We start from the raw sequence: 230,686 nt of genomic DNA, 5'->3' as shown, positions 1-230,686 counted from the left end.
AAAACATAGCTCGCTACGCTTGGCACAGCAATCATCATTTTGCACATATTGAAAACTTGGTAAAGCGCGAAGGGTGGTAACCTAAAGGTTTTTGGTTAAGATCCACATGGCCTTCTCGGTAGGTTTAACACGGGGTAAAAGCACCTCGCTCTCCCGTTTGATGGTAAATCCGTTTTTTTGATAGAAATGAATCGGGTTTCCTTTTTGCATGGCATCTAACCAAACGATTTTCTTGTTCAAGTCTCTCGCCGTATCTTCAATAAATTGAAGCACTTGTTTGCCTATTCCTTTACCGGAGTATTCTTTCAGTAAATAAATTTTCTCAGCTTTAAGCGCATCTGTATCTGCAATTTCATCGATGCCACAATTTTTCACCAATTTAAGGATACCAACGTTTTTATTGTTTTGTTGAATTAGATAGTTGACCGCATTGGGATCCTGAAGTTCGCGCTCAACAACTTCTTTGGTCAGTCCATACGAAATATAGGGGGTTGGATCTTCGTTTTCCCAAAGATGTAGGTAATGTTCGCAGTACGATTTTACGCCAACAGCCAAATATTCATTTAAGTTGTCTTGGATAACGGGTTCCAAGCTTACCCTGTTTTTTTGAACAGTAAGAGTCATTCTTTATTATAGTGCTAGGTGTTGATCCATTTAATATTGCAGCCCAGACTTGGCTTTTGCTCGGAATTTACAGCTTTACCATCCAGGACGGCATCCATTGCATTTTTAAGGTCCGTTCCTGTAAGTGGAATTCCGTTGCCCGGCCTGGAGTCGTCCAATTGGCCACGGTAGACCAAGGACAAATTCGCATCAAAGAGATAGAAATCGGGAGTACAGGCTGCATCGTATGCCTTTGCTGTTTCTTGAGTTTCGTCATATAAATAGGGAAACGTATAGCCTTCCTTTTTGGCTTTCTCGGTCATTAAATGCGGGGCATCTTGTGGATAGTTTTCCACATCGTTGCTGGAAATGGCCACAAAGGCAATTCCTTTTTCCTGATATTCTTTAGCCAACTTTACGATCATCGGGTTTACATGAACCACAAAAGGGCAGTGGTTGCAAATAAACATTACCACGGTCCCTTTTTCTCCTTTCAGCTCGTCCAAAGATCGTTTTTTATCGGAAACGGTGTCCAACAGTTCAAAGTTGGAAGCCTTGGTGCCCAAAGGGAGCATGTTACTGGGAGTCCTAGCCATTGTTCTTAAATTTTAGGATTGTACAATGTCGTATATGGTAAAAATAAAAAAACGACCTGCAAAAAATACAGGTCGTTTAATTTTTTTAAAGGAGATGTTTTTAGATGTCGTCGAAACTTACATCGGTAAAGTTGCCGGATGCAGCCCCGTTTTCACTAAAACTGTTTTCTTCCTTTTTAAAATCTTTTTGATGGCGTTCGGAGATAACCTCGGTACCTTTTTCGTCAATAATGTAGTCCATCATCTCTTCCATAATCTCACGGAAAGCACTAAAATCTTCTTTGTACAGATAAATTTTGTGCTTTTTGTAGTGGAAAGAACCATCATCGTGGGTAAACTTTTTACTTTCGGTGATGGTAAGGTAGTAATCTCCGGCCTTGGTACTTCTTACGTCAAAAAAATAGGTTCTTCTTCCTGCTCTTAAGACTTTCGAATAAATCTCTTCCTGATCCATTGTATCTTTCTGGCCCATATGGTATAGTGTATTTAGTACTATGTTGAATTATGTCATCAAAAATGTAAAAAAAAAGCTAATTCAGCAACTTTTTTATGAATCTTTACCTGAGAGTTGGTTGATGTAGAGGTCTTTGTAATACCCTTCGGTATTGTTCAATTCCTCGTGGGTACCCTCTTGAATGATGCTACCATTGTCCAACACAATGATTTTATCGGCATTCTTGGCAGATGATACTCTGTGACTTACAATAAGTGTGGTTTTACTTTCCGATACTCTTTTTAAATTATTAAGAATCTCTTCCTCGGTCTCAGTGTCCACGGCGGATAGGCAATCATCAAAAAGATAGATTTTAGGATCTTTTAAAAGGGCACGGGCAATGGAAATCCGTTGTTTTTGACCACCGCTCAATGTGATGCCACGTTCTCCCAAAATAGTTTGGTATTTTTTCGCAAATCCTTCAATATTTTTATGCACTACTGCTTTTTTGGCGACTTCCACAATATCGTCGTGCGTAGCATTTTCATTTCCAAAACGAATATTGTTCTCAATGGTATCCGAGAACAAGAAAGCATCTTGCGGTACAGCGCCAATGGAGCTGCGTAGGCTATCGAGGTTTAGTTGTTGAACAGGAATGCCATCAATCAATACTTCTCCAGAAGAAGTGTCGTACAAGCGGGCCACCAAATCCAATATCGTTGATTTCCCTGCACCTGTTTTTCCTAAAATAGCCACCGTTTGACCAGCTTCGACTGTAAATGAAACATCTTTGAGAGCAGTTATGTTGGTGTCTTCGTAAGTAAAGGTTACATTTCTGAACTCAATACCACCTTTGATCGGGGTAGGTGTTTTTACTTGGTTTTTAATGGACGGCTCTTCCTTTAAAAATTCGTTTATTCTTTTTTGCGAAGCCTCAGCCCTTTGTACTATGGATGTAAGCCACCCCACAACGGCAACGGGCCATGTAAGCATATTTACGTAAAGAATAAACTCGGCAATGATCCCAATGGTCTCAATTTCCCCATTTATATATTGCCGTCCACCTATGTAAATCACAAACACATTGCTGATACCTATCAATAAAATCATTAAAGGAAAGAACCAAGCGTTCACTTTGGCCAAGGCCATGCTGGTATCTTTTCCCTCTTGCGCCAATCCGCGAAGCTCCGTATTTATTCGGGGCTCAATGCTGTATGCCTTTATTACTGAAATCCCCGAAAAGGATTCTTGTGTAAAAGTGGACAGTGTGGACAAATATTCTTGGACCTTGGTGCTTCTTTTGTGGATAATTTTACTGATCTGGTAAATCAGAACAGATAAAATAGGTAACGGAAGCAAGGTATAGGCCGCCAGGGTAGGGGCCTTTATAAACATTAGGGGGACCAAGCACACAAAAAGGGTTAAGGTTTGTATACCATACATAATGGCAGGGCCGCCATACATCCGCACTTGGTTGATGTCTTCACTGATTCGGTTCATTAAGTCACCAATCCTGTTTTTTTTGTAAAAATTGAGACTAAGTAACTGATAATGGTCAAAAACCTCGTTTTTCAAATCATACTCAATGTAGCGGGATACATTAATGATCGTTTGGCGCATCAAAAAAGTGAAAAGGCCCGAAAGAATGGCAGCTCCAACAATAATGAGAATGTACTGTAGCAATAATCCCTTGGCATCCGAAAGGCTAATCACATCCGATGCAAAATCTTCGACTGCCTGTATGGATTTGTTCACATAAGAGGGCATTACCAAGGAAAAAACACGGGCAATTATGGTAATGAGAATCCCCAAAAAAAGTTTGAGCCAATATTTTTTAAAATATTTATTTAGGTGTTTCAGTTCCTTCATAAAAAGGTAAAAAAGTGATTTTTAGGGTAAATGTACAGCGACAATCCCGCAAATATATACCATACCAAACAAAGTAAACGTTATAAAACTGATAAGAAAGTAACTTTGGTAGGTAAGATTCAAATATAAGATTACTTTTGCGGAGTGAAAGCCAAACAATGACTTTAAAAGTTCTTTAAACATGCTTACCCGAAGGCACATTAGAGTAAAAGTAATGCAATGCATTTATGCATTGGTGCAATCCAAGGACGATTCCTTGCAAAAACAAGAAAAGTTTTTGAGAGTTAGTATAGAAAACATGTACGTTCTATACCTTTTGATTTTAAGCCTATTGGCCGAACTCCATCGTTTGGCCGAAAAACATACGAGCCATGCTTCCAAAAAATATGTGGCCACCGAAGAAGACAATTACCCCAATCCTGAAAAGTTTGTAAAAAACCGATTGCTTTTACAATTGGTGAACAACGAAGTATTGAAAAACGAGCTATCCAAACGCAAACTGGACAATTGGTACATGAATGATGAGTATGTGAAAATCATTCATAAAGAAATTGTTACCAGTGATATTTATAGGGAGTATATGTCCAATGGCGAAGATAGCTATGCGGACGACCGAAATGTTGTTATTCAACTGTTCAAGGAAATTATAGCGCCCAACGAAAAAATTTACGATTACTTTGAGGATGATAAGTTAACTTGGGTGGATGATTTCCCCATTGTGAACACATTTTTGGTAAAGCGCTTAAAAAAGGCCAAACCGGATTCCGGTGACCGTTTCTTTTTACCAGCTTTACTAAAAGACCAACAGGATATGGATTTTGCCAACGAACTGTTGACCAAGACATTGCTCAACGATGCCAAATGGGAAAAGGAAATCGAAGGTAAGACACCCAATTGGGACAACGACCGTATCGCGGAGATAGATTCCATTATTTTAAAAATGGCCATTTGCGAACTGCTCAACTTCCCTTCCATACCAGAAAAAGTGACCTTGAACGAGTATTTGGAGATTGCCAAAGAATACTCCACACCAAAGAGCAGCATTTTTATTAATGGTGTTTTGGACAAGTTGGTAAAAGAGTATAAACTGGATGGCAGGCTTCAAAAAATAGGTAGAGGCTTGCAATAAACAATTATTCCTTAATTTTGGGAAAACAAATTTTAATCATGAAAAGAATAACAACAATTTTAAGTTTGGTCATGGTAGTCGCCATAATGGGTGTATCATGCAAGGACAAGGCATCAAAAAAAATAGTTGCTGACAACGTTGAGAGTGCTGTGGATAGAGATAAAGCAGCTAAGAATGTTCCCGTAATGACCTTTGAGAAGACTGAACACGATTTCGGTACAATCCAAAGGGGAACTCCGCAGGAAACAACTTTTACATTTACCAATACAGGTAATGCTCCTTTGATCATTACAAATGCTAAAAGTAGCTGTGGTTGTACCGTGCCAAACCCTCCAAAAGACCCTATTGCACCAGGGGAAACAGGAGAGTTGTTGGTTAAGTTCAACGGATCTGGCCAAAATCAGGTCACCAAAACAATTACCGTAAACGCAAATACAGCCAAAGGTTCAGAAATATTGAGAATCAAGGCATTTGTTCAAGCACCAGGAGCTACACCAGCTGGTCCTGTTAAATAATTAAAAGACCTAAATGGAAAATATAGGACAGTTTTTACCGCTGATATTGATTTTTGCCGTGGCGTATTTTTTTATGATTCGCCCGCAGATGAAACGTCAGAAGGATGAGAAAAAATTCGCTTCAGAATTAAAAAAAGGTGATAAAATAATTACCAAAAGTGGGCTGCACGGCAAAATCGTGGAATTGAACGACAAGGATTTTTCCTGTGTCATCGAAACCATGGCAGGCCGTTTAAAGTTCGACCGCTCAGCCATTTCCATGGAAATGAGTAAAAAATTGAACGCTCCCGCCGAAAAGAAGTAAGCGAAAGTATATACATTAAATTCAAAACGTCCCTTGAAGTTTAGTTTTCAAGGGACGTTTTTTTGTATCTTTTTCCAAATTTTTAAAGAATATGGGAACAAGAAGACAATTTGTAAAACGTGGTGGAATGTATGTGGCAGGTTTGGGAGCATCAATGGTATTTCCTACCGAGTTATTGGCATCAATTCGGAAAAACATAAGTCCTAACGATAAAGTACAGGTTGGTCTTATTGGTTGTAAGGGTATGGGCTTTTCCGATTTAAGTTCCATTCTCCAGAACAGCGAAGTGGAAGTTGTTGCTCTCTGTGATGTAGATGAAAATGTTCTTCGTGAAAAAACGGCCGAGCTGGAAAAAGGAGGTATCAAAAAACCCAAATGGTATTCCGATTACCGAAAACTGCTAGAGGACAAAGATATTCACATTGCCATTATCGGAACTCCGGACCATTGGCATTGCCTACAACTTACAGATGCCATTGATGCAGGCAAAGATGTGTATTGCGAGAAGCCCATTGCCAATTCTGTAGCAGAGAGCGATGCCATGCTTGCCAAAGTAAATGCAAGTGATAGAATGGTGCAAATAGGCCAGTGGCAGCGTAGCGAGCCCCATTTTGTAGATGCGATCAATTACGTACATTCCGGTAAATTGGGGCAGATTCGCTTGGTAAAAACTTGGGCCTACCAAGGGTGGATGCAATCCATACCTGTAGTGCCAAATAGTCCCGTACCGGAGGGAGTGGATTACGATATGTGGTTGGGCCCTGCGGAAAAAAGGCCATTCAATAAAAATAGGTTCCATTTTAATTTTAGATGGTTCTGGGACTATGCTGGTGGATTAATGACGGATTGGGGCGTTCACTTGATCGATTATGCGCTTTACGGCATGAAAGCCTCCACACCAAAATCCGTAATGGCGATGGGGGGCAAATTTGCTTATCCCAATGATGCCGCAGAAACACCCGATACCTTGCAGACCGTATACGATTTTGGCGACTTTTCCCTGTTATGGGAACACGCCACTGGTATTGATGGTGGCAATTACGGACGAAACCACGGTATCGCCTTTATTGGCAACAATGGTACCTTGGTGCTGGACCGTGGTGGATGGGAAGTGATCCCAGAGCACGACCGCCCTCATTGGAGCAAAGATTTAGGGCCTAAAATAGAAGCCGTATCGTTACAGCAAGGAGTAGGGGAAGGGTTAGGGCTACACACACAGAATTTTTTGGAAGCCGTAAAAACCCGAGATAAATCAATTTTGAAGGCACCAATAAAAATTGGATACGATGCAGCTGTGGTTAGCCACTTGGGCAATATTGCCTATAAAACAGGAGATCGACTTTTCTGGGATGCTGAAAACGGCAAGTTTAACCACTCGGAAGCTGATGCCATGTTGAAAAATGAATACCATAACGGTTGGGAGTTTCCAAGGACATAACTTCTAGAGAGTATTTGGATTGAAAAAATTCCAAAAGAGGTGCTCAATTTAATCAATAGGTCCAGTAATATCGAAAAGATAAATTTGATTGATCCTTGAAAAATTTTTAAGAGTGCATTTGCCATATTTATGTCTTGGAGACTTTTTCAAAAAACAGCTTCCTAATTGGAAAAGTAAGCAGCTCCTTAACCAAACACCAATTCAGTGAATGTTCAGAAGTTTCTAAAACCGCTCAAAAACACCTAAGCCAAATAGGGCAAAGTCATACTTTACGGGGTCGGTGGCATCCAATTTTCTAAGATTATTGTCGAGCTCCTTTAATGCCTTGGCATCATTTTGTTTGCGTTTGAGCAGTTTTAGTTTCCGGGCCACATTGCCCGAATGTACGTCTAACGGACAGGAGAGCTTGCCGGGGTCGATTTTTTTCCAAAGCCCAAAATCAACTCCCGTGTCATTGTCCCGAACCATCCAACGTAAAAACATATTGATACGTTTGGCAGCGGAACCTTTATTGGGGTCGGAAACATGTTTTTGGGTTCTACTTTGGTGAGGCAACTCAAAAAACACTTCCTTGAACTTGGAAATGGCAGGCTGCATGGAGTCTTTGGTCTGATGTTCTGTAAAAATCGCTTCCAAACCACCGTGGTTCTTATAAATGTGCTTCAAACTGGTTACGAAGTAAACAAGGTCTATCCCATTAAAGGTTCGGTGTACAAAAGACCGTAGTTCTTCAAGATCATCGTCGGTATGGTTTATCACAAAATCATAAGGTGTGTTGCCCATCAACCCCATTAATTTAGAGGCATTGTTGATAATGCTTTTGCGATTGCCCCACGCAATGGTGGCCGTTAAAAACGCACTGATTTCAATATCTTCTTTTCCAGTAAATTGGTGCGGAATCTGTATGGGGTCATCTTCCAAAAACTTGGGGTGGTTATACTCCAACACCTTGGCATCCAAAAATTCTTTGAGCTCTGCTTTGGTCATATCAATCTTTGGAAACGATCAAACCATCGACCATGGTGAGTTTTCGGTCTGCCATGTCGGCCAACTCTAGGTTGTGGGTCACCAATACAAAGGTCTGCCCAAATTCATCACGCAATTGAAAAAAAAGTTGATGTAGATTGTCCGCACTTTCGGAATCTAGGTTTCCGCTGGGTTCATCTGCCAGGACTACAGAGGGATTGTTCATTAACGAACGGGCGACAGCAACACGTTGTTGTTCACCCCCAGAGAGAGCATTGGGTTTGTGGTCGTAACGATCCTGTAATCCTAAAAAGTCCAACAGTTCCTTGGCGCGCTTTTCAGCTTCGGCCCGAGGCGTTTTTTTAATGAAAGCAGGAATGCAAACATTTTCCAAAGCCGTAAACTCGGGCAACAATTGGTGAAATTGAAAAATAAAACCGATATGCTCGTTCCGGAACTGTGCCAAGCTCTTATCGTTAAGTTGGTTTACATCAGTGTCATTGATAAGAAGTGTGCTCTCTCCTTTGTTGGTAGGGGCGTCCAAGGTACCTAAAATTTGTAATAAAGTGGTTTTTCCTGCACCCGAGGCGCCAACAATGGAAACCACTTCACCTTTTTTTATTTCCAAATCGACCCCTTTTAAAACTTTGAGGTCTCCATAACTTTTTTGAATATTAGTGGCCTTTATCATAAGTACAACTTCGTTGGCCGAAGATAATGATTACTGCTGTATCACAAAGAATGTATTTTCTGGATGAACGCCTGCCAAGTTAAGTTTTTTGGTTCCACCCAATAAAATTGTATTGAGATTTGGCATGCTAAGATGTTAGTCCTTGATGTTTTTTTTGGAACAGGTGTTCTAAAATAAATAGCAGTTATTTTTAATACACTTTTAACTGATTTTATGCGCAATACACAAATAATCTAGTAATTTTGTAGGGTACTTTTTTCAAACTTTAAAATCAGAAAATATATGGCAACTTTACGATTGGGAGATACTGCTCCGGATTTTACTGCAGTTACTTCGGAAGGAACACTTAATTTTTATGAATACCTTGGCGATAGTTGGGGGATTCTATTTTCTCACCCTGCTGACTTTACCCCTGTTTGCACCACCGAGCTGGGCACAGCTGCCAAGTTTAAGGATGAATTCGACAAAAGAAACGTAAAGATGATGGCATTGAGTGTTGATGGGGCCGCGTCTCACATGGAATGGATCAAGGACATCAACGAGACCCAAAACACCAAGGTCAACTTCCCCATAGTTGCCGATGTGGAAAGAAAGGTTTCGGATCTGTACGATATGATTCATCCCAATGCAGACGATACACTTACTGTACGATCTGTGTTTATTATAGGGCCCGATAAAAAAATCAAACTTACATTGACATATCCTGCCTCTACCGGGCGTAATTTTTACGAATTGTTGCGTGTTGTGGATTCTTTGCAATTAACGGCCAACCATAAAGTGGCTACTCCCGCCAACTGGAAAAATGGAGAAAAAGTTGTGGTAAGCCCATCTATACCTACCGAAGAGGCCAAAGGAATCTTCACCAAAGGTGTGGAAGAAATCAGGCCATACTTGCGTTTAACCCCTGACCCAACCACATAATTATTTTATTTTTAAGAAAAAAACTGATTCCCAATAAATTAAACGTACCTTTGTTGCTCAATTAATTTTTTTCAATTTATATTATGAGTAAAGGAACAGTAAAATTCTTCAATGATTCTAAAGGTTACGGATTTATCACTGAAGATGGTTCAAACACAGATCACTTCGTACACATTTCAGGTTTAATCGATGAAATTAGAGAAGGTGACGTTGTAGAATTCGAACTACAACAAGGTAAAAAAGGATTAAACGCCGTTAATGTACAAGTTGCGGATTAAGTTATAACATACTTTTTTATAGACGCAAAGCCTGGGCATTGCCCAGGCTTTTTTTTTCATTTTTCTTTAATCTCACGCAACCATTTATTTTTTTACTATCTAAGCTATAAACACACTGTTCCCCATAACCATTAAATCCAATTTAAATGAACACTTTTTTTGGAGTACTCTCGTTCCTTTTGATCGTTAATGCACTGTTGTTGTTGTGGAGTGTAAACGGTTCCAAAAAGTAATTGAAAAAATATTTTAGACAATAGGTAGGGTTTTTTAACGTTGGGATGTTATGTAATAAATACGTTACAACCATGACCATTTTTTTCAGTATTCTAATTACATTACTTGCTCTTAATCTTTGTTTGCTTTTATTAAGTGTAAACAGAGCCAAATAAAAAACTCCCATAAAATGGGAGTTTTTTATAAATTCTCGTGAGTCTGTCTTGTTATTTCATGTTCACCAGTTCCACATCAAAAATAAGTGTTGCGTTCGGGGGAATAACCCCTCCTGCGCCTGTGCTTCCGTAAGCCAAATGAGATGGAATTACAAAACGGGCCTTGTCACCTACCTGCAGTAGGCTAATTCCTTCGTCCCATCCCGGTATTACTTGTCCAATACCCAAAACAAAATCAATGGGTTGGTTTCTTTTATAGGAAGAGTCAAAAATTTGTCCGTTGGTCAATGCACCTTCATAATGAACGGAAACGGTTTTACCTTTTTCAGCTTTGGCACCACTTCCCTTCTGAATCATTTTATAACGCAGCCCGCTATCTGTCTTGTCAAACCCAGCAGCCAATTTTTCCATTTCTGCCTCTGCGGCAGCTTTTTGTTCAGCAATTCGCTTTTCCCTGGCTCCTTCAAAAACCCTAAAGGCTTCTACGGCATTCCAGTTTTTGGCTTCATCTCCAACCCTAATAATTTCCAAGGTTTCAATAGTATCGCCTTGTGCAATGGAATCCACAATATTCTGGCCTTCTTCTACACGACCAAATATAGTATGCTTGTTATCTAACCAAGGAGTAGCTACGTGCGTAATAAAAAACTGGCTTCCATTAGTGCCGGGTCCAGCATTGGCCATGGACAACACTCCGGGGCCATCGTGTACCAAATCAGGGTGGAACTCATCATCAAACTTATAGCCCGGGTCTCCAGTTCCCGTTCCGGCTGGGCATCCGCCTTGGATCATAAAATCCGCGATTACCCTATGAAACTTTAGGCCGTCATAATATGGTTTGCCCTGTGGTTTTACATTGTTTTCCATATTTCCTTCAGCCAGAGCAACAAAGTTGCCAACAGTTCCCGGTGTTTTATCGTGGGTAAGTTTTACCAGTATTTCCCCCTTGGTGGTATTGAATTTTGCGTAGATTCCGTTTTGCATTGTATGTTGATTAATATGTTATTAAAAACTAAATTCTCGGATTTTTCCAAGGATGCAAAGGTAGGGGTTTATGGTTAAAGGCAAAAGCAGGTACTGTGTGTAAAGGGTTTACTTTCTACTATAAATTACCACCTGTCCAATTGCATTGGTAAAACCAGCAATATTGTATCAATATTTTTGTAGAATGATTCGAACATGTATCGCTTTTTCAAGCAATTGGACAGAGAACCACGCCTTAAGATGGAAGACTACATTTTTCATGCCTGATTTCTGCTTGGAATTGGAAACACATACTTTTGTGATAATTTCGACCAAAGATTATATAAATATTTGCTAGAATTCATTTTCTCAATCAAATATTGTTTAACTTTGAACTTAAATATGTGAACAAAAATAATTTAAATTTGGAAACAGCAATATTTGCCGGAGGGTGTTTTTGGTGTACAGAAGCTGTTTTTCAGCGACTTAATGGAGTGGAGGAGGTGGTTTCCGGTTATACAGGTGGAACCATCAAAAATCCAGCATATAGGGAGATTGCTACTGGAAGAACAGGACATGCCGAGGCGGTAAGAATAACATTTAATGCTTCACAAATATCGTATAAAGAGTTATTGGAAATTTTTTTTGCCACACACGACCCCACAACATTGAATCGTCAAGGAAATGATGTGGGCACGCAATATCGCAGCGAAATTTTCTATACCACTCCGGAACAAAAGCAATTGGCGGAGGACTTTATCAAACTTTTGGAAAAAGAAAAAGTGTTCAATTCCCCAATTGTAACAGCAATATCTGCCGAAAAACCCTTTTATTTGGCAGAAGAAGACCATCATAATTATTATAATCAACATAAGCAACAACCGTATTGTCAAATCATAATTGATCCCAAGATCAAAAAACTGAACAACTATTTTTCAAAAAAACTTAAGCATGGCACCGTATAAAAACCTCGAGGAATATAACATTGAAATTACCAATGAGGTAAAAGATCATTTTTCCAAAATTGTGGGAGATATTGGGGAGGATGTAACCCGTGAGGGACTTTTAAAAACTCCTGAACGTGCCGCCAAAGCTATGCTTTTTCTAACACAGGGGTACAAACAGAATGCAGAGGAAATTCTGGAAGGAGCCATGTTTGCTGAGGATTATGACGATATGGTGATTATTAAGGATATTGAACTGTATTCCCTTTGCGAGCACCATATGCTTCCGTTTTTTGGGAAAGCACACGTTGCCTATATTCCCAATGGCCATATTGTGGGTTTGAGCAAAATACCTCGCGTAGTCGATGTGTTTGCCCGCAGGTTGCAGGTGCAGGAACGGTTAACGCACGATATTCTGGAATGCATCAACAAAACATTGAAACCCAAGGGCGTTGCCGTTGTAATAGAAGCTGCCCACATGTGCATGATGATGCGCGGTGTGCAAAAACAAAATTCTGTGACGACTACCTCGGGGTTTAGAGGACAATTTGAAAAAATTGAGACCCGAAACGAGTTTTTAAAGTTGATTAGCTCCGATTTGTCGTAAACTGCTTTTTCAATTAAGCGGGAATCGCTATTTTTCCTTTATGGCAGAAGAAAAAGATAATAAGTATCGTAATCTATTACTGGGATTATTGTTCGATGGCATTGGCATGCTATCCTTTATGATTCCCGGAATAGGCGAGTTTTCCGATGTAATCTGGGCACCCGTTGCGGGATGGCTCATGACCAGACTTTACAAGGGCAGGGTAGGACAGGCAGCAGGTTTGGTGACTTTTGCCGAGGAGCTGGTGCCCGGTATGGACGTAATCCCTACTTTTACCTTGACCTGGATTTATACTTATCTTTTGAGCAAGAAAAAAGGTCAACCTAAAAAAGATTGACCTTGATTTAGAAAGAACTTGTTCTCGATACTATTTTCTTTGCTATACTGGAAAATTACTGGAACTGACGGATTTCAATTTATAATTGGCTGCCGATATTATCATAACGGAATATTCACGTTGAAAGAAATATTTCTTCCAATATTGGCAATACCATCTGCTTTTAATCTGGATAAATGTGAGATGTAGTTCTTATCAAAAAGATTGTTTCCTATGATGGAATATCCCACTTTTTGGTTGAAGATTCGTATATCACCGCCCACACCAACATTAAATAGATTATATCTTGAAGTAGGAGTTTCAAAATCTGCTACTTTATTTTGGTCAAAAAAGGTTTGCAGCGTTACAAATGCATAGTATTTATAATCTTGGTTTTTATTCCATTCCACTCTAAAAGTGTTTGTCCAACGGTTGGCTGGAATCAAGGGGAGGTCGGATTTATCTTCCAATTCACCAAAAACAATATCGTAGCTACTTTCCAAATGTAACCAGTCAATGGGGTGGGGGTGCAGGTGGAATCCGAACTCACCACCATATAAAATCGCATTTTGCTGTTGAAAATCATAAATTGGGTCTAGTTCCCTAAACTCTCCGGTAGGCTCCAGATAAATGTAATCATTTACAATATTATAAAATGAATTAATGTAGGCCTCAAGGTGTTTGTTACCGTACTCCAAGGCCAAATCAATCTGAAAATTTTGCTCACTATCCAAATCTGGGTTACCAATTTCCACGCGGTTGGCCCCACTGTGTAATCCATTTGAAGTCAGCTCCGAAAGATTGGGTGCCCTAAAGCCTGTTGCCAGGTTCAAACGACCCATTACATTTTGGGTCAAGTCCATTCGGTAACCTACAGCAGCGTTGAAACTGTTGAAATCCTTGCTCAAAGCAGGAATGTATTCTTCATCACCTTCAATACCACTTTCTTCACCATTGATAGATCTAAGGTCGTAACGCAATCCAATTTGAAGGTCACTTTTATTAAAATGAATGTGAGAAGTGGCCAAAACTCCAAAATCGTTTGTTGTAGCATTGGGAACCAACACTTCTTCACCAAAGTTTTCATTGGTTTGATGCATTCCCTGAACCCCGAAAATGGTCGTCATTTTACCCCATTGTGGGTTAAATTGAATGTTGTAGTTAAAGGTGCTCAAACGCATGTCCAAAGCGGCTCCTTCTCCTTCTTCATGCTCATCCTCGGCATGCTCTTCGCCTTCGTGTTCCTCACCTTCGTGCTCCTCGTGATGGTGCTCCTCGAACTCTTTTCTATTGTTTACAGTATACCCAAAAGTAGCCTCTAGACTCGATTTTTTAAAGAAAAGGTTGTTTTTAGAACTTATAATATGTGTGGAAAGCTCTTGATAAGGCTCCAACGGATCACGATCGTTGTTCTGAATCCCAATTTCTTCGGGAATACCAAGCTCCGAAGCATTGTAATTATATCGGAGTTCCGTCTTAAATTTAGATGCTTGGTAGGCAAGACCGGTTTTTAAATCCGCCTCGTTAAATCTTGAGTTGGTAACGCTTGTTCCGTCGCCAGTTTCATAATCGGCGTTGGTAGCGTATGCACCACGCACCAAAAATTTAAGCTTTTCCCCTGAAGTTTTAAACCCTGCATTGGCATTGTAGCCCAAGGTGTTGGTAAAATATCTCATATTTACATCGCCGGAAGTTTCTCCTGATGATTCAAATTTTTCTGGATTTAAATAGAGTACACCGCCCAAGGCATCGGAACCATAAAGCAAGGATGCAGGTCCTTTGATTACTTCCACACTGGAAATCCCAGCATCGTTGATACCCAAACCGTGCTCACCACCATATTGCTGGTTTTCCAAACGAACCCCTTGAGTGTAAACTAGGACACGGTTAAAACTCAATCCACGGATGACGGGTTTTCCAATTCCCACACCTGTAGAGACAGAGGAAACCCCTGGGATATTCGTAATTCCTTCAGACAGTGTTATGCCACCTTGTTGTTTCAGTTCTTCCATGGATTTTTGTTCCACCTTCATCACGTTTTCGCGCTGTAATTTATGGAAGGGAGTAGACAGTACCACTTCATCCATTTCTATGGCAGATGGTACCATTTGATAATCAAATTGGTTGTTTCCAGAGTTGATTTCTACAGAAGTTGAATAGGTTTCAAATCCTATGTAAGAGATAACGAGCTTATAGTTTCCTTCTGGAAGGTTTTTAAGGGAATAGTTCCCATTTTGGTCAGTAACCGTTCCGTTTTCCAATTGGGGTATATAAACGGAAACCTGCTCCAAGGGTTCGCCAGTTTCAGCTTCCGAAACGTTTCCCGAAAGTGTATTTTGGGAATAGGTATAAATGGATGTCAATGCCAAAAGCATTGAAATATAAAATTGTTTCATTGTAAAAAGTAAATGTTTTAAAAAACTTAAATCAATCGGTACTTACTATGAAACTGTTGGGGGAGCACGTAAAGCTCGAAAAGAAACTTTTTTGGGCTTGTAAATAAAGTTGTAAATGGAAGTCGTGTACCTTATTTCAGGTATGTTGACCGGAATGTAGGTAAAAGAAAAATTGAAGAGTACTTTATTGACTAGGGTAAAGTCATGAAAATCACAATCCAGATTGACATCGTGAATATGATTGGTGCCATACGCAATACATTGCTCCTCTTGGTTGTGCTCATATAAAGCGTGTCCCAATTTAATAAAGGAGGGAGCTATAATTGCCGCCACCATTACAATGGAAACAAAGATGAGTATACGTTTATGGAGGTTGGTAAACATAACTTCACAAAAGTAACTAAGGCACTTACTCTTTTTATGTTAAAAAAGTTATAAACTATGAAAAGAAAGCACCTAACCCCATGCGCTTAAGCATCTTTTTTTCAAAATCCCAAAAAAATTGATACTGACCGAACAACCAGCCAATAAAAACAAGGAGAATTTGGTAGATGGGAAAAATCAATAGGATCCGGAGTGCCCAATACACTGCAGAATGTACATTTTCACTATCCAATCCGATCCAATGGACCAAGGGACCGGCCAATTTACCGGAAAGACTGCCTGTAATCGCAAAAACAATAAAAATGGCTATCATTTCCCATTTATAGTCCACTTTCCATTTGTTTTCCACTTTTTTAAAGCACCAAATAAAGAATTTTACCAAAAAGTAATACAATATTGGTGTGGCAACAAACAGAACGGGCCACTCGTAGGTATGCCCCTCCAAACCGAATGCATTTACGAATCCCTGAACAATAGCATAGGCGGTAAATAGTGTCAACATTGCACCCAAAATCGGAAATAAAAGTTGCCAATTTCTTTGGATTTCCCAACGTTGTTTTAGTTTCTGCATCGCAAAAATTTAGAACTGCAAAAATAACACATTAAATTCTTGGGAGAAAAGGCCCTAGTCGCTGATTGTATTTTCTTTGAAAATAAATGAAGTAGTTATAGAGTTTATAGTTGACTTCGTAACCATAATCGATACTTGGGTCGTAGTTAATTTGCATTTCGTATAGGTTGGGGTTCCATCTTTGAGGTTGTAGCACTCTTTGGTTCCAAGTAATAACCATGATTGCATTTCTATTCTCCAAAAATGATTGGGAATAGTAGCCCTCTGGTCGAGCAATGGAATTTAACCAAGTGTAAAAACCCGGCTCTATTATGATAATTTCGTACTCGGTTTCATCATCGGCAATCTCTACGGGTTCTTCATCCTCCGAATCAAATAGTGCCTTTTCTTCACTTGAAACATCCAAAGTTGATTTTTGAGAAGTACAGGAAATCAGCCCCAAACAAAAGACCAAACACAACATTACCGAATGTAATAGTTTCTTTTTCATAACCTTAAAATACAAAAAAAGCCACTTGAAAATTCAAATGACTTTGTTAAATATGGTTATGCTATGTTTTTACTTTCCAAAAAGTCCGCCCAGCATTCCACCAATACCGCCCTTTTGTTTACCTCCGCCAAGGGCCAGTCCTGCCAAATCGTCTATAACGCTGCCGTCTCCATCACTGTCCAAAAACGTTTCAACAAGAGATTGTTGTTTGGCCGCTGTCTCTCCACCACCCATCAATCCGCCCAATAGACCGTTAAGGCCTTCAGGGCTGTTCACATTTTGTTGTCTGGTCTGTTTGCCCAAGTAACCCAAAATAATAGGTGCGGCAATCTTCAAAATTTGCGAAATGGAACCTGCATCGATTCCTGATTTACTACTGAGGGCATTTTCAACTTGGGGTTGTTTGGAACCAAGTACGTGACCGAGAATACCAGCACCGTCATTCATCACATTTTGGTCCACACCGCCACCAAAAAGACCACCGAGGTCATCTAAAATTCCACCATCATGCTTGGAGGAAAGGGCATCCATAAGTCCTTGCGCCCCTCCCGGGGTTGATGCATTTTTCTTCATAGCGCCCATTAAAAGAGGCATGGCCATACTCAGAACATCTGCTGTTTTGCTCTCTGGTTGCCCTGTTTGTCCAGCAACACCGCTGACCAATTGTTTGCCCATTGGGCTATTTATCAAATCTAATAATCCTGACATTGTGTTAGTGTTAAAGTTAAAGAGACAATGTACAAAAAAGTAGGGGTTGAAACGGGCTATAAGACCAGAAAACCTACTTCTTTAGCAATTTGATAACCTTTTGTGCCAATTCCACTCCAATACGTTGCTGTGCTTCAATCGTTGTACCGCCAACATGGGGACTGAGTGAAATTTTGGGATTCATCAATATTTTGATTTCTGGATGGGGTTCTGACTCAAACACATCAAGTCCAGCAAAAGCTAGGTGGTCGGAATCCAAAGCCTCAATCAAGGCCACTTCATCCAAAACGCCACCACGAGAGGTGTTTATGATTCCTGAACCTGGCTTCATGAGTCCCAATTCTTTTTTCCCAATCAGGTAATTTTCTTGTGATGGCACATGTAGGCTCACAAAATCAGAATTAGCAAGTACTTCGCTCAGTTCACTGCTTTTCAAGGTAAAGTCAACGGATTGTCCATCAAAAAAGGAAAGGGACAAAGTGGCTTCCTTGGTATGATGGTCTGTAAATAGGACCTCCATGCCCAAAGCAAGCGCCATTTTAGCGGTAGCTTGGCCAATTCTACCAAAACCAACAATACCTAAGGTTTTTCCGCGAAGTTCAACACCTGCTGCGTAACTCTTTTTGAGCTGTTTGAATTGACTGTCTCCTTCCAAAGGCATATTTCTGTTGGAATCGTGCAAAAAGCGGACTCCATTGAGCAAATGAGCAAAGACCAATTCTGCTACGGATTCTGAGGATGCCTCCGGAGTGTTGAAAACCTGAATTCCTTTAGATTTTGCATATTTTACATCAATATTGTCCAAACCAACACCACCACGACCTATTAATTTTAAGCCAGGGCAATCATCAATCAGTTTTTTGTTGACTTTGGTCGCACTGCGGACCAACAAGCCTTCAATTTTGTTTTTGTTGATATAGTTTGCCAATTGTTCTTCGGCAACACGGGTATTTTTAACTTCGAAACCTTTCTTTTCAAGTAAGTCAATGCCTTCTTGAGCAATTCCGTCGTTCGCTAAAATTTTCACCATTAAAACTATCCTTTCTTTTCCAATTCGCTCATTATGTCGACCAATACACCTACACTTTCCACGGGAAGGGCGTTGTACATAGAGGCACGGTAACCCCCTACGGAGCGGTGCCCATTAATGCCACTTATTCCAGCTTCTTTGCACATTTCATCAAAAACATCTTTTAATTCATCATCGGTAATGTTGAAGGTGGCGTTCATGTTGGAACGGTCTTCCTTGGCAGCAATTCCGGAAAAAACAGGGTTAAGTTCAATTTCAGAGTAGATCAAGTTGGCTTTACGCTCGTTGATTTCTTCTATAGCAGCGATACCTCCTAAATCCTTCAGCCATTGCATGGTAAGCATAGATACGTACACGGCAAAAACGGGAGGGGTGTTGAACATGCTGTCTTTGGCCACGTGAACTGAATAATCCATCATGGAAGGAATCTTTCGGGAAACTTTCCCCAGAATATCTTCTTTCACCACCACAAGGGTAGTTCCTGCAGGGCCCATGTTCTTTTGTGCGCCTGCATAGATCAAATCAAATTGGGAGAAATCCAATTGGCGTGAAAAAATATCCGAACTCATATCGCATACCAACGGTACATCGGTTTTTGGGAACTCCTTGAACTGTGTTCCGTAAATGGTATTGTTGGAGGTTAGGTGTAAATAATCCAAATCGGATGGAATATCAAAACCTTTGGGGATGTACTTAAAATTATCTTTTTGTGATGAAGCCACCTCTACAATTTCTCCGAACAAACGCGCCTCTTTAATCGCTTTTTGACTCCAAGTTCCTGTATTTACGTATCCTGCCTTTTTATCCAAAAGATTAAACGCGGTCATCAAAAATTGCATGCTCGCTCCTCCTTGCAAGAAAAGGGCCTGATACCCCTTGCTTTCCAGTCCCAAAAGTTCCAGTGCCAAGGAACGGGCATTTTCCATAATGGCAACGAACTCTTTGCTACGGTGCGATATCTCGATAAGTGAAAGTCCAATGCCGTCCAGTTCCAGTACAGCTTGGGACGCTTTTTGCATAACCTCCGCTGGTAGAATGCAGGGGCCTGCGCTAAAATTGTGCTTTTTCATTGACTAGGTTTAAGGGGTAAAGGTCTTAAAAATTGTTGGATCTTAAAACGTTTCCTGTGGTTAGGATTATATTAAAGTTTTAATAGGAACTCCATGGTGTCAATTCCGTCGGCATAGTCGTTTAAACTCGGTTTTTGGGTGTCCCCAAAATTGACATCGTTTTCCTTTGCATCACTGGAAACCACACATTGTATTTGTTCTTCCATCTCCTGCAATTTCTTTCTTAATATTGACTCATCATCATAATAGGAGTAGAACAAAGCAGAAATAGGGGAGTTGAGGGATTCGTCCTCTTTTAAAATCAAAAATCCGTTATCCAGAATCTTGAACTCGCTCATCAAATAAACGGCCTTGTTATAATCGTAATTATTGGCGTATTTATGTTGGTTGATGATATCCTTATAATGGTAGAGTGCATTGAAGAGGCCATCAAAATCATAATCTTTGGGTACATAGATTTTGGACACATTCCGACACCCCAATCCATAGTACCTAAAAATATCTTCTCCAAGTGCTTTTAGCTCATCTTCGCTCTCGCTCCCAGAAAGCACGGCAACAGAATTCCTGTTTTTTCTGATGATATTCGGCTTTTTACCAAAGTAGTACTCAAAATAGCGACTGGTATTGTTGCTACCTGTGGCGATTACCGCATCAAAGTTTTCCAGTTTCCCGTCCACAAACTCTATTTTATCTGCAAGAGAAGGCTCTTGTTGAATCAAATAAGAGCACAAATTGGGAAGGAGTACTTTATCATTGGATGATAGTTTTACCAAAACCTTGTTTCCGGACAACAATACGCACAGAAAATCGTGAAAGCCCACTAAAGGTATGTTCCCCGCCATGACTATACCTACAGTTTTTGCTTCTCCTTTTTCATGAAAAGTGTAACCAGACAACCAATTGTTCAAGTTTTCTGTAGTGAGCAATTCTCCCCATTGCCTTAAAGAAAACAGAATGTTATCCTCGGTAAACCATCCATTGTGATGACCTGCCCGTGCGACGACTTCCTTCAAATTTTGGTCAACTTCTAGGACGTTGGAATAACATTTATCACAAAAATCCGTTAAGTATTTTCCAAGTTTAACAAAAGCTTCTATGGTATTTCTATCTGGTGCCATTAAATTTGTACACTAAATTACTAGGGTTTATTTTTGTCAAAAGTAAGCATGCTGATAAGAATCAGCCCAAAAGGAAAAGAAAATTATGGCAATTATTATAACAGATGAATGCATAAATTGTGGTGCTTGCGAGCCAGAATGCCCCAACACAGCAATTTATGAAGGTGCAGATGAATGGAGATATAGTGATGGAACTTTGTTGACCGGCGACGTAGTTTTGCCCAACGGCAAAGAGGTTAATGCCGATGAAGTTCAAGAACCTGTTAGCGATGAACTTTATTACATAGTTCCAGATAAGTGTACCGAATGCAAAGGATTTCACGAAGAACCACAATGTGCGGCCGTATGTCCGGTGGATTGTTGTGTTCCCGATGAAGACCACGAAGAAACAGAAGAAGAACTATTGGGCAAGCAAAAGTTTATGCACCCCGATGGTTAAGCAATAAAAAACATTTAATTTAGCCCCGGACGAATGTTCGGGGTTTTTTTTATGCAAAAAGAAGAGAAAGCATACAACGGTATATGGAAGCAAGCAGGATGCATACTGTCCTTAATTGCTATTTTCGGTATCATCGGATTGATGATCATGGGGCTTTATTTGCTCATTCAAGGTTATTGACCTCTAGTACCAAAACTTCAACTTATATTTGCACCCTCAAAACACAAAGTAATTAGATGAAAGCAGGTATTGTAGGATTGCCAAACGTAGGAAAATCAACACTTTTCAACTGTTTGTCCAATGCAAAGGCACAAAGTGCCAACTTCCCTTTTTGTACTATTGAACCCAATATTGGCGTGGTAAACGTGCCCGACCAACGTTTGGAAAAATTGGAAGAATTGGTGAATCCGGAGCGTGTAATCCCTGCCACCGTTGAAATCGTGGACATTGCCGGACTCGTAAAAGGAGCCAGTAAGGGGGAAGGACTGGGAAACCAATTTTTGGGAAATATCCGTGAAACTGATGCCATTCTCCACGTACTTCGTTGTTTTGACAATGATAATGTAGTGCACGTTGATGGTTCTGTAGACCCGATCAGGGACAAGGAAACCATTGATATGGAATTGCAGTTGAAGGATTTGGACAGTGTGGAAAAGAAGCTCGACAAAGTAAAACGTGCCGCCAAAACAGGAAACAAAGAAGCCCAAAAAGAGGAAGCCGTACTTTCCGCGCTGAAAGAAGGATTGGAAGCTGGAAAATCTGTTCGGGCCATACAAATTGGTGAAGATGACCGTGAAGAGTTCGTAAAACCGTTGCAATTGATTACGGACAAACCCGTAATGTATGTTTGCAATGTGGACGAAGGTGCTGCTGTTGACGGAAATGCCTATGTTGAAAAAGTAAAACAGGCCGTTGCCGACGAAAATGCCGAAGTCATCTTTTTGGCCGTTGGAACAGAGGCAGATATCACTGAATTGGAGACTTACGAAGAACGCCAAATGTTCTTGGAGGACCTGGGACTTTCTGAACCAGGGTCCGCAAAATTAATCCGTGGTGCCTATAAACTACTTGATTTGGAAACCTATTTCACCGCAGGCGTAAAAGAAGTCCGCGCTTGGACCATTCCCGTTGGTGCAACCGCACCACAAGCTGCAGGTGTTATCCATACCGATTTTGAAAAAGGCTTTATCCGTGCCGAGGTCATCGCTTATGACGATTACGTAAAATATGGAAGCGAAGCCAAAGTCAAAGAGGCGGGCCGTATGCGCGTGGAAGGCAAGGAATACATTGTTAAAGACGGTGATGTGATGCACTTTAGGTTCAACGTGTAACCGCTGGGCATTGTAATCCATATATTTTATAATTTTCCAATTTCTGGATATAAAATAGCTTTGTTCTATGTCCAGTAAAAGTTTGGGGATTTTATACGGAGTCTTGGGAGTAGTGCTGTTCTCCTCCAAGGCCGTGATGGTCAAATTGGCATACCGCTACGATGTCGACACATTGGATTTGCTATTGTTCCGGATGCTTTTTTCACTCCCTTTCTACATTTTGATATTATTTTTGATTCGAAAAAAATCAGCAAAAGCAACAATCGAGACCAAAGATTTTGCTTGGCTCTTTCTTTTTGGCTTTGTGGGCTATTATTTGGCCAGTTATTTCGATTTTTGGGGCTTGAATTACATCAAAGCAGGCCTGGAACGTATCATTCTTTTTGTGTACCCGACCATTGTGGTATTCTTGAGTTGGTTGATTTTTAGGCAAAAGATAACAAGAGTACAATTTGTCGCCATTCTCATAACATATTTAGGTGTTTTGATTACCTTCTGGGATGAATTGGACGTCTCGGGCAACGAGGTCTTGTTGGGTGGTTTTTTGGTTTTGTTAAGTGCCATTACATATGCATCTTATTTAGTGGGCAGTGGCTGGTTGATTCCCAAGTTTGGCGTGCTTCGATTCACCTGCTATGCCATGATTGTATCCACCATTTGCATAGTGATGCATTATTTGGTATCGGGCGATTGGGGATACATGGACTATCCTTGGCCAGTATATGCCTACGGTTTGGCCATGGCCATTTTTGCAACACTGATCCCATCCTTTTTGGTATCGGCCGCCATCGAACGATTGGGAGCTTCCAACTTTTCGATATTGGGAAGTTTGGGACCTATTTCCACTATTTTGCTCGCCTTTGTGTTTTTGAACGAAAAACTCACATATTGGCAGTTGGTTGGAATGTTGGTTGTTATTTTTGGGGTAACATACCTGTCAATCCAAGGCAAAAAGCGGGCTAAAGGCTGATATATATTAACAGTTATTGTTTTTCATTGTTGATTACTTTCTACCTTACACCCTTTTATTTTTGCTCCTAAATTTTATATTGCAATGATTAATCCTTAACTCATGGCAGATACTCAATATACTGAGGATAACATCCGTTCGCTGGACTGGAAGGAACATATTCGTATGCGTCCGGGGATGTACATCGGAAAATTGGGCGACGGTTCCTCCGCTGATGATGGTATTTACATTCTTTTAAAAGAAGTGCTCGATAACTCCATCGACGAATTTGTGATGGGGTCGGGGAAAACCATCGAAATCAACATCAAAGATAACACGGTACATGTTCGCGATTATGGTCGCGGCATTCCGCTTGGAAAAGTGGTGGACGTGGTTTCCAAAATGAACACAGGTGGTAAATATGACACCCGTGCCTTTAAAAAATCCGTAGGATTGAACGGGGTGGGTACCAAAGCTGTGAACGCGCTTTCCACTTATTTTAGGGTAGAATCCAATCGTGATGGGCAATCCAAATCTGCGGAGTTTGAAACAGGGAATCTGGTAAACGAAGAACTTTTGGAAGAATCTTCCAGAAGAAAAGGGACCAAAGTGAGCTTCACTCCAGATGAATCCATTTTTAAAAAATACAAATACCGAAATGAGTATGTGGAACGCATGCTCAAAAATTATGTCTATCTGAATCCCGGCTTGACGATTGTTTTCAATGGTGAAAAATTCCATTCGGAAAACGGCCTGAAGGATTTATTGGAAGACAATAATAACAACGAGGATTTTCTGTATCCCATCATACATTTGAAGGGTGATGATATAGAGGTCGCCATGACCCACAGCAGAACACAATATAGCGAGGAGTATCATTCCTTTGTGAATGGACAACATACCACTCAAGGGGGAACACATCAATCTGCATTTAGAGAAGCTATCGTAAAAACCGTTCGTGATTTCTACGGAAAAAACTACGACGCTTCGGATATTCGAAAATCCATTATCTCGGCAGTTTCCATTAAAGTGATGGAACCCGTTTTTGAGAGTCAGACCAAGACCAAGCTAGGTTCTACGGATATGGGAGGGGATTTGCCAACGGTGCGTACCTACATCAATGACTTTATCGGCACACAATTGGACAATTACCTGCATAAGAATCAAGCGACTGCTGATGCCCTCCAAAAGAAAATTGTTCAGGCCGAGAAAGAGCGTAAAGAACTTTCCGGTATTCGAAAATTGGCCAGGGACCGCGCCAAAAAAGCGAGTCTTCATAATAAAAAACTACGCGATTGCCGTGTGCATTTGCAGGACATGAAAAAGGACCGTCGATTGGAAACCACGCTCTTCATTACCGAGGGGGATTCCGCATCGGGCTCCATCACAAAATCCAGGGACGTGAATACACAAGCGGTGTTCAGTCTACGGGGAAAACCGTTGAACTCCTACGGCATGTCCAAGAAAATCGTTTACGAGAACGAAGAATTCAACCTGTTGCAAGCCGCACTCAATATTGAGGACTCCATGGAGGACCTTCGCTATAACAATATTGTGATTGCAACGGATGCCGATGTGGATGGAATGCATATTCGTTTATTGCTGATTACTTTCTTTTTGCAATTTTTCCCAGAATTGATCAAGGAGAATCACTTATATATTCTTCAAACCCCATTGTTCCGGGTACGCAATAAAAAAGAGACCATTTATTGCTATAGTGATGAAGAAAGAAAACAAGCTATCGAAAAACTCTCAGGAAAACCAGAAATCACTCGATTTAAGGGATTGGGTGAAATTTCTCCGGATGAATTCAAAAATTTTATCGGTGATGATATCCGTTTGGAACCCGTGATGCTGGACAAAGCCATGAGTATTGACGCCCTTTTGAAGTTCTATATGGGAAAAAACACACCTGACAGACAAGAATTCATCATCAACAACCTTAAAGTGGAACTTGATCTAGTCGAAGAAAACCAACTACAACCCAAATAAATGCCACCTTTCTAAATGGAAGAGAACGAAGAACTGAACGATGAAAGTTTAGAAAACCAAGACGAGTCCCAAGATAGCCTGGTAAAGGTGACCGGGATGTACAAGGATTGGTTTTTGGATTACGCTTCTTATGTAATTTTGGAGCGAGCCGTACCCGCTATCGAGGATGGTTTCAAGCCTGTGCAGCGAAGAATCATGCACTCGCTCAAGGAACTGGACGATGGTCGCTATAACAAAGTAGCGAACGTAGTGGGGCACACCATGCAGTACCACCCCCACGGTGATGCCAGTATTGCCGATGCCATGGTTCAAATCGGTCAAAAGGATTTGCTTATCGATACCCAAGGGAACTGGGGTAACATTTTAACAGGCGACGGAGCAGCGGCACCACGTTATATTGAGGCCAGATTATCTAAATTCGCTTTAGAAGTAATTTACAGTCCAAAAATAACGGAGTGGCAACTTTCCTATGATGGTAGAAAAAAGGAACCTGTTAACTTACCTGTCAAGTTCCCACTTTTACTTGCACAAGGGGCAGAAGGAATCGCGGTTGGACTTTCAACCAAAATATTACCGCACAACTTTAACGAACTCATCGATGCCTCGATAAAACATTTAAAAGGGAAGCGATTTACTTTGGTGCCAGATTTTCCAACGGCCGGTATCATTGATGTGACCAATTATAATGACGGAATGCGTGGCGGTAAGATCAGGGTAAGGGCCAAAATTTCAACTTTGGACAAAAACACCTTGGTCATCAACGAAATACCTTACGGCACCAACACATCCTCTTTAATTGACTCCATCTTAAAGGCTAACGATAAGGGGAAAATCAAAATAAAAAAGATTGAAGATAACACGGCTGCGGAGGTAGAGATTCTGGTGCACCTGCCGAATGGGATTTCTCCGGACAAAACGATTGATGCACTTTACGCTTTCACAGCCTGTGAATCTTCCATTTCTCCATTGGGATGTGTCATTGAGGACAACAAACCATTGTTTATCGGTGTCAAGGAAATGCTGGAAAGATCCACAGACAATACCGTGGAGCTACTTAAAGCAGAACTTCAGATTCAGTTGGATGAACTGGAAGAGCAATGGCACTTTTCTTCCTTGGAACGAATTTTCATTGAAAACCGAATTTACCGCGAAATAGAAGAGGAAGAAACTTGGGAAGGCGTTATCGAAGCTATTGACAAAGGTTTGAAGCCACACATCTCGCACTTAAAAAGGGAAGTGACCAAGGACGACATTGTCCGGCTGACCGAAATCCGAATCAAACGTATTTCAAAGTTTGATTTAGATAAGGCACAACAACTTATTGAAAGTTTGGAAGATAGAATTTCGAAGACCAAGCATCACTTGGAGCATTTGGTCGAATTTGCCATCGACTATTTTAAAGAACTAAAAAAGAAATACGGAGCAGGACGGGAGCGTAAATCCGAAATAAAGATTTTTGATGATATTGAAGCTACCAAGGTAGTTATCAGAAACACCAAGCTCTACGTAAACCGCAAAGAAGGATTCATCGGAACTTCTTTAAAAAGAGATGAATATGTTACGGATTGTAGTGACATCGACGACATCATTGTTTTTACCGAAAAAGGGGAGATGATGGTTACGAAGGTGGACTCCAAAGTATTTATTGGAAAAAACATCATCCACGTAGCTGTATTTAAAAAGAAGGACAAGCGCACCACTTACAATATGATCTACAAGAGTATGAAAGGTGGTCCCAGCTACGTAAAACGTTTCAATGTTACCAGTATGACGCGGGACAAAATTTATGATCTTGCTGGTGACAAAGCATCATCAGAAGTACTGTATTTCTCTGCAAATCCCAATGGCGAAGCAGAAGTGGTCACAGTAATGCTGCGTCAATCAGGAAGCATCAAAAAACTGAAGTGGGACCTTGATTTCTCCGATGTATTAATTAAGGGCCGAAGCTCCAAAGGGAATTTGGTTACCAAATATCCGGTCAAACGCATCGAACTGAAAGAAAAAGGCATGTCCACTTTAAAACCCAGAAAAATTTGGTTTGATGATGTGGTCAATCGGCTGAACGTTGATGGAAGAGGTGAGCTGCTTGGCGAATTCAAAGGTGACGATTTACTTTTGGTCATCGATCAAAAAGGGATTGTAAAAACCATTCCACCCGATTTACTCACCCGCTTTAGCGACGACATGATTGTCCTGGAAAAATGGAATCCGGACAAACCGATTTCAGTAGTACATTATGTGGGAGACAAAGAACGCTTTTACCTCAAAAGGTTTTTAATAGAGAACCCCAACAAGGAAGAAGTGGTTATTGACGAGGATTCCAAATCCTACATGGAATTGGTATCCACGGATTGGAGGCCACGATTGGAAATCGAGTTTGTAAAACCTCGAGGGAAGGACCCCAAACCCAACTTGGAGGTGGATGTTGAGGAATTTATAGCAGTCAAAGGAATCAAGGCTCTTGGAAATCAACTCACTCCCGAAAAGGTGAAAAGTATCAATGTTTTGGATCCACTACCTTATGAAGAGCTCGAAGAACAAGAAGCCGGGGACATTGAAGTTGTTGACGAGGAAGAGATAGACAGTAATGATAATGATATAGGGACAAAGAATGATAGTTCCGATCAAACCTCTTTGTTTTAATGGTTTTTATGTCTAATTTGCCCAATTGAGTTACATACCAAAAAAAAGCAGACCGCTTAACACATCTTTATGGATTTCACAAACCCCCTGGTATATGGCGTGCCAGTTTTTATTGCCTTTATTTTATTGGAATTGACCTATAGTAAAACCCATGATCATGAAAAACATGACCTGTACAATTGGAAGGATTTAGCTGCAAGTGGTTTTATGGGTATAGGATCGGCAATCCTTGGACCTTTGTTCAAAGTGGCTTTTGCAATCCTCCTTTTTGAAGGTACCTATGAACTTTTCAACCCTGTTGTTGATGGAGCAAGAACCAATATTATGGGGTATGCATCCTTTGGATACGCTTGGTATGTTTGGATTTTGTGTCAATTAGCGGATGATTTCACGTATTATTGGTTCCACAGAGCCAACCACGAAGTTCGAATTTTGTGGGCAGCACATATAGTGCATCACTCCTCGGATAATTTCAATTTGGGAACAGCCATCAGGAATGGTTGGTTTACGATTTTATATAAGCCCTTCTTCTATATTTGGATGCCAGCCATTGGGTTCCCCCCAGAAATGGTACTGGTTTGCTTGGGCATAGAAGCTTTATGGCAATTCCAGTTGCACACGGTATATGTGCCAAAACTCGGATTTTTGGAAAAAATATTCAATACGCACACCATGCACCAAGTACACCACGCACAAAATGTAGAGTATTTGGACAAAAACCATGGAGGTTTTTTGAATATTTTTGACAAAATATTCGGAACTTGGAAAGAATTGGATGATGATATTGATGTGAAATATGGAGTGATTCACGCTCCGAATTCCTATAATCCCGTGGTTATACTCACCCATGAGTTCAAGGACATTTGGAACGATGTGAAGAAATCGAAAAAGCTCTCCCATAAATTAATGTACATCTTTGGACCTCCAGGATGGAGCCACGATGGAAGCACTTTGACAGTGAAACAACAACAGCGATTGTTTAAAAAACAAAAGGAAGCTAGCCCGGAACTCGCATATCAAAGACCCAATTAAAGACTATTCAACAAGCTCAGCATACACTTGTTCAACTTCAAGTACTTCAAGTACTGGCTGCCGCCAACTTAGTCTATTTTATGGGCTGTCCCTTTAAACTTGCGATTATCACCAACAACATTGTATTCAAAAGTGTACGAAGATTCAGTAGTGGTCAATATTTTGATATGAATCGGTTTTTCTTCTGCCTTGTTCTTGGGGTTCAGGTTTTTTAGGACATATTCACAATCGTTTATCCAGCGAACCGATGAAGAATCTATTTTCCCTTCAAATTCATCCACTTCCAAATCTGTGGTCCTGTTGAATGTGGTTTTCTTCTCTTCACCGTTTATGGTTGTGGTGAACGAAAATTTACCCGTTTTAAAATCGTTACAATTGCGTTGTGGTGGCTGCCCACAGGCCAAAAACAATAGTATTATTGACCCGGAAAGAAGATGTTTTGTCATACCTGCAAAGTAACGGAAAGTAGTTGAAAGGGTCAATCCTTTTTTGTGTTGTAAACCTCAAAAGTGCCATCGGAATAAAACATAACTATTTTATACGGGTTTTTGGATTGTAGCTCGTGCTTCTTTTCTTTAGAAAAGGGAATGACAAAATCATCTACATACGGTTCTTCTATCTCTTTAGTGATTTTAGAGTCATTTACCTCAGCTTGATTGGTGTTTTCCTTTGGAAAGCGCCCCTCACCCTTTAACAACCAATACAAATCCACTTCGGGGTAGGTGTTGACCAATTTCATCACAAAATCCAAACTAGGTTTATTTCTTCCGTTCAACAAGTGGGAGATGCTCGAACGCTGCACACCAATCTCGTCGGCAAAGGCAGAAACAGATAACTCCAAATGCTCGATAACAGTTTCTATACGGGTTATAATTTCTTTGTTCACAAATGTAAATTATTTAATATCTAAGATAGTACAATTCGAGTTAATAAAGAATATATGTAGCAAAACAAAATCAATAATATAAAATTAATAGTTTAATTAATATTGTATATAGTACTAATATATAATATTTTAAATATTTTTATATACATACCGTTCACATTTATCACAAAAGAGAGGGTTACGTACTGTGATGATTTACAAATGTACCAATAATGCAATAAAGAAGCGGTTACAATTGTAAATAGAAGGTTGGTTACTTTTGTAAACTTTAATTCTGAAACTTCATGCTTGATTATTCACTATATAAGGAGAAATCCATTCAAGGTAGATACATTAACATAGAGTCCATTCAGCCTTGTTTTTCCAAACTATCATCCCCTTTAATTCATATCGGGGATTCCGTCAATGGCATTGGAATAAATGCTTTTAAAATGGGTACAGGGAAAAAGAATGTGCTCATGTGGTCCCAAATGCATGGCAACGAATCAACCACTACCAAGGCGGTATGGGACATGGTCAATTTTTTGCAATCGAAGGAAGCATTGGCCAAAACCATTTTAAAGGAATGTACCTTAATGATTATACCCATGCTAAACCCAGACGGGGCCAATGTGTATACTCGCGAGAATATAAACAAGGTAGATTTAAACCGTGATGCTAAAAATTTGACACAGCCCGAAAGCATAGCATTCCGAAAACTGTTTGAATCGTTTCAGCCGGATTTTTGTTTTAACCTACACGACCAACGCACCCTGTTTAGTGCCGGTAAAACGGACAAACCGGCGACGGTCTCTTTTTTATCTCCGGCAAGCAACCAAGAACGCCACATTACCCCCGCAAGGGAAGTGGCCATGAAATTGATAGTTGGCATGGATTCGATATTGCAAAAACATATTCCAGGGCAGGTGGGTAGATATGATGACGGATTCAACGATAATTGCATAGGAGATACACTGCAAATGTTGGGGGTACCTACTATTTTGTTCGAGTCCGGCCATTATCCCAAAGACTATGAGCGGGAGAAAACCAGAGAGTTAATTTTTCTGTCAATTGTAGAAGCGCTGAAAATTATTGCCTCAGATAAAATTGACGACTATAAAACAGGTGATTATTTTTCAATCCCAGATAACCATAAGTTATTTTTTGATGTACTGGTAAAGAATCCAGAGGTAGCAAACCCTGAATTTGATGCAGGACATTCAGTAGGAATTCGATATAAGGAAGTGTTGGAAAATGGCAAAATCGTTTTTAAGCCCGAAATAGCAGAAATTGGCCCACTTGAAGGTTTTTACGGACATCAGACCATAGAATGTGTTGATACCAAGGATTTTGGATTTGAAGCTTCACAAAACGAGATTCTTGATTTACTCCTGAAAATCAATAAATAAGAATCATTTCTCAAAGGTTCTTGCATATTATTTAAAAAAGAACCATTTTTATTACGTAAATTTCCATTTTTAACTATTTTTGCTGCAAAATTCAATGTAATGACCAAAGTAAAACTTGACGAGATAGATCACCAGATATTGGATATGTTAATCGATAACACTCGTACGCCTTTTACGGACATCGCAAAAAAATTGCTGATTTCCGCAGGTACGGTTCATGTCCGTGTCAAAAAAATGGAGGAATCCGGAATAATTAAAGGTTCTTCCCTTACGCTGGACTATGTCAAATTGGGTTATTCCTTTATCGCCTATGTTGGTATATTTTTGGAAAAAACACACCAGACAAAATTTGTACTGGAAAGGTTAAGCCAAATACCATACGTTACGGTGGCCCACATAACAACAGGAAAATTCAATATTTTCTGTAAAATAAGGGCTAAGGATACTACACACGCAAAGAATATTATTTTTAAGATAGATGATATCGAAGGTATCAGCAGAACAGAGACCATGATTTCTTTGGAAGAAAGCATCAACGATAAAAGACGTTTGATGCATACCATCTTCAACGAGCTGTAATTCCATTATCATATTGTATGATGCTTTCGGAACTGCCCTCTTCGGAATACAATCCATTTTACCAGACCTATATTATGGCGCTGGGGAATGTAGATTTGATGGAGGAACTAAGGAAGGGAAAGGACGACTTCCTGACCCTTTTGCAACAAATCCCAGAAGAAAAACTTTATTATGCGTACGCCGAGGGCAAATGGTCCTTGGCGGAAGTATTAGTGCATATAATAGACACGGAGCGAATATTCCAATATCGTGCACTTTGTATTGCAAGAAACGATAAAACCCCACTACCAGGGTTTGACCAAGACACTTATGTACCGTATTCCAACGCCGATAACAGGTCCAGAAAGATTTTGATGGAGGAATATAAAGCGGTTAGGGATTCCACAATTTTTCTTTTTGATTCCTTTGACGAAGAGACGATCAAAAGGATTGGAGTGGCCAGTGGGTCCAAAATGAGTGTACGGGCACTGGGCTTCATTATAAGTGGACATCAAGCACACCATATTCGGATCATAAAGGAACGCTATTTGGCCTAAATCAATATTGATCTTCGCTTTCCAAATCTTCCGATGTAGGTTCCAAGCCTTCAAACGAGCCATCTTCAAAGTCAGAAGCCACCAATTCTTTGTCGAGTTCCTTTTCAATGGTCTCTTCAAAATTTGAAATGAAGTTGGAAAGACTCTTGCTGATTTTTACCAAGTAGATAGTATCTGCTGTTTTTACTTCCACGGCCTCTATGACCTCCCCATTTGGTTTTTTAATGGTAATAACATCGTCATCGCCATAACCATCAGGATAAGAATCAATTAATATGGCCACTACCTTGTGGTCCAACTTTTTGTAGTCTATCAAAATTCGTTTCATAATGGTTGGTTATTAAATGCATTCCTAAACTAGGAATTTTTGAATGTGATGGACCCAAAGAGTTGTAAACGAAAAAAATAAGTATGCGAAGAGCTTATTCCTTGTAGTAAGCAAAAGCTTTTTGGAACATTTCCTCGGGAACTTTAATATCCGTAACGGCTTTACCAATGGAATGCAGCAATACAAAATTTACGTTCCCGTGAGAATTCTTTTTATCGTATTTAAGTAATTGAAGAATGGCATCAATATCGTTATCCGTAAAGTCCACTTTGTCAAAATGGGTTAAAAATGTTTTTTTGATTTCATCCAACGATAATTTGGAAAGTCCTTGGAGTTCGTGCGACAAATATCCCTCCAAAATCATTCCTGCAGCAATAGCTTCACCGTGCAACAAGGTTTTCTTATCATGATTGTCCAAACAAAACGATTCTATGGCGTGCCCCAAGGTGTGTCCAAAATTTAAGATTTTTCGCAACCCTTTTTCGGTAGGGTCTTGAAGAACAACCTCATTTTTTATGGCAATGGATTTTTGGATGCATGAAGCATCTGTAAAATTGCTTTTTTCAGCTAAACTGCCCCAGTACGCTTTGTCCATTATAAGCCCGTGTTTCAGCATCTCGGCATATCCACTTTTTACCTGGCGTGGGTCTAGGGTCTTTAAAAATTCTGGAAAAATCAGCACCATTTGGGGTTGGTTGATCACACCGATCTGGTTTTTTAACGACCCCAAGTCAACGCCTGTTTTACCGCCGATGGACGCATCTACCATAGAAAGTAGGGTAGTGGGGATGTTGATAAAATCAATTCCTCGTTTAAAAGTAGAGGCCACAAAACCTCCCATATCGGTAAGCACCCCACCACCAAGGTTGATCAGTAGGCTTTTTCGGTCACCATCTAAATTGGATAGGTCCTCCCAAAGTTGCAAGCAAGTATGGATATGTTTGTTTTCTTCCCCTGATCGGATTTCCAAGATAAAATCTACAGGGCCGTCAAACATTTCTTTAAAAAAAGGCAAGCAATGCGCTTTGGTGTTTTCATCCACCAAAACAAATATTTTGGAGTAACTATTTTTAGCAATATGTTGGTTAAGAGCAGCTTCTGCCAATTCGCCAATATGTACCTCGTAAGACTGTGATTTAACCGATTCCATAATTTTAATTTCACTGCTAAATAAAGACTATTTTTATATATATGGTTCTAGTTTGCGTACTTATCTTTGAATCTTTAATGGATATCAAAGAATGCGACCTAATTTTGAGAATACTGCAATAGCTTTTGAGCTTAAATCCGACTCCCAACTGGAGCGAGCCTATTTCCTTTTTAAATTGATTTCCAACGAACCTTTGGTTCGGATTGGAACCGCTGTGACCAATTTTGCCATTAAGGCCCATTTGCCTGTTGAGGGGTTGATCAGGGCTACCGTGTTCGACCATTTTTGTGGCGGGGTGAACGAGGAAGATTGTCTCCCTATTATTGATAATATGTATGGCAATGGGGTTTGTTCTATTTTGGATTATTCAGCTGAGGGCAAAGAGGTGGACAACCAGTTTGATTTTGCCATGGAAAAGACCTTGGACATTCTGGATTTTGTGAAGGAAAAAGACGCGATGCCCTTTGCAGTTTTTAAGCCCACAGGATTTGGCCGCTTTAAATTGTTCGAAAAAATTTCTGCAGGAAGTGAATTGAACGAAAATGAAAAAGCGGAGTGGGGAAGGATAGTAAACCGTTTCGAAAAAGTTTGCCAAAAAGCACACAATTTGGATGTTGCGTTATTGATTGATGCCGAGGAAAGTTGGATGCAAGATGCCGCAGATGATTTGGTGCTGGAAATGATGCGCAAATACAACAAGGAAAAAACAATTGTTTTCAACACCTTTCAAATGTACCGTTGGGACCGAATGGATTACATTAAAAAACTCTATGAAATGGCTTCTGATCAAGGTTTTAAGATTGGCGCCAAAGTGGTACGGGGAGCTTATATGGAGAAAGAGAACGAGCGAGCGAACGACAAGGGCTATGAAAGCCCTATTTGCAAATCTAAGCAAGAAACGGACAAAAACTTTGATGCCGCCATTGCATACATGATGGAACATTTGGACCAATTTACCATCTTCGCGGGCACCCATAACGAGCAAAGTACGCTCAAACTAATTGATTTGATGGAAAAGCAGGGGGTACCTACCAACGACGAACGGATTTGGTTTGGTCAATTGTTCGGTATGAGCGACCATATTACTTACAACTTGGCAGCTAATGGTTATAACTCCGTAAAATATATCCCGTATGGCCCCGTCAAGGATGTAATGCCCTACTTGATCAGAAGGGCAGAAGAGAACACTTCGGTCGCTGGGCAAACCTCAAGGGAACTGGCTTTGATCACCAAGGAGCGGAAGCGTAGGAAGTTGGAGGATTAGACATAACACATCTTTTAATATAAATTGTATTCTAATTTATAAATCAAACGATATATCTTTTTGATTAAAGCTTGTCTGAAAAACCTCTTTCTTAGTATTTTGCTATACTTTAAATAAGTAAAATGGCTGTGAAAGAAAATCAAAAAATTATCCATCATGAGTTTGAAGATTACATTCTCTCAGAACATTATCTTAAAAATTACAAGGCCATACGTGATAAAGCCGATAGAATCTATCATAAAAAAGTAAACGCCCAAGACAAATACCAAAAGAGGAAGATTGTTCTCTTTCAAAAATGGATGTTCATATCTAACAAAAGGAGGAGACTACTGCTAAAGCGATATTCCAATTTGTTTTAATTTATATTTCAAAATGCGTTCTTCGATATTTTCCATAAATTTCTGCTCTGCTATAATGTTGGGTGTATTCTACTTCTCAACCTTCCATATAAGTTTTGCACAAAACACTCAAGCATACGACAGCATTTACCCATCACACCTCTACGACTTTTCTATTATAAATGGACAAAACCTGTTCACCATGCGCCAGACAAACACAAACTATGTGTCGGCAAATAGGATTTTGGCCAGATTAATCAATAAAAAACCTTCTAAGGTTGACAGGTTCTTACAATTCGGGGTTTCATTTCTAGGAACGGTTGTCACCCACGAAGAAGGGCACAGGTCAATTTTGACAGATTTGGAAATAGGATCGGTAAGCCAGCCCTTTTCAATATTCAACGGAGCAGCTTATGTTAAAGGAGTGACAGATCAAACATTGATTGATTTAAGGGATAATAACCTAGATGATTATATCAGGCTACACACGGCCGGATTGGAATCCGATTATGCTATCCTTACCAGAACAGAAACACTGTTGGCTTTTGAAGGGGACAATTTTGAAAATCTTGGTATAGATTATTTGACCAGAAAGGCATCTATGGTCGGTTATTACCTCACAAATTTAATCCCTGGGTTGTTTTCAGATATTGAAGAAGAAGACAATGAGTTAGAACGGGATATTGTGGGTCATGACTTATATGGGGCAATAAAAAATCTTTACCGTCCCGATGAAGAATTTTACAGATACACCAATTTTGATGATTTGGTAAGTGAAGAAAAGAAATTTGCAAAAAAAGTTGGCTGGTTGTCCTTGCTAAATTTAGTTAACCCGATGATGTTGGGAAAGAACAACTTCAAGTTTAACCAGAATTTAAAGGCAAATGCTGGTCTGGGATACACAATGGCTCCTTTCGGTGGTTACTTGGATGAGAATTTTTGGTTCAACTATAAAAACCGATACAAAATCCACTTTTATTTAAGACAGTTCCATAATAAAGACAATCTATTTTGGGGTACGGGCATCAAACTTTTTAATTATTCGCTATTTGTCGATAAGATTATTTTAAACTCAGAACTCCATTATTGGAACCAACCTGAGAACTTGGATTTCTTTACATCCAATTCCACATCAGGGGTAGGAGGAGCATTTGATCTAGGGTATAAAATTTTAAATGAAACTGAAAATGAGTCAAAGCTATATTTAAATCTTGGTCTCAGTCACAAAACTCAAGGGTTTTTACCTGAATACTCAAGTTTGGACAAACGAACAATGTTCAATCTAGGGTTTTCTTTAGCGTGGTAAATTTTTCCACTCACCCTACAAAATCCTCTTAAAGAATACCCCTGGCGTTACCCCGGTTTTGTTTTTAAAAGACTTTGTGAAAACGCTTAAGGAGTTAAACCCGTACATTTCGGCTATCTGGATCATGGATTTGGTTTTCACAATCTTTGGGTTTTCCTTTAAATGATTTATCGCATAAGTAATCCGAACATCTTTTAGGTAGCTTGCAAAATTTTTATTCTTGTGAGCGTTGATTACCTTGGATAGGTAGGAACTGTTGGTGTTTAACTCTTTTGCAAGCGTTTGTTGTGTCAGCGAATTATCTAAAAAGCCTTTCTTCTTTTCCCAATCATCAAGACTTTGCAAAACTTTGGTGGCGGTCTCCTCATCCAATTGATCCTTGTCCTCTTTTAAGGAACTATGATCTTCAAGAACTATGTTGTGGTCCATTAAATTGGTAAGCCTATTTTTTGTCCTCCTATATTTGATGTAGTACCCCATGAATCCAACGAGCATAACTCCACTAATGACATAGAACCACATTAACCACTTGGATTTGGAAGAAATGATGTTTCCCAAAATTTGTTTTTCCTCTTCTTGCATAGGAAGGTCAAATTTTTTAAGTGTAATTTCACGTAGATTTTTTTGGGTAGTCAATAATAGACTATCGTAATAAACGACCTTGTTTAAATAGTCATCTGCTAAAGTGGTGTTGCCGTCTTTAACGGCCTGCTTTAAAAGGAATTGGTAAACTTCATTAAAATTGTCTCGTAGAGGATAACCGTTTGCCTTGATAACACTATCTATAGTTAAAAAATATTTCTGTTTTATTTGAAAATTGCCCAGCTCACCCTCTATCATTCCTAAATAGAATAAATCATCTGCAAACCATAGCCCATCATTTTCATTGAGATACTTTGTTAAAGTGTCAGAGGACTCTTTATATTTCTCCAAGTAAAAATTCAATTTTGCTTGCTGTATTCTAAAGTCACGTAATTGGGGCTTAAGATTTTCGCTATTGGCCATTGAAATCCCAATGTCAACGTACTTTGCTGCCGAATCCAGTTTCTTAGCAAACAGAAAGGTTCTCACCATTTGCTCAGTCCACAACAAATATTGAGATTCATAATCATCAATTCTCGATTTATTTTTTTTCAAATAACTCAAAGTTCTCCTTTGTAGTACAATAGCTTCGTCTTCTTCACCATAAACAGCTTTTATATCAGCTATTAACAATAAATCAATTATTAATAATCTTTTATTGTCTGAATTCTTGATCAACTCATAACTCTTTATGAACTGCTCAATAGCCTTATAATTTAAATCTTTTTCATAGTACAGAGCTCCTTTGGTATAATATGCAAACGCCATGAATTCATCTAGTTCTTTAATGTCGGGGCTTTCAATACTTTTTGCAATTGAGATGGAAGAATCGACACTTTTTATTGACTCTGGAAAATTCAAATTATAAGCTTTCAAACGAAAAGCTTGCGCCAACTCCAAAGTATCTCGGTTATTTTTAGCTTTTTTCACATAAGCAGAAAAGGCATTTTCCAGATAAAGAGAATCTGCATCGGACACCATAATTTCGTATAGCTCATCATAAGAGAGGCCCGATAAATTTTCTGAATAACTAACACTATTTTGAGCACAGCAGGGGGTAGCACAACTTAAAAAAAGACAGATAGCTATTTTATATTCTTTGGCCAAAACAAATTTCATGTCAAACTCTTGATCTCAAAAAAGCAAGAAATATACGACACATTAAATAGAAATCCATCTACAAGTTGATATATGGGTCACATAAATTGACGAATGCACAATAAAATAACAAATTAGTCAATCAAAACATTTTCAACCTGTATACGATCAGAGCAGTTTTTAATTTTAACATAGACAGCTTCTTTTTTAACAAAATACGTCTTGCACGGTTCGGATTTGGTATCACTTTTACCAAAATCCACGTCTCCATCCTCTAAAAAGGACTGGATCAGCAAAGTGTCTCGATATTGCTCGGGTAGGGATTCGGAGAATGTCAACGGTTTGGAACGCATATCCTTGAGTACCCTACAATTAGGGAAGTAGCAGAAATCCAACCCCTCTTCACCCGATTTTTTCTTCAAAATAAAAACCAAAAAAATCAATCCTATGGACAGTCCTACTAGGTACCATCCCAATCGTTTCAAAAATGCCATCTACATTAAAAAATAAGAAAATTAATATCGTTATAGCTCAAGCCGAACCAATCGCCCACAGATTTGTTGGTCAATATACCGTGGTACATATAAAGTCCGTTGCGCAAGCCTTTATCAAACCGAAGTGAATGCTCCAGACCGCCCTCTTCGCCAATTTTCAATAAATAGGGCGTAAAAATATTACTTATGGAAATAGACGATGTTCTTGGATACCTCGATGGAATATTGGGAACACCATAATGGACCACCCCATATTTCTCAAAAGTGGGTTTTCTGTGTGTGGTCACCTCGGAGGTTTCAAAACAACCGCCCATGTCTATGCTCACATCAATGATCACCGCCCCTTTTTTCATGTTTTCTACCATCGAACTGGAAACAACCACGGGTGAACGGTCCTTTCCACGGGTGGCGCCAATGGCAACATCGCAACGTTGCAAGGATTTGATCAAATTTTTGGGTTGCACAGTGGAGGTGTACAAAGTTTGGTTAAGGTTGGTTTGCAAATTTCTGAGTTTACTGATGGAATTGTCAAAGACCTTTACATTGGCTCCAAGCCCTAAGGCAGACCTGGCTGCAAACTCACCTACGGTTCCGGCTCCAATAATGACCACTTCAACAGGAGGTACCCCGCTAATATTTCCAAACATTAATCCGTTGCCCGTACTGGGGTTTGCCATCAATTCCGAGGCAATTAAAATGGAGGAAATTCCTGCAATTTCGCTCAACGACCGAACAGCTGGGTAGTTTCCATCATCATCCCGAATGTATTCGAAAGCGATGGCCGTGAGACGCTTTTTGGCCATAATCTCAAAATACTCCTTGTTCTGGGTCTTAATCTGCAAAGCAGAAATAACGATGGTCTGTGGATTTAATATATCTATTTCCGAAAGGGTAGGGGGCTCCACTTTTAAAATTAAGGGGCAGGAGAATACTTTTTTGGTATCCCTTGTAATCTCCGCCCCTGCATTCGTATAGTCCAGATCCGAAAAATTGGCACCCTCTCCGGCTCCGGATTCCACCAATACCCGATGTCCGTGTGCTGTAATGGCGTTAACTGCGTCCGGGGTAAGGCATACCCGCTTTTCTTGATACTGGTTTTCTTTTGGAATGCCTATAAAAAGTTCTCCCTTTTGTTTTACAACCTCTAGGGTTTCTTCTTGGGGGAGCAATTGTTGTTTGCTAAATGGGGATGAAGCTTGGCTCATAAACGGTAAATCTATTCATAATACCGCCAGGTATTAAAACAAATTTACATTTTTTTTGAAGCAGTCTTTTGACGTTGTTCCAGTTTCTCGCGTTCTTTGCGCAATTCTTCTTTTTCCTTGAGTATTTGAAGTTCGGTATCCATGGCCTCCAAGTCGATACCGTGTACATGTTTATCAACTAATTTGACCCTTATAAAGTAGACAATTGGTACTACTACCATGGTAACAGCAATAACATACAAAATCTCATTTTCATCCAACTTACTGTTTTCATAATTCAACACATTGAAGAATTGAAAGCTGTACATGGCTATGGGTATAAGAATTGCATGATACCACCAGTTCCTTGAAGTTATATACCAAATGACAAGTAACAGCAGAGGAACAATTTTATTGAAGTAATAATAAAAAGCATCACTTACATCGTTGAATCCATTGGCAGTAAATTCTATACCCAAAAAACGCCATGTTTCTTCAAGTGGCATGTACTTGTAGAAATAAAACATCAACGGGGTAATTGCTATCAATAGTGACAGAAACCCTTCAATAATAAACTTCTTCTTAACCGTAAATTTATCCTTCATTATTCTAAATAACTATAAAAATGAAAGATTATTGTAAAAAAAATAATCCCTTCTAAAAAAAGGGATTATTCTCTGGTTGCGATAAAAAGAGTTCTACAATTTCTTGATGTCTTTTCTATCGATGCTTACTGTTTGGTCTTTGTCAATTTTAACAACGCTTGTCGAAACAGCGGTCATTGCCAAAAATGCAACAGCTAGCAATCCAAAAAAAACTTTTTTAGTGTTCATCGTAAAAGAGTTTTTGGTTAATAAATGAATTCATTTCAGAACAAATGTAGGAAAATATTTCAACCTACCGTGCTTTTTGTCGATAAAATTGGTTTTTAAACGAAAAAAATAAACACTTTATCGAAATAAGCTTGCTCTGAACAATAATTGCGATGAAGATACCGGGATGATCCCTTAAGAAATATTTAACTCGATTGAACGTGTGCTTTCCTCGACAAAGTGCAAGAATACACCCACAGCATCCTCTGGAAGTAAGGATGGGATTTTATCGGGCCACTCAATAAACAACCAAGCGTCGGAACTCAAATAATCCTCCAAGCCCATGTCCAAGGCTTCCATTTCATCATTTAATCTATAAAAATCAAAATGGTATGCTATTGGGTTATCCTCATCATCATGGTACTCGTTTACCAAACCAAAAGTGGGGCTGCTGGCCACATCCACCGCTCCAAGTTCTTTTACCAAGGCTTTTACCAAAGTAGTCTTGCCAACTCCCATATCACCATACAAACAAAGCACCTTGTTCGGTGCTTTTTCCAGTAGTTCTTTGGCAACCTCATGGATTTCATTCAATTCAAAGTTTCTTTTCAAAATAGATTTATTTAGGATCCAAAACTACAAAAGGAACTATCATTTCTTCCAACGAAACACCACCATGTTGATAGGTGTTTCTGTAATAGCTTACATAATGATTGTAATTGTTCGGATAAGCAAAAAAGAGGTCGTTCTTGGCAAAAATGTAACTACTGCTCAAATTAATGTTGGGCAAGTGAATCTCCTGGGGATTCTTTGTAGCCAACACATCTTTGTCCTGATAGGTAAGGCTTCTCCCTGTTTTATAGCGAAGGTTCAAGCTGGTTTCCCTGTCACCAATTACCTTGGACGGCTGTTTTACATTGATGGTGCCGTGGTCCGTTGTCAAGATCAACTTCATTCCCAAATCCTGTGCCTGCTGGATAATTTCCAACAAGGGCGAATTTTTAAACCAGCTCAAGGTTAGGGAACGATAGGCTTTATCGTTGGCAGCCAGTTCCTTAACCACCTCCATTTCTGTTTTGGAGTGGGAGAGCATATCCACAAAGTTGTAGACAACAACAGTTAGATCATTATCTTTTTGGGATTTAAAGTTTTGAGCCAGTTGCTTACCTTGTTTAAGGTTGCTTATTTTATGGTATTCCCAGTTTAAGTTAAGCCCAAGCCTTTTTAATTGTTCTCCAAGAAATTCTGATTCGTGGAGGTTTTTTCCGCCTTCGTCGGTGTCATTTTTCCACCAATCAGGATACCTTTTCTCCATTTCGGAGGGCATTAGGCCAGAAAAGAGGGCGTTACGGGCATATTGTGTTGCCGTTGGGAGAATGCTGAAATACGCGCACTCTTGCTTCTTTTTATAATGTGCCGATAATGTTTTCTCAAATGCCAACCATTGATCGTACCGTAAATTATCGATCACGACCAAAAGCGTTTTGCTCTCTTCCAATTCGGGCTGAATCTTATTTTTGAATAAAGTGTGGGACATTATGGGGGCATCACCATCTCTAAACCAACCTTTATAGTTCTTGTCCACAAACTTCCCAAACTGCGAATTGGCCTCAGTTTTCTGGGATTCCAATATCTCGAACATACCGGAGTCTTCGATTTGCTCAAGTTCCAGCTCCCAATAGATCAATTTTTTATAGAGTTCCACCCATTCTTCCTGCGTATTGATCATGGAAAGATCCATGGCAATCTTCCGAAACTCCTGCTGATAATTGGCAGTGGTCTTTTCTGATACCAATCGGGAATTGTCCAAACTCTTTTTTAAGGAGAGTAAAATTTGATTGGGGTTGACGGGTTTTATCAAGTAATCGGCAATTTTGGAACCAATGGCCTCGTCCATAATATACTCCTCTTCGCTTTTGGTAATCATTACAACGGGAATGGAACCATCGTATTTTTTTATTTCCGTCAAGGTTTCCAAACCGGAAAGCCCTGGCATATTTTCATCGAGGAAAACAATATCAAAAAAAGTTTCCTTGATCTCTTCAATGGCATCTTGGCCACTTTGGCTGGTAACCACTTTGTAGCCCTTGCTTTCCAGAAATAATATGTGAGGTTTTAATAGGTCTATTTCATCATCGACCCAAAGAATTGTTATCTTGTTCATATAGTAGTTATCTTTGTGGGAATTAAAACAAAAAACTTTGGTAAAAACCAATAAGCTTAATGTTTTCAACGATCCAATTTACGGTTTTATTGGAACTCCCAACGAACTAATTTTTAGTCTGATCTCGCACCCTTACTTTCAAAGATTGAGGCGAATATCCCAAATGGGACTCTCTTATTTGGTATATCCCGGAGCCCACCATACCCGGTTCCACCATGCGCTGGGCAGCATGCATTTAATGACCAAGGCCATTCAGGCTTTAAAATTAAAAAATGTAGAAATAACTGATGAAGAAGAGAAAGGATTATTGTGTGCCATTTTGTTACACGATATTGGACACGGTCCTTTTTCCCACGCATTGGAAGGATTTGTTGCCAAAGAAATAAGTCACGAACAGATTTCCCTAAAATTCATGTTGGAACTGAACAAGGAATTTGAAGGGCAACTCGATATCGCCATTTCCATATTCAAGGGAGATTACCCCAAGCCGTTCTTAAATCAACTCGTATCAAGTCAATTGGATATGGACCGGTTAGATTACCTGAAACGGGATAGTTTTTATTCAGGGGTTACCGAGGGGAACATAAATTCGGAACGGCTCATTTCCATGTTAAACGTAGTCAACGGCAATTTGGTGGTAGAGGAGAAGGCCATTTATGCCGTGGAAAAGTTTTTGATGGCCCGTAGGTTTATGTATTGGCAAGTTTACTTGCACAAAACAGGATTGGTGGCCGAGCAATTGTTGATTCGAATCATGCAACGGGCAAGACTGTTGTTGAGTAGAGGGGAAGATTTAATGGGAAGTCGACCATTATTGTTTTTTCTGAAGAACAATAGGGCACAGGCATTTAACAAAGAGGTTCTGGAGACTTTTGCCGAACTGGACGATATTGATGTTCTGAGTGCTTTGAAAAATTGGCAATTCCATGAAGATTTTGTGCTTTCCAAACTGTGCATGATGATTTTGGACAGAAGACTTTTGCACGTTAAAATAAAAAAGAGACCCATGACTCCTGAAAAAATGAACGAAAAGTTGGATTGGATCATAGAAAAGCATGATCTTTCCGTTGAAGAAGCTTCCAATTTTGTGTTTCAAGGAGAAATATCCAATAAAGCCTATATTAAGGATGAGGCTATTCAAATTTTAAAAAAGAACGGAAAAATTTCGGATGTTTTAAAGGAGTCGGACCAGCTTAGCCTAAAAGCACTGGCCAAAACCGTCACCAAATATTACAGCTGTTACCCAAAGAAAGCCGTTTAACAAATTTTGTTACTTTTGCACCAATGAAATTTACAGCTACCCAAATTGCCGGAATCTTAGAAGGGGAAGTTGAGGGAAATCCTCAAATCGCTGTCCATAAATTGTCCAAGATAGAAGACGGTGAAAAAGGGTCTTTGACCTTTTTGGCCAACCCAAAATATACATCGTACATTTATTCCACCAAGGCATCAATAACTATTGTAAACAAGGATTTTATTCCAGAGCAGGAGATTTCTACCACACTCATTAAGGTAGATGATGCCTATAAATCCTTCTCCAAATTATTGGAGTACTACAATCAAGTTAAAAACAACAAGATAGGGGTCGAAAACCCTTGTTACATTTCCGAAAGCGCAAACTACGGCGAAGGTTTTTACTTAGGTGCTTTTGCCTATTTGGGAGATAATGTTAAAATCGGGGATAACGTTAAAATATATCCCAATGCTTATGTGGGCGACAATGTAGTTATTGGCAATAATGTTATCGTTTTTGCCGGGGCCAAGATTTATTCAGAAACCATTATAGGCAACAATTGTGTAATCCATGGTGGTGCGATCATTGGGGCAGATGGGTTTGGTTTTACACCAAATTCAAATGGAGAATACAGCAAAGTACCGCAGACAGGCAACGTAATAATAGAAGATAATGTGGATGTAGGCGCGGGAACCACCATAGACCGCGCTACTTTAGGTTCCACTATTTTGAGAAAAGGTGTGAAACTGGATAATCAAATCCAAATAGCACATAATGTAGAAATTGGTGAAAATACCGCCATTGCGGCTCAAACCGGGGTCGCAGGTTCCACCAAAATAGGAAAAAACTGCTTGATAGGCGGTCAAGTGGGCATTGTGGGCCACATTATCATAGGTGATAGGGTACGCATTCAGGCCCAATCCGGAATCGGAAGAAACGTAAAAGATGATGAAGTCCTCCAAGGGTCACCAGCATTGAACTATGGAGACTTCAACAAATCATATGTACACTTTAAGAATTTGCCGAAATTGGCAAATCAAATCTCCAACATAGAAAAAAGAGTTGAAGGTGAGCAAACCAAGTAACAAACAACGCACCATAGCTAAAAAAGTAACGCTACAAGGTGTAGGACTACATACAGGCGAAAATGTAACCATGAGTTTTCTTCCTGCCGATGAGAACCATGGCTATGCGTTCAAAAGAATAGATTTGGAAGGGGAACCCATAATTGAAGCCGATGCGAATTATGTGGTAAATACCCAACGTGGCACCAATCTGGAAAAGAATGGCGTCAAAATCCACACCTCGGAGCATGTACTTGCAGCTCTGGTCGGTTTGGATATCGACAACGTCTTAATTGAATTGGATGCCCCAGAGCCCCCTATCATGGACGGTTCCTCCAAATTTTTTGTTGAGGCGCTGGAAGAAGCAGGCATAGTGGAGCAAGAGGAGGAGCGTGAAGAATTTGTGGTGAAAGATGTTATTTCCTATAGAGATGAAGCCACAGGAAGCGAAATCACCGTAATTCCTGCGAACGAATACCAAGTAACTACAATGGTGGATTTTGGCACCAAGGTTTTGGGCACTCAGAATGCCACTTTGGAAAAAATGTCCGACTTTAAAGAGCAAATAGCGGACTCACGTACCTTTAGTTTTCTTCATGAACTGGAAATGTTATTGGAAAATGGCCTGATCAAGGGAGGTGACCTGAATAATGCCATTGTTTATGTGGATAAAGAGATATCGGAATCCACAATGAAGAAATTGGAGAAGGCCTTTAACAAAGAAAAACTATCCGTAAAGCCCAATGGTATTTTAGATAACCTTACTCTGCACCACCCAAATGAAGCAGCACGGCACAAGCTGTTGGACGTAATCGGGGATTTAGCGTTGACAGGCACCCGGATTAGGGGCAAAGTAATCGCAAACAAACCTGGCCATTTTGTGAACACACAGTTCGCGAAAAAATTGTCCAAAATCATTAAAATAGAAAAAAGGAACAAAGTTCCCAGCTATGATTTGAATCAAGAGCCTTTGCTTAACGTGAATCAAATTATGGAAAGATTGCCTCACCGACCACCATTTTTGTTGGTCGATAAGATTTTGGAGTTGTCCGACACCCATGTGGTCGGAGTTAAAAACGTGACGATGAACGAACCGTTTTTCGTGGGCCACTTTCCCGGAGCTCCAGTAATGCCAGGGGTTTTACAAGTAGAGGCGATGGCTCAAACCGGTGGAATACTTGTTTTGAGCACCGTTCCAGACCCAGAGAACTACCTAACTTTCTTCATGAAAATTGATAAGGTAAAGTTCAAGCAACAAGTGGTACCGGGCGACACTTTAATATTTAAATGCGATTTGATCTCTCCTATTCGCAGAGGTATTTGTCACATGCAAGCCTATGCTTATGCCAATGGCAAATTGGTATCCGAGGCGGAGTTAATGGCACAAATCGTAAAAACAAAAAATACAGATTCGTAGATGAACCAACCATTAGCATATGTACACCCCGGGGCCAAAATTGCCAAAAATGTGGTAATTGAACCCTTTACCACCATACATAATAATGTAACCATTGGGGAGGGAACGTGGATTGGTTCCAACGTAACCATAATGGAAGGTGCCAGGATTGGAAAAAATTGCAGTATTTTTCCAGGTGCCGTTATCTCCGCAATGCCCCAAGATTTAAAATACCAGGGAGAGGATACCACAGTCGTAATTGGGGATAATACCACAATTAGGGAATGTGCCACCATAAACAAAGGGACTTCCGACCGTATGAAAACGGTTATCGGAAATAATTGTTTGATTATGGCCTATTGCCACGTAGCACACGATTGTTTTGTGGGCGACGGATGTATCTTCAGCAATAATTCAACTTTGGCAGGACATGTAACCATTGGCCAGAATGTAGTGTTGGCGGGAATGGTAGCCGTGCATCAGTTTGTCTCTATTGGAAATCATGCTTTTGTAACCGGTGGTTCTTTGGTTCGAAAAGATGTACCTCCTTATGTGAAGGCTGCAAGAGAGCCCCTTTCCTATGTGGGTATCAATTCCATTGGATTGCGAAGAAGAGGTTTCGAATCCGATAAGATTCGAGAGATTCAAAATATTTACAGACTACTATATCAACAAAATTATAACAATTCCCAAGCTGCATCCATTATTGAAGCTGAAATGGAGGCAACTCCAGAGCGAGATGAGATACTTCAATTTATAAGAGATTCGCAACGTGGAATTATGAAAGGTTATTTCAGTTCAAATTAAATTTATGGCAAGTACTTCTGATATAAGAAAAGGGTTGTGCATCAAGTACAACAACGATATCTACAAGATTGTAGAGTTTCTTCATGTAAAACCAGGTAAAGGACCCGCTTTTGTCCGTACCAAATTAAAAAGTGTGACTACTGGTAAAGTAGTCGACAATACATTTTCAGCAGGTCACAAGATTGAAGATGTTCGTGTGGAGACACGTTCATACCAGTTTTTGTACAATGATGGCGAAACCTACCACTTTATGAACACGGATGATTACACCCAAATCGCATTGCAAAAAGATGCTTTGGATGCTTCCGATTTGCTAAAAGAAAGTGAAGTGGTGACCATTATATTCAACGCAGAGGACAATATGCCGCTTTCCGTTGAAATGCCAGCAAGTGTTGTATTGGAGGTAACCCATACCGAACCAGGTGTAAAAGGAAATACCGCTACAAATGCCACCAAACCGGCTACTGTGGAGACGGGTGCAACGGTCAATGTGCCGCTTTTTATCAACGAAGGCGACAAAATTAAAATTGATACGGAGAAAGCAGCCTATTTGGAACGCGCCAAAGAGTAGCCTTACATGAAATTCCCTAAAACCTATACCTTAAAGGAAATATCGAAAATTATTGATGCCAATTTCGTGGGGGATGATGATTTCCCGGTCTTGGGCATGAATGAAATCCACGTGGTGGAAGAAGGCGATATTGTATTTGTGGACCATCCCAAATATTATGACAAAGCGTTGCAATCCAAAGCTACTGTGGTCCTCATCAACAAGGAGGTAGAATGCCCGGAAGGTAAGGCTTTACTTGTATCAGATGACCCATTTAGGGATTTCAACAAGTTGACCCGTCATTTCAAACCTTTTGAAACAGCAGCAGCATCCATTGCTGATTCAGCCGAGATAGGGGAAGGAACCATTGTTCAGCCCAACGTATTTATCGGTAACCATGTGAAAATAGGTGAAAACTGTGTGATTCATCCGAACGTAACCATTTATGACGGATGTATCCTTGGCGACAACGTAACCATTCATGCAGGTACCGTGTTGGGAGCCGATGCGTTCTACTACAAAAACAGGCCCGAAAGTTTTGATAAATTGCTTTCAGGCGGAAATGTAGTAATCGAGGACAATGTAGATATCGGAGCTGGGTGTACCATTGACCGTGGGGTAACAGGTTCTACTACAATTAAAGAAGGCTCCAAATTGGACAACCAGATTCAAGTAGGGCACGATACTGTTATCGGTAAAAAATGTTTGATTGCATCCCACGTAGGCATTGCGGGCTGTTGTATAATTGAAGACGAAGTGACACTTTGGGGACAAGTAGGTATCACAAGTGGTGCCACCATCGGTAAAAAAGCGGTTATCTTGGCGCAATCGGGTATTTCCAAATCACTGGAAGGTGGTAAAACCTACTTTGGTTACCCAGCTGAGGAAGCACGCGAAAAACTCAAACAAATCGCATACATCAAAAAGATTCCAGAAATCTTGAAAAAACTGAAAAAGATTTAAGAAATCAATAGATAAAAACTTTAGTAAACCATATTTTTGTATCTCTACATTAAGTTAAATATATGAGCGTCTTAGTAAACAAGGATTCAAACATAATTGTACAAGGATTTACAGGTAGTGAAGGAACATTTCATGCCGAACAAATGATTGAATATGGAACCAACGTGGTTGGTGGTGTGACCCCGGGAAAAGGAGGTCAAGAACATTTGGGAAAACCAGTTTTCAACACAGTGGAAGATGCTGTTAAGGAAGTTGGTGCCGACACCACAATTATTTTTGTTCCGCCTGCATTTGCTGCGGATGCCATTATGGAAGCTGCCGATGCAGGAATCAAAGTGATCATTACCATTACCGAAGGTATTCCTGTTGCTGACATGGTAAAAGCCAACGATTATATCAAGGATATGGATTGTACATTGATCGGTCCAAACTGCCCAGGTGTAATTACTCCAGGTGAAGCCAAGGTTGGTATTATGCCAGGATTTGTCTTCAAAAAAGGAAAAGTTGGAATCGTTTCAAAATCTGGAACATTGACTTACGAAGCCGCCGACCAAGTAGTTCGTCAAGGATTGGGAATCACAACAGCCATTGGAATTGGTGGTGACCCCATAATCGGAACCACGACAAAACAAGCTGTTGAGCTACTGATCAACGACCCAGAAACCGAATGTGTTGTGATGATTGGTGAAATCGGGGGTCAATTGGAGGCTGAAGCCGCTAGATGGTACAAAGAAAGCGGAAGTAAAAAACCAGTTGTAGGTTTTATTGCTGGCGAAACTGCTCCTGCAGGACGTACTATGGGGCACGCTGGTGCCATTGTAGGTGGTAGCGATGATACGGCGCAAGCCAAGAAAAAAATAATGCGCGATTGCGGTATCCACGTAGTGGATTCTCCTGCAGAAATCGGCGTGAAAGTGAAAGAAGTGGTCGGGTAACCAATCATTAAAATCATACTAAATCCCGTTTATGCGGGATTTTTTTTCGTCTAAACATAAAACAACAACTATATTTGGTTAATAACCATTCAAACACAATCATTGTATGCAACTTTTGGAAGGGAAAAACGTAATTATAACAGGAGCCAGTAGGGGAATTGGTAAAGGAATTGCCCAAGTATTTGCAAAACACGGTGCCAATGTGGCATTCACTTACAGTTCCAGTGAAGCTCCAGCCTTGGAATTGGAAAAGGAATTGACCGAAATGGGCGTAAAGGCCAAGGCCTATAAAAGCAATGCCGCCAGTTTTGAAGAATCCGAAGCCCTTGTGGCAAAGGTGTTGGAAGATTTTGACGGAAGAATCGACGTGCTTATCAATAATGCAGGTATAACCAAGGACAACCTGTTGATGCGAATGGGTGAAGATGATTTTGATAAAGTAATTGAAATCAACCTGAAGTCCGTTTTTAATATGACCAAAGCCGTACAACGAACCATGTTGAAGCAGCGTAAAGGTTCCATCATTAATATGAGTAGCGTGGTGGGCGTGAAAGGTAATGCCGGACAGACGAACTACGCAGCCTCCAAAGCCGGGATGATTGGTTTTACCAAGTCCGTGGCCTTGGAATTGGGATCTAGGAACATCCGTTGCAACGCCATTGCCCCAGGTTTCATCGAAACCGAAATGACCGAGAAATTGGACGAAAAAGTAGTTCAAGGCTGGAGAGAAGGCATTCCGTTAAAACGTGGTGGAAGTCCTGAAGATGTTGCCAATGCCTGTGTTTTCTTGGCATCCGACCTATCCGACTACGTAACAGGACAGGTGTTGAATGTTGATGGTGGAATGTTAACCTAAATGAATGGAGTTGAGCACGGTACTTCTTATTTTGTTAGCTGTTGCTGCCGCGCTTACCCTTGTCTATTTCCAATACTTCTATAAAAACCCAAGAAAGGGTTCACTTAAGATTATATTGGCCGCATTGAGGTTTGTCACCTTGTTTTGCGGCCTTTTACTTTTGATAAACCCAAAATTTGTCAGCAAGGATTATTTTGTTGAAAAAGCCAATTTGATTTTGCTGGTGGATAATTCCACTTCTATGGAAGGTGCTTCGTCCGAGGAAGAGATTTCCCAAGCCATCAATCAAATTAAAGAAGATGACGCGATAAATGAGCGGTTTACCATTCATCAATATGGATTTGGTAATACCGTTTCTGCTACCGATTCTATGCGATTTAATCAGGGAAATACCGATATTTCCAATGCACTTGCTACTCTGAACGATGTTTTCGTGAATGGAAACAATGCCATCGTGCTGTTTTCTGATGGAAATCAAACCCTGGGCAGGGACTATGAATACATTAGCCTGAATGAAAATACTACGGTAAACCCTGTTGTGGTTGGCGATACCACGCAATATGAAGATGTTTCCATTGGACTCATCAACGTCAACAAATTTGCTTTTTTACGGAACAGTTTTCCTATCGAAACCTCCATTCGGTATCAAGGTTCTAGGCCTATCTCAAGCACGGTTACTATTTCCATCAACGGTGGTAGGGTACATCAAGAAAAGGTAAATCTAGATGGCACAAAGAACAGTCAAACCCTAAATACGTTGATCGAGGCGCAGAGCGTTGGCATCAAAACCATCAAAATTGAAGTAGAGGCATTGGAGAATGAGCGTAATACAGCCAATAATTCCAAGGAAACCGCCATCGAAGTAATTGATGAAAAAACCAATGTCGCCATTGTCTCCGATATGCTTCACCCTGATATTGGTGCGCTTAAAAAATCCATTGAATCCAATGAACAGCGCTCCGTAACCCTTTTAAAACCTAATGCAAGTCAATCTGAATTGGAAGATATGGGTTTGCTGATTCTGTATCAACCCAACCGAAATTTTAGAAGTGTTTACGAGTTTTTGAAGAATTCTGGAACCAATTATTTTACCATTACAGGTAGCAAAACGGATTGGAACTTTTTAAATAGGGTACAAAACAGCTATACGATTTCGGGTAGCAGACAGGCAGAGGATATTTTGCCTGTTTTAAACAACGCCTTCGGGCTATTCGGGCTTGGCAATTTTGTTGTGGATGGCTTCCCGCCTGTAAAAGGGACTCTTGCAGATATTCAACTGAACAAGGATAGTGAAATATTGATGTTCCAGCAATTGCAGGGCATTAACTTGGAAAAACCTTTGGTTGCCATTTTGACCGAATCCAGCACAAAGGAAGCTGTACTTTTCGGAGAGGATATTTGGCGATGGCGTGCACAAGTGTACCGAAATGAGCAGAGTTTTGACACCTTTGATGAATTTATCGGGAATTTGATGGTATATCTTGGCTCCAACAAGCAAAGAAACCGTTTGGAACTGGATTACGAATTGGTCTTTGACAATGCAAGCATGGCCAAAATAAGGGCTTCCTATTTTGATGAAAGCTATCAGTTCGATACCAATGCAAACATTTCAATCAGTATAAAAGGAAAGGAAAACGATTTCTCAAGAGAAGCTCCCATGCTATTGCAAGGTGCTTTTTATGAAGTGGACCTAAGCGACCTGGAGGCAGGAGCGTATGAATTTACCGTTACCGTTCTGGATGAAAATTTGAGCCGCTCGGGAACTTTCAGGATTTTGGATTTTAATCCAGAAAAGCAACTCATTTCTGCGAACTATAAAAAAATGGAACGCTTAGCTTCAAAAAATAGGGGGCAAGTATATTATTTGAACAAGCTGGAAGAATTACAGGACAGTTTGGTTACATCGCAACGGTTTTTACCTGTTCAAAAAAGCAGGGATAATGTTGTATCTTTAATAGATTTCCGTATTTTACTCGGACTCATCATTCTTTCGCTTGCTGCGGAATGGTTCATTAGAAAATATAACGGATTAATATAAATCAAAGTTAACATGGATAAATTACCAAAGATTGCGTTGCCAGCATTGGCAGCGATTATTTTTCTCATCATTTTTGCCTCAAGGTCAACAGTGACAATTGGATCGGGTGAAGCTGGCGTATTGTATAAATACTTCGGTGGCGGTGTAGTAACGGACGAACCGCCATTGGGAGAAGGTTTTCATTTGGTGGCGCCCTGGAACAAGGTATACATTTACGAAGTACGCCAACAAGAACGATTGGAAAAAATGAATGTGCTCTCATCAAACGGGTTGGACATTAAATTGGAGGCCTCCGTATGGTTTCAGCCCAAATACAATGACCTTGGCAAACTTCATCAGGAAAAAAGTGAACAATATATAGAGCGTGTTCTACTTCCTGCAATTAGGTCTGCAGCACGTAGCGTTGTTGGGCGTTATACCCCCGAACAGTTATACTCCAGCAAACGTGATGCAATTCAACAAGAGATTTTTGAGGAGACACAAATCATTGTGGACGACCAATATATTCAGCTGAACGAAGTATTGGTAAGAGATGTGACTTTACCTCCGACCATTAAAGATGCGATTGAACGTAAACTTCGACAGGAGCAGGAATCTTTAGAATATGAATTTAGATTGGTAACTGCTGAGAAAGAGGCGGAAAAAGTTAGAATAGAAGCACAGGGCAAGGCCGATGCCAACCGCATTTTGAGTGCTTCTTTAACAGATAAGATATTGCAAGACAAAGGTATAGATGCAACATTGAAACTTGCAGAATCACCAAATGCTAAAGTAGTGGTGGTAGGTTCCGGTGATGATGGATTGCCATTAATTTTGGGAAATAACTAAATTCCCCTTTTTTGATATAAAAATATATCCTACTTTTGGAGCATCATGAGAAACAAAAACACACATCATCATTTTTATACTTGCCCTCAAGCGAGATAGAAATGTATTGTTGTTTTTAAAATATATTCTAACCCGTTTGAGAAATCAAACGGGTTTGTTTTTTGTACCCATTTGGTTTTTCAGACAAAAAGATTGAAAAATGACAAAAATTAGAATTGCTGTTCAAAAAAGTGGACGATTAAACGAGGATTCACTTGGAATTTTAAAGGATTGTGGTATTTCCATTGATAATGGGAAGGACCAATTAAAAGCAACTTCCCGTAATTTTCCTTTGGAAGTATTTTATCTACGTAACGGAGACATTCCACAGTATTTGCGGGATGGGGTAGTGGACATAGCCATTATCGGAGAAAACGTTTTGATAGAAAAGGGCAAAGATATTTCCATTGCAGAACGTTTAAATTTTTCCAAATGCCGTGTTTCCCTTGCTGTACCCAAAAATGTAAACTATAACTCCATAAAGGATTTTGAAGGGCAAAAAATAGCCACTTCCTACCCAAATACAGTCAAGGATTATTTAGCTTCCAAAGGTGTGACCGCCGATTTACATATCATCAACGGTTCAGTGGAAATCGCTCCGAATATTGGATTGGCTTATGGGATTTGTGATATTGTCTCTAGTGGCAGTACGCTCTTCAAAAACAATTTGAAAGAAGTGGAAGTGATGCTCAAAAGTGAGGCCGTATTGGCTGTATCGCCCACTATTTCTGAAGAGCGCAAGGAATTATTGAAGAAAATCCAGTTCAGGATCAAGTCTGTGTTGCAGGCTCGCCAGAACAAATATGTTTTGATGAACGCTCCAAACGATAAATTGGATAAGATTATCTCTATACTTCCGGGAATGCGAAGCCCTACTGTTTTGCCATTGGCCGAAGAGGGGTGGAGCTCGGTGCACACCGTAATCAACCGTGAGACCTTTTGGGAAGTTATCGATGAGCTGAAAGCAGCCGGGGCAGAGGGAATTTTGGTGTGTCCAATCGAAAAAATGGTATTGTAGACAATAACAGATACGTTTTTAATGAATAATTGTCCCCTTGAGGGGACCTTAGGGGTGTAAAATGAAGAAAATAGTAAAACCAAATAAAAGTGATTGGAACGAAATTTTAAAGCGTCCCACCCAGAGCGTTTCAGATATTGAGGAGATTGTCAACAGTATCTTTAAAGAGGTACAGGCTGATGGTGATACGGTTATCAAAAAATACACGGCCCAATTTGATAAAGTCACTTTGGATTCTATTTTGGTCACAGAAGCCGAAATTGAAAACGCAAGTAATTCCGTTTCCGATGCATTGAAGCAGGCCATCAATCTTGCCAAATCGAATATTGAAAAATTCCATGCTGCACAAAAAACCTCAAAAGTTGAAGTGGAAACCATGCCCGGGGTGGCGTGTTGGCAAGAAAAACGTCCTATTCAAAAAGTGGGATTGTACATTCCAGGTGGAACAGCTCCTTTGTTCTCAACCATTTTGATGTTGGCCATTCCTGCAAAATTGGCTGGGTGTAAAGAAATTGTACTTTGCAGTCCTCCTGACAAAAATGGCGATATCAATCCAGCAATTTTATATGCCGCGCAATTGTGTGGTGTAACGCAAGTCTTTAAAGTTGGAGGCATTCAAGCCATTGCCGGGATGACATTTGGTACGGAAAGTATTCCAAAAGTGTACAAAATATTTGGCCCTGGGAACCAATATGTGACCGTGGCAAAGCAATTGGCCACAAAATATGGCGTGGCCATCGATATGCCCGCTGGTCCAAGTGAATTGTTAGTAGTTGCAGATGATTCGGCCAATGCCGCCTTTGTAGCTTCGGATTTGTTGAGTCAAGCCGAGCACGGGGTGGACAGTCAAGTGATTTTGGTATCTACATCAGAAAAAGTGATTGATGCCGTGGAAAGGGAAATTGAAAGCCAGATACAGCAATTGCCACGGAAAGAGATTGCAAGGAAAGCCATTGGGAATAGCAGACTGATTTTGGTCAAAAATGACCAAGAAGCGTTGGAACTCATCAACGAATATGGTCCGGAACACTTTATTGTTTGTGTGGAGAACGAGGAATACTATCTCGAGAATATTCAAAATGCCGGCTCGGTTTTTATTGGAAACTATACGCCAGAAAGTGCAGGCGACTATGCTTCGGGGACCAATCACACCCTGCCTACCAATGGTTACGCCAAGCAATATAGCGGTGTAAATCTGAATAGTTTTATGAAGAGCATGACTTTTCAAAAAATATCGGAAAAGGGAATTCAAGGCATCGGAACTGCTATTGAGTTGATGGCGGAAGCGGAAGGTTTGCAGGCGCATAAAAACGCAGTGACCCTTAGATTAAAAAGTTTGAAATAATGGAGGGGTTTGATTTAAATAAATTGGTCAGGGAATCGGTTCGTAAGCTACAACCGTATTCATCGGCACGAGACGAATATGTTTCCGATGGCTCCGAAATGATATTTTTAGATGCCAACGAAAACCCTTTTGACAATGGAGTAAACCGCTATCCGGACCCTTATCAACGAAGCTTAAAATCATTGTTGGCAGAGCAAAAAGGAGTATTGGAAAGCCAAATTTTACTTGGAAACGGAAGTGACGAGGTCTTGGATTTGATTTACAGGGCATTTTGCGAACCCAATCAAGATAACATCATCAGTCTGCCCCCCACTTACGGAATGTACAAGGTGCTTGCTGGAATAAATGCGGTAGAAAACAAAGAAGTATTGCTGACTACAGATTTTGAACCCAATGTGGATGAAATTTTAAAAGTTGTAGATGCTAATTCCAAGTTACTGTTTATTTGTTCGCCCAATAATCCAACAGGAAACGCTTTTAATAAAGAAGGAGTTCAAAAATTATTGGAATCCTTCAGTGGATTAGTGGTGGTTGACGAAGCCTATATTGACTTTTCAAAAGAAGAAAGTTGGGTATCAGCGCTTAAAACATATCCTAATTTGATTGTGACCCAAACCTTGTCAAAAGCCTATGGGCTGGCAGGTATCCGATTGGGGATATGCTATGCATCGGAAGAAATTATTGGTGTGTTGAACAAAATAAAACCACCATATAATGTCAATCAGTTAACACAGCAACGAGCATTACAACGTGTTTTAAACCAAGATTTGGTCAAGCAAGAGGTTCAGCAGATACTGGATGAAAGAGAAGAATTGATTAAAGCGTTGAACGGTTTGGAATTTGTAAAGGAATTATATCCAACCGATGCCAATTTTGTATTGGCCAAAGTTGATGATGCCAACAAACGTTACCAACAATTGCTTGAAAAACAGGTTGTGGTACGAAACCGAAGTACGCAGCCGCTTTGCGAGAATACGTTGCGCTTTACCGTGGGTACGCCGAACGAAAACAAAAAATTGATAGCCATTTTAAAAGAATTATAATAATGGGCAAAAAAGTACTATTCATTGATCGTGATGGAACCATCATCAAAGAAACTGCAGATGAGCAGATTGATGCCTTTGAGAAGTTGGTTTTTTACCCCAAGGCATTTACTTATTTGGGAAAGATTGCCAAAGAACTGAACTACGAACTGGTAATGATTACCAACCAAGATGGGTTGGGAACGGATATTTTTCCAGAAGACACCTTTTGGCCCGTACAAAATTTTATTTTAAAAACCTTTGAAAATGAAGGAGTGGTTTTTAATGCAATCCATATCGACCGAACCTTTGCAAAGGACAATGCCCCTACGCGTAAACCGGGCACGGGAATGTTGACTTCCTATTTTTCTGATGAATATGATCTCGAGAATTCGTTCGTGATAGGTGACCGTTTAACCGATGTGGAGTTGGCGAAAAACCTTGGTGCCAAAGGAATTTTTATCAATGATGAAACCCATTTGGGTACTGGAGAAATCACGGTAAAGCGTGAAGAATTGGATGATATTATTGCTCTAGAAAGCAACGATTGGGAGAAAATCTATGAGTTTTTAAAATTGGAAAACAGGATTGCGGAAATATCCCGAAAAACCAATGAAACCGACATTAAAATCAAGATAAACCTTGATGGAACCGGAAAGAGTGACATCAACACAGGTTTGGCCTTTTTTGACCATATGTTGGACCAACTGGCACGGCATGGCCAAATGGATTTAAACATTAAGGTGGATGGGGACTTGGAGGTAGATGAGCACCACACCATCGAGGATACTGCTATTGCTTTGGGTGAATTGTTTTCCAAAGCACTGGGCGACAAACTGGGCATAGAACGCTACGGTTTTGCCCTGCCAATGGACGACTGCCTTGCCCAAGTAGCCATTGATTTTGGAGGACGGAATTGGTTGGTTTGGGACACCGAATTCAAGCGTGAAAAAGTGGGGGATATGCCTACGGAAATGTTCATGCACTTTTTTAAATCGTTTACCGATGGTGCCAAAGCCAATTTAAACATTAAAGCCGAAGGAACCAACGAGCACCATAAAATCGAAGCGATTTTCAAAGCATTTGCCAAGTCAATAAAAATGGCGGTGAAGCGTGATGCGGAAAAAATGGTGTTGCCTTCTACGAAGGGAATGTTGTAAAAAGTGTCATTTCGAAGGAGCTTGCGACTGAGAAATCTAGATTTCTCGCTATGCTCGAAATGACAAAAAGACAAGAAATAAATGAATATAGTCATAATCGATTACGGAGCAGGGAACATCCAAAGCATCATGTTTGCCATAAAGCGCCTAGGTTACGAAGCTGTTTTAAGCCATGATGCTGAAGAAATTCGAAATGCCGATAAAGTCATTTTTCCTGGAGTAGGAGAGGCCAGTTCCGCTATGGCCAAGTTAAAAGCCACGGGCTTGGACAAGGTGGTTCCAACATTGAAACAGCCCGTTTTGGGCATCTGTTTGGGTATGCAGCTCATGTGCCATTCATCCGAAGAAGGTCATACCAAAGGTTTGGGCATTTTTGATTTGGATGTAGTGAAATTTTCCAACAAGGTGAAAGTACCTCAAATTGGATGGAACCAGATTTCGGATTTAAAAAGTGAGCTGTTCAAAAATATTCCTGAGAAATCATACATTTATTTGGTCCACAGCTTTTATGCACCTATTGGAAAAGAAACCATTGCAACTTCCGAGTATGATGTGGAATATAGTGCTGCTTTGCAGAAAGCTAATTTTTATGGCGTACAATTCCACCCCGAAAAAAGCAGTGATGTGGGGAGTGAAATATTGAAGAACTTTTTAACCCTAATCTAAAATGGATTTCTATATATCAACGGACAAAGACCAACTGAATAAACAAAAGATTCATGAAGAGGTTTCTTCAACTTATTGGGGAAAGGGGAGAACTTGGGAAGAAACATTGATGACCATTGAGAAAAGCATCTGTTTTGGCATGTTCGATAAGAACGGTGAGCAGATTGCCTATACCAGAATAATGACCGACGGTTTAGTTTTTGCTTACATCATGGATGTGGTCGTATTCGACCCAAATATAAGGAAAAGGGCTTGGAAAAAAGTTGATTCAACATATTTTGGACCGGCCAGAAGTAAAAAAGGTCAACACCGTAGCGCTTAAAACATTGGATGCCCATAGTTTTTATGAAAGTTTAGGCTTTAAAAGAATAGGGGATTCGGAAATGTGGATGTCCATAGACAGAGTAAAATACGATTAAAGAATGAGATTGATCCCAGCAATAGACATCATCGAGGGGAAATGTGTGCGACTTTCCAAAGGAGATTACAACACCAAAAAAGTATACAACGAAAATCCGTTGGAAGTGGCCAAGGAATTTGAAGCACACGGTATTCGACACTTACATTTGGTAGATTTGGACGGTGCAAAATCCAAGCATATTGTCAACCATAAAGTTTTGGAGACGATTGCAACCAAAACCAGTTTACAGATTGATTTTGGAGGAGGATTGAAATCCGATGAAGATTTGCACATCGCTTTTGAAAGTGGAGCACACCAAATTACAGGAGGAAGCATTGCCGTAAAAGACCGAGAAACCTTTTTGGGCTGGTTGTCGACCTATGGTGCTGATAAAATCATTCTTGGGGCTGATGCCAACAATGAGAAAGTAGCTGTTTCGGGCTGGCAGGAAGAATCTGATTTGGAATTGATTCCTTTTGTTCAGCAGTACCAATCGGAAGGAATTGAATATGTAATCTGTACGGATATAAGCAAGGATGGGATGTTGCAGGGTCCAGCGTTTGACTTGTATCAAAAAATGCTGGCACAAACCAAAAAAGGCTTACATTTAATTGCCAGTGGAGGTATCTCCACCTTTGATGAACTCCCCAAACTAGCCGAAATTGGTTGCGAAGGTACAATCATTGGAAAAGCCATTTATGAAGGCAAGATCAGTTTAAAGCAATTGGAACATTATATTCTTGAAAATGGATAAAGAAAGAGAACTCCAAGAAGAATTGGTATGGAACGCAGGGTATCGAATGAACGAAAGCCTGCGGATGATCAAAATCTGCTTAGAGCAATTGTCGGAAGATGAAATCTGGCAAAAACCCAACGAGTCTAGCAATAGTATTGGGAACCTCATACTTCATCTCTGCGGAAACATTACGCAATACGGAATTGCATCTATTCAAAATTTGGAAGACGAGCGCAAACGGGATGAGGAATTTTCAACTGAATCTGGCTATACCAAAGAAGAGCTCATTAAAAAATTGGAAGACACCATATCCGATGCCAAAAGGGCGTTCTATGATGCTCCGCTCAACGAACTTTTACGTAAAAGAAACGTACAGGGCTTTAATTTTTCTGGTGTGGGCAACATTATTCATGTAACGGAGCATTTATCTTATCACACAGGTCAAATAGCACTTTGGACCAAAATTTTACAGAACCGGGATTTGGGCTTTTATGGAGGTGTCAACCTGAATGCCAAGAACGAAAGCTAGCGTTGTAAATACAGCCTATGAACTGGATATTATTAATAATTGCAGGCTTTTTTGAAGTTGCCTTTGCAGCATGTTTAGGAAAGGTGAAAGAAACAACGGGCACGGAAATGATGTATTGGTATATAGGGTTTGTGGTCTGCCTAGCGATCAGTATGATTTTGCTGGTAAAATCCACACAGGAATTGCCAATAGGTACCGCATATGCTGTATGGACCGGAATCGGTGCCGTGGGGACCGTACTGTTTGGTATCTTTGTTTTTAAAGAGCCCGCAACATTTTGGAGACTATTTTTTATTACCACATTAATTGCTTCAATTGTTGGTTTGAAAGTAGTCTCACATTAGTGCAATCAAAGAAAAATAAATGCTAACAAAAAGAATAATTCCTTGTCTCGATATTAAAAACGGACGCACCGTAAAAGGAATCAACTTTGTGGACCTGCGTGATGCAGGGGACCCTGTGGAATTGGCCTCCATTTATGCCAAAGAAGGTGCCGATGAATTGGTTTTCTTGGACATCTCGGCTACGGAGGAAAAACGGAAGACCTTGGCGGAATTGGTATATCACGTGGCGGAGACCATCAACATACCTTTTACCGTTGGCGGAGGAATTTCTTCCGTGGAAGATGTGGATATTCTCCTCAAAAACGGGGCCGATAAGGTTTCCATTAACTCATCAGCGGTGAAAAGACCTGAATTGATCAATGAATTGGTGGCCAAATTCGGTTCGCAATGTATTGTGGTTGCCATTGATGCCAAACAGATTGATGGAAAATGGAAAGTCCATTTGGTAGGAGGAAAAGTTCCTACGGAACTGGACCTTTTTAATTGGGCAAAAGAAGTGGAAGAACGAGGTGCCGGAGAAATTTTGTTTACTTCCATGGACCATGATGGCACCAAAAATGGCTTTGCCAATGCAGCTTTGGCTGAATTGTCAGACTTGGTGAATATCCCTGTGATTGCATCAGGTGGTGCGGGTACCATTTCACACTTTACCGATACATTTAAGGATGGAAAAGCAGATGCCGCTTTGGCTGCCAGTGTTTTTCATTTTAAGGAAATTGAAATAAACACACTTAAACAAGAATTAAAGGAAGAAGGAATTCCTGTAAGAATATAACAATGCAAATAGACTTCAATAAAAATCCGGACGGACTTGTACCGGCCATTGTTCAAGATGCAACCACCAAAAACGTGTTGATGCTGGGCTATATGAACCAAGAAGCGTTTGAAAAAACCCAAGAAACCCAAAAAGTCACTTTTTTTAGCCGCTCCAAACAACGGTTATGGACCAAAGGCGAGGAAAGCGGCAACTTTTTGAACCTTGTGGATATGCAAGTGGATTGTGACAACGACACCCTTTTGGTTAAAGTGAACCCCGTTGGCCCTACCTGTCATAAGGGAACCGACACCTGCTGGGCCGAGGAAAATGTTCAAGATTATGGCTTTTTGTCAACCTTGGAAGGAGTCATCGAGTCCAGAAAAAACGACCAAGAAAATCCAGATAGTTATGTAGCTTCCTTATTCCGAAAAGGCATCAATAAAATAGCACAAAAAGTAGGGGAAGAGGCTGTGGAAACCGTGATAGAGGCCAAAGACGACAACGAGGAACTTTTCTTGAACGAGAGTGCTGACTTATTGTTTCACTACTTGATTTTACTTCAAGCCAAAGGCTATGCCTTGGACGATATTGCCCAAGTGCTCGAAAAGCGTCATTAAACAAATCCGTTAAGTTTTTTCTAAACGTTTAGCCTTTACAGCGAAATACCGTAAATTTATGTAATGGCTATGAACACAAGAAAAGGGTTTCGTTTTACCAATTACGAGGCACCAGACCAAACTCCGTTCGAAAAACTCTTTGAGATTTTTCAGGAGCTTGTTACCCATACTTCGGGTGACGTGGAGGAAGCGCTGGATTGGCTCCGGGAATTGGACAAAGAATACGAGCTTACCGACGACGATTACACTATTGATGATTTTATAGAAGACCTCAAGGCCAAAGGATATATCCGTGAGGAATTTGACATGGATGGTCCACAAGGGGGCGAAGGTGAAGAGGGTGATGAGACCGGCGGAGGTGGAAACCTGTTCGTTACTGCCAAGTTGGAACGCATGCTGCGTCAACGAGCCTTGGACCAAATATTCGGAAAGATCAAGCGAAGTGGTTCTGGCAATCATAAAACAGGGAAATCCGGTAAAGGTGATGAGCATACAGGTGAGTTCCGTGAATACCGTTTTGGGGATTCGTTGGAGCATATCAGTATGACGGAAAGCCTCAAAAATGCCCAGGTAAACCACGGTTTGGACAATTTTTCACTTAGCGAAGAGGATTTGGTGGTGGAAGATACCATGCACAAAGCCCAGATGAGCACGGTGTTGATGATCGACATCAGCCATAGTATGATTTTGTACGGTGAGGACAGAATCACACCCGCCAAAAAAGTGGCAATGGCCCTTGCTGAACTCATTACGACCCGTTATCCAAAGGATACCTTGGACATTTTGGTGTTCGGAAACGATGCCTGGCCTATTCCGATTAAGGATTTACCTTATCTACGTGTGGGGCCTTATCACACCAATACCGTTGCGGGATTGCAACTCGCCATGGACATGCTCCGCAGAAAACGGAATACCAACAAGCAAATTTTTATGATCACCGACGGAAAACCTTCATGTTTACGGCTTCCGAATGGTGATTATTACAAAAATAGCGTAGGACTGGACGAGTATATTGTTGAAAAATGCTACGCGATGGCCCAGCAAGCGAGAAAACTTCATATTCCCATAACCACTTTTATGATTGCAGAAGACCCTTATTTGATGCAGTTTGTGCGTGAATTTACCAAAGCGAACAAGGGAAAAGCCTTCTATACAGGACTGAAAGGTTTGGGCGAAATGATTTTTGAAGATTACGAACAAAATAGAAAAAGAAGAATAAAAGGATAACACAACAAATGAAATTGGACCATACCAGAATCAAAACGCTAGGTGAATTAAAGTTAGCGGGATATACGAGCAGAAGCATTAAGGACGAACTTCGGGAAAACCTTTTGGAGAAAATATCCAAAGGAGAACAAGTGTTCGAAGGAGTTTGGGGTTATGAAAATTCCGTGATTCCAGAATTGGAAAGAGCTATTCTTTCCCGTCACAATATTAACTTATTGGGTTTACGAGGACAAGCAAAAACACGCTTGGCCCGTTTAATGGTGCAACTGCTCGATGAATGGATGCCCATTGTAGAGGGGTCTGAAATACATGATGACCCATTGGACCCGATATCTCGATATGCGACGGAGCTCATTAAAGAAAAAGGAGATGACACTCCAATTACTTGGGTGCACAGAAGCGAGCGTTTCTATGAAAAATTGGCCACACCCGATGTTACCGTAGCGGATTTGATTGGGGATGTAGACCCGATAAAAGCGGCCAACCTCAAATTGTCCTACGCCGATGACCGTGTGATCCATTTTGGAATGATACCAAGGGCCAACCGCTGTATTTTTGTAATCAATGAGCTTCCAGACCTTCAAGCAAGAATTCAAGTGGCGTTGTTTAACATACTACAAGAAGGCGATATACAAATCCGAGGATTTAAACTTCGATTGCACCTGGATATTCAATTTGTGTTTACCGCCAACCCTGAAGACTACACCAATAGAGGAAGCATTGTAACACCATTAAAGGATAGAATCGGCTCACAAATTTTGACCCATTATCCTGAAAATATTGAGATTGCAAAGAAAATCACCAAACAAGAAGCGAAACTCGATAAACGGCAATCAGATTTTGTATATGTGCCCGAAATCGCAATGGATTTATTGGAGCAAATCAGTTTTGAGGCTAGAAACAGTGAATATGTAGATGCTAAAAGTGGCGTGAGCGCCCGTATGAGCATCACAGCTTTTGAGAATCTATTGAGTACCGCTGAACGTAGGGCCATTGTTGCGGGTGACAAGAAGACATCTGTTCGCTTGAGTGATTTTATGGGTGTAGTGCCTTCCATCACAGGGAAAATTGAGTTGGTATATGAAGGAGAGCAGGAGGGAGCAGGCTCCGTAGCAGAGAATTTGATAGAAGATGCCGCCAAATCATTATTTCCGAGTTATTTCCCGAAAATTGATAAGCTTCAGCGAAAAGAGGAGGAAAACGAGTACGATGAACTGGTCAGTTGGTTTTTTGATGGAGAAGGTTTTGACCTTTTGGATGATGAAAAAGAGGAGGAGTACAAATCCAAGTTGGACTCCATCGGCCCCTTGAACAATCTTTTAAAGGAATATCAACCCGATGCACCCAAAGAAGATTCTTATTTTTTGAAAGAACTGCTGCTCTGGGGATTGGTTGCCCATAAAAAATTGAGCAAGCATCGTTTTCAGCAAGGGTATCAGTTTAAAGATTTGTATGGAAGTTACATTCGAGGACTGTAACTATTGCCAAATATTTAGGTTGTCGTTATAATTTTCAAAATTGTAAACTCCCACATAGTGCTTTCTCAACCAAAATGAGTAAAGCGTTAAAATCGGCAGAATACTATAAAGCAATACAGAAAGAGTTGCCATGGGTTTAAATGTGGTGGGTATTACATGTTCACCATACGTTTTGATGGAATTCAGAACCGTAATACTGTCATAAATTTTGAAGACATACACAATCATGATGGCATAGAGCACATACTCTATATTTCGCATTTTCGGGTCTGGCAGCTCATCCTCGGTAATTTTAAACCAAATAACGTACAGGTAAAGAAAATGTACAGACGTGAGTATGGGAAAAATATAGTTGTCTGCTTTTAAAAAGTAGAATTGATTGGTATAAACACCATAAAAGCTCAATACAATCAAGGTGAACAGCACAACCGCACTAGCCAGTATATTTCTTTTCCAGGTAATGATTTTTGACAGGGTATTCATATCAATCACAAGATTTTGGGACTTTATCTAACATAAAGAACAGGCTTTTTGGGATATTATTTTAAAGAAATCGACAACCCGTAAATAATGTTGGATAATGCGAAAAATCCGACATAAAAGCCATAAAAACCTATATAAATACCCTTACCTAATCAAATAAATCAGAGGACAAATAACGATCGCCACGATCGCATACAATGGATACAATGGTGCCGCGCTCCAAAGTTTCGGCCAGACGCAGCGCAACGGTAGCAGCTCCACCACTACTCATTCCTGCAAAAATGCCTTCTTCTTTAGCCAACTTTTTGGCCATTTCGGTGGCATCCTGTTCGCTGACTTCCATCACGCTATCCACTTTATCTGGATTAAAAATCTTGGGCAGATATTCCTGAGGCCATTTACGAATACCTGGGATTTTAGAATCATCCGTTGGCTGAACCCCCACAATCTGTACGTTTGGGTTCTGCTCCTTTAAATAAGTGGAGGTTCCCATAATGGTTCCGGTAGTTCCCATGCTGGACACAAAATGGGTGATTTCTCCATCGGTATCCCTCCAAATCTCAGGTCCAGTGGTTTTATAATGAGCCTTCCAGTTGTCATCATTGGAAAATTGGTTCAACATCTTAAAACCTTCTTCCTCAACTTTGGCTTCAGCATAATCACGAGCTCCTTCAATGCCTACATCGGCAGGGGTCAGCGTCACTTTTGCACCGTAGGCTCGCATAGTTTGCACTCGTTCCTTGGTAGAGTTTTCGGGCATCACCAATTCAATATCAAGCCCAAAAAGACCAGCAATCATGGCCAATCCAATACCTGTATTTCCACTTGTGGCCTCGATTAATCTGGTTTCCTTGGTAAAATCGCCACGTTCAAGCCCACTTTTTATCATGTTGTAAGCTGGACGGTCTTTAACGCTTCCGCCAGGATTGTTTCCTTCGAGCTTAAACAGGACTTTTACATTTGGATTGGTGTTCAATACTTTGGACTCCACCATGGGGGTGTTTCCGATAAGGTCTAGTATGCTGTTAGACATTTGGGGTTGTCTTTATTTTGATTTCTGGTTTGTGATAAACGGTCGAGTTGGGCGGAACGGACGAGGTAATCCAAGCATTACCACCAATGACAGAGTTGGCGCCAACAACGGTTTCTCCGCCTAAAATAGTAGCATTGGCATAAATGGTCACGTTATTTTCTATGGTTGGATGACGCTTGGTTTTTTCCAGATTTTTGGCAACGTACAATGCTCCCAAAGTAACTCCTTGGTAAATCTTTACATTATCACGAATAATGGCTGTTTCCCCGATTACAACTCCTGTTGCGTGGTCAATAAAAAACGATTTCCCGATTTTAGCTCCGGGATTGATATCCACACCAGTTTGCCTGTGCGCATATTCGGTCATCATTCTGGGGATTAATGGCACTCCTTCTTCATAAAGCTCGTGAGCCAAACGGTAGATGGCAATGGCATAAAACCCTGGGTAGGCCATATATATTTCCTGGAGGGAAAGAGAGGCAGGGTCACAATTCAAAATGGCCTCTGCATCCAAATTCAAGTTTTCCAAAATCTGAGGTAGGTGGGATATATAATTGCTCCACAATTCTTCGCTGGGTTTTTCCAAATCCCAACACGCCATATCCATGAGCTTGTTAAACTTGTTTTCCAACAACTCTAAATTAACGGCAACAGGAGTGTTGGCATCAAATAGGGTATAAAAAAGCGTGTCGGTGAAATCCTCTGTTTCCTGCTTTAATCTGTAATCCAGATAAGGCAGTTTTTTGTGCCTATTGAGTTCGGCGATGATTTTATCCTTGTCCATACTGCTCTGTATTGTCTTAAAATTAGACAAATCCTTACGCTACGAAGGTATAAAAGGCTAACTTTAGTTTAAAAATAACATATTATCGATATATGACGTCCAATATTACAATTTCCCAAAGTGTTTTTGATTTTTTGAAGGAGTTGAAAAGCAATAACAATCGGGATTGGTTTGAAGCACATAAACCTGAATTTAAAAAACATCAATCCGATGTAAAGGCATTTCTTGAAGCGGTAAAACTCAACTTGAATCATCATGATGAGATTGAGAAAATGAAATTGTTCCGTATTTACCGTGATGTTCGTTTTTCCAAGGACAAAACACCTTACAAAGCCCATTTTGCTGGATTTTTTTCCAGACTAGGCGCACACTTGAGAGGTGGTTACTACATTCATATCAAACCAGGAGAATCATTTTTAGGCGCAGGATTCTTTGCTCCGAACAAAGAAGATCTCTTCCGAATCAGAAAAGAACTGGAGATGGATACTGATGAATTTCGCGAAGTCATCAATCAAAAAGAGCTGAAATCCGTTTGGGGAGAACTTCAAGGTGATGGGGTGAAAACAGCCCCAAAGGGTTTTGATAAAGAACACCCAGATATTGACTTAATCAGAAAGAAGCAGTTTATATTTATTAGAAAGTTCAACGACAAAGAAGTCCTTTCTTCATCATTTATAGATGAAGTGGATAAATCCTATAAAGCAATCCGCCCTTATTTTGACTTGATGAGCGATATTCTCACTACCAACTTGAACGGCGAATCAATTTTGGAATAAGGCTTCCTCTTCCAAAAGTTGAACTTGGTCCTTAAGGCGTTCCACCACCATATTCATCATTCTTTTGTTCAGAGCAGAGGAATTGGTAATGTAATCGCGGTATTCTTCCACGGTAAATTGGCCAATGATCATTCCCTTAAGGGAATTCCTGAATTTGATGTCCTTTTGGATAGCCCGTTCAATGTAGTGGAACTTTTTTTCCAACGAAAGCTCGTAGAAAACTCCCTTATGCTTGTTCGCATAGTTCTTGAAGGCCTCTACCAACAAATAGTTTTGAAGTTTGATCACGGGTCTCAGGGTCTTGTTCTGAAAATGTTCATCGAAACCCATTTGGCTGTTAAAATGTGACTCTGGAATGGCTGGACGAATGTCCAATCGACGGTCGGATTGTGAATCCATGGCTGTGATTTTTACTAAAATTACAGAATGATCAACCGCACACTTTTAAATATGGCAATAGTTGTCAACGATGTTATGAACAACTACGCGAGAAGCTACAGGAAATTTTAGAGCAATTTAGAAACCCAATAAACCAAGAGACACATGACACAGATTAAAAATTCAAGCAGAACCCAGTACCTGAATAACTTGGGGAATTTAAAAGATGTATTGAAGAATGACATGTTTAAATATAGTGAAAGATGATGTAAATCCACATTTATTTGTCCAACAAGCCAAAATTCTTATTTTTTTAACTTGGAACTAAATTAAGTTACCCATGAAATTCGGAAAAGTAGACCATCCCGAACTTATAGATTTTACCATCCCACCAGACCACCCCGATACTCCTGTGGTGTTATCCAAAACCAAAACAGGCGCAAAGACCAAGATTCATGTGGGCTGTGCTAAATGGAACCGTCAAGATCTTAAGAATTTTTACCCTCGAGGTACAAAAGATGAATTGGAATACTATTCCTCACAATTCAACAGTATTGAGCTGAATGCCACGTTCTACCGTATTTTTCCTGCAGAACAATATGAAAAATGGCGGAACAAAACCCCTGAAGGCTTTAAGTTTTTTCCAAAAATGACCAACGAGGTCAGCCATTTAAGACGTATGAACGACAAAGCCCTGGAAGCTGCGGACCATTATTTGGAAGTAACCCCACTGCTTGGGGATAAACTGGGCACCATCTTTTTACAAATGCACAACAATTTTGGACCTAAAAATTGGGATAGGGTAGTGCGCTTTGTGGAATATTGGCCCAAAGAGTTTCCATTGGCCATGGAGTTTCGTCACACCGACTGGTTCAACGATAAAAAAGTAGCGCAGGAATTGTATCACTTGCTTGAAGAAAACAACATTGCCAATATTTTGGTGGATACAGCAGGTAGGCGAGATCTAATGCACATGCGCCTGACCAATAACGAAGCTTTTGTTCGCTATGTGGGAGCCAATCACAAATCGGATTACTCTCGTTTGGATGATTGGGTTGAACGCCTGTCTTCTTGGATGTCCATGGGATTGGAAAACATCCATTTCTTTGTACATCAGAACCTTGAGTTGGAGTCACCTTTGTTATCTGCATACTTTATAAAACAGTTAAACGACAAAATGGGCTTCAATTTGCACATTCCCAAGACCACTTTGCCCCCACAAAAGGATTTGTTCAGTTAAAACACTTCAAATTGATCAAGTTTAAAATCTTGGGCATTTAAAATTATTCACTTAGTATTTGGTCTGTAGTAAATATTTTAAATTCATAATTCGCATCAATTAAAGGGATTAACAGGAAAAACCTTCAAAGGATTCCGCTAACTTTGCACTTGAATTCTAAAAGTTTCAATTATGCGATTTCATACAAGAAAATGGGTGAAGCCAGAGGATTTGAACGCCAATGGAACGCTGTTTGGAGGTAAGGTCCTTGCTTGGATAGATGAAGAAGCTGTATTGTACAGCATCATTCAGCTCGAGAACAAAAAAATTGTAACCAAATACATGTCCGAAATCAATTTTATGAGTACTGCCAAAGAAGGCGATATCATAGAAATTGGTATTGAGGTCATAAAATTTGGGACTACCTCAATTTCCTTAAACTGCGAAGTTAGAAATAAGATGACCCACGAGAGCATTGTTACGGTGGACAATATTATAATGGTTAACCTAGACGAGAACGGTAACCCCAAGGCCCATGGAAAAACGAAAATAGAATACGTTAAAGACCGTTTGGCCAAAAAGGAAAAAGAAGAGGAAAAGTCCGCTTCTTAGTTCAAAGTTTTGGCCACGGCCTGAACCTCGTCCAACACTCTTAACAGGTTGCCGCCCCACAATTTGGCTATTTCTTCTTCGGTATAGCCTCGTTTCACCAGTTCCAAGGTTACGTTGAAGGTTTCAGAAGCATCTGACCAGCCTTCGATGCCACCACCTCCATCAAAATCGGAGCTGATGCCCACGTGGTCAATTCCGATTAAATCCACCATATAGTCTATGTGGTCCACAAAGTCGGATACATTTACCGCTGGTGGTACATTGGGGTCCGTTTCGGCCAATTCTTCACCAATGTTTCGGATTTTACCGTAGTTAGTAAAAAATTCCTCACGCTGCTCATCGGTCAAAGAAGAGAACTGGGAACGCTCATACCAAGCCACATCCAATGAATCGGCTACTTTTTTATATACTTCGGTCATATAGGCAGAACGGGCTTCGTGCTTTTCGGTGTTCAAATAAGAGCTAAAGGCAACGGTTTGCACCACGCCTCCATTTTCTTTCATCAACATCAATTGTTCATCATCCAAATTACGGCTGTGGTCGCAAAGAGCCCTGGCCGAAGAGTGCGAAGCAATAATGGGTGCTTTGGTCAACTCGATCATTTGTTTCATGGCTTCTTTGGATGGGTGCGAAACATCTATCATCATCCCAACACGGTTCATTTCGGCAACAGCTTCTTTACCCAGGTCACTTAAACCGTTATGCAGCCAAACACTGTCTTTTTCTCCTGTATTGGAATCACTAAATTGGCTATGGCCATTGTGCGATAGGGACATATAGCGGGCACCCCGTTTTTGGTACTCCTCAATATTGGAAAGGTCTTCACCGATTGGATACGCATTTTCCACACCGATCATGGCCACTTTTTTGCCTGACGCCACAATTCTTCTTACGTCATCGGAGGTCAATGCCAATTCAATCTCGTCTGGTGCAATGTCTTCGCACAACCGGTGAATGGCCTCAAATTTTGAAATGGCATTTTTGGAAGCCTTGGCATAACCTTCGGTGGTTAATGTGTCCTGACCTGTATACACAATCAGCCAAGCTACATCCAATCCGCCTTCCTCCATTTTTGGAATATTGATTTGAGTTTCCAATCGTTGGGTGTAATTGATACTATCCGTAAAATTCTGCACGTTAATGTCGTCATGAGTATCAATCGTAATCACGGAATCGTGGATTCTTTGGGCTTTTTCTTCCAGGGTTTCTATTTTTTCAGGTTTTTTTTCTCCACAAGAGATCAATAGGGTAAGGCTAAAGAATAGATAATAATATTTCATGGTTGGTTTTTTTACACATACAAATAACGCAATTTGACAACAAAATCCGAATGCTACGGAACAATAAATTGTAATCCCTCAGTATAATCAACATTTTTAGTTAATGATAATTGATTAAAGCAAAGAATTGGGAACACGTGAATTGTTGACATATCTAGAAAAACTGGAAATAGGATTAAGCTCATTTTCTTATGAGGAATTGGGCGTTGTGGAAGCAGGAGAGCTTAAAAAATCCTTTGAAGTTTTTAAGATGGGATTGGAGAACAAGGTTTTTGGCGTCTCAGAAATGAGACAACTTGAAAGTATCTACCAAAAAATAGGCATACAAAGCTTGGACAACAAACAATTCACCGAATCCGATAACACCAAGTTTTTAGCTCTGATCAAAGCAATGGAAGATACCCCACTATCCGATGAGCAAAGTGCCATTGTGAGAGAACTAAAAAAACTGGTGCAAAATCCGCAGGGTGATAGTGCTCAACATTCTGATAAAAATACCGACAGCATGTCTACCGATTTTAAATTTATAGAAAAAAGCTTGCAAGCTGGGTTTGTTGGCCAAGACATTGATCTTAAACCTGTTTTGGAAGATTGTATGGGGCAGATGAATCTATTGGAAGAATTGGTCCGTATGTTCAAACAGAACGTTTGGGAATTTATTGGCAGCGCCAAGGTTAATCTAATGAGTGAAAACTTCGCTGAACTGGAGCTTGCGTGCCAAAAAATAATGCCATCGTTGCGCATGATGAAAACCTTCGGCCTTTTGGAAGTGACCCAGCAAGTTTCCAGACTCTGTAAAACCGACAAGGATGTAAAACACCTTACTTTTTTATATGACCAATTTCTTCAGGAATATCCGCGAGTGCAAGAGCTGATAGATTTTGAAATGGAAATGTTCCGAACAATGTAAATACCTACACCATGGCAAACAACCAACTCCCCGAGTACCTTCAAAGCATCTTTTATCCTTTGTTCCAATATACAAAGGACCTTGAGACCCAATTAATGTTGTTGGATGAAATGTTAGAAGTAGGGGACAGAAAAGAAATTCCTTTTCTTTCTGAGTTGGAATCCCATGAAAACCCAAAAATCAGCAATAAAGCATTTCAAATCAAAAATGAATTACAATCCAAATTGGGTGTAATGTCCGATACCGAACGACGAAGGTTGCCGATGAATTTGTGTTTTATTTATGATGAATTCAACATAAGGCCAAGCAAAGTGGACAAAGACCTTGATTTTGAAGTAGAACTGGATATTTTAAACACAAAGTAGGGGTTTTACCGCATTTTATAAGAACAATATAATCTTTAAAATAAAATTACGTTATACCTAAAACCCCGAACAAAAACCGAAGATTACCATGTTATACGATACCTACGGCGAAGAATACTTGGCATTTTTACAAGAACTGAACGAAATTTTGGCAGTAAACGAACTTGCCGAACTTGATTACCTATAGTTGACAAACAACCCAAAATTTGTTACCATGAAAAACCATAACAAAGAAAACACGGCCTACTTGAATTTTATTCAAGATTTGAAAGACATGCTCACCGACTTTGATATTAGTCTTTTGAGCAAATCGTGATGTTTTTTAAGTGAATATCATGGAAAAGGGGATGTTGAATTGATAACAACATCCCCTTTTTTATTGAACTCATAACCATTTGGCATTTTATCCCAAATAAGACTTTAATATCTTACTTTTTGAGGTATGTCTTAATTTTCTGATTGCTTTTTCACGGATTTGACGCACTCTCTCCCTGGTCAGATCAAAGGTGCTGCCAATTTCCTCTAAGGTCATAGAGGGTTGGTCGCCAATTCCATAATACAGTCTTACCACATCGGCTTCTCGTGGGGATAGTGTATCCAACGCCCTGTTTATTTCGGTGTTCAAAGACTGGTGCATCAAACCTTTGTCCGGTTTTGGGGAATCTCCGGCGTTTAGTACATCATACAAGTTGGACGTTTCTCCCTCTTTTAAAGGAGCATCCATGGATACGTGTCTGCCAGTATTCTTCAAAGATTGTTTTACTTCGGAGACCGTCATATCCAATTCCTTGGCAATTTCTTCGGGGGATGGTGGACGCTCGTGCGCTTGTTCCAAGTAAGAGAATGTCTTTTTTATCTTGTTTATGGACCCGATTTTGTTCAAAGGCAATCGAACCACACGGGATTGTTCTGCCAAGGCTTGCAGAATGGATTGGCGAATCCACCAAACCGCGTAGGAAATAAATTTAAATCCTCGGGTTTCATCAAATCGTTTGGCAGCTTTTACCAAGCCAACATTCCCCTCGTTGATCAAATCGGGCAATTTTAAGCCCTGATTTTGATATTGTTTTGCCACGGAGACCACAAACCTTAGGTTTGCGTTCGTCAGTTTTTCCAAGGCAGCTTGGTCTCCGGCCCTAATCTTCTGTGCTAGCTCAACTTCTTCCTGCGCGGTGATCAGATCAATTTTACTAATGTCCTGCAAGTATTTGTCAAGTGATTTGGATTCCCGGTTCGTGACCTGTTTAATGATTTTTAGCTGCCTCATTCTTATATCTGGTTTAACAAGTATTATAAGCTATCATTATACATTATAATCTTCATTTTTCCAAGTCCAAAATGTTATTGTTATCAAAATGTTATAAGCAAATACATCAATCACGAAAAAAAAGGATTCAACAAGGATTGTTGATACTATTTTAATATAAAAGCCTCCGAGTATTGGTCTCAAGCGCAAAAAACCTCTAATTTTGTAGGGTTTTTTATTTAAGAACCCTTAACGCAATTTCCCTTTGGAGGTAAACAAAGAAATCAAGAAGAAAACATTATACGATTATCAGGAAGAAGACCTGAACAAAATCTTCAAGCACTTGGAAAAACTTCCTAAGGGTACCAATATTTTGTACCAATTGCCCACAGGAGGTGGTAAAACCGTGGTTTTTTCCGAAATAACCCGAAGATTTATTGAGCAGACCGGTAAAAAGGTGATGGTGCTTACCCACCGTATTGAGCTCAGTAAACAAACCTCCAAAATGCTCCATGGGTTCGGTGTGGCCAATAAGGTAATTAACAGCGAGGTCAAGGAACTTTACGACCAGGACAACTATATGTGCTTTGTGGCCATGGTGGAAACACTGAACAATAGGTTACAGGAAGAAAAAGTAAAAATCAACAATATTGGGCTGGTCATTATAGATGAGGCCCATTACAATTCCTTTAGGAAACTTTTTAAATATTTTGAGGATTCCACGATTTTGGGCGTAACGGCAACACCGTTGAGTTCCAACATTAAACTTCCCATGAAGGACAATTATAAGCATTTGATCATTGGGGAATCCATAAAATCGTTGATAGACAAACAGTTCTTGGCCAAGGCCAATCTTTATAATTACGATGTTAGTTTACGGACCTTGAAACTTGGCATTAATGGAGACTATACCGTAAAGTCTTCCGATGAGTTTTACAGTGCTCACAGTATGTTGGGCAAATTGCTCACCGCTTACGAAGAGATTGCCAAGGGTACCAAAACACTGATCTTCAATAACGGTATCAACACCTCCTTGTATGTGTACGAGACCTTTAAAAAGGCCGGCTACAACGTTAGGCACTTGGACAACAAGAATACAGCTACCGAACGAAAAGAAATTCTGGATTGGTTTGCCAAAACACCAGACGCTATTTTAACCTCGGTAAGTATCTTAACCACAGGTTTTGATGAGCCCACCGTGGAGAGTATTATCCTGAATAGGGCTACACGTTCGCTTACTTTATATTTTCAAATGATAGGACGGGGCTCCAGGGTGTTGCCTAACAAAGATGAGTTCAACGTTATTGATATGGGTAACAACATTGCCCGTTTTGGTCCTTGGGATGCACCGGTGGATTGGCAGGAAATATTCCACTTTCCAGACTTTTATCTGGAAAACATTAAAAATGATGAGGAAATCGAGCGTGATTTTGTGTACGAGATGCCCGATGAGCTCCGTGCCAAATTTAGTAAGTCCGACAACATTACGTTTGATGTAAAAGCAGAGTACAAAAAAATATTCGCGCAAGGTAAAAAATCCAAGGTTGTACTGGAAAAAAGCATAGAACAACACGCCCAAATATGTGTGGAAAATAGCGAAGATGTATTCGATGCCCGTATTTTGGCCAAGGAACTCAAAGATGAGATTTCCTATCGTGTAAAGCAGTATTCGTATTGCATTATGAACAACACTAAAAACTACAAGGAGTGGTTGGAAGAAGATTATGAACGAAAACTCCGTTCCAGTATTTCCAAAATGTTTGCGGCGCGGATGTAGTTGGTTATTGAGTTTGGAGTTTGATGCTCGGTGCTCGATGTCAGGTGTTCTGTTATTTGGTTATTGAGGTTTCGGTTTTCTGTTCCCTGACTCTTGTCTATTTTCTGTGGTCTGGTTTCAGGTTTAATTATTTGGAACTTGTCTGCCAGAAAGAAGAGCGTCCTGTATCCTGGTTCTTAAATCCTTATTATTGTACTTGACACTTGTTGACTGCCAATTGCCCACTGCTTACTGCGTTCTTGAACTTGTACTTGATACTTGAACTTGAATTTCACTCCTATATTTCCTACTTGTCACATCGAGCGCAGTCGAGATGTCTTTTGATTATTGTATGTACACTTACTACTTTTACCTATAATCCATAATCTTTTACCCAACTATCCTTAACCCAACATGCAAAAAAAACTCCTCGTAATCGGTTATGTATGGCCCGAGCCCAACACCACGGCTGCCGGCAGCCGAATGCAACAATTGCTGGAAACCTTTATAAACTTTGGTTGCGACATTACGTTTGCCAGTACCGCCAGTAAAACCGAGTATAGTTTAGACTTGCAACAAATGGGGATTCGGGAGGTTCCCATACAGCTTAACCATTCCAGTTTTGATGAATTTGTAAAAAAATTATCTCCCAATATGGTGTTGTTCGATCGTTTTATGATGGAAGAACAATTTGGATGGCGCGTTGCAGAATTTGCCCCGAATGCCATCCGTATATTGAATACCGAAGATTTACACTCACTGCGAAAGGCTAGGGAAGAGGTCCATAAAAAGAAGGAATCCTTTACGTTACAACATTGGAAAAATCACCCGATGACTTTACGAGAGGTCGCTAGTATTTACCGTTGTGACCTAAGTTTGATGATTTCCACCTACGAAACGGAAATTCTACAAAAGGAACTTAAGATTCCTGCTGAATTGTTGTTCTACTTACCATTTATGGTTGATATTTCCAGTAAGTCCACGAAGAATTTGGTTCCTTTTGATGCTCGAAGAGGTTTTGTAAGCATTGGCAACGGAAAACATGCACCCAATGTGGATGCCGTTCACATCTTGAAGCAAGAGATTTGGCCCAGAATACGCAAACAGCTACCGGAAGCCGAAATGCATATTTACGGAGCGTACCTACCCCAAAAATTGAATGAAATGCACAGCCCCAAAACCCGTTTTTATGTACACGGATGGGCAGAAGACGTAGATGTAGTGCTTAAAAAAGCCAAAGTATTGCTTGCCCCCATACAATTTGGTGCGGGGATTAAAGGAAAATTATTGGATGCGATGAAAACAGGTACCCCAAGCATAACCACATCCATTGGAGCGGAGGGCATGCATGGCGACTTGCCTTGGAACGGTACAATTACTAATGATTGGGACAGGTTTGCACAAGCCGCAGTGGATTTGCACCAAAACCCGACCGCTTGGGAAAATGCCCAACGGCGAGGAAGTGAATTGCTTCAAACTTTTTATGATAAAGAAAGTTTGCAAACTCGATTAAAAGATCGGTTACAACAACTAAGCAAAGCTTTGCAAACCCATCGTGCGCAAAATTTTATAGGGAAACTACTGCAGCACCAAACCATGGCCAGTACCAAGTATATGGCCAAATGGATTGAAGCAAAGCAGAAGGAGTAGTTCGGTATGGCTTTAAAAAGCTGTATGGGCATGCCAGTAACCTATCAACCAGGGAGCAGGTACAACAAACAACTAATGATTGTAGTAGGTTTTCAGAAGTAGGGCTACCAAGTTTTCGACAATGGCTCGTTATAAAAGTTCCCTGCAAGAATTTAAGAATTAGCTCTTGAGGGTTGTTTTTTATGATTGTCCAAGTCCAAAGTTTCCAAATCTTGAAAGGTTCCGCAAGAAATCTGCCTCTTAATGAGTGATCGTGACTTTTTTCGTTTGGTACGCGATTCTATTTCCTTATTTAAAAAATTCACGGGAAAATATTTTATCCAAAAACGTGTTCAGAGCTGTTTTATTATTTAATACACAATTAAATTACTGAAATTCAGTATAATTAATCCAATTTATTTAAAAAAATATATTGGTTAATTTAAGTTCTGCTTGTTTATCCTGATAAAGAACGCAACGTAGGAATAAATCTATTACTTCTTCGCCTCTACCAATTCCAATTGGTCCACGCTTACGTTGGTGGTAAACATACCATAATTCACCACGGCCTTGCCTTTTTCTAAAGTGTCAATGCTACCCACGGCCTTGCCGTCCATTAAACGGACACGGTCACCAACCTTAAAAACAGGTCGCGGTTTGTTCTTTTCGGCCTGAATTTCTTTTTTCTTTTTAATTTTCTTCTCTACCCGTACTTTTTTGATTTTTTGCTCCAATTCTTGGGCCACTTGTTTTTTCTCTTGTTGCTTGGCCTTGGCTTTTTTTGCTGTGGTTTTTTTGCGTTTACTGTTTTCTGTTTCCACAATGCGGAGCATCTCGGAAATTAACGGTCTTTTTTTCTTGTCGATAAAGTATTTCTCCGCAGCGGTGTTCACCTTGTTGCCTAATTGAATCATACGCTGGTTATGGTCGTACATCTCTTGGTAACTCTCCAACTTGGATTTGATCTTGGAATTGAGCTTCTCCAATCGTTCTGATTCTTCACGGGCCTTGGCTTCCTCATCTTTGAGCTTGGAGCCCGTCTCCACCATTTTACTGCGCTCTTTTTGCAGTTTGGCAATCGTTGCATCAAAGCGGACCTTTCCGCGTTCAATTTTCTTCTTTGCCTTATTGATCAAGGAGTAGGGGATACCGTTCTTTTGTGCCACCTCAAACGTAAAGGAGCTTCCCGCTTCGCCCAAAACCAACTGAAAGGTAGGCTCCAAGGTTTTGGAGTTGAACAGCATATTGGCGTTGGTAGCATGTGGCAATTCGTTGGCCAAAGCCTTTAAATTGGCATAGTGTGTTGTGATAACCCCATAAGCTTCGCGCTCGTAGAACACTTCCAAAAAAGCTTCGGCAAGGGCACCGCCCAATTCGGGATCACTACCGGTACCAAATTCATCGATCAAGAACAAGGTTTTGTTGTTGCACTTTCTTAGAAAGTGGTTCATGTTTTTAAGTCGATAACTGTATGTGCTCAAATGATTTTCAATGGATTGATTATCTCCGATATCCGTCAAAATCTTATCAAAAAAGCAAACGGAACTGCGCTCGTGCACTGGAATCAACATACCACTTTGAAGCATTACTTGAAGCAGTCCAATGGTTTTTAATGTGATACTTTTTCCACCTGCATTGGGCCCAGAAATCACAATGATTCGGTTTTCCTGATGCAGTTTTATGGTCTGTGGCCAGGTCTTCTCGTTTTTTCTTTTGTTCGATAAATAGAGTAGAGGGTGGTACGCATCACGTAGAAACAATTCCCGCTCCTCATTAATTTCAGGCAATAAACCATCCATTTCGCTTGCATACCTTGCTTTGGCTGCGGTAATATCTGTATCGGAAAGATGTTTTTGGTATTCCTGAAGCAATTCCAAATAAGGTCGAATCTCGTCGGTGAGCTTGTTCAGGATGCGCTGGATTTCTTCTTTCTCCTCAAACTCAAGATTGTTGAGCTCTCTGGTGTAGGACAAGGTGGTCTCTGGCACAATGTACACAATACTTCCTGTTTTGGATGTGCCCATTACCGTGCCTTTCACCTTTTTGCGGTGCATGGCCTTTACGGCCAAAACGCGACGGTTTTCCACCACGGATTCACGGATTTCATCTAAAAAATCCGAGGATTGATAACGCCCTAGTGCAACACTAAAACTTTGGTTGATTTTACTGCGCACTTCATTGATTTTGCTTCGAATGTAGCGTAACTCGTCAGAGGCGGAATCTTTGATTTCCCCAAACTTGTCGATAACATCATCAATTGCATCCGGAATTTCAGGATGCAACTCCAGGGCATTCACTTTATCAAAAAGCAACGGATAGTATTCCTTGAACTTTTTAAAGAATTTTTGATGGATAGCGACGGTCTTGCAGATGCCACCAATCTTTCGAAAACCAGAAATCTCTAAAGTGCTGTTGTCAATCTTGAGCAGCCCCAATTCGCTGTTGATATGGTCGAAACCATGATTGGGAATGCGGTTGTCGTTGGAAAAAGACGCCAAGTACTCCGAAGTCTGCCCCAATACATCCATTAATTCGGCTTTGTGGCGGAATGGTTGTAGGGTAAGCGCATCTTCTTTCCCCAATTCTGTATTGCATCGCGCGGCGATTTGTGTCAATACCGTTGGGAACTCTAGATCTTGAAGTGTTTTGGGGTGAATGTTTCGCATCTTTTTCTACTAGCAGCGCAAAGATAGGATTTTGATGTGTTTTTGAGGCCTGCCCTTTTAGCAAAAACAATTCGCTTTACGTACTTTTGATTCATACCTGAATTCTTCACTAAAATCCAATTCAAATGAGGAGCGACAATACCGTCATTTTTATCATTGCAGGCGTGATACTCTTGCATTTTGTTGTGGGCATTGGGTATTTGATCTATAAACTGACCAAAAAGAAGTAAAGTCATCATATGGACGTAAACATTGAGCCAAGTTGGAAAACACAATTGAGCAACGAGTTTGAACAACCTTACTTTCAGCAATTGGCTGCTTTTGTGAAGCAGGAATACCAGAAGAATACTTGTTACCCAAAGGGTAATGACATTTTTTCTGCCTTTGATCATTGTCCGTTTCAAGAAACCAAAGTGGTCATCATTGGTCAAGACCCCTACCATGGGCCGAACCAAGCGAATGGGTTGTGCTTTTCCGTAAAAGATGGTATTCCGCATCCGCCATCCTTGGTCAATATTTTCAAGGAAATCAAAACCGATGTTGAAAAGCCATACCCCAAAAGCGGTAACTTGGAACGTTGGGCGGACCAGGGGGTTCTTTTGTTGAATGCCACGCTGACAGTTCGTGCACATCAGGCAGGGAGCCATCAGAAAAAAGGGTGGGAGCAATTTACCGATGCGGTAATCAAAACGGTTTCCAGTGAACTGGAAGGTGTTGTTTTTCTGCTTTGGGGAGGATTCGCCAAGAAAAAATCATCCTTGATCGATAAAAGCAAACATCATATTTTAACATCGGGACATCCTTCGCCTTTGAGCGCCAATCGAGGATTGTGGTTTGGCAATCAACATTTTAGTAAAACCAATGGTTTGCTCGCCCAAATGGGTAAAGAACCGATTGATTGGTAAATTCTGTCACCTCGAGTCTTTCGACTGCGCTCAAGATGAACCTAAGTCAAGAATTAAATTGAACCGCTTTTGGTTTATGTGGTCTCGATTGCGCTCGACCTGACATCCGTCTATTTCCAAAGAAATGCTGAAGCATCCTTGACTTCCTCGATTAAATTAAGGTCGTGTAATCTGGACTGAATCTCGTTTACCATTGTTTCGGAGAGTTGTTCCTGTCCCCAGTTGGTTTTGGACAACCATTCCTGAATGTCTTCCAGTTTTTGTTCGTATCGGTTGGACAGGGTCCTGTCAATACTGGGAATTTGTTTGAATTCAGCGGTATACGTGTTGATAACCTCCAAAACATGCTTGAGCAAGCCTTCACTTTCTTTGATGAAACTGTTCGAAGCAGCTATTACAAAACAGGGCCATGGAGTGGGGCAGTCACCCACACGTTTGAATGTGCCATTGTCCACAAGGGGTTTTGTAGTAAAATGTTCCCACATAAAATAGGCTCCTGAACCATTGGTCAGATTTTCCACTGCGCCATCAAGGTTGTTTACAATTTCAAATTCGAGGTTTTCGGTGTTCCATCTCTGGTTTTGTGCGTTGATGTAGGCCATTAAATGACTTCCGCTCCCCATTCGACTAATGGCGACCTTGTCATTTTTTAATGATGCTATCGTTTCTCTATCACTAGCAGCGTCAACATGGATGCCCCAAAGTAGGGGGGAAGAAATATATTCTTGAACAATCTTACTGGAGTTACCCTGCGATATGCTTTTTATGATACCCTCCGTGAGAATGACACCCATGTCCGCTTCACCATTTTGAAGCATTTGGGTCATTTTCCCCGTTCCTTCAGGAATGTCGGTCCATTCCAATTGAATGCCGCGGTCTTCAAAAGCATTGTCCTCCATCGCCAGATGCCAAGGAAGATTAAAATGTTCGGGAACACCTATTATTTTTATGGTTTTCATCTGTTTGGATTCTTGATTGGGGTTAAAATTATACCAGTTGACTTTCAGCAATGCATTTTAGGGTGTATTGAATCAGCTCGTCAACAGTTTTATGCCCTTGTTTGGAGAACTCGCCAGTGGCCCTATTGGCCAATATAGCATTAAGGGAAACAGCTCGGTGTCCATGTAGTTTTGCAATACCGTAAATGGCTGCTGTTTCCATTTCTAGGTTGGTTATTCTCAAATCTCCAAATGAAAAACCCGCTAGCTTTTCATTGAAGTCGACGATGGTTGGGTTTAAGCGTAACACCCTTCCTTGCGGCCCATAAAACCCTGAATTTGTAGAAGTTAATCCTAATCGTATACGATTTGAAATGAAAATATCCGCTAAATCCTTATCAAAATCAACCACATAGGGGTGGATATTGTACTTACTCCAATTTAAGTAGACTGTAAGTGCTTGTTCCATCTCTTTGTTTTTGATGTGCCCGCAATCATAGAAATGCAAAAGATTGTCAAGGCCAATACCAGTGGCACTCATCAAAAAGGAATCAACAGGGATATCTGGTTGCAAAGAGCCAGATGTACCGACCCGTATAAAACTGAGCTGTATTTTTTGTGACTTTATTTGACGAGATTGAAAATCTATGTTCGCCAAGGCATCCAATTCATTAAAAACAATGTCAATATTGTCCGTTCCGATACCTGTGGAGATTACAGTTATGCGCTTACCGGAATAATGGCCGGTATGGGTCACAAATTCTCGCTTTCCTTTTTTTACTTCGATAGAATCAAAGTATTTGGAAACTTCATGGACCCGATCAGGGTCACCAACAGTAATAATGGTGGTAGCAATGTCCTCAGGAAGAAGATTGAGATGGTAAATGCTCCCATCAGGGTTCAGAATGAGCTCTGAGTCACCTAAGGAGGCCATCTGCTTAGAGTTTTAAAATTCGGTCGGTATCAGAATTATATAGGAAGTTATACTTTAAAGAGCCTCCTAAATACATTTGATTATCACGAAGTTCCGAATAGTAATTTGCTTCTTGCTTTAATACCTGCAATCCTTTTTTGGTCAATTTTACAGGGTCAAAAGAACTGAACAGAGGTTTTAAGGAAGAAATCATACGCTCGTACTGTGTATCCCCAAAACCGTAAAAACCTTGATCGGTCAACAAGTTGTCCATCAATTCATTTTTGGACTTTGGTTTATGCTTCTTGGCCACTTCCAAAATGTGATTTTCCAAATCATTAAGTCCATTTTTAATGGTAGGAAATCGCTTTAGGTGGGTTTTCAGTGCATCCGATAGGTATTCAAATTGAAAGTCGTTGTTGGCGATTTGGTTTTCCAAACGAATAGGGTTGTCGCTACAGTACAATTGCCAAATATAGTCAGCATACTCTATATCGTCCTGTGAGAGAATTTTTCTATTGTCATAAAGCGCAATCAGCTTTTCGTCGCTTAACTCATTAAGGCCATAAAGCTTTTTGGAGCCTTCGACCTTGCCGCTACAAACCAAAGATATTTCGGCATGCCTTCTGTGCTGTTTTAGCCAGCTAAGAACGGCCAACATGTTTATTTGGCAAAAAAGGTCGTACTCAAACCATAGAACAATTTGGTCCTGTTGTTTGTGGTTGCAAAGGGACCTGTATTCTTTCAGGGTTTTTTCAATAAACCAAGATTTGGAGACTTTGTAATTTTTGTTCAAGAATTCGAACCTTGTTTTCCAAAAAGATTCGCTTCCTACAGAGGAAAGGGTTTTGCCTTCGCAAAGCATTTCTCTCCAGGTTATTACATCTCCTTTTAATTGCAAAGATTGTAATCTAGACGTGAAACTGTCCCCGTTGGTTATGTGCAACAGTGATTTCATTTTCAGCTCAGTTTTCGTTGGTTAGGAAGAATAAAAGTAATGTTTAAAGCAAGAACACAAAAATTTTTTCACAAAACATTGGTATTTGCGGCTGCTTTTTAACATGTACGAAAAACCAATTCTGATTTTTTGAAGAATTAGCAGTTATCCGCCCACACGCTTCACCGAAAAGCCATTTTCCTTTAGGAAGTCCATAATTTTATCCCGGTAATCGCCTTGTATAATAATGGCTTCGTTTTTAAAACTACCGCCCACGCCCAGAAGGGTTTTCAGGTCTTTTGTCAATTTTTTGAAGTCACTGTCCGCACCGTTGTAGCCTTCCAGAATGGTCACGGGCTTGCCTTTGCGCTTTTCGTATTTACAGATAATGGGATTGTCTTGCAACCAATATGGGGATTTCTCCTTTTCCTTGTCGGGTTCCTCTTCTGGAACGTGGTCGGGGAATAAATTTTTGAGTTGGTCTCCTAAATCCATAATTACTTTTTGATCAGTCCTAGTTCTATCAATCTTTCGTGTAAATACTCTCCTGCGGTAATATCCTCAAAAGCCTTGGGATGCTCATCATCAATACAATTTTCCAAGCAGTCAAGAGGCATGTCGCTAACAGGGTGCATAAAAAACGGAATGGAATACCTCGATGTGCCCCAAAGCTCCTTCGGAGGATTTACAACTTGGTGGATGGTGGATTTTAGTTTGTTATTGGAAAGTCTAGACAACATATCCCCAACATTGATCATCAATTGGTTGGGTTGGGCAATGGCATCTACCCAGTTTCCTTCATGATCTTTAACTTGAAGACCTTTTCCGTGGGCGCCCATCAATAAGGTGATCAAGTTGATATCGCCATGTGCGGCAGCCCTGACGGCGTTCTTAGGTTCTTCGGTAATTGGCGGATAGTGAATGGGCCTTAAAATGGAGTTTCCATTTTTTATGTAATCATCAAAATAGGTTTCTTCCAAATCCAAATGTAAAGCCAATGCTCGCAACACATATTTTGCGGTTTTTTCCAGCATTTTATAGGTTTCCTTTCCAACTCGATTAAAATCTGGAAGTTCTTCAACCATAACATTATCTGGGTATTCAGCTTCCAGTTCCGGATTGTCTTCCACATATTGACCGAAATGCCAAAATTCTTTCAAATCACCTTCTTTTTTGCCTTTCGCATGCTCTTTTCCAAAGGAAGTGTATCCTCTTTGTCCTCCAATACCTTCAATTTCGTATTTGTCCTTCGTCTCTTGCGGTAGGTTGAAGAACTTTTTTATTTCTGAATATAGGTCTTCGACCAATTCATCGGACAAAAAATGTCCGCTCAGGGCCACGAAACCAATATCCTCGAACGCAGCGCCTATTTCTTTGACAAACTTTTCTTTTCTTTTTGGGTCGCCCGAAACAAAGTCTTTCAGGTCTACACTTGGAATAGCACTCATATTGTCATCTTTGATGTTAGACCAAAAATAGGGAATAATGCCGAAGGTTTTTAAAATTTAAGGTGTTTTGAAGGGCTTTTTACTACTTTTAACCGACAGAATTTTATTGTATGAGATATCATGTTGGCAGCTTGGAACACGAAAAGTTGCTGGATTTGTACAAAGGTATGCTGAAGCCGAGAATGATAGAGGAGAAGATGCTGATTCTTCTGCGGCAAGGCAAGATTTCCAAATGGTTTAGTGGGATAGGGCAGGAGGCTATTTCCGTAGGTGTTGCAAAGGCACTTAAGGAAAGTGAGTATATTCTGCCCATGCATCGAAATCTTGGGGTGTTTACCTCAAGAAACATTCCTTTGAACCGACTTTTTGCGCAATGGCAAGGAAAACAAAACGGTTTTACCCAAGGTAGGGACCGAAGTTTTCATTTTGGCACCCAAGAATATAAAATTGTTGGCATGATTTCGCATCTGGGGCCTCAACTCGGAGTGGCCGATGGAATTGCTTTGGCCGATATGTTACGGAGAAAGAAGCGGGTAACTGCCGTTTTTACGGGAGAGGGCGCCACCAGTGAAGGGGATTTTCACGAAGCCTTGAATGTGGCCTCTGTTTGGAACTTGCCCGTATTGTTCTGTATTGAGAACAATGGTTATGGGCTTTCCACGCCGACCAACGAGCAATACAATTGCGAACATTTGGCGGATAGGGCCAAGGGGTATGGCATTGAGTCCAGAATTATTGATGGCAACAATATCTTGGAAGTGTACGCAAAAGTAGATGAATTGTGCAAAGCCATTCGGAGGAGGCCGCGACCAGTGCTTTTGGAATTCAAAACGTTTCGGATGCGTGGGCACGAAGAAGCAAGCGGAACCAAATATGTCCCAGATAAGTTGATGAAGGAATGGGAAAAGAAAGACCCTATTTCCAATTATGAAAGTTTTCTATTGGAAGAAGGGGTGCTTACAGAGGAAAATATTGAGGCAATCAAGCAAGACATTTCTGAGGAAATCAATACCAATTTGAAGCTTGCTTTTGATGAACCTGAAGTTTCCCTAAATGAAACTAAAGAATTAAATGAGGTTTACCAAGAATTTAACTATCAGAATATTGAACCTGAATCAAATGAATCTGAAAACATTCGATTTGTTGATGCCATTTCCCAAGGATTGGAGCAATCCATGTACCGCCACAACGAACTCATTATTATGGGGCAAGATGTTGCGGATTACGGGGGTGTTTTTAAAATTACCGAAGGTTTTGTGCCCAAATTTGGAAAAAGTCGGGTACGGAATACACCCATTTGTGAGTCTGCAATCGTTTCCGCAGCCATGGGTTTGTCCATTAACGGAATGAAGGCTGTTGTAGAGATGCAGTTTGCCGATTTTGTGAGTTCTGGGTTCAACCCTATTGTCAACTATTTGGCAAAAGTGCATTATCGTTGGAACGAAAAAGCCGATGTAGTCATTCGAATGCCCTGCGGCGGCGGTGTAGGGGCGGGGCCATTCCATTCCCAGACGAATGAAGCTTGGTTCACCAAAACCCCCGGACTCAAAGTGGTATACCCCGCATTTCCTTATGATGCCAAAGGATTGTTGGCCACAGCGGTTAACGACCCCAATCCAGTGCTGTTTTTTGAGCACAAAGGGTTGTATCGAAGTGTTAAAGGCGATGTTCCTAAAGATTACTACACCTTGCCGTTTGGCAAGGCCAAACTTTTAAGGAAAGGGAACTCCATAACTGTGGTCACCTATGGTGCAGGCGTGCATTGGGCTTTGGAGATTCTCGAAAAACACCCTGAAATTGATACAGATTTGATTGATTTGCGAACGCTTCAACCATTGGACACCGAAACTATTTTCAATTCGGTAAAAAAGACCGGGAAATTGATCCTACTTCAAGAAGACACCTTATTTGGAGGCATTGCCAGCGATATATCGGCCTTGGTCATGGAAAACTGTTTTGAGTTTCTGGACGCTCCCGTAAAAAGAGTTGGCAGTTTAGAAACTCCAGTACCCTTTGCAAAACCACTTGAAGCCAATTATTTACCAAAAAACCGATTTGAAACCGAATTAATTGAATTGTATCAGTATTAATATCAGTCGTTTAACATTTTTTTGATAATTTAACAACCATAAACACGTCCCCAAACGTATATTTTTAGAACATTAACTTAATACTTATGATGAAACGATCACTCTTATTGATTACAGCGATGGGACTTCTATTCTCATCGTGTTCCATTTCCAAAAGTGCCAGAACACAGCGAAACTTGTTCAGTGGAACTTGGAACTTGGACAATGTTTATTACGAAAACAACACTGGAAACTTTAAATCCGTTATTTTCAACGATGCAGAGGATATCTGCTTTGAGGATAGCGAATGGTTTTTCCGCGACAATAACAGTACAGGGCGCTATACTATTGCCCAAAGTTCACTTTGTCAAGGTGGCGACCGTTTTTTTAGATGGTCCGTGGTGGAGCCACAACAAAACTATCAGAGCCAACTTCAATTTAAGTTTATTGATGATAAGCGAAAGGATATTTCCGGAGGGTATGGATACCGCTTGAACATTGTTAGCCTATCCGAACAATCCATGACGCTTAAGTCCAATGTATCAGTTGACGGACAGCCCGTTACTGTTGTTTACGAATTCTCAAAAAAATAATTTCATGAAAAATATAGTGTTAAAAGGGGCAACTGCTTTTTTGGCGTTGACCATTATTATTAGTTGTGATGCCATCAAAAATGCGAACAATACCCAAAAGGGTGCCGCAATTGGTGCCGGTGGCGGCGCCGTTATCGGTGGTGTTATCGGTAACAATGTAGGAAAAGGAAATACTGCCCTTGGCGCCATTATAGGAGCTGTTGTTGGCGGTGCTGCCGGTGGTTACATTGGTAATCGCATGGACAGGCAAGCCGAAAGAATTGAACAGGAAATCCCAGGCGCAGAAGTGCAAAGGGTAGGCGAGGGCATCAACGTTACCTTTAGTGGTGAGAACGGTGTTTATTTTGACACCAACAAGTCAGACATTAAAGGAGCTTCTGCCACCACATTGGACAAATTGGCCGGAATTTTTATGGAATATCCAAAAACCAATATTTTGGTGGAAGGGCATACTGATAGTGACGGCGCAGCCGAATACAACATGGGGCTTTCCCAACGTAGGGCACAAGCCGTAACCGGGTATTTGGTGGCCAAAGGCATTTCCAGTGGACGTTTTACCACCAAATGGTATGGCGAAGAACAACCTGTGGAAAGCAACGACACCGCTTCGGGTAAAGCAGCCAACAGACGAGTGGAATTGGCCATTATTGCCTCTGACGAATTGAAAGAAGAGGCTTACGAGCAGACCGAAAATTAATTTTTTCAATATTCAAATTAGCAAAGGCCCGGTTTTTCCGGGCTTTTTTTATGGATCTTAAATAAATCATTAAAAGATGGTTAACCGTACCAAAGTTTATAAGAATTTTAGTAACTTAAAGGATGTCAATCCGTTAATGTTAAAAACCCTTGCGAGCCTATGGAACATATCACCCAAAATAGTATTAAACAACAACAAGAATTACTGGTGCGGGTGGAAAGAAACAACAGAATGGTGCAGCGCCTATCAGAAAAGCTAAGTTCGTACACTTATGAACCTAAATGCCCCCAACGGTTCGAAAAATTTTACGAACTGAACAAAAGCATCCAGAGTTATAGAACTCACGAAAAGCAGCTCATGTTCAAAATTAAACAGCGAAAGATAGATTTTAACGCAAAAAACAAAGAAATTGAGGAACATTTAAATCGCTTCAAAAAATTGGAAAGCGACTTTGCATCCTACATATTCGATTTAAAAAAACCGCTATAATACGGTTCAAACGGGAAAATCAACCAAAATTTAGCTTCATAATTACATACTTCAGTAAACATACGTAATATTGCAGGGCGGTTAAACTGTCCTTAAAAATGGCAAAATCCTCCAACTCTGCTCTCGTCATTCTGGCTTTTTTTGCCATTTATGTGATTTGGGGCTCCACCTATTTGTTGAACAAGATAGCTGTATTGGAACTGGAACCCTTTATGCTGGCCAGTTTCAGGTTCACCTTGGCAGGTCTCTGTATTTTTCTGCTGGCCAAAATCATGGGCACATCCCTTCGAATCACAAAAAAACAACTTTTGAATACCCTAATTGCCGGAGTACTTTTCTTGAGCATTGGCAATGGTTTGGTAGTTTGGGCCCTGCGTTATGTGGATACTGGTTTCGCAGCTTTGGAAATTTCTTCCCAGCCACTTATCATACTTTTGTTGATGCGCGTACTGCAAGGCAAAAAAATTCAGCCCATGTCAGTTGTTGGTGTTGTTTTAGGGATAATTGGAATCTATTTATTGGTAAGTCAAAAACAGATTATTGCCCAAGAAGAGTCCATTGTAGGTATGATCATGATTTTTTTCTGCATGTTCTGCTGGGCCTACGCCAGTCTTTTTGTGGCAAAGGCAGACCTGCCAACCAATTATTTTGTGAACACAGGCTACCAAATGTTCTTTGCAGGTCTTGTTTTAAGTTTGATGAGCCTTGGTTTCGGGGAAGAATGGACTTCACCACTAGCTTGGGAGGGTAAGGTGCAGTTGGCCATGGTATTGCTTATATTTTTGGGAAGTATAGTAGCCTTTACCTCGTTCAACTATCTGCTTAAGGCCGTTTCTCCGGAAAAAGTGGCAACCTCTACCTATGTAAATCCAATTGTAGCGCTGTTGTTGGGATGGTATTTTCTCGATGAGAAGATTACCCTGCAATCCATCATAGCCGCTGCGATTCTTTTAACAGGAGTGTATTTTATCAACACTAAAAAAACGTTGGCCATTTTTGAACGCTTTAAACGTTAAGACACCGTTATTTGTCTCGGAATTGGTTTGGTTATTTTGTAATTTGTAAGATGTTAATAGTCAAACCAATGAAGTTTATTGTAAAAATTGGAGCTTATATAGTGTTATTGGTGTCCATTGCTTGTGCATCGAGTAAAAACCAAGCAACACCCGAGGAGATTGCTGCTTTGGACAGGATGATTTCCGACCAACAGTTCAAAATTGAAGCCAATTGGGCACAACCCATGGCCAGTCAAGGATTAAATAGCATTGCCAATGCTGGACTGTTACCTTTCGGGAGCACGGCCAGCCGAATAGATATTTCGGGTACGGGCGGATATTTACGCATGGTGGGCGATAGCGTTAAAGCAGACCTTCCTTTTTTTGGGGAACGCCAAATGGGAGGGTATTACCATCCAGATAAAGCGGGAATCAAATTTGAGGGAATTCCAAAGGATCTCTCTTTCTCTTCCAACAAAAAGGATACTGGAAAAACCATGCGGTTTACAATTAGCCAAGAATCCGAGAATTTTCAGGTAATTGCACAGCTCTATCCGAGTGGACAGGCTAGACTTGCCGTTTCCAGTTCCCACCGAACCAATATTTGGTATCAAGGCCATCTTTCGGAATATAAAAAGGATGAAGAGTAATTTTTTATTGAAAATAGCTTTAAATCAAAAAGAGCCCTGTCACTTGGGTCAAGACTCTTTTACGAGAACACTATATGAAAATGAAAAAATTACTTTCAGAATTAATTACAGGTAAATGTACATTGGTAGCACTGCCATGAAGAAATAATTGTTGTGAAGGAACATTTAATTGTTGTCCTCTACGTATTTATTGTCACCTACAATAATCACAGTTTCCGATGGAATATTATAAATCTCCAAAACACCTTTAGGTTTCCGCGATTTTATCATAGCTTTATTGAATCAGAAACAAAATACCTAAAAAACAAGATGAAAATATATACTTTGACCTTAAGGTCAATATTAATGCTGATGCTTTCGGTAACATTTTTGGCATGTAACGGAAAAAAGGATGACAAAGATGAAGAAACTACCGAAGAAACAACAACGGAAGAAACACCGGAATATACAGGTGATTTACCATTAGATCGTCTCAACCTCCCCGATGGATTCAGCATAGATGTGTATGCGGAAAATATTGAAGGCGCACGTTCCATGGCCATGGGAGCAAACGGAACCCTGTTTGTAGGTACCCGAAACGAAGGAAAGGTGTATGCTTTAAAAGATGTGGATGGCGATTATAAAGTGGACGAAACCTATACCATTGCTTCAGATTTGGAACAGCCCAATGGCGTTGCTTTTAAAGATGGTGCTTTGTATGTGGCCGCAGTAAGCCGAATGTTCAAGTACAACAATATTGAATCGCAGTTGGAAAGTCCCCAAGACCCCGAATTGATCTATGACGATTACCCAACCGAATTTCACCATGGTTGGAAGTATATCGCCTTCGGTCCGGATAGTAAATTATACGTTCCCGTAGGAGCTCCATGCAATATTTGTGATAGTGCTACGGTAGATAAACGCTATGCGTCCATCACTCGAATGGATCCCGATGGCAGCAATAGGGAAATTGTGGCACATGGAGTGAGAAACACTGTGGGTTTCACGTGGCATCCAGAAACCGATGAGTTGTGGTTTACCGACAATGGCAGGGACATGATGGGAGACGATGTGCCTCCAGGGGAATTGAACAAGTTGACCGATGTAGGACAGCATTTTGGTTACCCATTTTGCCATGGCGGAACCGTTAAGGACCCTGAATATGGTGACCAACGCCCCTGTTCCGATTTTGTACCACCAGTACAGCCATTACAGGCCCACGTAGCGGCTTTGGGCGTAAAGTTTGGTAAAGGCCCTATGTTTCCCGAAGCATACACGGGGCATGCGTTTTTGGCGGAACATGGCTCTTGGAACCGTTCTTCCAAGGTAGGCTACAGGGTAACCTTGGTGAAGCTTGAAAATGGAGAAGCCGTAAGTTACGAACCCTTTATAGATGGCTGGTTGGACGAAGAGTCGCAAGAAGCTTTTGGTAGGCCTGTAGATTTGCTTTTCTTGGAAGATGGTTCTTTATTGATTTCCGATGATGAAGGGGACGCTATTTATAGGGTCACCTACAAGGGATAACTTCGTATCAAGTCGCTTGGGAATTGTTATTTACCCTATTTGCGTGATGGAGCAAAAAATAAATAGCAGCAAAGAAGTGAAAGACCAAGAAAATATGGATTTACAACAATACATTACCCGAGTTTATGGCAGTTTGACCAGCTTTAATGTGCTGTTCAAGACCAAAGGCAACCATTTTGTGGGGGAGAGGAATAGAGGATAATCAAACCGCCTCTCTCTTCTCACTCAAATACTTCCAATTTCGTTTCGGCATATGCTGCGTGTGTAATTTTGGATTGATGCACGATGCAACGTTGGTACTTTTAAAATAGTCGTTCCAAAGGGTTTGGTCGGGAGCAATTACTGTTTTATTGTGGTGAATATCTTTTAAATTGAGAGATACCATCTCCACATGGTCCAAATTGTAAAAGATGCCATACTTGCGTTTTACATCATAGATCAACCATTTTTGGTCTGCGTAGCGATAACGAAAATGCTTGGACATTAACGGTAGCACATCAAAATCGGGCTCAATGTTGGCAAAGAGGATTTCGTCCTTGGTCAACTGGAACTGTACAAAAGCTTCCATGCGGTGTTTTTCACGCCCCACTTTTTTGGCTAATTGACCAATGTACACGACGGTACTATCCGAATAATCCAAATACTTACCGTTTTTGGTGTGCATCAATTTTTGGATGTAGGTGTAGAGCATCATTTCAACACCTTCGGTTTCACTTAAAAAAGCAAAATATACATTGGATATGGCGTTGTGGCTCTTATTACGGATACCATTCCAAACGCGTTTGGCCTTTTCTACATTGGTGAAAACGGTTTCGGTGTCAGAAAACAAGCCGTTTTGGGATTGATTGTTTTTTTGAATATCGGCCACATTGATTTTCTCATCAAAAGCTATGAAGATTGCGGTCAGAAATCCGTTAAAACTACCGTCATAAATCAGAGTTTTTGTAGGTTTCATAATGGTATCCTTTTAAATGAAACATTTGTACATTGGAAATAATCCAATCAAATATATGGATATAATCCAAATAATGGAAATATTCCATGATAATTTTTGGATATTTTCCAAAAAATGTATATTTGAACATGGATTGTCATGGTGAGTGCAATCAAGAGATTTGTTTGTCAAACAAATAATAATACGTCTCGACTATGCCAACCATGATATTATTGACTTGATGATGGAAAATGAAATAACCCTAAAACGATTTACCGATATCCGCAGGGAACTCGGCTATACACAAACCGAATTTGCCAAATTGTTGGGCGTAAGGAACACCACGGCCGATATAGAGCGGGGGAGAACCAAATTATCCGGAAAGGTTGTAACGGAGCTTCTGCGCCAATTCAAAATAAATCCGCTTTGGTTGTTTGGAGAGAGTGAACAAAAACATTTGGATACTTCCAGAACCAGTGTTATTCCCAAAGTGGTCACCGTGGACAATTCCGATAATGATAACATGGTGATGGTAAATGCCAAGGCAGCTGCAGGATATCCGCAAAACATATCGGATACAAGTTGGTATAGGCAATTGCCTGCTTTTGATATGCCCATTCCCGAGTTCCGTAATGCCACCTATCGAGGTTTTCAGGTCGAGGGAGATAGTATGTTGCCCAATTTAAGGCCCAATGATTGGGTTTTGGCCAAGTCCATTGAGCATATCGACCATGTGAGCCCAAACAAGATGTACGTAGTAGTACTTCAGGATTCAGTTATGGTAAAGAAAATTGAGCGTAAACCAAATTCCAATAACATTACTTTGGTTTCTTTAAATGAAACTTATCCACCATACGAAATCAAACCGTTTCAAATCCAAGAAATTTGGGAGGTGAGCAGCAAACTTACCTTTAATGTGGATGCCACTACCGAAACAGGCTTGCTCAAACAGCTTCAAGAATCCATGGAGGAGTTGAAAAAACAGATAGCCAAGTAAACATTTAGAAACCAGCCCCCTTGGTTTTGGTCTGAATTCGCATTAAATAGTTGTGCGCTGTCATGTAGAGGACAGTACCATCATCACCCCAAGCGCAATTTGCTGTACGTTGTCCCGTTTCTATGCGTCCTAAAAGCTTACCCTTAGGAGTGATTACCAATATACCACTAGGTCCTGTAGAGAAAATAGTTCCGTCTAGGGCCACTTTTAAACCATCCAAAGAACCCACAAATCCAGACTCAATCAACGAAGTTGCATCAAAAAAGATACGACCTTCATCCAATGAGCCGTCCTGATGAATATTGTAAGCCATAATGTAAGGGGCATTGGGGTCTGACTGGTTCACATAAAGTATTTTTTCATCTGGAGACAAAGCTACCCCATTGGGACGATTAAGATTGCTCACGACCATATCAACCTTGCCGTTTGCATCTATTTTATACACTCCAAAAGCATCGATTTCCCGTGTTTTTGAATTTTCTTGTTGGGGTAGGCCATAGGGCGGGTCTGTAAAATAATAGGTGTCGTTGGAGGCTTGTACAATATCATTCGGACTATTGAATCGTTTGCCTTGCCAAGTGTCTGCCACTGTCACTTTTCCTCCATTTGACAGGGGCATTTTGGATATTCTTCGGTCTCCGTGTTCACAGGCTACCAATTCGCCATCATTATTGATAATCAATCCATTGCTGCCAGGCTCACGACCATAAGGCAAAATGCCTGTGTAGCCCGATGGTTTTAAAAATGAGGAAATACCTTCGTCTTCCTTCCATTTAAAAATGGTGTTCTGTGGTGCATCGGAAAAGAGAAGAAATTCACCATCCTTTACCCATACCGGACCTTCGGACCAAATAAATCCTTCGGCAAGTACTTCTATTTTTGCATTTTTATCCAAGTAGTCATAAAAAGCATCATCCAAGGCAACTAAGTTTCCTGTGGTTTTTTGTTGGGCGAAACATGCTAAGGAAATACTTAGCAGGAGAAAGGGTAAGGTTTTCATTTTTAAATATTTATATAAATATAAAAAGATAGATAGATTAAAGTTGATATTAATTGAGCATGAGAGTCCCCTTGATAACTTTTGCCAGAATCTCTGCTGCTTCTCGGTGTAGCCGAAACCAGAGTTCGGGTTCAAAAATTTCCAGTTCGGCCAAGGCCCAATTTCCATTGTTATCTTTAAAAATATCTACACGAGCATAAACGGGTAGTTCTGGTGCGGCATTTACAACCCTTTTGGCAAAGGCAACTTGTTCGGCATTAGGAGAATAATCATGAACGGTGCCCCCAAAATCATCTTGAACCCTAAAATCCCCAGGTTTGGCAATTTTAAGCACTGCATGTGTAAAAACTCCATTAAAGACCATCATAGATATTTCGCCCTCCGAAACCACGTTATGCTGAAATTCTTGAAGCATCATGGCTTCAATCCCCACCAATTCTTGGAAAATGGCTTCATAATTTTCAATTTCACCTTCTTGGACTTTGTATGTGTGCCGTGCCGCGCCCGAAACACAAGGTTTTAAAATATAGGTATTCGCTGTAAAGCCATGTTCTGATTTTGCGCTTGCAATAGAATCGGCAAGGGTAATTTTTGTGCCTTTTTCCACAAAAACCGTTTTGGGAATGGCAACTCCAGCGTTTGATAGATCTTGCAAATAATGCTTGTCAATGTTCCAATAAATAAGGTTTTTGGAGTTGATGAACTGGGTCTGTTCCGAAGCTTTTTCCAACCATTTGGAAAACTCTTCAAATCGGTCAAAATAGTCCCAAGTAGTTCTAAACAAGGCATATTTGGTGGTCGACCAATCAAAATAGGGGTCGTCCCAAGCTTTTCTGGTTACCTTTAAACCTTTATTCTTCAATGCATCTACAACCAATTGGTCTTCCAAAAGTACATTTTCAATATAAGTGCTACTTTTTTTGGGGGACACATATCGATGGTCCGTCAAAACAACAACATCATATTTCATTCAAATGAAATTAATATCCAACTGCCGTATCATCGCCACGTTTGTCGGCTCCTCCTTCAAGTTTACCATTGGGCAGTACACGAATAGCATCTACTTTTCCGATGATGGGCGTACGTTCTTTATTGATAATGTATCCTTTGGATTTTAGCTCGTTGATGAGTTCCTCAGAAAAACCTTCTGGTTCAAAAATTATCATATCGGGCAACCATTGGTGGTGGAACCTTGGTGCGCCTACCGCATCTTGCATACTCAAATTGAACTCGTACACATTTAAAATGGTCTGTGCAACGGCTGTGATTATAGTTGAACCCCCAGGTGTGCCTACGACCATATATAATTCCCCGTCTTTTTCTACAATTGTGGGGGTCATACTGCTCAGCATACGTTTTTCAGGAGCAATACTGTTGGCTTCTGCACCTATTAGCCCAAACATGTTGGGTACGCCGGGTTTGGCACTGAAATCGTCCATTTCATTGTTCAGAAAGATGCCCAACTCCTCGCAGAATAATTTTGATCCGTATCCGCCATTTAAAGTTGATGTGACCGAAACGGCATTACCCTCGCTATCCACAATAGAAAAATGTGTGGTTTGATCACTTTCAACGATTTCCACTTCCCCGTGGCTCACTTCTGATGACAATGTGGCCTTGTCAAAAGAGAAATTGGACATTCGATCTTGGAGATAATCATCACTTAACAAGATATCGTATGGTATGTCCACAAAATCGGGGTCTCCCAAAAAGAAATTTCTATCGGCATACGCTCTTCGCGAAGCCTCGGTAAACAACTGGATGGTTTTTGCTGAATTGTGTCCGAATTTTGACACATCATAAGGCTCCATCATTTTAAATATTTGGTTGATGGTCACCCCTCCGCTACTGGGTGGGCTCATGGATATAATTTTTACATCCTTGTAGTCAAAAACAATGGGGTCTCTCCAAACCGGTTCGTACTTTTCCAAATCTTCCTCTGTGATCAAACCGCCGTTTTCCTGAACAAAAGCAGCCAATTTTTGCGCCACTTCGCCTTTGTAAAAGCCATCACGCCCTTCTTCCATGATTTTCTGTAGTGTTTTGGCGTAGGCTGGGTGCTTTATGGTGTCTCCAGCGACAAAAGGACCTGCAAATTTGGTGCTATCGCCATTGGCCTCAATGAATCTTTCCCTATATCCTTTCAATCGGTTGGCTTGCTTTTCAGTGACCACCAGACCTTTGTTGGCGAGTTCGATAATAGGTTGTATGATTTCCTTCAAAGGAAGTTTCCCGAATTTCTTGTGCACTTCGAGCACACCCGCCACGGTGCCGGGCACTCCTACTGCAGTTCCTCCAGAAGTGCTCATGCCCGGGATTACATTGCCCAGTGAATCCAAATACATATCCTTATGGGCTGCCAACGGAGCTTTTTCGCGATAATCGATTCCTCCAACTTCGCCATTATTTTTCCGGTAGACCATAAACCCTCCACCGCCAACGCTTCCCGCAAACGGATAAGCGACTACAAGGGTTAGTTCCGTTGCCACCATGGCATCAAAGGCATTTCCGCCTTTTTTCATGATGTCCACAGCCAATTGTGAAGCTTCTTCACGTGCGGATACCACCATGGCTTTTTCAGTGACCAGACCGGTTGGTGTTGCAGGTTGTTGCTTGCAATTGATGAATAAGATCAGGGGCAAAAAGAGTATTAATCTTCGCATAGGGAAATAAATTTTTGGTTGGAAAAGGTAATCAATTCTTTAAAAAATGAAGTGAATTCATTTTCGAAATCACTATAGTGTTCTTCGAGGTCCAAAATGGCAAAATTCATTCGGGACTTGTTCTTGGTTCGGCGGTTCATTCCGTTCAAAACTCGGTCAATTCCAGCTAAATTTGCATAATTCAACAGCCAATTGTCCGTAATCATGTAGGGCATCATCCGTTTGGTGGCCATGGGGAGTATATCATAATTGTCCTCCAATAGATCATAGAAGTTTTCGACATATTCCTCCAAGGGCACATCTGAATAATCACTCCAGTTTTTGGCCAAAAAATGATCGTAATAAATATCTACGATCACTCGGCTGTAGTGACTATAATTTTTGTGCAGGCGTTTACTGCTTTGTCTTACAGTGGGGTGTGCATCGGTAAAGGTGTCGATTTCACGGTGTAGGAGGATGCCTTTCTGGATTTTGTCGGGCAAATGTTTGTATTTGTTACCGCGAATATGGTCGGCAAAGAAATTACCCAAAGTGATTTCCTCATCATCAAAAGAGAGATAGATATGCGCTAAGAAGTTCATCGGGGCAAATTCCTTTTCTGTCGAAATTTACAAATTCAAAACATGTAATCGGGTAAGCCCAACTATATTTGCAAAAACTTTTTTAACAATTATGACACTGATCAAATCCATTTCTGGTATACGAGGCACCATTGGGGGCCAAACAAACGACAACTTAACACCTGTTGATGCGGTTAAATTTGCAGCTGCCTATGGCTCGTGGTTAAAATCGTATGCAGATGAAGATAAATTGAAGGTTGTAATTGGAAGGGATGCCCGTTTGTCGGGCGAGATGATCCAGAACTTAGTGGTTTCCACCTTGGTCGGGTTGGGGATTGATGTAATTGACCTAGGATTGTCCACTACACCGACCGTAGAAATTGCGGTTCCACTGGAAAAAGCGGACGGCGGTATCATTTTAACGGCTAGCCATAACCCCAAGCAATGGAATGCTTTGAAATTATTGAATGAAAAAGGCGAATTTTTGGATGCAGAAGAGGGCGCCAAAATCTTAAAACTGGCCGAAGAAGAGGGTTTTGAATTTGCTGAAGTGGATGATCTGGGCGAAATCATTAAAAATGATTCCTATATCGACATTCATATTGATGAAGTTCTGGAATTATCCTTGGTAGACGCCGAAACCATCAAAAAAGCAGGGTTCAAAGTAGTTGTTGATGGTGTAAACTCCACGGGAGGCATTGCCATTCCCAAATTGCTCGAAGAATTGGGGGTGGAAGTGGTAAAGCTCTATTGTGACCCAACAGGTCGCTTTCCGCACAATCCAGAACCTTTAAAGGAGCACTTGGGTGACATCTGTAAAAAAGTTGTTGAGGAAAAGGCTGATTTTGGTATTGTGGTCGACCCCGATGTGGACCGTTTGGCATTTATCAGCAATGATGGGGAAATGTTCGGAGAGGAATACACCTTGGTGGCCTGTGCCGATTATGTACTGTCCAAAACCAAGGGGAATACGGTTTCTAATCTATCATCTTCAAGAGCATTGCGCGATATTACCGAAAAACATGGCGGTACATACGAAGCTGCTGCTGTGGGCGAGGTTAACGTGGTGACCAAAATGAAAGCCAACAATGCCATTATCGGCGGCGAGGGCAATGGTGGAATCATATACCCAGAAAGCCATTATGGGCGTGATGCCTTGGTTGGGACAGCTTTGTTCTTGATGTTGATGGCGGAGCGAGGCGGAACCGTTGCCGAACTGCGAGCCAGCTATCCGAGTTATTTTATGAGCAAAAAGAAAATCGAACTCACCCCTGATTTGGATGTAGATGCCCTTTTGGAGGCCATGCACAACAAATACAAAGATGAGGAGGTGTCAACCATTGATGGAGTAAAGATTGATTTCCCCGAAAACTGGGTGCACCTTAGAAAATCGAATACGGAGCCAATCATCCGAATTTACACCGAGGCAAAATCACAGGACGAAGCGGATGGCTTGGCCGACCGAATCATTGGTGAAATCAAGGAAGTAGCGGGAATTTAGGCTGTTTTTTTTGGTTCTTTTTGGAACTCTTTCGGTACTTTGTCCTTGTGTTTCCAGCGTTTATGCGTCCAGAAGTAATATTCCGGAGCCTCACGAATGGATTTTTCTGTTTCTCTTAAGAAGGCATCCGTAATTCCGTAATCAGGAACTTCGGTAGGGTTTTCGGTAAGTATTTTAAATGTACCTTCATAATACCCTCTTTTCTTTTTTCGAACTTTCAGGTATACGGGTACAATATTGTTTGCTTTGCAGATTTCTTCGCCTCCTACGTGAGCTGGAACTACAATGCCCATAAAGTCGGTCCAGTACTTGGCTCTGCTCACCATGGGAGATTGGTCGCTGATTATCCCGACCATTAATAATTTCTTACTTTCTTTTGCCTCTTTCAGGATTTTTCTGCATTCTTTGGTTGAAATCAACTCGGTGTTGTATTTGCCTCGGATGTTTCTCACCAATCTATCAAAATATTTGTTTTCTACTTTTTGGTAAATACCATAGCCTTTGGATATGATTTGAAGGTTCAAGGACAATACCCACTCCCAACTGGCATAATGGGGAAGCATAAGCATGGTATTGATGCCTTTTTTTTCCAATCCATTGAGCAGCTCAATATTGGTTACGGTGAACCGCTTTTGAATTTCTTTTTTGCTCATGCCCATGGTCTTCATCATTTCCAAGAAGATGTCGCACATGTGCCTGAAGAATTTTTTTTCGATCATCAATCGTTCTTCATCCGACTTTTCGGGAAAAACTAGGGCCAAGTTGTTACGGACCACTTTTTTACGATACCCGATTACATGGTACAAGAGTAGGTAGACACCATCGGAAATAAAATAAATGACTTTAAAGGGAAGTCTGGAAATCAACCAGAGCAATGGATAAACAAGGATATAAACTACCAGCTGCATAGACTATTCTTGTGTGCAAATATAGCTATATTTGGACCCAAACCTTTATTTACATGCTCAATTTACATATCGCTACTATTGCTATTATGGCTGCTAATGTCTTGGTTTCCCTTCGTGGATTCGGCAACATGGCTTTTTTTGATAGATATAAGTTCAGTATCAATGCCATACAGGCAGGTCAGCGGGAACGTATGGTGACCTCTGGCTTTTTGCACGTGGATATTTCGCATTTGTTCCTGAATATGTTTACCCTTTACTTTTTTGCTCCAGTAGTAATCGGTTGGTTCGGGTCTATAAAATTCTTGATTATTTATTTGGTCAGTTTGATAGCGGGAAGCTTATTGGCGCTTGTTTTTCATAAAGATGAACCTTTTTACAGCGCGGTAGGCGCCAGTGGAGCCGTAATGGGGGTTCTTTATGCTGCCATATTGTTGAACCCCGACATGCAATTGGGCATTATGTTCATCCCTATTCCGTTACCTGCCTATGTACTGGGTATTGCTTATTTATTGTACTCGATTTGGGGCATGAAGAGCCGAATGGGCAATATTGGCCATACCGCTCACTTTGGAGGTGCCATTGGGGGGTATGCAACTACATTGCTGTTTAAACCGGAGCTTTTTGTTACGGACACTTTAATTGTGATATTGCTTGCTATTCCGATTATCATACTATTTGTGTTGGATAAGATGGGGAAGATTTAGGTTTTCAAGTATATAAGCATCAAGTTCAAGTGCAAAGACAAGAGAGCCAAGAACCAAGACTTCTGAAGTTAGGAGTTTAGAGATTGTGTAGTCATTGGGTTACTGCAAACTGATTTCGGACTTCATGCATCAAACTCCAAATTCCAATAACCCTAGCCTATGGTAGACACGAATTGCACAAATGGCCACTAATTATTTCATGTCATTTCGAACCGACCAGCGGGAGTGTCAGAAATCCCGTCACGCTGAACTGGTTTCAGAGTCTCACTCCTATGGGATTCCGAAGCAATCCCGATAGCTATCGGGACGGAATGACACTCGTACCTGTTGCAATTATAAAACAAAAAAAGGCCTTGAAATTATCAAGACCTCCTTTTATCTAAAATATATTTTGTTGCCTAGCTCTTACCTAGAATTTCGGCTACTTTTTCTTCCAATGCAGGACCTCTAAGGTCTCTTGCCACGATAACACCATTTTCGTCCAATAAAAATGCAGCAGGAATCGCATTGATGTTGTACAAACGAGCGATTGGGTCTTGAAAACGCTGTAGATTGGAAATATGGTTCCATTCCAATCCATCGGATTCAATGGCGTTTTTCCAATGCTCTTCTTTGTTGTCCAAAGAAACGCCCAACACATCAAAGCCTTTTTCGTGATATTTTTTGTAAACGGAAACAATGTTCGGGTTTTCTGCACGACATGGTCTGCACCAAGCGGCCCAAAAATCTACTAAAGTAAGTTTGGCATTGCTTGTAACATCGCTGAGTGCAAGTACATCACCGGTTGGGGTAGGGGCTGAAAAGTCCGGTGCTTTGGCACCAATTTCAGTGGATTTCAAGTTTTCCAGTTGCTCTGCTATTTTTTTACCTGGTTCGGTTGCTTTCATTTCAGGTGAAAGACTTTCAAAAATTGCTTTTATTTCATCGACAGGGACTGCTTTGGTGGCCAAAAGATTTCCTATAACGAGTACGGATACGTATGCGTTGGGGTTGTTCTTGGCAAAATCAATGTTGAAGTTTTTGGCATCTTCCTGGAACTCGATAAATTCTTCCCGCAATGCTGTAACTGTGGCGGTATCCTTTTGTTGGGCGGCCACTCGCATATCGTTTTGCATAGATCTTGCACGATCGGACAATTTTCGGGATTCGGACAAAAAGTCCATGAACAGATCATTCTGAACAGTTCCTTTTATTTCAGCATGGGCAATACTGTCCTTTTGGAACTCTACTTCAATAGCTCCATTTTCGACAATCACAGGGACGTTTCCCCGAACTTTATCAACAAAAATATAATGCATTTTGGGTTCTACCTGGTCTCCACTAAAGCTGAACAAACCATTTTGGACCGTTGCGGTATCAACATCCACCAATTGGTTGACGGAATCCGTGGTTTTTAAAAATATTTGGGTGCCATTTTCGGGTTCGCCGGTTATGGTGCCTTTTAAAGTGTATCCTTTGGGATCGGAATTACAAGATGTTAAAAACAGAACTCCCAAAGATATTGCAAATAGTCTTTTCATTTCAAAATGTTTAGATTGCTAAGGTATTCAATACTTATGGCATAAAAAAACCCTTGGCGTTTTGGTAAGGCCAAGGGTTCTTCTTAAATGTATATGCAATTAGAATTGGTATCGGATACCCAGAGCTATATCAAAATCAAAATCGTTGTCAAAACCGTCGTAACCTACCAAACCTATTTCAGGTCTAAAGTCCAAGGAGAGTAGCAAAGGAATGTCAAAATCATATTCTATCCCGATATCCCCGGCGGCAAACACAAAAAGTCCATCGTAATCATCGTCAAAATCAGGGTCTGGATGATCAAAATCCACGCTTCCCAATCCGCCGCCAACGCCATAGTACCAGTTAAAGTTGCCGTCCAATTGGTGTACCCATTGATACACTCCTGTCAATTTAAACGCGTCAAAATGTCTGCTGTCCCTCCAACCGAGGTCAAATTCGGCACGGTTATTTTGCCCAATGGATTTTTGGTAGGAAATTTCGGCACCAAAGCCGTCGCTGTCACCCAATCGTAGCCCAAGGGCATGTTCGGATATACTTTGTGCACTTAAGCTGGCTGTTGCAAATAACATAAGTGCTGCAAATAATGTGGTAATCTTCATGTGTTTCTCTTTTAAGTTAAAAATTAGAGATAGTTTTGTGTTAGATTTACGTTTGAAAAACCGTTTTAGTTCCCATAAAGTATTCCAAATTGGATAAAAAAATGTTAAAAGACCTTTCTGAAGCAATGAAAGGCGAGTTGTTGTTCGATGAATTGAGCAAGGCCATTTATGCAACGGATGCCTCTGTATATAGGAAGTTGCCTACTGCGGTAGCTTACCCTAAAAATACCGAGGATCTAAAAACCTTGCTTGTATTTGCCAATAAAAACAAGGTTGGGCTCATTCCTCGGACTGCGGGTACTTCTTTGGCCGGTCAGTGTGTAGGAGAAGGTATAGTGGTGGATGTGAGCCGGTATTTCACCAAAATTGTTCGTCTGGATAAGGATAAAAAGCAAGTTACCGTACAGCCTGGTGTAGTTCGGGATGAGCTTAATCAATATTTAAAACCATTTGGTCTTTTCTTTGGGCCAAATACCTCTACCTCCAACCGATGTATGATCGGTGGAATGGTCGGGAACAATTCCTCGGGCACCACTTCCATACAATATGGGGTTACCCGAGATAAGGTAATTGCTATGCAGTGTGTATTATCTGATGGAAGTGATGCATTCTTTTCGGAAATATCAAAAAAGGAATTTGAAGAAAGGAAAAAGGGCGATTCGTTGGAAGCCAAGATCTACGATAAATTGTACGAAGAACTTTCCAATCCAGAAATACAAAACAATATAAAAGCGGAGTTCCCTAAACCCAGTATTCACAGAAGAAATACTGGATATGCGGTTGATGAACTGCTCAAGAACAATATTTTTGGAGAAGAAGATGTCAATTTCAATTTGTGCAGACTGCTATCAGGGAGTGAAGGCACCCTTGCCTTTACCACCGAAGTTACGCTTCAGTTGGATGATTTGCCACCACCATATGCGGCGATGGTGGCCACGCATTACAAAACTTTGGAGGATTGTTTGAGCGATGTGGCACCTGTGATGCAGCATAGTCTGCATTTATGCGAGATGATGGACAAAGTGATTCTTGACTGTACAAAAAACAATAGGGCGCAATTGGCCAACCGTTTTTTTGTGGAAGGGGATCCCGCTGGGATTTTGATGTTGGAGGTAAAGGCCGATTCCAAGGAAGAATTGGACCAACAGCTAGATGAGTTGCTAAAAACCATTGAAAAATCAGGTTTGAGCTATGCCAACCCCATTTTGTACGGTGACGACATCAATAAAGCCATTGAGCTGCGAAAGGCAGGGCTAGGCCTATTGGGCAATATGGTGGGGGACAGAAAAGCGGTAGCCTGTATTGAAGATACGGCCGTGGCTTTGGAGGATTTAAAAGATTTCATCGGGGAGTTTTCCCAAATCATGAAAGGGTACAATCAAGATGCGGTGTACTATGCCCATGCCGGTGCTGGCGAATTGCATTTGAGACCCATTCTCAATCTAAAAAAGTCCGAGGATGTAGTTTTGTTCCGGAGCATCACTACCGATGTGGCCAAACTCACCAAAAAGTATCAAGGAAGTTTTAGTGGAGAGCATGGCGATGGTATTGTTCGTGCCGAGTTTATCCCGCTGATGATAGGCGAAACCAATTATGAACTTTTAAAAAGAGTAAAAGCACTTTTCGACCCAAATTTGGTGCTCAACCCTGGTAAAATTGTGGATGCCTACCCTATGGATGAATCCCTTCGATACGAAGTTGACCGTAATGAACCAGATGTTGAAACCTTGATGGACTTTTCGGATAGCGAAGGTATTTTAAAGGCAGCAGAAAAATGCAACGGTAGTGGCGACTGTAGAAAAAGTCATCACATGAACGGGGGCATGTGTCCCAGTTACCAAGCCACTAAAGATGAAAAGGATACAACACGCGCTAGGGCCAATGCATTGCGGGAGTTTTTGACCAATTCAGAAAAAAGCAATCGGTTCGATCACGAAGAACTTAAAACGGCTTTTGACCTTTGCTTGAGCTGCAAGGCCTGCGCCAGTGAATGTCCCAGCAATGTGGATGTTGCCGCCCTTAAAGCGGAATTCTTGTACAATTATCAAGAAGCTAACGGGTATTCGTTGCGAAGCAAATTATTTGCCTACAATACGCAATTAAATGCCATAGGCAGCAAAGTTGCCGGTATTACCAATTGGATGTACGAGTCCAAATCCATCGGGGGAATGCTTAAAAAAGCAGTGGGGGTTGCGCCAGAGCGTCATTTGCCCAAAGTAGGCCGATTTGATTTTAAAAATCATTTAAAAAAGTATCGGGTAAAGCGAACTGACATTTCCAAAAAGCAAATTGTCCTTTATATTGATGAGTTTGTGAAGTATTTGGATATTCAGGTCGGCAAGGATGCCATTGAGCTATTGTGCAGATTGGGTTATGATGTGGAATTGTTTTATGGTGAAAGCGGCAGAACTTATCTGTCCAAAGGGTTTTTGAAGCAAGCCAAAAAATTGGTGGCCCAGAATATGGAGAACCTCAAAGATGTTTTAAACCAAGGAACTCCAATTGTGGGGCTGGAACCTTCTGCAATTTTATCGTTCAGGGATGAGTACCAACGATTGCATGAGGATAAGGAGCAATTAAGCAAGTTGGCATCCAATTCATTTTTGATCGAAGAGTTTTTGGCTGCCGAAATTGCAGCGGGGCATATTTCTTCGGACAGTTTTACCGATGAGGAGAAGACCATCAAAATTCACGGGCATTGCCATCAAAAGGCATTGAGCAACCAAAAGGTGACCTTTGATGTGTTGAATCTGCCCAAAAACTACAAAGTGACCATCATACCATCAGGTTGTTGCGGTATGGCGGGTTCTTTTGGTTACGAAAAAGAGCATTACGAAGTAAGTATGCAGGTAGGTGGACTAAAGTTGTTCCCAGCCGTGGAGAAAAGCCCTGTAGAAACTTTGATTGCGGCCAATGGAACAAGTTGTAGGCATCAAATTAAGGATGGGACGAAAAGGGAGGCGCAGCATCCGGTTTCAATCTTGAGACAGGCCCTTGTCATCTAAGAAGTCCTGATCAACGTTTTCTTCTTCAATTTCGCTGAGGTGTTCTTCCGTGACATCTTCAATGCGGACTTCTTTGTCGGTAATGGAGGCGATAAGGTCGTTCATGTCCATTTCCTTTAAATCCTCGTCAACAAAGAACGGGGATAGTCTATCGTGATTGTAGTGATAGATTCTCCAACGCTTGAAAGAATATTCCAAAGCGGTCAGGTTTTCCACCCAATCCCCTGAATTTAAATAGGTGCAACTACCGTGTTTGTTTTCGTATATCTCCTTTTTGGGTTGATGGATGTGTCCACAAACCACATAATCATATTCGTTTTCTATGGCAAGCTCTGCCGCGGTCTTTTCAAAATTATTGATGTACTTGACGGCACCCTTTACGCTATTTTTTATTTTTTTGGACAAGGAGTATTTTTCACGTCCCATTTTTGCCAAACACCAATTGAGGAAGCTATTGATCAAAATAAGCAGGTCGTAGCCGTAACCCCCCAACTTTGCCAACCATTTGGCGTTCTGAATGGAGACATCGAATACATCACCATGAAAAATCCAAGCTTTTTTGCCATCCAGGTTCAGCACCAATTTGTTCATGATTTTAAAATTCCCCATTGAAGTGTCACTGAACTTACGAAGCATTTCATCATGATTTCCAGTGATATAGAAAACTTCGGTTCCTTTTGAGGCCATTCCGATGATCTTCCTCAACACTTTAAGATGGGAAGGCGGGAAATAACGCTTGCTAAACTGCCAAATATCAATAATATCTCCGTTCAAAATCAGCTTTTTAGGCTGTATACTGTTTAGATACGTGATGAGTTCATCTGCATGGCAGCCATAGGTTCCCAGATGCACATCCGAGATAACCGCCAGTTCTATCTTCCTTTTTTTCAATGGTATAGGGTTTAATACAAATTAAAAAGATTGGAATAAAATAGAAATCAAATTCAAATCATTAATTCATGAGCATATTGTTAAAAAAATATCACGTTAAGATGAATTATGTTACAATAACATTAAGCTAAAATTGAATATCCGTAATGGGTCATAATATTATCAACGTCACCCTGAACTTGATTCAGGGTCACATAAAGATGCTCATCTTTAACAGGATGAGATGTTGAAACAAGTTCAACATGACACCAAAAACACTACTATGAAGTATTTAAGGACAATTAGAAAGCCAAAACCTTGTTTTTGAATTAGATTTGTAACATCTACCTTTGAAAGCAAAATAATTTTTATACCGAATGGCAGGAAATTCGTTTGGACAACTTTTTAGACTCACCACCTTTGGTGAATCTCACGGAAAAGCATTGGGGGGCATCATTGATGGTTGTCCTGCAGGGATAACATTGGACTTGGAAAAGGTCCAGGAGGAGTTGAACAGAAGAAAGCCCGGGCAATCCGCTATTGTAACCCAGCGAAAGGAACCTGATACAGTCGAGATTTACTCGGGAGTGTTCGAAGGGAAAACTACGGGTACGCCGATTGGCTTTGCCATTCATAACACCAATCAAAAGTCGAAAGATTATTCACATATCAAAGATTCGTACCGACCATCGCATGCGGATTACGTGTATGATAAAAAATATGGTTTCCGTGATTACCGGGGTGGTGGAAGAAGCTCCGCTCGTGAAACGGCCAGTAGGGTAGTGGCAGGCGCCATTGCAAAGCAATTTTTAAGTGATATTAAAATAAACGCCTTTGTCTCCCAAGTTGGGGAGATGAAATTGGACAAGCCTTATCAAGAATTGGATTTTTCAAATATCGAGTCGAATGCCGTTCGTTGTCCCGACACCGAAACCGCCCAGAAGATGGAGGACTACATCAAATCCATCAAAAAAGAGGGCGATACCATTGGTGGCGTAATTACCTGTGTCATACAAAATGTACCTATTGGTTTAGGCGAACCTGTTTTTGATAAACTTCATGCCCGCTTGGGAGAGGCCATGTTGTCCATCAATGCCGTAAAAGGTTTTGAGTACGGAAGTGGTTTTGCTGGAGTTGCCATGAAAGGAAGCGAACATAACGATGCTTTCAATACGGATGGCACTACAAAAACCAATCGCAGTGGTGGGGTTCAAGGTGGAATCAGTAATGGAATGGATATTTATTTCAGTGTGGCTTTTAAACCTGTGGCCACGGTACTACAATCCTACGAGACCATCAATAAGGAAGGCGAAAAAGTGACCACGCAGGGTAAGGGAAGGCACGATCCATGTGTTGTTCCAAGGGCAGTTCCCATTGTAGAAGCTATGGCAGCATTGGTTTTGGCAGACTACTCACTTTTGGCCCGAACCAACAAAATTTAGCCCGCGTTAGGACGTTTCCATTCAAAAAAGTATCTTTCCGTCGCTAACTTAACTTTTTATGAAGAAACTGGAATTGCACTGGCAAATCCTAATCGGGATGCTACTTGGTATTCTTTTTGGATTTGCGATGACACAAATTAGCTGGGGCAAGGAATTTGTAAATGATTGGATTCAGCCTTTAGGTACCATTTTTGTAAAACTTCTCAAGTTAATTGCCATACCGCTTATTTTGGCATCTTTGGTCAAAGGGATTTCCGATCTTAAAGACATTTCAAAATTCAGAAATATAGGCCTCCGGACCATTGGAACTTACATCGTCACAACGGTGGTGGCAATCACCATCGGACTTTTGTTGGTAAATGTATTGAATCCAGGTAGTGGAATTTCGGAAGAAACGGTAACCAAACTTACCGACACCTACGCCGGAGATGCGGGTGTTACCTCCAAACTGGAAGAGGCTTCCAGACAAAAGGACAGCGGACCCTTACAATTTTTGGAAGATATGGTACCGGACAATGCTTTGGCGGCAATGACTGACAATGCGTTGATGCTTCAGGTTATCTTCTTCACCATTTTTCTTGGTATTTCCATGTTATTGATCGGGGAGAAAAAGGCAAAGCCCTTAAAAGATTTTTTCGATTCCCTCAACTATGTCGTCCTAAAAATGGTGGATTTGATCATGTTGACGGCCCCTTACGCTGTATTTGCCTTATTGGCGGGCGTAGTGGTATCATCAAGTGATCCAGACTTGTTATTGGCCCTGTTGAAATATGCTGGTGTGGTAGTATTGGGGCTTGCCTTAATGATTGTATTCTATGCGACTATTGTAGGGCTAGTTACCAAGAAAAATCCATTTTGGTTTTTAAAAGAGATAAGTCCTGCACAATTATTGGCTTTCTCGACCAGTTCCAGTGCAGCCACTTTGCCTGTGACCATGGAAAGGGTAGAGGAACACATTGGTGTGGACAAAGAAGTATCCAGTTTTGTGTTGCCCGTTGGCGCTACCATTAATATGGACGGCACAAGCCTGTACCAAGGTGTGGCCGCAGTATTTATTTCGCAAGCCCTTGGGTTTGACCTAACCTTTGGTAACCAGTTGACCATCGTTTTGACGGCCTTATTGGCGTCGATTGGTTCAGCAGCAGTTCCAGGTGCAGGAATGGTAATGTTGGTCATCGTATTGGAGTCCATTGGATTCCCGGCCGATAAATTGGCCATTGGTTTGGCCTTGATTTTCGCCGTTGATAGACCGTTGGATATGTGTAGAACTGTTGTAAATGTTACCGGTGATGCTACCGTTTCCATGTTGGTTGCCAAATCTGTTGATAAACTTGGGGACCCGCATGTAGAGGAATGGGATGATCATTTGGATGAAGTAAAAGGAAAGGATAGTTAATCCAAAAACTTGGCCTTTAACTCAGGTGTGGGAATCATACAAGATTCTTGCTTGCCAAACCATTTATAACGGTTTTGGGCAATAAAATCATAGATTCCGTTTCGAACAGAAGTGGGAATCCATGTAAAAACAGCGGTCAATTTCCATAATCCACCAAGGTCTTGGGCAATTTCCAAAGCTGCGTCGGATTTTGTGTAGTAGGCCACTCCGGGTTCGATAAGGATAATGGAGTCCACCTTACTGGTATCAATATTGCGTTGCTTTACCAATTCTTGTCCAGCCTCACTTTGCAAGGCCGCATAGCGGAATACATCTTTTTTGTCCCGTTTGATTACAAATTGGACAGAACCATTGCACAAATTGCAGACCCCATCGAACAGAATTATTTTTTTACCGTTTTCCAACTTGTTCATAACACTTGACTAAAACCTGACATCTGCAATGCTACTGTTTTTATCAAATTCTGCTTTTGCAAATGGACAGAGCGGTAAAATTTTCACGCCTTTTTCTCTAGCAAATTCTACGGCTTTCATCACCAACATTTTTCCATATCCTTTTCCTCCGAACGCTTCTTCAATTCCGGTATGGTCTATAATAAATTTGGTTGTTCCGGCCCAAGTATAAGTCATTTCGCCAGCAAATTTGCCCTCATCGTAGATTGCAAACCTACCTTTTCTTTGATTTTCTTCTCTCTCTATTTTAACCAAAACACCTTACTTTTTTATACTCAATGCGCCCGAAGGACATTTAGATACTTGATTTATCAACTCCTGACTAGTGGCATTTTCGGGTTTGACCCAAGGCTTTTCTTTAGGGTTGTAAACTTTGGGCAATGTTTTGACGCATATTCCAGAATGAATGCATTTTTCGGGCTGCCATAATATGGTGACCTCTCCGTTGGTGTACTCTTTCGTTGTCATAATTGTACCAGTTTATATTTTGTTGTCACCAATATTTTGGTCAAAAATTGATGCAACTAAGAATGCTGATTCAGCTTAAGTAAAGATACTATAGTTTGTTCAATTTTATTTCTGAACCGATATCCCTTTTGGTATGCCCTTTTCTTCTTCCAGAATATTTGCCCAATAAATTTTATCAATATTTTCCACATAGTAGTCGTGGACCCGCTTGCCCTGTTGAAGATATTCTTTGGCTGTTTTTAAATTAATTAGATAATTTTCTTGATCAAGGACATTCTTATAGGCAATGGCAATGTAAAATCTATTTTCGGCCAAATCGTTAATGGCTTCCTGTTTTTTGAACTGTTCTATCGCCTCAATGTATTCTTCTTGTTCCAAATACATGCAGCCCAAATGTAAATGATCAAACAATCCGGAAGAGTAGGAAGGGGTGGCCATTCTGGATGTCATTATTTCGATGGCTTTTTCTGTTTCTCCCAAAGATCTATAGCACAGGGCTAAAAAAGTATCTACGTGGGTATCATCATGAATCAATAATTCTTTGACCTTATTTTGGTTGTAAATTACCTGTTTAAGCATCTTAAAATCTGCTATGGCCCCTTTATAATCCCTAAAAAAATTAAACCTACACCGCCCCCGATAATATAAATTGGCCAAGGTGTCGTACGCAACAGCTTTGTCTATCAATTTTTTCCATGTAATAAAATCGCCACTCTTTAAATAGGCCGTGGATTTTGCCCTATATGGGTAATCCCATGTGGGGTCTATGGTAATGGCGCTGTCGAGGATGGATTGAAATTCTCTGGTGAACTGATAATGTTCGGAAATTTTTTCGGCTGCCAAACACGCCTTGTAGCGTTCCATTTGCCCAGTATATTTAAAATAATTGCAATTTGGTTGGGCATGTAATAGATTGATTGGAAGGAAAATAAAAAATAGCAGTTTTTTCATGGCATTACTTTTTCAATTTCACCATTATTGATTTTGAATATTAAATACTGATAATAATCTACAGGCTCCTCGTCTTTGGTTTGGATTTCCCATCCTTTCAACTTTTTTGATAATTGTAATAATTGATGTGATATTTTTTTGTCAAATGGTCTTTCCTGGTAGTTTTCGTCGGACTCTAATATTCTGAACCTTCCCGTTTCCCCTATACAGTTGACTATAAAGCGTACCCTTATCCAACCTGATTGATTGGTTTTTACTGGTTGATAGTTTTTTAAGAAGTAACGCTCTATTGCTATTTTTTCTCCTTCAAACTGCAAACCTCGCTGCATATTGAAGTATTGATAAATTTGGTCATCTCCATGGCATGGTTGAAAATGTTCCCCGTCTATTTGTGGGTCGTGTGCAATATCTCCAACCCAACGGGAATAAGTCGGTGAATTCTTGTCAGTGGAATTACATGACACCAATATGGAAGATAGCACAATAAGTGAATGCTTAAAATTCATCTTTTAGTAAATTTAGTAGGCCAATTTCCTGAACAGGACTTTACAAAGCAAGATCTAACCTTAATGGTGCACGATGCTAATTTCGCTGATTTTTCGTTAAAAACAACATCAAGAATAAAAACAACTAATATCACTCAAAACAGTATCAAAATGCAATACGGGTCAAACTAAGTGGCGAAAGTATTTGGGAATGGGTATTTGCTCCATTTTCCATGTACTCTTTTTATGATACTCATCGGTGACCTCGATAAAAAAGTAATTTGTCCCTCCCTTCACTTTTGAAGCAATGTGTTCTACGGTAAAAACCCGTTCTTCAAATAAAAAAACATATTCCGTGTTTTCTCCGTTCGGGGCCTGCTTCATTTTTCCGTTCCGAAGGATCAAGTTGGGTTCGGCCAAAATACTATTGCTCTTGTGCCAACACAAATAGCGTATTTCCCCGGTGCGTAGCATGTCGATCTTAATGGTGTATCGCCCATCGCCGAAATAGGCCAAAATACGCTCAATATTGGGGTGTCTCCAAAAAATGGCTAAGTAGGTTTAAGTTGGTTTGGAATGGATTCAACGCCAATATATACCTGGCTATTGTATTAAACCTTGTTTCTTTTGCCCCAATGGGCACCATGGAGCCATCCGGCTATGTAAATAATAAACCCCAATGCTACCAAGCAGAATATCTGTAAGGCGTTTATAGTTTCTAATGTAGTCATACTCTTATTTTGAGGGCGAAACTACACTTTATGCAAATATTTTACGCATGCAATTGACGAATGGCTCATTTGGATTGACGAATGGTGTTTTTGAAGCAACAAAATTTTATACCGAGTAAAACCAAGGGGAAAACTGTCCATTGAGTGGCGAAGTTTGTCCATTTTTTCGCCCATGGCATTGCCGCAACTTTGTTCCATCAAAATTTAAGTTTAATCAGTTAAAAAAGAATACCATGAAAAATTTGATGCGAACATTAACACTGTTCTTGATTACCGTAACGGGCGTGTATGCCCAATTGCCAGAACCCGGTTTTGCCATTGACGGAACCACCGCCATTGTCATTACCGACCCACAAAACGATTTCCTAAGTCCCGATGGAGTGGCTTGGGGTGCCGTGGGACAGAGCGTTCAGGAAAACAACACCATTGAGAACCTGGAGACCATTTTTAAATTGGGCGAAGAGTACAACATTCCCGTATTTGTTTCTCCACACTATTACTACGAGCATGATCACGTGTGGAAGTTCGAGGGAACCCTTGAAAAATTGATGCACAACATCAACATGTTCGACCGTGGAGACCAATTGAACGTTAAAGGATTTGAAGGTTCGGGAGCCGATTGGTTGCCCCGTTACAAAAAGTACATCAACAAGGATAGGGTAGTGGTGACCAGTCCACATAAAGTATTCGGTTCCGAATCCAACGATTTGGCCCTTCAGTTGCGCAAACAAGGAGTGGACAAAGTGATCTTGGCAGGTATGTCAGGTAACCTTTGTGCCGAATCGCACATGAGGGAACTGGTGGAGAACGGCTTTGAAGTTGCTGTTGTGGGCGACGCCACCGCTTCTGCCAAACTGCCTGGATTGGACGGCGACCAAGCTGCCCAGACCAACTACAAAATGATTTCCAGTAAAGTATTTACCACAGATGAATTGGTGAAGGAATTGAAAATGCATCCAATCAAATAAACATCAGTGAGCGTGATGTTACAGTGGAGTGAAGAAGGGTCGAACCATAGGTTCGGCCCTTCTTTTTTGTTGAGAGTCATCTGGCTAAGATGTAGTTTTCGTCAACCTGAACTTGTTTCAGGTTCTCATCATGATTGGGTCATCACTCGGTGAGATTCTGAAATAAATTCAGAATGACGCATAGCAATTCTTTTTAGTTGCTATTCATCAGTTTGAGTACCCAAAGGGAAAATTGTCCATGCAGTTGCGACATCTGTCCATTTTATCTGAACACACATCGCCGCACCTTTGTAATGTCAATAATGACAAACCATTTATTCATTAAAAAAACAGAAAGTTATGACACGTTTACAAGCATTAGATCCAAAGGAAGCAACCGGAAGATCAAAAGAATTATTTGAAGGCATCCAAGGCAAATTGGGCATGGTGCCCAACATGATGAAAACCATGGGTAACTCCCCAGCCGTATTGGAAGGCTATTTGAACTTGAGCGATGCCTTGGGCAAAGGGTCCTTGGGCGGAAAATTGGGCGAATTGTTGGCCTTGACCGTTGCCGAATCCAACGTCTGTAACTACTGCCTTTCCGCACACTCCTTTATCGGCGAAAAATTGGTAGGCATCGACACCACTACGCTTCAATCCGCTAGGGATGGCATCAACTCCGACCCCAAAGTGGCCGCGGCACTTCAGTTTGCAAAAACCTTGATTTCCAAAAACGGACGCGTTTCCGCCGAAGATGTAGAAACCGTAAAAGCTGCCGGTTTTTCCGATGGTGCCGTGGGCGAGATCGTGGCGCACGTAGCCTTGAACATTTTGACCAATTATTTCAACAATACGGCCAATACCGATATCGACTTTCCCGTAGTGGAAGCCGCAACGGTATAGTCAATAACCTTTAAAATCAGAAAAGATGAAAACGATTAAAAATCTAGTGCTTCTGGGTTTTGTGTTCTTCGCTGCCGTCAGCATGCAGGCACAAACCCCTCCGGTAGACGATACTGGTCTTGCCATTGGCGGGTACGATGTAGTCTCCTATTTTTCTGGAGAGGCTCAAAAAGGGAGCAAAAGCTATGCGGTAAATAATCATGGTGCTACGTATTACTTTTCGAGCAAGGCAAATCAGAATGCCTTTAAAAAGTCTCCCAACAATTATTTACCTCAGTTCGATGGGTATTGTGCCTGGGGCGTGGGGGCCAAAGAGGCCAAATTTCCCATCAACCCGGAAACCTATACGGTAATCGACGGCAAATTGTACCTTTTCTTTAACGGTCCGTTCAACGGGGAACCGTTCAACACCTACGAAGATTGGGGGCAACGTACCACGGAGCTCAAAAAGGCAGCACATGCCAATTGGCCCAAAGTGCAACACAGCAAGTAGTTTTAATTAGCTGATAGGGTAGGGCCCCGCCATAGGTCCTGCCCTTTCTCAATTTTATAAAAGCACAACCATGGAAATAGAAAAAAAATACCCATTGCCACCCTTTACGGAGGCGACTGCCAAGGAAAAAGTACAACTGGCCGAAGATGCCTGGAACAGCCAAGACCCCGAAAAAGTAAGTAAAGCGTACACTGTGGACACCGAATGGCGCAACCGTTCGCAGTTTATAACCGGGCGAGAGGAAGTAGTTGCCTTTTTGACGGAAAAGTGGCAAAAAGAAAAAAATTACAAATTAAGAAAGGAACTATGGGCCTTTACCGACAATAAGATTGCAGTTCGTTTTGAATACGAATACCAAAATGCCGAAGGAGCGTGGATTCGCGCCTATGGAAACGAGAATTGGGAATTCAACGAGCACGGCCTAATGCAGAAACGTTATGCCAGTATCAACGACCTGCCGATAGATGAATCGGAGAGAAGACTTTAGTCAATTTTGAAGATATGTCACTTCGAGCTGTCATCCTGAGCGTAGTCGAAGGAGCAGTCGAGAAGTTATCAAATTCAATGGCTCATTGTGCGGTCTCGATTTGAGTTTATCTTGAGCGAAGTCGAAAGACTCGACCTGACAAGGTTTTGGCATGCAAGAAGGATTTCTATACAATTTTTGGACCCCGGTCCAAAAACCACTCGAAATGACGCCTTGGTTGATCTAGAGCCCAGTCGAAAAACTCGACCTGAAAACTGATTACTGAAAACTGATAACTGCTAACTGCCTACTGACAACTGCTAACTGAACATACATGGACATCTACAACACCAACACGCTCATCGACGAACAAACGGGGAATTTGGCCTTTAAACTCTCCGAGTTTGAGGATAGCTGCCAGTTTTGCGACACGCACCGTTTAAATTACTATTCCTTGATCTGGATAAAAAAGGGGAGGGGTACCGCCCAAGTGGACTTTTCGGAGTACGCGTTTACGTCAAACACCCTAATTGCCGTAACGCCCTATCAACCTTTTACCCTAACCGAGGAAGAACCCATTGAGGGCGTGGTGTTGAATTTCCATCCCGATTTTTTCTGCATTCACAAGCACCACGAACAGGTTGCCTGCAATGGGGTGCTCTTCAACAATATTTACAGTCCGCCCATGCTCTGCGTTACCGATGAGATGTGCCAAAGTTTTGAACTGGTACTGGAGCAGATGTACACCGAGGTACAGAAATCGGAACTGGCACAGTACGAGCTGTTGGTCTCTTACCTTAAAATATTTTTGATCACGGCCTCCCGTGCCAAGGCCAAGCAACAGCCCGAAGCCTTGGAGGGCACCCCGGACGAGAAGGAGCCATTTATCCTGCAAAAGCTGAAAAACCTGATAGAGACCCATTACAAGACCAAACATTCTGCCAGGGAATATGCCGATTTATTGAACATTAGCCCCAAGGCCCTCGCCAAGATGACCAAAAACCATTTTAAGAAGACTATGACCAATCTGATTAGTGAACGGATCATTATTGAGGCCAAGCGCGAGCTGTACCTCACCAACAAAACGGTAAAAGAGATTGCCTACGACCTTGGCTATGACGATGAGCACTACTTTAGCCGATTTTTTAAGAACAATGCGGACATTTCGCCCAAAACCTATCGCGAAACGGTGGGCTTTGCCCGTGCCGCCATGGCGTAACCCAACCCTATGAAAACACATGTAATACACCAAACCCTGCCTATGCCCTTTGGGCAGGTTTACGTCGCCTTGAAAAAACGCATTGTGGAGCACGGCTTTTTGCTCCTGCACGAGATTGACACCCAAGCCATTGTGGCGAAGCATGGCGTAAGCATACCGCCCTTGCGGCAATTGCTCTTTTTCCACCCGAAATATATTGCGGAGATCATGACGAACGATCCTTTGGCCATAAACGATATTCCCCTAAAACTGGTATTGCACCAACTGGATGAGACCACCGCCCAACTGAGTTTTAAAAATCCGGTGGGCAGCTTACAGGGTTATGGGTTGGACGCTGCAATGGTGGAAGAGTTGTTGGAGCGGGTGCAGGGGATACTTTCTTTTTAAGGAGGGTTGGATTTTTGGATTTTTTTGAATGTTTGAGAAAGATTGATAGCGTTATACAGAGTGCTATTTGGTGACCTTGATAAATTAATGGTTTATTAATCAACATTTTACTGTTGATAAGTGTAAATTCTTTCCTGTTAATTCTGAAATAAAAGCATTTAACTTTGAAAATATTTTCAAAAGTCTATGCTTGAACCTATTAGTGTAATAAATGCAATATCTGTTGATAGGGAAATCTACACCGATGGTCACAGTCCTCTTCTAACTATAGGTGAAGATTATGAAAAATATGTTGTTAAAAACTCTAAAGGAAGAATACCTGCATTTGACCTTGTTAATGAATTTCTAGCAAATGGGCTCCTTCAATGCTGGAAGATACCTACTCCTGGTTGTGCAATCTTAAAGATTGATTCGTCGCTTGTAGTCGGTTATTCAAATAATCATCAAGCCAGGTTTTATAACTATTCTTCTTTTGGATCAAGAGTGCTTCCCAAAAAATTAGATTTAAATGAATTTACAGTTGCCAAAAACAAGTCTGTTTTTAACAAACTTTGCAATCCGATTGATATTTTAAGAATTGGTCTCTTCGATTTATGGGTGTCAAACGATGATAGAAAGCCTACAAATCAAAATTTAATTCTTTCAATTGATGATGGTGGGAAGTATACCATCACTGCAATTGATCACGCATTCATTTTTGAAACTCTTCCTTATCAGGACTTGAATCCAAAACACTTTTCTCCATCAATTAATGACCATATAATACTATCGGATTTAGCCAAAATTGTAAAGCGCTATACGAACATTGATGAATCTTTCGTTAAATCAGAAAGAGAATATTTCTATTTTTGCCTTGAAGAATCACTGAAAAACTTTGAAAAGATCATTAATAATATCCCAATTGATTTGGGTTTGAACAATGACTTGACTAACTTTCTGAGTCAATTTCTATTCAATCAAGAAAGAAACGAAAAAGTGTTTGCCGAACATATATATAGGCTTTCAAACTAATGAAGAAATTTTATAGCATAGTAAAAATAGTGACCGACATGACGGTGAATGACAGTATTTCTACTGGAATCATTGTTAATGATGGCACCAGGCTTTTGTTTAAATTTTCTGATTATAAAAAAAGTATAGCCAAAAGACTTTTTCAGTCTGATTCTGATGATATTGATTTTGCGATAAAGCAACTTGAAAAAAGAATTGAAGAAATTAATAAAAGTATCAATTTAGAGGGGACAATAGGGCTGTTTGATTTAACAGAGTATAATAGTCAATTAAAATCAGATTATTTCACTTACCTTAATGCTTACACCACGGGGTTAATTCAATTCGGTTCTCCGAAACTAATTCTGGATTCTCATTCAATTGACTTGGATAAGCTGTTCAAGCTTTATGTTGACCCTGTTGAACATATAAAAGATAATAAAGGGGAAGAAGATCTTCTAATAATCAAATCTCATGTTCAAAAAAGGTTGATTTCTAAAGTAGAGGAAAGAATTCATACTAATATTAAAATTGACAGTAATTTAATTTCTGATATCATTTTTCCATACGAATTAGACTGTATCGGAATGAATGGATCTTTAGTAGGGGCTAAATCTCTGTCATTTGAACATTCTCATCAAACTGTTGATAAATACGTTTCTCACTATATTACTTTGATAACATCCCTTAGTTATAAGTATAGTAAAAGTCTTAAGGACAATAGATTTTATCTCATTGCAAATGAACCTAAAGATGTAAAGAGTGAAACGTATAAGATTTGGGACAGGGTTTATAACAACAAGCTAATTGATATATTACATCCTGATCAGTCAGATATTGTTGCTGAACGTGTTTTTGAAACCAATGCAACAAAATTTCTTAATTAAGGAAAGACTAATCAAATCCCCCCAATAACCTTCAAACTCAACCCCGTATGCTTTTTAATGTCAGCATCGGACATTCCGCTAGCTTTTAAGGACTTGGCAATACTGATGGCCTTTTCTTTTTCCGCCCGCTTTTTCTCGGTATCAATTTTAAACTGTTCCAGTTCCTGCCTTTCGGGGTCCATAATTTCAAACAGGCCGCTTTTTTGGAGTTTGTCCATCACACCTTGGTCGGCAAAACTGGTATAGTTGGTTTCGGTGATCACCAAATGGTCCAGCACCTCCACTTTTATCAGTTTGCCCGCTTTTAGCATATGGTCGGTAAAGGTAATATCGGCATCGGTAACCTCGTGCGAGCCGCTGGGGTGGTTGTGCACCAAGATCAGCTTGCTGGCCAGTTTGTAGATCGCCATCCTAAACACATCGGGCGGGTCGGCATTTACGCGGTTGCTCGCCCCAAGGCCAATAAGCTCCACAAACAAAATTTTGTTGTTGTGGTTAAGCCCCACCACCCAAAAATGCTCTTGGTTGCGGCGTATCTTGTTCTCGCGCAGCAATACCTGCTGCATGATCGCATATATGTCCGCGGAGTTGAGCACTTTAATCTTTTGTTCTTTGGTAAGCCGTACGTTCATGGTAGGTATGTTATCATTTTTGGGTTTGGGAAAGGTAGTCCATGCCCGTGAAAAAACAAAACCAGATAATTTAATCAACTAATATAATTCCACATGGTTTTGTTGGCCATCATCTTGGAATAGGCAGTTAAAATAGGCGCATTTTCCGCTTTTTCCAGTCTTGGGTCGTGTTTTAGCAATTGGATGGCATGGTAACGGGCCGTTTTCAAGATTTGATTGTCCTTTACAATATCAGCAATTTTAAGGTTGAGCATACCGCTCTGTTGCGTGCCCATTAAATCGCCCGGCCCACGAAGCTTAAGGTCGACCTCGGCAATCTCAAAACCATCGTTGGTGCGTACCATGGTCTGTAATCGGGTTTTGGAATCCTCGGAAAGTTTATGGCCTGTCATTAAAATACAAAAGCTTTGTTCCGCGCCTCGGCCCACACGCCCTCGGAGCTGGTGCAATTGCGATAATCCAAACCGTTCGGCGCTTTCAATGATCATTACGGATGCATTGGGTACATTAACACCCACCTCGATTACCGTAGTGGCTATCATAATCTGTGTTTCCCCCTTTACAAAGCGCTCCATTTCATAATCTTTGTCGGCAGGTTTCATTTTTCCGTGTACAATGGAAATTTGGTATTCGGGCTGTGGAAAATCACGGACAATACTTTCGTAACCATCCATTAAGTCCTTGTAATCTAGCGCTTCAGATTCTTGAATCAACGGATACACGATATAGATTTGTCTCCCTTTTTTGATTTCATCTTTGATGAACCTGAATACTTTTAAACGGTTACTGTCAAAACGATGTACTGTTTTGATTGGTTTTCTGCCAGGAGGGAGTTCATCTATAACGGAGATATCCAAATCCCCGTACAGGCTCATAGCTAAAGTTCTGGGAATGGGGGTCGCTGTCATTACTAAAACATGCGGAGGAGTCTGATTTTTATGCCACAATTTTGATCGCTGAGCCACACCAAATCGGTGCTGTTCGTCCACAATGGCCAAACCAAGGTTTTTGAACTGGACTTTGTCCTCCAAAACCGCATGGGTGCCCACTAAAATGTTCAAATTGCCATTTTCCAGTTGATTGTGCAGCAAAGTACGTTCGGATTTCTTTGTGGAGCCTGTCAACAAGGCAATCTTAACGTCCATGTTTTCCAAAAGCTCTTTGAGGCCGTTGTAATGCTGGGTAGCCAAAATCTCTGTTGGAGCCATTAAACAGGCTTGAAAACCGTTGTCAATGGCCAATAGCATGCACATTAGTGCTACTATGGTCTTTCCTGAACCTACATCGCCCTGTAAAAGTCGATTCATTTGGGCATTGCTCCCCAAATCGTTACGGATTTCCTTGATTACCCTTTTCTGGGCTGTCGTTAGTTCAAAGGGCAGGTGGTTTTCAAAGAATTCGGTAAACTTTTCGCCCACAGCTTCAAAAGGCATTCCTTTTATTTTTTGTTTCCGCTGTAAATTTTGGGATATCAACCGCAATTGCACAAAAAACAACTCTTCAAACTTTAATCGAAATTGTGCCCTTGCCAATAATTCTTGATTCTTCGGAAAATGAATGTTGAAAAGCGCGGAGCTCTTCGAAATCAGTTTTAATTCTTCCAAAATAGCGGGCGACAACGATTCTGAAAACTTGCCTTGGCATTCCAAGAACAATTGTTGGATCATTTTACCAATAACCCGATTGGTGATGCCCTTATTGCTCAATTTTTCAGTGGAAGGGTAGATGGGCTGCATCACCATTTTTAATCCCTGTTGATGCTTTTGCAAAGTCTCCATTTCGGGATGGGGCATCGAGTAGGTACTCCCGTATTTGTTGACCCGCCCAAAAACCACGTAGGGTTCGTTCAACTTTAAATTTTCCTTGATCCATTTGTGTCCCCGAAACCAAACCAGGTCCATTTGTCCCGTTTCATCCACAAAAGTGGCCACCAAGCGCTTTCCCCGTTTTTGTTCCACCGTTTTTATGTGGACAATTTTGCCCACTACCTGTACATCGGCACCGCTAGGTTGCAGTTGATTGATTTTATAATAACTCGTTTTGTCCAAATAACGGTTAGGGAACAGATGCAGCAGGTCCCTAAAGGTCTCAATGCCCAACTCGGCCTTTAAAACATCGGCCCGGTTGGGGCCAACACCTTTTAAATATGCTATGGGAGTTTGCAGAAAATTGGGATTCATCGAACTAAAATATGTAATTTGGAAGGACTTTTGATAAGATGATGGTATGAAGCTGAGCCCCATTCTTGTTTTTTTCTTATTTGTACAGTTGTCGTTCGCACAAATTCAGGGTAAGGTGGACTTTGTCCAGGCCGACGTTTTGATCGAGCCCACACCATCCGAAAACCGCATTAATGGTAGTGTGATCTATCAATTTAATGTGATTGAAGCTGTGGATTCCATTTATCTTGATGCCATAGATCTAGATTTTTCATCTGTTTTTCTAGATGACACAAAAATAAATTATGATTATAATGGGCAGAAAATAACCATCAAAAAAAAGATGGTGAAAGGCGATACCCATAAGCTAAAATTAGATTATGTGGCCAAACCAAAACAAACGGTATATTTTTTAGGGTGGGACGATGCTGTTAGGAACAATGAGCAAGTCTGGACCCAAGGACAGGGAAAATACACCAGCCATTGGTTGCCCAGTTTTGACGATATGAGCGAAAAAGTGGAGTTTGACCTTGATATTCTTCTAAAACGGGATTATACAGTAATCGCTAACGGGAATTTGGTCAAGAAAGACACTTTGCCCGATTTCAAGGGCTATCTGTGGCAGTTTGATATGGAAAAACCAATGAGCAGTTATTTGGTCGGTTTTGCTATTGGAGATTACAATAAAAAAACGGTTGAATCATCCTCAGGAGTCCCGCTTGAACTGTATTACGAACCTACGGATTTCACAAAAGTGGAGCCAACCTACAGATACACAAAGCAAATTTTCGATTTTTTGGAGAACGAAATAGGCGTGGCTTATCCTTGGCAGAATTATAAACAGGTTCCTGTTCAGGATTTTCTTTACGCAGGGATGGAGAACACGACCTGTACTATATTTTCCAATCAATATGTGATAGATTCCACGGCTTTTGTGGATAAAAACTACGTGAATGTGAATGCACACGAGCTGGCGCACCAATGGTTTGGAAATCTGGTAACCGAAACCAGCAGCGAACACCATTGGTTGCACGAAGGTTTTGCCACATTTTACGCCTATCTTGCGGAAAAGGACATTTTTGGGGATGATTATTACTATTGGCATCTGTTGGAAACGGCCAATGCCTTACAACGTTTTTCTGGAGATGATGGGGGCGAGGCGCTTCGCAATCCGAACGCAGGCAGCCTTACTTTTTATGAAAAAGGCGCTTGGGCCTTGGTAATGCTTAGAGATAGAGTAGGAGAGGACGCTTTTAAAAAGGGGGTGCAGAACTATCTCAATACATATGCGTTTAAAAATGTGACCATTCCCAATTTTATCGAGGAAATGGAAATGGTTTCCAATACCGACCTTGAAGATTTTGAGCAATTATGGTTGGAGAATCCTGATTTCCCTTATGAGCATGTGCTTTCGTTCTTGAAAGAAAAGAACTCGTCCATCAAAACATATTTTGAGCTTAAAAATAGGATGGCAGAAAAGCCTGAGAATATTGAAAAGATTTTAAAACGGGCTTGGGCCAAGATAAAATCCGACCAATTAAAGGAAAACTTGGTTTTGGATCATGGGGATAAGCTGTCCGTAGACTTTTTGGGGGAGATCATCAAATCTGAAGGTTTAAAAATAAGGCAGGCCGTTATTTTGTCGCAAAATAAAATTTCGGGGGAACTTCAAACGGATATCGAAGGACTTTTAAAGGACAAAAGCTACACGACCTTAGAGGCTGCTTTGTACCGATTATGGACCGATTTTCCCCAAAACAGAAGCAAATATCTTAATGAAACGGATGGAATCACAGGGTTTCCCAACAAAAACATTCGATTGTTATGGCTAACCCTAGCTTTGGTATCGCCTGAATACAATCCAGGTGCAAAACCATTGTATTTTGATGAATTAAGCGGTTATACGGGTTCTGAACATCATTTTGAGACACGCCTACTTGCATTCCAATACTTGAACAATATAGGTGGGTTTACAGATACTACACTCAAGAACTTGGTGGAGTCCTGCAATCATCATGTGTGGCACTTTAAAAAATCGGCAAGGGAGATACTCAACGACTTTTTGCAATCTGAAGGGAATACAGCTCGCATTAAGAGTCTTTACCCTTTGCTAAGTCAGCAAGAAAAACAATATTTGGAAAAAACTTTAGGGGAATGAGGGCATTGGTCATTTCGGGAGGAGGTAGCAAGGGAGCCTTTGCAGGCGGTGTTGCCCAATTTTTGATTCAAGAAGCCAAACACGATTACGATTTATTTGTCGGGACATCCACAGGGAGCCTATTGATTTCCCATTTGGCCCTGAACAAGTTGGACAAAATCAAGAATATCTATTCAAACGTTAATCAAGACAGTATTTTCAGTAATTGTCCATTCATCATTAAAAAAAAGTATGGGGTCGAGATCATTGCCATAAACCATTGGAATGTGATCAAAAACTTTATCAAAGGAAAAAAAACCTTTGGAGAAAGTGAAAATCTCAGAAAATTGATTCGAAAATCCATTACAGTGGAGGAATTCAACGAATTGAAGCAAAGCAAGATGGATGTGGTCGTAACGGTTTCCAATCTTTCGTTGAACCAAGTAGAGTATAAGTCCATAAACGATTGCACGTATGATGAGTTCTGTGATTGGATATGGATTTCGTCCAACTACACACCATTTATGAGTTTGGTCAAGAAAAATGGTTGTGAGTATGCCGATGGGGGCTTGGGAACTTTAGTTCCCATTGAAGAAGCATTGAACCGTGGAGCGACTGAGGTGGATGTGGTGGTGCTCCATACCGAGGTGAACCATTTAAACCGTATGTCCTCTAAAAACCCGTTTGATTTGATTACCACCATTTTTGGCTTTATGCTGGACCGTATCGAAAACCAAAATATCAGAATTGGCAAATTAGTGGCCAATCGGAAGGGGGCGATCATTAATTTTTACTATACGCCAACGGTCCTTACCACAAACTCATTGATCTTTAATAAGGAGCGAATGACCTTATGGTGGAAACGCGGTTATTTGTATGCGAAGAACAAGAACGAGCAAACGAGCCCAATTGAACCTGAAAAGCAAGAATAGGCTGTTCGAGTACTCTGTAGTAGGGTTATTCTGTTGATGGTTTTTTGGCACACGAGGTTATTTAGCCTGGTTTTTCAAGAAAAAATGGATTTCTGACTAAGTTATTGGGTTACTGCGGACTGTCACTGCAAGTTCAAACTCAAGCGTCAATTTCAAGAACAGAAAATTCGTGATGATTCGTGGAATTGGTGTCAAAAAGGTGAAAGCTGAAGGGTGAATGGATGGAAGATAGAACAAAGAAGCAAGAGGAGAGAACCAAGACCGCTGCGCTGCTGGACACAAGAACCAAGACTTCGTGCTTCGGACATCCGACTTCCGACTCCCAACAATTGTTTCATTGTCATTTCGAACCGACCAGCGGGAAGGTGAGAAATCTGCTCGATGCTACTCTTTCAAAAGAGATTTCTCAATCGATGCGCTGCACCTCATTTCGAAATGACGATTTGGCTTCGCTCAGCATCCGCACGGAATGACAAACTCAAATATCAAGTTCATAGAAGTTATTGGGTTATTGGTTACTGCAGACTGCCTACTGTTTACTGTTTACTGCGAACTGTAAGTTCAAATACCAAGTTCAAGAGCAAAGAAGAGAGAGACAAGACTTCGTACATCGTGCATCCGACTACATTGGATTATTGAGTTACTTCGGACTGCCTACTGTTTACTGCTTACTGCCTACTGCCTACTGCCAACTGCCACTGTACTGTATTACTGAACCGCATTAATCCCAAAGCTCGGTAACTTCTTTTTTTACAAAGGCCAAAGCGGCACTGGACGGAGATTCCTTCTCCATGGTTTGATTAAGAATATCTTCACGTAGCTTGTCCGGTGAATCGGTCTCGCTCATCCCAGCGGAACGAATGATTTGTATGGTAGCATTTTTGGCCGTTTTAATGATGTTCCAGCAAGAATCGGACATATAAATCTGCTGTGATAGATTGTGTTCAAACTCCGTCTCTATCTGTTTGATCAATAGGTTTTCGTAATCGCTTTTGCTTTTTCCGGTAGGTGCAACGCGCACAACCAAGCTGTTCAAAGCAATTCGTTCCAAGAAAAGGGCCATGCGCTCATAAGCTTGCAAACGAACGGGCAAAGTTTCTTTTTGGGAATCTTTGTGCAGCAAAAACCGTCTGCGGCCATCTTCGTTACGGGTATGTAACCTAAAAAAATAAAAAGCAACTGCTCCGGTAACAACCGCGGGTAATAAATAAGCAAATAACTGAAGGATTTGATCTCCACTCATAAGGAAGTTTGATTTTTTATTGGTTTTACACTACCTAGAACGCATCAAAATCCCAAAAAGTATTTTAAGCCAAAAGGTTATTAGTTACCTTTTGTACTTTCTTTGGCCTTTGCATAAAAACCTTTGTAGTCAGGCTGTAGTTTGATGTTAATGCCCTCCTTGAAATTACCATCCTTGGCAGTAACACTGATGCTTTCTGCGGGAACCTCCAAAACAGTTACCAATTCTGAAGCCACAACGGCTACTTGGTTGTAGGTAGGGGCAAACTCCCCAGTAATGTTCAATCCTTCGACCTCTGCTTTAAAATTGGGGTTGGCTTTAATCACGTTGGCAACACCGGCCAACCATGTTTTGCCCTCTTCGGTCAACTCTGCACCAGTATCCGAACCAAAAAGTGAGCTTAGACTGTTGCTGATGGTTACGATGCCTTGTTCCACACCGACTTTGGCATTTTCGCCCATAGTTTTCTTAATATTTGTCAAGGAGACAATGGCAGTGGAATCGTTGGAAGAAATCATATCATTGATGCCACTAAGTTGTTTTTCCTTTCTGGCCAGGGCTTCCATGGCACGATCTACGTTCTCCGAATTTTGTTTTGACAGTTGTGAGAAGTTGCTCATATTGCCCAAAAGTGTTGCATTGGCATCACGAAGGGTTACGTTTTCTGCTTTAAGGGTCTCTGCCTCGGCATTGGCTGATGATATTTCTCGTCTTGCCTTTGCTAATTCCTGCTCCACTTCGGAGATTCTGGTCTTCAATGTGTCTATTTCAGCAAAAAGTTCACTTTTTCGTTGTGAAAAAGCACTTGTAGTTATTGCCAGAAGTAGGATTAGGAGTAAATTTCGTTTCATAAGTAGTACAATTGCTTGTTTATATATTTGGGTCTAAATTAAAATGTTTTTTTAAATGCTGGCTTTCCACCTAAGTGTTCGCAATCAAAAAGCTGCTGCATGGATTCAAATTTCACCTTTTCTTTTTGATATCCATAAACAGATTTTAAATCGCTACTAAGATAATCATCATCCACGTTTACTTGTACATCATCCATATTAAATTGACAAGGATGCTCGTAACCCGCAGCATGGGTGATTTCCAACAACTCTTTTCTGAATGTTTTAAAGTATTGTGCCAGTCTATCGGATTTTAAAGGCACATTCATGCCGCTTTGACGCCACTTACTTTGGGTGGCGACACCAGCAGGACAACGGTTGGTATGGCAAACCTGTGCTTGAATGCACCCAATGCTCATCATGGCTTCCCGGGCTACGTTAATGCAGTCGGCACCCATGGCAAATGCCATTGCGGCTTTTCCAGGGAAACCCAGCTTGCCGCTGCCAATAAATACGACTCTTTCCGTAAGTCCGTGTTCCATGAACAAACTGTATACTTTGGAAAATCCATACGTCCACGGCAAGGATACATGATCGGCAAAACTAGGGGGAGCGGCTCCTGTACCCCCTTCGCCACCATCAATGGTGATAAAATCCGGTCCTTTGCCCGTCTTTTTCATTAAATCGGCCAATTCTTCCCACTGCTCGACTTTTCCAATGGCACCTTTTATGCCGACGGGCAATCCAGTTTCCTCTGCAATGGATTCGATAAACTCCAAAAGTTCTGGGATTGTTGTGAATGCTTTGTGGGTGGGGGGGGAAATAACATCCTTGCCGACTTCAACACCACGTATCTCTGCAAGCTCTGGTGTAATTTTTGAGCCAGGAAGCACACCGCCTTTACCGGGTTTTGCTCCTTGGGATAGTTTTATCTCAATGGCTTTGATGCATGGGTTATCGTCCACTAAAACCTTTAGTTTATCCATGGAAAATCCTCCATCTCGTGACCTCACACCAAAATAGCCTGTACCAAAATGAAAAATAACGTCCCCGCCTTGTTTGTGATAGGGAGAAAGTCCACCTTCGCCTGTGTTATGGTAAGCGCCACATTTTTCGACTCCCTTGTTCAATGATTCAATGGCAGCGGCCGATAACGACCCAAAGCTCATGGCGGAAACATTGATGATGGATGCGGGACGATATGGTTTTCTCCGTTTATTATAGGCACCCATCACCTTGGCGCAGGGTAGAAAATATGGGTGTTCAATATTTGGATGGTTTTCGGGCACTTGAAAACCGATCATGGCATTTTTGATGAAAATATGTTGGTGTTTGTAGATATCCCTATCCGTTCCAAAGCCTTCATAATTGTTCTCTTTTTTTGCAGATGCGTAAATCCAGCTACGTTCTATGCGGTTAAAGGGGAGTTCTTCCCGATTGTTGGCCACAAAATACTGCCGCATTTCCGGGCCAATGCTTTCCAACCAATAGCGCAGATGCCCAACAATAGGGTAGTTGTGGCTAATGGTATGGGCTTTTTGAAGAAAGATATCACGTACGGCAACCAATAATAGAAAAATCAATACCCAAGCCCACCATGGTATATCGGCCAAAAAATCAAGGAATGCTTCCATCTTTTTAATTTGAAGAGTAACTACAAATATCAAGCCCCAATATCCATTTTCCAAATTAGGGAGATATTGGGGCCTTAGTTTGATGTTATTTTAAATAGTGTAAGTTCGGGTTTTTCCTTTGGAAAAGCCTGTTCGCCTTTGGATGGATATCGACACCAAGCTTTTAAAAAATATTTATTTGCTTCTGTCCAAATAATCCAATGCAATTTCGGTCATAGCTTTTACACCTAGTTGTAACCCACTATCATCAATTTTAAAATCGGGAGTGTGGTGCGGAAAATGCTCGTCGGGACCGGCATTGGGGTCTTTACCGCCCAAAATGTAAAAGAAACCTGGGATTTTTTCTTGGTAGAACGAAAAATCCTCTGCTCCCGTAATGGCTTTGATCAAATGTACGTTTTCTTCACCGGCCACCTCTTGAAGACTTGGAAGTGATGCTGCGGTCAGGTCAAGGTCGTTATAGGTGATTGGTACTCCTTTGGCAATTTCCACAGTAGCTTCGGCGCGATATGCCTTGGCAATGGTTTCTGCCATCTCCTTCATTCTATCGTTAACTTGTTTTTGCATGTCGTAATCCAAGGTACGGATAGTTCCGATAAGTTCGGCACTTTCCGGGATGATATTGTTTCGTACACCACCACTTATTTTTCCAACGGTAATTACTGCCGCCTCTTTGGTCAATTCTAATTCACGGCTAATGATGGATTGAAAGCCATCCACAATTTTGGAGGCTACAAAAATAGGGTCGATTCCACCCCAAGGCTGTGAACCGTGAGATTGCTTTCCTTTGATTTTGACGACAAATCGCTGCGCTGCAGCCAAAGCTCCACCTGGTTTATACGCAATGTGTCCCACAGGTAGGTAGGAACCAATATGAAGGCCATAAATGGCATCTACCTTGGGGTTTTCCAGTACGCCTTCTTTCACCATAAGTTCGGCACCGCCTTCCTCTCCTGGAGGAGCTCCTTCTTCGGCAGGCTGGAATATGAATTTTATGGTTCCGTGGATTTTATCCTTGTTTTTGGCCAAAACCTCTGCGGTTCCCATCATAATGGCAATATGGGTATCGTGTCCGCAAGCATGCATCACACCGACTTCTTCGCCTAAATATTCAGATTTGACTTCAGATTTAAATGGAAGGTCGTTTCTTTCGGTAACCGGTAGGGCATCAATATCAGCTCTAAGGGCAACTACTTTTCCGGGATGGTCCCCTTTTAAAAGTCCGACTACACCCGTATGGGCAACCTCTGTTTGTACTTCGATACCCAAAGATCTTAAATGAGTGGCAATTTTTTCAGCCGTTTTAAATTCTCTGTTGCTGAGTTCTGGGTTTTGGTGCATATCGCGGCGCCATTCGATTACTTTAGATTCGACAGCAGCGATGTCCTTTTCGAGCCCATGGTCTTGGGCATACATGGATAAACTTGCGGAAAATAGTGCAAGTGCTAAAATTTTCTTCATAATATAAGTGTTGGTTTATAATTTAATTTGACGGTATCCTTGATTTTGAAGCTGGATATTGGCCGTCATTGCGGAGAGGGCAATTTTAACACCAGGAATCAAATCTTCCTTTGGAAGACCTCTGGTTTTTGAAGATTGTCCGCATATAATGACTTCCACACCAGCTTCCAATAAATCCTCTACAAGTTCTCGGTTTGGGTTGTCTACTTTGTATCTGTTTCGAAAAGCTTCGTCCGTCAGTAAGTTTCTTGCAGCCGTCCCATGCACGATAAGTGCAGCTTTTAATTGCGAAGCAGGGATGCCGCTTTGGGCGTGCATATTTAAAAAACGCGCTACTGTATTCAGGTTTTTATTGATTTCGGTGTCGGATTCTGGTCCATTTTTAACATCAAAAACCACTTTAAACTCTTGTGATTTGTCTGTTTTAAAGTCTGGGTTGTCTATTTCCCAAACGGCACCGTAGTTTTCTACAATGGGACCTGATTTGGTTTCTTGTGAAATTCCAGAAAATGTAACAAAAACTAAAAGGAATAGGGGGAGGCGGTGAAAATTCATCAGCTATTTTGGTTAAGACCTTAAATATATTTAAAATCAGAAGAAAACCGGTTACGGTGTTTATAAAAATTGAAAGGATGATTTTAGCAAGAGCTCAATAATGGCTAATTTCACGCCTACTTTAAAAGTTTCTAGTCCTTGAGCAGTTTTATAGATGAATTGAATGATGCGCAGCGTGCCCCTGTATTGCACAAAGATGGTCCGTTGATGGTAATTGCGGGTGCAGGCTCTGGTAAAACCCGGGTGCTCACTTACAGAATCGCCCACTTGATGGAGCAAGGGGTGGACTCATTTAATATTTTGGCCCTGACCTTTACCAATAAGGCAGCGCGCGAAATGAAGAAACGTATTGCTACCATTGTCGGTAATTCCGAAGCTAAGAATCTTTGGATGGGTACGTTCCACTCCGTATTTGCCAAACTGCTTCGGTACGATGGCGATAAACTGGGCTATCCAAGCAACTTTACCATTTACGATACACAGGATTCCCAACGTTTGATTGCTTCCATCATCAAGGAAATGGGGCTGGACAAGGATATTTACAAATACAAGCAGGTACAAAACCGGATTTCATCTTACAAAAACAGCTTGATTACCGTCAAAGCCTATTTTCAGAACCCTGAATTAATGGAGGCCGATGCCATGGCCAAACGCCCAAGATTAGGGGAGATTTATCAGAATTATGTGGATAGATGCTTCAAGGCGGGTGCGATGGACTTTGATGACCTTTTGTTGCGGACCAATGAGTTGTTGACCCGTTTCCCAGAGGTATTGATGAAGTATCAGGACCGTTTCCGATACATTTTGGTGGATGAGTACCAGGATACCAACCATTCTCAGTACTTGATTGTAAAAGCACTGTCGGACCGATACCAAAACATTTGCGTGGTAGGGGACGATGCCCAGAGTATCTATTCGTTCCGTGGAGCGAACATCAGTAACATCTTAAATTTCCAAAGGGATTATGATAATGTTGCCGTTTATCGTTTGGAACAGAACTATCGTTCCACAAAAAATATTGTAAACGCAGCCAATTCTATCATCGCGAACAATAAAAACCAGTTGGAAAAGAATGTTTGGACCTCCAACGATGATGGCGGACTCATAAAAATACACCGGAGCGTTACCGATGCCGAAGAGGGACGGTATGTGGCAGGTTCCATTTTTGAGAACAAAATGCAGCAACAAATGCAAAACGGTGAGTTTGCTGTTTTGTATCGAACCAATTCACAATCCCGTGCCATTGAAGATGCCCTCCGCAAGCGGGATATTCCCTATCGTATTTATGGCGGATTGTCGTTCTACCAAAGAAAGGAGATTAAGGATGTATTGGCCTATTTGCGACTTATCATCAACCCTAAAGATGAGGAAGCGCTAAAGCGGGTCATCAACTTCCCCACACGTGGGATAGGGCAGACCACTGTGGATAAGCTGGTGGTGGCAGCTAACCATTACGGACGTTCCATTTATGAGGTAATGGAGCATCTGGACAAGCTCAATTTGAACATCAATGCCGGAACCAAGCGTAAGTTGACGGATTTCGTTACCATGATCAAGAGCTTCCAAATCATGAATGAGGGTTCCGATGCATTTACCCTGGCGGAACATGTGGCCAAAAAAACAGGGCTGTTGTTGGAGTTCAAAAAAGATGGTACGCCCGAAGGTATTGCCAAGATGGAGAACATCGAGGAACTATTGAACGGGATCAAAGATTTTGTAGAGGGTCAAAAAGAAATTGCCGATGCCACAGGTAGCTTGACCGAGTTTTTGGAAGATGTTGCCCTGGCCACAGATATGGATAAAGATATCGAGGATGATGATAGGGTAGCTCTAATGACCATCCACTTGGCAAAAGGGTTGGAGTTTCCTTACGTGTACATTGTTGGAATGGAGGAGGATTTGTTTCCATCGGCCATGAGCATGAATACCCGAAGTGAGTTGGAAGAGGAGCGAAGGTTGTTTTACGTAGCGCTAACAAGGGCCGAAAAGCAAGCATTTCTTACCTATACCCAAAACAGATACAGATGGGGCAAACTCATTGATGCCGAACCGAGTCGGTTTTTGGAGGAAATAGAAGAGAAGTATGTGGAGAACCTAACTCCCGTGAACGATGGTTATCGGTATAAATCCACGATCGACAAGAATATTTTTGGAGAGGTGGACAAGAGCAAACTAAGACAGGTGAAACCGAAAAACGGGACGCCACCAAGTGTGCAAAAGCCCAGCGAAAACCAGTTGCGTAAATTAAGGAAGCTCAAACCTGAAATTTCTGCCCCGACCAAACCTATGGATTTAGATCCAGGCCTGGTGACAGGTGCACGAGTGAACCACACCCGATTCGGAAGAGGGAAAATACTAAATATAGAAGGTGTGGGGAATGATAGAAAGGCTGAAATCCATTTTGATCAGGGCGGCATTAAAAAGTTACTGCTCCGTTTTGCCAAACTTGAGGTTTTGGATAATGCCTAAACCTATTTAAGATTCTCCAAATAATTTTTTCGGGGTCTACTAGGGAGGGTAAAAATGCTTAAATTCAGTGCTATTATTTTCAATTAATAGACCAAACCAACCTCTTCTTTATGAAAGACCTCTTTTTTAAACCTGTTTTTTTAGCAATTGCATTTCTTGTTATTACACTTTTCGGAGTGGCAGGCTATCATTATGCCATTGGATACCCTGCATGGGTGACAATGCTGGCAGGAGTTCTAATTGGCTTTGTATTGCTCATCATCTTAAAATTAGTATTGACTTGGATTGCCCCTTTCACCAAAAAAATCCCAATTACTCTGGCGACTACCGCTCTTAGCGGTTTTTTGGCACTTTGTATTATGCGAATGTATGCCTTCAGGTGGCCTTCTATTTTATTTTACGGATTGGCATTGTTTGGCTTTATTTGTTTCATCTTGCTCAATTTTGGAATTTGGCAAATCGTCAAAAAAAAGAATACTAAAAAAGGGACCGTTCTTGTTGTTATAGGTGTTGCCCTAGGAGTTTTAGGCTTTTATGGATTCAATGCTTTGGATGGTGATCCTTACGTGGAAAATTCATCTTCAGAAGAAACTATTGATGTTACCTTTTTGAGTGAAAGAGGTATTGATGACCCTTCCCAAAAAGGAAATTTTGAGGTAGAAGTTTTTACCTACGGAAGCGGAACGGATGAAAAACGACCTGAATATGCAGAAGGTGTTAAGATAAAAACCCCGACGGTTGATGCTTCACTATTGCTTCCTGAGTGGAAAGGGAAAAAGAAGAAATGGCGTGAAAAATATTGGGGCTTTGGTGTGGATAGCTTTCCATTGAATGCACGTGTGTATATGCCCAAAGGAGAAGGACCTTTCCCTATGGTAATGATGGTGCACGGTAACCATAGTATGCTCGATTATTCGGATGGAGGCTATGCCTATCTTGGAGAACTTTTGGCCAGCAGGGGGGTCATAGGTGTTTCAGTTGATGAGAATTTCATCAATGGGCATTGGTCCGGAGATTTTATGGGAAAAGAAATGCCCGCTCGTGGGTGGCTTTTGCTAAAACATCTGGAACAATGGCAAAAATGGAACGATGGAGCCAACCTGGATATCGAGGGTAAAGTGGACATGGACAATATTGTGCTTGTGGGGCATTCCCGAGGAGGCGAAGCGGTATCCATCGCAGCAGCTTTCAATAAATTAGATAGATTTCCCGACAATGGCAACGAGAAGTTCAATTTTAATTTTGGCATACAAGGAATCGTCACAATAGCGCCAACGGATTACCGCTATAATCGTGAAATTAGTCTCGAGGATATCAATTATTTGTCAATTCAAGGGGCATATGACTCGGATGAGACCAGTTTTTGGGGGATGCGGCCTTTTCATCGTTTGCAATTTTCAGAAGGTTTTGATGGTTTTAAAGCAGGTTTATATATGAACCATGCCAATCATGGTCAGTTTAACTCCACATGGGGCAAATCGGATTTTGGCGCGCCCATGAAGTGGTTGCTCAATCTTAAGCCTTTGGTAACTGGCGAAGAACAACGTCAAGTCGCCAAAGTATATGTAAGCGCTTTTGCAGAAGCTGTATTGAAGGGAAACCGAGATTACCTGCCCATGTTCAAAAATGTGGATTTGGTAAGTGATTGGCTGCCCAAAGAAGATTATTTGAGTCAATATAGTGATACCTACAAAAAAATACTCGTGAACTTTGAAAGTGATCTGGATGTAACCAGTGCTTCAGAAGATATAAAATTGCATGCCGAAAATTTTAAGGTATGGCGTGAAACAGAATTGTTGTCCAGAGATGGGGAAAGTCAACAGAACAATGCCTTGGTGTTGGGATGGAACTATGGTGCGAAGGCTGACAAGGACTCCATTCCAATTTACAGTATAGCTCTTCCCGATACTTTAAAGAACTTTGGTTCTGTCGATACTCTGGCCCTTTCCGTGGCTATCGGGGATGTTTCAGAATTAAAAATGGAGGATAAAGAAAAACCTGAAATGCCTGATGTGGGCTTCAATTTTAGCATTATGCTCAAGGATAGTTTGGGCAATTCCGCTTCGGTGGCCTTGGCTGAGGACAACAAATTGCCAAGTACCATCAAAACCAAGTTCACCAAATTCGAGTTTTTGGATAAAGAAATGATTGGTGAAGCTTCCGAAATCCAACTGAAAAGTTGTTACGTGCCAATTTCCTCTTTCTTAAAACAGAACGTCAGTTTGAATCTATCCAACCTGAAAAGCATCAATCTAGTTTTTGACAAGGATACTTTGGGGGTTGTTGTTTTGGATGATATTGGGTTATACAGGAAAAGCAACTAAAAATAAAGTTTGTCAATGGAAAATATTATTGGGTTATTCAGTTATTGGGTTACTGCCACTACAAACTGACTTCCGACAAGTTCAAGTTCAAGTTCAAGTTCAAATGCAGAAAGAAGATAAACAAAAGCAAAGAACCTCCTTGCCTTGAACTCACCTGTCTACCAGCAAAGGAGGTTTCGGGGTCTCCTCTTATGGGATTCCGAAACCAGTTCGGAATGACGATTGGCTAGGTTGATGAATTTTACGGATTTGCACGAACATATTTACACTTTTATGATGATAGGTTCAGGCATCGAGCAACCAGCATCGGGCATCAAACTTAAGTTCAAGCTCAAACACAAAGGCAAGGGTTGCTGTGTACTTCACATTGCCAAATATGAAAGCATGTTATTGTTCAAATTCAGTTGTAGCATATCCTTCGTGGAGTTTTCCCAACAACGGAATTTGCGATTCAGCCAAGCTTCCATTGGTTATAGTATAGGCTTTGGTAGTTGTATTAAAATGCTTTTTTTTCGAAGAAAATCTGCCATTGAGAAGGTATATGGTTTTACCGTTGCCTTGATTCTTAGATATTATCCCATGGTAGATCATGGGTTTTCCATAAAGGGAGGATGCTACAATCCTATTTTTGGATTTATAAAGGGCAATGTTTTTAATGTTGTGCCCCATACAATCCATTTTGGTTTCCCAGGAAAAAACACCGAATTGTTGATTGTCCGAGACCACGAACCCAATCTGGTGCTCAGCTTTATTATATGTGGTTGCCAAACTATCAAATTTTTTGGTGGACCGTATGCTTTCAATTATTCCCCGTATTTTTTCGTTTATGGTCACTATTTCGTCCAAGTTTTGACAATCAACAGTATCTAGCCCATTAAGTTGAATTAATAAATTGTTCAATTGGGCAAGAGTGTTTTTTGCATCAAATTGTTCGTCTTCCTTAGAATTGTAATTGTTGCAGCTTGTGAAAGGTATCAAAAGTCCAAAACTGATGCATGCTATAAATAGTGTTTTCAATTTCATAAGAATGTGATTTTTATCTAAAGGTGGGATATAAATTTCAATGTTAAGGGGCAAAATCAACCAATGGCCTATATGAATTGATGAATGGCCCATTTCCCTTTATAAAGATTCGGGTCTGATGATTGGTTGTGTGTATTATCAAACATTTAACATGTACAGTAGAAGGCTTAGTTTTGAGTGCATAAGTATTATCTTTGTTATAGATTATTTAACAAAATGGCAGAGTTGATAAGACTTTACGAAGAAAACCCCAATCCCAAGCAAGTTGAAAAAATTGTGAACGTGCTTAGGAAAGGAGGGCTTGTGATTTATCCCACGGATACTGTTTACGGTCTTGGTTGCGATATTACCAACTCAAAGGCCCTACAGCGCATAGCAAGGATAAAAGGTGTAAAGTTGGAAAAGGCCAATTGGTCCTTTATTTGTGCGGATTTGAGTAATTTGTCCGATTATGTTCGGCAAATAGATGGTCCAACATTTAAATTATTAAAGCGTACCCTTCCCGGGCCCTATACTTTTATACTTCCGGGGAACAACAATCTTCCAAAAGATTTTAAAAAGAAAAAGACGGTGGGTATCCGTGTGCCCGATAATGCAATTGCCCGGGCCTTGGTGTCCGAATTGGGCCATCCTATTGTTTCTACATCCATCCGGGACGATGATGATATTTTGGAATATACTACAGATCCTGAACTTATTTACGAGAAATGGAAGAACCTTGTGGATATTGTGATTGATGGTGGTTATGGGGATAATGTGGCATCTACAGTAATAGACCTTTCCGGCGATGAACCCGTAGTAATCCGGGAGGGCAAGGGTAGCCTTGAGATATTTTAAGGGCCTGTAAACCCCATTTCAATTGCAATTCCTAATAAGTCCAATAAAAAAAGCGGCCAATTGGCCGCTTTTAATTGTAAGCTAAAGCTTATTTCTTATTTGCCTGTACCGCCTATTGCTGGATCTTTCATTCCTTCTTCGATCATGTTGTAGAACTGATCGATTTTTGGAAGTACGACAATTCTTGTCCTTCTGTTCTTAGCTCTATTGGCAGAAGTATCGTTATCAACAAGTGGCACATAGTAGCTACGTCCTGCAGCTGTCATTCTAGCTGGATCTACACCAAAGTCGTTTTGAAGGATACGAACAACAGAAGTTGCTCTCTTCACACTCAAGTCCCAGTTATCTGCAAGTTCTGAAGTTCTAATCGGCACATTATCGGTGTGTCCTTCTACCATAAATTCAAAATCGGGCTTGTTGTTCACTACTTTGGCTACTTTGCCAAGCACTTCTTTTGCTGCGTTTGTTACGTTGTAGCTTCCGCTTCTAAACAACAATTTATCGGAAATGGATACGAATACAACACCTTTTTCAACACTAATTTCGATGTCTTCGTCATCCAAGTTGCCCAATACGCCTTTTAGGCTCTGTACCAAAGCAAGGTTTACAGAATCCCTACGTGTAACGGCATTTTGCAATTTTCTGATGGTAAGGTCTTTTTCCTGAAGACTTTCAAGGGACTTCTCAAGGTTTTCGGCACCTTTTGTAGTAAGCGTTGTCAAGTTGCCCATGTTGTTGATGAGCTCTTGGTTATTTGCTTTAAGGAATGCGTTTTGGTCTTCAAGTGTTTTCAACCTGGAATCTGCAGTTGCTTTTTCTTCCAAGCAATCGTTCAATTTAACGGTTGCAGAATTCAATAGGTCTTGGGTTTCTTTGTGTTTGGCTTCAAGATCGGCATATTTCTTTTGCGATACGCAAGAAGATAGAAGAACTGTCATCGCCAATGTTCCTAGAAAAATTTTTTTCATAGTTCAGAATATAATTTAAGGATTGTTAGATTTATCAAATGTCGAAAAACAATACCAAAATTAGATAAAAAGCAAGGTATCTATATTTAGGCATCGTTAATCTTTTACTAAAATGTTAAAATTATTTATTTGATGTACGAAATAGGACCATACTATGGATGTCGTAATGTGGTACTTTAATAAAAAATTAGCTTTTTCGCGCTTTCTGTACATTTTTATAAAGTTAACATAAAAACTGAGATGAGCCTTTAAAATGGCAAAACAGTGGTCGAACTTTAATTGAAAAATAAATCGTACTGCAGCAATGCCATCCAGTAGTAAACGGACAAAAATTATGGGAAGTGCTTTTTTTCTTGGAAGGTTTTTTGTGATGGAGTAGAGTGAGTTCCTAAAATTGAGAAAAGTTTTTTTGGGATTCATATTGGACAATGTACTGCCCCCCAAATGATACACATGGCTTTGACCAACGTAATACACTTTGTGCCCGGCATTTTTGGCCCGCCAACACAGGTCAATTTCTTCTTGATGGGCAAAGTAGTCCTCATCGAAGCCACCTAGTTTTCGGAACACATCACTTTTGATAAACATACATGCACCTGTGGCCCAAAAAACTTCTTTTACATCGTCGTACTGACCTTCGTCCTTTTCTATGGTCTGAAAAATTCTTCCCCTGCAAAATGGATAACCGAACATGTCTATAAACCCTCCAGCTGCACCGGCATATTCAAAATGGTCCTTTTGGTTAAGATCCAATATTTTGGGTTGGATTATGGAAGCGTCGGGAAGGTTGTTAAAGGCTTCTTTTATGGGTTTTAGCCAGTTTGGAGTTACCTCAACATCAGAATTCAACAAGCAGAACACATCTGCCTCAATGTTTTTTAACCCATCGTTGTAACCTTTGGCAAAACCTCCGTTCCCAGCATTTTGAACAATCCCAATAGTAGGGTAGTGTTGCTTTAAAAAATCGACAGAACCATCGGTACTCGCATTGTCCACCACATAAATATCGGCCCCTTCGGAATATTCCATGACGGAAGGCAGGAACCTTTCGAGCAAGGCTTCCCCATTCCAATTGAGTATGACGACGGCAATTTTCAAAACGGAGGCAAATTAACGGCTAAAATCAGGAATTTCCTCTAAAAACCTGTATTTTTCATTTCCGTGGTCCATTTCACAATAATAATGTTCCAAACCATTGGTCACCATAAGGTGATCCGCTTTTAGTTGATAGTTGTACCTCGCAATTTGGTCGAAGGTGGATTGGGTTATTTTAATTTCGGGTGCTTTGCACTCCACAAGCAGAAAAATGGAACCATCCGAATTAAAAACAACAATATCGTAGCGTTTCTTGAGTTTGTTGACCGTTAGTTGCTTTTCGGCATTCACCAGGCTTTTAGGGTAGTTTTTCGTATACACCAAAAAATGAAGTACATGCTGTCGTACCCATTCTTCAGGTTGGAGTACCACAAATTTTTTACGTATATCGTCAAAAATGTACTGTCTATTTTGGCTATTTTTGATTCGAAATGAATAAGACGGAAAGTTCAAAGCTTGCATGCTACAAAACTGGTGATATAAATTGAATGGACAAAGTAAAAGAGATTGTATCGGAAATCAATAAGGGAAACCCAAAACCTATTTATTTTTTGATGGGGGAGGAGCCTTACTATATTGACCGTATTTCCCAGTACATAGCCGAAAATGTTCTTACGGAAGATGAAAAGGGGTTTAACCAAATGGTGCTTTATGGCAAAGAGACCTCTGTTGATGAAATAGTAGCCAATGCCAAGCGATTTCCGATGATGGCTCAGCACCAAGTTGTTATAGTTAAAGAGGCACAGCACCTTTCCAGAACCATCGAAAACCTTGTTTCTTACGCCGAGAATCCGCAGCCGACAACGATTTTGGTGCTTTGTTACAAATATAAAAAATTGGATAAGCGTAAAAAGCTCTACAAGACCATAAAAAGGAGTGGGGAACTTTTTGAAAGTAAAAAGCTTTACGATAACCAAGTTGCAGATTGGATAAGGAGAACTTTGGCCAGCAAAAAATATAAGATATCACCAAAATCTTGCGTGATGCTCGTGGAGTTTTTGGGGACGGACTTGAGCAAAATCAGCAACGAGCTCGATAAATTGACCTTGGTGGTGCCCCCAACTACCGAAATCACACCTGATTTGATAGAGGAGCATATTGGCATCAGCAAGGATTTCAACAATTTTGAGCTGAAAAAGGCAATTGGTGAACGCAACGTAAAAAAAGTGTCCCAAATTATGGACTACTTTGCCCAAAATCCAAAGGACAACCCATTTGTGGTAACGGTTACACTGTTGAACACATTTTTTACGCAGTTGTTGCAGTATCATGGGCTTAAAGACCATTCTCCAGGTAATGTGGCCAAAGCCTTGGGAGTAAATCCATACTTTGTGAACGAATACGTAGTGGCCGCAAAAAACTACCCTATGAAAAGGGTGAGCGGTATTATCTCCAGTCTAAGGACATTGGATTTAAAAGGCAAAGGGGTAGGGGCCAGCAACATGACACAAGCTGACTTATTAAAAGAACTCCTTTCCGAAATAATTTAGGATTACCTTTTGTCCACACTATATTTACCGGGACCCAATAGCATGATGACCACAAATATGGTTAGGTAAAGTAAAGCCATCTCCTTTTTTCCGAATGGATCAGCTCCGTGGATCATAAAACCTGCAACAAACATGGTTATTGCGGTAGGTATAGCGGCCCATCTGGTTTTAAAACCTATAATGATCAAAAGTGGACAGATAAATTCACCAACAACGGCCAAAAAAAGAGACGGGGCTTGACCAATGCCAAAAGGATTGGCAAATTCCGTGTTACCGTTGATAAGGTTCATAAGTTTAGGGTAGCCGTGGGTTAGCATAAATGCAGAAGGAACAATTCTTAGCAAAGCAAGCCCTAGGTGTATCAAAGTATTGTTTTTCATTCTTGGGGAAAAATTTTTAATCCACGTGAATGTATAAATTATGTTTTAAAAAACGTAACAATAATTGACGAAAAGTGTTTTTGGATTGATCTGTGCCCAAAACATTACCTAAGCACTGGGTAGGATTTCGGGTCGGATTCGTGCATGATTTGGTAAACTTTCTCAAAAATATCCTCGGCATTGGGTTTGGAAAAGTAATCCCCATCCGATGCGTAAGCTGGACGGTGTGCTTTTGCCGACAATGTTTGCGGAGCACTGTCCAAATAACGGTAGCCTCCTTGTTTTTCAACCACTTCTTGCAATAAATAGGCAGAACATCCACCGGGAACATCTTCATCGATTACCAAGAACCTGTTGGTTTTTTGTAGACTTTTTACCACATCATGTTCCAAATCGAACGGAAGCAATGATTGTGCATCGATCACTTCAGCATCTATACCTACTTCCAAAAGGTCGTTGGCAACTTTTTCCACGATCCTAAGGGTGGAACCGTAGGATAGCAACGTAATGTCCGTTCCTTCTTTTAGGGTTTCTACTTTACCGATTGGTGTGCAAAACTCACCTAAATTAGAAGGTTTCTTTTCTTTTAAACGATACCCGTTCAGGCTTTCGATAATCAAGGCAGGTTCGTCACTTTTCATAAGTGTGTTATAGAAACCTGCGGCCTGTGTCATGTTTCTTGGGACCAAAATGTACATTCCCCGTAACAAATTGATCAATCCGCCCATGGGCGATCCAGAGTGCCATATTCCTTCCAAACGGTGTCCCCTGGTACGTACAATAAGTGGAGCCTTTTGTTTTCCAACAGTTCGGTACATTAGGGTGGCTAAATCGTCGCTCAATGTTTGGATGGCGTAAAGAATATAATCCAAATATTGTATTTCGGCAATGGGGCGCAACCCACGTAGGGCCATTCCAATTCCTTGGCCTATTATGGTAGTTTCTCGTATTCCCGTATCGGCAACCCTTAATTTTCCATATTTCTTTTGAAGCCCTTCAAGCCCTTGGTTTACATCTCCAATATTCCCAGTATCCTCACCAAATACCAAAGCTTCTGGGTACTTCGTGAAAAGGGCATCAAAATTGTCCCTTAAAATGATTCTTCCATCCACCTCGTCCTCATTGGAATAGGAGGGGAGTACCTGTTTCACTTTGGTGGCTTTATTGCCAAGTTCGTTATACAGATGTGAGCTATATTGTGGTTCGTTGGTTGTCAAGAAATCATCCACCCATTGTTGAAGCTGTTTTTTCTCTGGCGTAGATTCCCCCAAAAGGTAACGAAGTGCTTGTCTGGATTTGGAAGCTAAATCCTTTTTCAAGGGTTCCTCGATGGCAATTAAGTCGTTTTTCAACTTGTTTATAAAAGCCCGATTTGGACTCTGGCTCGCTGCCTTGTCAAGTAGGGGCACCAGTTCTTTTTTAGCGGCCAATTGTGGTTTTAAAAACTCGGACCATGCTTCTTTTTTGGCGGCACGTACTTTATGTTTTATTTCACGCTCCACTTTTTTAAGATCCTCTTCGGTACTTATGCCGTTCTCAAGAATCCATTCTCTAAAACGCTTGTTGCAATCATTTTCCCGCTCCCATTCCAAACGCTCGGAGGACTTGTATCTTTCGTGCGAGCCCGAAGTGGAGTGCCCTTGAGGTTGGGTAAGCTCTGTTACGTGGATAAGTACGGGCACATGCCCTTCCCTGGCAATATCCGAGGCATTTTCAAAAGCATGGATCAGGGCGGTGTAATCCCAGCCCTTTACTTTTAATATTTCAAAGCCTTTTTTATCGTCATCACGTTGCAATCCGCTAAGGGCTTCGGAGATGTCACCTTTGGTGGTGTGGTATTCCGATGGCACGGAAATACCGTATTCATCATCCCAAATACAGATAACCATGGGCACTTGCATTACCCCGGCGGCATTCATTGTTTCAAAAAAATGTCCCTCGCTGGTACTGGCGTTACCTATGGTCCCCCAGGCTACTTCATCTCCATTTTTGGAGAAGTTGGTCCGATCAATTCCTTCAATGTTACGATATATTTTAGAGGCTTGGGCCAAACCGAGCAAACGGGGCATTTGGCCTGCTGTACAAGAAATATCTGCGCTGCTGTTTTTTTGTTCTGTTAGGTTCTTCCATGAACCATCTTCATTTAAACTATGGGTCACAAAATGGCCGCCCATTTGCCTTCCGGCACTCATGGGCTCTTTTTCCAAGTCGGTAGTGGCATAAAGTCCATGAAAAAAGGCTTTTGGACTTAAATAACCCAATGCCATCATAAAGGTCTGGTCACGGTAATATCCGCTTCTAAAATCACCATCTTGAAATGCCCTTGCCATGGCCAACTGTGGAAGTTCCTTTCCGTCACCGAAGATTCCGAACTTGGCTTTCCCGGAAAGTACTTCCCGCCTTCCCATTACACTACATTCCCTGCTGGTGACAGCTGTCTCATAATCTTGAAGAATCTGAGATTTGAAATCGTCAAAGGAAATGTCGCTACTTGTACTTGGGTTAGGTTTCATAGATCGTTCATGATTTCTGCGAAATTACTAAAAAACCATCAAAATAGCAATATGTTTTGGGGTTAATAAATTACCGATAATTCAAAATAAACTTTTTAAATTAAAAATTCGTTAATTTAAGCATGCTTTTTGAACTGTAAATTATCAAATCAATAATTAAAACCACTTTCTTGTAAACAACCCAATCAAGGTTCTAGGGCTTATGGTCACAACAAAACGAATACGTTCCTCATAATCGTTTTGAGCAATTTCCCAACCTCTATTTGAATATACGGGAAAATAAAGTTCAAAATAATCGGTAACCAAATTTAGCCGTATTCCAGAATCATAAACAAAGCGGGCATTATCTCCTTTGTTTTTTATAAAACCAAGATCGCCATATGCTTCTATCCATCTCCAAATGTTGGTGCTGGCATTTGTGGTGGCTATCCAGTCGTTGGCAAACGGGTTCTCCAGTTTTGATTTAAACCCGCCTTCGGCAATAATAACTTGTTGGCTGTATAGTCCAGAATCTTCCGATCTTCCCAAATAGGCCAGGTCGTACATATAATCTGTGGGCCTGTCCAGGGCAAAGCTAAAAAAGTTGGACTCTGTTTTGTTGCGTAAAAACTTACCTGCGTAAAACCTTACGTTCAATTGTCTGTTACTTTGAAACAATTTTCGGTATTCCAATTCAAAAGCTAGTTTGGTAAATTCACTGGAATGTTGGGCATCTACCGACCAAGAGGAATAGTTAAGTATATTGTTGTCCACATCGGTATATCTAACGTTCATAACACTGTAATCTGGATCAGTGTCCAATTCGCCCACAAGATTATCGTCTATACTTCTAAAAACACTCCTGTACCTTAATAGCAAATATTGTCTTCTGTTGGAAAGCAAATCCTCGGGTCGCCACCCAAAACTCACGGCAGGCGTCAATGTGGAAAACCTAGAGTTTTCCTGAAAATGCGAAGACGATGCCGAAAACGAATAATTGGTAACGTACAGTCCTGTTTTTTTATGATACTTGCGGTACCTGAAACCAACTTTTCCCACCAGGGTTTTTTCTAAAAAGGAGTATGTGGGCGATATATCGTACTGGAACTGTCTTTCCAAAAAAGTTTTGTTGTAGAGTCTTAGTCCGGGCGTTATACCGTCGTATAGGTTAAAGTTTGCAATGGGAACATAAAAAACCTGATTGTAGTACGGATCTTCGGTATCCTTGAAGAATTGGAACTTTAGCTTTTTGTTGCTGGATAGCCAACCGTTCAGTGTCTTCCAGTTATCACGCTGGTTGAACTCAGGGATTTTTTGATCATAGTTGAGCACCAAACGATCTTCACTCTTTCGAGGAATGGTAAAAGTTTTTGTGGTATCTATATCCGTGAACCAATAATGAGACACTACAGAGTCCTTTTCGAGTCCAAAAACAGAGATGGGTACGTTGGTCCCCCTTTTATTTTTAAGTACAAAGGTGATGGAGTCCTCTGTCTTATCAACATTTTTGATTTTATAATCAATTTTTTTGTCCGTGGACACGTATTCATCAAAAAACCAATCCACTTCCTTGTCCGCATACTTTTCGATGGTTTTTCTAAAATCAGTGGCCGATACAAACTGTTTTTGTTTGTAATTTTTGAAGAAATCCAGCACCGTGCTGTCAATTTTCTTTTCACCCAAATAAGCGGACAGATAGGACATGCCAAGACCAGCTTTGTATCCGTTGGCAATTTTTTGGTTAAACTTGATCAGGGAATCGTTGGAAGTTGTTAGTGCTTGGTCTATGTTTTTACGAGCCGATAGCATACTGAACAGGGAATACTGCTCGTTAAAATCCATTTGTGCCAAATGGAAGTTTTTTAATCCCCAGATTTTGGAAAGTTTGCCTATCAGCTTTTGATCAGGGTAATGCTCTTCCACATATTTGATCATTAAATAGTATCCAATCGCATCGTTCACCCATCGTTCCTTTCGTGGATCTAGGTATAAGGACTCCTTTAAATAATTGCGAATGGCCGTCTTCAAAAACTTCATCTCAAATTGAAACTGTTCTTCGTATGGCCTTATAAAAGATGGTAGCTGACTGATTCCGTATAATGGAGATCTATTATAATCGAATTCACTCACCAGAAGATTATCATGCGGGTATTTCCCTAGGTTTTCATGAAGAAATTGTGCAATTTTTATAATGGATATTCCTTGGGATATTTCCTCGTACTTATTCGATTCAATATCTGTTGTGATGGTGAGGTAATCCGTAACATGTTTGGTGAACCTTTCATCAATGGTGAGAATGATTTCACAGTTTTTTCTTTTGTCGCCAATAAGTTGTACATGTTGTCCTCCCGGAAAACTAGCAATACTGGACATTCGGTAGTTTGATGCCAAAAACAATTGCTCTGGGAAGGTAAAATTGATTCGGGTCTCCGTAATATCCGTATAGAGGTCGTCAAGGTTTATGTTGTTGTACAATTTCCAGTCGCCATCAAAAACTGCTGGGGTCAAGTACCAATTCTGTAAGTTGTAGCCAAGGTTATCGGTGCGTCCGTAACCCGTAAACTTGGCACTGGGCAATTTAATGGTGTAGGTAAAAAACAACTGAATGGATTCACTGGGTTTTAGGACTTCGTTCAGCGTAACGGAAATGATATCCGAATTCCCCTCCCGTTTCCAATCCAAACCAGCGTAGTTGTCATCCACAATAGTTTTAATGGTGGTTTTGCCACGTTCCCTGTCTTTTGCCAAATGAAGGCTTCGGTTGAATTCTTCCGCAAACCGTTTGGCCAGTGCTGTGTTTTTGTTGGAATAGGCATGGTTCCAATCGTTAAAATACAATGTGGACAGTCCCCTTTTCGATTGGTTGACATAGGTGAAATGTTGCCGAATCCGTATTTGGTTGGTGGGTCCATCGAGTGTGGCCACTATTTCATTTTTGTGCTGTCCCCAAAGTTTGGGACACACCATTATAACAAGCAGCGAAATGCTAAGTAATACCCGATGGTTGATCAATACAACAAGATTAAAAATTTGGACTAAGGGTTCTGCCCTTGTAAAAGGCATCAATAATTTCGACAACTTCATCCTCGGTGTCCACTAATTTGATTAAATCCAGGTCTTTTTCGCTAATGTTGCCAGCCTCGACCAGGGTATTCTTGATCCAATCCATAAGTCCTTTCCAGAACTCCGTACCAACAAGTATAATTGGGAATGTATGTATTTTGTGTGTTTGTATAAGGGTAAGTGCCTCAAAAAATTCATCCAAGGTCCCAAACCCGCCCGGCATTACCACAAAGCCTTGGGAATATTTTACAAACATTACTTTTCTAACAAAGAAATAATCAAAATCAAGGCTTTTGTCATCGTCAATGTAAGGATTGTCGTGTTGCTCAAAAGGCAGGTCAATGTTCAATCCAACGGAAGTACCTCCTGCCAAGTTTGCACCTTTGTTGCCCGCTTCCATAATTCCGGGCCCTCCACCAGTAATGACACCATAACCGGCTTCGGCAATCTTTTGGGATATTTTTACCGCCAAATCGTAGTAAGGATGTCCTTCACGTACCCTTGCCGAACCAAAAACGGAGACACAAGGGCCTATAACACTCATTTTTTCAAATCCGTTGACAAACTCGCCCATAATTTTAAAAATGGCCCATGAATCGTTTGTCTTTATCTCATTCCATCCTTTGGAATGTTTTTCTCTTCGCATATGCATTGTTCTTCAGTATTTTTTAAACTGCACGTTTAATTTTTTGCTTTGTATTGTCCAATTCTTTCTTTAAAAACTTAGCTGTATAGCTCTTTTTATCCTTGGCGACTTCTTCAGGGGTACCTGTTGCTACAACCATTCCACCGCCTCTGCCACCTTCGTAACCAATGTCGATAATGTGGTCCATCATTTTGATAACATCCATATTGTGTTCTATCACCAAAATAGTGTTGCCTTTGTCCACCAAGCGATCAAGTACCTCCATTAGCACTCGGATATCTTCAAAATGTAAGCCTGTTGTCGGTTCGTCGAGGATGTAAAATGTGTTTCCAGTATCTCTTTTGGAGAGTTCCGTAGCCAATTTTACGCGTTGGGCCTCTCCACCAGAGAGGGTAGTGGATTGCTGCCCCAATGATATATAACCCAAACCTACATCTTTTATTGTCTTAAGTTTACGATGAATTTTTGGAATATTCTCAAAGAAATCCACTGCTTCGTTGATGGTCATTTCCAAAACATCTGCAATGGACTTCCCCTTGTACCTTATTTCCAAAGTCTCCCGATTGAATCTTTTACCATTACAGGTCTCACATTCTACGTACACATCGGGCAAAAAGTTCATTTCTATGACTTTGAGTCCACCACCTTGACAGGTTTCGCATCTTCCCCCAGCCACATTAAAACTGAAGCGACCAGGTTTATAGCCGCGAATGGTAGCTTCGGTAGTTTTGGCAAAAAGTGAACGTATTTCACTAAAAACGCCTGTGTAGGTGGCTGGATTTGATCGTGGCGTACGTCCAATAGGCGATTGGTTGATGTCGATAACCTTGTCGATATGCTCCAACCCCTTGATTTTTTTATACGGCATCGGTTTTTTAACGCCGTTGAAATAATGAGCGTTCATGATAGGGTAGAGGGTCTCGTTGACCAAGGTGGATTTACCACTGCCCGATACACCTGTGACCCCAATCATTTTTCCCAAAGGGAAATCCACGGTAATATTCTTAAGATTATTGCCCGTACAGCCGGAAAGTGTAATTTTTTTACCTGTTCCTTTGCGTCGTTTTGCTGGAACGGGAATCTCCATTTCCCCGGTAATATATTGTGCCGTTATGGTATGATGATCTATCAATTCCTTGGGACTGCCTTCGGAAATGATTTCCCCACCGTGTTTTCCGGCTTTTGGACCAATATCGATGACGTGGTCCGCACATTCTATCATATCGCGGTCGTGTTCCACCACAATAACCGAGTTGCCGATATCGCGAAGTGCTTCCAGCGAATGAATCAAACGTTCGTTGTCTCGCTGGTGGAGACCAATACTGGGTTCATCCAAAATGTAGAGCACACCTACCAATTGCGAACCTATTTGTGTTGCCAATCGTATACGTTGTGCCTCGCCACCTGACAAGGATTTGGAGCTTCGGTTCAAGGAGAGATAATCAAGCCCCACATCCAACAAAAAACCAACACGGGCTTTGATTTCCTTTATGATTTCCTCCGCAATTTTCTTCTGGTTGCCTTCCAATGTATCTTCCAAATGTTTGAAGAAATTGGCGAGCTCGGCGATGTCCATTTGGGCAAGCTCGGCAATGTTCTTCCCATCTATTTTAAAATAGAGTGACTCTTTACGCAACCGGGAACCTTCACAAGCGGGACATTCCACTTTGTCCATGTAATCCTTGGCCCATCGCTTTATGGATGTTGAATTGGCTTCTTCGTATTGGGTTTTGATGAAGTTGGAAATGCCTTCGTAATCAATTTTGTACTGCCTTTTTACGCCCAGACTTTTGGAATCCACCTCAAAACTCTCTTTGCCACCGTTTAAAATAACATTCATGGCCTCTTGTGGAATCTTTTCAATGGCATCCGTTAGCTCAAAATTGTAGCGTTGTGCAATGGTTTCCAGTTGTTTGAAGGCCCAGGATTTCTTGAATTCTCCCAAAGGGGCAAGTCCACCGGATTTAATGGATACTTTTTTGTTCGGGATGATTTTATTCTCGTTGACCTGAAACACATGGCCCAGTCCGCTACATTCGGGACACATGCCTTTTGGAGAGTTAAAGGAAAACGTGTTGGGTTCGGGAGTGGGGTAGGAGATGCCCGATGACGGACACATTAAATCCCTACTGAAATATCGGGGAGTCGTTTCGCCTTCCTCTAGGACCATGAGCACATTGTCCCCACTGTACATGGCGGTATTAATGGTTTCACTTAGCCGTTTATGGAAATCTTCAGTATCGCCAACCTTCAAGCGGTCGATAACAATTTCAATATCATGGGTTTTGTAGCGATCAACTTTCATACCCTTCGTAATGTCGGTAATCTCACCATCGACCCGCACTTTCACAAAACCTTGCTTTGCAATCTGCTCAAAAAGTTCTCGGTAATGTCCTTTACGTGATTTTATGGCAGGAGCAAGCACATTGATTTTTTTATCGCGGTAGGTTTCAATAATCAAATCCTTGATCTGTTCATCGCTGTAGCTTACCATTTTTTCGCCCGTATTGTAACTGTAGGCGTCACCGGCTCTGGCAAACAACAATCGAAGGAAGTCATAAACCTCGGTGATGGTTCCCACCGTGGAGCGTGGCGATTTTGATGTGGTTTTCTGTTCAATGGCGATTACGGGGGAAAGTCCATCAATTTTATCCACATCGGGACGTTCCAATCCACCCAAAAACTGTCTGGCGTAGGCCGAAAAGGTTTCAATGTACCTACGTTGCCCCTCCGCATAAATGGTATCGAAGGCTAGGGAAGATTTCCCACTGCCCGAAAGCCCTGTGATTACAACAAGCTTTTCTCGCGGAATGGTGACATCTATATTTTTGAGATTATGGACCCTTGCGCCCTTAACCTCAATATGTTCTTCGTAATTGATCATAAATCATAGCAAACCTCAAATGTAGCGATTTGGGATGTAAAAAGGAAGTGGGCCTTTGTTTTCGTTTTTTGTTGGTCGATGGATTATTATTGCGTTTAGAAACAGTCATTTATGTAATAACGATTTGGTTCCCGTCCCTGAGCTACGGTCATTGAACCAAGTTGAAAATAAGTGATGTGACAAACGGCACTGGATTCCATATCAAACACGGAATGACACTTGAGGAATTTCTCGTTGCTTCGCTCGCTCGATATGACGCAATGGAGAAAGGTGCCACCATGTTTGTGATTCTTTCGAGTCAACCTTGTCATTTCGAACCGACCGGCGGGAGAGTAAGAAATCTAATTTGCATGGTGAGATTTCTCAATCGATGCTTTGCATCTTATATCGAAATGACGTAGTAAGCAGGAGGAATCGAACTCTTCAAAAGCAAAAGGCCGCAATACGCGGCCTTAAAACTCTAATTCTCGATTGAATTTACAAATGTGGATAAAAAAAGGGTATCCTTAATTTATTTTTTGATTATCTGATTGTCCGTTTAATGTCATAATGGTGTTTTTGGCGTCATGTTGAACTTGTTTCAACATCTCATCCTGCTGAATATGAGCATTTTTATGTGACCCTGAATCAAGTTCAGGGTGACGTTGGTAATATTATGACACATTGCGGACATTCAAATTTGATTATCACATTTCCCATCCCTCACGGTAGGTGCGGGTAACAAATTGGTTGGCATCATCAAAATTGGTGATGTTCATGTTCTCCCCGTCCCACAATAGTTTTTTACGACCATAGAACTCCATGTTCCCCTCGGAGTTTTCTCTTCGTAACATATAACTGCGGATAGCAAGGTTGCCCATCAACACAGTTTCGGTCATAGGCCCGGCGTAATCAAAAGAAGAGGTAAGGTCCAAGTGTTCCTGACTGCCAAAACCTGCTTTGCAGGCATCCACCCATTTGCGTTGGTGGCCATACTCGGGTTCGGGCATTTCCTCAACCTCGGGGCCAAACTCGGTAACACCATTGTTCATATATAACTTGGGTGTTAAAGGCGAACTATCGTTAATGTTTGTGGAAATAACGCCATGTTCCCCATGGATAAGCACCCCATTTTGACTTCCTGGCCCTCCAATATCACTGTCGGCAGGAATAATCTCTGGATGGGATGGTCTAATTCCTCCATCGCTCCACGTCATGGTCAACGGAGCGGCAGTTTTGTCGGTAGCCTCATAATTTAAGGTGATGAACGAAGAAGGCGGACACCCCTCAGGATGGTAATCCGGATTCCACATTTGAGAGAACACCGTACCCACGCTACATTCTGCAGCGGTAGGGTATCCCAATTTTAGGGTTCTGTAGGGAATGTCGATCAAGTGGCAGCCAACATCGCCCAAGGCTCCAGTACCATAATCCCACCAGCCTCTCCAGTTAAATGGGTGAAGGTTTGGCGTGTATGGTCGCATTGGGGCGGGGCCTAACCATAGATCCCAAAATAGGTCGTCGGGTTTGCCGGAAGGATCGGGTTTGGGCATTTCGTTGCCTTGTGGCCATACGGGGCGGTTGGTCCATATTTCCACTTTGGTGATTCTTCCCAAAGCTCCGGAATCTACCCACTTTTGTACCAAGCCCAATAGCGGGTTGGACCCTCCTTGGTTCCCCATCTGGGTCACCACTTGTTTGTCCCTTGCCATTTGGGTCAGCATTCTTGCTTCGCGTATATTGTGGGTCATGGGTTTTTGCACATAAACGTGCTTGCCCCGTTGCATGGCATAAGCAGCGGCAGGACCGTGCACATGGTCGGGTGTGCTTATGGTGACTGCATCGATATCTTTTACGGTATCGAGCATTTCGCGATAATCGTTGAACAGTTTTGCTTTGGGAAAACGCTCCACCGACCGTTTTGCCGATCCGGAAAAATCGACATCACAGAGGGCCACTACATTTTCGCGACCGTTAACGGATGCATTGGCAATGTCGCTCGCGCCTTTACCGCCAGCGCCTATGGCAGCGATGTTCAAGCGGTCGCTGGGCGCTAAAAAGCCGGGACCGCCCAAAACATGGCGCGGTACAATAAACACGCTGGATGCCAGCGCGGTGTTCTTTACAAACTTTCTTCTACTTTGGGAATTGGATTTTTTTTCCATTTTTTGTTTACGATGTTTTAATTTTTAATTGCTAAACAAGATAGGAAAAAATGAAGGGAACCCTAGGCGGGATTTTGTGATATGTGTAAAATAGGGGAGGTGGGAGCATTATTGGTTTTGTATATGAAACGTTGCGGATTTCTATATACAAACTTTTCAGTTTTCACTGACCCTTTGTTTATATGTTTGTTGTTTCGCTTTAGCACTTCAGCTGCAATGAACTATAGGACACGGTGTTGTATGGCGTTTTTTTCTAATTCGATTCTTTTCTCTTTTAGTTTCTCTACATTTAATTTAATTCTTTCAGTAATTTTATATATGATCTTTGTGGTTAATTCATTCAACTTGATATTTGTTTCAGAAACTTCAACAGAAATTTTATGTAAATTTTCAAAATGAACTTGATCTGTAAAATCTATTAAATCCTTTGCGTTTTTAGATTTATGCGCAGCTGAATTATTTCTTATAAGTCTTAATACCGTATTATTTTCTTTTTTTACTGTTGAGAATGCCTTATTTATTTCATTAAGCTCTTTAATGAATTCAGACATATTATTGGATTTTAGCTCAATTCGTAAGTTTTTTCCAAGTAATCCATTAATGTCATCAAGAAATTCGATAATAGTCATACTTAACAAGCGTCCATATAAATTCTTCTTGGTATTATTATTTGTTAATGAATAATCGTTCCATAAAATCGAAATATCTCGTGTAACAACTGATGAATAAAGACAAACATTATAGAACTCATCATATTTATGAATCTTACTTGTTTGTAAATTATTCCAGGTTTTTAGAGTAGTTTGAATATCAGAATTTCGTATTTCAATTGACTTGTCAACAGTGCTTTTTAGGTCTTGTTTTACTCTTCTATTTTTTGAATTATTCAAAACTCTTTTCCACCACATATTATTTGATTCTGATTCTTCGTTTGAGTTTCTTAAATGAAATACAACGTTAAAGATATGATTCGTTTCTAATGATTTATATCAACCGATACTAAATCAAGCTCAGCACAGCTAACGAAGTTCACTGATTTTCCCTTCAAAATCAATAGGTTAAGCCCAATGTTTCCACGAAGTTATCAACCACTTATGGCCAAATTGCAATGCGTTTCTAGATAAAATGTATATTTGGAGTGCGAAACACATCTTTTTATCCTACCGCCCACCAACCTCAACGTGTCTTAAATAGAAGATAAAGGGTAGGCAAACGGGTGCAAGTCCCGAAGACCAATCAGGGCGTAGCTTTGATGTGTTTCGCGGTGACCTATCCTCTTTGTTTAACTTTTTTAACCACTCCTGTTATGCGAAACACAGAAGGTCAAGGGTATTGTCCCCATTGCAAGAAGGACATTACCGAGGACAAAGCTCAAAGCGCACCCAAAATTTCCCGAATGCTTACCCCAGAACAAGTTGAACTCTTGGAGTTTGCCGATTATTTGGATGGCCCGGATCTGGTAAAATCCCTAAAATTGGTACACGATGTTGTCCTTTACCATTCCCATGAACCTCTGGATGAAGCGGAAAAAGATGCGCTCTTCAATTTAAAAGTCCTTTGGGAGTGTATTGAAGGGATTGTGGAGTAGAAATTGGGGGAACTCAGGTAGTATGCTGTAGCCCAATAACAGTACTTTGTCATTTCGAACCGACCAGCGGGAGCGTGAGAAATCTAACCCTAAAAAGAGATTTCTCGTCGCTTCGCTCGCTCGAAATGACGAAGATTGTCAAAAAAACCGATTGTTTGTCGTTCCTGCGAAAGCAGGAATCCATCCACTGCCGGATTATGGGGAGTTATCAATGTTAAACGAGGAAAAAATGTCATTTCGAACCGACGGGCGGGAGCGTGAGAAATCTAGTCCCAAAAAGAGATTTCTCGTCGCTTCGCTTGCTCGAAATGACGAAGATTGTCAAAAAAACCGATTGTTTGTCGTTCCTGCGAAAGCAGGAATCCATCCACTGCGGGATTATGAGGGAGTTATCAATATTAAACGAGGAAAAAATGTCATTTCGAACCGACCAGCGGGAGCGTGAGAAATCTTGCCCGAAAAGAGATTTCTCGTCGCTTCGCTCGCTCGAAATGACTAAGATTATCAAAAAAACCGATAGTTTGTCGTTCCTGCAAAAGCAGGAATCCATCCACTTGGATTATGGGGAGCTATCAATATTGAACGAAGAAAAAATGTCATTTCGAACCGACCAGCGGGAGCGTGAGAAATCTAAAAGATAAATAACTCCAACAATAAAAAAGTCAACCGTTATTAATGTGGATTTGTCCTCCAATATGTTCCAAAATGGACATCCAATGCATTCGTAAAATCAAGGCGGCCGTAGGAACATTATCTTCTTGGATGGCCTCGACCACGGAGCGGGTTTGCATACTTAGTTTTTTGAAGAACAAAAAGTCTTGGATAAAATCATGCTCATAAAAATGAAGCCTTAGCTTGAGGTCTTTTAAAATTTGCAACAAAATTTTATTGGTACAATGCCGTACCAATTGATTGTGGAAATTGTATCGAATTGCAAGTCCTTCGGCAGTACTCTCGGTATTCTCCATTTTGGTTTGGAGCGTGTTCAAAAGATCCATTTCGTCAAAATTAAACACGGAATTCTCCAATGCCATAACTTCTAGCTGGGCTACGATTTCGATAAGGTTCTTAACTTCGGTTTTGGAAAGTTTTGCCACTACAAAACCGCGATTGGGTCTGGCTTGCAATACCTGAGCCTGCTCTAACTGACTCAAGGCTTCGCGAATAGGGGTAACGCTGACCCCGGTATCTCTGGAAAGGGCCGCCAAGTTAATGGTTTTGCCCACTTTTAACGCTCCATTTTGAATTTGAAGCAACAAATGCTCTTTTATTTTATCCCTCAAAATAGATTGTTTGGCCATAGCTTCAAGTCAAGTATCGGGTCTTTAATTATTCGCGCTGCAATAAAAATCACTACCGTTTTTCATAAACGTAGCTCTCTACTCCCGGTAATTCATTATCTTCATTTTTTATAATTCTATTGCCATCCAATTGTAAGACATCCAAAGTAACGCTGCCTTGAAAAGCTATTTCGTTGCCATCACTGGCCCAGGCCCCGGTTGATGAATTGGTACCAAAACAATCCACATAGTATTGATTATTGGTAATGGCCGTTATGTTAAAGTTGGATTGTTCATATTGGTAGGTGGTGTCGTCTTTAAGAACCAGGGTTCCCGAAATACAAGTTTCCTCATCCAAGAGATTGGAGGAGAGTTGTCCATCACCATCCAAGTCCACAGCAGCACTTAAATTGACTTCTACCAAATCCCAAGTACCTACAAGGGCTGAGCTGGAAAATCCATTATCGCCATTACCATCATCACTGCAAGAAAAGACGGGGAGCAGGGTTAAAAACAATAGCGAAAGTGATTTGATTTTTTTCATAGAACCTTAATTTACGGGATAATCGAGATTTGACCTCCGAGGCTTGCCTAAAGTTTGCTTACTTCGTGTTGAAAATAACATAATTTCAAGAATAATATTTTAATATCCGCTGTATTTCATCGATTTAACGATGCTTTCTACACTAAATGGTAAATGGCAACGTTTTTTTGGTAAATACAGAATCAAATGAAGAAACTTACCCTAAGATTTTTATCGATTGCTTTTGCCAGCTTTGCACTGATCGGTTTTCAATCCTGTAGTGATGATGCCAAGCCTGGCGAGGGAGAAGCACTTACCCAAGCGGAATTAAAGACCATTTTAACCACCGACGATATTGCTGGAGCGGCCGATACTACATTGGCAGGGCTTTTTGCCGGAAATACCGCCAAAACGTCCACAGCAAAGGACGGGGAGTGCTACTCAGCCGAATATACTGAAACTGGATTTGTGGCAACCTTTAACAATTGCGTGCTCAACGGAACGGACAACGTAAACGGAACCGTGACCGTTACTTACGAGGTAGGGGGGGAGACCACCGCCTTCACAGCTACTTATCAGGATTTCTACGTGGGCAACATCAAAATAAACGGTACTAGAACTTTTGAAATATCAGCGAGCAGCGACCAAACTTCAATTACTTTTTCGGTAGTAAGCAACATGTCCGTTGAAATGGAAGATGGTTCTGTAATTTCTGAAAATGGGACAAAAACATTCGGCATCACCTTTGGTGATAGCTTGGAAAGTGCCATTTTTACCCTTTCGGGCAGTTGGACCGTTGAAGCGGATGGAAATACTTATGCCGTGGAAACTTTGGAAGACCTGCAAGGAAATGCTTCTTGTCAGTACATGACCACCGGAACTATGGTTGTTTCCAAAAATGGATTGGCCGTTACCGTGGATTTTGGTAATGGGGAATGTGATAATATGGTCACCATCATCTACCCGAACGGAGCCACAGAAGAGTTGACGCTTTAAACGTCTTTAAAATATATTTTAAAAGCACCGGTCTGTACCGGTGCTTTTTATTTTAATGAAATTCCTAGTTAGATTGTTTATATTTAAGGAAACAATCTATTTATCGTGAAGCATTTGGTAGCGGCCCAGAATGAGTTTTTTGCCACTCAGAAAACAAAGGAAGTCTCATATAGAAAATACCACCTCAAAAAATTACGGCAAGAAATTCTTGATCAAGAAGATGCTATTTGCAATGCACTTTATGCCGATTTTAAAAAACCGAAATTCGAAAGCCTCGCCACCGAAACCCAATTGGTTTTGGCCGAACTCAAGCATGCTATTAAAAATGTACGCTCATGGAGCGAACCCCAAAGCGTAGGGGCTTCATTGTCCAACTTTCCATCAAAGGACTGGATCCAACCCGAACCCTATGGAAAAGTACTTATTATTTCGCCTTGGAACTACCCGTTTATGCTCGCTATTGCACCCTTGGTGGGAGCCTTGGCCGCTGGCAATACCGCCATCTTGAAACCATCGGAATTTAGTCCGCATACTTCCAAGATGATTGCACAAATTATTCAAAAAGTATTTCCTCCGGAATACGTAACTGTTGTGGAAGGTGGAGTAGAGGTATCCACCCAGCTTTTAAAGGAAAAATGGGAGTATATCTTTTTTACGGGAAGCACCCGAGTGGGCAAAATTGTCTACCAAAGTGCTGCGGAACACCTAACACCGGTCACTTTGGAACTGAGCGGCAAAAATCCTTGTATTGTGGACGAAACGGCATCCGTAAAACTGGCCGCAAAACGTATTGCCTGGGGTAAATTTATCAACGCAGGTCAGACCTGTATTGCCCCGGACTATATTTTAGTGCACAAAAGCATTAAGGATTCCTTGGTAGATCATCTTAAACAAAACATTACCCAATTTTATGGGGAAGAAATGGAAACCTCGGGGAATTTTGCCCGGATTGCCACAACCAAGCACTACCAAGAACTTAAAGCTATGCTTGCAAGTCAAAAAATACTTTTTGGAGGGAATTTTATAGATGATGAGCAATACATTTCGCCCACTTTGGTGGACGAGCCCCAACTGGACAGCCCAATTATGAACGGGGAGATATTTGGCCCCATTCTTCCCATAATTTCTTTTGAAGATGAGAATGAATTAAAGGAATATATTTCCAAATACCCGAACCCTTTGGCATTTTATGTATTCTCCAGCAATAAAAAGTTTCAAAAACGCTTGATGGGCCAATATTCCTTTGGTGGAGGTACCATTAACGATGTGGTGGTACACATCAGCAACAAGGATTTACCCTTTGGCGGGGTAGGGCAATCGGGAATAGGGGGGTACCATGGTAAATTTACCTTTGACCTTTTCTCGCACCATAAATCCGTGACAAAAAGAGGTACGTGGTTAGATGTGCCGCTGCGATATGCACCTTACAATATTCCTTTGAAATGGGTAAAAAAAATAAAGCACTTGTTTTGATGGATCAAGGTTTTACCAAATTTTATAAGGTCATTTTAGCAATATCACATTTTTTATCTTAATCTAACGTTAAACCATTGAATATTAAGGGTTTTGGTACTATCTTAGGGTGAATCATCAAAACTACATCTATGGAAGGGAACCAAAAAAAATATCGCATCTCCGTTTTATTGGACATGTCCAAGAATTCTTTGTTTGTATTGAACAGTGCCGTGGAATTGGCCAAAAGGGTAGAGGGCTCCATTGAGGTTTTCCATGTAAAACCTACCACAAACATTATTAAAGGGGATAGCCAACTCTCCGCCATACGAACATTGAACCAGGACGATCGATCTACACGAGCGGAGATCAATGAACTTATTTCCAAGATAAGTGAAAAGGAAAACCTTTCCATTGGCTATAAATTGGAGTATGGCAACGTAAAAAACAGGGTCAGGGATTATTTGGCGCTCCAAAACCCGGATATTTTAGTTTTGGGCAAGCGTAGGCCAAGATTGGGAATATTTTCTGAAAGTATTACGGATTTTGTAATTAACCAGACGAACAACACCAATGTGTTGATTTTGGGCGAGGACGATAAATTCCATTCGTTTGAGGACATTAATTTGGGATTTTTTGGAGCAGAGCTTGCAGAAACCAACCTGGAAGTGATACAAGACTTAAAACGGGACAGTAAAAAACCTGTGCGCCATTTTGATATTTCGACCGAAGAAACATCCCAAAACCATGATTATCCTTGGCACAAAACAGTTTCGTACAAGTTTAGAAAAGGAGCCAATGCCTTGGATGGCCTCGTAAATTATGTGTCACGCACCAATACGCAACTTTTGTGTATTCCCAAAGGCAGCAAAAATTTTATGTTTACACCGAGCCCTATAAAATCTGTAATTAGAAAAGCAAAGGTGCCATTAATGGTTTTGGCGAAATAAAGGACTTAGGGGAGTATTGTTTTGCTTCCTGATATATTCTATTTTACATAATGTAAATTATAGTACAACTGTTGACAATTAGACACTTACAGTTTTTTCGGGATTCTGATAAAATATGTAGGAAAAAGAAACGATTAAAAAAAAGGAAAAAGGGCGAAGATAATTACCAGTTTTCTTGATGCCCTTTCTCCGACCATCGCTTAGCGATGTACAAGGATTGTTAACAAAGAACGCACTAGTAATTGGTGTKACTGCCTTCTAGTGCGTTCAACTTAAATTTCATAGTTATGTGTGACCAATTTACTACAATTGGCGTTAAACGCCAACGCCGTTTAAAGAAAATCGTTAAAAAGCATGAGCGCAAAGAACTCTTAACGTTTAAGACGGCCTATCAAATGAGGGATACATCTCTCGACCTAAACACTTTTCAAAGGAATGCTAGGCGTTATTACGCTACACAGCTACTTGGTACCAGATTGGTACTGTCACATCCATTTACTGACGTTCATGGACGCTATTTGAAATCCGTTGTACTTGACTTTTCATTTTACGAAAAGGACAATTATATCCATGTACAGCCATTTGTACCATCCAAAGAAGCTAATTACGGTACAACTACGGTAAACTATAGCATTTGGTTACACGCTAAATCTCACAGGGATTTGTATTTGAAGCTTTTGAAGCACGATATACTGTAACGACCACAAACATTTATGGAGAATCTTGGAGCAGCATGCAGAAAATGCATGCATGGGCAAACCATGTCCAAAACGAAATGGATTTTTTGTACGTATTGGGTTGAGGTTGAGCATTGTATGCATTCCTGTATTTACTACGAAAATAAAGAGGATTCATTCTTTCAATCCCTTAAGCCCTACGATCAAAACAAGTATTTGAGGATGGTCAATACCAACCTAACGGAAACCCATAAGGAGATTTTTGGGGATTCCGAAATAATCAAGGCTATGGAAAGCCATAACAGGAATTTAGAACGGATTGGAAATGTCTTTTGAATATGAGGATTAAACAGGGAATTGCATTTGTAGCATTTGGCACAAAGGAAACTGGTAGAACTGGCTATGATTGGTTTAGGCTTTCAAGGCGTAAAGTTGATGACTTGGCTCGTTCCCTCTCCCGTCTCCCCAATTTCTACTATGCAAAGATTTACCTGTACAAGAGATTGGGCAAAGGAAAAGGATACCCGATAAAACCTCATGTTGCCTATATCTATTGGGATAAAGACGGCTTTCTGACCACAAAGTATAATTAAAATTTTTTCTACTACTCATCCCCGCGGTTCAATAGCGTAGCGAATCCGCTTTAGCGGTGTGATTGCGTAGCAAACACTAAAACAACTTTCTAATGAGATTACGATTAAGATTCTGGAAAACCAATCCACAAACCAAAAGCGATTTCAAAATCGCTTTCACTTGGTCATTTCTAATGACCGTGTGCATCAGCTCTACATTTTACTTCTTTTTTAACCTTTTAACATACTTCGGAATATGCTAGCACCAGTAAAAACAGGCGTTCACGTCCCCGATAGGTATAACGGGGACTTACTCGACGGGTACGGTCTGAACATGGATTTTTTGATATTGAACCTTGAAGGAAACCCGTTAACGGAAAGTATCGACGGCCTTACCATTGAATTGGCTGAATACGGCACCAAGGTTTACGAACATCGGGCAAACCTTACCTATGATGGCGAAAAATTTGGAACAATCGTGTTCAAACCTCGTTCCTCTGTGGTTCCAAAGAACTTGGTACAAATGCAACTCGAAAACCACCTTTATTATACAACGGATGGCAATGAGTTAAAGGAAATGGTAAAAACCGTAGTTGAAATGCTGGGTTTGACCTATCAGGGCGTGAACCGTATCGATGTGGCTCTCGATTATATGCGGGAACAAGTCGAAATGCAACAACTTTTCCAAGGCATTTTTGAGGGTAAATTCTTGATAAAGGGAAGGCAAAAAGATGTGAACTACTACACCACTACCCAAAAAGGAAAAACCATCCTTAATGGTGTACAGGTTGGAAAACGTGGTACTTCTCGATTTTGCAGGATTTATAACAAGTCCGTTGAAATGCAAAAGGGAGATTTAAAACCATACATAGCGGATTACTGGAAAAACCTCGGTTTAAACGGTACTGTTTGGCGTTTTGAATACCAGTTAAGCAACAAATTCATGCGGGAACTGGAGAATGTTTCCCTAGATACGCTATTCAGTAAAAACTTTCTTTTCAATCTATTTCAAAAGGCTCGTGAAAATCATTTTGAATTGAAGCACAACACAGGAAAATCTGAGGTTAACAAGGAAAAGGATTATAATATTATTGACTTCGCTAAGGTCAAAAAGTTCCTTGGTATGATTGGGGGCGTTATCGGTAAACTCAAACGGACTATCAAGGAAACCTTTATAGGCCAACAACGTATGATTAAGGGACTTTTGCGCTCTTACTTTTCATCGGGTCACGATATTCGTTTCCTCCTCCCCGTCCGTGGTATTCTCGATACGTTTGATTTATGGGAGTGGTACAATATGAAAGTACCGCAATACATACAGGAATTTCGGGAACGGGAAAAAATCAAGATTATAGACTTGAAACAATACGAACAGGATTTTAAATTATATGCCTAATGAAAGTATCTAAGAAAATGTTTGCTAACTATTTGGGAATCCATCCTACCAATATTAAGCCTTATTATGATAGCTATTTACAAGATTTGGGGTTAAAAAGAAATTATTTGATACTATCTGATATTGCTCGTTTGGATGGTGTCACAATTGACTACGTAGCAGAATTGATGGGTATCACGGTAAATGTTAAGTGTGATTTTATCCCTGAAAAAATAAAAATAAATTAATTCAGAAATTAATCGGGGTATATTTTTAAAAATTCCTGATATAATTGTTGACTTACATTTTTTAAGCCCCTTATAACGGTTTTGTCATCGGCAATAATTAATCGCATTGTACCCCCTTCCGCTTTGACTTTTTCAAATACACCTACAGGTAGGAGGATTTGGTTTCGTCTTGCAATTTCAAAAATTTCTGGGGAATTATATATTTCATTTCCTGTATAGGATTTACCATTTACGACTATTTCGAGATGTTTTATTATATCATTGTCCATATTCTGCTACATATAATGAGCGAAATATAGTGATTCTTAGTGATACATAGCGATTCTTAGTGTTATTAAATCCTGTACTCCCCTACTCTATATGTTTGTGTTGTAATTGATTATAAGAATTAAAACAATACAAATATGAAACTACACAGCGTACAAGCTGCTCAAACGTCTACGTTTGAAATCGATACTCCAAGTATGGGGCTTATTTTTGAGGAGATTCCTGCGGGGGCAAAAATCAAGGTTGACTTGGTAACTTCAAATGCCAATGATGTCAACCGTATTCCAGAAATCACGATTGAGGAGTTACTTGACATTTATTGCTATTTGGGTCTTGACCATGTACGCAATTATGATATGGGTAATGATGCATGGACTGAAAACCCTTTGGTTTTATTCTCTGCTGATGGTGTTCTTCCTTTTGATGATGATACCAAGTACAAAGTAACATTGTCAAACTTAGGCGGTGCAAGTTTTGATATTTTCAATTTGGACAGTGCCAAACTTGGCACGCCAATGGTCATCAAAAAAGGAGAGGTGCGAAGTACCGTTTCTGAGCGTACTGAAAATTACCTTAATGTTGACTTCCTATTGTTCTCAGGCGATACAAACCCTGAAAAACTGACCTTCTTGGTCAATGATTTGATTGCCGACGGTTCCACACAGGCAAGAAAAGTTGAGGTTTCATTTGAGCAAATGAGGGCTTATCAAAGAAGTTTTGAAGCAAGTATGTACAATCTTGGAAATCAAACCTATTCCAATGGCGTGTACAACATTGGTTATCCAATTGACCAATTGGATGCCGTCACAATCCACCATGATACAGGTGCAAGCGAGGATTTGAATTACCTAACCGTGGATTATAAAGCTACTCAAACAAGGCTTTTAAAATAAATTTTGGTCGTTTATCGGATTCCCCTGCCATAAGGAGTTTTGTGAGATTTAATCTTATAGCGGGGGTTTTCATTAATCAAAAGAGTGTTTAAATGAATTTAGTATATAATGGTGGTTCAACTATTCAAAGTACTGGTAATAGTGGTGGGAATGTTGCGGGCGGTGGTGTTTCTACTGTCTTTGCGACTGTTTCAAAGCTTTCCAGTATCACATCGGTATTTAGTGGGTTGATTTCTTCCAAGACCATTGCAAAAACCATCGGTCAGGCACTTTCTGACGGTTGGGATTGTTGGGGTTCAACTTGGACTCCTAGCCGTGCTGAAAATGAAATGGGTTATTGGTGTTCTCTGATTGCTCAGGAATTTAAGGAAAGCTTGGACGTTACCCGAAATAATTTAGAGGATTCTCTAAACAATTTCTTTCAAAACTTTTGGGGAGATATTGCAAGTGATTATGATTCCCGTAAAACTTTGGAAAGTTGGATAGGTTGGCGATATGATTCTGCTAAGGATTGTACGCTCAGGGGGCTTGTTGCCCTTGAAAAAGGTGTTGATGATTATATCTCAACAACTATTGTAAACGCAATCAAAGAAGTCTGTAAAGAGATTAATGCGGTTCCTACGATTACTACTAGGGAAATCACTTTGTACCGTACCGAGGACAATAAAAAGCCTTACAAAAAGACTGTTCCCAAAGTCAAGCTTGAATTAAAGGTTGATGTTGTTGAGGATGTGAAGGACTTGGCAGGTAATAAGTCTGTGCAGTTGTTTGGCGGTGTTGCTTTGGTTGTGGCTGCTTTGTTTGCTGCGTTCGCCAAAAATCCCGATGGCAAAAAGCGTAAAAAGGGTAAAAAGCTATTTAGGTAATGGCAAAGGGTAGTGATGCATTAGACGGCATAAATATCATTGGTTGGGTCTTATTGGGCTTCGCTGCTCTCTGTCTGTTCCTAATAATCGAATTGATAATCAAATATTTCAAGAAATAACAATTTAAAACTATGGAAAAAGTAAAGGAATTTTTTATGAAACCTCTGTTTTGGGGTCTTACGGTTGGGCATTTAACCCTAACTGTTCTGGGCGTTCTTGCGTCAATCATCTATGTAAGGAAATTTTCAAAATAGTAGATAATGGCATACAGAAACAACAATTATAACAACGGAAATAACTATAACAATCGAGGTTATAGGAACAACAATTATAATGGTGGTAACAGGGGTTACAATAACCGCAATAACTACCAAAACAATCAGCCCGCACCTAAAAGAAGTGGTGCAAAATACTCCGTTATATCCAAAGGGGATTTTAAGGGTTTCTTGATTGTAAACGCTTGGAACAAATCCCGTTCCAAGGGAATGATTACCGCCAAAGTGGCACCGTACAAGGATTCACAGGAATACACGGCAAAAACATCAGGTAAAACCTATATCACTATGATAGCAGAGGTATTTTATCGTGATACAGGTCAAAAAATGATTGTGCCATGTTCCATGAACAAACAAACAAGGGTTATCGTCCTATCTGATTTGGGTATGGTCATTACTCCTAACGGTTCTGGTCAAACCTCTGGCGGTGTTAAAGTAACTGGTTACTTCGGGAAATTCTCTAGATAATGTTGAAAGGTGTTTTAAAGGTTCTGAGTTATGGAAAGAGTATAGAAAAATATGCTCTTTCTGCTCAGGCCATTGCTAGGGCTTTTAAAAGTCTTGATGCCGATTTGCAGGACATTTGGGGAAATTCAGAAACGGTTAAAACTGAGCCAGTAAAGACGGTCAAAGAGGTTGTAAAAAAGGCACTTAAAAAGGAAAAGGACATAGAAACTACGGAGAATGAAAAAGGATAATTTAGGTTTTTGGGTGTTGATGGGTATTCTCATTATTCCCTTGATGATTGTGTTTATATGGCCAGATATATTGGAAAAAAAGACGGCTTAATAATTGGCTGTCTTGTATTGTCAATTTTGATGTTAAGTAGGTTTATGAGGTTTACATTATTGAATTACAAAAAAGCATTTCGTGGGTGTGATGCTTGGGGCTGTGGCTCCTTTGGTTCTTCCCGTGGTTCTCACTCTCATAGAGGGTTGGATTTTGCCGTTGAACCAAACGAAAATATTTACGCTCCTTTCCCTTGTAAGGTTGTTAGGCATGGTTACCCCTATGCAGGGGATTATGAATACAGGTTAATAGAAATCCAAGGTACTGGTGGGTATTCCGATTACAAAGCAAAGATTATGTATGTAAAGGATTTTCCTGCTGTTGGTTCTGTGTTCAATGAAAAAGAAGTTTTGTGCAAAGCGGATGATATAACCAAAAAGTATAGTTCATCAATGACCAATCATGTTCATTTTGAATTGTATGCAAAGGGTTCACTTATCAATCCCGAAATATTTTTTTAAATGAAAAAGAAAACAAAAAAGGCTAAGCAAATATATATCGCTTTGGGTGTTGCTTCCGTTGTGGCGATCATTTGGCTCCTTTGGAAAAATGGTGCTGGATTTTTAAAGGGCGGTTCGTCAAATAAGGCTGGTACTGGCTCAGAAACTGGAAAGGGTGGTACTGGTGGCGGTTCTACTGATAGTGGCTCTGGCAGTTCGGACAAAGATATTATTGTGGATAACTCGGAGGTTGTGAATTCCTTGGACGCCATTAAAGAAGCACTCGTTTCAAAGGGTACTGAAAATTGTGGTTGCGGATGTTAGAAAAGGCTAAACTAATGTGGAAAACGAATCCCATTTTGATATTGGTGTTTGTGGCCTTTGCCTTGGCTCTTGTGGTTGCCTTGTGGTCAATTCTAAGGAAATCTTTTGCCTACATATCAAATACAGTTAGGGGCTTGGGGTCTTCTTTGACCTCGGATGAGGCCAAAGCGATTGCCTCAAGTATTTATGCAGAGGTTAACGCCATGCAAACGGATGAGGATAAAATAGTTGAATATCTGTTACCGTTGAGCCTACCCGATTACTATAAGGTACAGGCAGCTTTCGGCATTGTTCCGTACAACTCAACATTTGATGAGTTTAGTGAAATTGGTGGGGATGATTCAAATTTAACAGAGGTATTAAATAAAACATTGTATGAAAGTCAAAAAGAAGAAATCAGGGAAAAAAACCCGTTTTTACCTATTCATTAAGTGGGGGCTTTTCGTTCCTACGTTCATCTCCGGTATCATTTACATATTGGCGTTCTTAATTGAATTGCTGACGTTTAAAAAGCTTACTGAGCAACATACTTCCAAGGATGTAAAAAACGCTCGTATGTGGTTTATATATTGCTCTTTGCCATTCTTTAATGAGAATCATCTTTTTGATTTGTGGTACAAGATGGAATATTTGGAAAGTAGGTTAATGGTCCAGATTTATAAGAAAAGGAGTTTTAATAAGACATTAAAAATGTTCGTTCCATTTGCTCGGTCTTATAACGCTTTGGAAGCCTATAATTTAAAAACAGGAAATACTTTAGAGTTTGTTGATGATTAAGTTGTGGGAATGCAATGTTTTTAGCCTTGTAGGTGTTGCAAGCTATTTGGGCAATTTGGAAAGTGGGTTAACCATTCTTCTATTGGTTACCGCTATTGTTTTGAACATTAGAAAATTATTTGATAAAAATGATAAAAGAGATACTTAGCATTTTTGGGGGGCTTGTTGGTAGTTCTGAGTTTCTGAGCCTTTTTAAGGGCAAGGAAAGGAAACTACAGGAATTTCAATTAGCACTTATTAAAGAATTGGAAAAAGCCAATTTCCAACAAATTGAATTGAACAAAGTTGAAGCCAGGCACAAAAGTATTTTTGTTAGTGGTTGGCGTCCTTTCATTGGTTGGGTCTGTGGTTCTGCCCTACTCTACCATTTTATTTTGCGTGATTTGGCGATGTGGTTTTTAACTGTTATTGGTTTGAGTCTTGAACCATTGCCCGCATTGGAACTAGGGCAACTTTTAAGCATCATCTTTGGTATGCTTGGTATGTCGGGATATAGAACCTATGAAAAAGTGAAAAAGATAGTATAATGATTGATTTTAGTTGTTGCGAAGTTGGTAAAGCTGTTAGGGCTTTATATTCAGAGAATGAGGTTTTAAGCATAAACCCGATTATTAAATCAAAGGATGATCCCTTTTATAATGATGGGAAAACGGTTTATTATGGTTCATTCCATAATCCTAGGAATGATATCGGCTTGCAATATCGGGATTTGCCAATTCTTGAAACTGGTGTAGATATTCTATTTGATAATGTTCCTAACCCTATTTATGATACATTTTCGGGCTATGAGATTAGTTTAAAAAATGCTTTGACTTCGTTAGATGATAGAACTTTAAAAATTGTTTTTAACACAGATAATTTGGGCTCTTATTCATTTGATTATATTGACCAAATAAAGTACGGCGATACTAATCAAGCACTTGATGCTGAGCCTTTGACTGATGGTCAAATAGTGGATAAAAAGTTTTTGAGTGAATCACTTTTTGTATTTGCTCCCACGGAAATAAGTTTAATGATTATGGGGGGTAGTCAAACTAGAAATTTAGAGGTTACTCCTGCTGAAATGGCTTTAATCGTTGACAAAACAGGGAAAGAGCATGTATTGACTATTTGGTTATTTGATGGTGTTAGCTAACAATTAAATTTGTTTTTGCCATACATCGAAAAAGTTAAAATAGGCAACATAATTTTTGTTTGGAATACTTATATTAGCATAGTCTTACCTGTCACTCGGTTGTACCCTTTGTAAATTATGATACAAGTCTAATTGCTGTAAATACTCCATTGGTAGGAATCTGACATTTCATTTAATTTAGTTATGCTGCCAGCATCGATATTATCCGTACCTGGGTTTTCCCAATAATATAAAGTACCCTCCGTTAATGAGTACAATACAACATTGTCATACAAGATGGAAATAATTTCATCTAGAATTTCATTATCGAATTGATTGTTTGTGAGCTGCAATGAAGTCAAAAAGTGATTGTTGGATATATCAATGGCTTGAAAGTTGTTATTGCCAATCACTAAAGATTTTAAGGCCTCATTACTTGAAATATTTAACTCGGTGAACAAATTGTCATTTGCATCCAACCTTTCGAGATTTAGATTGTTCGAAATATCCAAGCTGCTTATTTGGTTCTCATTAATTTGCAAGAATTTCAACAATGGATTGTTCGAAACATCAATAGAAGTTACCTGATTAAATCCAACAGACAAGGAAATCAATTCAGCATTATTCGCTGTATCTAAATTTGTCAGTAAGTTATTACCTAAATGTACATGGGTTAGTTTAGTATTATTAGATATATCCAAACTACTTAATTGATTTTTATTGGCAGATATTAGCACCAAATCTTTATTGTTAGCCAAATCCAATGTTGTCAACTGATTTTCTGACACGTAGATTCGTTCTAAATTTGGATTTTGTGTGATATCTAAACTTGTCAAGGAATTTTCAATTATAAATATCTGCTTTAAATTCGGGTTGCCTGATAAATCAATACTGGTCAGGTTATTTCGATACACTATTAAGTTTTCCAACACAGGGTTACCAGAAACATCGATGGTGGATAATCTTCCTTCATTAATCGCCACATACTTCAACAATTTTAATTTAGTTAAGTCAACCGAAACCAAATTATTTTGATATTGATATATCTCATTTGGAATTTCACCTCCCATAAATGTAAAGTATTCGATAACCTCAATGGGACCATTAATAGTTATAGTATAATTTCCAGCGGTCTCATAAATATGAACAAGCTCAATTGGTTCTTCTGTATCGGTTGTGGAGGTAGTATAATCATCGACAACCCCATCTCCCCAATCCACCAAAAAATTCGAACCCGTAAGCGACTTAATAGTCAAAGTCTTGGTTGTTTGTAGTTCGGATTCATCTATATGTAATTCAAAAAAATCGGAAATCTCAGGAAACTCCAAGCTTAAGCCAGTATACCCAAAATCAGTGGATGTAAAACCAGCGGTAAACAGGTTTTCTGTAAGTGTATTATTTACTTCATTTTCTGAAACTTCAAATGCTATGGGCAAAGTATTGGCAACGAACTGTGACATTGCTGAACTTTCATATGGCACCATTGAAAGAACCACATCATTCTCATCGACCACAATAAACTCTGTTAACCTATAATTACCTACTTTCAACGTTATTTCAGAAGTACTGTAACTTCCGTTCACATGGATCAAATTAACCCTTTCCCTTTTGAGAATTGAGCTCCCATTACTACTTTTTATGCTAATCAAGGCAAAAATAGGTTCAAGGTTTTCCGTACCTTTTTGTGATGTACTCTGTGCCTTTAGTTCGGTAAAATCAATTTGAAATGCATGGACACCATCAATTTCTGAGGGTATTAAATCTTCGGATGTAGATTCGGATGAACAAGAAATCAGTACAAATGCTGAAGCCAAAAGGAAAAATATTGTAGTTCTCATTAAGAGATAGTTTGGATAGTTTGTTTGGTTAATTCTTGCCTTAAATTAACACTATTTTTCTTAAATTAGATTTTAATAATCGGTGTTTATCGAAATTTCTAGTTTCAAATGCCTTGGTTTTAATTTGCAAATATTGACGCTGCCAATTTAAGTAGGATTGAACAGGGAAGATATTCAGTAGGTCTCGATATACTTTCACGTATTTCTGAAGTGCTAGGGGTGAAAGTTGATTTGGTATAGTAGTTCTGAGCTTTTTGTCATTCCACACACATTACACTCCCCTCCAACCTCGGGTCGCATAAAAAGTATTCCATTACATTTTTTAATAGGAAGTTTTAGGAAGTAAGCTTTGCTTATACTTAAGCAAAAAAACATAACGCGAGAACATTATGTTCCTTTTTCGGAACATAATCCGACGCAATGTAAAATTGCGGGAAGTTTATCAAGAATTTCAGCGGATACCTAGGTTTCTTGGAGGCTATGTGTATAGTCCATGCGCTGGCTCAGCACTCGCAAAACAAAAATTCCGCTTGTCGTTTGAAAATAAAATATAGTATGCGCTTTATAGGAGAATCTTTTCAAATCTCCTATAAATTCAGAGGCATCACATCCTAAATCTATGTTTTCCGCAAGCACTCCGAATACTTCATGCATACCATTGAAATATCTTTGAGCTTGTAACAATCCAAATTTGTAGATACCAAACTCATACATTTCCGCCAAATCCGTTTCGGCTTTATTGGAAAGTTTATAAACGCCCATCTTCCCGCATACGTGCTTCGACTTCCCGCATGATGTCAGGTAGGGATTTCTCGCTCACTCCGCTTTCCAATCCTTCAACAAGTTTTGTTTTAAGCGAAAGAAGCCTAGCATTATTGGCCTGGTCTAATCGTACCAGATTTCGGAGGTATTCACTATCATTTGTGAAATCTCCAGATTCGATTTGCGCCTTTATCCACTTATCCTGTTGTTCGGTAAACGTTACCGTTTTACGTACAACCGCCATATCTTTTGCGTTTAAATTATCATACTATTGGTGCAATATAATTAATGTTTCTCGATAATTCAACAATATCACGAAAATACCATTCCACACACATTACCCTTCCCTCCTACCTCGGGTCGTATAAAAAGTGTCCATTATATTATTAAAAAGGAAATTTTTAGAAGAAATTTTTCAGAAAGTGCAGTACCAACTTTGCCAACGCACCATCTCGCTCAAAAAAGAAAAGGTCTTCCAGACCTTCCCTTTTTATGCCGTACCAAAGCTCAAGTTACATAACGCGAGAACATTATAGTACAAATGTCTTCATGTTATATTTTATCTGATTCAACCTTCCTTTGAGTACCTAAAATATTTTTAATTGGTTGAAACTTTAGATTTTTGATAGAAGATTTTTCCAACTCGATTAATATGAGATATTAACTCCTGATTTTTGATATTTTCAAAAATTGACAAATCCATTTTATATGGGAGCATTTCTCCATCAAGTTGGCTTTCTATTCTTAATAAATTATCGAAAGTTAAATTTCCTTTTAAGGTAATATCAATGTCCGAGCCCTCTCTATAATTTCCCATTGCCCTGGACCCAAAAATTACTGCTTCATGAATATTTGGGTTGCTCTTAAAAATCTTGGTGATTTTTTGTATTGTATTACTACTTAAACCGTATCTCATTCTTCTTTAAATATTTCATTTTGCTCTCCATCCCTCAATTCTACCATTTGACTATGAAATTCGTTGAATAATGTAGCATAATCATTGATGATATTTTCAGTTATTTCAGAAGCCGTATCCTCATCATAAGTATGACTCGTTTTATTTCGGCTTACAATCATATCCATCCAAACATCGCCATGACTAATTAAATTAAATTTAAAAGCCTCACGTGTAGCATCCCTACTACCTCTTATTTCTGTATTCCCTTGATAATAAAAATAGTCCTTCATTACATTCCATGCTAACTCATGCGTAAATTCAAAGGACTGGATTAAACCCTGTTGCTCAAGATTGGTTAACGCTCTCTGATTAGCTATTTTAACAGCTTCATTAAGCTGTAATAATGCCTTGCTATAATTACTCAATCGCTGATGCCACCTTATATCCTGTGAGTTCGAACTCATCTTTATTCTTTATATATTATAAATAACTTTATTAATTCCCCTATTGAAACAGATAACGCGTTCCAAATTTACACCGTAAATTAGGTAATCTAGATTACATTACTTGTGTTCCTTTCTTTTTTCTTGATACTTTGGTCGTGCTCAGCAGAACTAAAAAAGAAACAAAAAATCAAGAAGAAAATAGGCTTCCACGCGCCCTTTGTGTCTTATAGCTTCGCTATTAGGGCTTTTTGAACGCCCCAACTCAAAGCCCAGGGCAATGGCGCTGACGTGCAAGCCACAAACCTGTCTGCCGACAGGCAGGTTCACCCCAACGCTGGCCCGCATTTTCTTCTGGCCAATTTCAACTTCATTAATACTAACTAAAATGAGGCATTATTGATTCCAAAAGCCAAAACATAGATAAACCTGAAACAGCACCTATTAAAAAATAAATTCCTTTTTACTGGAATACTTTTCCCCAATACCTCATAGAAAATATAAACTTGAATGTAAAGAGAAAATAGTATTAAGCCGATTCCATAGATAACCAAAGCTGAAATCAATTCTTTGTCTAAGGAAATATATCTGAACACTCCCAATATAGCTGCCCATCCAAGGATTTCAAATAACTTTGGCACATATTTCAATATCCGCCTATCAATTTTCCTCAACGAATATTTGCCTTTTTTGACATCTAAGCTGTCTTTGTTAATGTATAACTTTCTAAACTGCCATTTTCTGACCAAAATATTTAAATCAAATTTTTGTCGGCACCAATAGCTCCCGAATATCGACATCAAGGATTTCAGCGATCTTTTTTAAATCTTTTAAATGTGGCTGGGATTTATTATTGCAGATGGCTGTTATTGAAGTTGTGCTTTTTCCAAGTTGCTCCGCAAGCCAAACTTGTGACTTTCCTTGTATTACCAATACTTCTTTTATCCTGTTAATTCTATCTACCATGATATCTTTAAGAAACTACAAGATATAATTCAAACTTGTTAAAATGTAACTTAAACTTTCATTTATATAACAAAACCTTATTTTTTCAAATTTATTTATGTAAGTTTAACTTTGCTTTGTTTAAGTGTAAATTACATATAAATAAGTGTGAGTTACTTCACTCCTTGTTAATAACTTTCTAGTATGAATCCCAAAGAAATTAACCTACTCCCCCTCCTCTCCTACTTCGAGGAATGCCACGAAGGCGACCTGCTGTCCTTTACCCAATGGTTGGACAAGGCCATTTATATGTTCCATTATCTCCCCGCGGATGCCTTTTCAGAACTGGAGCGCCAAAATGTGTGTCATGTGCTTATGGAACTAAAAGAAGCGGTCGTTGCTATCCATTTGGAACAGTAAGCAAAATGTTTACCCATGAGCAGGACGTAAATCCAAAAAAAAGCCCCATCGTATTGACAGGGCACTTTTGTTCTCAATGTAGTTGTTACACTAAAGTATCTCGACCACTTCAAGGTCGAACACCAAATCTTGGCCCGCCAACGGGTGGTTGGCATCTATAATAATATCTTCCTCTTCTACTTTTGCAACACGAAATTGTTGTTCTTGCCCTTGTGCATTGGAACCTACCAATCCCATCCCAACTTCTGGTTTAAGGTCTTCGGGCAATTGTGATTTTGAGATTTTTTGAAAAAGTGCTTCGTTGACCTCTCCATACGCATCTTCCTTATCAATGGTAATGGTTTTCTTTTCATTAACGGCCATATCGATAAGTCCTTTTTCAAATCCCGGTATAAGTTGACCCTGACCCAAGGCTACCTCCATAGGTTCGCGCTCCAACGAACTGTCAAAAACCTGTCCATTGGTCAATTTACCTGTGTAGTGCACCTTTACAGTGTCATTCTCTTTTACTGTACTCATAATTTTTGTTTATAGTTTTAAAATCAAAACGTTGCAAATATACAGGGTATAAAACGGTTAAACGAAGGAGTTGCCCATTGGTTTCACTAAAAACGGGTATTTGTACCGATTCTTTACTCCAAAAGTGCCAATTTGTTGGTTAAGAAGCTCTGTGTGCTGTCGGTCTCAATTTCCAACCATACGGGCAGGTGATCGCTTATCTGGTTCCGTTTCCAATACCTGTTGAAATACGTCCGGAATGCTTCATCGGAAGTCAATGTGGACGGGTCATCTTTATGGCTCAACATCAACTCGTGGTATGTTGAAATTGCGTCCGGGGTGTTTTTGTACACATAATCGAACAATTTAAAGACGCCTCCCCGCTCCTTCCCATCTTCATCCTTGCCAATTTTAAAATATTGGTCAACATGCAAAAAAATGCGGTCATAAATCTGGTTGAGGCTCGTGTTGGTGTATTTGCCCTTGAGGCCATCACTTTCAAAAAAACCTTTGTCGTTCATTAATTGGACAATATCCTCGTCCGCTTCATATAGATTCGTGTCGCCCAACACAATAAGGTTTCGTTCCTCTAAGGAAGAACGGTTCAGTTTCAGCTCCAAAAGCTGCATCAGGAGCCGTACCTCTTCCTTTCGGATTTCTTTGTCCGTAGGTTCTCCCAGGTCGTTGGCACCATCCCCTGGGTGCAAATGCAAACTCACGATGGAGAACTTTTTCCATCCACTTTCAAAACCAGTGAACGTAGGGGTGCGTTTCAGTTGTTTTATAATGGGGTTTGCCGAGATAAACTCATCCGGGATTACCAGTTCGCCGGACAAGCCCGAGTGGGTCACCCGCCGCGAATCGTAAATAAATCCAAAGCGCTCCTCGTTGCCCGCGTCACCTTCGGTCACATCGCTAATGGTATATTTCCAATCGCTTCCCAAGAGTTTCATTACCTTGTCAAAATGGTCTAAGTCACCGTTGATTTCTTGCAGTGCCACAATGTCGAACGCATTGATGATCTCCGCTATGTAAAAAAGTGATTCGGCCGTCCGGTCCTTTAATCTTCCAAAGTTTTTAATGTTCCAAGAGGCCAACAATAGGTTTTTGTCCACTCCCTTCGGCGGAATGTTGTTGATGAGGCCTTCTTTTAGTTTTAGCAATCCTTTTATGGTGCGTTCCTTGCCCTTGTTGTCCAACAACCTGGCGTAGTCGTTGTATTTGTCGAGCATTACCAGAAAGTAGCGGTTGGTACTGAGCTCTTCGTCCGGCCTAAGATCCGTGTACCACATGTTTTTGTTTTAAAGATGTTCTACAATGTATATGGGAAACCTTTTGAACCTAAAATATCGAGGGGGAACGGATACGAAATCAATCACCCGATCAATCTTAAAGATATTGATTTATTGGAAGACGCACTTGGTGAAACACCTTAAAAATTCAATGGTTTTTGTCGTTGTTTTTTAGAGGTTTTCCTCAATTTTTAAGGAGTAAATAAGCTTAATATTAATTCTCCTAAGGTTTACCAGAAAGCTTTTAAATGGTATCCTTTTTTGTATTTGTAACTTCCCTCTCCCCATCCTAAACAAGGGCTGTCAAGTTGACGATTTTTATTAGCTTTTTATCATTTTGTGATAAGGTTTCAATAAAATTTTATTTTCTTTAACAAATCTGAAGTAATAATCTTAACATAAATGACCAACCTCAAACCATTTCTTTGTTTCTGTTTATTTTTTTTTACTGCACTTTCTCATTCTCAATGGACACCTACACCGGGGCCTGAGGGTGGGGCTACTGGTGATATTATCAAAGTGAACAATACGTTACTGGTGATTTCTTCGTATACAATTCATTCTTCTACAAATAATGGGGAATCATGGACCCAAAGTATTTCTGGTCTACCGGAAGATGGCGGGGCAACTAGTTTAACTACTGATGGCAATACTATTTATGTTGCTTTGGTCGGAAACGGTATTTATAAATCAACAGATGAAGGAAATTCTTGGGTTCCCGCAAATAAAGATATTGAGGACCTTACATTTTACAAGGTATTTGCCAATGGTACCACAATTTATGGTGGTACGGATACAGGTGTAATATATCGATCTCTTGATTCAGGAGAAAATTGGACAGTTTGGAGTACTGGAGTTACAGGTTATCAAGTCAGCGATTTTGTAGTATTTAATTCCAAAATATATGTAGGCACACTAGACGGGGTTTTCGAAAATGATGGTAATAGCGCTATCTGGACACAAGTGGACATACCTGGACTTACCCATGGCGCATGGTCTTTAACAACTCAAAACGGAATATTGTATGTTGGAGGTATTGGTGAAGTATATGTTTCTAATGATAATTTGAGTACATGGGTAGCAATGAACACCGGGAACGCAAGTATTTCAGACCTAATTTCCATACAAAATACTGTATATGCTGTTGGTGGGTCACGTTCATATTTTTATTCAAACGATAATGGAGCCACTTGGAGTGAGGTCTCGGTTTTGTCCCCTGACAATTATAGCATTTTGAAGTCTTTACTAATATCAAATGGGAAAATAATAGTCAGCTCTACTTCTGGTAACTATGAATCATTGGATAATGGTATGTCTTGGACATGGAACAATACAGGCATAAGAACACAAAACATTACAACTTTTGCTTCAAATGATTACTACCTTTTTACAGGTACTGGAGGTAATGGGCTGTTCCGTTCTGCTGACAATGGTGTCTCCTGGACCGCTATTAATTCAGGAATCGACAGACCAAACGCTTTCACTATCCATGAAATGATAGAAGTGGACAATAAACTAATTATTGCCACCGGTGGAGGGGTGTTCTTATCCAATGACAATGGTGATACTTGGGAAAAAAAGATAAACCCAAGTGTCAATATCGCTACCTCTGCATTGGATTACAGCAATGGTGTTTTGGTCTCAGGAATGCTGGGCGAAGGCATCTACTTGTCCGAGGATTTAGGAGAAACATGGGATGTTTTTGTACCCGAAGGTTTGGATTCAGGGGAGTCTTATGTGAAAATAGCACTAGAAGGATCTACAATGCTTCTGGATTCGGGAAACGGCGATGTTTACCTATCTACGGATATGGGGCAAAGTTGGAATCTCATCACCACTTTAGAGAATGATTCTATTTTTATTGAAGATATTGACATTATCAATGGTAAACTTTTTGTTTCAGACAGTTATGGCCTTCATAAATCTTCCGATATGGGCCAAACTTGGACCACCTACCAAAATACAGACTATAGCATAGTAGAGAACATTACGGTTGAGGGAGATGTTCTGTATTTGGCGACACGAAAAGGTTTCAAGGCCACAACTATAGATCAAGATGTTTGGTATTCGTTCACCGACGGTATGGGAAACCTTGGCACTACCAGTATTTTCCTTAATAATGGACAATTGTTCGCTGGCACTTATAGATTTAGTGTTTGGTCTAGACCCGTATCCGAAGTAGTGGTTCCTTTTCCTGATGATGACAACGACGGCGTCGCCAATGCGCATGATCTTTGCCCCGATACCTACCCAGGCATAGCTGTTAATGAAGATGGTTGTGATTTTATAGCTCCGGACGCGTTAAGCGTAGTTGGTAAATCACAATCATGCCCTAATGTGGATAATGCCAGAATAGAAGTGGGCACCACCCTATCCGGTTATGCTTTTGATATCAGTTTGGAAGGTGAAGGAATTAGTGAAAGCTTCGAAAATGTAAGTCTGGAAGTCGATTTTATATTGGATAATCTTGCTCCGGGCTCATACGAAGTGATTGTTTCGATACCTGAAATACGTTATGAACAGTTATTTGGCCTTACCATCAATGAAATGAACAACATATCCGGAAAAAGGACCATTGTCGACAAAAGCAATAAGGTTGCAAAGTATCTTGTTTCTGGTAGCAAAGAGTATGTAGTCGATGTTAATGGTGTCCAAAGTCACTATTCTTTTAGTACTGATGATGAAAACGAGATTTTGATACGAAATTTACAAGATTCCAATACGGTTCATATATCAGGCAAGAGTGAATGTCAGGGAACCATAGAAGATAATCTTGTCTTGGAAACCGAAATGCAGGTCTACCCTACCATTACCTCGGGCATGTTGTCCATCTCAGGAGAAACCACAATCAACCAAATAAACGTATACAACTCCATTGGCCAACTTGTATTAAGTAAAAAAATGAATTCCTTGAACAACAAAACCATTCATTTGGAAAACCAGTCTGCTGGATTTTATGTCGTTCACTTGGTTGCTGAAGATAAAATCAAAAGATTTAAAATAATTAAACAATGATAAAGTCCTTAATAAGTCAAACTCTAGCTTTAATCATTTTATTGATGCTGGTAGGCGCATGCTCATCATCTTCATCAACTGAAGAGGTAGAAGTGATGCCCCCAGGTAAACCCAACGGGATTCTTCCAACAAATGGAGAAACTTGTTCTGATTTTATCGAAGTCCCCCAAGATGAAACCAAAGCCATTGTTCTTTTTACATGGGGCAGTGTCTCAAATGCAACCGGTTATGTTTTAGAAGTTTTTGATGGAAACGTTATCCAGAATAGCATTAGTGCTTCCAGAACAGATGTAGAAGTCACTTTGGACAAAGGTAAATCCTATACATGGACCGTGACTGCAGAAAATAGTGCAGGTCAAACAAAAAGCGATACAATGTCCTTTACCACTCCAGGTGAGTCTGTTGCCAATTATGCGCCCTATGCGGCAGAAATAAGTACCGAGTTTAAAAGTGAAACTTCCGAACTAATAGTTTCTTGGTCAGGTAGTGATCAAGATGGTGACGCCCTAACATACAATATACTTGTAAAAGATAGCAAGGGTATAGACGTAGTGAACCAAACTGGTATGGCCGAAACTACCTTGGATCCCATCGTAGTTAATCTAGGAGAAACGTATAGCATTAGTGTTAAAAGTATAGATGGTTTTGGCAATTTTTCAATATCTGTTAGCTCAATCACCATAAAAAACTAACTCCCCTGACTATAAAGTTGGTGTAGTATAATTAATTCAATTACGTACATTTCCTAATTTTGATGTAATTCCAAAAAGTGCATTATTACTTCTCGTTGACCTCTACCAGCTTATCGTCGTTCCACTCGCCACCAGCGACCACATCGCCTTCTGCATCGTAAAACTTACCGGTTCCGCTACGCTTGTCATCCTCCCACTCGCCTGTGTATTTTTCGCCATTGGGCCAATGGTAGCTGCCAAAACCACTGCGTTTATCGTTTTTATAGTTGCCCACGTAATATTCGCCATCGGGCCAATAAAAAGTACCTTCGCCATGTCGCTGATTGTTTTGCCATTCGCCTTCATACCTGCTCCCTGTATCCAACAAAGCAACACCAAAGCCATGGGCCTTACCGTCTTTAACTTGACCTATGTAGTGCATTTGACTTCCCTTTTTGCTCTTAAATGTAAGGTACTCCCCAAACGATTTTTGTTGGAGCTGCTTTTTTAAACGGGCCAATTGCACCTTGGTCTTTTTCAAGGAAAAACTAAGGGAATCATATTTTCTAACGGCCAATTCCTCGTTCCAACCCGAAGCGGGAAGCGTATCTTGCTCGTCTACTGTACTGTTTTGAACAGCATATACACCGGTATTGGTATTTCTCAGCTTTTCTGCCAATGCAATCCGCAACGGAATTACCCTATTGTTTTCCTCTTTGAAATTCATGGCAGCATTATAGGAATCAATGGCCGTGTTATAATCACCTTGAAGCAACAAGGAGTCTATCTCCGTTAATTGTTCATACGCGTTAAGCTTTTCCGAAATGATTTTATTTTCCTCCGCAGCTTGGGCAAATTCTTTTTGCAACTTGATGGATTTGCTTACGAAGAACAGCATTCCCGCCGTAACAAGGGCCAAAAGAACAAAGGGAAGGTATTTCTTTATTTTCATGCGTTAATTGCTTGGTTCACTATTTAATACGATTCAATCGGTCAAATGGATGTCTGGCAACTTATTTTTTACCCTCCTAAAGTCCGGTGAGTAGTACATGTGAAAGCGCAACGTCCACCCTTGTTGATAATATCCGCCATTGTACCGCTCTTGTCCTTGGGAATACAAAACACCCGCTGCAAAGGTTAAACGAGGTGTTACAATGTAGCCCACAGTGGTAGTTAAACGAAGGTCCTCCATGGGACTGGCCACCACTTCCTTGCCACTTTGCATAATTAATTCCGCCTCCGGTGCAACGTAAAAAGTCTTGGGGCTCAGTTTGGTGTTGTTCAATGGGATTTTTGCCCGGAACATATAGCGCCAACGGTTCCTGAATATATAGTCGCTATCCTCTGCAAAGCCCTGGGTCCAACGGTGTTCTATTCGGATGCGGTGATACAGCATGGCCGAATAAAAGGGCATGGCAAATTGGTATTGGTGCCAAATACGCCATTCGGGAACTACATTTCTATCTTCCGATTCTTCATCTGTGTTAAAGTTAATGCGCACTACCCCACCCAATCGAAAATTGGTCTTTTTGTTAAAAATATACCCAATGGCATGTCGGTTATAAATTTGACCTATCTGTCCTATAAAAGGGGTGTTTTTGGTTTCTTGAAACCTAAAATGGGTCTGGGCATCCCAAAAGAACCGTTTTCCTATTCTAATGTTCCCATACGTATTGATCCAAACCTTGGTTTTGGGATCCTTGTACTGCGATGTTTCGGGCAAAACCTCTGGTTCCGACTCTTGTGCGTAAACAGTACCAACAAATCCGAAAATCATCAAAACAACCGCCAAAAAGCTACTTCTGAAACTCACCATGCCTATTGATTTTTAGAAGTTGATTGCTCCTTTAAGAGTTTCAGTACCTCTTTGGGGCGTTTTTCCTTTCGTAGCTTACGTTCCAATTTCCTGGTATCCTTGTCCCGTAAATCCAATATGCTTTGATTGGTATAGATAATTTCATTGTTAAGGTTGTCCGCATTGTCACATTGCAGTTCTTGGGTTATCGTTGTAAGGAAATAAGGAACCAAAATGTTCTCGTATGCATTTACGATTCGCTTTTTTACCTCTTCTTCCATAACATTGGCCATAAAAGGGTTCCAAACGGCATCGGTGTATTTCTTTTGGATTTCTTCGCTACGCTGTGGAAGCTCCTTAATCGTAATGGCGAGTGCGTTGAGTTGCGAAAGACAATTTTTCGCCTCTTTTCCATATTCCAATTTTTTGTTCGGGTTTTTAATGGAGGCATATTCGGTCAACGAACTATCCGCTACATTTTGGAGTTGTTTCACTGCTTTTCGGAAATTTTGCGGAAACTTTTCGGGAAGCGAATCAACTTGTTTTTCCAAGCTGTTGTTTAGTGCTATGAGCTCCTCCTCCAACCCATTTAAAATTTGTAATTGTTCATCATTGGTGAGCCTTGAGGCCAGCGACCCTTTTATGTATTCCAAACTCATTTTGGCATAGGTGGCCATGGCAGCTGCGGACAGTAAATCATCACTTTCATAACCAAATTCCTCAGAACTTGGTAGGCTAAAGGTTCGTTGCCCGCCTTTTTCATCGGCAACAACAATTTCCGTATTTGGTTTTCCTTTGGGCCACAATCCCTGCATCATGCCCGGAATTTTTAGGTGTTGTACAATCTCATGCTCTTTGTACCCTACCAAGGTTCCCAAAGGCACAAGAAAGTCGTTGTATATTTTTTCGGCAACATTGTAATAGAAAAACGCTTCTGAATCGGTACGCTTTACTATGTTCAAGTGACTGTTCCCTAAAATGGCATTGCTCAAATCCGACGCTATTTTGTAATCCGAGGCAATTTGTTCCAACATCTTATTTTGAAGAGAGTCCAACGGGTAGTATGGTACCTTTACCTTCATATTGGTTTCAAAATCCGGTGAACCCAAATGATCTAAGACCTTACTTATTTTTTTATAATAGCCATTGTTCTGTTCCAACAATCGGGATATATGGCTTTTTTCTTTATCGTTGTCCAAAACCGCACCCAACAAAGCAATGTATTGGGCGTTTAGCTGAATGGTTTTATAGTTGGATGCATGGGTATCGAATAATGGAACCGCTTTGGATGTGCCGCCTAAAACCATTTGGATACGGCGGAGCAACCCATCCTCAAAAAACCAATTTTCGGTGTCCTCAACGTTTTCTGTGGCATAGAACGACCATTCGTCGTGGGCCAGACCGTCTCTCAACAGCCTTCCGACCAGCACACTGCTATCGTTTTCTATTTGGAAACTTTGTTGTGGCACTCCTTCATCAAAAGAAATACTGCTCTTAAAAAGTATTTTTTCAATTTCAGAATCCTTGATTTGATTAATGGTGTATGTCCATGTGCCATCCGGTTTGCCCTTAACAAGGCTGCCCTTCCCTATTTCTTGTACACCGCTTACCAAAACCCTGTATTGGTAGCCCACCACTTGGCTTTGGCTATTGGTTTGGTAGGCACCAAATTCAAATTGCCATGGTCCATGGGCGATGGCCTTATCAAAAGCTCCCGAAAAACGAAACGTATTGTCCGTATTTTGCACAAGAGTCTCAAGATTGGATCGCTCTAACTCAAAATCACCATCAAAAATGGTATCAAGGTCGGAAATAGTATATTGGTAAACCGCTTTTCCCGAATAAGGCCCCACTCGAAGAGGTCCTTCGTACGTTTTGAGTTCTTGACCAAATGTGTGGAGCGTTAACGCCAAAAAGAAAAATACCGGGAAAAGCCTTTTTTTAGAGGGCTGCATTATGTAGAAATTACAGGTTAGTTGATAGTCACAATAAGCTACGAAACCAATAAACCTTTTGGATGATAAATGCTTTAGCTTTTTTTGATTTCCCTGATTTTTTATTAAAAAATTGAGTGTTTGATAAATTTTTAAATATTTATGGTCCTTGCTTTTATATCCAATGGTTTCCTACACCTTTTTAATGAGACATGAAATGGTAAAATAATTAGTTATGCATTGCTTTTTTTCATAAGCATAGCTTTTTAGGCCTTGCCTTTATTTATCATGCAGCCCCAGTCCCTTGAAAATTCTTGGGGTATGTTTTTCAATTCTGGCCTCACGGGTCTTGGATTGTTTGGCACTGGAAAAGTATAACAAATACCCTTTCTGTCTTCCATGTGTCAAGGCGTTAAAAGCTGCTTTGAGTTCGGGGTCTCCATCCAAACGCTTTTGAAATTCCTCAGGAACCACATATTCCGATGCTTTTTTAAAATCGACCTTCAGTCCTGCTTTTTCCACCTCAATGGCCTCGAAAATATAGGTTTTTAAAACGGGCTCAAGGGCTGCAATCCGTTCAATATCGGTAAAACGGATTACCCTGCCGGACTGGGTGTTTTCCCCTGGTTTTTCCAGAATCTTATGGTCGTCCTTCAACAGGGCACCTTTAAAAAAACTTAATGTACAATTGTCCTTGAATGCAGCCACCATAAGAATATTGTTACCGTTGTGGGTGTAGCAGGGCACGCTCCATTTTCGCTCTTCGGTAAGCCCACAATCCAGCACTAGCCTTCTCAAGTATTTTAACTCTTTTTGCCAATTGTGCACCTTACATTCTGGGGTACCGCCCAAGGCACAGCGACCACAGCCCTCCTGTAAGTAAGCGTCTATTTCGGGATTCATAAATGTGTCAATAGATTAATAGTGGCACCGTTTGGCTCTTTTACAAAGAACCGTCTCACGCCCCAATTTTCATTTGTTGGCCCATAAACCACTTCGTGTCCCAACTTCTTGGCTCGTTCGTACATTTGGTCCACATTGGATATTTCAATGGACAGAAAGATCGATTCATTATCTACAGGCTCCGGCTTTTTATTTTTAAAGATATTGATTTGTGCCATTGGATTTTCTTTGGAAGCAAACGTTATGATCCACCCTAGGTCCATAACCAACTCCATCTCAAGGAAATCCATATAAAACAATTTGCTCGCTTCCAGATTATCGGAATACATATTGGGAACTATTCTTCGCACTGCTTTTCTTTGATTTTATTTGTACTTACCGCTCGTTATACCCCTTGCCCTCAAAAATTTTGGGAATGGACTTCTCTATCCGCGATACACGGGTCTTGGATTGTTTGGCTTGTGAAATGTAGAGCATGTACCCACGCTGTCGCCCTGGGGTCAACGCTTCAAAAGCGGTTTTGAATGCTGTGTCCTCATCCAGTTTATCCTGAAGCTCTTCGGGCATATCAAATTCAGAAGTTTTCTTCATTTTGACTTCCAATCCCGCTTTTTCCACCTCAATGGCTTCATGGATATAGGCTTTTATCACCTTTTCAAGCTTCCTGACCTCATCCACATGAGTAAATCGAAGCTGCCGTGCCGATTGGACATTCTTCGTCTGCTGTACCAATATACCTTCGGTATCCTTCAACAAAACACCTTTGTGGAACAACAACGCGCAGTAATCCTTAAAACCGTGGATCAAAAAAATATTACTGCCATTATGGGTGTAACAGGGAACACCCCATTTTAATGCTTCGGCAACTCCCGTGTCCAACGCTATTCTTCTTAATTCACGATAGGCCTCCTGCCATTGGGATGGTTTTTCAAAAAAGAAATCGACTTTTGGATTTGTATTCATGACGTTTGAATTTTGGGCACTTTTCGGCTAGCTGGTCTAAAATACCAAGAAATTAGGGTCAATGTCAATAATAACGATGGCCCAAAAAGGTCAATAATTGCATCGCCAAGCGCCAAATGGGACACAATGGCCCCCGACATGGTAAAGACAAAACCAGCATAGGCCCATTCTTTAAGTAGTGGTAATTTGGGTAGTAAAATAGCAATTACACCCAAAATTTTCCATACCCCGATAATCAGAAGAAAATACAACGGATACCCCAAATGTTCCATCATTTGGATCTCTTCTTCCATCCCCATCAATTGAACAATGCCTGTTGAAGTCATGCCCAAGGCCAACCAAACTGTGGCCACCCAATAAATAATCTTATTTCGCTTCGTCATCTTGTTTATTTTAATTGTTCCACTATTTCCTGCAAACGGTTGTGTGCCATATTAATGCCCTGTGCAAAGGGCAACTTGAGCATACGGTCACGATTTTCCACCGATTTAAATACCATGTGTATGGTTAATTTGCTCGTAGTATCCGTCAATGCCTCAAATTCCATAAATTCCAGTTGCACCGGAAACTGGTCTCCTTCCATTTCAAAAGTTCTGGTAATCTTTAAGTTGGGTACAAACTCGTGTATGGTACCATTGAACCGGTGCTTGTTCCCCATCGGGTCTGTAGTTTCGAACTCATAACTACCATGCCTGCGGTTTTCCAGCTTTATTACCTGTGTCCCCATCCATTGTTCCACAATTTTAGGCTCCTCGTATGCTTTGAACAAAGAGGTTACGGGAAGATCAAATTCTCGGGTAATCCATATTTCCTGTTTTCCGTCCTCAGCGTGGATTTTTGTTTTCCGTTCCATTCTTATTTTTTAGGTGGTTGTTTTTTCATGATGGCCTCCAAGGCATTGAACCTATCGTCCCACATATCTCTAAAAGGTTCAATAAAATCTGCTATTTCCTTTAATTTCTGTGGATTAAAATGATAATATATCTCCCTCCCCTGCTGTTGTTTGTCCAATAATTCACATTCGGCAAGGATTCGGATATGTTTGGAAATGGTCTGCCGGGACGAATCGAATTCGGCCGCAATAGCTCCTGGTGTCATGGCATTAAGTGCCACCATGGCAATAATGGCCCTTCGGGTTGGGTCGGCTATCGCCTGAAAAACATCTCTTCGCAATTCCATTTATGCAGTTATTTGACTGCAAATATAAGTGCAACCATTTAACTGCGCAAATTTACCTTAACAATTTTGAGGTCATATTAAGGGTTAAAGACAATTGATCGATTTTTATGAAGGCTTCCCTTCGACTAAGCTCAGGGACCAGCAGGAATGACAAACTCAACTATGAAGCGTCAAGTACAAAGAAAAGAGAATCAAGAATCAAGACCCAAGAGATAAGACTTCGTGCATCGTGCTTCCAACTTCCAACATCGAGCAGCAGGCATCAAACAACCAATAAATCAGCAACTTGAAACCCAAAACCAGAAACGGACTCCCGACTTCCGACTTTGACACGAATTTCTCGAATTATCCTAATTCGGTTCCATGTCATTTCGAACCGAGTGGCGGGAGTGTGAGAAATCTATTCAAGACTATACCTTGATCTTTCAAAAGAGATTTCTCAATGGATGCGCTGCATCTCATTTCGAAATGACGATTTGGCTCCGCTCAGCATCCGCACGGAATGAGAAACTCAAGTATCAAGCGTCAAGCACAAAGAGAAGAAAATCAAGACACAAGACTCCGTGCATCGTGCTTCCAACTTCCAACACCGAGCATCGAACAACCCCACAACTAAAAACAAAAACCACCGAAAAACCCTTAGGCCTTCCGGTGGCAAATAATTGTTACTGTAAAATTTTAAGGAATTATCTTAATTTTATTGACAATTCACACCTTCATAGGTGTAGTTTCCTATAAAATTCCAAGCATGAATGTTACTCAGGGTGTTAGCGGCATCACCTACTTCTTGTCCACAAAAGGTAAGATTGTCCATCCCCAAGATTATACCATCTGGGCCATTATTCTGTTCTACAAAGTTGCTCCACCCTATCAATGTGGCATTAAAGTTTTCCTTGGACATCCCAGAATTGTCTAGCATACCAGTCATGAATTCTACCTTACCAATGTTCCAATTGCCCAGGTCCCTGTCAAAAGAGGCGGCTTCAGAGAACATATAACTCATATCGGTCACATTGCTTACGTCCCAATTGCCGATATCCCCGTTAAAGGAAGAGGCATTCCAGAACATACGTCTCATATTGGTCACATTGCTTACGTCCCAATTACTAAGGTTGCCATTAAAGGAAGTAGCCCCAGAGAACATATAATTCATGTCAGTTACATTGGAAAGGTCGGGGGCGTCCGTGGCGTTATAAACCATGTTTATGCAATTAGCAAAAGCATTATTAAAAGATTTCCATTGTATATTGCCCCATTGCTCCAAACCGATAAGTTTATCCATGTCGTTGGAAACAGACATATCAATTATTGGAAACTCTCCCTGTATGGCCACGGTATAGGTGCCCGCTGTGGCATAAACATGGGATGGGTTTCCATCAGCCTCGGTAAGCTCTTCCACCGTGCCATCGCCCCAGTCTACGGTGTAGTTGTAGGTGTAAAAAAAGTTTATACCAATAGTAATCTCCTCCCCATCGGTCTCGGTCTTCCAGGTGGTCACAAAGGAGGCGGGGTCCTCGGCCATGCTCTCTATCACATTCTCCACGGTTATGGTTATTGTAGCCTCGGCGGTCTCCTCGCCATCGGTTACGCTTACCGTTATGCTGTGCTCCGTAGTGGTCTCGTAGTCCAGTGCCTTGCCCTCGGCCAAGGTGAGTTCCCCTGCCGTGGTCAGCAAAAAGAGGTCGTTGTCGTTTTCCTTTAGCTCAAAGGTAAGCTCGTCTTCGTCCGCATCGGTGGCGGTCACCGTGCCTATCATATCGGTATCGGCTATATCCTCCTTTGCGGTAAACTCCTGTGCCTCGATCTCCGGGGCCGAGTTGGTAGTGCCCTGGGTCACTTTTATGGTGATCTCCGCATTGGCGGTGGTGTTGCCATCGCTCACCCTTACCGTTATACTGTGCTCCGTGGCGGTCCCAAAGTCCAAGGTCTTGCCCTCGGCCAAGGTCAGCATCCCTGCCGTGGTCAGTAGAAAGAGGTCGTTGTCGTTCGCGATCATCTCAAAGGTAAGCTCATCGTCCTCTGGGTCGGTGGCCGCTACCTGCCCGATCTCATCGGTATCGGTGATCGCTTCGGAGACCGTAAATTCCTGCGCCTCGATCACCGGGGACTGATTATCTGGGTCAACAGCGGTCACTTTTATCGTTACTGTGGCATCGGCCTTGGCCGTGCCGTCGGTTACGCTCACCGTTATGCTGTGCTTGTCGCTGCTCGCCGCGTCCAGTGCCTTGCCCGCGGCCAGGCTCAGTTTGCCTTCCTTGGTGATCTCAAAAAGGTTGCCGTCGTTCGTTTTAATGCTAAAGGCAAGGGCATCGCCCTCCGCATCGGTGGCGGTTACCGTGCCTATGGTCTCGGTGTCCGCAATGGTCTCCGCTACCGTAAAGGTGTGGGCCTTGACCACAGGGGCGGTGTTCTTGGGCGGTGTTGGGCCGTCGTCCTTGCCGCAGCTCCAGATCATGATGGTGGCCATGAGTGCCATACCTAATTTCTTTGCAAAGTGTTTCATAATATTTTTGTTTTTGATTATAAATTGGGACAAGATGCGATGTTTGCGGGAGAATTTTGGGCCCGATCTTACCAATGCCCCGTTTGGATTGACGGATGCAGGGGTTGGGTTGATGGGTTCAAGTTCAAGTGTCAAGTTCAAGTGTCAAGTGTCAAGTTCAAGTTCAAATATCAAGTTCAAGAGCATACAAAAGAGATAAGACTCAAGTTCAGAGTTTGGAGTTATTGGGTTATTCGGTTATTGGTTACTGCGAACTGCTGACTGCAAGTTCAAGAACAGAAAATTCGTGATGATTCGTGGAATTGGTGTCAAAAGGGTAAAAGGTAAAGGGTGAATGGTTGGAAAATAGAACAAAGAGCCAAGACCGCTGCGCTGCTGGACTGGGGTTAGGAGTTATTGGGTTATTCGGTTATCGGTTACTGCTGACTGCTTACCGTCTACTGTGAATTGCAAACTCAAGTGTCAAGTTCAAGTATCAGGCTCAAGAGCAAAGAAAGAGAGCCAAGAGGCAAGACTTCATGCATCGTGCATCCGACTACATTGGATTATTGAGTTACTTCTGACTGCCTACTGCCTACTGCAAACTGCAAACTGCCTTCCAACATCAAGTACCAAGTTCAAACACAAATAATTCAATAACCGAATAACTCAGTAAGCGGCAACCAATTAACCACAGAAATACTTAAATTTAAATGCTAATTCAAAACAATGAAAAATAAATTATTACCTCTGCTGCTCCTTTTTGGAGTTATCAGTGTCTCGGCCCAGGACAACATTATTGGGTTCAGTGAAAAAGCTTCGGACGAGCAACTACAACTCGAAGCAGATTACGAAAAACAACTTTCCGCCAACAATTTGGACCAATGGATGAAGCGCCTGGCTGCCGAACCCCACTGGGTTGGTACCGAATATGGCGAAAAGAACGTAAAATGGATGGAAAAGCAATTCAAATCTTGGGGCTACGATACCCAAATTGACACGTACCACGTGCTTTTCCCCTACCCTAAAGTACGCGTGCTGAAACTTACGGCACCAACCCAATACACAGCCAAACTGGAAGCCGTTCCCGTAGAGGGCGACCCGTACACCGCCCAAGGCGACAAACTATTACCGAGCTACAACGCCTTCTCCACCGATGGTGATGTGGAAGCGGAACTGGTTTTTGTAAACTATGGTGTACCCAAGGATTACGAAGAATTGGAAAAATTGGGCATCGATGTAAAAGGTAAGATCGTTATTGCCAAATACTACGGCTCTTGGAGAGGAATTAAACCGAAACTGGCTGCCGAAAAGGGTGCCATTGGTTGTATCATCTACTCCGACCCTAAGGATGATGGTTACTACCAAGGCGATGTGTATCCCGAAGGCCCTTTTAAAAATAAAACAGGCGTTCAACGTGGTTCCGTAATGGACATGCCGTTGTACCCAGGTGATGTATTGACCCCCGGTTATGCTGCGACCAAAAACGCAAAACGTTTAGATCGAGAAGAAGCACCGACCATTACCAAGATTCCGGTTTTACCAATTTCTTATGAAGATGCACAACCTTTATTGGAAGCCTTGGAAGGCCCTGTAGCGCCAGATTCATGGAGAGGTGGATTGCCATTGACTTATCATATTGGGCCTGGACCTGCCAAAGTACACTTAAAATTGGAGTTTGACTGGCAATTGAAACCTGCCCATAACCTGATTGCCACTTTGGAAGGTGATGAATTCCCAGACGAGTGGGTAATCCGTGGAAACCACCACGATGCTTGGGTGCACGGTGCCAGCGACCCCATTAGCGGCATGGTCGCCTTAATGGAAGAAGCCCGCGTAGTGGCCCAATTGGCCAAAGATGGCCACAAACCCAAACGTACCTTGGTGTATTGTGCTTGGGATGCCGAAGAACCAGGACTGATCGGTTCCACCGAATGGGTAGAAGATCATATTCCAGAACTAAAAGAAAAAGCCGTGGCCTACATTAATACCGATGGGAACAGCCGCGGGTATTTGGGTGCCGGAGGTTCCCACTCTCTACAGGCCATGGTAAGCCAAGTGGCCAATGCAGTGACCGATCCACAGAAAGGAGTGTCCGTAGCGGAGCGCCGTAAGGCCGCCAATGTGATGCGTGGTGGTGATAACAGTTTTAAACTGTCCGCACTTGGTTCTGGTTCGGATTATACACCTTTTATACAGCATACGGGTATCGCCTCGTTAAACTTGGGCTACGGTGGTGAAGGCCGAGGAGGGGAATACCACACCATTTATGACACCTACACCCACTACACCCGATTTAAAGACCCTGGTTTTGACTACGGTGTGGCCTTGGCCAACACCGCGGGACGCATTTCGTTACGTTTAGCCAATGCCGAGGTTTTGCCCTTTGAACTGACCCAATGGCACAGCACCATTGAAACCTATTTGGGCGAGGCAATGAAAACTTTGGAAGACATGCGTGCCGAAGTGGAAAAACACAACAAATTGGTTTCCGCCGATACCTACGAATTGGTGATGGACCCCAAAAAACCGATAGCTACCGCAAAAATGAAGGAAGAAGTGCCCTATTTGGATTTCTCCCCTATCCAAAATGTGGTTGCCGACTTAAAGAAAAGTATCGAAACCTTCTCCAAGGCCGATGTACTTGCCCTGTCCAGTGCCAAAAAGGCACAACTGAACCAAAAGTTGATGGGTATGGAGCAGGTATTATTGCAGGATAAGGGACTGCCCCGTAGGGATTGGTTCAAGCATCAGATCTATGCCCCTGGATTTTACACGGGCTATGGGGTAAAAACACTTCCAGGCGTGCGCGAGGCCATTGAGCAGGAGGAATGGAAAGAAGCACAGGAACAAATCGGGGTGTTGGCCACCACCCTCAAAAATTTTGATGCTCAGGTACAACAACTGAACAGCCTAGTGCAGTAACTGGATTTCTCTGACAACAACAACCCGACCGCCTCTTGCGATGTATCACAGGAGGCGGTTTTTTTATACGTAATTATAAAATTGCACTTAAGACACTTCAAACTTTTCAATAAAAATATCAGAGGTAAATGTTGCTGCCATCCAGACTAATGCCTGTTGGAAAATTCGGTTTTTCAAAATAACCTATTTTTTGGAACGTAGACTGGAATACAATCGGTTTGAATCTCTATCCACTAATAAATTAGCAGCCGCATTGTAGTACATCAATCGTTCTTGTTTATAAATGTATGCGTGCCTGAATTGTATATTAACAGATTCATGACCTCCGCTAAAGACGAGCCTCTTGACCAATACCCCCGCTAGCGCAAGCCTCTTGGCTTGTGCCAAGTATGAGTAAGAGATTGCGATTACCTTTATTATTATATAAAAGTTCTTTTAAATAACATAGAGATGATAGATACGAGCGGGACGCTCGCACCAGCAGGGAGGGTCAACAAAACCATTTGGAATTATATTAGTTAACATCGATTAGGTTTGTAATTATAAGATGATACGATTCTCCAAGCTTCTTTGTTATAAATTGAAAATCAACCCTTACCATTTGTTAACTTTAAAAACAATCGCTTGAAATTGCGGTTGAACATCGTAATTTTACAACTAACCGAAACTCGGTTTTACATACAAATTTTAACTTTGTAGGCTTACAAATTATTGAAGACACAATGAGCAAGACACTTTTTGATAAAGTTTGGGATTCACACGTGGTGAAGCATATTGAGAACGGTCCGGATGTACTTTTTATTGACAGGCATTTGGTTCACGAAGTAACGAGTCCCGTAGCTTTTTTAGGATTAAAGAACAGAGGTATAAAAGTATTGTATCCAGAACGCACCTTTGCGACCGCGGACCACAATACCCCAACCAGAAATCAACACTTGCCGGTAAAGGACCCCTTGTCCGCAAATCAGTTAAAGGCTTTGGAAGAAAACGCCAACGCGCACAACATACCTTATTGGGGACTTGGACATAAGAAAAACGGAATTGTACACGTAATTGGCCCGGAAAATGGAATTACAGTACCCGGAGCCACTATTGTTTGCGGGGATTCACACACTTCCACGCACGGAGCCTTTGGTGCTATCGCTTTTGGTATCGGAACAAGTGAGGTAGAAATGGTGCTTTCCACACAATGCATCATGCAGCCCAAACCCAAAAGTTTGCGCATTAATGTGAATGGGGAATTAAGCGAAGCCGTTACACCGAAGGATGTGGCACTTTTCATTATTTCCAAATTGTCCACTTCCGGTGCAACCGGCTATTTTGCCGAATATGCAGGTGATGTCTTCAAAAATATGTCCATGGAAGGTCGTATGACGGTTTGTAACCTTAGTATTGAAATGGGTGCCCGTGGCGGTATGATTGCTCCCGACGAAACCACATTTGAATACATTAAAGGAAGGGAATACACGCCAAAAGGTAAGGATTGGGATGCTGCCATGGAATACTGGAGCACTCTTTATTCTGATGATGATGCTGAGTTTGACAAAGAAGTGACTTTTGATGCCAGCGAGATAGAACCTATGATCACTTTCGGTACCAACCCTGGAATGGGTATCGGTATTAGCAAGGATATTCCTTTGGCTGAAACTATTGATGGTTCTCCTGCTACTTACAAGAAATCCTTGGAATATATGGACTACAGCGAAGGCGAGGCCATGGTAGGCAAACCTATCGATTTTGTGTTCCTAGGAAGCTGTACCAATGGTAGAATTGAAGATTTTAGGGCTTTCGCTTCCATCATCAAAGGAAGAAAAAAAGCGGACAACGTGACCGCTTGGTTGGTTCCCGGTTCACACAAAGTGGAAGAGGCTATCAAGGAAGAGGGCATCTTGGATATTTTGACCGATGCTGGTTTTGAATTGAGGGAACCTGGCTGTTCTGCTTGTTTGGCGATGAACGATGATAAAATTCCAGCTGGAAAATATGCGGTAAGTACTTCTAACAGAAACTTTGAGGGACGACAAGGGCCAGGAGCTCGTACCCTATTGGCAAGTCCTTTAGTGGCTGCAGCAGCAGCTGTTACCGGTAAGGTGACCGACCCAAGGGAATTAATGCACGAAGAAGTTTTGGCATAATAATATACAATAAACTATTAGCAATGAGTGGCTTATTGTTAATTGAACATTGATAACTGATAATTGAAAGAAAAATGGCTTACGATAAATTCAACATACTAACAAGTTCAGCGGTACCATTGCCCATAGAAAATGTGGATACCGACCAAATCATTCCGGCACGATTCCTAAAAGCTACTGAACGTAAAGGGTTTGGAGACAATTTGTTCCGTGACTGGAGATATAATTCCGATGGCACGCCAAAAGAGCAATTCGTACTGAACAATCCTATCTACTCTGGTAAAATTTTGGTTGGTGGCAAAAACTTCGGTTCAGGTTCCTCAAGAGAGCACGCAGCTTGGGCGGTATACGACTACGGCTTCCGCTGTGTGGTATCCAGCTTTTTTGCTGATATTTTTAGAGGCAACTGTCTGAACATCGGTGTACTTCCTGTTCAAGTGAGTCCGGAGTTTTTGGACAAAATCTTCAAGGCAATTGAAGCCGACCCAAAAACCGAGTTGGAAATCAACCTGCCAGAACAGAAGATTACCATTTTGGCAACAGGTGAAAGTGAAAGCTTCGACATCAACGATTATAAAAAACAGAATATGCTCAATGGTTTTGATGATATCGACTATTTGTTGAACATCCAAAAAGATATTGAGAAATACGCCGAAAGCACGCCTTTATAATCAATCGCTTGGAACACTACGGCACTAAAAAATGAAAACACGCACCATAGAAATTATGGACACCACCCTTAGGGATGGTGAACAAACCTCTGGGGTTTCTTTTTCGGCTTCCGAAAAACTGACCTTGGCCAAACTCTTGTTGGAAGAACTGAAGGTAGATCGTATCGAGGTAGCTTCGGCCCGTGTTTCCGAAGGAGAGTTGCAAGCCGTAAAAAGTATTACCGATTGGGCCGCTACGGAGGGTTATTTGTCCAAAGTGGAGGTATTGACCTTTGTGGACAACGGCGTATCGTTGAAATGGATGCAAGAAGCTGGTGCCAAGGTTCAAAACTTACTCACCAAGGGTTCATTGAACCATTTAACCCATCAGCTTAAAAAAACTCCAGAACAACACTTTACGGAAATAGAAAAAGTTATTTCAGAAGGGAATAAACTGGGGATAGACACCAACGTTTATCTCGAGGATTGGAGCAATGGGATGCGCGGTTCCAAAGACTATGTTTTTCAGTTTTTGGATTTTTTGACCGAGCAACCCATCAAACGAATTCTGCTTCCGGACACCCTGGGAATTCTTACACACACCGAGACAGGTGCTTTTATAAAAGAAATCATTGAAAGGTATCCAAATACCCATTTTGATTTCCACGGTCATAACGATTACGATCTCAGCGTTGCCAATGTGATGGAAGCGTTGAAAGCTGGTGCCCACGGATTGCACCTTACCGTTAATGGAATGGGAGAACGTGCCGGTAACGCACCTTTGGCCAGTGCCGTGGCGGTAATCAACGATTTTTTACCGGAAATTAAGATTGGTGTAAAGGAATCATCACTTTACAAAGTGAGTAAATTGGTGTCCGCCTTTACCGGTTTCAGTATACCTGACAACAAACCTATTGTTGGAGATAATGTTTTTACTCAAACTGCTGGAATACATGCAGATGGTGATAGCAAAAAGAATCTTTACTTTAACGATTTGCTCCCTGAAAGATTTGGCAGAAAACGCAAATATGCGCTGGGCAAAACATCGGGAAAAGCCAATATTCAAAAGAATCTTCAAGAACTTGGGTTGACCCTGAACGACGACGAACTGAAAAAAGTCACGGAACGCATCATTGAGCTTGGGGACAAGAAAGAACGCGTTACAAAAGACGACCTGCCCTACATCATTTCCGATGTACTGGACAGCAACCTGCATCAGCAAAAGGTTTTTGTGAAATCATACGTTTTAACACATTCCAAAGGACTGAAACCCTCCACTACCCTTTCTATTGAAATTGAAGGAAAAATCTATGAGGAAAATGCCCAGGGCGATGGTCAATTTGATGCCTTCATCAACGCCTTGAAAAAAGTGTACAAAAAAGAAGGTCGAGAATTGCCCAAATTGGTGGATTATGCGGTACGCATACCTCCCGGCAGTAATTCCGATGCCCTTTGTGAAACCGTCATCACTTGGCAGACCAAAGAAAAGGATTTTACCACCCGTGGGCTCGACTCAGACCAAACGGTATCTGCCATCAAAGCCACCGAAAAAATGCTAAACCTTGTTTAAATGTGGATATCGGAAGTAGGAAACCAGAACGGGTAGTTGCACAAATCAACAAATTACACAACAACCCAGTAACTGAACAACATAATAACTGAATAACCTAAGATACATGAAACTAAACATAGCGCTCTTGGCCGGAGATGGAATTGGCCCCGAAGTAATTGATCAAGCCGTAAAAGTATCCGATGCCGTAGCCGCGAAATTCGGTCACGAAATTAGCTGGACCCCCGCACTAACCGGTGCCGCAGCGATTGATGCTGTTGGCGAACCTTACCCGGACGAAACCCACGAAGCCTGTGTTGCTGCCGATGCAGTTCTTTTTGGAGCCATCGGTCACCCAAGATTTGACAACGACCCGTCTGCAAAGGTACGTCCCGAGCAAGGTTTGTTGAAAATGCGTCAGAAATTAGGATTGTTCGCCAATGTTCGACCAACTTTTACTTTTCCTTCCTTGATTGAAAAATCTCCACTGAAAAAAGAACGGATTGAGGGTACCGACCTTGTTTTTCTTCGTGAATTGACTGGAGGCATCTATTTTGGCAAAAGAGGCCGTGAGGATAACGACAATACTGCTTACGATACTTGCACCTACAGCCGTGCAGAAGTTGAGCGTTTGGCCAAAAAAGGTTTTGAAATGGCCATGCAGCGTTCCAAAAAACTATGCTGTGTGGACAAGGCCAACGTTTTGGAAACTTCGCGTTTATGGAGGGAAACCGTTCAAAAATTGGAAAAAGACTATCCTGAAGTGGAAGTGTCCTATGAATTTGTGGATGCCGTAGCCATGCGTTTGGTACAATGGCCAAGCGCTTATGATGTTTTGATCACCGAAAACCTATTTGGGGACATTTTAACGGATGAAGCTTCTGTGATTTCAGGATCTATGGGCTTGATGCCTTCCGCTTCTTTGGGTGAAAAGACATCTTTGTTCGAGCCTATCCACGGTTCCTACCCACAGGCAGCTGGAAAGGATATTGCCAACCCATTGGCAACAGTTTTATCCGCAGCAATGATGTTCGAAACGGCATTTGGACTTAAGGACGAAGCCGAAGCCATCCGTGAAGTTGTGAACAAATCATTGGCCGATGGTGTGGTTACCGAAGATCTAGCTGATGGTGGAAAGTCATACAAGACCAGCGAAGTTGGCGACTGGTTAGCAGAGAACATTTAACCAACCCTACATAAAAACCAAAAAGAAAGCCCCGAAATTCGGGGCTTTTACTTTATTGCAACAGATATACTATCGAATGCTTCTTCCCTGTTTCTAAAATTACGATGCGTCATTCTGAACCTGCCTGCCGGTAGGCGGGTTTATTTCAGAATCTCATCATTTTAGTAGTCCAATCTTAATGAGAACCTGAAACAAGTTCAGGTTGACTAGAATTCTATTTTCTATAAGCTTGCTCCTTTGGAAAAAACCCGAAATGACATACAAGCATTTTCAGTCATTTCGAACGCAAGTGAGAAATCTGTTACTACAAAATATAATCCGTACTCAAGAAGTTACTCACTTTGGCCTCCATTAGTTGCTCCACGGTTTGATTGTTCAGCTCATTGTCTTTAAAAGCAACAAATGTTCTGATGGAGAAAGACCTCAAAGCATCATGCACGCTCAAAGTGGATTGCGCAGAGTCCTTTCTTCCCGTAAACGGGTAAACATCTGGTCCACGTTGGCAAGAACTGTTCAGGTTTACACGGCACACCAAGTTGGCCAAGGTATCAATCAGCGGGGACAAGGTGTACACATCCTTGCCGAACAAACTCACTTGTTGCCCATAGTTGGATTCCGCCATATCGTCCAACGGCTCTTCAATATCCTGAAACGAAAGCACAGGGATAATGGGGCCAAACTGCTCCTCTTGATACACCCGCATATCCTTGGTTACAGGATAAAGCACTGCTGGCCAGATATAATTATCAAAATGCTTCCCTCCTTTTTTATTGATGATTTTTGCGCCTTTTGCCAAAGCATCATCCAACAACTCTTGGATATAAGCAGGCTTATCAGGTTCAGGAAGTGGCGTCAAATTCACGCCGTCGTCCCAAGGGTTTCCAAATTTCAATCCATCAACCTTCTCTGCGAAACGCTTCAAAAATTGATCTTTTACTTCATCATGAACATACACCACCTTTAAAGCGGTACAGCGCTGCCCATTAAAGGACAAAGTTCCTGAAATACACTCGTTGATGGTCAAGTCCAACTCGGCATCAGGAAGTACAATGGCCGGATTCTTGGCCTCCAAGCCCAAAACCAAACGCAATCTGTTACTTTTTGGGTGCTGATCTTGCAAAGCATTGGCCGATTTACTGTTTCCTATCAAAGCCAACACATCCACCTTGCCCGTTTGCATTATCGGAGCCGCTACTGCCCTTCCTCTACCAAAAAGTATATTTACCACTCCTTTTGGAAAACTGCTCTGGAATGCCTCCAAAAGCGGTGTAATCAATAAAACCCCATGCTTTGCGGGCTTAAAAATGGTGGTATTACCCATGATAATGGCTGGAATCAATAAAGCAAAGGTCTCGTTCAAAGGATAGTTGTACGGTCCAAGACATAGCACCACCCCAAGAGGACCACGACGGATGTGGGCATAAACACCATCATGTTTCTGAAATTTGGCGCTGTCACGATCCAATTGCTTGTAATCCTCGATAGTATCATAAATATACTCAACGGTACGATCAAATTCTTTGTAGGAATCTGGTTTGGATTTGCCTATCTCCCACATCAAAAGCTTCACTACTTGTTCGCGCTTTTGCTCCATCTTCTTCACAAAGGTCTCCATACACTCAATACGATCCTTTACCTTCATGGTCGGCCAAAGGCCTTGCCCCTTATCGTATGCTGCCAAGGCGGCATCTAAAGCATCCAAGGCTTCTGCTTCACCCATATCCGGAACGCTCCCCAAAGTGGTGGGAGCATATTCTTCAGTTGATGAAATCGTAGAAACCACCGGGGTTGTTTCGCCTTCCCATTTACGTAATTCCCCATTGACCAAATATGTTTTTTGATGAATCTCTTCGGTAATCTGAAAAGCTTCTGGTATTGCTGTTGTAGTTGTTGCCATCAGTTGTTGTTTTAAGCGATTAGTGTTGATTAATGGTCGTCAATCCATACAAAACTAACACAAAATCCATTGAAAATGCTGTTGGTTCCACGCCAAATGACTTCATATGGATTGAAAACCAAATTTAATAATAATGATACCTGAAAATGTTGGTGGCATCACACCAAATATTGGAACAAATCAGGTTTGTTGTTGAGATAATCCCCAAAGAAGTTGTTGTCTTTCATCCGTTGAATCAAAGGCTCTAGATCATCGGGCGATTTTAATTCCACCCCAACAATGGCAGGTGCGTTCTCCCTGCTCGATTTTTTGGAGTACTCAAAATGGGTAATGTCGTCATTGGGACCCAAAATATCCACTACAAACTCTTTCAAAGCTCCTGGACGCTGTGGAAACCTGACTATAAAATAATGCTTCAATTGCGCATAGAGCAAAGCTCTTTCCTTGATTTCAGCGGTACGGGTAATGTCGTTGTTGCTTCCGCTTACCACGCATACCACATTCTTACCTTTGATTTCTTCCTTAAAATAGTCCAAAGCCGCAATGGTTAAAGCGCCTGCTGGCTCTACCACAATAGCATCCCTGTTGTAGAGGTCTAAAATCGTCTGACACACTTTCCCTTCGGGAACGGTGATCATTTTATGCAAATGCGCTTTGCAAATGGGATAGGTCAACGACCCAACCTTTTGAACGGCTGCTCCGTCGATAAACTTATCAATGTTTTCCAGCTCCACTAACTCCCCTTGCTCAATGGATTTGAGCATCGAGGGCGCTCCCTCAGGCTCCACTCCGATTATTTTGGTGTTGGGCGACAAGGCCTGAAACGTGCCACACAGTCCCGATGCCAATCCACCACCGCCAACGGCCACAAAAACATAGTCGATGGGCTCGCTGGATTGCTGCAGTATCTCCAAACCAACGGTTGCTTGCCCTTCGATGGTTTTTTCATCATCAAACGGATGTACAAAGGTTTTGTCTTTTTGGGCACAGAACAGTTCAGCTGCTTTTTTGGAATCGTCGAAAGTGTCTCCTTCCAGAACTACATCAACCCATTCCCCACCAAACATCTTGGTCTGATCTATTTTTTGTTTAGGGGTTACAACTGGCATATAAATGGTTCCTTTGACCTGCAAATGACTGCAAGCAAAAGCAACACCCTGTGCGTGGTTTCCTGCGCTGGCACAAACCACACCGCTATCCAGTTGTTTTTGACTGAGGGAGCTTATCTTATTGAACGCGCCACGGATTTTGTAGCTACGCACCCTATGAAGATCCTCTCTTTTTAAAAGAATATTGGCCCCATGGGATTTGGAATAGCGGATACTTTGCTGCAAAGGAGTTACATCTGCCACTTGGGCAATGGTTTTTGCTGCTTGATAAATATCCGCTATTTGCGGAAAATATGTTTCCACAGTTTCACTCATAGGGCCAATGGTTTTGTATTATCCGATTGGCTTCATTGCCGTCATGGATGCACGCAATCTGGCACCAACCACTTCTACATCATGCTCACGGATGGCTTTATTCACGGCAATCAGCCTTACGTTGTCCACACCGGTATCTTTACCTTCGCCAAAGTGCTTCCCAATGACATCGGTATCAACTTTCTTCATAAAATCGGTCAACAATGGCTTACAGGCGTGATCGAACAAGTAACAACCGTACTCTGCCGTATCTGAAATTACACGGTTCATCTCGAACAATTTCTTTCTTGCAATGGTGTTGGCAATCAATGGAGTCTCGTGCAATGACTCATAATAGGCTGATTCTCCAATGATTCCAGATTCGGTCATGGTCTCATAGGCCAACTCCACTCCTGATTTTACAAAAGCGACCATCAAAACGCCGTTGTCGTAGTATTCCTGCTCAGAGATATCCATATCTCCCGCTGGAGTTTTTTCGAATGCAGTTTCTCCAGTGGCAGCTCTCCAGTCCAATAGGTTTTTGTCGCCATTGCTCCAGTCTTCCATCATTGTTTTGGAAAAATGTCCGCTCATAATATCGTCCATGTGCTTTTGGAACAAGGGACGCATGATTACTTTCAATTCTTCAGCTAAATCGAAGGCTTTGATTTTAGCTGGATTGGACAAACGGTCCATCATATTGGTGATACCTCCTTGCTTCAAACCTTCGGTGATGGTCTCCCAACCGTATTGAATCAATTTCGAGGCGTATGTTTCGTCCACTCCTTTTTCCACCATTTTGTTGAAAGAAAGAATAGATCCTGTTTGCAACAAACCACAAAGAATGGTCTGCTCTCCCATCAAATCCGACTTTACTTCCGCCACGAATGATGATTCCAGCACGCCCGCTTTATCCCCACCTGTTCCGGCCGCATAGGCTTTTGCTTGCTCCAAACCTTTACCCTCTGGGTCGTTTTCTGGGTGTACGGCAATCAAAGTTGGTACGCCAAAACCTCTTTTGTACTCTTCACGCACCTCGGAACCTGGACTTTTTGGCGCCACCATGATCACGGTAAGGTCCTCACGCACCTGCATACCTTCTTCCACGATGTTAAAACCATGAGAGTAAGATAAGGTTGCTCCTTTTTTCATCAAAGGCATTACTGTACCCACTACGTTGGTGTGTTGCTTATCAGGTGTTAGGTTGATGACCAAATCAGCATCTGGAATCAATTCCTCATAGGTACCTACCACAAAGTTGTTCTCCTTGGCGTTCTTAAAGGATTGTCTTTCCTCCTTGATTGCTGCTGGACGAAGGGCATACGAAATGTCCAATCCAGAATCGCGCATGTTCAACCCTTGGTTCAACCCTTGGGCACCACATCCAACAATTACAATTTTTTTTCCTTTTAGTGCGGTAACACCATCAGCGAACTCGCTGGAATCCATAAATCTACATTTTCCCAACTGTGTCAGTTGTTCGCGAAGTGATAGTGTGTTAAAGTAATTTGCCATTTTTAATATTTGATTTTACGCTATTTAGTTTTCTTGAAATTCCTGTAATATTTCGGTTATGGGCATTGTTGCCTTGGTAACTGCGATTCGTCCCGATCGCACAAACTGCATAATGCCATATGGTAAAAGTGCATCGTGCATTTCGTCTATTTCGTGTCTACGGCCAGTTTTGGCCAATGCAAAAAACTCACGGTTCACGGTTACGATCTGTGCATTGCTTTCTTTGATGATATTCTGAATCTGACGCTCATCGAACAACAAGTGCGAAGCAATTTTGAACAATGCCGATTCTTGATAAATGGTTTCATCATCTGTGTGATAGTATGCCTTGATGACTTCAATCTGTTTTTCAATTTGACCTACTATCTTGCGTGTCCAATCCTCGGTGGTAAAGACTACAATCGTGAATTTGGAGACGCCTTCAATCTCTGATTTTGAAACATTTAAGCTTTCAATGTTGATGTGTCGCTTTAGGAATATTCCAGATATTCTATTGAGCAGTCCCACATGATTTTCGGAATACACCGAGATGGTATACCATTGTTTTCCCATGTTATTTTTTATTTTTTACTGCAACTATAAGTCCTGTGGACCAGTCCATCTTTGTTATTGTAATATCTTTTCTTTTCTCGATCGTTTTGACCAATTCGTTTGCTTTTTCTTCATGTCCTTCAGGCCAATTGGGCTGTTTTTTCATATCGTCGATTACATAGTAACCGCCCTTTTTCAACAATCCCAAGGTTCTGTCCAAATGACTGTACTTTCCCGGCCACGCATCTGCAAATATCAAATCGAAGGATTCGCCTTGATACTCCTTCAGCCATTTTCCGCCATCGGTACAAATTAGCTTCAATCTATCTTCGTCTTCAAAAAACAGTTGGGCCACTTCAATAAGCTCCGAATCATTGTCAACGCTTAATATTGTTGAATCCTCGTCCATTCCCTGAATCAACCAGGACAATGATAGTCCGATGCCAGTACCCAATTCCAAAAACTTACCTGCTGGTTTCGATGCCACCAGTGTTTTCAACAAAGTGCCAATATAAATATCGGAAGGCATGGTGAACCCCATCTCTTTGCTCTTCTCAAGCAAATCTTGATATTGCTTGGGCTTTTCTGTGATAGTGGATTGATCCATTTACTTCAACCTGATATCTGATACGGATGCTCCTGATGGAATCATAGGGAATACGTTGTCCTCTTTTTCCACTTTCACTTCCAAAAAGTATGGGTCTTTGGACGCCATCATTTCTTGTACGGCCTCTTGAAGATCAGCTCTTTCGGAGACCCTTCTTGATTTGATATGATATCCTTCGGCAATCTTTACAAAATCAGGATTTGTCATTACGGTTGATGCATATCTCCTGTCAAAGAAAAGTTCTTGCCATTGGCGCACCATTCCCAAGTGGTCGTTGTTCAATACCACAATCTTGACAGGCACGTTGTGTTGAAAAATAACCCCGAGCTCCTGAATGGTCATCTGGTACCCTCCATCACCAATAATGGCGACTACTTCACGGTCCATGGCGCCCATTTTGGCGCCGATGGCGGCAGGAAGACCAAATCCCATGGTTCCCAAGCCTCCAGAGGTTATATTGCTCTTGGATTGCTTGAACTTAGCGTAACGACAGGCAATCATTTGATGCTGGCCCACGTCGGAAACCATTACCGCCTTGTGACCTGAAGCCATATTGATTTGCTCAATGACTTCACCCATGGTCAAGCCTTCCTTGGTCGGGTGAATATCTTTATTGATTAGCGTATCATATTCAATTTGGTACATCTTATCAAACTCAGCTTTCCAATCTTTATGCTCATTTTCATGTACTAAAGGCAATATCTCACTCAAAGTTTCTTTGGAATTGCCCAAAACGGCAACATCTACCTTCACATTTTTATTTACCTCGGCAGGATCTATCTCAAAATGAACAATTTTGGCCTGCTTTGCATAGGTGTTCAAATCACCTGTTACACGGTCATCAAAGCGCATTCCAATCGCTATGAGCACATCGCACTCGTTGGTCAACATATTAGGCCCATAGTTCCCGTGCATTCCCACCATTCCAACATTCAGCGGATGGTCCGTATCCATTGCGGATAGGCCAAGAATGGTCCATGCGGCAGGTATTCCGGTTTTTTCAACAAATGCTTTGAGTTCGGCTTCGGCCTCGCCTAAAATCACACCTTGTCCAAAAACGATAAATGGTTTTTTGGCACTGTTGATCAATTCGGCAGCTTTCTCCAAACTACCTGTTTCTGGTTTAGGAGCCGGTTTGTAGCTTCTGACCTTGGTACATTTTTCGTATACAAAATCAAGCTCGTCAAACTGTGCATTTTTGGTAATGTCCACCAATACTGGTCCCGGTCTTCCCGAGCGAGCAATGTAAAATGCCTTCGCCATAATCTCTGGAATCTCTTCCACTTTGGTAATCTGGTAGTTCCATTTGGTCACCGGCGTGGAAATGCCCACGATATCCGTTTCTTGGAATGCATCAGAACCCAAAAGACTTCTCGTTACCTGACCCGTGATACAAACCATTGGGGTGGAATCTATCTGCGCATCGGCGATTCCCGTTACCAAATTGGTGGCCCCGGGTCCAGAAGTTGCCATGGCAACCCCTACCCTACCTGTAACCCTGGCGTAGCCTTGGGCGGCATGTGTAGCACCCTGCTCGTGTCGCGTCAAAATATGCGTCAATTTATCTTGAAACTTGTAAAGTTCATCATAGACGGGCATAATGGCACCGCCTGGGTAGCCATAAATCAAATCAACTCCTTCTGCGAGCAAACAATGAATAATTGCCTCTGCACCAGTAATTCTGATGGCTTTTTGACTTTTACTATCTTTTTTTTGTGCTTTTAATGTCTCCATAAGCCTGTATTTAGGGAGATACCCCTACAATTATTGTTAGAACAAGTCGGTAACACAACCTTTTGATGCAGATGATACCGTTTTGGCGTATTTGTACAAGCTCCCCGATTTTATTTTCAATTCAGGTTGCTTCCATTCTTTTCTTCGTTGTTCGAACTCTTCGTCCGATATATTAATGTTGATGGTGTTGTTGACGGCATCAATGGTAATTTCATCTCCATCTTTTACCAAGGCAATTCCCCCACCTACTTGAGCTTCGGGGGAAACGTGGCCCACCACAAATCCGTGGGAACCACCTGAAAACCTACCATCGGTAATCAAGGCCACATCCTTTCCAAGACCGGCACCCATAATAGCAGATGTAGGTTTTAGCATTTCGGGCATTCCTGGAGCTCCTTTTGGTCCTTCGTAACGGATGACCACTACATCACCTTTTTGGACTTTGCCTGTGTGGATTCCCTCATTAACAGCGGCCTCGCTATCAAAAACACGAGCTGTTCCGGTAAACTCCAACCCTTCTTTACCTGTGATTTTGGCCACGGCACCTTCAGAAGCGAGGTTTCCATATAATATACGAATATGACCTGTTTCTTTAATGGGCTGCTCCTTTTTTCTGATGATATCCTGACCCTCGGCCAAATCCGGGGCATCCAATAAGTTTTCGGCCAAGGTTTTTCCTGTAACGGTCATGCAATCACCATGAAGCATGCCTTCTTTCAGCATATACTTCAATACCGCAGGAACTCCCCCAACTTTATGAAGGTCTTCCATCAAATATTTTCCACTTGGTTTTAAATCGGCCAATAAAGGTGTGGACTCACTGATTCGAGTGATGTCCTCCAAAGTAAAATCAACCTCGGCAGCATGTGCGATTGCCATAAAATGAAGTACGGCATTTGTTGAACCACCAAGAACCGTCACCAACCTAAACGCATTTTCCAAGGCCTTTTTGGTAACAATGTCCCTTGGCTTGATGTCTTCTTTCAATAAATGGTACAATGCAGCGCCAGATGCTTCGCAATCCGCTTGTTTTTTATCGTTCACCGCAGGAATCGAGGAATTGAAAGGCATGGACATGCCCATAGCTTCAATGGCAGATGCCATGGTATTGGCCGTGTACATACCTCCACAGGCCCCCGCACCCGGACATGCTTTGTGAATGACTTCTTTATATTCGGTCTCATCTATGGCACCTGCCACTTTTTGCCCGTAGGCTTCAAAAGCGGAGATAATATCCAATTTTTTATTGTTGTGGCACCCCGGTGCAATGGTTCCCCCATACACCAAGATGGAGGGGCGATTCAATCGTAATTGGGCCATTAGGGCACCGGGCATGTTCTTATCACAACCTACCACGGTGACCAAACCATCATAACTCATGGCATGAATCACCGTTTCAATGGAATCTGCAATGATGTCCCTAGATGGCAAGGAGTATCGCATTCCTGGGGTTCCGTTGGATATCCCATCGCTCACCCCAATGGTATTGAAAATAAGCCCTACCAAATTGGAGGACTCCACTCCTTTTTTTACATCGAGGGCCAGATTATTCAAATGCATATTGCAGGGGTTACCCTCATAGCCTGTACTTGCTATTCCGATTAAAGGTTTTTGTAAATCTTCGTCTGTTAATCCAATCGCATGCAGCATAGCTTGAGCCGCTGGCAGTGTTGGGTCTTGTGTAACTTTTTTGCTAAACTTGTTCAATTCCATTGTCAAATTTCATTCAAATACAGTATTCTTCTGAATTTATACCGCAATTCAAAGATAAATGTTTAAAAAGCCCTAGATTTTTAACAGTTGTTGGCTGTTTAAATCCACTGGAAACATAATAAACATAATTTACTGTTTTTCAGTTTTTTAGATTGATTAAAATTCCAATATTCAATTAATTTTATTGTAATAAAAAAGGCCTGTATCGTATGGGATACAGGCCTTTTTTAGTCAATAGCAAGTCTGTATCACTCCATTTCTGGAATAATGATGACCTCTACAATGACTTGATTATTTATTTTCATACTTCAATGGTACGAAAAAAAAATGTTTCTGATTTCAATCTTGGGCACTTTTTTCATCAAACCAATTTAAACTTCAACTCATCCCCATATTTTTTCTGCGCAAGCACCGATATGGACTCCTCGCTCAATTGCAGTATGCGAGGGTAGCCCCCTGTGGTTTGGCCATCCTTCATTAAAATGATCATGCGGCCTGCTGGGGTAAGTTGAATAGTGCCCGGCAAAGTTCCCGAGGTCAACATGGAATGTGAATGTCCCGTAATTAATTCCGAAAGTTGGTAGGCCATTCGGTTGTTTTCTTTGGATATGGTAAATGGTTTTGCAAAAATCTCTGTAAGTTGTGTGTCGGACAACAAGGAAAACTCTGGTCCTTTATAGACCTTTAGTTTATTTATTTCGAAATGTTCCTCAATCTTTACTTCTGATATTTTTGGCTCGTAATCCTTTGTTTCCGTGTATGGTATCTCATCGCCATCTTTTACCCTGGCCGTTTTGGTAACAGGAAAGAATTGTGAACGGCTGTTGAGTACCTTTTTTGATTGAAAACCGCCTTTAACCGCCAAATAGCCTCTAAAGCCTTTCTCCAGCCTGCCATACGATAAAATATCGCCCTTTTCCACCTTGATCACCGTGTAATTATCAATAGGTTCATTGTTCAGGGTGGCAACAATATGTGCTCCGGACAAACTAATATACGTATCGGTATCAAACTGTAGTGTAGGCCCCGTCATGGTAATTTCCAAAACGGCATCATTCTCATCATTCTCCAGTAAAAGGTTGGCCTTTTTTACGGATTCCACATCCATTGCTCCAGAAATTGGAACACCAATATCCCTGTACCCATACCTGCCAAGGTCCTGGATAGTTAAATAAAGGCCCGGTTTCAATACTTTAAGCATTCAAAACAACTTTTTCGGGTTCGTAAATGCCTACTTCGCCTTCAATTTTATGAAGCTTGTACTCTGCTTTGGATATGCTCTCGAACTGTATCTTATCCCCTACTTTTACAAAACACGGTTCCTTCTTACTTGGGTCGAACAAGTTTACGGGACAATTCCCTATAATGTTCCAGCCCCCTGGTGAATCTTGTGGATAAATACCGGTTTGCTTGCTGGCCAGTCCCACGGAACCCTTTTGAACCTTTAATCTAGGTTCTGCTCGACGGGGAATCTCCAAAGATGTTGGGAGTCCGCCCAAATACATAAAGCCGGGCAAAAATCCGATGCCGTACACCACATATTGGTGCGATGTGTGCTGCTCAATAAGTTCTTTGACTGATAAACCTAATGTTTTGGAGGCCTCTTCAATGTCCATTCCGAATTCGAGGTCATAGCACACGGGTAATGTCCATAAATGTTGAATGCGCTCTGTTTTGGATTTGGCCTGTTTTTCGTGGCACTCCAGAATCATGTTTTTGGTCTCCTCAAAGTCGATATGGTCTTGGTTGTAGACCATGGTCAACGAATTATAGGCTACGGACATTTCCCAGCCGGAAATTTTCAGCTCTTTAAAAGCGTCCATAAAATCTAGGATATCTGCCAAAATGGATTCACTTACCTCTCCGGGCCATTCCACTAAAACAGCTCGTTCTCCGAAGGGCTTGATGCTAATGGGGTAACTTTTCATTTTTGTGTCTGCACCTGATTCTTGGCTAATTCTTTTGAAAGATACATTAATATTTTTAAGGCAGAAACCGTATCGCCATGAATACATAGAGTATTGGCTTGGATTTCCTTGGATGCACCATCAACCAATAGAACTTTACCTTTTTTAATAATGGGTAAAATATGTTGCAACACCGCTTCGGGTTCTTCAATTAGTGCATTTTCATCTTTTCTGGAGACGAGCGATAGATCGGAATTGTAGTTTCTGTCCGCAAACGCTTCAAACCAAACCTTAAAACCCTTTTCCATTGCCATCTTCGCCATTACCGAACCAAAGGGAACATAAAGAATGGCCTTGTCCTTATAATCAATAATGGCCTCCAAATATAATTTTGCCAAATTCTTATCCTTTGCGGTTTGATTGTACAATGCGCCATGTGCCTTGATGTGGTGCAATGTGATTTGTTCCTGTTCCAACACCTCATCAAAAGCTGCCAATTGCTTTTTAATACTTTGTATTAGGTCTTGGTTTGAAATGTCCATCACTTCCCTACCAAAATTGGCCTTATCGGGGTATGATGGGTGCGAACCCACTTTTAGATTATGCTTCTTGGCAAGAGAGGCAACCTTCAACATGGTTTCTTGATTCCCTGCGTGACCTCCACAAGCAATGTTGCAGGAACTTATATATGGGAAAATATCGGCTTCGTTCCCAACTCCTTCGCCTACATCACAATTAATATCTATTTGCCATGTTTTCATTGAGTTATTGGATTATTGGGTTACTGGGTTATTTTGTTATTGCGTTAAAGGTCGTAAATTCGATGCCCGAAGTGTCACACAGAACGCCCGCCAGCCTGTATACACAAATTTCACGAACCACCACGAATACTTTTTTACTTGAACTTTAGTTTTTTTTCTTCTTACTGAATTAAAAAAGCCCCATGACTTTAAATATACTTTTTGCTCCAAGGAATATAGCAAATACCACAATGGCAATTCCCAGTACATTTTGCAGCAAGGAGTTCTTGTTTTCTCCCATCACGGATTTTTTGTTCACCACCCATAACAGCAACAAGGCCATCACGGGAAGCAATATTCCGTTGGCGACCTGGGCAAATTGAATCACCTCGATGGGTTTTATATCAAAAGAAAGGAAAACCACGCCACATAAAAGCACGATGGCCCAGACCATTTTGAATTTTCTGTTCTGCATGCCACCCTGCCAATCAAAACAGCTACTTGCAACATAGGCCGCAGCCAAAGGTGCCGTGATGGCGGATGTGATTCCTGCTGCCAATAGTCCTGTTGCCATAAAGTAAACCGCCATTTTTCCAAATAGGGGCTCCAAGGACTTGGCCATGTCCAATGCATGGTTAATATCCGAAATAGGTGCCGCAGAAGCCGTAATAAGTATGGCTATGGAGACCATTCCGCCCAAACCAATGGAGATGATGGTGTCCCAATTAACAGCCTTTAAATCGTTTTTGGAATTCCATTTTTCCTTTACCAACGATGCGTGCAAAAAGAGATTGTAAGGAACCACTGTAGTGCCTACCAAAGCAATAATCGTTAGCAAACTTCCTTCGGGCAATTGTGGCACAAACATTCCTTTTAATATTCCTGTGATGGAAGGCTGGGTGATGATGGCAGAAATCACAAAACTCAATCCCATAATACCGACCAACCCAACAAATATCTTTTCCAAAATCTTATAACTGCTAAACCAGAGCAACAGAAATATAACAATACCTATGATCGCTGGCAAAAAGGGTTTTACTTGTTGTTGTGGCAAAAGCTGTTCAAGTCCAAGAGTGGCACCACCAATATTACCAGCTTCGTAAGCTGCATTTCCCACTAAAATAGCTCCCAAAACTATTGCAATTACAAAGTTTCGGATCCATGGTGTTTTAAGTTCGGTTCTAACCACATCCACGAGACCGTTTTGGGTCACCAGACCGATTCTACCGGCCATGCCCTGCAATACAATGGTTGCGATAATGGACACCAATAATGCCCAAATTAAAGCGTAGCCAAAGCGTGCTCCGGCCAAGGTGCACATGGTTATGGTTCCCGGGCCCACAAAAGCGGCTGCGACCAGCACACCCGGCCCTATTTTTTTAAACATTGGTTCTTTGGTTTAGGAGCGATTAAATTAACAGGATATCTGGACAAAATATGCATTTCATCCAAAAAAGTGTATTTCATCTAAAAGTGGATTGCCGTACATCGAATTTTTATACTATTTCAAAAATCTCAAAGTTATAATAACACCAAATCATACTTAGACTTAAACTTGACTAAAACTTATGACATGTAAGGATTGCGGCAAAGACATTAACCCCCAACAGTTTAAAGCTTCTAATGAATCTTTAGGTGTAGCGCTTTGCGAACGACATACAAAACTGATCAAAAAAGTAATACTCGACAATGACACCCCAATTGACGCCATACATTTGTTTTACGCCTTAAAAGACGCCGGAGTTCACCCTATGCTGGAGTGGTGGGACGGTAAAAGATCAGTTGATATTGCGATTTCCCGTGTTAAACTCAACATTGAGATTGACAAGAATTACAATATGATAACCCACGAACAGGCAATAAACGATCTGGAAGATGCCATGCATTCTTTTAAGAATGGGTTTACCACCATAAGAATTCCGCATTTGGCCATTAAATACTACTTGGATGAAACCGTAGAAAACATTTTGGGCATTATTGCAGGCTTAAAGGCTAATATTAAGGCGATTTAATTGCAGAACTGCATACTGTCCGCCCTTTTGGTTTGCTTGTATTCCAAAATATTGATGACTATGGTATGCTCTCCAATGTTCTCCAAGTCGTTGATGTAGTCTTTGCCCCTATTTTCAAAGAAATCGGTATCGCCGGGGTTTAATTTGATCATATCTATTTTTCCGTTGCCGTAACGGGTGATCACCAAACCTCCGGTGGTACATACCCAACCATAATTGGTATTGTGTCTTCTAAAAGAAAGTCGATTCCCAGGAGCCAGGTGCAAATCCCATAATTTTATGCTCTCGTCTTCAAAAACCAATCTATTGCTCAACGATTCCTTAATTTCTTGATGTAGCAACTCATCAATCCTTTCTTGCTCCCAAGGGTCAAAGTTCCCTACTGGGTTCAATTCCACACATTGCATATTCTCTGAATTTTCTAAAATCGCGCAAAAATAAGGCATAAGACATTTAAAAACAGACGTTTAATCAACATTTAACTATTTCCTTGAGTATCTTTCCAATTAAGGTTGTGCTATTGCGAATTTGTTGAAGAACAGCTCTTTAAACTATATTTTATCCAATACGATTTTCTTTTGATGTGGTTTGTTCCAATCAACCCAACCAACCTTCCCTGTCCAAACTTCGGTATTGAATAGCTTCAGAAATATGATTTTCCACTACATCTTCGGACTGTTCCAAATCGGCTATGGTGCGGGATACCTTCAAAATGCGGTCGTAAGCCCTAGCAGAAAGGTTTAAACGCTGCATGGCATCTTTTAAAAGGTTTTTGGAAGACTCATTCAACTTACAGAACTTTCTAATGTGTTTCGTGCCCATTTGGGCGTTGTAATGTATTCCATCAACTTCTTGAAATCTTTGGGTTTGGATCTCACGTGCAGCTTCCACCCTTTTTCTTATTACAACACTACTCTCCCCTTTTCGCTCTTCGGACAATTTGTCAAAAGGAACAGGGGTTACTTCAATATGGATGTCTATTCTATCCAACAACGGACCTGATATTTTCCCCAAATAACGTTGCATTTCTGCGGGAGAGGAAGTGACGGGCGCATCAGGATCGTTAAAATACCCTCCGGGACTCGGATTCATACTTGCAACCAACATAAAACTACTGGGATAGGTTACCGTAAACTGTGCACGGGCAATGGTCACTTCCCTATCTTCCATGGGCTGTCGCATCACTTCCAGTACACGGCGCTCAAATTCCGGTAGTTCATCCAAGAAAAGTACGCCGTTATGGGACAACGAAATTTCACCAGGCTGCGGATAACTCCCGCCTCCGACCAAGGCTGCGGAACTAATTGTATGGTGCGGATTTCTAAAAGGACGTTGACTCATCAACCCCCTATTTTTAACTTTCCCCACAACACTATGTATTTTAGTGGTTTCCAAAGCTTCGTGAAGCGTCATCGGAGGCAAAATGGAGGGTAATCGCTTCGCCAACATTGTTTTTCCTGCCCCAGGCGGACCGATCAAAATAATATTGTGCCCACCTGCAGCGGCAATTTCCATACATCGCTTTATGCTTTCTTGTCCTTTTACATCGGCAAAATCAAACTCTGGAAGATGCAAGTGCTCGTAAAATTCCCTTCGGGTATCCACATGGGTCTGTTCCAAAGGAACATTGGTATCAAAAAAATCAATGACCTCTTTAATATTTTCAACGCCATATACTTTTAGTCCATCTACAACAGCAGCTTCGTTCGCATTTTCTTTGGGTAAAATAAATGCTTCAAACCCCTCTTCCTTGGCTTTTATGGCAATGGGCAAAGCACCTTTTATGGGTTGTAGGCTTCCGTCCAAAGAAAGCTCTCCCATAATCAAATAGTTTTCGATGTTATTTGAGCGAATCTGGTCCGATGCTGCCAAAATGCCAATGGCCAAGGTCAAATCATAGGCGGACCCTTCCTTTCTTAAATCGGCAGGAGCCATGTTGATGGTGATTTTTTTGCCGGGAATTCTATATCCATTGTTTTGGAGGGCAGCCGCAATCCGGTAGTTACTTTCCTTTATGGCATTATCTGGCAATCCTACCAAGTGGTATCCTATACCTTTATCTATATTGACCTCCACGACAATGGTAGTGGCCTCAATGCCAAAAACGGCACTTCCGTAAACTTTTATGAGCATGATGGAATTTCTCTAGTTGAAAAAAGACTGAAAAATAGCCAATCTCTCTCCAAAAAGAACCTCCTTTTGACGAATACCCCAATTTGAATTGACGAATGCCCTTTCTGAATTAACGGAAGATTAAAATGGACTCAGCAGTTTCCTATTAATTTAAATAGATAACTCAGTTTTGTAAGAAGCATAGATTTCTCGACTTGTCAACCATGGAAAAGTTGAGAACAGAGTTAATAACTAATAGTAACACAATTGGTTAACCCTATCCTATTTTGGTATTTTTGATTAAGCATTATTCTAATTAATTGACAACAAATGCCTTGGTTAAAAATCATTATTTCATTTATTGCAGTTGGCATTACTGTTGTTGAAGTTTGGGATTTCCGTAAAAAACGAAAGAACAAGAATTGGCAAAAATTAAAAAAACCAATAATAATAATTAGCTCTCTCCTATTATTACTCCTTACCGTATGGGATGAAATTAATGATGAAAACAAAAATAAAATTGAAGAAGAAAGAAGAGATGCACAAATAGTACAGGATAGTATCAGGGCTTCTCAAATAATTTTAAACCTTGGTAATGCACTAAACAAAATAGATTCATCAGCTCAAAATTTAGTTAAGGTCGATAGTTCTATTGGAATTGTCAGGAACTCAATAAACGAACAAGTTAATCAATTGACTTCGATTGTCTCTGAATCAAAAGAAATTCAAAATAATCTTACAGGGGGAGATAGCTATATAAAGCTATTTTTGGTCAAAAGGTGGAGAACTCAATCTTTAGAGCTGTTATGCACTGTTATGGGTAAATACCCAATGCACAACATAAATTTGTATATAACTTGTTCTTCTTTTCAAGACAGTCTACTTAAAGAATCAATAAATCTAGAGCCTCTAGTAAATGGAAATGGCAGCAATATGGCTTTCGAAGTTAGGCTCTCTAGTTTAACATCAAACATCGCTACTTATTCAATAGCTAAATTTGATGTAAATGACTTTAAAGATGACATTAAATTAAGTATTTGGGCTTATTCAAATAACGGTTCGACTTTTCAAATGATAAATTGGAAAAATCATAAGAGATATTTGTCGTCACCAAGAAAAACAGGGAGCGCTTCTCTGACTGGGTCTAATAATACGGACTGGAGCGGTAAAAGTTTTGAATATACTTCAATAATTTCGAGAGTTACACCAGTTGAAAGAGCCAAAATGAGAGATAATGTAATTGATAATTCCGCAGGGCTTTATTACTACGAAAATTACATGGCAATATTTAATTTACAAAATACCATATTAGTTAATTAAACTCCAAAAATACAATTTATCGAATTAGTGATGACCTCCACGACAATGGTAGTGGCCTCAATGCCAAAAATGGCACTTCCGTAAACTTTTATGAGCATGATGGAATTTCTCTAGTTGAAAAAAGACTGAAAAATAGCCAATCCCGCTTCAAAAAGAACCCCCTTTTGACGAATACCCCAATTTGAATTGACGAATGCCCCTTCTGAATTAACGGAAGATTAAAATGGATTCGGCGGTCTCCTCTATTTCCTGCTTGTTCATCATCATTTTACGAAACTCGCCGTTTACGTACATTTCGGCTTGATCATCATAGTGTTTGCTAAAAGGGTTTCCAGATTGCCCCGTTGGCAATATGCTAATACTGTTCTCCACATCCGAAAAATCAATTACACGTCTTGTGGACGGACCAGAACTTACTTTGTACAACCCTGTACTGTCATAAGGGAACGATAGGTTGTTGATGACCTCACGAGTTCCTGTAACCGGGAACGGGCCTACATTAAAATATTTACGGAGCGACGCTACTTGCCCAAACGGGTGTTGGTGCTCCAGAGTGTGTACTTTATCCCAAGTCCACTGGCTAGGGTCGGGGCCAAAGTCCTTAACAAGGGAACTCCAAGCATCGGCAAAGGATTTAATGATTATGTCCTGTCTTGTTTCAGTAATCTCCTTTGTGTTTATGTTGTCCCACCATTTCCCATTTTCCATTTTGGCTCCCCAAGCAATCTGTCTTTTGAACAAATGAGTTTTCAAAAACTGTTTGAACATTTCTGGTCCAAGCTCATCCTCCATGGTATTCTTTACCATATAATAAAGTGCTCTATGGTAAAGTGTTGGACTAGTACTCGTTAAAGCGTATTTTCCGTTCCAATTCTTTAAAGAATCTACCATTACCAGCTGTTCGGTGTTTAAATGGGTTACATCCAACAGTTTTATCAATTCTGTAACCAATTCGGTATTTACCGGCGAGGTAACATCCAGCATCATTTTTGAAATGGACTCCTTGTCCCAATCGTCTTTTGCATCGAGTAGTTGAACTATTCGCTTGGCACGGTTCTCGGGCAAATAATAGCCAGGATACAACATTCCTGCAATGGAATCTGGTTGATTGTTGGCAGAATACACATAATTCCAAGGTGGGTTTTCGGCCCTGGGATTTTCTGAAAAGTCCAAATAACGTAGCGGCTCCTCTTTCCCTGTGGTTCCATCCAAAATAAACTTGGTGGATAAGCTATCGGGCATTTCGTAAAGTTTTGCCGTAGCCCACCAGGCTACATTGCCCTCGGCATCACCATACATTACATTAAGTCCTGGTGCATGAATGTTTGGCAAGGCACTTTTAAACTCTTCTATATCGGCGGCGTGGCTTAATCCGTACAAAGCGTGCATCACCATATTCTTTGGTTTGGTGTACATCCAAGACATGGAGATGGGTCGCTCGCCCGAAATTTGATCTGCAATATTGTTCAAGACTGGACCATGACGTGTTTTCTTATAGCTAAAGCCCACATCATCCCCGTCCTTTACTTTGATGGTTTTATGGATAAATTCATAATCCTTCCAACCATCAACGGTTTTGTATTTAGTACTGTCGGATGGATGGGTTTCTTCGTAATAAAAATCAATATCATCATTCTCGAACATGGTGAGGCCATAAGCCAGCTTTCTATCATGACCCAACAGCGGAAAGGGAACCCCTGCTAAATGATACCCATATTTTTCATAGGTCGGGGTACTTACATGGGCCTCGTACCAAACTGAGGGTTGGGCGAAACCTATATGCGGGTCGTTGGCCAAAATCACTTTACTATTTTTGGTCTTTTGTGGGGCTACCACCCAGCTATTGCTCCCTTCAAACTGCGGAATGGGAAGTTTATCCAAAGCTGCCGTTACACTTGCGGTAATATTTGTCCCCAAAGTATCTGTTTCGATTCCGTCATAGTTTTTAATCCAAATCGTGGAAGTATCCGAACTTATGGTCAAGTTGTTAATATACTCCTCACCAAGTTTATTGCGCATACTTGTCAATAAGGGGTCCGTTTTGTGCGCCATGGCAAAACTAAACGCCATATATCCAACGGCATTGTAGACATCTTCAATGGTGAATGGCTCTTTTTCAATCCCTGTCAAATAGAACTCGATAGGTGTTGGCCCATTTTTTATAAACTCATTAATGCCATCCAAATAAGCTTGGGAAAGCACAATGGTCTCGCTTTGCATGTCCAATGCTGCTATTGTTTCTTTAGTATGGTCGGCGATACCCAAAGACAAGAAAAACTTGTCGGTTTTGATCATGTCCTCACCAAAAACTTCGGAAAGTCGTCCTTTGGCCACCCTTCGCAACAGTTCCATTTGCCATAATCTATCCTGGGCATGTACGTAGCCCAATGCCCTAAGGGCATCTGTTTCGTTATCTGCATAAATATGGGGAATCCCGTAGGGGTCAAAATAAGTTGTTACCTCATTGGAGAGGCCTGGCAAAGATTTTTCTCCACCATAATCTGGTTTAAGGCTGTTAATAAATATAGCAATGCCAATAATTACAAGTAGAAGCAATCCTGCAAGAACAAGAAGAATCTTTTTGTAGTTTTTCACGAAGATGGGTTAAGTCTATTAATCCATCCTAAGGTATAATTATTTTTTCAGATGGTTGAAAAAAAATATTGACAAATATCAATTATTTATTCATGGAAAGATGGTGTTTTTCCAAGCCAGATTTCAACCATTTCTCATAAGTTTCAACATCCACATACTGTACAGCTTCGTTCAAAATCTCCAGGTTTGGGGAAAGTAGTACATAATATGGCTGCGATGCTGCATTGAAATTAATCGTCTGGAATGTTCCCCATTTTTGACCAATGGTTTCAATGGCTTTTACCCTTCCAGAATCATATTTAAAATCGAATTGTTCCGATTTGGGGAGTTCCTTTCTATCATCCACATATAGGGAAATCAATACATAATCTTCTTTAATAATAGGGTAAATATCGGGGTCGCTCCAGACGTTTTCCTCCATTTTTCTACAATTTACACAGGCCCACCCCGTAAAATCAAGCAAAATGGGTTTGTTTACCTCTTGCGCATAAGCTACGCCTTCTTCAAAATCCTTAAAGCAATCCAATCCTAACGGACAATCGCTTTCTGTTTCCACAACGCTGTAAAAACTTGGCGGCGGGAAACCACTCAACAACTTTAAGTTACTGATATTGAACAATCCAAGCACCAAATACACAGTAAAAGCAAAGCTTAACAGACCAACGATCTTTCTGGCTGGTGACAAATTTTTCTTTGGCCCATCGTGCGGAAACCTGAAGATTCCGAAGAGGTATAGTGTCATCAAAACAAAGAGCACTACCCATATCCCTACAAATATTTCTCGTTTAAAAATGCCCCAATTGCCTACCAAATCGGCATTAGACAAAAATTTGAAGGCCAAGGCGAGCTCCAAAAAGCCTAGAACCACTTTCACGGTGGTCATCCAACCGCCAGATTTTGGCAAGGAATTCAACCAAGCTGGGAACATGGCGAACAAAGCAAATGGCAAGGCCAAAGCCAAACCGAAACCGACCATTCCCGAAGTGAGATTCGTAGCCACATTACCTTCGGCAAGTGTTGTACTTCCCAAAAGCCCTCCTAAAATAGGCCCCGTACACGAAAAAGAGACTATGGCCAAGGTCAACGCCATAAAAAAGATTCCCAGTCCCCCTCCTACTTTGGATGAGGCGGAATCCATTTTATTGGCCCATGAGCTGGGCAAGGTTAATTCGTAATACCCAAAAAACGAAAAGGCAAAGAATACAAAAATGACAAAGAAAAATACGTTGAGCCAAATATTGGTGGCGATGGTGTTCAAAATTTGTGAATCCACCGAATTGAACAAATGGAACGGCAAACTCAACAAGAAATAAATCAATACGATGAAGAAGCCGTACAATAGTGCATTTCCAATTCCCTTGGATTTGTTCTGGGTTTGTTTGGTGAAAAAGGAAACCGTTAACGGAATCATGGGGAACACACAGGGCGTTAACAAGGCAATAAGTCCTCCGATGAATCCCAATCCAAAAATCACCCATAAGTTGGACTTTCCTTCGGAATCGGTTACTCCATCTTGATTAAGTAGTTGTTTGTTCTTTAAATCCACTTTAAGCGATTCTCCTAGAGCCACGCTTCGTTCATCCAAGGATGCCTCTTCGGAAATAAACCCGCTTCCATCCAACGAAATTTGAAAAAGTTCGTCTGCTGGAATGCAAACCTCCTTGCAAATCTGATAAAACAGGTTTACCGAAATCTGATTGACCTCCGGGTCGAGCAATTTTATCTTTTGGGTGAAAATGGCCTCTTTTTTGAAAAAGGTCTCTTCTACCTCAAAAATATCGCTGTACTCCTTTATGGTCTCACTTTCTTCGGTTTTACCAATAAGTTCGTAGTCCTCGCCTGCTTTTTCAAAAGAAAATTCGCTGGGCAAGGAACCCCCTTCGGCGGTATATTGCGAATACACATGCCATCCATCCATAATTTTGCCCTTAAAGACCAATTCGTATTCGGTCTCGGACAATTTATGTACTTCGTGGCTCCAAACCGCAGGATTCTCATCCGTTTGAGCGAATGTGGTTAAATTGATGAAGAATAATCCTAAAAAGAGTACAAGTAATCTCATGTAAGTTGGGTAATCTTTATTATTTCTCGGGTTGAATCCTCAACCTTGAATCGTTCGTCTGCACGTTTGCCCACAACCCAAACAATATCATTATTTGAGCAGAGCAACCATTGCTTTTCCTTGGAAATCACATCCAGTTTTTCATCCTTAAAAAATTTGGACAGTTTTTTCTTGCCTTGCATCCGAAAGGGATAAAAATAGTCGCCTTTTTCCCAATTCCTTAACACTAGGGGAAAGTTTAACTTTTCCTTATCCAAAAATACGACATTTCGCCCCTGTTTTTCTAGGGTTTCAACATTTTCCAGCTTTAGTTTGATGGGCAACTCGGATGGAGTCCCATCCACATGTACAAGATATGTTCCGTTTGCTCTATTCTTTATTTCAGAAAGAATTAGAAAATCCCTATCCTTGAGCAACTGATGTGTTTTGGAAACTACTTGCTTGCCGCTCATGGCGGATAAAAGGTCTTTTACATCATCCCAGGCTGTAAACCCATAATCTTTGAACAGTCCATATAGGTAAGCATTCAACGGTTGCAATTGTTTGAGTGTTGCAATATTAATTTTGATGTCATCATCTCGCTGCTCAAACAGCTTGGACTTTAATTCATTCAAATGATTAGAGACCAAATGATGGGTTTGTTGCAAATGATTTTGGGTAGTCAGAAAATTTTGCAAAAAAGTAGGGTGCAGTTCCTTTAAGGTAGGTACAATTTGATGACGAATCTTGTTCCGAAGGTATTTAGTGCTGGCATTACTGCTGTCCTCTCGCCAATCCAAATTTTTGGATTTGGCATACTCCAAAATCTCGTTTTGAGAAAATGGCAACAAGGGCCGAACCACTTTTTCATTCACTTCGGGAATTCCAGAAAGCCCTTCGATTCCTGTACCGCGCGATAGATTAATCAGAAAAGTTTCCAAACTATCATCGGCATGGTGGGCCGTCAACACATAATCAAAACCTTTGGTTTGCAATACTTCATCAAACCATTGATAGCGCAGTTCCCGTGCTGCCATTTGAACAGACACTCGGTGGGTTTCTGCATATTGTTCGGTCTCAAAATGTTTTACAAAGACCTCAATCCCTAATTGTGAGCCCAATTGGCGTACAAAAACCTCATCACCATCACTTTCATCGCCACGTAGCGTAAAATTACAATGGGCCAGAACAATATCCATATCGGCAGCAGTGCACAAATGGGTCAGCACAACACTGTCCACCCCGCCACTACAGGCCACTAGGAGCCTTTTCCCCTTCAGAAAGGGCATCTCGCTGTTTATGTGCTGTTTGAATTTTGGGAACATATCGCAAATTTACAAATAAACCTTAGCCTTGCGGCTGTGTTATTACGTTACTAAGTTGTTTTGTTGTTGGATGCTCGGTTTCAGAAGTCGGAAGCACGAAGCCCGAAGTTAGTTAGCGGTAACTCCTACCTTTGAGGTTTAATCTTGATGCTTGGGTTTGATATTTGAACTTGAATTTGAGTCGGGAGACAGTAGTCAGTAACTGAATAACCCTATAACTTTGTAACTCTGAACCCCTAACTCCGAACTCCTAACTCCGAACTCCGAACTCCTAACTCTGAACTCCTAACTTCAGTGTCCATCAGCGCAGCGGTCTTGGTTCTTGGCTCTTGAACTTGATGTTTGAGTTTGAACTTGAACTCACTATCAACCTCATCCCCTTTCCTCCAATACTGTTCGCATAGCTTTTGCCTTTAGCAAACATTCTTCATATTCCCTTTCTGGGTCAGATTTTGAGGTAATGGCACTCCCGACCGAAAAAGACACATACTTTTTTGTTGCGTTGTACAAAATACTTCTAATGACTACATTAAAATCAAAATCCCCGAGTGGGTCAAAATAACCTACCGCACCACTGTACAAACCCCGTTTGGTTTCCTCTAAATCCTCAATAATATTCATTGCCGATATTTTCGGGGCACCCGTCATGCTACCCATAGGAAAGGTTTCCTTGATAATTTCCACGATGTTTTTATCAGTTGAAACTTTTGAAACTATGGTCGAGATCAATTGGTGTACTTGCTTAAAAGTGTATGGTTTACAAAGTTCCTCGACCTGCACAGAACCTTTTAATGCACTTTTGGACAAATCGTTACGAACTAAATCCGTAATCATAATGTTTTCCGAGCGTTCCTTTGGGTCTTGTGAAAGCTCTTTTTTGATGATTTTATCCTCAAATTCATCATTCCCTCTCCGCGCGGTGCCTTTTATGGGCTGTGAGATAACTTTCTGCCCCATTTTTTTGATGTACCGTTCGGGCGAAGCACACATCAAATACTTATCCCTTAATCTCGCAAATACGGCAAACGGTGGGTCGGAAATACTGTTCAGTTTCTGATAGGTTTCCCATGGATCAAAGGAAACATCCTCAGCGTAAAATTCCTGACAAAAATTAGCTTCATAAATGTCACCACGGTGGATATGCTCCAAAAAACGGTTGGCTTTTTCAAAATAGGCATCCTTATGAATGCGCATTTTAATTTTGATGGCATCGCTTTGCTCGATAGACAATTCACTTTGCTGACCATTGGTTATTTCCTCATAATCGGCTTCAATTTCGTGGGCAACACCTTCCAAATACTTAAAATGAAGTTGTCCGTTAGCAAGAATGATAAGTTTGCTAGGCTGAAAAAACTGTAGTACGGGAAATCCGAGTGCATCAAAATTACTGGAAGTCAAATCTTCCAACTCATTTTTAAAATCATAGGAAAAATAGCCGAAAAGCCAATCCTTTTTCTGATTCACAAAGGCTTGAAGCGCCTCAATATTCTCCAGGCTTTTTGATGCGCCAACGGCTAAACAAGCTTCAAAACTGGAATATTGGTCTTGGTGTGAATTGCTGTCCAACCAAACTACATCGTCAAAACCTCTGGACCATTGAAACAGTGCCTTTTTACTTTGTAAAAGGGAATCAAACCCAAAAGAACGCTGTGTTCGCAATACCTACTATTTTAACGAATCCAAAAACGTATTCAAAGCATTTTGGTGTTCTTCCTTTAAGCCTTCATCCAAAATACCTTCTTCACTAAAATTATCATTGAAAGATGGCAATGAAAAGGTTGCGACAACCTCCGCACCAAATCTGGGCAACATATTTTCAACAACCGCCAAGGAACCTTTGCCTCCCCGCTTTCCTCCAGAAGTGGACATCAATAGCACTTTGGTGCCCTCCAAAAACTTACGATCTATTCTCGAAAGCCAATCCAACACATTTTTAAAGTAGGCCGATGGGTTCCCGTTGTGTTCGTTTACGGACAAAATCAATCCATCAGAGCCATTGATGTTCGCTTTCAATTCCTTTAACGAAGCAGCATATCCCTTTTCTTTTTCAAGGTCTTCACTGAACATGGGAAAAGGGTGTTCTGCCATGTTGAGGGTCTGAATATCATGATTTTGTACTAAAGAGGTAGTAAGTTTCACTAATTTAAAATTGATAGAAGTGGAAGAATTGCTTCCAGCAAATGCCAAAATTGCAGCCATATAATAAAATTGTTGATTGTTTCGCTAAAATACCCCAATTGAAACAGAGATGCGACTATTTTGCATATTTTTGGCGCAAAGAACATCCAAACTACCTGCAAAACAAGTATATAGACCAAATGACAGCCAAGAACAACAGGTTATTTTTTATTGATGCCATGCGGGCATGGGCTATTTTGATGATGCTCCAAGGGCACTTCATAGATGGTTTGTTGGATCCTGTTTTCAGGGATACCAACAATTCCCTATACAATATTTGGCTTTATTTCAGGGGAATTACAGCTCCAGTGTTTTTTACAGTTTCCGGTTTCATTTTCACCTATTTGCTGATTCGGGTTCCACAGACTGGAATGGAAAATCCTAGGGTTTCCAAAGGGATTCGTCGGGGGTTGCAACTTTTGGCCATCGGTTATTTGCTCCGATTGAACCTTGGAGGCCTGCTCAAAGGTGAAATATATGATTCTTTTTATTTTGTGGACGTCCTGCATTGTATTGGACTTTCCATTTTGGGTTTGATCGGTGTTTATGTGCTTACGGCCAAAAAGAAAAAATATGTGTTCCCAACCACTCTTGTAATCATTACCCTGGTGCTTTTCCTATTTGAAAGGATTTATAAAGATTGGTCTTTTGCCTTTTTGCCCGATTTTTTGGCCAATTACTTTACCAAAGCCAATGGGTCGGTGTTTACCATAATCCCTTGGTTTGGTTACACCACCATAGGTGCGTTTATCTCCGTACTGTTCACTAGGTTCAAAAATTACAGGTATTTGTATCCTGCTGCCATTTCCATTGCATTGACGGCCGGTTATTTGTTGATTTATCAATCTACCAATGCTTTTGAATTGGTTTATGAACGAACAGGATTTAAGTTCCTCGGACTACTTTTGACCAACAACTACCTATTTATTCGACTAGGGAATGTTTTTGTGGTGTTTGCCGTGTTTATGATACTTCGCCAATTGATGACGAACAAAACCGTTTTAAACATCGGAGCGAGTACACTGTCCATTTATGTGATTCACTTCGTCATTCTTTACGGAAGTTTCACTGGCTTGGGGTTGTACCGTTTCTTTAATCATTCCTTTTCTCCGGAAATCGTGATTCCCGGTGCTCTCGCCTTTATGATTGCCTGCACATATTTTGCATTGCAATACAATAAGTACGAAGCTAACATTAAATCACAGTTGGCTTGGGGCGTTTCTTACACTAAAAACCAGCTTATCGAATTGAAAGAAATTTCTATTCCTGTACTTCGAGAAATTTTTATTAGAGTTCGACTGTTCCTCAGAAGAGTTTTACGTACGGTTAAAAACTAAAAAAAGCATCCAATCCTTGGACTGAATGCTTTGTTATAATTGTAATACGTCATTCTGAATTTATTTCAGAATCTCATCAGACCAATAACATATGATTATGAGAACCTGAATCAAGTTCAGGTTGACGAAAATTCCATCTACACATGCAGAGCCCTATCATCAGTTGCGGCTAAAGCAGCTTCTTTAACAGCTTCTGCAAAGGTTGGGTGTGCATGGCTCATACGGGAAATATCCTCGGCAGATGCCCTAAACTCCATTGCGGTAACGCCTTCGGCGATTAAATCGGCACAACGTGCCCCGATCATGTGAACACCCAATACTTCGTCGGTGTTTTTATCGGCAAGGATCTTCACAAAACCATCAATGTCCATACTGGCTCTGGCTCTCCCCAAAGCTCGCATCGGGAACTGACCTGTTTTGTATGCCACACCTTCTTCTTTCAATTGTTCTTCTGTTTTGCCCACAGCGGCTACTTCTGGCCAAGTATAGACAACTCCAGGAATCAAGTTGTAATCGATATGTGGTTTTTGTCCTGCCAATACTTCAGCTACAAAAGTCCCTTCTTCTTCGGCTTTATGGGCCAACATGGCACCTTTTACCACATCGCCAATGGCGTAAATATTGGAAACGTTGGTCTGCAAGTGTTCGTTCACTTCTACTCTACCACGATCATCCAATTTTACTCCGGCAGCTTCGGCATTCAATCCATCGGTATAAGGCTTGCGCCCCACACTTACCAAACAATAGTCTCCTTTTATGGTAATTTCTTTGCCTTTTTTGTCATCGGCTTTTACGATTACCTCATCACCTTTGCGCTCCACGGATTTTACTTTGTGGGACAGGTTGAACTTGACCTTTTGTTTTTTCATTACTTTGGTGAGCTCTTTGGACAAAGCACCATCCATTCCAGGAATAATACGGTCCATAAACTCCACTACGGTAACATCGGCACCCAAGCGCTTATATACCTGACCCAATTCTAACCCGATCACTCCTCCTCCAATCACAATCAAGTGTTTTGGAACTTCTTTCAGTTTCAAGGCTTCGGTAGAAGTGATTACTCTTTCTTTGTCAATATCAATAAAAGGCAAGGATGAAGGTTTCGACCCTGTGGCTATAATGATGTTTTTAGCTTCAATGGTTTCTTCACCATCTTCCTTGGCAATCTTAACGTGCGTAGCGTCCTTGAAACTTCCAACTCCGTGGTAAACATCGATTTTATTTTTGTCCATCAAAAAATCTATGCCTTTGGTGGTCTGGTCGACCACACCTTGTTTGCGGGCGATCATTTGCTCTAAGTTTACTTTTACCTCCCCTGGAATTTCGATACCGTGTTCCTCGAAGTGCTTTACGGCATCTTCGTAATGGTGTGACGAATCCAAAAGTGCTTTGGATGGAATACAACCAACGTTAAGACAGGTTCCGCCAAGGGCTGCGTATTTTTCTATTATTGCCGTTTTCATTCCCAATTGGGCACATCGAATGGCCGCTACATAGCCTCCAGGTCCAGAGCCGATGATTGCTACATCATATTGATTCATATTGTATTATTTGTAAGGATAATTGTCAAAAAGCTTTGTTTCTTTAAAACAAGCGTAAAAATACAAATGTTTTTCGGGACAGTCTCAATCAATTATGTAGCAAAAGAAACAAGTTTCAAGTATAAGTTAAACTTCAAGAGCAATTGTCCCTTGAGTGGACCATAGGGGTATTTTTTTCTAGAGTGGACACACCCGCCTACGGCTGACACGAATTTCACCAATTGCCCGAATCAAGATCGAGAACAGAAAATTAGTGATGATTCGTGAAATTTATGTCAAAAGGAAAATAGAACAAAAAGACAGGGATCAACAAACCTGTGGTAAACAAAAATTCCATGTATGACCACGAATTATTTTATGCCATTTCTGAGCCGACCAACAGGAACATGAGAAATCTACTTTGTGATGTGTTCCCGGGTTTCTTTAAAAAATGAATTCGCCTCCCTTCGACTACGCTCAGGGGCCGGCAGGAATGACACTTGAACTTGAAAACCAAGAACGGACTTCCGACTTCGTACATCGTACTTCGGATATCAAGTTCAGAAACAAACAACTCAATAATCGAATAACCCAAAAACAAAACCGCCAAAAAACCCGTAGGCACTCCGGCGGCATGTTTCAAAACCTATTTTAAAAATCAATTACATTCCTCAAATGCATATTGGCCTATGTAATCCCAAGAATGGTTGTCGTACAGGTTTTGGAAAGCACTGTAACCTTCACTACCTAAACAAATGGCCAGATTGTCCAACCCCAATGTAATGCCCTCAGGGCCTCCGTTCTGCTCCAAATAATTGTTCCAGCCTATAAATGTGCTGCCCAGATTGGCCTTGGACATCCCCGAATTGTCCAGCATACCAATCATAGTTGTTACACTGCCAATATCCCAACCACCAAGGTCTTGATTAAAGGATGTTGCTCCTTTGAACATATTTTCCATAGTAGTCACATTATTAACATCCCAATCGCTGACATCCCCATTAAAGGAGGTGGCATCTCTGAACATTGACCCCATACCGGTCACATGGCTCACGTCCCAGCCACTAAGGTCCCCGTTAAAGGAAGTGGCACCGGCGAACATTCCTATCATAGTGGTCACATGACTCACATCCCAGTCACTAAGGTCTCCATTAAAGGAGGTGGCTTCATAAAACATACCACTGGTGCTGGTTACCTTGGATAAGTCTGGTACGTCTGTGGCATTATACACCATGTTTTCGCAATTGCCAAAAGTATAGCTTAAATATTCCCACTTTATGCTGCCCCATTGTTCCAAACTTAAAAGCTTCGAAGAATATTGTGGGTCGTTAAAAAGAACAGTTGGAAACTCTCCATGTATGGCCACGGTATAGGTGCCTGCGGAAGCATAGATATGGGAAGGATGTCCATCATCCTCAGTAAGCCCTTCTACCGTGCCATCGCCCCAATCTATGGTATAGTTGTAAGTGTAATAGTTATTTATTATTTCAAACGTTATCTCTTCCCCATCGGTCTCGGTCTTCCAAGTGGTGACAAAAGACTTAGGGTCTTCGGCCAAGGTATCTCCATCATTTATAACTATAATTTTCACCGCTACTTCCACGGTCGCATTATCATCTTCAACACTTACGGTAATGTGGTGTTCTTTGCTTGTTTCATAATCGAGCTGTTGTCCGGCGGCCAAGCTTAGTTCACCTGCTTCGCTGATAGCAAACAGCCCATTGTCGTTGGTGGGAATGTTAAAAACAAGGTCTGCTATATCCGTGTCGGCATCTTCGACCTCAAAGGTGTGGATCAATTCTTCTGTGGATATGTCTTCGCTTACTTCAAACTCGTAGGCTTTCTGCGCAAAAACGGGTACACAATCGCAAATGGTAATTTGGCCAGTATCCTGCCTTACTCCATCGGATACCTCAACGGTAATCTTGTGAAATTGAGGAGCCTCAAGGTCAAGTTCTTTGCCCGCTTTTATGCTTAAAAACCCTGTCTTAGGGCTTATCTCGAACATATCACTATCATCTGCAGCAATATTATAGGTAAGCTTGGTGCCCATATTGGAATCGTATGCCTTTACTTCGGCTACCGTTTGGCCACCAGTTATCGCTTCGGGCACATGAAAGGATTGATCATATATTACTGGGGGTTGATTGGCGAATGACTTTGGACCATCATCTTTTTCGCAGGACCAGAGCATTACCAAGGCTATTACTGTTGTTCCAAATTTGTTCAATGTGCTTTTCATGACTAAAATTTATAGGGTAATTAAAGCAAGATGCAGAGTTTACGCGAACTTTTTAGGCATGATCTTATGAACACCTTGTTTGGATTGATGGATGCACGGGTTGAGTTGATGAGGTTTGGGACAGTAGGCAGATTTCAGTAGGCAGTATGCAGTAGGCGGGTAAGTTCAAACTCAGGTGATTCAAGAACAAAAACATTCGTGGTCATTCTTGGAATGGGCATCAAAAAGGAAAAGAACCCAGACCGCTAAACTGTTAGACGTATAACCGTGTCCAGCAATATAACAACCAAGAACGGTCTTCAGACGTTTCAACTTTAGTTTATCCTGAGCATAGCCGAAGGGCTCAACGTAACACTTCTAACATCGGACTTCGTGCTTCCGACTAAGTCATTAGGTTATTGCACCCTGCTTACTTCAAACTTACTTCTGAGTCAAATGTCAGGTTCAAGTACCAAGTTCAATAAACCGAATAACTTAATAACAAAATAACCCAATTATAGAACAATAAATCACCCACCGATGTGCACGGATGGCGTATTCTTTACCTCCTTGATCACAAAGGAACTTTGTGTATTGCCGATATTGGCTATTGCGGTTAGTTTGGTGAGCATAAACTCGCGATAGCTCTTCATGTCCTTTACAAATATTTTTAAGATATAATCGTAATCCCCGCCCACATGGAAGCATTCGGAAACTTCCTTAAGCTGCAGGACCTCACGTTCAAATTTGATAACATTCTCCTTGGTGTGCTGTACCAAACGTATCTGACAAAGCACCATAAAATCGCGGCCCACCTTCACCTTGTCCACCAAAACGGTGTATTGCGTAATCACCCCGTTGCGCTCTAAACGCCGGATGCGCTCATAAACGGCTGTTTTGGACAAATGCAAAGCATCTGCATATTGTTTGGTGGTTTTTTTGCTGTCGTTTTGGAGCAATCTAAGCAACTCAATATCTACATTATCCAGTTTCATACCGACGATTTTTCTAATTGAAACATCAAAAATCCAATTTTACGGAACAATTTCCTAATATTTCCATGAAATAAGATTATTTATCCTCATTTATCATAATCTATTGATTTTAGGTCTATATATTTTTATTTTTACTAAAAACAGCTCATTATGGACTATAAAGCATCGGAACATATTCAAGACCTTCAATATTTTGGTGAATTCGGAGGTGTAAACCCCTCCATATCAGATTCTTCTACCTACACATTTCTGTCAGCAAAAACCATGTTCGATACCTTTGAAGGGAACACGGAAGGCTGTTATTTGTACAGTCGCCACTCCTCCCCGTCCAACTTGTATTTGGGCGAGGCCATGGCACAATTGGAAGGCACGGAATCGGCCAATGTGTATGCTAGCGGGATGGGCGCCATTACCGCAGTGATTCTTCAATTGTGCGATGCCGGGGACCATATTGTGTGTAGCCGAACCATTTACGGTGGGACCTACGCTTTCCTGAAAAATTTTGTAAAGAAGTTCAATATGGACGTTTCCTTTGTGGATATTACCGATTTGGAAACCGTGGCGAACTCCATCACACCAAAAACCAAGATGATCTATTGCGAGGCGGTCAGCAATCCTTTGCTGGAAATTGCGGACATTCCTTCGTTGTCCAAAATCGCCAAGAAAAATAATATGCCCTTGGTGGTGGACAATACGTTTTCACCGCTTACCATCAACGCAGCAAAGCTGGGTGCCGATATTGTAGTGCACAGTCTTACCAAATTCATCAACGGTAGCAGTGATTGTGTTGCCGGCGCTGTTTGTGCCTCAACCGATTTTTGTTTGAGCTTAAAAGATGTGAACAATGGAGCCGGAATGCTTCTGGGCAGTACGTTGGATAGCTTACGTGCCGCTTCCATTTTGAAGAATATGCGAACGTTGCACATCCGAATAAAAAAACATAGTGAAAATGCCCACTACCTCGCCGAACAGTTTGAAAAAGATGGTTTAAAAGTAGTGTATCCCGGCTTGGAAAGTCATTCCGGGCATCGGTTGATGAAATCCCAAATGAACCCAGAATACGGTTTTGGCGGAATGCTTACCCTTGATGTAGGTTCCGTGGAACGGGCAAATACCTTAATGGAACTGATGCAAAAAGAAAAATTGGGCTATTTGGCAGTAAGCCTTGGCTTTTACAAAACCTTGTTCAGCGCTTCGGGAACTTCCACATCTTCAGAAATTCCAGAAGAAGAACAAAAGGAATTGGGTCTATCCCAAGGACTTATCCGTTTTTCCATTGGTCTGGACAATGATATCCGAAAGACATACACCACCATGCGAAGCTGTATGGAAAAGTTGGATATTCTATCGCCAGATGCAAGTTTGACCTAGTTAAGTCGACTAATGCAGTTTGCACAACATGGTGCAAAATCGTAATATTACCTCTTAACAAACTCAGACCAAATGCCGAACAAAGAGGAAAAACCAAAATTTAGGGAAGACGAACATATTGTAGAAAACAAACAACTGAGCATCACGGAAGCGTTGATACCTGTTTTCGCCCTTGTGGCCATGCTCGCCTACAATGTTTTTGTTTTTGGTGATGACGCCCTGAGCGGTTCCAACCAGTTTATCCTCTTAATGGGCGGTGCAGTCGCAGCAATCGTTGGTTTTTTCAATAAGGTATCCTATGATCAAATGATTGATGAGGTCGCCGAAAATGTTCGG

The 230,686-nt window shown here is 40.9% G+C and carries 228 protein-coding genes and 1 pseudogene (2 of these 229 only partly in view); 116 read left to right on the top strand and 113 right to left on the bottom strand.

Annotation, left to right across the window (positions count from 1 at the left end; translation table 11 throughout):
- Window positions 1-80 (top strand): annotated as a pseudogene (locus GO009_RS03270) (YfiT family bacillithiol transferase); it begins 465 nt to the left of the window's first position.
- A 1-nt stretch (window position 81) separates the two neighbouring features.
- Here the strand turns inward: GO009_RS03270 and GO009_RS03265 are convergent.
- The 4 genes from GO009_RS03265 to GO009_RS03250 all read right to left on the bottom strand — a co-directional run bounded on the left by GO009_RS03265 (window position 82) and on the right by GO009_RS03250 (window position 3,501).
- Window positions 82-624, bottom strand: coding sequence for a GNAT family N-acetyltransferase (locus tag GO009_RS03265; protein WP_163624782.1), 543 nt, complete (start codon window positions 622-624; stop codon window positions 82-84).
- Between the two features lie 14 nt (window positions 625-638).
- Complete coding sequence (locus tag GO009_RS03260; protein WP_163624781.1) at window positions 639-1,199, bottom strand: thioredoxin family protein; 561 nt, start codon at window positions 1,197-1,199, stop codon at window positions 639-641.
- 100 nt (window positions 1,200-1,299) lie between these two features.
- Complete coding sequence (locus GO009_RS03255; protein WP_163624780.1) at window positions 1,300-1,671, bottom strand: PUR family DNA/RNA-binding protein; 372 nt, start codon at window positions 1,669-1,671, stop codon at window positions 1,300-1,302.
- 75 nt (window positions 1,672-1,746) lie between these two features.
- Window positions 1,747-3,501: an ABC transporter ATP-binding protein gene (locus GO009_RS03250; protein WP_163624779.1), complete on the bottom strand. Its 1,755-nt coding sequence runs from the start codon at window positions 3,499-3,501 to the stop codon at window positions 1,747-1,749.
- Between the two features lie 181 nt (window positions 3,502-3,682).
- Between GO009_RS03250 and nusB the strand changes: the two genes are divergently transcribed.
- The 4 genes from nusB (at window position 3,683) to GO009_RS03230 (ending at window position 6,887) form a co-directional block, all read left to right on the top strand.
- Window positions 3,683-4,630, top strand: a complete 948-nt coding sequence (gene nusB / locus GO009_RS03245; protein WP_163624778.1) for a transcription antitermination factor NusB — start codon at window positions 3,683-3,685, stop codon at window positions 4,628-4,630.
- 38 nt (window positions 4,631-4,668) lie between these two features.
- Complete coding sequence (locus GO009_RS03240; RefSeq protein ID WP_163624777.1) at window positions 4,669-5,145, top strand: DUF1573 domain-containing protein; 477 nt, start codon at window positions 4,669-4,671, stop codon at window positions 5,143-5,145.
- Between the two features lie 13 nt (window positions 5,146-5,158).
- Window positions 5,159-5,449 (top strand): preprotein translocase subunit YajC, encoded by a 291-nt coding sequence (yajC, locus tag GO009_RS03235; RefSeq protein ID WP_100815981.1) that lies wholly within the window; start codon window positions 5,159-5,161, stop codon window positions 5,447-5,449.
- Between the two features lie 91 nt (window positions 5,450-5,540).
- On the top strand, window positions 5,541-6,887 hold the full coding sequence (locus GO009_RS03230; protein ID WP_163624776.1) for a Gfo/Idh/MocA family protein: 1,347 nt from the start codon (window positions 5,541-5,543) through the stop codon (window positions 6,885-6,887).
- 222 nt (window positions 6,888-7,109) lie between these two features.
- Here GO009_RS03230 and GO009_RS03225 read toward each other — a convergent pair whose 3' ends face one another.
- Together GO009_RS03225 and GO009_RS03220 are read right to left on the bottom strand one after the other, a co-directional pair.
- Window positions 7,110-7,874, bottom strand: a complete 765-nt coding sequence (locus tag GO009_RS03225; protein WP_163624775.1) for a TIGR02757 family protein — start codon at window positions 7,872-7,874, stop codon at window positions 7,110-7,112.
- Window position 7,875: 1 nt separating this feature from the next.
- On the bottom strand, window positions 7,876-8,544 hold the full coding sequence (locus GO009_RS03220) for an ABC transporter ATP-binding protein (RefSeq protein WP_163624774.1): 669 nt from the start codon (window positions 8,542-8,544) through the stop codon (window positions 7,876-7,878).
- A 282-nt stretch (window positions 8,545-8,826) separates the two neighbouring features.
- Between GO009_RS03220 and GO009_RS03215 the strand changes: the two genes are divergently transcribed.
- Both GO009_RS03215 and GO009_RS03210 read left to right on the top strand, forming a co-directional pair.
- A complete protein-coding gene (locus GO009_RS03215) occupies window positions 8,827-9,465 on the top strand; it encodes a peroxiredoxin (protein ID WP_163624773.1) in 639 nt (212 codons plus the stop codon).
- 83 nt (window positions 9,466-9,548) lie between these two features.
- Complete coding sequence (locus GO009_RS03210; RefSeq protein WP_014034358.1) at window positions 9,549-9,743, top strand: cold-shock protein; 195 nt, start codon at window positions 9,549-9,551, stop codon at window positions 9,741-9,743.
- A gap of 440 nt (window positions 9,744-10,183) precedes the next feature.
- On the opposite strand, the gene GO009_RS03205 is transcribed toward GO009_RS03210, so the two are convergent.
- Window positions 10,184-11,116: a peptidylprolyl isomerase gene (locus tag GO009_RS03205; RefSeq protein WP_163624772.1), complete on the bottom strand. Its 933-nt coding sequence runs from the start codon at window positions 11,114-11,116 to the stop codon at window positions 10,184-10,186.
- A gap of 404 nt (window positions 11,117-11,520) precedes the next feature.
- Here GO009_RS03205 and msrA point away from each other — a divergent pair, with 404 nt between their 5' ends.
- Genes msrA through GO009_RS03190 form a run of 3 tightly spaced genes read left to right on the top strand, consistent with a single transcriptional unit; the run spans window position 11,521 to window position 12,983 of the window.
- Entirely contained in the window at window positions 11,521-12,060 is a 540-nt protein-coding gene (msrA, locus tag GO009_RS03200; RefSeq protein WP_203532290.1) for a peptide-methionine (S)-S-oxide reductase MsrA, read from the top strand.
- Window positions 12,047-12,646: a GTP cyclohydrolase I FolE gene (gene folE / locus GO009_RS03195; RefSeq protein ID WP_163624770.1), complete on the top strand. Its 600-nt coding sequence runs from the start codon at window positions 12,047-12,049 to the stop codon at window positions 12,644-12,646. Before msrA ends, folE begins: the two co-directional genes overlap by 14 nt.
- Window positions 12,647-12,686: 40 nt before the next feature.
- Window positions 12,687-12,983: a hypothetical protein gene (locus GO009_RS03190; RefSeq protein ID WP_163624769.1), complete on the top strand. Its 297-nt coding sequence runs from the start codon at window positions 12,687-12,689 to the stop codon at window positions 12,981-12,983.
- 101 nt (window positions 12,984-13,084) lie between these two features.
- Here the strand turns inward: GO009_RS03190 and GO009_RS03185 are convergent, their stop codons facing one another.
- From GO009_RS03185 to GO009_RS03150, 8 genes are all read right to left on the bottom strand, one after another.
- Window positions 13,085-15,358, bottom strand: coding sequence for a TonB-dependent receptor (locus tag GO009_RS03185; protein ID WP_239057371.1), 2,274 nt, complete (start codon window positions 15,356-15,358; stop codon window positions 13,085-13,087).
- A gap of 45 nt (window positions 15,359-15,403) precedes the next feature.
- Complete coding sequence (locus tag GO009_RS03180; protein ID WP_163624768.1) at window positions 15,404-15,742, bottom strand: hypothetical protein; 339 nt, start codon at window positions 15,740-15,742, stop codon at window positions 15,404-15,406.
- 55 nt (window positions 15,743-15,797) lie between these two features.
- Window positions 15,798-16,313: a DUF6787 family protein gene (locus GO009_RS03175; RefSeq protein ID WP_163624767.1), complete on the bottom strand. Its 516-nt coding sequence runs from the start codon at window positions 16,311-16,313 to the stop codon at window positions 15,798-15,800.
- 31 nt (window positions 16,314-16,344) lie between these two features.
- The gene (locus GO009_RS03170; protein ID WP_163624766.1) at window positions 16,345-16,803 is read right to left on the bottom strand and encodes a DUF6146 family protein; all 459 of its coding nucleotides are present in this window, start codon (window positions 16,801-16,803) and stop codon (window positions 16,345-16,347) included.
- A gap of 69 nt (window positions 16,804-16,872) precedes the next feature.
- A complete protein-coding gene (locus GO009_RS03165) occupies window positions 16,873-17,511 on the bottom strand; it encodes a DUF937 domain-containing protein (protein ID WP_163624765.1) in 639 nt (212 codons plus the stop codon).
- A gap of 73 nt (window positions 17,512-17,584) precedes the next feature.
- Window positions 17,585-18,538 (bottom strand): D-2-hydroxyacid dehydrogenase, encoded by a 954-nt coding sequence (locus GO009_RS03160; protein WP_163624814.1) that lies wholly within the window; start codon window positions 18,536-18,538, stop codon window positions 17,585-17,587.
- A gap of 8 nt (window positions 18,539-18,546) precedes the next feature.
- Complete coding sequence (gene serC, locus GO009_RS03155; protein WP_163624764.1) at window positions 18,547-19,611, bottom strand: 3-phosphoserine/phosphohydroxythreonine transaminase; 1,065 nt, start codon at window positions 19,609-19,611, stop codon at window positions 18,547-18,549.
- 71 nt (window positions 19,612-19,682) lie between these two features.
- Window positions 19,683-20,729: an acyl-CoA reductase gene (locus tag GO009_RS03150; RefSeq protein ID WP_163624763.1), complete on the bottom strand. Its 1,047-nt coding sequence runs from the start codon at window positions 20,727-20,729 to the stop codon at window positions 19,683-19,685.
- Between the two features lie 85 nt (window positions 20,730-20,814).
- On the opposite strand from GO009_RS03150, the gene GO009_RS03145 reads away from it, so the two are divergent.
- The 6 genes from GO009_RS03145 (at window position 20,815) to GO009_RS03120 (ending at window position 29,115) form a co-directional block, all read left to right on the top strand.
- Window positions 20,815-21,168, top strand: a complete 354-nt coding sequence (locus GO009_RS03145; RefSeq protein WP_163624762.1) for a 4Fe-4S dicluster domain-containing protein — start codon at window positions 20,815-20,817, stop codon at window positions 21,166-21,168.
- 236 nt (window positions 21,169-21,404) lie between these two features.
- Complete coding sequence (gene ychF, locus GO009_RS03140) at window positions 21,405-22,499, top strand: redox-regulated ATPase YchF (RefSeq protein WP_163624761.1); 1,095 nt, start codon at window positions 21,405-21,407, stop codon at window positions 22,497-22,499.
- A 67-nt stretch (window positions 22,500-22,566) separates the two neighbouring features.
- A complete protein-coding gene (locus tag GO009_RS03135) occupies window positions 22,567-23,469 on the top strand; it encodes a DMT family transporter (RefSeq protein ID WP_163624760.1) in 903 nt (300 codons plus the stop codon).
- A 102-nt stretch (window positions 23,470-23,571) separates the two neighbouring features.
- Window positions 23,572-25,440, top strand: a complete 1,869-nt coding sequence (locus GO009_RS03130; protein WP_163624759.1) for a DNA topoisomerase IV subunit B — start codon at window positions 23,572-23,574, stop codon at window positions 25,438-25,440.
- 15 nt (window positions 25,441-25,455) lie between these two features.
- On the top strand, window positions 25,456-28,083 hold the full coding sequence (locus GO009_RS03125; RefSeq protein ID WP_163624758.1) for a DNA gyrase/topoisomerase IV subunit A: 2,628 nt from the start codon (window positions 25,456-25,458) through the stop codon (window positions 28,081-28,083).
- Between the two features lie 69 nt (window positions 28,084-28,152).
- On the top strand, window positions 28,153-29,115 hold the full coding sequence (locus GO009_RS03120) for a sterol desaturase family protein (protein ID WP_163624757.1): 963 nt from the start codon (window positions 28,153-28,155) through the stop codon (window positions 29,113-29,115).
- 68 nt (window positions 29,116-29,183) lie between these two features.
- On the opposite strand, the gene GO009_RS03115 is transcribed toward GO009_RS03120, so the two are convergent.
- Window positions 29,184-29,561 carry a DNA topoisomerase IV gene (locus GO009_RS03115; protein WP_163624756.1) on the bottom strand — a complete coding sequence of 126 codons (378 nt, stop codon included), beginning with the start codon at window positions 29,559-29,561 and terminating at the stop codon, window positions 29,184-29,186.
- Window positions 29,562-29,593: 32 nt separating this feature from the next.
- Window positions 29,594-30,001 carry a helix-turn-helix transcriptional regulator gene (locus tag GO009_RS03110; protein ID WP_163624755.1) on the bottom strand — a complete coding sequence of 136 codons (408 nt, stop codon included), beginning with the start codon at window positions 29,999-30,001 and terminating at the stop codon, window positions 29,594-29,596.
- A gap of 284 nt (window positions 30,002-30,285) precedes the next feature.
- Here GO009_RS03110 and GO009_RS03105 point away from each other — a divergent pair, with 284 nt between their 5' ends.
- The 3 genes from GO009_RS03105 (at window position 30,286) to GO009_RS03095 (ending at window position 32,504) form a co-directional block, all read left to right on the top strand.
- Window positions 30,286-31,389: a M14 metallopeptidase family protein gene (locus GO009_RS03105; protein ID WP_163624754.1), complete on the top strand. Its 1,104-nt coding sequence runs from the start codon at window positions 30,286-30,288 to the stop codon at window positions 31,387-31,389.
- A gap of 99 nt (window positions 31,390-31,488) precedes the next feature.
- Window positions 31,489-31,968, top strand: coding sequence for an Lrp/AsnC family transcriptional regulator (locus GO009_RS03100; RefSeq protein ID WP_014034380.1), 480 nt, complete (start codon window positions 31,489-31,491; stop codon window positions 31,966-31,968).
- 17 nt (window positions 31,969-31,985) lie between these two features.
- Window positions 31,986-32,504: a DinB family protein gene (locus tag GO009_RS03095; protein WP_163624753.1), complete on the top strand. Its 519-nt coding sequence runs from the start codon at window positions 31,986-31,988 to the stop codon at window positions 32,502-32,504.
- A gap of 1 nt (window position 32,505) precedes the next feature.
- Here the strand turns inward: GO009_RS03095 and GO009_RS03090 are convergent, their stop codons facing one another.
- Window positions 32,506-32,832, bottom strand: coding sequence for a hypothetical protein (locus GO009_RS03090; RefSeq protein WP_163624752.1), 327 nt, complete (start codon window positions 32,830-32,832; stop codon window positions 32,506-32,508).
- Window positions 32,833-32,926: 94 nt separating this feature from the next.
- Window positions 32,927-33,982: a 3-dehydroquinate synthase gene (gene aroB, locus GO009_RS03085; protein ID WP_163624751.1), complete on the bottom strand. Its 1,056-nt coding sequence runs from the start codon at window positions 33,980-33,982 to the stop codon at window positions 32,927-32,929.
- Between the two features lie 91 nt (window positions 33,983-34,073).
- Here aroB and GO009_RS03080 point away from each other — a divergent pair, with 91 nt between their 5' ends.
- The 3 genes from GO009_RS03080 to GO009_RS03070 all read left to right on the top strand — a co-directional run bounded on the left by GO009_RS03080 (window position 34,074) and on the right by GO009_RS03070 (window position 36,890).
- On the top strand, window positions 34,074-35,246 hold the full coding sequence (locus GO009_RS03080) for a proline dehydrogenase family protein (RefSeq protein ID WP_163624750.1): 1,173 nt from the start codon (window positions 34,074-34,076) through the stop codon (window positions 35,244-35,246).
- Between the two features lie 122 nt (window positions 35,247-35,368).
- Window positions 35,369-35,605, top strand: a complete 237-nt coding sequence (locus tag GO009_RS03075; protein WP_163624749.1) for a hypothetical protein — start codon at window positions 35,369-35,371, stop codon at window positions 35,603-35,605.
- A gap of 181 nt (window positions 35,606-35,786) precedes the next feature.
- Window positions 35,787-36,890 (top strand): hypothetical protein, encoded by a 1,104-nt coding sequence (locus GO009_RS03070; RefSeq protein ID WP_163624748.1) that lies wholly within the window; start codon window positions 35,787-35,789, stop codon window positions 36,888-36,890.
- A 15-nt stretch (window positions 36,891-36,905) separates the two neighbouring features.
- Here the strand turns inward: GO009_RS03070 and GO009_RS03065 are convergent, their stop codons facing one another.
- The 7 genes from GO009_RS03065 to GO009_RS03040 all read right to left on the bottom strand — a co-directional run bounded on the left by GO009_RS03065 (window position 36,906) and on the right by GO009_RS03040 (window position 43,224).
- Window positions 36,906-38,591, bottom strand: a complete 1,686-nt coding sequence (locus GO009_RS03065; RefSeq protein ID WP_163624747.1) for an AraC family transcriptional regulator — start codon at window positions 38,589-38,591, stop codon at window positions 36,906-36,908.
- Window positions 38,592-38,704: 113 nt separating this feature from the next.
- Window positions 38,705-39,064: a DUF4258 domain-containing protein gene (locus GO009_RS03060; RefSeq protein WP_163624746.1), complete on the bottom strand. Its 360-nt coding sequence runs from the start codon at window positions 39,062-39,064 to the stop codon at window positions 38,705-38,707.
- Between the two features lie 5 nt (window positions 39,065-39,069).
- Complete coding sequence (locus GO009_RS03055; protein WP_163624745.1) at window positions 39,070-40,269, bottom strand: alanine dehydrogenase; 1,200 nt, start codon at window positions 40,267-40,269, stop codon at window positions 39,070-39,072.
- A gap of 44 nt (window positions 40,270-40,313) precedes the next feature.
- The gene (locus GO009_RS03050; protein ID WP_163624744.1) at window positions 40,314-40,853 is read right to left on the bottom strand and encodes a hypothetical protein; all 540 of its coding nucleotides are present in this window, start codon (window positions 40,851-40,853) and stop codon (window positions 40,314-40,316) included.
- A 93-nt stretch (window positions 40,854-40,946) separates the two neighbouring features.
- Window positions 40,947-41,081 carry a hypothetical protein gene (locus GO009_RS17745; protein WP_014034399.1) on the bottom strand — a complete coding sequence of 45 codons (135 nt, stop codon included), beginning with the start codon at window positions 41,079-41,081 and terminating at the stop codon, window positions 40,947-40,949.
- A gap of 174 nt (window positions 41,082-41,255) precedes the next feature.
- Window positions 41,256-41,672, bottom strand: coding sequence for a tRNA (adenosine(37)-N6)-threonylcarbamoyltransferase complex ATPase subunit type 1 TsaE (gene tsaE / locus GO009_RS03045; protein ID WP_163624743.1), 417 nt, complete (start codon window positions 41,670-41,672; stop codon window positions 41,256-41,258).
- A gap of 7 nt (window positions 41,673-41,679) precedes the next feature.
- On the bottom strand, window positions 41,680-43,224 hold the full coding sequence (locus GO009_RS03040; protein ID WP_163624742.1) for a PglZ domain-containing protein: 1,545 nt from the start codon (window positions 43,222-43,224) through the stop codon (window positions 41,680-41,682).
- Window positions 43,225-43,261: 37 nt separating this feature from the next.
- On the opposite strand from GO009_RS03040, the gene GO009_RS03035 reads away from it, so the two are divergent.
- The 24 genes from GO009_RS03035 to GO009_RS02925 all read left to right on the top strand — a co-directional run bounded on the left by GO009_RS03035 (window position 43,262) and on the right by GO009_RS02925 (window position 65,233).
- Window positions 43,262-44,485: an HD domain-containing protein gene (locus tag GO009_RS03035; RefSeq protein WP_163624741.1), complete on the top strand. Its 1,224-nt coding sequence runs from the start codon at window positions 43,262-43,264 to the stop codon at window positions 44,483-44,485.
- Between the two features lie 23 nt (window positions 44,486-44,508).
- On the top strand, window positions 44,509-45,543 hold the full coding sequence (gene lpxD / locus GO009_RS03030) for a UDP-3-O-(3-hydroxymyristoyl)glucosamine N-acyltransferase (protein WP_163624740.1): 1,035 nt from the start codon (window positions 44,509-44,511) through the stop codon (window positions 45,541-45,543).
- Window positions 45,527-46,939: a bifunctional UDP-3-O-[3-hydroxymyristoyl] N-acetylglucosamine deacetylase/3-hydroxyacyl-ACP dehydratase gene (locus GO009_RS03025; RefSeq protein WP_163624739.1), complete on the top strand. Its 1,413-nt coding sequence runs from the start codon at window positions 45,527-45,529 to the stop codon at window positions 46,937-46,939. Before lpxD ends, GO009_RS03025 begins: the two co-directional genes overlap by 17 nt.
- Window positions 46,940-47,725 (top strand): acyl-ACP--UDP-N-acetylglucosamine O-acyltransferase, encoded by a 786-nt coding sequence (gene lpxA, locus GO009_RS03020; protein ID WP_163624738.1) that lies wholly within the window; start codon window positions 46,940-46,942, stop codon window positions 47,723-47,725.
- Window positions 47,726-47,729: 4 nt separating this feature from the next.
- Entirely contained in the window at window positions 47,730-48,296 is a 567-nt protein-coding gene (gene efp / locus GO009_RS03015) for an elongation factor P (RefSeq protein WP_163624737.1), read from the top strand.
- 6 nt (window positions 48,297-48,302) lie between these two features.
- Window positions 48,303-49,238, top strand: a complete 936-nt coding sequence (locus GO009_RS03010; protein ID WP_163624736.1) for a UDP-3-O-(3-hydroxymyristoyl)glucosamine N-acyltransferase — start codon at window positions 48,303-48,305, stop codon at window positions 49,236-49,238.
- Between the two features lie 62 nt (window positions 49,239-49,300).
- Window positions 49,301-50,173 carry a succinate--CoA ligase subunit alpha gene (gene sucD, locus GO009_RS03005; RefSeq protein WP_163624735.1) on the top strand — a complete coding sequence of 291 codons (873 nt, stop codon included), beginning with the start codon at window positions 49,301-49,303 and terminating at the stop codon, window positions 50,171-50,173.
- A gap of 106 nt (window positions 50,174-50,279) precedes the next feature.
- Entirely contained in the window at window positions 50,280-51,029 is a 750-nt protein-coding gene (gene fabG, locus GO009_RS03000; RefSeq protein ID WP_163624734.1) for a 3-oxoacyl-[acyl-carrier-protein] reductase, read from the top strand.
- Window positions 51,030-51,033: 4 nt separating this feature from the next.
- Window positions 51,034-53,067 carry a VWA domain-containing protein gene (locus tag GO009_RS02995; RefSeq protein ID WP_163624733.1) on the top strand — a complete coding sequence of 678 codons (2,034 nt, stop codon included), beginning with the start codon at window positions 51,034-51,036 and terminating at the stop codon, window positions 53,065-53,067.
- A 12-nt stretch (window positions 53,068-53,079) separates the two neighbouring features.
- Entirely contained in the window at window positions 53,080-53,895 is an 816-nt protein-coding gene (locus tag GO009_RS02990; protein ID WP_163624732.1) for a prohibitin family protein, read from the top strand.
- Between the two features lie 199 nt (window positions 53,896-54,094).
- Complete coding sequence (gene hisG / locus GO009_RS02985) at window positions 54,095-54,952, top strand: ATP phosphoribosyltransferase (protein WP_163624731.1); 858 nt, start codon at window positions 54,095-54,097, stop codon at window positions 54,950-54,952.
- A gap of 61 nt (window positions 54,953-55,013) precedes the next feature.
- Window positions 55,014-56,297, top strand: a complete 1,284-nt coding sequence (hisD, locus tag GO009_RS02980; protein WP_163624730.1) for a histidinol dehydrogenase — start codon at window positions 55,014-55,016, stop codon at window positions 56,295-56,297.
- Entirely contained in the window at window positions 56,297-57,340 is a 1,044-nt protein-coding gene (gene hisC, locus GO009_RS02975) for a histidinol-phosphate transaminase (protein WP_163624729.1), read from the top strand. The genes hisD and hisC overlap by 1 nt, the downstream gene beginning before the upstream one ends.
- Before the next feature lie 2 nt (window positions 57,341-57,342).
- Entirely contained in the window at window positions 57,343-58,479 is a 1,137-nt protein-coding gene (hisB, locus tag GO009_RS02970) for a bifunctional histidinol-phosphatase/imidazoleglycerol-phosphate dehydratase HisB (protein ID WP_163624728.1), read from the top strand.
- 81 nt (window positions 58,480-58,560) lie between these two features.
- On the top strand, window positions 58,561-59,145 hold the full coding sequence (gene hisH, locus GO009_RS02965) for an imidazole glycerol phosphate synthase subunit HisH (protein ID WP_163624727.1): 585 nt from the start codon (window positions 58,561-58,563) through the stop codon (window positions 59,143-59,145).
- A 1-nt stretch (window position 59,146) separates the two neighbouring features.
- Entirely contained in the window at window positions 59,147-59,467 is a 321-nt protein-coding gene (locus GO009_RS02960) for a hypothetical protein (protein WP_239057370.1), read from the top strand.
- The gene (locus tag GO009_RS17820; RefSeq protein ID WP_306770387.1) at window positions 59,409-59,564 is read left to right on the top strand and encodes a hypothetical protein; all 156 of its coding nucleotides are present in this window, start codon (window positions 59,409-59,411) and stop codon (window positions 59,562-59,564) included. The genes GO009_RS02960 and GO009_RS17820 overlap by 59 nt, the downstream gene beginning before the upstream one ends.
- A gap of 3 nt (window positions 59,565-59,567) precedes the next feature.
- Window positions 59,568-60,299 carry a 1-(5-phosphoribosyl)-5-[(5-phosphoribosylamino)methylideneamino]imidazole-4-carboxamide isomerase gene (hisA, locus tag GO009_RS02955; RefSeq protein ID WP_163624726.1) on the top strand — a complete coding sequence of 244 codons (732 nt, stop codon included), beginning with the start codon at window positions 59,568-59,570 and terminating at the stop codon, window positions 60,297-60,299.
- The gene (locus GO009_RS02950; protein WP_163624725.1) at window positions 60,292-60,810 is read left to right on the top strand and encodes a DinB family protein; all 519 of its coding nucleotides are present in this window, start codon (window positions 60,292-60,294) and stop codon (window positions 60,808-60,810) included. The genes hisA and GO009_RS02950 overlap by 8 nt, the downstream gene beginning before the upstream one ends.
- Window positions 60,811-60,827: 17 nt before the next feature.
- The gene (locus tag GO009_RS02945) at window positions 60,828-61,154 is read left to right on the top strand and encodes a multidrug efflux SMR transporter (RefSeq protein ID WP_163624724.1); all 327 of its coding nucleotides are present in this window, start codon (window positions 60,828-60,830) and stop codon (window positions 61,152-61,154) included.
- A gap of 19 nt (window positions 61,155-61,173) precedes the next feature.
- Window positions 61,174-61,929, top strand: coding sequence for an imidazole glycerol phosphate synthase subunit HisF (gene hisF, locus GO009_RS02940; RefSeq protein ID WP_163624723.1), 756 nt, complete (start codon window positions 61,174-61,176; stop codon window positions 61,927-61,929).
- A 2-nt stretch (window positions 61,930-61,931) separates the two neighbouring features.
- The gene (gene hisIE, locus GO009_RS02935; RefSeq protein ID WP_163624722.1) at window positions 61,932-62,528 is read left to right on the top strand and encodes a bifunctional phosphoribosyl-AMP cyclohydrolase/phosphoribosyl-ATP diphosphatase HisIE; all 597 of its coding nucleotides are present in this window, start codon (window positions 61,932-61,934) and stop codon (window positions 62,526-62,528) included.
- A 63-nt stretch (window positions 62,529-62,591) separates the two neighbouring features.
- Window positions 62,592-63,755: a VWA domain-containing protein gene (locus tag GO009_RS02930; RefSeq protein WP_163624721.1), complete on the top strand. Its 1,164-nt coding sequence runs from the start codon at window positions 62,592-62,594 to the stop codon at window positions 63,753-63,755.
- An 8-nt stretch (window positions 63,756-63,763) separates the two neighbouring features.
- A complete protein-coding gene (locus GO009_RS02925) occupies window positions 63,764-65,233 on the top strand; it encodes a magnesium chelatase (RefSeq protein ID WP_163624720.1) in 1,470 nt (489 codons plus the stop codon).
- Here the strand turns inward: GO009_RS02925 and GO009_RS02920 are convergent, their stop codons facing one another.
- The 3 genes from GO009_RS02920 to epsC form a co-directional block, all read right to left on the bottom strand.
- Complete coding sequence (locus tag GO009_RS02920; RefSeq protein WP_163624719.1) at window positions 65,234-65,716, bottom strand: hypothetical protein; 483 nt, start codon at window positions 65,714-65,716, stop codon at window positions 65,234-65,236.
- A 148-nt stretch (window positions 65,717-65,864) separates the two neighbouring features.
- Window positions 65,865-66,749 (bottom strand): cysteine synthase CysM, encoded by an 885-nt coding sequence (gene cysM / locus GO009_RS02915; protein WP_163624718.1) that lies wholly within the window; start codon window positions 66,747-66,749, stop codon window positions 65,865-65,867.
- Complete coding sequence (gene epsC / locus GO009_RS02910) at window positions 66,742-67,533, bottom strand: serine O-acetyltransferase EpsC (protein WP_163624717.1); 792 nt, start codon at window positions 67,531-67,533, stop codon at window positions 66,742-66,744. Before epsC ends, cysM begins: the two co-directional genes overlap by 8 nt.
- A 92-nt stretch (window positions 67,534-67,625) precedes the next feature.
- On the opposite strand from epsC, the gene GO009_RS02905 reads away from it, so the two are divergent.
- On the top strand, window positions 67,626-68,309 hold the full coding sequence (locus GO009_RS02905; RefSeq protein ID WP_163624716.1) for a DUF2461 domain-containing protein: 684 nt from the start codon (window positions 67,626-67,628) through the stop codon (window positions 68,307-68,309).
- On the opposite strand, the gene GO009_RS02900 is transcribed toward GO009_RS02905, so the two are convergent.
- Entirely contained in the window at window positions 68,295-68,708 is a 414-nt protein-coding gene (locus GO009_RS02900) for a glyoxalase (protein WP_163624715.1), read from the bottom strand. The genes GO009_RS02905 and GO009_RS02900 overlap by 15 nt on opposite strands.
- Before the next feature lie 319 nt (window positions 68,709-69,027).
- Between GO009_RS02900 and GO009_RS02895 the strand changes: the two genes are divergently transcribed.
- On the top strand, window positions 69,028-69,927 hold the full coding sequence (locus tag GO009_RS02895) for a DUF72 domain-containing protein (protein ID WP_163624714.1): 900 nt from the start codon (window positions 69,028-69,030) through the stop codon (window positions 69,925-69,927).
- Window positions 69,928-70,098: 171 nt separating this feature from the next.
- Window positions 70,099-70,518, top strand: a complete 420-nt coding sequence (locus GO009_RS02890; protein ID WP_163624713.1) for a hotdog domain-containing protein — start codon at window positions 70,099-70,101, stop codon at window positions 70,516-70,518.
- Here the strand turns inward: GO009_RS02890 and GO009_RS02885 are convergent.
- Window positions 70,515-71,798 carry a dipeptidase gene (locus GO009_RS02885; RefSeq protein ID WP_163624712.1) on the bottom strand — a complete coding sequence of 428 codons (1,284 nt, stop codon included), beginning with the start codon at window positions 71,796-71,798 and terminating at the stop codon, window positions 70,515-70,517. The genes GO009_RS02890 and GO009_RS02885 overlap by 4 nt on opposite strands.
- Before the next feature lie 127 nt (window positions 71,799-71,925).
- Between GO009_RS02885 and GO009_RS02880 the strand changes: the two genes are divergently transcribed.
- Both GO009_RS02880 and GO009_RS02875 read left to right on the top strand, forming a co-directional pair.
- Window positions 71,926-72,708, top strand: coding sequence for a hypothetical protein (locus GO009_RS02880; protein WP_163624711.1), 783 nt, complete (start codon window positions 71,926-71,928; stop codon window positions 72,706-72,708).
- A gap of 11 nt (window positions 72,709-72,719) precedes the next feature.
- The gene (locus tag GO009_RS02875) at window positions 72,720-73,073 is read left to right on the top strand and encodes a hypothetical protein (protein ID WP_163624710.1); all 354 of its coding nucleotides are present in this window, start codon (window positions 72,720-72,722) and stop codon (window positions 73,071-73,073) included.
- Window positions 73,074-73,476: 403 nt separating this feature from the next.
- Here GO009_RS02875 and GO009_RS02870 read toward each other — a convergent pair whose 3' ends face one another.
- The gene (locus tag GO009_RS02870) at window positions 73,477-74,340 is read right to left on the bottom strand and encodes an RNA polymerase sigma factor RpoD/SigA (protein ID WP_100818963.1); all 864 of its coding nucleotides are present in this window, start codon (window positions 74,338-74,340) and stop codon (window positions 73,477-73,479) included.
- Between the two features lie 244 nt (window positions 74,341-74,584).
- Between GO009_RS02870 and GO009_RS02865 the strand changes: the two genes are divergently transcribed.
- Window positions 74,585-76,096: a DEAD/DEAH box helicase gene (locus tag GO009_RS02865; protein WP_163624709.1), complete on the top strand. Its 1,512-nt coding sequence runs from the start codon at window positions 74,585-74,587 to the stop codon at window positions 76,094-76,096.
- A gap of 393 nt (window positions 76,097-76,489) precedes the next feature.
- Complete coding sequence (locus tag GO009_RS02860; RefSeq protein ID WP_163624708.1) at window positions 76,490-77,725, top strand: glycosyltransferase; 1,236 nt, start codon at window positions 76,490-76,492, stop codon at window positions 77,723-77,725.
- 473 nt (window positions 77,726-78,198) lie between these two features.
- On the opposite strand, the gene GO009_RS02855 is transcribed toward GO009_RS02860, so the two are convergent.
- Window positions 78,199-80,370: a DNA mismatch repair protein MutS gene (locus GO009_RS02855; RefSeq protein WP_163624707.1), complete on the bottom strand. Its 2,172-nt coding sequence runs from the start codon at window positions 80,368-80,370 to the stop codon at window positions 78,199-78,201.
- 239 nt (window positions 80,371-80,609) lie between these two features.
- Between GO009_RS02855 and GO009_RS02850 the strand changes: the two genes are divergently transcribed.
- Window positions 80,610-81,275, top strand: a complete 666-nt coding sequence (locus GO009_RS02850; RefSeq protein WP_163624706.1) for a uracil-DNA glycosylase — start codon at window positions 80,610-80,612, stop codon at window positions 81,273-81,275.
- A gap of 110 nt (window positions 81,276-81,385) precedes the next feature.
- Here GO009_RS02850 and GO009_RS02845 read toward each other — a convergent pair whose 3' ends face one another.
- The 5 genes from GO009_RS02845 to GO009_RS02825 form a co-directional block, all read right to left on the bottom strand.
- Window positions 81,386-82,234, bottom strand: coding sequence for a substrate-binding domain-containing protein (locus GO009_RS02845; RefSeq protein ID WP_163624705.1), 849 nt, complete (start codon window positions 82,232-82,234; stop codon window positions 81,386-81,388).
- Window positions 82,235-82,262: 28 nt separating this feature from the next.
- On the bottom strand, window positions 82,263-83,147 hold the full coding sequence (locus GO009_RS02840; protein WP_163624704.1) for a nucleoside phosphorylase: 885 nt from the start codon (window positions 83,145-83,147) through the stop codon (window positions 82,263-82,265).
- Window positions 83,148-83,151: 4 nt separating this feature from the next.
- Window positions 83,152-84,084: a DUF1835 domain-containing protein gene (locus GO009_RS02835; RefSeq protein WP_163624703.1), complete on the bottom strand. Its 933-nt coding sequence runs from the start codon at window positions 84,082-84,084 to the stop codon at window positions 83,152-83,154.
- Window positions 84,085-84,228: 144 nt separating this feature from the next.
- Window positions 84,229-84,558, bottom strand: coding sequence for a translation initiation factor (locus GO009_RS02830; protein ID WP_163624702.1), 330 nt, complete (start codon window positions 84,556-84,558; stop codon window positions 84,229-84,231).
- A gap of 2 nt (window positions 84,559-84,560) precedes the next feature.
- Window positions 84,561-85,511, bottom strand: a complete 951-nt coding sequence (locus tag GO009_RS02825; protein WP_163624701.1) for an isopenicillin N synthase family oxygenase — start codon at window positions 85,509-85,511, stop codon at window positions 84,561-84,563.
- A gap of 110 nt (window positions 85,512-85,621) precedes the next feature.
- Between GO009_RS02825 and GO009_RS02820 the strand changes: the two genes are divergently transcribed.
- From GO009_RS02820 to GO009_RS02785, 8 genes are all read left to right on the top strand, one after another.
- On the top strand, window positions 85,622-87,601 hold the full coding sequence (locus GO009_RS02820; protein ID WP_163624700.1) for a thiamine pyrophosphate-dependent enzyme: 1,980 nt from the start codon (window positions 85,622-85,624) through the stop codon (window positions 87,599-87,601).
- A gap of 86 nt (window positions 87,602-87,687) precedes the next feature.
- A complete protein-coding gene (locus GO009_RS02815) occupies window positions 87,688-88,173 on the top strand; it encodes a lipocalin family protein (protein WP_163624699.1) in 486 nt (161 codons plus the stop codon).
- 4 nt (window positions 88,174-88,177) lie between these two features.
- On the top strand, window positions 88,178-88,870 hold the full coding sequence (locus GO009_RS02810) for an OmpA family protein (protein ID WP_163624698.1): 693 nt from the start codon (window positions 88,178-88,180) through the stop codon (window positions 88,868-88,870).
- Window positions 88,871-89,029: 159 nt separating this feature from the next.
- Window positions 89,030-89,359, top strand: a complete 330-nt coding sequence (locus GO009_RS02805) for a hypothetical protein (protein ID WP_163624697.1) — start codon at window positions 89,030-89,032, stop codon at window positions 89,357-89,359.
- A gap of 98 nt (window positions 89,360-89,457) precedes the next feature.
- Window positions 89,458-90,375: an EamA family transporter gene (locus tag GO009_RS02800; RefSeq protein ID WP_163624696.1), complete on the top strand. Its 918-nt coding sequence runs from the start codon at window positions 89,458-89,460 to the stop codon at window positions 90,373-90,375.
- A gap of 68 nt (window positions 90,376-90,443) precedes the next feature.
- The gene (locus tag GO009_RS02795; RefSeq protein ID WP_163624695.1) at window positions 90,444-91,004 is read left to right on the top strand and encodes a DUF4251 domain-containing protein; all 561 of its coding nucleotides are present in this window, start codon (window positions 90,444-90,446) and stop codon (window positions 91,002-91,004) included.
- A 309-nt stretch (window positions 91,005-91,313) separates the two neighbouring features.
- Window positions 91,314-92,507 (top strand): sorbosone dehydrogenase family protein, encoded by a 1,194-nt coding sequence (locus GO009_RS02790; protein WP_163624694.1) that lies wholly within the window; start codon window positions 91,314-91,316, stop codon window positions 92,505-92,507.
- A 46-nt stretch (window positions 92,508-92,553) separates the two neighbouring features.
- Window positions 92,554-92,709 carry a hypothetical protein gene (locus tag GO009_RS02785; protein ID WP_163624462.1) on the top strand — a complete coding sequence of 52 codons (156 nt, stop codon included), beginning with the start codon at window positions 92,554-92,556 and terminating at the stop codon, window positions 92,707-92,709.
- Here GO009_RS02785 and GO009_RS02780 read toward each other — a convergent pair whose 3' ends face one another.
- Window positions 92,710-93,462, bottom strand: coding sequence for a TIGR03915 family putative DNA repair protein (locus tag GO009_RS02780; protein WP_163624693.1), 753 nt, complete (start codon window positions 93,460-93,462; stop codon window positions 92,710-92,712).
- Window positions 93,463-93,685: 223 nt separating this feature from the next.
- On the opposite strand from GO009_RS02780, the gene GO009_RS02775 reads away from it, so the two are divergent.
- Window positions 93,686-94,438, top strand: a complete 753-nt coding sequence (locus GO009_RS02775; protein ID WP_163624813.1) for a LexA family transcriptional regulator — start codon at window positions 93,686-93,688, stop codon at window positions 94,436-94,438.
- Window positions 94,439-94,442: 4 nt separating this feature from the next.
- On the opposite strand, the gene GO009_RS02770 is transcribed toward GO009_RS02775, so the two are convergent.
- Genes GO009_RS02770 through GO009_RS02755 form a run of 4 tightly spaced genes read right to left on the bottom strand, consistent with a single transcriptional unit; the run spans window position 94,443 to window position 98,682 of the window.
- Window positions 94,443-95,438: an SMP-30/gluconolactonase/LRE family protein gene (locus tag GO009_RS02770; protein ID WP_163624692.1), complete on the bottom strand. Its 996-nt coding sequence runs from the start codon at window positions 95,436-95,438 to the stop codon at window positions 94,443-94,445.
- 49 nt (window positions 95,439-95,487) lie between these two features.
- Window positions 95,488-96,408 carry a RimK family alpha-L-glutamate ligase gene (locus tag GO009_RS02765; RefSeq protein WP_163624691.1) on the bottom strand — a complete coding sequence of 307 codons (921 nt, stop codon included), beginning with the start codon at window positions 96,406-96,408 and terminating at the stop codon, window positions 95,488-95,490.
- Between the two features lie 10 nt (window positions 96,409-96,418).
- Window positions 96,419-98,101, bottom strand: coding sequence for a gamma-glutamyltransferase (ggt, locus tag GO009_RS02760; protein WP_163624690.1), 1,683 nt, complete (start codon window positions 98,099-98,101; stop codon window positions 96,419-96,421).
- A complete protein-coding gene (locus tag GO009_RS02755) occupies window positions 98,089-98,682 on the bottom strand; it encodes an ACP phosphodiesterase (RefSeq protein WP_163624689.1) in 594 nt (197 codons plus the stop codon). The genes ggt and GO009_RS02755 overlap by 13 nt, the downstream gene beginning before the upstream one ends.
- 91 nt (window positions 98,683-98,773) lie before the next feature.
- Here GO009_RS02755 and glmM point away from each other — a divergent pair, with 91 nt between their 5' ends.
- Window positions 98,774-100,162: a phosphoglucosamine mutase gene (glmM, locus tag GO009_RS02750; RefSeq protein WP_163624688.1), complete on the top strand. Its 1,389-nt coding sequence runs from the start codon at window positions 98,774-98,776 to the stop codon at window positions 100,160-100,162.
- Here glmM and GO009_RS02745 read toward each other — a convergent pair.
- Window positions 100,159-101,070 (bottom strand): lysophospholipid acyltransferase family protein, encoded by a 912-nt coding sequence (locus tag GO009_RS02745; protein ID WP_163624687.1) that lies wholly within the window; start codon window positions 101,068-101,070, stop codon window positions 100,159-100,161. The genes glmM and GO009_RS02745 overlap by 4 nt on opposite strands.
- A gap of 53 nt (window positions 101,071-101,123) precedes the next feature.
- Here GO009_RS02745 and GO009_RS02740 point away from each other — a divergent pair, with 53 nt between their 5' ends.
- Window positions 101,124-101,774, top strand: a complete 651-nt coding sequence (locus GO009_RS02740; RefSeq protein ID WP_163624686.1) for a rhomboid family intramembrane serine protease — start codon at window positions 101,124-101,126, stop codon at window positions 101,772-101,774.
- A 398-nt stretch (window positions 101,775-102,172) separates the two neighbouring features.
- Here GO009_RS02740 and GO009_RS02735 read toward each other — a convergent pair whose 3' ends face one another.
- Complete coding sequence (locus GO009_RS02735; protein WP_163624685.1) at window positions 102,173-103,294, bottom strand: TlpA disulfide reductase family protein; 1,122 nt, start codon at window positions 103,292-103,294, stop codon at window positions 102,173-102,175.
- A gap of 99 nt (window positions 103,295-103,393) precedes the next feature.
- Entirely contained in the window at window positions 103,394-103,894 is a 501-nt protein-coding gene (locus GO009_RS02730) for a hypothetical protein (protein WP_163624684.1), read from the bottom strand.
- Window positions 103,895-103,995: 101 nt separating this feature from the next.
- On the opposite strand from GO009_RS02730, the gene GO009_RS02725 reads away from it, so the two are divergent.
- On the top strand, window positions 103,996-106,899 hold the full coding sequence (locus GO009_RS02725; RefSeq protein ID WP_239057369.1) for an FAD-binding and (Fe-S)-binding domain-containing protein: 2,904 nt from the start codon (window positions 103,996-103,998) through the stop codon (window positions 106,897-106,899).
- On the opposite strand, the gene GO009_RS02720 is transcribed toward GO009_RS02725, so the two are convergent.
- On the bottom strand, window positions 106,870-107,790 hold the full coding sequence (locus GO009_RS02720) for a UDP-2,3-diacylglucosamine diphosphatase (RefSeq protein WP_163624682.1): 921 nt from the start codon (window positions 107,788-107,790) through the stop codon (window positions 106,870-106,872). The genes GO009_RS02725 and GO009_RS02720 overlap by 30 nt on opposite strands.
- A gap of 356 nt (window positions 107,791-108,146) precedes the next feature.
- Between GO009_RS02720 and aroC the strand changes: the two genes are divergently transcribed.
- Window positions 108,147-109,211, top strand: coding sequence for a chorismate synthase (aroC, locus tag GO009_RS02715; protein ID WP_163624681.1), 1,065 nt, complete (start codon window positions 108,147-108,149; stop codon window positions 109,209-109,211).
- 58 nt (window positions 109,212-109,269) lie between these two features.
- On the top strand, window positions 109,270-110,607 hold the full coding sequence (locus GO009_RS02710; protein WP_163624680.1) for a dicarboxylate/amino acid:cation symporter: 1,338 nt from the start codon (window positions 109,270-109,272) through the stop codon (window positions 110,605-110,607).
- On the opposite strand, the gene GO009_RS02705 is transcribed toward GO009_RS02710, so the two are convergent.
- The 6 genes from GO009_RS02705 to GO009_RS02680 form a co-directional block, all read right to left on the bottom strand.
- On the bottom strand, window positions 110,604-111,020 hold the full coding sequence (locus GO009_RS02705) for a thiol-disulfide oxidoreductase DCC family protein (protein ID WP_163624679.1): 417 nt from the start codon (window positions 111,018-111,020) through the stop codon (window positions 110,604-110,606). The genes GO009_RS02710 and GO009_RS02705 overlap by 4 nt on opposite strands.
- A gap of 9 nt (window positions 111,021-111,029) precedes the next feature.
- On the bottom strand, window positions 111,030-111,314 hold the full coding sequence (locus GO009_RS02700) for a GNAT family N-acetyltransferase (protein ID WP_163624678.1): 285 nt from the start codon (window positions 111,312-111,314) through the stop codon (window positions 111,030-111,032).
- 6 nt (window positions 111,315-111,320) lie between these two features.
- The gene (locus GO009_RS02695; protein ID WP_163624677.1) at window positions 111,321-111,527 is read right to left on the bottom strand and encodes a (4Fe-4S)-binding protein; all 207 of its coding nucleotides are present in this window, start codon (window positions 111,525-111,527) and stop codon (window positions 111,321-111,323) included.
- Window positions 111,528-111,632: 105 nt separating this feature from the next.
- Window positions 111,633-112,391, bottom strand: coding sequence for a lipopolysaccharide assembly protein LapB (locus tag GO009_RS02690; RefSeq protein ID WP_163624676.1), 759 nt, complete (start codon window positions 112,389-112,391; stop codon window positions 111,633-111,635).
- 83 nt (window positions 112,392-112,474) lie between these two features.
- Window positions 112,475-112,984, bottom strand: coding sequence for a hypothetical protein (locus GO009_RS02685; protein ID WP_163624675.1), 510 nt, complete (start codon window positions 112,982-112,984; stop codon window positions 112,475-112,477).
- Between the two features lie 162 nt (window positions 112,985-113,146).
- Window positions 113,147-113,479: a hypothetical protein gene (locus tag GO009_RS02680; RefSeq protein WP_163624673.1), complete on the bottom strand. Its 333-nt coding sequence runs from the start codon at window positions 113,477-113,479 to the stop codon at window positions 113,147-113,149.
- A gap of 448 nt (window positions 113,480-113,927) precedes the next feature.
- Here GO009_RS02680 and GO009_RS02675 point away from each other — a divergent pair, with 448 nt between their 5' ends.
- From GO009_RS02675 to GO009_RS02640, 8 genes are all read left to right on the top strand, one after another.
- Window positions 113,928-114,662, top strand: a complete 735-nt coding sequence (locus tag GO009_RS02675; protein ID WP_163624671.1) for a cysteine hydrolase — start codon at window positions 113,928-113,930, stop codon at window positions 114,660-114,662.
- Between the two features lie 339 nt (window positions 114,663-115,001).
- Window positions 115,002-115,547, top strand: a complete 546-nt coding sequence (locus tag GO009_RS02670; RefSeq protein WP_163624669.1) for a carboxymuconolactone decarboxylase family protein — start codon at window positions 115,002-115,004, stop codon at window positions 115,545-115,547.
- Between the two features lie 25 nt (window positions 115,548-115,572).
- Entirely contained in the window at window positions 115,573-116,040 is a 468-nt protein-coding gene (locus tag GO009_RS02665; protein ID WP_203532278.1) for a YHS domain-containing (seleno)protein, read from the top strand.
- A 70-nt stretch (window positions 116,041-116,110) separates the two neighbouring features.
- Complete coding sequence (locus tag GO009_RS02660; RefSeq protein ID WP_163624667.1) at window positions 116,111-116,527, top strand: nuclear transport factor 2 family protein; 417 nt, start codon at window positions 116,111-116,113, stop codon at window positions 116,525-116,527.
- 313 nt (window positions 116,528-116,840) lie between these two features.
- Complete coding sequence (locus GO009_RS02655) at window positions 116,841-117,725, top strand: helix-turn-helix domain-containing protein (RefSeq protein ID WP_163624665.1); 885 nt, start codon at window positions 116,841-116,843, stop codon at window positions 117,723-117,725.
- Between the two features lie 9 nt (window positions 117,726-117,734).
- Window positions 117,735-118,112, top strand: a complete 378-nt coding sequence (locus GO009_RS02650; protein ID WP_163624663.1) for a DUF302 domain-containing protein — start codon at window positions 117,735-117,737, stop codon at window positions 118,110-118,112.
- 186 nt (window positions 118,113-118,298) lie between these two features.
- Entirely contained in the window at window positions 118,299-119,123 is an 825-nt protein-coding gene (locus GO009_RS02645; protein WP_163624661.1) for a HipA family kinase, read from the top strand.
- A complete protein-coding gene (locus tag GO009_RS02640) occupies window positions 119,123-119,989 on the top strand; it encodes a hypothetical protein (protein WP_163624659.1) in 867 nt (288 codons plus the stop codon). Before GO009_RS02645 ends, GO009_RS02640 begins: the two co-directional genes overlap by 1 nt.
- 11 nt (window positions 119,990-120,000) lie before the next feature.
- On the opposite strand, the gene GO009_RS02635 is transcribed toward GO009_RS02640, so the two are convergent.
- Both GO009_RS02635 and recG read right to left on the bottom strand, forming a co-directional pair.
- Window positions 120,001-120,621 (bottom strand): JAB domain-containing protein, encoded by a 621-nt coding sequence (locus tag GO009_RS02635; protein ID WP_163624657.1) that lies wholly within the window; start codon window positions 120,619-120,621, stop codon window positions 120,001-120,003.
- Between the two features lie 74 nt (window positions 120,622-120,695).
- Window positions 120,696-122,801 (bottom strand): ATP-dependent DNA helicase RecG, encoded by a 2,106-nt coding sequence (gene recG, locus GO009_RS02630; protein WP_163624655.1) that lies wholly within the window; start codon window positions 122,799-122,801, stop codon window positions 120,696-120,698.
- A 46-nt stretch (window positions 122,802-122,847) separates the two neighbouring features.
- Between recG and GO009_RS02625 the strand changes: the two genes are divergently transcribed.
- Window positions 122,848-124,938 (top strand): M1 family metallopeptidase, encoded by a 2,091-nt coding sequence (locus GO009_RS02625; RefSeq protein WP_163624653.1) that lies wholly within the window; start codon window positions 122,848-122,850, stop codon window positions 124,936-124,938.
- A complete protein-coding gene (locus GO009_RS02620) occupies window positions 124,935-125,849 on the top strand; it encodes a patatin family protein (RefSeq protein WP_163624651.1) in 915 nt (304 codons plus the stop codon). Before GO009_RS02625 ends, GO009_RS02620 begins: the two co-directional genes overlap by 4 nt.
- A gap of 721 nt (window positions 125,850-126,570) precedes the next feature.
- Here the strand turns inward: GO009_RS02620 and GO009_RS02615 are convergent.
- From GO009_RS02615 to GO009_RS02595, 5 genes are all read right to left on the bottom strand, one after another.
- Complete coding sequence (locus GO009_RS02615; RefSeq protein WP_163624649.1) at window positions 126,571-127,092, bottom strand: hypothetical protein; 522 nt, start codon at window positions 127,090-127,092, stop codon at window positions 126,571-126,573.
- Between the two features lie 80 nt (window positions 127,093-127,172).
- A complete protein-coding gene (locus GO009_RS02610; protein WP_163624648.1) occupies window positions 127,173-127,943 on the bottom strand; it encodes a hypothetical protein in 771 nt (256 codons plus the stop codon).
- Window positions 127,944-127,981: 38 nt separating this feature from the next.
- The gene (locus GO009_RS02605; RefSeq protein WP_163624646.1) at window positions 127,982-129,556 is read right to left on the bottom strand and encodes an FMN-binding glutamate synthase family protein; all 1,575 of its coding nucleotides are present in this window, start codon (window positions 129,554-129,556) and stop codon (window positions 127,982-127,984) included.
- A gap of 174 nt (window positions 129,557-129,730) precedes the next feature.
- Window positions 129,731-131,017, bottom strand: a complete 1,287-nt coding sequence (locus GO009_RS02600) for an amidohydrolase (protein ID WP_163624644.1) — start codon at window positions 131,015-131,017, stop codon at window positions 129,731-129,733.
- A gap of 15 nt (window positions 131,018-131,032) precedes the next feature.
- Entirely contained in the window at window positions 131,033-131,572 is a 540-nt protein-coding gene (locus GO009_RS02595) for a DsrE family protein (RefSeq protein WP_163624642.1), read from the bottom strand.
- A 138-nt stretch (window positions 131,573-131,710) separates the two neighbouring features.
- On the opposite strand from GO009_RS02595, the gene GO009_RS02590 reads away from it, so the two are divergent.
- Both GO009_RS02590 and GO009_RS02585 read left to right on the top strand, forming a co-directional pair.
- Complete coding sequence (locus GO009_RS02590) at window positions 131,711-134,041, top strand: ATP-dependent helicase (protein WP_163624640.1); 2,331 nt, start codon at window positions 131,711-131,713, stop codon at window positions 134,039-134,041.
- 110 nt (window positions 134,042-134,151) lie between these two features.
- On the top strand, window positions 134,152-136,365 hold the full coding sequence (locus GO009_RS02585; RefSeq protein WP_163624638.1) for an acetylxylan esterase: 2,214 nt from the start codon (window positions 134,152-134,154) through the stop codon (window positions 136,363-136,365).
- Window positions 136,366-136,752: 387 nt separating this feature from the next.
- Here the strand turns inward: GO009_RS02585 and GO009_RS02580 are convergent, their stop codons facing one another.
- Window positions 136,753-137,388, bottom strand: a complete 636-nt coding sequence (locus GO009_RS02580) for a hypothetical protein (protein WP_163624636.1) — start codon at window positions 137,386-137,388, stop codon at window positions 136,753-136,755.
- Between the two features lie 216 nt (window positions 137,389-137,604).
- On the opposite strand from GO009_RS02580, the gene GO009_RS02575 reads away from it, so the two are divergent.
- On the top strand, window positions 137,605-138,225 hold the full coding sequence (locus GO009_RS02575; protein WP_163624634.1) for an L-threonylcarbamoyladenylate synthase: 621 nt from the start codon (window positions 137,605-137,607) through the stop codon (window positions 138,223-138,225).
- 95 nt (window positions 138,226-138,320) lie between these two features.
- Here GO009_RS02575 and GO009_RS02570 read toward each other — a convergent pair whose 3' ends face one another.
- From GO009_RS02570 to GO009_RS02560, 3 genes are all read right to left on the bottom strand, one after another.
- The gene (locus GO009_RS02570; RefSeq protein WP_163624633.1) at window positions 138,321-139,193 is read right to left on the bottom strand and encodes an OmpA family protein; all 873 of its coding nucleotides are present in this window, start codon (window positions 139,191-139,193) and stop codon (window positions 138,321-138,323) included.
- A gap of 96 nt (window positions 139,194-139,289) precedes the next feature.
- Window positions 139,290-140,291, bottom strand: a complete 1,002-nt coding sequence (locus tag GO009_RS02565; protein WP_163624631.1) for a glycosyltransferase family 2 protein — start codon at window positions 140,289-140,291, stop codon at window positions 139,290-139,292.
- Between the two features lie 12 nt (window positions 140,292-140,303).
- A complete protein-coding gene (locus GO009_RS02560) occupies window positions 140,304-140,750 on the bottom strand; it encodes a type I restriction enzyme HsdR N-terminal domain-containing protein (protein ID WP_163624629.1) in 447 nt (148 codons plus the stop codon).
- A gap of 26 nt (window positions 140,751-140,776) precedes the next feature.
- Between GO009_RS02560 and holA the strand changes: the two genes are divergently transcribed.
- A complete protein-coding gene (holA, locus tag GO009_RS02555; protein ID WP_163624627.1) occupies window positions 140,777-141,778 on the top strand; it encodes a DNA polymerase III subunit delta in 1,002 nt (333 codons plus the stop codon).
- Window positions 141,779-141,780: 2 nt separating this feature from the next.
- Here holA and GO009_RS02550 read toward each other — a convergent pair whose 3' ends face one another.
- The 7 genes from GO009_RS02550 to GO009_RS02520 form a co-directional block, all read right to left on the bottom strand.
- Complete coding sequence (locus GO009_RS02550; RefSeq protein WP_163624625.1) at window positions 141,781-142,158, bottom strand: DoxX family protein; 378 nt, start codon at window positions 142,156-142,158, stop codon at window positions 141,781-141,783.
- A gap of 104 nt (window positions 142,159-142,262) precedes the next feature.
- Complete coding sequence (locus tag GO009_RS02545) at window positions 142,263-144,671, bottom strand: thiamine pyrophosphate-dependent enzyme (protein WP_163624623.1); 2,409 nt, start codon at window positions 144,669-144,671, stop codon at window positions 142,263-142,265.
- 156 nt (window positions 144,672-144,827) lie between these two features.
- On the bottom strand, window positions 144,828-147,713 hold the full coding sequence (locus GO009_RS02540; protein ID WP_163624812.1) for a M1 family metallopeptidase: 2,886 nt from the start codon (window positions 147,711-147,713) through the stop codon (window positions 144,828-144,830).
- Window positions 147,673-148,359 carry a TIGR00730 family Rossman fold protein gene (locus GO009_RS02535; protein ID WP_163624621.1) on the bottom strand — a complete coding sequence of 229 codons (687 nt, stop codon included), beginning with the start codon at window positions 148,357-148,359 and terminating at the stop codon, window positions 147,673-147,675. The genes GO009_RS02540 and GO009_RS02535 overlap by 41 nt, the downstream gene beginning before the upstream one ends.
- 22 nt (window positions 148,360-148,381) lie before the next feature.
- Entirely contained in the window at window positions 148,382-151,243 is a 2,862-nt protein-coding gene (gene uvrA, locus GO009_RS02530) for an excinuclease ABC subunit UvrA (RefSeq protein ID WP_163624619.1), read from the bottom strand.
- A gap of 686 nt (window positions 151,244-151,929) precedes the next feature.
- Entirely contained in the window at window positions 151,930-153,387 is a 1,458-nt protein-coding gene (locus tag GO009_RS02525) for a Gfo/Idh/MocA family protein (protein WP_163624617.1), read from the bottom strand.
- A 221-nt stretch (window positions 153,388-153,608) separates the two neighbouring features.
- Window positions 153,609-154,295 carry a hypothetical protein gene (locus GO009_RS02520; RefSeq protein ID WP_163624615.1) on the bottom strand — a complete coding sequence of 229 codons (687 nt, stop codon included), beginning with the start codon at window positions 154,293-154,295 and terminating at the stop codon, window positions 153,609-153,611.
- A gap of 398 nt (window positions 154,296-154,693) precedes the next feature.
- Here GO009_RS02520 and GO009_RS02515 point away from each other — a divergent pair, with 398 nt between their 5' ends.
- Both GO009_RS02515 and GO009_RS02510 read left to right on the top strand, forming a co-directional pair.
- Window positions 154,694-154,975: a hypothetical protein gene (locus tag GO009_RS02515; RefSeq protein WP_163624614.1), complete on the top strand. Its 282-nt coding sequence runs from the start codon at window positions 154,694-154,696 to the stop codon at window positions 154,973-154,975.
- Between the two features lie 413 nt (window positions 154,976-155,388).
- The gene (locus GO009_RS02510; protein WP_163624612.1) at window positions 155,389-155,616 is read left to right on the top strand and encodes a hypothetical protein; all 228 of its coding nucleotides are present in this window, start codon (window positions 155,389-155,391) and stop codon (window positions 155,614-155,616) included.
- Window positions 155,617-155,637: 21 nt separating this feature from the next.
- Here the strand turns inward: GO009_RS02510 and GO009_RS02505 are convergent, their stop codons facing one another.
- Both GO009_RS02505 and GO009_RS02500 read right to left on the bottom strand, forming a co-directional pair.
- On the bottom strand, window positions 155,638-156,258 hold the full coding sequence (locus GO009_RS02505) for a GntR family transcriptional regulator (RefSeq protein WP_163624611.1): 621 nt from the start codon (window positions 156,256-156,258) through the stop codon (window positions 155,638-155,640).
- A 70-nt stretch (window positions 156,259-156,328) separates the two neighbouring features.
- Window positions 156,329-156,799: a DUF5004 domain-containing protein gene (locus GO009_RS02500; RefSeq protein ID WP_163624609.1), complete on the bottom strand. Its 471-nt coding sequence runs from the start codon at window positions 156,797-156,799 to the stop codon at window positions 156,329-156,331.
- Window positions 156,800-156,985: 186 nt separating this feature from the next.
- Between GO009_RS02500 and GO009_RS02495 the strand changes: the two genes are divergently transcribed.
- The 8 genes from GO009_RS02495 to GO009_RS02460 all read left to right on the top strand — a co-directional run bounded on the left by GO009_RS02495 (window position 156,986) and on the right by GO009_RS02460 (window position 163,048).
- Entirely contained in the window at window positions 156,986-157,774 is a 789-nt protein-coding gene (locus tag GO009_RS02495; RefSeq protein ID WP_163624608.1) for a hypothetical protein, read from the top strand.
- Window positions 157,775-157,876: 102 nt separating this feature from the next.
- Window positions 157,877-159,247 (top strand): aldehyde dehydrogenase, encoded by a 1,371-nt coding sequence (locus tag GO009_RS02490; protein ID WP_163624811.1) that lies wholly within the window; start codon window positions 157,877-157,879, stop codon window positions 159,245-159,247.
- Between the two features lie 131 nt (window positions 159,248-159,378).
- The gene (locus GO009_RS02485; RefSeq protein WP_163624606.1) at window positions 159,379-160,176 is read left to right on the top strand and encodes a universal stress protein; all 798 of its coding nucleotides are present in this window, start codon (window positions 159,379-159,381) and stop codon (window positions 160,174-160,176) included.
- A gap of 287 nt (window positions 160,177-160,463) precedes the next feature.
- A complete protein-coding gene (locus GO009_RS02480; RefSeq protein ID WP_163624604.1) occupies window positions 160,464-160,874 on the top strand; it encodes a hypothetical protein in 411 nt (136 codons plus the stop codon).
- A 63-nt stretch (window positions 160,875-160,937) separates the two neighbouring features.
- Entirely contained in the window at window positions 160,938-161,189 is a 252-nt protein-coding gene (locus GO009_RS02475) for a hypothetical protein (protein WP_163624602.1), read from the top strand.
- 2 nt (window positions 161,190-161,191) lie between these two features.
- Window positions 161,192-161,446 carry a hypothetical protein gene (locus GO009_RS02470; RefSeq protein WP_163624600.1) on the top strand — a complete coding sequence of 85 codons (255 nt, stop codon included), beginning with the start codon at window positions 161,192-161,194 and terminating at the stop codon, window positions 161,444-161,446.
- Between the two features lie 235 nt (window positions 161,447-161,681).
- On the top strand, window positions 161,682-162,821 hold the full coding sequence (locus GO009_RS02465; RefSeq protein ID WP_163624599.1) for a replication initiation factor domain-containing protein: 1,140 nt from the start codon (window positions 161,682-161,684) through the stop codon (window positions 162,819-162,821).
- The gene (locus GO009_RS02460; RefSeq protein WP_163624597.1) at window positions 162,821-163,048 is read left to right on the top strand and encodes a hypothetical protein; all 228 of its coding nucleotides are present in this window, start codon (window positions 162,821-162,823) and stop codon (window positions 163,046-163,048) included. The genes GO009_RS02465 and GO009_RS02460 overlap by 1 nt, the downstream gene beginning before the upstream one ends.
- Window positions 163,049-163,056: 8 nt before the next feature.
- Here the strand turns inward: GO009_RS02460 and GO009_RS02455 are convergent, their stop codons facing one another.
- Entirely contained in the window at window positions 163,057-163,317 is a 261-nt protein-coding gene (locus GO009_RS02455; RefSeq protein WP_163624595.1) for a hypothetical protein, read from the bottom strand.
- Between the two features lie 135 nt (window positions 163,318-163,452).
- Between GO009_RS02455 and GO009_RS02450 the strand changes: the two genes are divergently transcribed.
- The 9 genes from GO009_RS02450 (at window position 163,453) to GO009_RS02410 (ending at window position 168,814) form a co-directional block, all read left to right on the top strand.
- The gene (locus tag GO009_RS02450) at window positions 163,453-164,208 is read left to right on the top strand and encodes a hypothetical protein (RefSeq protein WP_163624594.1); all 756 of its coding nucleotides are present in this window, start codon (window positions 163,453-163,455) and stop codon (window positions 164,206-164,208) included.
- A 92-nt stretch (window positions 164,209-164,300) separates the two neighbouring features.
- Window positions 164,301-165,074: a hypothetical protein gene (locus tag GO009_RS02445; protein ID WP_163624592.1), complete on the top strand. Its 774-nt coding sequence runs from the start codon at window positions 164,301-164,303 to the stop codon at window positions 165,072-165,074.
- Window positions 165,075-165,334: 260 nt separating this feature from the next.
- Window positions 165,335-165,817: a hypothetical protein gene (locus tag GO009_RS02440; RefSeq protein ID WP_163624461.1), complete on the top strand. Its 483-nt coding sequence runs from the start codon at window positions 165,335-165,337 to the stop codon at window positions 165,815-165,817.
- Window positions 165,817-166,047: a hypothetical protein gene (locus GO009_RS02435; protein ID WP_163624591.1), complete on the top strand. Its 231-nt coding sequence runs from the start codon at window positions 165,817-165,819 to the stop codon at window positions 166,045-166,047. Before GO009_RS02440 ends, GO009_RS02435 begins: the two co-directional genes overlap by 1 nt.
- A gap of 9 nt (window positions 166,048-166,056) precedes the next feature.
- Window positions 166,057-166,599 carry a peptidoglycan DD-metalloendopeptidase family protein gene (locus GO009_RS02430; RefSeq protein WP_163624588.1) on the top strand — a complete coding sequence of 181 codons (543 nt, stop codon included), beginning with the start codon at window positions 166,057-166,059 and terminating at the stop codon, window positions 166,597-166,599.
- Window positions 166,600-166,902 carry a hypothetical protein gene (locus GO009_RS02425; RefSeq protein ID WP_163624587.1) on the top strand — a complete coding sequence of 101 codons (303 nt, stop codon included), beginning with the start codon at window positions 166,600-166,602 and terminating at the stop codon, window positions 166,900-166,902.
- A 14-nt stretch (window positions 166,903-166,916) separates the two neighbouring features.
- The gene (locus tag GO009_RS02420; protein ID WP_163624585.1) at window positions 166,917-167,333 is read left to right on the top strand and encodes a hypothetical protein; all 417 of its coding nucleotides are present in this window, start codon (window positions 166,917-166,919) and stop codon (window positions 167,331-167,333) included.
- Between the two features lie 474 nt (window positions 167,334-167,807).
- Window positions 167,808-168,206 (top strand): 3TM-type holin, encoded by a 399-nt coding sequence (locus tag GO009_RS02415; RefSeq protein WP_163624583.1) that lies wholly within the window; start codon window positions 167,808-167,810, stop codon window positions 168,204-168,206.
- Complete coding sequence (locus GO009_RS02410) at window positions 168,206-168,814, top strand: hypothetical protein (protein ID WP_163624581.1); 609 nt, start codon at window positions 168,206-168,208, stop codon at window positions 168,812-168,814. Before GO009_RS02415 ends, GO009_RS02410 begins: the two co-directional genes overlap by 1 nt.
- Window positions 168,815-168,942: 128 nt before the next feature.
- On the opposite strand, the gene GO009_RS02405 is transcribed toward GO009_RS02410, so the two are convergent.
- A complete protein-coding gene (locus GO009_RS02405; protein ID WP_163624579.1) occupies window positions 168,943-170,631 on the bottom strand; it encodes a leucine-rich repeat domain-containing protein in 1,689 nt (562 codons plus the stop codon).
- A 132-nt stretch (window positions 170,632-170,763) separates the two neighbouring features.
- On the opposite strand from GO009_RS02405, the gene GO009_RS17975 reads away from it, so the two are divergent.
- Window positions 170,764-170,871 carry a helix-turn-helix transcriptional regulator gene (locus tag GO009_RS17975; RefSeq protein ID WP_163624810.1) on the top strand — a complete coding sequence of 36 codons (108 nt, stop codon included), beginning with the start codon at window positions 170,764-170,766 and terminating at the stop codon, window positions 170,869-170,871.
- Window positions 170,872-171,093: 222 nt separating this feature from the next.
- Here GO009_RS17975 and GO009_RS02395 read toward each other — a convergent pair whose 3' ends face one another.
- The 5 genes from GO009_RS02395 to GO009_RS02375 all read right to left on the bottom strand — a co-directional run bounded on the left by GO009_RS02395 (window position 171,094) and on the right by GO009_RS02375 (window position 173,700).
- Window positions 171,094-171,393, bottom strand: coding sequence for a type II toxin-antitoxin system RelE/ParE family toxin (locus tag GO009_RS02395; protein ID WP_163624578.1), 300 nt, complete (start codon window positions 171,391-171,393; stop codon window positions 171,094-171,096).
- Window positions 171,380-171,637: a type II toxin-antitoxin system ParD family antitoxin gene (locus GO009_RS02390; protein WP_163624576.1), complete on the bottom strand. Its 258-nt coding sequence runs from the start codon at window positions 171,635-171,637 to the stop codon at window positions 171,380-171,382. Before GO009_RS02390 ends, GO009_RS02395 begins: the two co-directional genes overlap by 14 nt.
- A gap of 354 nt (window positions 171,638-171,991) precedes the next feature.
- Window positions 171,992-172,309 carry a nucleotidyltransferase domain-containing protein gene (locus tag GO009_RS02385; RefSeq protein WP_163624574.1) on the bottom strand — a complete coding sequence of 106 codons (318 nt, stop codon included), beginning with the start codon at window positions 172,307-172,309 and terminating at the stop codon, window positions 171,992-171,994.
- On the bottom strand, window positions 172,306-172,755 hold the full coding sequence (locus GO009_RS02380) for a nucleotidyltransferase substrate binding protein (RefSeq protein WP_163624572.1): 450 nt from the start codon (window positions 172,753-172,755) through the stop codon (window positions 172,306-172,308). The genes GO009_RS02385 and GO009_RS02380 overlap by 4 nt, the downstream gene beginning before the upstream one ends.
- Window positions 172,756-173,493: 738 nt before the next feature.
- Window positions 173,494-173,700, bottom strand: coding sequence for a helix-turn-helix transcriptional regulator (locus tag GO009_RS02375; protein WP_163624570.1), 207 nt, complete (start codon window positions 173,698-173,700; stop codon window positions 173,494-173,496).
- Window positions 173,701-173,883: 183 nt separating this feature from the next.
- On the opposite strand from GO009_RS02375, the gene GO009_RS02370 reads away from it, so the two are divergent.
- The gene (locus tag GO009_RS02370) at window positions 173,884-174,099 is read left to right on the top strand and encodes a hypothetical protein (RefSeq protein WP_163624568.1); all 216 of its coding nucleotides are present in this window, start codon (window positions 173,884-173,886) and stop codon (window positions 174,097-174,099) included.
- Window positions 174,100-174,189: 90 nt separating this feature from the next.
- Here the strand turns inward: GO009_RS02370 and GO009_RS02365 are convergent, their stop codons facing one another.
- Window positions 174,190-174,618 (bottom strand): peptidylprolyl isomerase, encoded by a 429-nt coding sequence (locus tag GO009_RS02365; RefSeq protein WP_163624566.1) that lies wholly within the window; start codon window positions 174,616-174,618, stop codon window positions 174,190-174,192.
- Between the two features lie 113 nt (window positions 174,619-174,731).
- Window positions 174,732-175,889, bottom strand: coding sequence for an endonuclease/exonuclease/phosphatase family protein (locus GO009_RS02360; RefSeq protein WP_163624565.1), 1,158 nt, complete (start codon window positions 175,887-175,889; stop codon window positions 174,732-174,734).
- Window positions 175,890-176,408: 519 nt separating this feature from the next.
- On the opposite strand from GO009_RS02360, the gene GO009_RS17815 reads away from it, so the two are divergent.
- Together GO009_RS17815 and GO009_RS02350 are read left to right on the top strand one after the other, a co-directional pair.
- Window positions 176,409-178,904, top strand: coding sequence for a T9SS type A sorting domain-containing protein (locus tag GO009_RS17815; protein ID WP_163624564.1), 2,496 nt, complete (start codon window positions 176,409-176,411; stop codon window positions 178,902-178,904).
- Window positions 178,905-178,948: 44 nt separating this feature from the next.
- A complete protein-coding gene (locus tag GO009_RS02350) occupies window positions 178,949-179,596 on the top strand; it encodes a hypothetical protein (protein ID WP_163624563.1) in 648 nt (215 codons plus the stop codon).
- Between the two features lie 85 nt (window positions 179,597-179,681).
- Here the strand turns inward: GO009_RS02350 and GO009_RS02345 are convergent, their stop codons facing one another.
- The 10 genes from GO009_RS02345 to GO009_RS02300 form a co-directional block, all read right to left on the bottom strand.
- Window positions 179,682-180,527 (bottom strand): MORN repeat-containing protein, encoded by an 846-nt coding sequence (locus GO009_RS02345; RefSeq protein ID WP_163624561.1) that lies wholly within the window; start codon window positions 180,525-180,527, stop codon window positions 179,682-179,684.
- Window positions 180,528-180,560: 33 nt separating this feature from the next.
- Entirely contained in the window at window positions 180,561-181,391 is an 831-nt protein-coding gene (locus GO009_RS02340; RefSeq protein WP_163624559.1) for a DUF2490 domain-containing protein, read from the bottom strand.
- A 2-nt stretch (window positions 181,392-181,393) separates the two neighbouring features.
- On the bottom strand, window positions 181,394-183,325 hold the full coding sequence (locus GO009_RS02335; protein ID WP_163624558.1) for a hypothetical protein: 1,932 nt from the start codon (window positions 183,323-183,325) through the stop codon (window positions 181,394-181,396).
- Window positions 183,326-183,583: 258 nt separating this feature from the next.
- Entirely contained in the window at window positions 183,584-184,207 is a 624-nt protein-coding gene (locus GO009_RS02330) for a YdeI family protein (RefSeq protein WP_163624557.1), read from the bottom strand.
- A complete protein-coding gene (locus GO009_RS02325) occupies window positions 184,204-184,557 on the bottom strand; it encodes a VOC family protein (protein ID WP_163624556.1) in 354 nt (117 codons plus the stop codon). Before GO009_RS02325 ends, GO009_RS02330 begins: the two co-directional genes overlap by 4 nt.
- A 25-nt stretch (window positions 184,558-184,582) precedes the next feature.
- The gene (locus GO009_RS02320) at window positions 184,583-185,170 is read right to left on the bottom strand and encodes a YdeI family protein (RefSeq protein ID WP_163624554.1); all 588 of its coding nucleotides are present in this window, start codon (window positions 185,168-185,170) and stop codon (window positions 184,583-184,585) included.
- Window positions 185,167-185,553, bottom strand: coding sequence for a DoxX family protein (locus GO009_RS02315; RefSeq protein WP_163624552.1), 387 nt, complete (start codon window positions 185,551-185,553; stop codon window positions 185,167-185,169). The genes GO009_RS02320 and GO009_RS02315 overlap by 4 nt, the downstream gene beginning before the upstream one ends.
- A gap of 5 nt (window positions 185,554-185,558) precedes the next feature.
- Complete coding sequence (locus GO009_RS02310) at window positions 185,559-186,023, bottom strand: SRPBCC domain-containing protein (RefSeq protein ID WP_163624550.1); 465 nt, start codon at window positions 186,021-186,023, stop codon at window positions 185,559-185,561.
- 2 nt (window positions 186,024-186,025) lie between these two features.
- Window positions 186,026-186,349, bottom strand: a complete 324-nt coding sequence (locus tag GO009_RS02305) for a helix-turn-helix transcriptional regulator (RefSeq protein WP_163624549.1) — start codon at window positions 186,347-186,349, stop codon at window positions 186,026-186,028.
- A 697-nt stretch (window positions 186,350-187,046) separates the two neighbouring features.
- Window positions 187,047-188,852, bottom strand: coding sequence for a BspA family leucine-rich repeat surface protein (locus tag GO009_RS02300; RefSeq protein ID WP_163624547.1), 1,806 nt, complete (start codon window positions 188,850-188,852; stop codon window positions 187,047-187,049).
- A 708-nt stretch (window positions 188,853-189,560) separates the two neighbouring features.
- Here GO009_RS02300 and GO009_RS02295 point away from each other — a divergent pair.
- The 5 genes from GO009_RS02295 (at window position 189,561) to leuB (ending at window position 197,276) form a co-directional block, all read left to right on the top strand.
- A complete protein-coding gene (locus tag GO009_RS02295; protein ID WP_163624545.1) occupies window positions 189,561-191,756 on the top strand; it encodes a transferrin receptor-like dimerization domain-containing protein in 2,196 nt (731 codons plus the stop codon).
- Between the two features lie 722 nt (window positions 191,757-192,478).
- Window positions 192,479-193,891, top strand: coding sequence for a 3-isopropylmalate dehydratase large subunit (gene leuC, locus GO009_RS02290; RefSeq protein WP_127136741.1), 1,413 nt, complete (start codon window positions 192,479-192,481; stop codon window positions 193,889-193,891).
- Between the two features lie 74 nt (window positions 193,892-193,965).
- Window positions 193,966-194,562 carry a 3-isopropylmalate dehydratase small subunit gene (gene leuD, locus GO009_RS02285; protein ID WP_163624543.1) on the top strand — a complete coding sequence of 199 codons (597 nt, stop codon included), beginning with the start codon at window positions 193,966-193,968 and terminating at the stop codon, window positions 194,560-194,562.
- A 31-nt stretch (window positions 194,563-194,593) separates the two neighbouring features.
- The gene (locus GO009_RS02280; protein WP_163624542.1) at window positions 194,594-196,111 is read left to right on the top strand and encodes an alpha-isopropylmalate synthase regulatory domain-containing protein; all 1,518 of its coding nucleotides are present in this window, start codon (window positions 194,594-194,596) and stop codon (window positions 196,109-196,111) included.
- Between the two features lie 106 nt (window positions 196,112-196,217).
- Window positions 196,218-197,276 carry a 3-isopropylmalate dehydrogenase gene (gene leuB / locus GO009_RS02275; RefSeq protein ID WP_163624541.1) on the top strand — a complete coding sequence of 353 codons (1,059 nt, stop codon included), beginning with the start codon at window positions 196,218-196,220 and terminating at the stop codon, window positions 197,274-197,276.
- A 304-nt stretch (window positions 197,277-197,580) separates the two neighbouring features.
- Here the strand turns inward: leuB and GO009_RS02270 are convergent, their stop codons facing one another.
- The 11 genes from GO009_RS02270 to GO009_RS02220 form a co-directional block, all read right to left on the bottom strand.
- Window positions 197,581-199,173 (bottom strand): NADP-dependent glyceraldehyde-3-phosphate dehydrogenase, encoded by a 1,593-nt coding sequence (locus tag GO009_RS02270; protein WP_163624539.1) that lies wholly within the window; start codon window positions 199,171-199,173, stop codon window positions 197,581-197,583.
- 158 nt (window positions 199,174-199,331) lie between these two features.
- Window positions 199,332-200,597 (bottom strand): threonine ammonia-lyase, encoded by a 1,266-nt coding sequence (ilvA, locus tag GO009_RS02265; RefSeq protein ID WP_163624538.1) that lies wholly within the window; start codon window positions 200,595-200,597, stop codon window positions 199,332-199,334.
- A gap of 18 nt (window positions 200,598-200,615) precedes the next feature.
- Window positions 200,616-202,091, bottom strand: coding sequence for a ketol-acid reductoisomerase (gene ilvC / locus GO009_RS02260; protein ID WP_163624537.1), 1,476 nt, complete (start codon window positions 202,089-202,091; stop codon window positions 200,616-200,618).
- A gap of 24 nt (window positions 202,092-202,115) precedes the next feature.
- Window positions 202,116-202,643: an acetolactate synthase small subunit gene (ilvN, locus tag GO009_RS02255; RefSeq protein WP_163624536.1), complete on the bottom strand. Its 528-nt coding sequence runs from the start codon at window positions 202,641-202,643 to the stop codon at window positions 202,116-202,118.
- A gap of 1 nt (window position 202,644) precedes the next feature.
- Entirely contained in the window at window positions 202,645-203,229 is a 585-nt protein-coding gene (locus GO009_RS02250; RefSeq protein ID WP_163624534.1) for an O-methyltransferase, read from the bottom strand.
- Window positions 203,230-204,963 carry a biosynthetic-type acetolactate synthase large subunit gene (ilvB, locus tag GO009_RS02245; protein WP_163624533.1) on the bottom strand — a complete coding sequence of 578 codons (1,734 nt, stop codon included), beginning with the start codon at window positions 204,961-204,963 and terminating at the stop codon, window positions 203,230-203,232.
- A 36-nt stretch (window positions 204,964-204,999) separates the two neighbouring features.
- Window positions 205,000-206,676, bottom strand: a complete 1,677-nt coding sequence (gene ilvD, locus GO009_RS02240) for a dihydroxy-acid dehydratase (RefSeq protein ID WP_163624531.1) — start codon at window positions 206,674-206,676, stop codon at window positions 205,000-205,002.
- A gap of 361 nt (window positions 206,677-207,037) precedes the next feature.
- Window positions 207,038-207,877, bottom strand: a complete 840-nt coding sequence (locus GO009_RS02235; RefSeq protein WP_163624529.1) for a biotin-dependent carboxyltransferase family protein — start codon at window positions 207,875-207,877, stop codon at window positions 207,038-207,040.
- Window positions 207,870-208,604, bottom strand: coding sequence for a 5-oxoprolinase subunit PxpB (gene pxpB, locus GO009_RS02230; RefSeq protein WP_163624527.1), 735 nt, complete (start codon window positions 208,602-208,604; stop codon window positions 207,870-207,872). The genes GO009_RS02235 and pxpB overlap by 8 nt, the downstream gene beginning before the upstream one ends.
- Window positions 208,601-209,344: a 5-oxoprolinase subunit PxpA gene (gene pxpA, locus GO009_RS02225; protein WP_163624525.1), complete on the bottom strand. Its 744-nt coding sequence runs from the start codon at window positions 209,342-209,344 to the stop codon at window positions 208,601-208,603. The genes pxpB and pxpA overlap by 4 nt, the downstream gene beginning before the upstream one ends.
- A 169-nt stretch (window positions 209,345-209,513) precedes the next feature.
- Entirely contained in the window at window positions 209,514-210,710 is a 1,197-nt protein-coding gene (locus tag GO009_RS02220) for an Nramp family divalent metal transporter (protein WP_163624524.1), read from the bottom strand.
- A 181-nt stretch (window positions 210,711-210,891) separates the two neighbouring features.
- On the opposite strand from GO009_RS02220, the gene GO009_RS02215 reads away from it, so the two are divergent.
- Window positions 210,892-211,335: a hypothetical protein gene (locus GO009_RS02215; protein ID WP_163624523.1), complete on the top strand. Its 444-nt coding sequence runs from the start codon at window positions 210,892-210,894 to the stop codon at window positions 211,333-211,335.
- Here the strand turns inward: GO009_RS02215 and GO009_RS02210 are convergent.
- On the bottom strand, window positions 211,332-211,742 hold the full coding sequence (locus tag GO009_RS02210; RefSeq protein ID WP_163624522.1) for a hypothetical protein: 411 nt from the start codon (window positions 211,740-211,742) through the stop codon (window positions 211,332-211,334). The genes GO009_RS02215 and GO009_RS02210 overlap by 4 nt on opposite strands.
- Before the next feature lie 190 nt (window positions 211,743-211,932).
- A complete protein-coding gene (locus GO009_RS02205; protein WP_163624521.1) occupies window positions 211,933-213,468 on the bottom strand; it encodes a YifB family Mg chelatase-like AAA ATPase in 1,536 nt (511 codons plus the stop codon).
- A gap of 309 nt (window positions 213,469-213,777) precedes the next feature.
- Here GO009_RS02205 and GO009_RS02200 point away from each other — a divergent pair, with 309 nt between their 5' ends.
- A complete protein-coding gene (locus tag GO009_RS02200; protein WP_163624520.1) occupies window positions 213,778-214,767 on the top strand; it encodes a hypothetical protein in 990 nt (329 codons plus the stop codon).
- 207 nt (window positions 214,768-214,974) lie between these two features.
- Here the strand turns inward: GO009_RS02200 and GO009_RS02195 are convergent, their stop codons facing one another.
- The 5 genes from GO009_RS02195 to GO009_RS02175 form a co-directional block, all read right to left on the bottom strand.
- Complete coding sequence (locus tag GO009_RS02195) at window positions 214,975-217,362, bottom strand: penicillin acylase family protein (protein WP_163624519.1); 2,388 nt, start codon at window positions 217,360-217,362, stop codon at window positions 214,975-214,977.
- A gap of 82 nt (window positions 217,363-217,444) precedes the next feature.
- Window positions 217,445-219,424, bottom strand: a complete 1,980-nt coding sequence (locus GO009_RS02190) for a thioredoxin family protein (protein WP_163624518.1) — start codon at window positions 219,422-219,424, stop codon at window positions 217,445-217,447.
- A complete protein-coding gene (gene tilS, locus GO009_RS02185) occupies window positions 219,421-220,692 on the bottom strand; it encodes a tRNA lysidine(34) synthetase TilS (RefSeq protein WP_306770385.1) in 1,272 nt (423 codons plus the stop codon). Before tilS ends, GO009_RS02190 begins: the two co-directional genes overlap by 4 nt.
- 408 nt (window positions 220,693-221,100) lie before the next feature.
- The gene (locus GO009_RS02180) at window positions 221,101-222,387 is read right to left on the bottom strand and encodes an anthranilate synthase component I family protein (protein WP_163624516.1); all 1,287 of its coding nucleotides are present in this window, start codon (window positions 222,385-222,387) and stop codon (window positions 221,101-221,103) included.
- A gap of 6 nt (window positions 222,388-222,393) precedes the next feature.
- Window positions 222,394-222,927, bottom strand: coding sequence for an NADPH-dependent FMN reductase (locus GO009_RS02175; RefSeq protein ID WP_163624515.1), 534 nt, complete (start codon window positions 222,925-222,927; stop codon window positions 222,394-222,396).
- Between the two features lie 38 nt (window positions 222,928-222,965).
- Here GO009_RS02175 and GO009_RS02170 point away from each other — a divergent pair, with 38 nt between their 5' ends.
- Entirely contained in the window at window positions 222,966-224,243 is a 1,278-nt protein-coding gene (locus GO009_RS02170; RefSeq protein ID WP_306770384.1) for a heparan-alpha-glucosaminide N-acetyltransferase domain-containing protein, read from the top strand.
- 137 nt (window positions 224,244-224,380) lie between these two features.
- Here GO009_RS02170 and lpdA read toward each other — a convergent pair whose 3' ends face one another.
- On the bottom strand, window positions 224,381-225,784 hold the full coding sequence (lpdA, locus tag GO009_RS02165; protein ID WP_163624514.1) for a dihydrolipoyl dehydrogenase: 1,404 nt from the start codon (window positions 225,782-225,784) through the stop codon (window positions 224,381-224,383).
- A 430-nt stretch (window positions 225,785-226,214) separates the two neighbouring features.
- Here lpdA and GO009_RS02160 point away from each other — a divergent pair, with 430 nt between their 5' ends.
- On the top strand, window positions 226,215-226,418 hold the full coding sequence (locus tag GO009_RS02160) for a hypothetical protein (RefSeq protein ID WP_163624513.1): 204 nt from the start codon (window positions 226,215-226,217) through the stop codon (window positions 226,416-226,418).
- 3 nt (window positions 226,419-226,421) lie between these two features.
- On the opposite strand, the gene GO009_RS02155 is transcribed toward GO009_RS02160, so the two are convergent.
- Window positions 226,422-228,005, bottom strand: coding sequence for a BspA family leucine-rich repeat surface protein (locus tag GO009_RS02155; protein WP_163624512.1), 1,584 nt, complete (start codon window positions 228,003-228,005; stop codon window positions 226,422-226,424).
- A 509-nt stretch (window positions 228,006-228,514) separates the two neighbouring features.
- Complete coding sequence (locus GO009_RS02150; protein WP_163624511.1) at window positions 228,515-228,979, bottom strand: Lrp/AsnC family transcriptional regulator; 465 nt, start codon at window positions 228,977-228,979, stop codon at window positions 228,515-228,517.
- 150 nt (window positions 228,980-229,129) lie between these two features.
- Between GO009_RS02150 and GO009_RS02145 the strand changes: the two genes are divergently transcribed.
- Together GO009_RS02145 and nhaC are read left to right on the top strand one after the other, a co-directional pair.
- Window positions 229,130-230,350 carry an aminotransferase class I/II-fold pyridoxal phosphate-dependent enzyme gene (locus GO009_RS02145; protein WP_163624510.1) on the top strand — a complete coding sequence of 407 codons (1,221 nt, stop codon included), beginning with the start codon at window positions 229,130-229,132 and terminating at the stop codon, window positions 230,348-230,350.
- 72 nt (window positions 230,351-230,422) lie between these two features.
- Window positions 230,423-230,686 carry the start of a Na+/H+ antiporter NhaC gene (gene nhaC, locus GO009_RS02140; protein WP_163624509.1) on the top strand. 1,227 nt of this gene lie beyond the right edge of the window, so the window shows 264 of its 1,491 coding nt (coding positions 1-264); it begins with the start codon at window positions 230,423-230,425; the stop codon falls past the right edge of the window.

Origin of the sequence: Allomuricauda sp. TY007 (genome assembly GCF_010468565.1) — a bacterium.
Taxonomy (GTDB): domain Bacteria; phylum Bacteroidota; class Bacteroidia; order Flavobacteriales; family Flavobacteriaceae; genus Flagellimonas.
This window is presented reverse-complemented; position numbering and strand designations above follow the sequence as displayed.

Coding starts and splice junctions, on each gene's coding strand:
- GO009_RS03265 (WP_163624782.1), bottom strand. CDS start 624: ATGACTCTTACTGTTCAAAAAAACAGGGTAAGCTTGGAACCCGTTATC.
- GO009_RS03260 (WP_163624781.1), bottom strand. CDS start 1,199: ATGGCTAGGACTCCCAGTAACATGCTCCCTTTGGGCACCAAGGCTTCC.
- GO009_RS03255 (WP_163624780.1), bottom strand. CDS start 1,671: ATGGGCCAGAAAGATACAATGGATCAGGAAGAGATTTATTCGAAAGTC.
- GO009_RS03250 (WP_163624779.1), bottom strand. CDS start 3,501: ATGAAGGAACTGAAACACCTAAATAAATATTTTAAAAAATATTGGCTC.
- nusB (WP_163624778.1), top strand. CDS start 3,683: ATGCTTACCCGAAGGCACATTAGAGTAAAAGTAATGCAATGCATTTAT.
- GO009_RS03240 (WP_163624777.1), top strand. CDS start 4,669: ATGAAAAGAATAACAACAATTTTAAGTTTGGTCATGGTAGTCGCCATA.
- yajC (WP_100815981.1), top strand. CDS start 5,159: ATGGAAAATATAGGACAGTTTTTACCGCTGATATTGATTTTTGCCGTG.
- GO009_RS03230 (WP_163624776.1), top strand. CDS start 5,541: ATGGGAACAAGAAGACAATTTGTAAAACGTGGTGGAATGTATGTGGCA.
- GO009_RS03225 (WP_163624775.1), bottom strand. CDS start 7,874: ATGACCAAAGCAGAGCTCAAAGAATTTTTGGATGCCAAGGTGTTGGAG.
- GO009_RS03220 (WP_163624774.1), bottom strand. CDS start 8,544: ATGATAAAGGCCACTAATATTCAAAAAAGTTATGGAGACCTCAAAGTT.
- GO009_RS03215 (WP_163624773.1), top strand. CDS start 8,827: ATGGCAACTTTACGATTGGGAGATACTGCTCCGGATTTTACTGCAGTT.
- GO009_RS03210 (WP_014034358.1), top strand. CDS start 9,549: ATGAGTAAAGGAACAGTAAAATTCTTCAATGATTCTAAAGGTTACGGA.
- GO009_RS03205 (WP_163624772.1), bottom strand. CDS start 11,116: ATGCAAAACGGAATCTACGCAAAATTCAATACCACCAAGGGGGAAATA.
- folE (WP_163624770.1), top strand. CDS start 12,047: ATGGCACCGTATAAAAACCTCGAGGAATATAACATTGAAATTACCAAT.
- GO009_RS03190 (WP_163624769.1), top strand. CDS start 12,687: ATGGCAGAAGAAAAAGATAATAAGTATCGTAATCTATTACTGGGATTA.
- GO009_RS03185 (WP_239057371.1), bottom strand. CDS start 15,358: ATGAAACAATTTTATATTTCAATGCTTTTGGCATTGACATCCATTTAT.
- GO009_RS03180 (WP_163624768.1), bottom strand. CDS start 15,742: ATGTTTACCAACCTCCATAAACGTATACTCATCTTTGTTTCCATTGTA.
- GO009_RS03175 (WP_163624767.1), bottom strand. CDS start 16,313: ATGCAGAAACTAAAACAACGTTGGGAAATCCAAAGAAATTGGCAACTT.
- GO009_RS03170 (WP_163624766.1), bottom strand. CDS start 16,803: ATGAAAAAGAAACTATTACATTCGGTAATGTTGTGTTTGGTCTTTTGT.
- GO009_RS03165 (WP_163624765.1), bottom strand. CDS start 17,511: ATGTCAGGATTATTAGATTTGATAAATAGCCCAATGGGCAAACAATTG.
- serC (WP_163624764.1), bottom strand. CDS start 19,611: ATGAAAAAGCACAATTTTAGCGCAGGCCCCTGCATTCTACCAGCGGAG.
- GO009_RS03150 (WP_163624763.1), bottom strand. CDS start 20,729: ATGGCACCAGATAGAAATACCATAGAAGCTTTTGTTAAACTTGGAAAA.
- GO009_RS03145 (WP_163624762.1), top strand. CDS start 20,815: ATGGCAATTATTATAACAGATGAATGCATAAATTGTGGTGCTTGCGAG.
- ychF (WP_163624761.1), top strand. CDS start 21,405: ATGAAAGCAGGTATTGTAGGATTGCCAAACGTAGGAAAATCAACACTT.
- GO009_RS03135 (WP_163624760.1), top strand. CDS start 22,567: ATGTCCAGTAAAAGTTTGGGGATTTTATACGGAGTCTTGGGAGTAGTG.
- GO009_RS03130 (WP_163624759.1), top strand. CDS start 23,572: ATGGCAGATACTCAATATACTGAGGATAACATCCGTTCGCTGGACTGG.
- GO009_RS03125 (WP_163624758.1), top strand. CDS start 25,456: ATGGAAGAGAACGAAGAACTGAACGATGAAAGTTTAGAAAACCAAGAC.
- GO009_RS03120 (WP_163624757.1), top strand. CDS start 28,153: ATGGATTTCACAAACCCCCTGGTATATGGCGTGCCAGTTTTTATTGCC.
- GO009_RS03115 (WP_163624756.1), bottom strand. CDS start 29,561: ATGACAAAACATCTTCTTTCCGGGTCAATAATACTATTGTTTTTGGCC.
- GO009_RS03105 (WP_163624754.1), top strand. CDS start 30,286: ATGCTTGATTATTCACTATATAAGGAGAAATCCATTCAAGGTAGATAC.
- GO009_RS03100 (WP_014034380.1), top strand. CDS start 31,489: ATGACCAAAGTAAAACTTGACGAGATAGATCACCAGATATTGGATATG.
- GO009_RS03095 (WP_163624753.1), top strand. CDS start 31,986: ATGATGCTTTCGGAACTGCCCTCTTCGGAATACAATCCATTTTACCAG.
- GO009_RS03090 (WP_163624752.1), bottom strand. CDS start 32,832: ATGAAACGAATTTTGATAGACTACAAAAAGTTGGACCACAAGGTAGTG.
- aroB (WP_163624751.1), bottom strand. CDS start 33,982: ATGGAATCGGTTAAATCACAGTCTTACGAGGTACATATTGGCGAATTG.
- GO009_RS03080 (WP_163624750.1), top strand. CDS start 34,074: ATGCGACCTAATTTTGAGAATACTGCAATAGCTTTTGAGCTTAAATCC.
- GO009_RS03075 (WP_163624749.1), top strand. CDS start 35,369: ATGGCTGTGAAAGAAAATCAAAAAATTATCCATCATGAGTTTGAAGAT.
- GO009_RS03070 (WP_163624748.1), top strand. CDS start 35,787: ATGCGCCAGACAAACACAAACTATGTGTCGGCAAATAGGATTTTGGCC.
- GO009_RS03065 (WP_163624747.1), bottom strand. CDS start 38,591: ATGAAATTTGTTTTGGCCAAAGAATATAAAATAGCTATCTGTCTTTTT.
- GO009_RS03060 (WP_163624746.1), bottom strand. CDS start 39,064: ATGGCATTTTTGAAACGATTGGGATGGTACCTAGTAGGACTGTCCATA.
- GO009_RS03055 (WP_163624745.1), bottom strand. CDS start 40,269: ATGAGCCAAGCTTCATCCCCATTTAGCAAACAACAATTGCTCCCCCAA.
- GO009_RS03050 (WP_163624744.1), bottom strand. CDS start 40,853: ATGAAGGATAAATTTACGGTTAAGAAGAAGTTTATTATTGAAGGGTTT.
- GO009_RS17745 (WP_014034399.1), bottom strand. CDS start 41,081: ATGAACACTAAAAAAGTTTTTTTTGGATTGCTAGCTGTTGCATTTTTG.
- GO009_RS03040 (WP_163624742.1), bottom strand. CDS start 43,224: ATGAACAAGATAACAATTCTTTGGGTCGATGATGAAATAGACCTATTA.
- lpxD (WP_163624740.1), top strand. CDS start 44,509: ATGAAATTTACAGCTACCCAAATTGCCGGAATCTTAGAAGGGGAAGTT.
- lpxA (WP_163624738.1), top strand. CDS start 46,940: ATGAACCAACCATTAGCATATGTACACCCCGGGGCCAAAATTGCCAAA.
- efp (WP_163624737.1), top strand. CDS start 47,730: ATGGCAAGTACTTCTGATATAAGAAAAGGGTTGTGCATCAAGTACAAC.
- GO009_RS03010 (WP_163624736.1), top strand. CDS start 48,303: ATGAAATTCCCTAAAACCTATACCTTAAAGGAAATATCGAAAATTATT.
- sucD (WP_163624735.1), top strand. CDS start 49,301: ATGAGCGTCTTAGTAAACAAGGATTCAAACATAATTGTACAAGGATTT.
- fabG (WP_163624734.1), top strand. CDS start 50,280: ATGCAACTTTTGGAAGGGAAAAACGTAATTATAACAGGAGCCAGTAGG.
- GO009_RS02995 (WP_163624733.1), top strand. CDS start 51,034: ATGGAGTTGAGCACGGTACTTCTTATTTTGTTAGCTGTTGCTGCCGCG.
- GO009_RS02990 (WP_163624732.1), top strand. CDS start 53,080: ATGGATAAATTACCAAAGATTGCGTTGCCAGCATTGGCAGCGATTATT.
- hisG (WP_163624731.1), top strand. CDS start 54,095: ATGACAAAAATTAGAATTGCTGTTCAAAAAAGTGGACGATTAAACGAG.
- hisD (WP_163624730.1), top strand. CDS start 55,014: ATGAAGAAAATAGTAAAACCAAATAAAAGTGATTGGAACGAAATTTTA.
- hisC (WP_163624729.1), top strand. CDS start 56,297: ATGGAGGGGTTTGATTTAAATAAATTGGTCAGGGAATCGGTTCGTAAG.
- hisB (WP_163624728.1), top strand. CDS start 57,343: ATGGGCAAAAAAGTACTATTCATTGATCGTGATGGAACCATCATCAAA.
- hisH (WP_163624727.1), top strand. CDS start 58,561: ATGAATATAGTCATAATCGATTACGGAGCAGGGAACATCCAAAGCATC.
- GO009_RS02960 (WP_239057370.1), top strand. CDS start 59,147: ATGGATTTCTATATATCAACGGACAAAGACCAACTGAATAAACAAAAG.
- hisA (WP_163624726.1), top strand. CDS start 59,568: ATGAGATTGATCCCAGCAATAGACATCATCGAGGGGAAATGTGTGCGA.
- GO009_RS02950 (WP_163624725.1), top strand. CDS start 60,292: ATGGATAAAGAAAGAGAACTCCAAGAAGAATTGGTATGGAACGCAGGG.
- GO009_RS02945 (WP_163624724.1), top strand. CDS start 60,828: ATGAACTGGATATTATTAATAATTGCAGGCTTTTTTGAAGTTGCCTTT.
- hisF (WP_163624723.1), top strand. CDS start 61,174: ATGCTAACAAAAAGAATAATTCCTTGTCTCGATATTAAAAACGGACGC.
- hisIE (WP_163624722.1), top strand. CDS start 61,932: ATGCAAATAGACTTCAATAAAAATCCGGACGGACTTGTACCGGCCATT.
- GO009_RS02930 (WP_163624721.1), top strand. CDS start 62,592: ATGGCTATGAACACAAGAAAAGGGTTTCGTTTTACCAATTACGAGGCA.
- GO009_RS02925 (WP_163624720.1), top strand. CDS start 63,764: ATGAAATTGGACCATACCAGAATCAAAACGCTAGGTGAATTAAAGTTA.
- GO009_RS02920 (WP_163624719.1), bottom strand. CDS start 65,716: ATGAATACCCTGTCAAAAATCATTACCTGGAAAAGAAATATACTGGCT.
- cysM (WP_163624718.1), bottom strand. CDS start 66,749: ATGTCTAACAGCATACTAGACCTTATCGGAAACACCCCCATGGTGGAG.
- epsC (WP_163624717.1), bottom strand. CDS start 67,533: ATGGACAAGGATAAAATCATCGCCGAACTCAATAGGCACAAAAAACTG.
- GO009_RS02905 (WP_163624716.1), top strand. CDS start 67,626: ATGACGTCCAATATTACAATTTCCCAAAGTGTTTTTGATTTTTTGAAG.
- GO009_RS02900 (WP_163624715.1), bottom strand. CDS start 68,708: ATGGATTCACAATCCGACCGTCGATTGGACATTCGTCCAGCCATTCCA.
- GO009_RS02895 (WP_163624714.1), top strand. CDS start 69,028: ATGAAATTCGGAAAAGTAGACCATCCCGAACTTATAGATTTTACCATC.
- GO009_RS02890 (WP_163624713.1), top strand. CDS start 70,099: ATGCGATTTCATACAAGAAAATGGGTGAAGCCAGAGGATTTGAACGCC.
- GO009_RS02885 (WP_163624712.1), bottom strand. CDS start 71,798: ATGAAATATTATTATCTATTCTTTAGCCTTACCCTATTGATCTCTTGT.
- GO009_RS02875 (WP_163624710.1), top strand. CDS start 72,720: ATGGCAAACAACCAACTCCCCGAGTACCTTCAAAGCATCTTTTATCCT.
- GO009_RS02870 (WP_100818963.1), bottom strand. CDS start 74,340: ATGAGGCAGCTAAAAATCATTAAACAGGTCACGAACCGGGAATCCAAA.
- GO009_RS02860 (WP_163624708.1), top strand. CDS start 76,490: ATGCAAAAAAAACTCCTCGTAATCGGTTATGTATGGCCCGAGCCCAAC.
- GO009_RS02855 (WP_163624707.1), bottom strand. CDS start 80,370: ATGCGAAACATTCACCCCAAAACACTTCAAGATCTAGAGTTCCCAACG.
- GO009_RS02850 (WP_163624706.1), top strand. CDS start 80,610: ATGGACGTAAACATTGAGCCAAGTTGGAAAACACAATTGAGCAACGAG.
- GO009_RS02845 (WP_163624705.1), bottom strand. CDS start 82,234: ATGAAAACCATAAAAATAATAGGTGTTCCCGAACATTTTAATCTTCCT.
- GO009_RS02840 (WP_163624704.1), bottom strand. CDS start 83,147: ATGGCCTCCTTAGGTGACTCAGAGCTCATTCTGAACCCTGATGGGAGC.
- GO009_RS02835 (WP_163624703.1), bottom strand. CDS start 84,084: ATGAAATCACTGTTGCACATAACCAACGGGGACAGTTTCACGTCTAGA.
- GO009_RS02830 (WP_163624702.1), bottom strand. CDS start 84,558: ATGGATTTAGGAGACCAACTCAAAAATTTATTCCCCGACCACGTTCCA.
- GO009_RS02825 (WP_163624701.1), bottom strand. CDS start 85,511: ATGAGTGCTATTCCAAGTGTAGACCTGAAAGACTTTGTTTCGGGCGAC.
- GO009_RS02820 (WP_163624700.1), top strand. CDS start 85,622: ATGAGATATCATGTTGGCAGCTTGGAACACGAAAAGTTGCTGGATTTG.
- GO009_RS02815 (WP_163624699.1), top strand. CDS start 87,688: ATGATGAAACGATCACTCTTATTGATTACAGCGATGGGACTTCTATTC.
- GO009_RS02810 (WP_163624698.1), top strand. CDS start 88,178: ATGAAAAATATAGTGTTAAAAGGGGCAACTGCTTTTTTGGCGTTGACC.
- GO009_RS02805 (WP_163624697.1), top strand. CDS start 89,030: ATGGAACATATCACCCAAAATAGTATTAAACAACAACAAGAATTACTG.
- GO009_RS02800 (WP_163624696.1), top strand. CDS start 89,458: ATGGCAAAATCCTCCAACTCTGCTCTCGTCATTCTGGCTTTTTTTGCC.
- GO009_RS02795 (WP_163624695.1), top strand. CDS start 90,444: ATGAAGTTTATTGTAAAAATTGGAGCTTATATAGTGTTATTGGTGTCC.
- GO009_RS02790 (WP_163624694.1), top strand. CDS start 91,314: ATGAAAATATATACTTTGACCTTAAGGTCAATATTAATGCTGATGCTT.
- GO009_RS02785 (WP_163624462.1), top strand. CDS start 92,554: ATGGAGCAAAAAATAAATAGCAGCAAAGAAGTGAAAGACCAAGAAAAT.
- GO009_RS02780 (WP_163624693.1), bottom strand. CDS start 93,462: ATGAAACCTACAAAAACTCTGATTTATGACGGTAGTTTTAACGGATTT.
- GO009_RS02775 (WP_163624813.1), top strand. CDS start 93,686: ATGGAAAATGAAATAACCCTAAAACGATTTACCGATATCCGCAGGGAA.
- GO009_RS02770 (WP_163624692.1), bottom strand. CDS start 95,438: ATGAAAACCTTACCCTTTCTCCTGCTAAGTATTTCCTTAGCATGTTTC.
- GO009_RS02765 (WP_163624691.1), bottom strand. CDS start 96,408: ATGAAATATGATGTTGTTGTTTTGACGGACCATCGATATGTGTCCCCC.
- ggt (WP_163624690.1), bottom strand. CDS start 98,101: ATGCGAAGATTAATACTCTTTTTGCCCCTGATCTTATTCATCAATTGC.
- GO009_RS02755 (WP_163624689.1), bottom strand. CDS start 98,682: ATGAACTTCTTAGCGCATATCTATCTCTCTTTTGATGATGAGGAAATC.
- glmM (WP_163624688.1), top strand. CDS start 98,774: ATGACACTGATCAAATCCATTTCTGGTATACGAGGCACCATTGGGGGC.
- GO009_RS02745 (WP_163624687.1), bottom strand. CDS start 101,070: ATGCAGCTGGTAGTTTATATCCTTGTTTATCCATTGCTCTGGTTGATT.
- GO009_RS02740 (WP_163624686.1), top strand. CDS start 101,124: ATGCTCAATTTACATATCGCTACTATTGCTATTATGGCTGCTAATGTC.
- GO009_RS02735 (WP_163624685.1), bottom strand. CDS start 103,294: ATGAAAAGACTATTTGCAATATCTTTGGGAGTTCTGTTTTTAACATCT.
- GO009_RS02730 (WP_163624684.1), bottom strand. CDS start 103,894: ATGAAGATTACCACATTATTTGCAGCACTTATGTTATTTGCAACAGCC.
- GO009_RS02725 (WP_239057369.1), top strand. CDS start 103,996: ATGTTAAAAGACCTTTCTGAAGCAATGAAAGGCGAGTTGTTGTTCGAT.
- aroC (WP_163624681.1), top strand. CDS start 108,147: ATGGCAGGAAATTCGTTTGGACAACTTTTTAGACTCACCACCTTTGGT.
- GO009_RS02710 (WP_163624680.1), top strand. CDS start 109,270: ATGAAGAAACTGGAATTGCACTGGCAAATCCTAATCGGGATGCTACTT.
- GO009_RS02705 (WP_163624679.1), bottom strand. CDS start 111,020: ATGAACAAGTTGGAAAACGGTAAAAAAATAATTCTGTTCGATGGGGTC.
- GO009_RS02695 (WP_163624677.1), bottom strand. CDS start 111,527: ATGACAACGAAAGAGTACACCAACGGAGAGGTCACCATATTATGGCAG.
- GO009_RS02690 (WP_163624676.1), bottom strand. CDS start 112,391: ATGGAACGCTACAAGGCGTGTTTGGCAGCCGAAAAAATTTCCGAACAT.
- GO009_RS02685 (WP_163624675.1), bottom strand. CDS start 112,984: ATGAATTTTAAGCATTCACTTATTGTGCTATCTTCCATATTGGTGTCA.
- GO009_RS02675 (WP_163624671.1), top strand. CDS start 113,928: ATGAAAAATTTGATGCGAACATTAACACTGTTCTTGATTACCGTAACG.
- GO009_RS02670 (WP_163624669.1), top strand. CDS start 115,002: ATGACACGTTTACAAGCATTAGATCCAAAGGAAGCAACCGGAAGATCA.
- GO009_RS02665 (WP_203532278.1), top strand. CDS start 115,573: ATGAAAACGATTAAAAATCTAGTGCTTCTGGGTTTTGTGTTCTTCGCT.
- GO009_RS02660 (WP_163624667.1), top strand. CDS start 116,111: ATGGAAATAGAAAAAAAATACCCATTGCCACCCTTTACGGAGGCGACT.
- GO009_RS02655 (WP_163624665.1), top strand. CDS start 116,841: ATGGACATCTACAACACCAACACGCTCATCGACGAACAAACGGGGAAT.
- GO009_RS02650 (WP_163624663.1), top strand. CDS start 117,735: ATGAAAACACATGTAATACACCAAACCCTGCCTATGCCCTTTGGGCAG.
- GO009_RS02645 (WP_163624661.1), top strand. CDS start 118,299: ATGCTTGAACCTATTAGTGTAATAAATGCAATATCTGTTGATAGGGAA.
- GO009_RS02640 (WP_163624659.1), top strand. CDS start 119,123: ATGAAGAAATTTTATAGCATAGTAAAAATAGTGACCGACATGACGGTG.
- GO009_RS02635 (WP_163624657.1), bottom strand. CDS start 120,621: ATGAACGTACGGCTTACCAAAGAACAAAAGATTAAAGTGCTCAACTCC.
- recG (WP_163624655.1), bottom strand. CDS start 122,801: ATGAATCCCAATTTTCTGCAAACTCCCATAGCATATTTAAAAGGTGTT.
- GO009_RS02625 (WP_163624653.1), top strand. CDS start 122,848: ATGAAGCTGAGCCCCATTCTTGTTTTTTTCTTATTTGTACAGTTGTCG.
- GO009_RS02620 (WP_163624651.1), top strand. CDS start 124,935: ATGAGGGCATTGGTCATTTCGGGAGGAGGTAGCAAGGGAGCCTTTGCA.
- GO009_RS02615 (WP_163624649.1), bottom strand. CDS start 127,092: ATGAGTGGAGATCAAATCCTTCAGTTATTTGCTTATTTATTACCCGCG.
- GO009_RS02610 (WP_163624648.1), bottom strand. CDS start 127,943: ATGAAACGAAATTTACTCCTAATCCTACTTCTGGCAATAACTACAAGT.
- GO009_RS02605 (WP_163624646.1), bottom strand. CDS start 129,556: ATGGAAGCATTCCTTGATTTTTTGGCCGATATACCATGGTGGGCTTGG.
- GO009_RS02600 (WP_163624644.1), bottom strand. CDS start 131,017: ATGAAGAAAATTTTAGCACTTGCACTATTTTCCGCAAGTTTATCCATG.
- GO009_RS02595 (WP_163624642.1), bottom strand. CDS start 131,572: ATGAATTTTCACCGCCTCCCCCTATTCCTTTTAGTTTTTGTTACATTT.
- GO009_RS02585 (WP_163624638.1), top strand. CDS start 134,152: ATGAAAGACCTCTTTTTTAAACCTGTTTTTTTAGCAATTGCATTTCTT.
- GO009_RS02580 (WP_163624636.1), bottom strand. CDS start 137,388: ATGAAATTGAAAACACTATTTATAGCATGCATCAGTTTTGGACTTTTG.
- GO009_RS02575 (WP_163624634.1), top strand. CDS start 137,605: ATGGCAGAGTTGATAAGACTTTACGAAGAAAACCCCAATCCCAAGCAA.
- GO009_RS02570 (WP_163624633.1), bottom strand. CDS start 139,193: ATGAAAAAAATTTTTCTAGGAACATTGGCGATGACAGTTCTTCTATCT.
- GO009_RS02560 (WP_163624629.1), bottom strand. CDS start 140,750: ATGCAAGCTTTGAACTTTCCGTCTTATTCATTTCGAATCAAAAATAGC.
- holA (WP_163624627.1), top strand. CDS start 140,777: ATGGACAAAGTAAAAGAGATTGTATCGGAAATCAATAAGGGAAACCCA.
- GO009_RS02550 (WP_163624625.1), bottom strand. CDS start 142,158: ATGAAAAACAATACTTTGATACACCTAGGGCTTGCTTTGCTAAGAATT.
- GO009_RS02545 (WP_163624623.1), bottom strand. CDS start 144,671: ATGAAACCTAACCCAAGTACAAGTAGCGACATTTCCTTTGACGATTTC.
- GO009_RS02540 (WP_163624812.1), bottom strand. CDS start 147,713: ATGCCTTTTACAAGGGCAGAACCCTTAGTCCAAATTTTTAATCTTGTT.
- GO009_RS02535 (WP_163624621.1), bottom strand. CDS start 148,359: ATGCGAAGAGAAAAACATTCCAAAGGATGGAATGAGATAAAGACAAAC.
- uvrA (WP_163624619.1), bottom strand. CDS start 151,243: ATGATCAATTACGAAGAACATATTGAGGTTAAGGGCGCAAGGGTCCAT.
- GO009_RS02525 (WP_163624617.1), bottom strand. CDS start 153,387: ATGGAAAAAAAATCCAATTCCCAAAGTAGAAGAAAGTTTGTAAAGAAC.
- GO009_RS02520 (WP_163624615.1), bottom strand. CDS start 154,295: ATGTGGTGGAAAAGAGTTTTGAATAATTCAAAAAATAGAAGAGTAAAA.
- GO009_RS02515 (WP_163624614.1), top strand. CDS start 154,694: ATGCGAAACACAGAAGGTCAAGGGTATTGTCCCCATTGCAAGAAGGAC.
- GO009_RS02510 (WP_163624612.1), top strand. CDS start 155,389: ATGTCATTTCGAACCGACCAGCGGGAGCGTGAGAAATCTTGCCCGAAA.
- GO009_RS02500 (WP_163624609.1), bottom strand. CDS start 156,799: ATGAAAAAAATCAAATCACTTTCGCTATTGTTTTTAACCCTGCTCCCC.
- GO009_RS02495 (WP_163624608.1), top strand. CDS start 156,986: ATGAAGAAACTTACCCTAAGATTTTTATCGATTGCTTTTGCCAGCTTT.
- GO009_RS02485 (WP_163624606.1), top strand. CDS start 159,379: ATGGAAGGGAACCAAAAAAAATATCGCATCTCCGTTTTATTGGACATG.
- GO009_RS02480 (WP_163624604.1), top strand. CDS start 160,464: ATGTGTGACCAATTTACTACAATTGGCGTTAAACGCCAACGCCGTTTA.
- GO009_RS02475 (WP_163624602.1), top strand. CDS start 160,938: ATGTCCAAAACGAAATGGATTTTTTGTACGTATTGGGTTGAGGTTGAG.
- GO009_RS02470 (WP_163624600.1), top strand. CDS start 161,192: ATGAGGATTAAACAGGGAATTGCATTTGTAGCATTTGGCACAAAGGAA.
- GO009_RS02465 (WP_163624599.1), top strand. CDS start 161,682: ATGCTAGCACCAGTAAAAACAGGCGTTCACGTCCCCGATAGGTATAAC.
- GO009_RS02460 (WP_163624597.1), top strand. CDS start 162,821: ATGAAAGTATCTAAGAAAATGTTTGCTAACTATTTGGGAATCCATCCT.
- GO009_RS02455 (WP_163624595.1), bottom strand. CDS start 163,317: ATGGACAATGATATAATAAAACATCTCGAAATAGTCGTAAATGGTAAA.
- GO009_RS02450 (WP_163624594.1), top strand. CDS start 163,453: ATGAAACTACACAGCGTACAAGCTGCTCAAACGTCTACGTTTGAAATC.
- GO009_RS02445 (WP_163624592.1), top strand. CDS start 164,301: ATGAATTTAGTATATAATGGTGGTTCAACTATTCAAAGTACTGGTAAT.
- GO009_RS02440 (WP_163624461.1), top strand. CDS start 165,335: ATGGCATACAGAAACAACAATTATAACAACGGAAATAACTATAACAAT.
- GO009_RS02435 (WP_163624591.1), top strand. CDS start 165,817: ATGTTGAAAGGTGTTTTAAAGGTTCTGAGTTATGGAAAGAGTATAGAA.
- GO009_RS02425 (WP_163624587.1), top strand. CDS start 166,600: ATGAAAAAGAAAACAAAAAAGGCTAAGCAAATATATATCGCTTTGGGT.
- GO009_RS02420 (WP_163624585.1), top strand. CDS start 166,917: ATGTGGAAAACGAATCCCATTTTGATATTGGTGTTTGTGGCCTTTGCC.
- GO009_RS02415 (WP_163624583.1), top strand. CDS start 167,808: ATGATAAAAGAGATACTTAGCATTTTTGGGGGGCTTGTTGGTAGTTCT.
- GO009_RS02410 (WP_163624581.1), top strand. CDS start 168,206: ATGATTGATTTTAGTTGTTGCGAAGTTGGTAAAGCTGTTAGGGCTTTA.
- GO009_RS02405 (WP_163624579.1), bottom strand. CDS start 170,631: ATGAGAACTACAATATTTTTCCTTTTGGCTTCAGCATTTGTACTGATT.
- GO009_RS02395 (WP_163624578.1), bottom strand. CDS start 171,393: ATGGGCGTTTATAAACTTTCCAATAAAGCCGAAACGGATTTGGCGGAA.
- GO009_RS02390 (WP_163624576.1), bottom strand. CDS start 171,637: ATGGCGGTTGTACGTAAAACGGTAACGTTTACCGAACAACAGGATAAG.
- GO009_RS02385 (WP_163624574.1), bottom strand. CDS start 172,309: ATGAGATACGGTTTAAGTAGTAATACAATACAAAAAATCACCAAGATT.
- GO009_RS02380 (WP_163624572.1), bottom strand. CDS start 172,755: ATGAGTTCGAACTCACAGGATATAAGGTGGCATCAGCGATTGAGTAAT.
- GO009_RS02375 (WP_163624570.1), bottom strand. CDS start 173,700: ATGGTAGATAGAATTAACAGGATAAAAGAAGTATTGGTAATACAAGGA.
- GO009_RS02370 (WP_163624568.1), top strand. CDS start 173,884: ATGAATCCCAAAGAAATTAACCTACTCCCCCTCCTCTCCTACTTCGAG.
- GO009_RS02365 (WP_163624566.1), bottom strand. CDS start 174,618: ATGAGTACAGTAAAAGAGAATGACACTGTAAAGGTGCACTACACAGGT.
- GO009_RS02360 (WP_163624565.1), bottom strand. CDS start 175,889: ATGTGGTACACGGATCTTAGGCCGGACGAAGAGCTCAGTACCAACCGC.
- GO009_RS02350 (WP_163624563.1), top strand. CDS start 178,949: ATGCTGGTAGGCGCATGCTCATCATCTTCATCAACTGAAGAGGTAGAA.
- GO009_RS02345 (WP_163624561.1), bottom strand. CDS start 180,527: ATGAAAATAAAGAAATACCTTCCCTTTGTTCTTTTGGCCCTTGTTACG.
- GO009_RS02340 (WP_163624559.1), bottom strand. CDS start 181,391: ATGGTGAGTTTCAGAAGTAGCTTTTTGGCGGTTGTTTTGATGATTTTC.
- GO009_RS02335 (WP_163624558.1), bottom strand. CDS start 183,325: ATGCAGCCCTCTAAAAAAAGGCTTTTCCCGGTATTTTTCTTTTTGGCG.
- GO009_RS02330 (WP_163624557.1), bottom strand. CDS start 184,207: ATGAATCCCGAAATAGACGCTTACTTACAGGAGGGCTGTGGTCGCTGT.
- GO009_RS02320 (WP_163624554.1), bottom strand. CDS start 185,170: ATGAATACAAATCCAAAAGTCGATTTCTTTTTTGAAAAACCATCCCAA.
- GO009_RS02315 (WP_163624552.1), bottom strand. CDS start 185,553: ATGACGAAGCGAAATAAGATTATTTATTGGGTGGCCACAGTTTGGTTG.
- GO009_RS02310 (WP_163624550.1), bottom strand. CDS start 186,023: ATGGAACGGAAAACAAAAATCCACGCTGAGGACGGAAAACAGGAAATA.
- GO009_RS02305 (WP_163624549.1), bottom strand. CDS start 186,349: ATGGAATTGCGAAGAGATGTTTTTCAGGCGATAGCCGACCCAACCCGA.
- GO009_RS02300 (WP_163624547.1), bottom strand. CDS start 188,852: ATGAAACACTTTGCAAAGAAATTAGGTATGGCACTCATGGCCACCATC.
- GO009_RS02295 (WP_163624545.1), top strand. CDS start 189,561: ATGAAAAATAAATTATTACCTCTGCTGCTCCTTTTTGGAGTTATCAGT.
- leuC (WP_127136741.1), top strand. CDS start 192,479: ATGAGCAAGACACTTTTTGATAAAGTTTGGGATTCACACGTGGTGAAG.
- leuD (WP_163624543.1), top strand. CDS start 193,966: ATGGCTTACGATAAATTCAACATACTAACAAGTTCAGCGGTACCATTG.
- GO009_RS02280 (WP_163624542.1), top strand. CDS start 194,594: ATGAAAACACGCACCATAGAAATTATGGACACCACCCTTAGGGATGGT.
- leuB (WP_163624541.1), top strand. CDS start 196,218: ATGAAACTAAACATAGCGCTCTTGGCCGGAGATGGAATTGGCCCCGAA.
- GO009_RS02270 (WP_163624539.1), bottom strand. CDS start 199,173: ATGGCAACAACTACAACAGCAATACCAGAAGCTTTTCAGATTACCGAA.
- ilvA (WP_163624538.1), bottom strand. CDS start 200,597: ATGAGTGAAACTGTGGAAACATATTTTCCGCAAATAGCGGATATTTAT.
- ilvC (WP_163624537.1), bottom strand. CDS start 202,091: ATGGCAAATTACTTTAACACACTATCACTTCGCGAACAACTGACACAG.
- ilvN (WP_163624536.1), bottom strand. CDS start 202,643: ATGGGAAAACAATGGTATACCATCTCGGTGTATTCCGAAAATCATGTG.
- GO009_RS02250 (WP_163624534.1), bottom strand. CDS start 203,229: ATGGATCAATCCACTATCACAGAAAAGCCCAAGCAATATCAAGATTTG.
- ilvB (WP_163624533.1), bottom strand. CDS start 204,963: ATGGAGACATTAAAAGCACAAAAAAAAGATAGTAAAAGTCAAAAAGCC.
- ilvD (WP_163624531.1), bottom strand. CDS start 206,676: ATGGAATTGAACAAGTTTAGCAAAAAAGTTACACAAGACCCAACACTG.
- GO009_RS02235 (WP_163624529.1), bottom strand. CDS start 207,877: ATGCTTAAAGTATTGAAACCGGGCCTTTATTTAACTATCCAGGACCTT.
- pxpB (WP_163624527.1), bottom strand. CDS start 208,604: ATGAAAAGTTACCCCATTAGCATCAAGCCCTTCGGAGAACGAGCTGTT.
- pxpA (WP_163624525.1), bottom strand. CDS start 209,344: ATGAAAACATGGCAAATAGATATTAATTGTGATGTAGGCGAAGGAGTT.
- GO009_RS02220 (WP_163624524.1), bottom strand. CDS start 210,710: ATGTTTAAAAAAATAGGGCCGGGTGTGCTGGTCGCAGCCGCTTTTGTG.
- GO009_RS02215 (WP_163624523.1), top strand. CDS start 210,892: ATGACATGTAAGGATTGCGGCAAAGACATTAACCCCCAACAGTTTAAA.
- GO009_RS02210 (WP_163624522.1), bottom strand. CDS start 211,742: ATGCAATGTGTGGAATTGAACCCAGTAGGGAACTTTGACCCTTGGGAG.
- GO009_RS02205 (WP_163624521.1), bottom strand. CDS start 213,468: ATGCTCATAAAAGTTTACGGAAGTGCCGTTTTTGGCATTGAGGCCACT.
- GO009_RS02200 (WP_163624520.1), top strand. CDS start 213,778: ATGCCTTGGTTAAAAATCATTATTTCATTTATTGCAGTTGGCATTACT.
- GO009_RS02190 (WP_163624518.1), bottom strand. CDS start 219,424: ATGAGATTACTTGTACTCTTTTTAGGATTATTCTTCATCAATTTAACC.
- tilS (WP_306770385.1), bottom strand. CDS start 220,692: ATGCCCTTTCTGAAGGGGAAAAGGCTCCTAGTGGCCTGTAGTGGCGGG.
- GO009_RS02175 (WP_163624515.1), bottom strand. CDS start 222,927: ATGGCTGCAATTTTGGCATTTGCTGGAAGCAATTCTTCCACTTCTATC.
- lpdA (WP_163624514.1), bottom strand. CDS start 225,784: ATGAATCAATATGATGTAGCAATCATCGGCTCTGGACCTGGAGGCTAT.
- GO009_RS02160 (WP_163624513.1), top strand. CDS start 226,215: ATGAATTCGCCTCCCTTCGACTACGCTCAGGGGCCGGCAGGAATGACA.
- GO009_RS02155 (WP_163624512.1), bottom strand. CDS start 228,005: ATGAAAAGCACATTGAACAAATTTGGAACAACAGTAATAGCCTTGGTA.
- GO009_RS02150 (WP_163624511.1), bottom strand. CDS start 228,979: ATGAAACTGGATAATGTAGATATTGAGTTGCTTAGATTGCTCCAAAAC.
- GO009_RS02145 (WP_163624510.1), top strand. CDS start 229,130: ATGGACTATAAAGCATCGGAACATATTCAAGACCTTCAATATTTTGGT.